This window comes from Streptomyces sp. NBC_01241 (assembly GCF_041435435.1).
In the GTDB taxonomy this organism is placed as follows: domain Bacteria; phylum Actinomycetota; class Actinomycetes; order Streptomycetales; family Streptomycetaceae; genus Streptomyces.
In genome coordinates, this window is record NZ_CP108494.1 from 6,136,562 (window position 1) to 6,367,247 (window position 230,686).

A 230,686-nucleotide genomic window follows, 5' to 3' on the forward strand; every position below is an offset into this window, starting at 1 on the left:
TCGGTGACCTTGGAGTCGCGGATGTGCACGGCGGCGGGGTGGGTGGCGACCTCGACGCAGTCACCGCCCTGGCTGCTGCTGTAGCTCGACTTGCGCCAGTCGTAGGCGACTTCGATGCAGGCCCCGCCCTGGTCGCTGCTGTAGCTGGACTTGAACCAGGCGAGGGCGGCGGTACGGGGAGCCGGGTGTGCTGCGCGGGTCATGTCTCTCCAAGCAGTTCGTCCAGTAGGCGTGTGCTCTTGTCGACGGAAAGCGCCTGCGAACGCAGCATCCCATATTTCTGCTGGAGCACACTGACGTCATCTGGGTCCTCGTGCAGGTAGCTGGTCAGCTGACCCTCCACGTAGACGAGGTGGTCGTGATCGGGGGTCTCCAGCAGCACCATCGGCCCCGCCAGCCCGGCATGCTTCGGAAGCTTCATCGGCATGATCTGGAGCCCGAGAAAGGGGAGTTCCATGCACTGGCGCAGATGCCGGATCTGCTCCCGCAGCATGGCGGGGTCGCCGATCTCGCTGCGCAGAATGCTCTCCTCCAGCAGGAAGTGGAGCATGGGGCGGGGTCTGCGGTCGAGGAGCTTCTGTCGGTCGAGTCGACCTGTCACCCACTCCTCCCGCTCGTCCTCTTCGAGGGGTGGGTAGAGGCAGGAAAAGACGAACCGGATGTACTCCTCCGTTTGGAGCAGCCCGGGCACGACCTGGTTCTCGTACCAGAGCAGCGTCACCGCCTCCTGCTCGTACTCCACGAAGTCCTGCACGAACGCCGGGAACCGCTCCTTCTGCGGCACCTTCGACACCGCTACCTGCAACGTCCCTTTCGTATCCAGCAGTTCATCCAGCTGGACCGCGAAGTCCCACTGCAGTGTTCTGCGACCCTGCTCGATCGACGCGATTGTGTCCTCGCCCACGCAGCACTGATCGGCCAGCGCCGTCTGCGTCATCCGGGCCGCTTTGCGGAACGTGGCCAGTTGCGCACCGATCAGGTGCCAGGACGTGATCCGCTTGTTCCTTTTTGCCGGTTGCATGAATTGCCTCTCCCCGTCGCGAACCCCGATTGACCCGTCAGAAGCCGTACAACTGCCCTGTACGACCCGACGCGCTGCTCAACGGTAGTGACTTTGTGTGACGTTGGCGGCGTGAACGAAACAACTCGACTCTCCTGCTTCCGCGAGGTGTTCCACCGCCGGGAACGCCGATCCGTCCCGCTCGTACGGCAGTTCGTGCGTGAGGCTCTCGTCGACTGGGCGTGCGACGTCCGGGTCGACGACGTATTGCTCTGCGTGAGCGAACTCGTCACCAATGCCTTGCTGCACGGCGTCCCGCCCGGGCGTGGGTTCCGCCTCCGCCTCTGCTTGGAACCGGCCGACGGCACCCTGCGCATCGAGGTCCACGACAGCGGTGACGGGGAGGTCCGGCTCGCTGATTCCTGGGCGGCGTCCGATGAGGAAGGGGGCCGTGGGCTGCGGCTGGTGGCGGCGCTCGCCGACAAATGGGGGGTGGGGGAGCGTAACCCCGGCAAGGTGGTGTGGTGCGAGTTCGAGGCGTTGTCGGGGTGCGTCGCGGAAGTGCGACGAGATTCGGGCGAGGGCAACCACGGGGACGTGGCGTACTTCAACTGCGGCGGCTGCTGACCAGCCTGCCGCAACGCACATGCGCGGCTGCCCCCGTTCCAGCCGGAACGGGGGCAGCCGCGGACCGTCGGCGATCATGCGCAGCTCCGGCCACGGGTGCCGCCACTCGAGTTCACCGCTGCGGGTCCCCCGAGAGCAGCCCTTCCCCGGCGCCGGCGGCTGGGGAGCCCTCAGGACTTCGGCTGGGTGAAGCGGATGCGGTTGCCGAAGGGGTCGCGCAGGCCGCAGTCGGTTCCGTACGGGCGATCGGTGGGCTCCTCGGTGAACTCGACGCCCTGGGCGAGCAGCGTCTCGTACGTCTTGCGGCAGTCGTCCGTGGTGAAGATGAGCCAGCCCCCCATCGCGCCCTTGGTCACCAGCTCGCGGACCTGCTGTGCCGTCTCCTCGGACATCGCCGGGGCGCCCGGCTTCTCCAGCAGGATCTGGCGTTCCGGGTGGCCGGGGACGCTGACGGTCAGCCAGCGCATGAAGCCCATGTCGACGTCGGTGTTGACCTCCAGGCCGAGCTTGCCGACGTAGAAGCCGAGGGCCTCGTCCTGGTCGAGGACGTAGATCTGTGAGTGCGTGATGGCGTTGAACATGTGCATCACGCTACTGGGCGGGCCGGACGGAAACTTATCCAAAACTGCTCAGTCGACGGACGGTAGGTGTGGGTGCGGGCGATCAGGTGTTCGGCCGCGTCCACGCCATCGTGAAGCACGTCGGTACGTTCGCGGCCGCGGCTTCCTTGCGGTACGTCCTCGGTGACCGGCCGACGATGTCGCGGAACGTGCGGCTGAAGGTTCCTGGGCTGCCGAAGCCGACTTCGAAGCAGATGTCCGTCACGCTGCGCCCGGTCTCCCTCAGCAGGAACATCGCACGCTCGACACGGCGGCGCTGCAGGTAGCGGTGCGGGGTCTCGCCGAACGTGGCCCGGAAGGTGCGGGTGAAGTGCGCCGGGGACACATGGGCGATCCGGGCCAAAGCCGGGACGTCCAGCGGCTGTGCGTAGCCGCGGTCCATCGCATCCCGTGCCCGGAGCATGCGGCGGTTGGTCTCTTCAGCGGCGCGGCTCACGGCGCCATCACACCACGGTTCTCCGCCGCCGTGACAGATCCGGTGAACGGTCGGTCGTCCGCCGTCCCCGTCCTCACCTGCACTCCGGCCACTTGGACTTACGCAACAAGGTTGTTGGACTGGAGCGCCCCGAGGAGCCGCACGTCGTTGACGGTGTCCGGACAGGGGGACTACTCAGAGCACATGTCACGAAGATTCACTTCGGCGGGCGCTGTCGCCGCCGCCTCAGCCGCCGTCCTGGCGCTGGTGGGGACCGCACTCCCCGCCACCGCCGCCGCTCCCGTTCCCGCCGCAGTCGAGTCGGCCGTGCCCGCGGACGCCGCCGTCATCCGGTCCGCGCAGCTCTCGGTCGCTGTCGCCGACGACTTCCCGCGCGTCCTGGCGTACACCGACAAGGCCAGTGGTAACCAACTGCTCGGCAGTACGCAGCCGGTCACCGCCGTCACCCTGAACGGCACCGCGCACCCCGTGAAGCTCAAGGGCGCCCCCGAGATCACCGCCTCGGCCGCCCGTTACACGCTGACCTTCACCGATCTGCCCGGCATCGAGATCGACGCCTCGCTCTCCGTCTCCGGACGCGCCACCACCTTCAAGGTGACGGCCGTCCGCGACACCGAGGCGTTCCGCGTCGGCACCATCGACATTCCCGGCCACGACCTCGTCTCCGTCGGCTCCACGGACACCGGCGCCGCCACCGCCTTCACGCGGCTGGACAACGACTCGACGAAGACCGCCGACGTGTTCGCCGCGGTCACCCCGGACACCGCCGCCGACAAGGCGCCCGTCGGTGCCTCGTACGCCATCGTCAATACCGGCTCCCTGGCCGCGGCCGTCGAGTCCAACTCCTCGTACGACAAGCCCTCCGGCGCCACCGGCGGCGACGGCGCCCGGTTCTGGCACCAGGCCCGCAAGGCCGACGACGGCAGCGTGCGGGTCGGCGTCTGGTCCGGGCAGTGGACCTACCGCGGCGAGGGCGCGCCGAAGCCGGAGAGCGGGGACGCCCTGCCCTGGGCTAAGGTCGTCGTCACCCCCGACGCCAACGGCGACAAGTCGGTCGACTGGCAGGACGGCGCCGTCGCCTTCCGCTCCATCGGCATCACGGCGCCCGGCAGCAAGGACACCCCGGACCGGGTCATCACCCACATCCCGTTCAACTTCGCCAGCCAGGCCACTCACCCCTTCCTGCGCACGCTGGACGACGTCAAGCGAATCTCCCTCGCCACCGACGGCCTCGGGCAGCTGGCGCTCCTCAAGGGGTACGCCTCCGAGGGCCACGACTCCGCCCACCCCGACTACGGCGGCAACTACAACACGCGCGCCGGCGGGCTCAAGGACCTCAACGCGCTCCTCAAGGACGGCAAGAAGTGGGGCGCCACCTTCGGCGTCCACGTCAACGCCACCGAGGCGTACCCGGATGCCAAGGCCTTCGACGAGAAGCTCGTCGACAAGACCAGGCCCGGCTGGAACTGGCTCGGCCAGAGCTACTACATCGACCAGCGCCGCGACATCAACAGCGGCGATCTGGCCAAGCGCTTCCAGCAGCTGCGCGACGAGACCGACCCCAACCTCAGCCTGCTCTACATCGACGTCTACTACACGCACGGCTGGATCGCGGACAAGACCCTGCAGTCCGTGCAGAAGCAGGGCTGGAACGTCGCCTCCGAATGGGCGGACAAATTCGAGCGCGGCTCGCTCTGGTCGCACTGGGCCAATGACCTCGACTACGGCGGCGCCACCAACAAGGGCCTCAACTCGAAGATCATCCGGTTCATCCGCAACGACGAGAAGGACGTCTGGAACAACGACCCGGTCCTCGGTCAGACCGCCATCGAGGAGTTCGAGGGCTGGACCAACGAGACCGACTGGAACGCCTTCTACGACAACGTCTGGCAGCGCGACCTGCCCGCCAAGTACCTCCAGCAGCAGAAGATCACCCGCTGGAACGGCAATGACATCGCCTTCTCCGGCGATGTGCGGGGCACCGTCGAGGACGGCAGGCGGACCTTCTACGACCACGGCCGCAAGGTCCTCAGCGGCACCGACTACCTGCTGCCGTGGGACGGCGGCAAGAAGCTGTACCACTACAGCAAGTCCGGTGGTACGAGCAGCTGGGCGGTGCCGTCGGGCGGCACGTACACCGTCTACAAGCTCACCGACAACGGCCGGGTCAAGACCGGCACCGTTCGCCCGGTGGGCGGGAAGATCACGCTGACCGCCGAGGCCGGACAGCCCTACGTCCTCTACCCGAACCAGGCACCCAAGGCCGCCGACGCCAAGTGGGGCGAGGGCACCCTGGTCGACGACCCCGGCTTCAACGACAACGGGCTGACCGCCTGGTCGAAGACCGGAACCGTCGCGCGCGACACCGACGGCCAGGGCCGCAACAGTGCCAGGCTCTCCGGCACCGGCACGGCGGCGCTCGCCCAGAGCATCACCGGCCTCAAGCCCGGCACCCGCTACACCGCGTCCGCGCTCATCGAGGTCCAGCCCGGAAAGACCCGGCACACGACGCTCTCGATCGGCGGGAAGTCCGTCGCCGTGGACCGCTCCACAGCCAAGGACTACGTCGCCGCGTCCGACTGGCACGGCACGTACTTCCAGCGCGCCAAGGTGAACTTCACCGCCCCCGCGAACGGCCGCGCCACGCTCCGCATCGAAGCGGCCGACGGCAGCACGGCGACGGTACGGGCCGATGACGTACGCATCGTCGCGAACGCTCCGGCCACCCGCGAGAACACCGTCGTGTACGAGGACTTCGAAGATGTCGACCAGGGCTGGGGCCCCTTCCTCAAGGGCGACGCGGGCGGCTCCACCGACCCCCGGACCGTCCTCTCCCAGCTGCACGCCCCGTACACCCAGGCCGGCTGGAACGGAAAGCTCATCGACGACGTCATCGGCGGCAAGGAGTCCCTCAAGGCCCACGAGGAGAACACCGGACTCGTCTACCGCACCGCCCCCTGGACCGTGCCGATGACCGACGGTCACCGCTACAAGGTCGAGTACGACTACCAGTCCAGTCACTCCGGCGCCTACGAGTGGGTCGACGGCTACGACCGGATCACCGCCGAGGGCAAGCCCGCCTCGGTCGAGACCCGGACCACCCCCATCGGACAGCAGCGCACCACCGGCCACTTCGCCGAGACCGTCACCGCTGGCTGCGGCGACACCTGGACCGGGCTGCGCAAGCGCGGTGACGCACCCGACGGCGCCGACTTCGTCCTCGACGCGTTCACCGTGACCGACCTCGGCCCGGCCCCCGCCGGCGAGCTCGCCGCCTGCGGCACGCTCGGCGTCGACCCGGCCGCCGAGACGCTGGAGCCGGGCACGGCCAACACCGTCAAGGCGAGCTTCACCAACTACGAGGCCACCGCGGCGACCGGCGTCGCGCTGAGCCTGACCGTCCCCGAGGGCTGGCAGGCGGAGCCCACCGGCGCCGTCGCCTTCGACTCGGTCGCCGCGGGCGCGAAGGTCACCGGCAGCTGGCAGGTTACCCCGCCGGTCGACGCCAAGTACCAGACGTACAGCCTGAGTTCCCGGGCCACGTACACGGTCGGCGGTACGCAGCGCACGCTCGGCGCGCAGACCTCCGTACGGACCCTGCCGCCGCCGCCCACCACGGACAGCTGGGCCAGCGACCTCGACTGGACGGCCGCCGAGAACGGCTGGGGGCCCGTCGAGCGGGACCTCTCCAATGGCGAGCAGGGCAGTGGCGACGGCACCCCGCTGAAGATCGGCGGCACTACCTACACCAAGGGCCTCGGCAGCCACGCCCCGGCGAAGATCCGCTACTACCTGGGCGGCAAGTGCACCTCCTTCACCGCCGAGGTGGGCGTGGACGACGTGCAGGCCTCGCGCGGCAGCGTGCAGTTCAGCGTCCTGGCCGACGGCACCGAGAAGGTGAAGTCGCCCGTACTGAAGGGCCCCGACAGCGCTTGGTCGCTCACGGCGGACGTCACCGGCGCCAAGTACGTCGACCTGGTCGTGGGCGACGGTGGCGACGGGAACGGAAACGACCACGCGGACTGGGGTGACGCCCGCTTCCATTGCGGCGGTTGAGAACGGAGGGGGCGGGGCGGGTGCGTACGACGAGCACCCGCCCCGCCCCCTTTCCCACCCCTTGCGCGATGGCGTCCACCCCCCTGACGCCCCGGAGCCACACACGCCGACCCCTTCGCCTCCCGCCTTGCCGAAACCGGCACAGTGAGGCCGTCCCGGCGGACCCCGGCATCGAGGTGCGGTCCACCGGCGGGCGCCTGGTGCTCAGGGCCGAACCGGGGACGGAGGGACGCACCCTGCGGTGTGACGTCCGGTGGACACCGGGTGACCGGAGTGTGTCCGGGGGCTGGGAGCGGCACCCGCCTCGCGCGTACCCTCATGCGCTATGGGGGAGTTGAAGGCGGACTGGCGGCTGCGGCTGCGTCGTGGCGAGCCGGACGGGCCGGTGTGCGGCGCCGGAGTGCTGCTCACCCAGGACCGGGCGCTGACGTGCGCCCATGTCGTCGGCGAGCCGGACGCCCGGATGTGGGTGGAGTTCCCCGAGAACCCCGGCATCGCCCCGGTCGGGACACGGGTTGCCGAGGACGGCTGGCTGCCCGGCCTCGGCGCGACCCGCGAGGACATCGCCGTACTCGCCCTGGACAGCCCGCGCCCGCAGGCCACCCCCGCCACGCTCGACCGGAGCCTGGAGCGCGGCCGCGAGGTGTGGATCGGCGGGTACGCGCGGAGCTTCGCCGACGGCATGTGGCTGACCGGCCGGATCAGCGGGGCGCACGGCGCGTGGATCCAGCTCGACGCCGGGCGCAACGAGCAGGTGGTGCGGCCGGGATTCAGTGGCGCCGCCGTCCAGGTGCGCGGCGTGGGCGACGGGCGTCCCGAACGGGTCGTCGGCATGGTGGTCAGCTGGCGCGGCGACCTCGACCTGGCGCTGCCCGGCGACAACGACCTGGCGTTCTCGTACATGATCCCGATCGACCGGATCGCCGAACTCGTGCCGCTCGTCGCCGAGTTGAGCGGACCGGACGGCTGGGACCACGGCCTTGCCCGGCGGCTGCGGGCCTGGTTCGCGGGCGGCGACCAGCCCGCGGTGCGCTTCGGCGTCGTACCGCGCGGCGGCGGCCGCGACCGGACCCTGCGCCACCAGCTGTACCGCGCCCACCTCGTCTACCGGGGCGGCCGCACCACGCCCGAGGAGTTCGTCGACGAGCTGGTGGCACGGCTGCACCCGCCGCGCCACCAGCTCCGGGCCTACCGCGACTGGCTGCTCCACGGCGGCACCCCGCCGGACCGGGCGGCGGGCGGGCTGCCCGGGGCCACCGGGCCCACGCTCGCCGTGATCGGACTCGACGAGGACCGGGAGCCGCGCCGGCTGGTGCCGTTGCTCGCCCGGGTGCGGACGCTCGGCTTCCGGCTGCTGGTCGTCGTCCGGGACGGCGCGGGCGACGGCGTGAGCGAGGTGGCCCGGCACCTGCTGGTGCCGGCCCTGGACGAGCGGGCCACGGCACTCCTCGGCCGCGTCGAGTCCGCCGAAAGGAACTGGGCCGGGCTGAACGGCCTGGTGGAGTCCGCCTCGCTGCCCCCACCGCCCGGGGTCGACCCGGCCCGTCGCCGGCGACAACTGGAGCGGCTGCGCGCCCTCGCCGAACCGCAGGAACAACTCACCGCACTGCGCTCCCTGTTACGCGAACTGGAAGCGGACCTGGACCGACACGCCGGAGCCGGCCGGGCGGACGTTCCGGGACCGCGCACCGACCGGGGACGGACGGAGCACCGATGACGACCGACGACAACACCGCGAGGCGCGGTGCCGGGGCACACGAGCCCGGCGCGATCCGGACGAGAGACCCCGGCTGCCCGCACCGCCGGTTCACCGGAGCTCCCTGCGGCGGCACCGTACAGTCCACCGGCTACTGCGACACCTGTGGCCGCTCCAGGACGGACCCCGGCCTCCCGCCACTGCCCACCGCCCCCGAGAAGTACGGGCCGGCCGGTCTGCTGGAGCTGCCCCCGCTCGAACCGAGCAGCCCCGGCCAACGGCTGGACGCCGCCACCTCGCAGGCACGCATCCTGATGCGCTGCTCGGCCAAGTCCTGCCCCACCTTCTTCATCGCGCCGAACACCGCCGTCCCACCGCCGGACACGGGCTACTGCCCCCAATGCGGCGCCCCGTACGCCTACCGGCCCGAACTCAGCGAGGACGGGCCGCTGCTCCAGGACCAGTACCGGATCCGCGGCCCCATCGCCCACGGCGGCCAGGGCTGGGTCTACCTCGCCGAGGACACCCACCTGGAGGAGTACGTCGCCGTGAAGGGGCTCCTCAACCGCTACGCGGAACGGGGCGCCGCCCAGGCCGACGAGGAGCGCCGCAGCCTCGTCGCCATCCGGCACGAACGCATCGTCCGCATCCGGGACTTCGTCAGCACCCGCGGCGACGACGGCACCGTGTCCGGCGGCTACATCGTGATGGACGACGTCGGCGACCGTACGCTCTCCGCGGTCATCGAATCGACCCGGCAGGGCACCTTCGTCCTCGACATCGAACACGTCATCACCTACGGCTGCCAGATCCTCGAAGCCCTCGCCCATCTGCACGGCATGGAATTCCTGTACGGGGACATGAAGCCGTCCAATGTCGTCCACCGGCACGACGGCATCAAGGTCATCGACCTCGGCGGGGTGCGCGGGAGCGGCGTCACCGAGCCGCCCCCCGTGATCACCCCCGGATTCGCGGCCCCCGAGACGGACCACGGCAGACCGCTGACCGTCGCCCACGACATCCACACCGTCGGGATGACCCTGGCCGAACTCGCGGGCTGGGCGGTCGGCGACGACGTACCCGGCCTCGGTACCAGCTCCTTCCGCCTGGTGGTGGAACGGGCCACGGCCCGCGACCCGGACCGCCGGTTCGCCGCCGCCGGGGACATGGCCGGCCAGCTCCGCGGCGTGCTGCGCGAGATCCGGGCGCTGCGCGGGAAACGGGACCAGCCCGAGCCCTCCGTCAACTTCACCCCGTCCACCGAACTGCTCGGCGCGCGGCTGGGCTCCGTACCCGACTACACGCACTGGCTGCGCCGCCCCCTCCACCGCCGCCACGAGACCCCCGACGCCCCGGCGCTGGACGCCGGGCTGCCCACCCCCACCGAGATCGCCCGGCGGCTCCCGGTGCCCAGGCCCTACCCGGGAGACCCGGCGGCCGCCCGGTTCCTGGTCAGCAGCTACGACCCCGGCCGGCCGCTGACCCAGCCCGCCGAGGGGGAGCGGTCGGTGGAGATCTGCCTGCACAACGCCCGGCTGCTGCTCGGCCAGGAGGGCAGGGAGGCGCTGGCCGGCGCGCGCGAACAGGTGCGGGAGGCGAACGCCATTCCCGGGCCCGGCCCGGTGCGGCAGTGGCGGCTCAGCTGGCACTGGGGGCTCGTCGCGCTGCGCAGCGCCGATGTGCTGGACGACCGGCGGCAGATGCTGGAAGCCGCCCTGGAACACTTCGCGGCCGTCCACCGGGCGCTGCCCGGCGAGTACGCGGCGAAGCTGGCGCTCGCGTACGTCGCGGAACAGCTCGGCCGGGACCTGCCGGCCGGGGCCGCCCCGTCGGCGTACGAACTCTTCCGGGCCGTGCACGCCCGCAACCCCTCGCACGTCGGCGCCGCGCTGGGTCTGGCCAGACTGGCCCTGGCACGCGGCGACCGGGAAGCGGCGGCCGGGGTCCTGGACCTGGTGCCCGACGAGTCGCGGGACCACGCCGTCGCCCGCGTGGCCGCGCTGCGCATCCGGGCGGCGCGGCTCGCGGCGGGCGAGCGACCGCTGCCCGCGCGGCGGGAGATCGACGCCAGTCTCGCCGCGGTCCCGCTCCGCGAAGGCGGCCCGGACCCGGGGTCCGTGGTGCCGGGCGATGAAGCGACCCGGCTGCTGCGCACCGAACTGTTCGAGTGGAAGCTCGACGTGGTCCGCGCCGCCGCCCCCGCCACCCGGCGTGGCCGGTGGCGGCGGGGACTGCCCCCGCTGCCGGTCCCCGGGGAACGGGCCGTGCGCGAGGAACTGGAGCAGTGCTACCGCTGGCTGGCCCGGCAGCGCCAGAAGACCGCCGAGTACGAGCGGCTGATCGACCTCTCGCACGCGATCCGCCCGCAGACCCGTGTCTGAACCCGAGCCTGACGCCTTGGAGGCTGCCGGGCGACCTCCGATCGGGCGGCCGCGCCCTGGCACGCCCGATCGGAGGCCGCCCGGCAGCCTCTTGTCCCTGGAGGCAATTCCATGAGTCGCACCGCTCCCTCACCCGGCCTCGAAACCGGTCTGCTCGTCGAGGTCCCCGAGAAGCACCCGCCGGGCGACGACATCCGGATCGAGGCCCATGTGCGGGTCGAAGCGGTCGCCGTCGGGCCCCAGGACGCGATTCCGGCCGCCGAAGTCGCCCTCGTCATCGCGGTGGACGTCGCCGCCTCGCGCCGCGCCGGGACCGTCGACGCGCTGGCCGACGCCGTGGGCGCACTGCCCGACGGGATCTCCTACACGGTGCTGGGCGGCGAAGCCTCCCGGTGCTACCCGCTGCGGGGCCGGCTGGCGATCGCGGATCCGGACGACCGGCGCCACGCCGCGTTCAGCGTCGGCCGGATCACCGCGGCCGACGCCGGGCGCCGTCCGCCCGGATACGCCCGCTGGCTGGCGGGGGCGCGCGAACTGTTCGCCGTCTGCGAGCTCCCCGTACGGCATCTGGTACTGATCACCGACGGGAGCGGCCGCGGCGACGAGGACGAGGCCTACCGCGAGGACAGCGCACTGCGCACCGAACTCGCCCGTTGCGAAGGGGAGTTCACCGCAGACGTGATCGCCCTGGGGGAGTCCTGGGACCCGGCCGCGCTGCTCGCCGTCGCCGAACGGCTGCACGGCGACGCCGCGTACGCACCCGAGGCGTTCGCCCCCGCCGTCGATGCGGCCGTCGTCCGACTGCGCCGGATCCGCAGCCCCGCGCTCGCCCTCACGGTCGCGGTACGACCGGCGGTCCGCGAGGTGACGCTCACCGAGACCGCTCCCCGCCAGCAGCGGCTCGAACCGGCCGGCGACGGGGACGATCCGCGGCGGCTGGAATTCCTCACCCATCAGTGGAAGCCGGAGACCCGCGACTACCTCCTCACCCTCCGGGTCGACGCGAGCAACGACCCGCTCGGGGTGCCGCTCCAGCTCGCCACCGTGACCGTCGGCGACCTCACCGAACCGGTCGTCGTCCGGTGGCTGCCGTCGGGAACCGCCGAGCCCACGGCGGACCATGCGGGCGGCGCGGACCACAGCGTCCACGCCATGAACGCCTCCACCGAGATCCGGACCGCTCTCAGGCGCGCGTACGACGCCCTCGACCTGGACCGGCGCGAGGAGGCCGAGCAACAGTTCGGACGCGCGGTCCGGCTGGCCGCGGAGATCGGCGCCTCCTGGGTCCGGGCCGAGGTCCGCAACGTCGCCGAGATCATCGACGAGCGGCGGGGGCGGGTCAGGATCGGGCCGACCGTCGACCGGGGCACCGTCCGCCGGGGGCGGCTGAGCGTCGCCTCCGCACACCTGGTGGAACCGTCCGGGACCCCGGCCGGAGCGACGGCACGCTGCCCTGAGTGCGAACACCCAGCCGGTCCCGCCGCCCTGTTCTGCATCGCCTGCGGGAGGCGGCTGTGATGTCCGGGCCGGCCCGGTGGACCGGCGCGCTGCGCACCCGCCGCTCGGGCGGGTCACGGACCCGGCGGCTCCTGGAGCGGCATCTGACCGGGTTGCTGGTGCTCGCCCTGCTCTCGATGAGCGTCCTGCTCGTCTCGTACCGCGAAGCGCAGATCTCGGCGGGCGAGATGCGCACCCGGGGCGCGCCCGCCGTGCAGGGAGTGGCGGCCACCCAACTCGCCCTGCTGCGCGCCCACCAGGAGGCCCAGTTCTCCGTCCGCCACGACATCGACGGCGTGGTCGGGGCCGGCGCGCGCTACGAGAGCCAGCTCTCCGCCGCCGCCCAGGGCCTCTCCCGGCTCAACGACGTACAGCTGGACGGGGACCGCGGCCGCGGAGTGCTGGAAACCGTCAACGGTCTGCTGACCTCGTACAGCAGCTCCATCACCCCGGGCGCGGTGAAGTACGTGTCGGACGAGCCGATGCAGCGGGAGAAGTTCGCGGAGGCCGAGACGATCCTCAGCCGCGACGGCACCGGTGTGGTGCCCCGCCTCGACATCCTCCAGGAACACCAGATGCAACGGATCGACACCGTCAGCTCCCTGGGCACCCTCCGCCGGACCGGCTGGGTGATCGCCGAACTCGCCCTGCTGGCGATGGCGTCGACCACCCTGTCCGCGCTCCGGGTGCTGCGCCGTCGCTGCGGGCGCAGCTTCGACCCCTGGCTGCTGACCACGCTGCTGGCCACGGTCGTGCTGGCGGTGTTTCCGCTGTGGGCGACCACGAACACCCAGCAGCGGCTGGACACCGCCCACGCCGGGCTCGTCAGGATCGAGCGACGGGCCCACGCCGACGGTGACCTGGCCAAGGCCCAGCAGTACGTCACCGACGAGTCGGCGAGCGTACGCGCCGATCTCGCCGCCCAGGGCTGGCAGAGCTGGACCTATTACGGGGCGCTGGGCGGCGGCGCGTTGATCGTCCTGCTGCCCGCCGTCGGTATCGGCCGACGCCTCAACGCCGACTACTGGAGGGCCGGATGATCCCGCGCGCCCGCATCGTCCTGCTCGTGATGACCCTGCTCCTGGCCGCGGCGGGCTGCGGGCTCGCCGCCCCGGGCGGCAGCGACGAACAGCCCAAGGTCACGATCCTCGGCCCCTGGACCGACAACCAGGAGAAGCAGTTCAAGGACGTCCTGAACGGGTTGGGCATCCCCTACACCTACCAGGGCACGGCCGCCACCCGGGAAGTCCTGCTCGCCGAGGTGCAGGCGGGCAATCCGCCCGACATCGCGATCCTGCCGGGCGTCGGAGAGCTCGTCGAGTACGCCGCCGAGAACCGGCTGCGGTCCCTGCGCGGCCTGTACGAGCCCAAGGAATACGGCAAACCCTGGCAGCCCGAGGCGCAGGGCATCGCCGACGATCTGTGGGTGCCGCTCAAGGCCGACCTCAAGAGCATCGTCTGGTACCGCAAGGACCGGCCGCCGCCCTCCCACCCCGCGCCGCTGACCTCCTGGTGCATCGGCATGGGCGACGACGGGGCCTCCGGCTGGCCGGGCAGCGACTGGATCGAGGACCTGATCCTGCAGAGCGCGGGACCGGTGCTGTACGAGCGCTGGGCGACCGGGGCCATCAAATGGGTGGACGCCCCCGTGATCAACGCCTGGACCAGATGGGCCGGACTGCTGGCCCAGGACCTGGCAGCCGCGGAGCGCGCACTGCTCTTCGACCACCGCGGCAGCCCCGGCGGACACGGGCTGCTCTTCGGCGACGGCTGTGACCTGGAACACCAGGGCTCGTTCGCCCGTTCCTTCTACGGGGACCGCAAGGAGAGCGCCGCCTTCACGGACTCCGCGCCGCTGCTGCCCGGCGGCCCCTCCGTGAAGGGCCGTGAGGTGTCCGCCGACTTCGCCGCCCTGTTCGGCCGGTCCGACCAGGCCCGCGATCTGCTCCGGCGGCTCACCTCCCGCACGGCCCAGGAGGAGTGGGGCCGCAAGGCCGGGGTATTCTCGCCGAACTCCGCCGTGCACGCCAAGAACGGGGCGGTCGAGAAGCAGATCAGCGCCCGGCTCACCGACCATCGCGTGCCGCTCTGCCTGGACGCCTCCGACGTCATGCCGGCCGCCGTGCGGGACGCCTTCTACGAGGCCGTCCTGCTGACCATCGCGCACCCCGGCGACTCGGTGCGGGAGCGTCTGGCGGCGATCCAGAAGGTGCAGGACGCCCAACCGGAGGACATCCCGAGGCTGACACGTGTGTGCAGCAGACCACAGTGAGTCTTTGTCGAACTCGGACAAAGACGGACCCACAGGGGCTGGCACATCGCCTGCATCAGGCCGGACTTCTGTCAGGCTCCACCAGGAAACAGGTCAGGAGACTGTACGGAGTCGACGGCACGATTTACTTGCCAGGCTTCGTAGGGTCGGTACATGACCGTTGTGGACGAAACCCCGGGCGAGCCGAGCGACACCCGTGGCCGTGTGGCCGAACTGCTGGCACTGCGCGAGCAGGCCCGTCGCGGACCGAGTGACCGGGCGACCGAGGCGCAGCGCGCCAAGGGCAAGCTGACGGCGCGTGAGCGCATCGAGCTGCTGGTCGACCCGGGTTCGTTCAAGGAGGTCGAGCAGCTGCGCCGGCACCGGGCGACCGGCTTCGGCCTGGAGGAGAAGAAGCCCCACACCGACGGTGTCGTCACCGGCTGGGGCACGGTCGACGGCCGTACCGTCTTCGTCTACGCGCACGACTTCCGGATCTTCGGAGGCGCCCTGGGCGAGGCCCACGCCACCAAGATCCACAAGATCATGGACATGGCCATCTCGGCCGGTGCCCCGCTCGTCTCGCTGAACGACGGCGCGGGCGCCCGTATCCAGGAGGGCGTCAGCGCGCTCGCCGGATACGGCGGCATCTTCCAGCGCAACACCAAGGCCTCCGGCGTCATCCCGCAGATCAGCGTGATGCTCGGCCCGTGCGCGGGCGGCGCGGCCTACAGCCCCGCCCTCACGGACTTCGTGTTCATGGTCCGCGAGACCTCCCAGATGTTCATCACCGGACCGGACGTCGTGAAGGCGGTCACCGGCGAGGAGATCACCCAGAACGGCCTCGGCGGCGCCGATGTGCACGCTGAGACCTCGGGCGTCGCGCACTTCGCGTACGACGACGAGGAGACCTGCATCGCCGAGGTCCGCTACCTGATCGGGATGCTGCCGTCCAACAACCGGGAGAACCCGCCCGCCGTGGCGAGCGACGATCCGGCCGACCGGCGCGGCGACGTCCTGCTGGACCTGGTGCCGGCCGACGGCAACCGCCCGTACGACATGCACAAGGTCATCGAGGAGCTCGTCGACGACGGCGACTACCTGGAGATCCACGAGCGCTGGGCCCGCAACATCATCTGCGCCCTGGCCCGTCTGGACGGCCAGGTCGTCGGCATCGTCGCCAACCAGCCGCAGTCCCTCGCCGGTGTCCTGGACATCGAGGCGTCGGAGAAGGCGGCCCGGTTCGTCCAGATGTGTGATGCATTCAACATTCCTATCATCACTCTTTTGGACGTACCTGGCTTTCTGCCCGGGGTCGATCAGGAGCACGGTGGAATTATTCGGCACGGTGCGAAGCTGCTCTACGCGTACTGCAACGCCACGGTGCCGAGGATCTCGCTGATCCTGCGCAAGGCTTACGGCGGTGCGTACATCGTGATGGACAGCCAGTCCATCGGTGCGGATCTGACGTACGCCTGGCCGACCAACGAGATCGCGGTGATGGGCGCCGAAGGCGCCGCCAACGTCATCTTCCGCCGGCAGATCGCCGACGCCGAAGACCCGGAAGCCATGCGGACCCGCATGGTCAAGGAGTACAAGGCCGAACTGATGCATCCGTACTACGCCGCCGAGCGCGGCCTGGTCGACGACGTCATCGACCCCGCCGAGACCCGCGAGGTGCTGATCGCCTCGCTCGCCATGCTCCGCACCAAGCACGCCGACCTGCCGTCCCGCAAGCACGGCAACCCCCCGCAGTAGTCCGCGGCCCCCGCAGCAACCCTGCCGGACCCGCGAAGACCTGCCGAGAAGACGGAGAATCCGCTTATGAGCACTGCCACCGAGTCCGTGCTGCGTGTCGAGAAGGGTCTTGCCGACGCCGAGGAGCTGGCCGCCATAACCGCGGTTCTGCTCGCCCGCGCAGCCGCCCAGCCTGCCGCGCCTGCCGCCCACCGTGGCCGCAGCACCGCCGGCTGGCGCCGCCTGGAACGCACCCCGGGCTTCCGCGCCCCGCACTCCTGGCAGTGCTGACCGAACCGATCAAGCCCATGCGGGCCCGATCACGCCCGTCCGGCGCTTGAGGACAAAGCGCTGCCGAAGGCCGCGCAACACGCGAGGGCCCCGCACTCCCGAAGGAGCGCGGGGCCCTCACGCACAGCCGGACCCGGGGGCGGCAGCCCTAGGGTCTTTCGTCGAAAGACGCTAGCGCAACCGCGCCATCAGCGCGTGCTCCACGAGCGTGATCAGCGCACTCTTCGCGTCCGCGCGGTGCCGCGCGTCCGTCGTGAGAATCGGCGTGTCCGGCCCGATCTGGAGGGCTTCGCGGACTTCGTCGGGGGTGTAGGGCTGGTGTCCGTCGAAGCCGTTGAGGGCGATGACGAAGGGGAGTCCGCTGTTCTCGAAGTAGTCGACGGCGGGGAAGCAGTCGGCGAGGCGGCGGGTGTCGACGAGGACGACGGCGCCGATGGCGCCGCGGACCAGGTCGTCCCACATGAACCAGAAGCGGTCCTGTCCGGGCGTACCGAAGAGGTACAGGATCAGGTCCTGGTCCAAGGTGATGCGCCCGAAGTCCATCGCCACCGTCGTGGTGGTCTTGTCCCCGGTGTGCGTCAGATCATCGATGCCCGCGGACGCGGACGTCATCACGGCTTCGGTGCGCAGCGGATTGATCTCCGAAACGGCACCGACGAACGTGGTCTTACCCACGCCGAAGCCCCCTGCCACCACGATCTTCGCGGAGGTAGTGGAGCGGGCCGCTCCGCCGCTAGAGCTTGCGAAGTCCACTGAGCACCCTTTCGAGCAATGTCACATCTGGCTGGCCGCCGGCGGACTCGTCGCCGCCGGGCTGATGGATAGCGACGAGTCCAGCCTCTGCCAGGTCGGCTACGAGGATCCGGGCAACGCCGAGCGGGATCGAGAGCAGTGCCGAAATCTCGGCGACCGACTTGATCTCGAAGCACAGCCGGCAGATCCGCTGGTGCTCGGGCAACTGCCCTTGCAGCCGGGACGGATCGGCCGTGGTACTGACCAACGCCTCAATGGCGAGTTGGTAGCGCGGTCGTGTCCGGCCGCCGGTCATGGCGTACGGACGGACCAGCGGATTGTGCGCGGCGGGCGCGGTCGGCTCGGGGGCCTGCCGCGGCTGCACGGGCTGGATGCGGGGCGACTGGGGCGGGTCGAAACGGTGCGGCCGCTGCGGGGGCCACCCGGCGCCCTGCTGGGCGCCGTACGGCTGCTGCGGCTGCTGCGGCTGCTGATAGGGCTGATACGGCTGCTGGGCGCCCTGTCTGTTGGGTGTGGAGGGGAAGTTGAAACGGTTGTCCCCGTGCTCACCCGGTACGTTCTGGCCACCGTTGTACCGGTGTCCGCCTGGGGGTGTTGCCACGATTCCTCCTCCGCCTGCCGGTCCCGATCCCAGTGGGTCCGCGCCACCGCACTTTATGGCGCGGTGGCGCGAAACGCACAGTCTGTCTACTAGTTAAGAAGACTTCCCTGGAGTTCGGCGCGGAGGTCCGGGGTGAGGACGCCGCCCGCGCGGTCGACGAGAAGGGCCATTTCGTACCCGACCAGACCGATATCGGCGTCCGGGTGGGCGAGAACGGCCAGTGAAGATCCGTCGGAAATGGACATGATGAAGAGGAATCCGCGCTCCATCTCCACGACTGTCTGATTCACCGCGCCGCCTTCGAAGATCCGCGAGGCGCCCGCGGTCAGCGAGGTCAGACCGGAGGCGACGGCCGCCAGCTGGTCGGCGCGGTCGCGCGGAAATCCTTCGGACATGGCCAGCAGGAGTCCGTCGGCGGAGACCACCACCGTGTGCGACACCCCGGGGGTGTTGTCCACGAAGTTGGTGATCAACCAGTTGAGATTCTGCGCCGCCTGGCTCATCGGGCTCACACTAACGCTCCTGGTTGTAGGTATCACTTGCGTCCGAACCCGCGTTACGTCCCCGCAGCACGCCCCGCCGCAGGTTGCTCAACCTGCCGCGGACGTCCTCGGGGGCACGGGAGACCTGAGGGCCGCCCTGCAGGGTCTGCTCCGCCGTACCCTCGACCAGATTGGCCTTGGGCACCCGCCGGGGAAGCCCGGACGGGGTGACCCCGCCCGCCTTGGGCTCCCGGAGCTTCTCGGCCCGCTCCCAGCGCTCGTCGTTCGTCGAGCGCCAGTCGTCGGAGCCGTTCTCGTCCTGCTGTGCGGACGGCTGCCGCTGCGGCATCTCCTGCTGCTGCGGCGGCAGTTCCTGCTGTGCTGCGGCTGCGGGCCGGTTGTTCCCGCGGCCGGTGGGCTGCCAGTGCTGCTGACCGCCCCGGCGTGGCAGACCGGCTTCGGTCAGCTCGTGGCCGGAGTTCGGGGTGGGCCCCGGACGGTCGAAGCCTACGCGTTCCTGCGGCTCGGCGGGGGCACTCGGGACAGATTCCGCTTGGACCTGCGCAGGCGGTACGTACGCATCCTGATACGCGCCCTGATTCGCCCATTCGTCCTGGTGGGGCTGGGGGGTGAAGGGTTCCTCGTACGACGGCTGCGCGGTCGCGCCGACCGCATATGCCGCCTCCGCATAGCCGTCCTGCCGGGTGTGGTCGGGCTGCTCGGCAAAGCCCGCGTCACCGCCGTAGGGGGCGTAACCACCCTCGTACGGAGCCTGCTCGTACTGCTGCGGCTCCTGGGCGTAGCCGTTGCCGGCGTACGGGGCCTGCGCGAACTGCGGGCGCTCGCCCGTCGCCTGCGTCTCCAGCGCGGCCCGGCGCTCCTCACGCATCAGCGAACGGCCCACCGGGTCCAGCTGCGAGGCGTCCGCCGACGGCTGCTCGTAACGTGAGTCGTCGAAGCCGAGCTCCGCCGCCGTGCGCAGCTGCGGGGGCGCGGGCTGCTCGAAGCCCTGCTGCTGCGGAATGATCGAGGAGACGGTGAAGTCGTCCTGCGCGGCGTCCGGTTCGCCGCCGCCACCGTGGGTGATGGCGTCCGGCAGCATGACCAGCGAGGTGGTCCCGGCCTGCTCGCCCGAGGGGCGCAGCTGAACCCGGATGCCGTGCCGGTCGGCGAGCCGGCCGACCACGAAGAGACCCATCCGCTGCGACACCGCGGCATCCACGGTCGGCGGGTTGGCCAGCTTGTGGTTGATGTCGGCGAAGTCCTCGGCGGTGAGACCGATGCCCTTGTCGTGGATCTCGATCATCACGCGGCTGTCGGGCAGCCGGGTCGCCGTGACCCGCACCTTGGTCTGCGGCGAGGAGAACGTGGTGGCGTTCTCCAGCAGCTCGGCCAGCAGATGCACGAGGTCGGTGACGGACTGGCCGTGGATCTCGGTCTCCGGCACCCCGGAGAGCTCGACGCGCTCGTACGCCTCCACCTCGGAGGCGGCGGCCCGCAAGACGTCGACCAGCGGAACCGGCTGGTTCCAGCGGCGGCCGGGCTCCTCGCCGGCCAGCACGAGAAGGTTTTCGCCGTTGCGCCGCATCCGGGTGGCCAGGTGGTCCAGCCGGAAGAGGCTCTCCAGCTGGTCCGGGTCGGCCTCGTTGTTCTCCAGGTCGGTGATGAGGGTCAGCTGGCCCTCGATCAGGGACTGGTTGCGACGCGACAGATTGGTGAAGATCGCGTTGACGTTGCCCCGCAGCATGGCCTGCTCGGAGGCCAGCCGGACCGCCTCGCGGTGCACCTGGTCGAAGGCGCGGGCGACCTCGCCGATCTCGTCGCGGCTGTCGATCGGGATGGGCTCGACGCGGGTGTCGATCCGGCCGGGATCGGTCCTGGAGAGCTGGTCGACCAGCATCGGCAGCCGCTGCTCGGCGATCCCGAAGGCGGCGGTACGCAGATGGCGCATCGAGCGGCTCATCTGCCGCGCCATCAGCCCGGCCAGGACGAAGGCGGCCAGCAGGGCGACGATCACGACGGCGGCGTTGATGAAGGCGTCGTTCCGGGCGCTGGAAGAGATGTCCGCGGCCTCGGACACGGCCTTGTCGACGAGCTCGTCCTCGACCGTGGTGTAGCCGTCGAACTTGGCGGTGGCGGCGGCCATCCAGGTCTCGGGCGTGATGCCCTTGGCGGCCAGCTTCTGGGGGGACTTCCCCTCCCCGATCTGCTGGGCCATGCCGTCGAAGACCGAGCCGTCGACACTGGGCGGCGCGACGAACGGGACCCCCGTGGCGTCGGCCTGCTCCTTCGCCTTCTCCAGCCTCTTCGCGCCTTCGGCCGACTGCGCGGCCATGACCTGCTTCAGCCGGGCCACGTCGGCCTCCGTACCACCGGAGTTGAACTCGCCGAGCGCGATCTTCTCCAGGTAGTTGTACGAGCCGAAGGCCTTGACCTGGGCGTCGAACGTGGCGTTCTCCTGGCTCGGACGCACCAGCAGGTGCATACCGATGGAGCGCTGAAGCGATTCTGCAGCCTTGGCGAGCTCGATCGCGTAGACCGTACGGCCGTAACTGGTGATGTTGCCGGTGCCCAGACCCAGCTCGTTGCAGAACTCCATCAAGGAGTGCTGCACCTGGACATAGCCCTCCTCCGTCTTCACCGGGTTCATCGCCTCGGCGTAGGCGGCCTTGCGCAGCTCGGGGAGTTTGGGCTCCTCCAGCCGGAACAGCTGAAGGCGCCGCTCCAGGCCCTGCGTCCTGGGCATGTCCTTCACGGCCGTGTCGAACTTGGCCGCGGCGGCGTCGGTGGCCGCCCGGACCTGGTCGATGACGGCGGCGTCCCGCTTGTTCGACAGCAGCGGCTGAGCGGAGAGGTCACGCTCATTGAGGAGTGCCTGGCCGTACGCGGAGGCCGCGCGCACGATCAGCGCGGTCTTCTCGGCCTCCTGCGCCTCCCGCCAGGTGTCGATCGAGCCCTTCACCTGGAAGCCGCCCATGACCAGGCCGACGAGCACCGGGATCAGGAGGATCGCGTTCAGCCGAGTGGGTACCCGCCAGTTGCGCGGGGAAAGCCGACTTGAGCTGCCCCCGGACTTCATCGCTCGGGACCTATCGGCGGGCGACGCCGCGGCGCGCGGAGCCGGGGTGAAATTGCCCCGCCCCGGCTCCGCCCCGGAGCCCTCGTTGCTTCGCCTCACTCGACCAACAACCTCTCGGCGTCGGCACCTACGTTGTGCCGTGTTTCGTTCAGGGCCGTACTACTCGGGAGTTCGTCGAATTCCAGCACGGGGACCGGTCGCGTTCCAAACAGTCGGAACCAGCCATTCCGAGTGGTCCAAGCCTCAGATAAAACGGGCATAAAGAACGAGCCCCGCCAAAAGGCGGGGCTCATGTGAGCTCAGCGATACCGATTGAACGCATCGGGTGTTGAAAGCGAGACAATTCTCTGTCGAAACGTTATGAACGCGGGGGCGGATCGTGTCAAAGGACACAGCCCGCCCCCGTTTGGGTACGGCAACTACCGTATGTCAATACAGACTTGTGCTTACTTCAACCGCGCCATCAGCGCGTGCTCAACGAGCGTGATCAGGCCGCTCTTGGCGTCCGCGCGGTGCCGCGCGTCCGTCGTGATGATCGGGGTGTCGGGCCCGATCTGGAGGGCTTCGCGGACTTCGTCGGGGGTGTAGGGCTGGTGTCCGTCGAAGCCGTTGAGGGCGATGACGAAGGGGAGTCCGCTGTTCTCGAAGTAGTCGACGGCGGGGAAGCAGTCGGCGAGGCGGCGGGTGTCGACGAGGACGACGGCGCCGATGGCGCCGCGGACCAGGTCGTCCCACATGAACCAGAAGCGGTCCTGTCCGGGCGTACCGAAGAGGTACAGGATCAGGTCCTGGTCCAGGGTGATGCGCCCGAAGTCCATGGCGACGGTCGTCGTCGTCTTGCCGCCGGTGTGCGTCAAGTCGTCGATGCCCGCGGAAGCGGACGTCATCACGGCTTCCGTGCGCAACGGGTTGATCTCCGAAACGGCACCGACGAACGTGGTCTTACCCACGCCGAAGCCCCCGGCCACCACGATCTTCGCCGAGGTGGTGGCCCGGGCAGCACCGCCACTAGAGCTTGCGAAGTCCACTGAGCACCCTTTCGAGCAGCGTTACATCCGGCGCGCCGCCGGCCTCTCCATTGCCCGGCTGGTGGATGGCCACCATGCCGGCTTCCGCCAGGTCCGCGACAAGAATCCGGGCCACACCGAGTGGCATCGACAGCAGCGCCGAGACCTCGGCCACCGACTTGACCTCACGGCAGAGGTGGCAGATCCGCTGGTGCTCGGGGAGCAACGTCCCCAGATGCGCGGGGTCGGCCGTGGTGGAGACCAGCGCCTCTATCGCGAGCTGGTAGCGAGGCCGGGTCCGGCCGCCGGTCATGGCATACGGACGGACCAGCGGCTGGTCGCCTTCACCGTCGTACGACGCGTGATGCAGTGCGCCGTACGGATCGGGTGAGGCGGGTGGCGGGGTCATGAATCCTCCGGGCGTGACAGCAGAGTGTCGGCTTGCCGTCTGAAGGGGGCCGGTGGGGGCTCTAAGCGGCCTGACGGGTGAGAAATGAGGGCATTACCTGGGGGGCAATCGAGTCTGTCATCGATCCGCGGCCGCCTAGTGGAGCAGGCTGCCTTGGAGCTCGGCACGGAGGTCCGGGGTGAGGACGGTGCCCGCCCGGTCGACCAGGAGGGCCATCTCGTACCCGACCAGGCCGATGTCGGCGTCCGGGTGGGCGAGAACGGCCAGTGAGGAACCGTCGGAGATGGACATCAGGAAGAGGAACCCGCGTTCCATCTCCACCACGGTCTGGCTTACGGCGCCGCCTTCGAAGATCCGCGAGGCGCCCGCGGTCAGCGAGGTCAGACCGGAGGCGACGGCCGCCAGCTGGTCGGCGCGGTCACGGGGGAAACCTTCGGACATGGCCAGCAGGAGTCCGTCGGCGGATACCACCACCGTGTGCGACACCCCGGGGGTGTTGTCCACGAAGTTGGTGATCAACCAGTTGAGATTCTGCGCGGCCTGACTCATCGGGCTCAACTAACGCTCCTGCTGGTGAGTGGGGCCGAGTGGAAAACTGCCGGTCGACTGGCCGTTGTTGGCCTGCCGTCCCTGCTGGATGCCCCGGCGGAGATTGGTCAACCGCCCGCGCACATCATCGGGCGAACGCGATACCTGGGGACCGGACTGATGGTTCTGCTGTTGGGCGGTGCCCGGAACCAGGTTGGCGCGAGGTACCCGGCGAGGCAGTCCGGAAGTGGTGACTCCGCCCGCCGCGGGCTTCTTGACCCGCTCCGCCTGCCGTACGAGTTCGTCGTTCGGCGAGGGGCGCCAGGTAGGTGTGGTGCCGCCGTTGTCGGCTCCGGCGCGGCGCGGCGCGGGAGCCGGAAGCTCCTGGCCGGGCTGGTGCGGGGCGGACGTGGGCGCCTGCGGCTCGGCGGGCGGCTGCTGACCGCCCTGCTGCGGGCCGTGGAACCAGTTCGTCTCCAGGGTGTCGTACAGCGGCGTACGACCGTCCCCGGGCCCGGCCGGCGGCAGCGCCTCGGGCTGCGGCTGCGGCGGCAGGACCGGACGGTACTGCCCGTCACCGTGGGGCGCGGCGGGCGGACGCGGGGCACCGAAGTCCTCGTTGTCCCGGTCACGCTGACGCGGTGCCGGCAGACCCTGGTCCTGCCCGGGCTGCGGCTGGCCGAAGTCGGGGCGGGCGAACTGCGCGGTGCTCGCCGGGTCCAGCGGCGACGGAGCCTGCGGGGCCGGACCGGAGAAGTCCGGGCGGGCGAACTCGGCGGTGGAGCCGGGGCCCTGCCGATCGTTCATGGCCGGGCGCGGGACGAGCGGCGGGCTCATCGGCCGCTGGAACCGGCCGGTGGATTCGGGCTCCTCGTGACCGCGCGGGGCGTCCAGCGGGGTATGGCGCGGGGCGGACGGCTCGTCGGCGCCCCAGCTGGTGGTCTGCGAGCGCTGCGGCCGTGGGTTGCCACCGGGCAGCTCGGCACGCGGACCGCCGACCGGGGGCAGCTGACGACCGGGCTCGACCGGGCCGCCGGACCGCGGGAAGCCGCCCTGGCCGGCCGGGTTCTGCCGGGCCTGCTGCGGCTGCGGCGCCCCCCACGGGGCGGGGCCGTTGGCCTGCTCCTGCTGGTCGAAGCGGTCCTGGTCGAAGCGGTCCTGGTCGTTGCGGCTCCGACCGTTGCGGTTCTGGTCGTTGTGGCTCTGGTCGTTCCAGTCCTGGCGGTTCTGGTCCTGGCGGTTCGGGCCGAACACGTCGGCCCGTACCGAGTCCGTACGGCCCGTTCCGTCACCCTGGCCGCGCGCGCCGAGCCGGGCACCGTTGCCGAAAGCACCGGCGAGGCCGCCGCCCTGACGCTGCGGTTCCTGGCGCGGGTTGCCCTGCGGACCGGCGTCGGCCGGTCCGTTGGACTGGAAGCCGGCGTTCTGCCGGCCCGGCCGGCCCGGCTGGCCCGGCTGGCCCTGCTGGTCCTGCGGCCGGCGCGATCCGCCGTCCCGCGAGGGCAGTGCGGCGCGCGGACCGGGGCCCGCACCGACCTGACCTCGTGCGGCGTCCGGACCCGCGGCGAGCCGGCCGGCCGGGGCCGCCGGAGCACCACCGAGACCGGGACGGGCAGCGTTGCCCTGCCCCGGACCGCCGGCACCGCCGAGCAGACCGCCGGGGGCGGACTGCTGCCCCGGCCCCTGCTTGGGGGCCGACTGCTTGCCGCCGTGCGCCACATCGACGGGCAGCATGACCAGCGCGGTCGTACCACCGGAGTCGGAGGGCCGCAGCTGGATCCGGATGCCGTGCCGCAGCGACAGCCGGCCGACCACGAACAGACCCATGCGGCGGGAGACCGAGACATCCACGGTGGGCGGCGAGGCGAGCCGCTCGTTGATCGCCGCGAGGTCCTCGGGGGAGAGGCCGATACCCGTGTCGTGGATCTCGACCAGCACCCGCCCGTCGGGCAGTGCGTGACCGGTGACCCGCACCTTCGTCTGCGGCGAGGAGAACGACGTGGCGTTCTCCAGCAGCTCCGCGAGCAGGTGCACGAGGTCGTTGACCACGCGGCCGGCGACCTCGGTGGCGGGCACCGCGGCCAGTTCGATGCGCTCGTACTGCTCCACCTCGGAGGCGGCGGCCCGGAGCACGTCGACCAGCGGGACGGGGCGGGTCCACCGGCGGCCCGGCTCCTCGCCCGCGAGGACGAGGAGGTTCTCGCCGTTACGGCGCATACGGGTCGCGAGGTGGTCGAGCTTGAAGAGCGAAGACAGCTGGTCCGGGTCGGCCTCGCGCGACTCCAGTTCGGAGATGAGCGAGAGCTGACGCTGGATGAGGCCCTGGCTGCGGCGCGAGAGGTTGGTGAACATCGCGTTGACGTTGCCCCGCAGCAGGGCCTGCTCGGCGGCGAGGCGGACCGCCTCGCGGTGCACGTCGTCGAAGGCCGCGGCCACCTGGCCGATCTCGTCCCGGGAGTGCACACCGACCGACTCGACCGAGGTGTCGACGTCCTGCGGGTCGGCCTCGGAGAGCTGCTTGACGAGCTCGGGCAGCCGGTCCTGCGCGACGCGCGTAGCGGTGTCCTGCAGCCGCCGCAGCGAGCGGATCATCGACCGGGCGACGACGAAGGCACCGACCAGCGAGACACCGAGCACCAGCAGGATGAGCGCACCGCTGATGATCGCTTCGCTCTTCGACTGGTCGCGGAGCTCGCGGGCCTTGCCCTCCATGTCGCTGAGGAGGGTCTCCTCGATGGTCTTCATCGCCCCGATCTTGGTGGAGCTCTGGTCGTACCAGTCCATGTAGGAGCGCCGCGTGGTGCCGGTCATGCCCGAGGGGCTGTCCAGCACCTTCTGCGCGTAGGTGTTGGCGGCCTTGATCTCCGGGTTGCCCTCGTCCAGGGTGGCGGTCAGTTCCTCGGCGTTCGCCCCGTACACGGCCTTGAAGGAGCGGAGTGCCGTGGCTTCCTTGCGCAGCGCGGCGCGGCCGAACTGCTTGTCGTTATCCTCGAGGTGCGGCTGTTTGTCGTTGCCGCCGGGCAGGGCCGCAGCGATGATCGCCCGCTGGACCGAGGCGTACTCCTTGGCGGAGGAGAAGGCCGCCAGCGCCCGGGTCCGCTTGATCATCTCCGCGTTGCTGGTCGCCTGCGCCATGTCCTGCGAGAGGCTCAGCAGCGAGGTGATCAGCTGGCTGTACTGGTCGACGGTCTGGAGACTCGGGGTGTCCTTGGCGTACGCCGTCTTGCGGATATTGCGGATCTCGGTCAGCTGGCTGGCGATCTGCTGGACGCTCGAGTAGATGCCTTCGAGGGCCTCGTCGCCGGACGGGTCGCCGATCGCGTTCGTGGCTTCGAGGAAGGCCGTCTTCGCCCGGTCGGACTTCTTGCGGGGCTCGGTGACCTTGAAGTCGTCGGGCTTCACCCCGTTGGACAGCGGACCGGCCGAGCGGTCGCGCTCCTCCTGGAGCGCCTGGGCGAGCGTGGTCGCCTGCTTGGTCATCTTGGTCAGCAGCTGCATGTGGTCCAGCTGCTGGATGTCGTTCATGGAGTCGTTGATCCGCAGCCCGCCCAGTGAGGTCGCGGCGACCACGGGAAGGGCGAGCAGGGAGACCAGACGCGTGCTGATGCGCCAGTTGCGCAGAGCCACTCGCGAGCCCGTGCTGACGGGGCCCCGCGGCTTGAGCGACGAGATCGGGTCGGTGCCGGCGGCCGCCGTGGCACCAGGGCCCCGGTCACGGTCGCCGCTGTCGCCGGCCGAGGCCGGTCCGGGGTTCTGGGCGTGCTGGGGCGAGGATCCGCGGTCGGTCCCGCCGCGCGGCTCCTGTTCCGCCGCAGCGCTGCCATCCCTCTTGAAACGTCCCTGCACTAGCGTCGCAACCTCTGGACCAGGCGTCCCTCCGCGCGAAGCGGATCGGACGGTGTCGGCGTCGTGGGGCGTTGTACCCGCCCCATGGTGGTCGTGAGTGACCGGCGCTCTTCCCCTTCCCGCCGCCACTCGGCGCTGCGTTGCGCCCCCTGCGCGCCGGCCTGAAACCCGCGGCGGTGCGTGGAATTCCAGCACAGTGCCGGATCTCCAACAAGGGCCTCGTACCCGGCTGTGACCTGGATGACGCGTTGTGATGGCTGCGTAACAAGCCGTGGAGCGTGTTCGCGGTCAAAGTGGATCATTACGGGTGAATCGACGAAGGGTTAAGGGTGTCCCAGTCGACATGATCAGGAGCGGAATGGCTGATTCAGCTATGCAATGTCCGTTTCTTCCGGGGTGATCGGCCGCCCGAAATGAGGCAATTGTCGACACAGTCGTGAGCAAACTCACATCATGATCGCCGTCTCATCCGGGCTTTCGAAGGGAATTCGATGTTTAGCCTGACGCTTTACAGGGATGGCAAATCCGACAACCGGCGCCCCTCCGAGCGGCGCCCGTACCGACAGGGTCCGAACGGCAGATGAAGACGACGATGATGTTCCGCAACATTGCCAACCCCCGGCGCACCACGCTGGCGCACCTCAAGGACGCCGAAGAGCTGCGGACGCCGGAGCTGCCGGAGCACGCGCTCGACCTGCCCACCCAGACGGCCAACCCCCGCCGCACCATCCTCATGGAGGCCCCGGTAACGGTCGCGGCCACGGAGTAGTGCGTACGTCGTCCCCCCTCACCCGCGCTCAACGCCTCACCCTGCGAGGTTTGCCCCGTCGCGCCGCCCGGCACGCACGCTCGCCGGGCAGGGCGAGGCGTTAGCCTGGAGCGTCAGTCTTCAGCCAGCAAGCAAGTGAGGGGCGACAGCATCCCGTGCGCATCGCCAGGTTCTCCATCGACGGCAATGTCGCCTTCGGCGCCGTCGAGGGCGAGGGGCCCGATGGTCTCGTCCTCGACATCATCAAGGGCATTCCGTACGCCGAGTTCGAGCTCTCCGGCACGAAGGTCCCGCTGAGCAAGGTCCGCCTCCTGCCGCCCGTGCTCCCCAACAAGGTCGTGGCCATCGGCCGCAACTACGCGGAGCACGCCGCGGAGCTCGGCAACGAGGTGCCGGACGTCCCCGTCGCCTTCTTCAAGCCCACCACCTCGGTGATCGGCTCCGGCGACGCCATCGAGTACCCCTCCTTCTCCAACGAGCTCCACCACGAGGCCGAACTGGCCGTGGTCATCGGCCGCATGTGCCGCGAAGTGCCGCGTGAGCGCGTGAAGGACGTCATCTTCGGCTACACCTGCGCCAACGACGTCACCGCCCGCGATGCCCAGAAGCGCGAGAAGCAGTGGGCCCGGGCCAAGGGCTTCGACACGTCCTGCCCGCTCGGCCCCTGGGTGGAGACCGACCTCGACCCCAGCGACCTGACCATTCAGGCCACGGTCAACGGCGAGCAACGCCAGTTGGGCCGCACGAGCGACATGATCCGCTCGATCGAGGACCTCATCGTCCACATCACGGAAGCCATGACGCTGCTCCCGGGCGATGTGATCCTCACCGGCACTCCCGCAGGGGTCGGACCCCTCCATGTCGGCGACGAGGTCGCCGTCACCATCGAAGGCATCGGCACTCTCACCAACAAGGTGATCAAGCGTGGTTAACGCACCCTCCCCCAAGCTCTCGGTCCCGCTCGGCCAGGGGGTACCCCCCCGGGTACGTTTCTGTCCCTCCCCGACCGGTAACCCCCACGTGGGCCTGGTCCGCACCGCCCTCTTCAACTGGGCTTTCGCCCGGCACCACGGCGGCACCCTGGTCTTCCGCATCGAGGACACCGACGCGGCCCGCGACTCCGAGGACTCCTACAACCAGCTCCTGGACTCGATGCGCTGGCTCGGTTTCGACTGGGACGAGGGCCCCGAGGTCGGAGGCCCGCACGCCCCGTACCGCCAGTCGCAGCGCATGGACATCTACAAGGATGTCGCCGAGAAGCTCCTCGCCGGCGGGTACGCGTACCACTGCTACTGCACCACCGAAGAGCTCGACGTCCGCCGCGACGCCGCCCGCGCCGCCGGCAAGCCGTCCGGCTACGACGGCCACTGCCGCGACCTCACGGCCGAGCAGATCGCCGCGTACGAGGCCGAGGGCCGCACGTCCATCGTCCGCTTCCGGATGCCCGACGAGGCGCTCACCTTCACCGACCTGGTCCGCGGCGAGCTGACCTTCCAGCCGGAGAACGTGCCGGACTACGGCATCGTCCGCGCCAACGGCGCCCCGCTCTACACGCTGGTCAACCCGGTCGACGACGCGCTGATGGAGATCACCCACGTCCTGCGCGGCGAGGACCTGCTCTCCTCCACCCCGCGCCAGCTCGCGCTCTACAAGGCGCTCATCGAGCTGGGCATCGCCAAGGGCACCCCCGCGTTCGGCCACCTCCCGTACGTCATGGGCGAGGGCAACAAGAAGCTCTCCAAGCGCGACCCGCAGGCCTCGCTCAACCTGTACCGCGAGCGTGGCTTCCTGCCCGAGGGGCTGCTCAACTACCTCTCGCTGCTCGGCTGGTCCATCGCCGAGGACCGCGACATCTTCTCCGTCGAGGAGATGGTGGCCGCGTTCGACATCGGGGACGTCAACGCCAACCCGGCGCGCTTCGACCTGAAGAAGTGCGAGCACATCAACGCCGAGCACATTCGCAAGCTGGACGTGAAGACGTTCACCGAGGCGTGCGGCCCCTGGCTGAAGGCCCCGTTCGCCCCGTGGGCCCCGGAGGCGTTCGACGCGGAGCAGTTCGCCGAGATCGCCCCGCACGCCCAGACCCGGGTCACGGTCCTCTCGGACATCACCGCCAACGTCGACTTCCTCTTCCTCGACGAGCCGGCGACGGACGAGGCGTCCTGGGCCAAGGCGATGAAGGAGGGCTCCGACGCACTGCTCGTCACGGCCCGCGCCAAGCTGGCCGACGCCGAGTGGAACGCGGACGCCCTGAAGAACGCCGTCCTCACCGCGGGCGAGGAGCACGGCCTCAAGCTCGGCAAGGCCCAGGCCCCGGTCCGCGTAGCGGTCACCGGCCGCACGATCGGCCTGCCGCTCTTCGAGTCCCTGGAGATCCTGGGCCGCGAGAAGACCCTGGCCCGCATCGACGCGGCACTGGCCAAGCTGGCCGCGTAACCGTCCAGGTCACGCCCTGAGGGGGCGGCCACCGGTTCACTCCGGGGGCCGCCCCCTCCGCTGTTTCTCGGTCATGAGACGCGTTTCAGCCGGGGTGGGTGCGGGATTCAGCCGAATGTCGCTGTTCGCTTACGGGAATTTCAGGCGCGGCTAGGATCAGTCGCTATGGCCCGACAGGGGTGCGTGACGCAGGAATGAAGGGCAGATGGCAGAGGATCTCAACGTCTCCGCAACCGAGTTATACGCCTCGGCGGGCGCCGCAGACGGGCTTGTAACAGATTTGCAGGGACCATTGCGGAAGGCGATCGATGACACGGCTGCGGCGGCTGCCGCATTCCGAGCATGGGACGACAAGGGCCGTATCGAGGCCGTCGGTACCGGCTGGGGTGACGCCCTGATCACCCTGAAGGACCGTCTCGCGGAACACGCGAACGGCCTACGGCTGGTGGCCGATGGCCACAGCATCCACGATGCGGACGTCGGCGACTGCTTCAAGGGCTGGTGAGCCCGGAATGCCAGAACTCTTCGCACAACTCTTCCGCCAGGACTTCTCCGATCTGGAAGCGGCCACCGGCTCGTGGCAGAAACTGGCCGGGATCCTCGGCGACACCCGGATCGGCAGCGGGAAGCGCGTCTCGGGACCGCTGCACAAGGCAAGCTGGTCGGGCGTTGCAGCCGACTACGGCTTCAACGCGCTCGAAGCCACCGAGAGCAAACTGAAAACGGCGCAGACGAACGCGCAACTCATCCACACGGTCCTGGACACGCTCAGCACCCGGATGCAGGCCGCCCAGCGCAAACTGCGCCATGCGGTGTCGGATGCCGAGACGGCGGGTCATACCGTCACGGAAGACGGCTGGGTCGAGCCGAAGCAGGCGGTCGACCCGAAGTATCACAACGACCCGGACTATCAGGGCGTTCAGCAGCGGGCCAACGCCGGGCTGGGAGGCTACCGGGCCCGAATCGACGAGGCGCTGGCGGAAGCGGAACGAGTCAGTAGCGACGCGACCGAACTCCTCCATCAGATCGATCCCTTCGACCTGGACAAGCAGTACGGCGGTGCCAACGCCGCAGAGGACGCCGCACAGATCGCCGAGTTCGCCGGGCTCGACAGGAAGAACATTCCGAACGGGAAAGATCCGCAACGCACCGCCGACTGGTGGGCGGGCCTCACCTCTGACCAGCGCGACTTCTACCTGGCGGCCTTCCCCGACCGGATCGGCAAACTGGACGGCCTTCCCACAACCACCCGCGACGATGCGAACCGAGCGGTGCTGGACATGCAGCTCAACGACTACGCGCTGCGCGAGAGCGACCTGGGCTACCACGAGCGCTACAGCTACCGCTCACTCAGCGCCCTCAAGGACCGCCTGGACAGGGAAGACACGGCGCCCGCGCACAAGCAGCTGTACCTGCTCGGTTTCGACACCTCGAAGGACGGCCGGGCGATCGTTGCCGTCGGTAATCCGGACACGGCCCGGCACACGGCCGTTCAGGTCCCGGGGACGAGTAACCAGTTGGACAACGTGGGGGATCAGATCAATCGCGTCAGTAAACTCCAGGACTCCGCCGCTGACTGGAACGGAGCTGCCGGGCCCGATGGCGTCTCGGTCATCTCCTGGCTCGACTACAACGCGCCGGAGGCGAACGGCGATTCCGTGGGGGAAGCGGAACTGAACCTGGGGATCGCCACTCAGGGCCGTGCCCAGAACGGGGCGGAGGACCTGCGTGACTTCACCCATGGTCTGCGAGCGGCTCATCAAGGTGAGCGGAGTCATCTCACGGTCCTGGCCCACAGCTACGGATCGACCACCGCCGGTGCGGCCGACGCCGGCGGGCGGGGACTGGACGCCGACGACATGGTGGTGGTCGGCAGCCCCGGACTGACGGTCGACCGCGCCGACCAACTGCACATAGATCCCAAGCACCTGTATGTGGGCGCGGCGGACAACGACTTGGTCTCCAACGTGTTCTCTGACGCGACGCTCGGCGCGGACCCGAAGAAATCAGAGTTCGGGGCGCAGCACATGTACGTGGACACCAAGGACCACGGCGGCTACTGGAACGACGGCAGCAAGAGTCTGGAGAACCAGGGCCGCATTATCGCCGGTCTCCGTCCACGGGACGGAGGGGCAGGCTGATGACGCGGACATCGACCGCATACGTGATTCCCCGGCGCCGGAGCATCGCGGCGCTGGCCCTGACGCTGCTGCTGGGAGGCTGCATGTCCGACGACGGAGTGAACGACCCGCTTCCGCGCATGAGCAGGGAGAAGGCAGAGAAGTGGGCCAAGCACTGGACCGATTCCATGGTCGGTACCGCGCATGCGCGGCTCGACCCGAAGACGGCCCGCCCCACCGCGAGCTTCACGGATTGCACGGGTGAGAAGGGCGAGACGGCGGACGACGGCAGATTCACCCTGCGCTACTCGGTCCGGGGAACCGTTCCCCGGACCGCCCATGCCGGAGCGGTCACCGCCATTAAGGACACTCTCAAGGACAAGGGCTTCGAGATCCAGACCTTCGTGGTCGACGACGACACGGAGCCGGCGAACGCAGTGGATGCCAAGCACCCTAAGAACCAGCAGTTCGTCTCCGTGGGGTCCGTGGACAAGGACCTCCTGGTCTTCATCGTCAGTACCCCCTGTCTCCTGCCGCCGGGGGTCGAACAGCAGAAATTCTGAGTTCTGAGCCCTTGGCCCTGGGACACCCTGGAGATGGCGGCCGCTGATCGAAGTCCGTGGGCCGCCACGCTTGCCCGCAGCGGAGCGTAGGCGTCATCGCAGTGCACGTTCCACGCGAGGTCGTTGAGGTCGCCTTGGTAGGCGATCGGGAACAGCAAGGACGACACCACCAGGTCCGCGACCTGCAACAGGGTGTACGTGTCGCTGTGGCCGAAGGCGGGGGGCTCGATGATCCCCCCCCCGGGACCGTCCCCGCCCGTGCGGTATTTGCGGGTGGTCACGCAGTGCACGTTGGGCGCGTTCTTCATCTTGGTACGGCTGCCGAGGACCATTATCCCGCGTGAGTGTTCGTGGGGCGGCTGAGCCTGGAACGTCTCAGTCAACGACCCCGCGGAGGTCGGGTAGACACCGGACTCGTTGAAGGCGAGCCCTTCCTCCTTGATCCAGACGCGGGCGAGGAGCCGCGCGTTGTGGCGTTCCAGTATGTCGAGCAGGGGCGACGAGCGCCTTGGGGCGCCCGCATCGACGCGGCACTGGCGAAGCTGGCGGCCGCGTAGCGGTTTCGCGTCACACGGTTCGTCTCACACGATGGGGTGGCTGCTCGGCCGGAGCAGTCACCCCATCGGTATTCAATTGTATTCTGGCTTCATGGCTGACACCACGATCAAGATCGACGAAGGCATAAGGGACCGCCTCCGCACCCTGGCGGAGGAACGCGGCATGAGTACGCGGGCGTATGTCGAGCGCATGGTCGCGGCCACGCCGACGGAGTCGGAGCAGGCGGAGCGGACGGCACGCGCTGTCGCGTACGTCCGTGCGCATTTCGGCGTGGACCTCTCCGACGAGGATCTGCGTGCCGCGCGGGAATGGCGGGCGGATCTCCTGGCCCGGCGGCTGGGTGAGCGTCGGTGATCGTTCTCGACCACACGGCCGTGCTCGCACTCTGCCGAGGACATCGGATGCTCTCCGGGCTCGCGGTGATCGGGACGGACGAACCCGGCCAGCATGCGCATGTCCCCGCGCTGTGCCTGCTGGCGGCGAGCCTTGAACTGCCCGGCGCCACCGCGCATGTGGGAGCCCTGCCGGCCGTGGAATTCCTGCCGCTGGACTTCGCGGCGGCAGCGGCCGTGGAGCAGACGGTTTCAGCGGGTGTCGAGTGGCGGCACGCGCACGCGGTGTACGCGACGGCATCGGGCGAGCCGGAGAGCCTGGTACTGACGGCAACCCCGGAGGCGTACATCGGGACGGGGTCGTGGGCGGTCGATATCGGCAAGCCCTGAGCGCCGGGAGTGGCCTGTGCGGGGGCCGGCAGCCGAGGGGCTGCCGGCCCCCCGTTGCTGTCGCTACGGGGTGAGTGGCAGGGTGCTGCCGCTCGTCTGCTGTCCCGGAACTTTTGCCAGTGGCATGGAGGCTGTCGCATCGGACTTCGCGGAACCGAACACGAGGCGGGAGGGCTGCGTAATACGCCGGTCTGCGACCACGATTCCGTCGCGCCGTCTACCGCTCGGATCCTGGTGGCGGAACTGGGGCTTCTTCGGCCGCTCTCCCCGAAACGCGTCTGTGGCCGTCCCCGAAGGGACGGCCGCAGGGTCTGCGCAGTCATATGCGCGACGTGTTGTTTGCTGATTTCGATGCTGCCAGCGGTGGGAGCACAGGGGCAAGTTCTTCGTTACGTGGAGTTGACGAATGTCAACTCCGTGGTAGAGCTGGGGCTGTGGCGTCAGGCCACACCAAGGTCCCCATGCTCCCGGGGCGCAGCGAGACCAGTTGGGTGGCTCGGTCGGGGGTGCGTAGGGACATTCGGAATCCGCCATCGACGGAGGTGACCTGGGCATGGCCGTCGTCATGAGCCAGCCCCCACGCAGCGACCCGGGCGTCCAGCTCTCCGTCGGCGGTCGCGAACTGCTCGACGACGGCGAAGAGGCGGGGTGCGGTGGCTTCTACGAGGGCTCGAATTTCATCGGCGAATCCGTCGGGAGGGGCGGGGAGTGAAGGCTGCGGGGATACGGTGGCCATGCGAAGTCTCCTGCCAGCAGTAGGCGTTGAGTGACCGAGCGCTACGAGCGTAGAGTCAGCGAAGGTATGTAGTCCATTGATTGGTGGTCTACATGCCAACTCCACTCGTGTGGGGGACGGCCTCGACTTCTTGTGCAAGGGACATTCATGGCTCGTGTCAAACTTCCGCCGAGCATCGGTCAGCGGCGCCTCGGGGCTGAGCTGCGCAGAATGCGCGAGCGTGCCGAACTTTCGGCGACACGTGCAGGAGAACTATTCGGTGCCACGCAGTCGCGCATCAGCAACATCGAGGCAGGCGGCTATGCGGTCAGTGCCGAGCGAGTCCGGGCGCTGGCCAGACTCTATGACTGCGCCGACGAACAGTTCATCGAAGCGTTGGCCAGGATGACTGGTGGCCGCACGCGAGGGTGGTGGGAGGAGTATCGGGAGATTCTGCCCTCCGACGCTCTGGATCTCGCTGAGCTGGAGCATCACGCTGAGACTCTGCGTATCGCATCTGCAATCCACATCCCCGGCCTGTTGCAGACCAGAGAGCACGCGCGGGCTGTGATGAACGATGCGGTTCCCTCCATGACTTCCGAGGAGGTGGAGCATCGGGTTTCGCATCGCCTCAAGCGGCAGTCGACCGTTCATGGCGAGCCACCGACTCCGCTCACGGTGATCATTCACGAAGCGGCACTTCGTATGGGCTTCGGAGGACCCTCGGTCTCTGGTCGTCAGCTTCGCCGCCTCATTGACCAAGGTGAGGAGACGCACTTGAACATGCTGGTGATCCCGTTCGGCGCCGGAGCATTTCCCAGTGCCGGTCACGGCATCGTTCAGTTCTGCGCCGAGAACGCAAGGCTGGACACCATTCAACTCGACACCGATCATGGGTCAGTCTTCCTCGACGGTGAGACCCAGCTGTCCAAGTACCGAATGGTTCTCGACCGCATGGAGGCATGTGCGCTGAACCCCTCTCAGTCGCGGGATCTGATCGTGCGCATCCAGCGCGAGATGTAGGAACGAGTGAGGAGTGAGCATGTCGTCACCTCTGATGTGGCAGAAGTCGTCGTTCAGCGCCGAGGCGGCAAACTGTGTCAACGTCGCCACCGCGCCCGACGGCTCGCTCAGACTGCGCGAGAGCGACGAACCTGATGTGATACTCGCCGCGACCCGGGTCGGCCTGTCTGCTCTGCTCGCGTCGATCAAGGCGAACGAGTGCCCTGGGCTGCGGCCCGAATGAGGCGGTGACATCGCCGCCATGGACCGTAGAGGCCAGGTGTGCCGGAGTGGCCCCCGACGTCAGTGGACGAGAGCCTCGGGTGCAACCCTGAGTGAGGCTGCGACTCCGCCGCTACGGAACGCCGCGACGGCGCGGAACGTGCCCGCACTGATGGTCACTTCGGCCGAGCAGGCCACCGCGAGGACGTAGCCGATGCCGCGTTCCTCCAGGGGGGCACGCATTTTCGGGTTGCCACCGTAGACCTCGTCGCCCGTGACCCATCCCACATGGTGTCCAGCGTCCCAGAACCGTTCGGTCATCCTGCGGGCCAGTTCCGGCTTGGTCGCGAACACGGTGTCCTCGCCGAGCCCCGTGGCCCGGCATCGATCCGGGTCACCCGTCCAGGAGCGCGGGATGTACAGCTCCCGGTCCACCGCCGCGTGCCCACGCTCGCCGGCGTAGACGAGGTAGACGGCGACCTGGGATTTCTCGATCCGCCCAGCCGTGCCCGTGTACTGGCGCTGGACGCCGACGGTGTGGATGCCCTTTCGTCGAATTCTTGGCCACACTCAACGCTGGACTCAGGAAGCTGAGTCCAGCGACGTGAGATCCGCGCCCTGGACCGCCACCAGCACGGCCTCGCCCGGGGTCTCCCCCGCCGCCACGGCGACCGCCGGATCGATGCCCTCGACCTCGTAGACGGTCACCTTCTCCGGCTTCTCCGTGCCGTCGACCTCGCCCGATTCGTCGCACCCGGGCAGCAGGCCGGTACCGAGGTCCTTGCCGACTGTGAACTCCTTGTCGGTCACGGACCGTCCCCTCACGTCGAGGTAGGACCGCCCCTCATACTTCACGAGGTACGCGCACTTCGCCTCGGAGGCGCCGCCCGCCTTGAGGCCCCCGTCGCTCTCCCCCTTCGTCGTACAGCCGGTCCCCCCGACCATCAGGACCGCCGCCACCACCAGAGTCCTCGTCCATCTCCGCACCCGCGGCTTGACTTCCATCTCCCGCCCTCCGTCTCTCCGGCATCACCGAAGGCCCTTCGGCCTCTCAGTGCTACGACGGAGCAGCCCCCCTTTTCGTTCCGCTGCCCCTCTGAAGGCCTGTTCGGTGAACTCCGCCATCCCGGGCAGACGGCGGATGAGTGATCACCGACCCGATCACCACGCCGTACGACGAGGGGGAGGCGACGCGACGTCATGACCACGCTGGCACAACGCACAAGGCCGATGCGCCGCCCCACGGACCGTCGGCCCTCTTCGACCTGCACTCGACCGCCATGCAGTTCGTCCTGCTCGCCGTTTTCCTGGTGCTGCTCTGGCGTTTGAGGGCTTCATCGCGGGCAAGCAGCTGAGCGCCGGCTAGCTGGACTTCATCACGTTGGTCGTCGACGTGGTCGCGAAGCGTGGCCTGCTCGACCTCGGTGACCTGTACGAAGTCGGCAGCCCCTTCCACGACCGGGCACCCGGTGGCCCGGTGGCCCGGACGACCTGTTCACCCCCGAGGAGATCGACGACCTGAAGATTGTCTTCATCGGCCTGCAGAGCACTGCGAAACCCACCACACTCGCCGCGTAGGAATCTACGCTGGGTCCCATGACGATCCGCGCGGTCCTCTGGGACATCGACGACACGATCTTCGACTACACGGGTGCCGACAGCATCGGCATGCGCAAGCATCTCGAACAGGAGGGCCTGCCCGGCGGATACGACTCCGTCGACCAGGCCCTCACCGCGTGGCGGGCGATCACCGATGTGCACTGGGCGCGGTTCGCGGACGGGGAGACGGACTTCCAGGGGCAGCGCCGTGACCGGGTCCGGGAGTTCGTCTCGCGGGCGCTGGACGACACCGAGGCCGACGACTGGTTTGCTCGGCACGCGGCCCACTACGAGGCCGCCTGGTCGCTCTTTCCCGATGTGGTGCCCACCCTGGACCTGCTGGCGGACGGGTTCCGGCACGGGGTGCTGTCGAACTCCAGCATCCACAACCAGGACCGCAAGCTGCGCACGCTCGGCGTGCGGGAGCGGTTCGAGGCCGTGGTGTGCGCCGTGGAGCTGGGCGTCTCCAAGCCCGAGGCCGGCGCCTTCCACGCCGCCTGCGACGCGCTGGCGCTGGAACCGCAGGAAGTCGCGTACGTGGGGGATGAACCGGACATCGACGCGAGTGGCGCGGTCGCCGCGGGGCTGATGGGGATCTGGCTCGACCGCGGCGGCCGCGGCGGCCGGCCCGAACTCGTCCGTATCAGCGGGCTCGATCAGCTGCCCGGCCTGCTGGGGCCTGCCCGGCCCTGATCCGCCGGACAAGCCCTGGCGGGCAATACTCGTTTTGGAGCGCCGGACACCTTCGGGTAATGTTCTTCCTGCGCCGCCCGAGCGGGACGGAAGATCCGAACGGGAAGCGCGAGCCGAACAAAACCCCTTCCGAGGGGTTGAGTTTTGGTGGGCTATGGTGTAATTGGCAACACTACGGTTTCTGGTACCGTCATTCTAGGTTCGAGTCCTGGTAGCCCAGCGCAGAAATGCAACAGCAGTAAACAGTAGTAACAAGCCCCCGTTGTGTAGCGGCCTAGCACGCTGCCCTCTCACGGCAGTAGCGCCGGTTCGAATCCGGTCGGGGGTACAGATCCTTCCCGCGAGATCATCTGGGTCGCACCCACGCTCTCGATGCAGGATCGCTAGGGCCCCCGTTGTGTAGCGGCCTAGCACGCTGCCCTCTCACGGCAGTAGCGCCGGTTCGAATCCGGTCGGGGGTACTTGCAACACCATGGGCTATGGTGTAATTGGCAACACTACGGTTTCTGGTACCGTCATTCTAGGTTCGAGTCCTGGTAGCCCAGCGCAGAAATGCAACAGCAGTAAACAGTAGTAACAAGCCCCCGTTGTGTAGCGGCCTAGCACGCTGCCCTCTCACGGCAGTAGCGCCGGTTCGAATCCGGTCGGGGGTACAACACAGCAGTAGACAAGGGCCCTTCACTTCGGTGAGGGGCTCTTCTGCTTGTCCCCCCCCGCTATGTCGCCCCGTCAAGTACGGGACCGTTACCGGGACTTGGTGGAGGCCGCCACGGCGCTGGGGCGGCCAGGACTTTCTTCCGTACGTCAGCCGGTGCGGCGCAGGGCCTCGCTCAGCCTCGCCGCCGAGTCGATGACCGCCTGGGCGTGCATCCGGCCCGGGTGCCGGGTCAGCCGCTCGATCGGTCCGGAGACCGAGACGGCGGCGACCACCCGGTTCGAGGGGCCGCGCACCGGCGCGGAGACCGAGGCGACGCCCGGCTCGCGCTCGCCGATCGACTGGGCCCAGCCCCTGCGCCGTACGCCCGAGAGCGCCGTCGCCGTGAAGCGGGCGCCCTGGAGACCGCGGTGCAGGCGCTCCGGCTCCTCCCAGGCCATCAGGATCTGGGCCGACGAGCCGGCCTTCATGGTGAGCGTGGAGCCGACCGGCACGGTGTCCCGCAGGCCGGACAGCCGCTCCGCCGCCGCCACGCAGATCCGCATGTCGCCCTGTCGCCGGTAGAGCTGCGCGCTCTCGCCCGTGATGTCCCGCAGGTGGGTGAGCACCGGTCCCGCCGTGGCCAGCAGACGGTCCTCGCCCGCCGCCGCCGCGAGTTCCGCCAGCCGGGGGCCGAGAATGAAACGGCCCTGCATGTCCCTCGCCACCATCCGGTGGTGTTCCAGTGCCACGGCCAGTCGATGGGCCGTGGGTCGTGCGAGCCCGGTCGCCGCGACCAGCCCGGCGAGGGTGGCCGGACCGGACTCCAGGGCGCTCAATACCAGAGCCGCCTTGTCGAGAACGCCGACGCCGCTAGAGTTGTCCATACGACGATACTCCCGTCTCACTCTGTGAAACGCAAGTTCAATTTTCGGCGGAAGTTGCGAACCTGTGGGGGTGGCCGCACAACGGCCCCGTAGCCACCGCCCCGCACGGGGGTCCGGACGGCAGCGCACCGAATCTCTAGTTGGGCCGGCGAAGACGCCGGCCGGAGGGAAAGCGATGGGTAGGACACTCGCGGAGAAGGTCTGGGACGACCATGTCGTCCGGCGCGCCGAAGGTGAGCCCGACCTCCTCTTCATCGATCTGCACCTGCTGCACGAGGTGACCAGCCCCCAGGCCTTCGATGGCCTCCGGCAGGCCGGACGCCCGGTGCGGCGCCTCGACCTCACCATCGCGACCGAGGACCACAACACCCCGACCCTCGACATCGACAAGCCGATCGCCGACCCGGTCTCCCGCGCCCAGTTGGAGACCCTGCGCAAGAACTGCGCGGAGTTCGGCGTGCGGCTGCACCCGCTGGGCGACGTCGAGCAGGGCGTCGTGCACGTGGTCGGTCCGCAGCTGGGTCTCACCCAGCCCGGCACCACGGTCGTCTGCGGCGACTCCCACACATCCACGCACGGTGCCTTCGGCGCGCTGGCGTTCGGCATCGGCACCAGCCAGGTCGAGCACGTGCTGGCCACCCAGACGCTGCCGCTGGCCCGCCCCAGGACCATGGCGATCACCATCGACGGCGAACTGCCCGACGATGTCACGGCCAAGGACCTGATCCTGGCGATCATCACCCGGATCGGCACCGGCGGCGGCCAGGGCTACATCCTCGAATACCGCGGCTCGGCCATCGATAAGCTCTCGATGGAAGCCCGGATGACCATCTGCAACATGTCGATCGAGGCCGGCGCCCGGGCGGGCATGATCGCCCCGGACGAGACCACCTTCGACTACCTGAAGGGCCGCGACCACGCCCCGCAGGGCGAGGACTGGGACGCCGCCGTCGCGTACTGGAAGACGCTGCGCACCGACGACGACGCGGTCTTCGATGCCGAGGTCGTCATCGACGCCGCCGAACTGGCGCCGTTCGTCACCTGGGGCACCAACCCCGGCCAGGGCGCGCCCCTGTCGGCCAACGTCCCCGACCCGGCTTCGTACGAGGACGCCTCGGAGCGCAACGCCGCCGAAAAGGCCCTGGAATACATGGGGTTGACCGCCGGCCAGCCGCTGCGCGACATCAACGTGGACACCGTCTTCGTAGGCTCCTGCACCAACGGCCGGATCGAGGACCTGCGCAACGCGGCCGCGATCCTGGACGGCCGCAAAGTCGCGGGAGGAGTACGGATGCTGGTCGTCCCGGGCTCCGTCCGGGTCGCCCTGCAGGCCGTCGAGGAGGGCCTGGACAAGGTCTTCACCGCCGCGGGCGCCGAATGGCGGCACGCGGGCTGCTCCATGTGTCTCGGCATGAACCCCGACCAGCTGGCCCCCGGCGAGCGCTCCGCCTCCACCTCGAACCGCAACTTCGAGGGCCGGCAGGGCAAGGGCGGCCGCACGCACCTGGTCTCCCCGCAGGTCGCCGCCGCGACCGCCGTGCTGGGCCACCTGGCCTCGCCGGCCGACCTGTCCGACGCCCGTACGCCCGCCGGAGTCTGAGAATCATGGAAGCTTTCACCACACACACCGGCCGGGCCGTCCCGCTGCGCCGCAGCAACGTCGACACCGACCAGATCATCCCCGCCCACTGGCTGAAGAAGGTCACCCGCGACGGCTTCGAGGACGGACTCTTCGAAGCCTGGCGCAAGGACGAGAACTTCGTCCTCAACCGCCCCGAGCGCAGCGGTGCCACGGTGCTGGTCGCCGGTCCCGACTTCGGCACCGGATCGTCCCGCGAACACGCCGTGTGGGCGCTGCAGAACTACGGCTTCAAGGCCGTCATCTCCTCCCGGTTCGCCGACATCTTCCGCGGCAATTCGCTGAAGAACGGGCTGTTGACCGTCGTGCTCGACCAGAAGATCGTCGACGCGATCTGGGAGCTGACCGAGGCCGACCCGACGGCCGAGGTCACCGTCGACCTGGAGGCGCGACAGGTCCGCGCCGCAGGCATCACCGCAGACTTCGAGCTCGACGAGAACGCCCGCTGGCGCCTGCTGAACGGGCTGGACGACATCAGCCTCACCCTTCAGAACGAAACGGACATTGCGGCCTATGAGGCGGCGAGGCCGAGCTTCAAGCCGCGTACAATTAACGCCTGAGCAGCGCGTTTCCAGGACTGCGCCCCCTGCCTTCTGGTAGGGGGCGCAGTCGCTTGTTGAGACCCCCTCGGGCGACAACTCGCCCCAGATGGCACAATCGGTGCATGGAACGCGACAGCCAACTCAAGCTTTACGGCCAAGTCGCCGACCGATTGAAGGAAGCGCACACAAGAGTGCGCACACTGCAAGTCCCGGAGAGCGTAAGGATGGCGCTGTCCCGGAAGCTGTTGGTCATCACGGCCGCGGCTAAGCACGATCTCCCGGATGCGGCAAGGCGTCTGGACCGGTTGATGAAGGACCTCGATGAGGGCCGATTCCCCGAAGGTGACTGACTCTGCGGAACTGTGCAGCGGTCGACTTCGTTGCGGCACTAGGGTGATTAGCCCGTTTCGTGTTTGATTTGCGGTATATATCTGCCTAACGTGCGAAAACGCTTGAACACTTTCGTTCAAGCAATGTCTCCGAAGGGGAAGACGTGAACAAGGCGCAGCTCGTAGAAGCGATTGCCGACAAGGTCGGCGGCCGTCAGCAGGCCGCGGACGCCGTTGACGCGGTGCTCGACGCGATCGTCCGTGCGGTTGTCGCGGGGGACCGTGTTTCGGTCACCGGCTTCGGCTCGTTCGAGAAGGTCGACCGCCCCGCCCGCTACGCCCGCAACCCGCAGACGGGTGAGCGGGTGCGGGTCAAGAAGACCTCGGTTCCCCGTTTCCGCGCGGGACAGGGCTTCAAGGACCTGGTGAGCGGCTCGAAGAAGCTCCCCAAGGGCGAGGTGGCCGTGAAGAAGGCGCCCAAGGGCAGCCTCACGGGCGGTGTTGCCCGTACGACGGCCAAGGCCGCGGCCAAGAAGGCCGTAGCGAAGAAGGCCGTGGCGAAGAAGGCCGTGGCGAAGAAGGCCGTGACCGCCGCGAAGACCACCGCGGCGAAGAAGACCACCGCGAAGAAGGCCGCTCCGGCCGCCAAGAAGGCCACGGCCGCGGCGAAGAAGACCACGGCCGCGGCGGCGAAGAAGACGACGACGGCCGCCAAGAAGACCGCGCCCGCCAAGAAGGCCACGGCTAAGAAGGCGCCCGCGAAGAAGACCACGGCGCGCAAGACCACGGCGAAGAAGGCCACCGCACGCAAGAAGTGAGGCCGGGCAGCGCGCAGCTGCACACACGCGCCGGGCCGGGCTCCCCTCGGGGAGCCCGGCCCGCGGGCTGTTGCGGGCAGGGTGCGCGCGACCGTTCAGAACGTCTGCAGGGTCACCAGGGTGATCCGCAGATCCGCCCCCTCGCCGACGCCTTCGATCCGCACCCGCTGCCCCGGACGCAGCAGCCGCAGCCCGCCCGCGTCGAAGGCCCGGGCGTCGAACGCCACCGGGGTCCCGTCGTCGAGCAGCACACTGCCGGTGCGGGTCTCGGGGTCGTACGTGTACGAGGTCGCCTGCATGTATGGAAGCCTATCGGTCCAGCGGGGAGAGTCCCGCGGCCCAGTGCTCTGAGGTGTGCGGGCCGGTGCCCAGGGCCAGCGCCGCCCGCAGATCGTCGCCGGTGTCCACGTCCTGGCGGACCGAATCGATGCCGGTCAGCGTGATTTCCACCGCGCCGGAGTCCAGGTGCCGGGCCCGGGAAGGGCCGCCGAAAGCCGGACGCAATTCCACTCCCGGCGCTGCCGAAAGAAATGTTGTTCCGATTCCTGCCGAATCGGTGACAAATGCACGGGGAAATGCGGCGGAAAAATCGAGGACCCTGGCCAGTTCCGCGGGACGCAGCGCGGGCAGGTCCGCGTTGAGAGCGGCGACCGCCGCGCCGGGCCGCCCGGCCCGTGCCGTCCGCTCGCCGTGTGCCAGGGCGGCGTTGAGCCCGCGATCCGGTTCGTCGGGCACGATGCGGGCCCCGAGGGCCGCGAGAGCCGCCCCCGCCTCCGTGTCGTCCGTGACGACCACCACATCCCGGACCGCCCGGCAGGACAGGGCGGCGGCCACGGTGTCCCGGGCGAACGCGAGGGCGAGCCGTGGGCGCAGTGCGGCGCCCGTCGCGGGCGCGAGCCTGCTCTTGGCCCGTGCCAAGGGCTTCAACGGGACGACCAGAGTCCAAGGACCGGCCGGGTCGGTGTTCGTGGCGATCTCCCCCTCGATGCGCGTCGCCGCTTATTCTCGCCTGCCGGTGCGAGAACCCGGAGGGTCGGCCCCGAAAGCGGGGCGTACGGTGTTCTCGACAGAGCAGGGGCCTGGGGCGAGACTTGACCGTCGGTAGCCAGGCAGAGTTCAGCTCCATAGAGGAAGGTGTCCGAGTGTCCCGCCGCAGAATCGGCTTCTGGTACCGCCTGGCGGCGGTGATCGCAAAACCGCCGCTGGTGGTTCTGTTCAAGCGTGACTGGCGGGGAATGGAAAACATTCCGGCCGACGGCGGATTCATCACTGCGGTCAATCACAACTCGTATCTGGACCCGCTTTCCTACGGACACTTCCAGTACAACACCGGACGTGTGCCACGGCTTCTCGCGAAGGCCGGCCTCTTCAAGACCCCCTTTGTCGGAATGATGCTGCGCGGCACCGGACAGATCCCCGTGTACCGCGAGACGACCAACGCGTTGGACGCCTTCCGGGCCGCGGTCGACGCCATCGAGCGCGGTGAATGCGTCGCCTTCTACCCGGAGGGCACCCTCACCCGCGACCCCGACATGTGGCCGATGGCCGGCAAGACCGGCGCCGCCCGCGTCGCGTTGATGACGAAGGCCCCGGTCATCCCGGTCGCCCAGTGGGGCGCCAACCTCGCGATGCCGCCGTACGCCAAGGAGAACAAGTTCCGGTTCTTCCCCCGCAAGACCCTCCAGGTGCAGGCCGGACCGCCCGTCGACCTCTCCCGCTTCTACGACGAGGAGCCGACGCCCGACCTCCTGCGCGAGGCGACCGAGGTCATCATGGCCGCGGTGACCGCGCAGCTGGAGATCGTACGGGGCGAGAAGGCCCCCGCGGAGCCGTACGATCACCGCAGAGCTCGTGCAGAACAGCGGCGCAAGGCCGAAGGAAAGGGACCCAAGTGACGCACCCCGTAAAGGCAGCCGTCTTCGGAACCGGCTCATGGGGTACGGCCTTCGGCATGGTTCTCGCCGACGCCGGCTGCGACGTCACCCTCTGGGGCCGTCGCACCGAAGTCGCCGAGGCCGTCAACACGACCCGTACCAACCCGGACTACCTGCCGGGCATCGAACTCCCCGCGTCGATCCGGGCCACCACCGACGCCGCCGAGGCGCTGCACGGCGCCGACTACGCCGTGCTCGTGGTGCCTTCGCAGACCCTGCGCGCCAACCTCGCCGACTGGGCCCCGCATCTCGGCTCCCGCACCGTCCTCGTCTCCCTGATGAAGGGCGTCGAACTCGGCACCGCGAAGCGGATGAGCGAAGTCATCGAGGACGTCACCAAGGTCACCCCGGACCGCGTCGCCGTCATCACCGGCCCCAACCTGGCCAAGGAGATCGCCGAACGCCGCCCCGCCGCCGCCGTCGTCGCCTGCCAGGACGAGTCCGTGGCCCAGCGCCTCCAGAGCGCCTGCCACACCCCGTACTTCCGCCCGTACACCAACACCGATGTGGTCGGCTGCGAACTCGGCGGCGCGGTCAAGAACGTCATCGGTCTCGCCGTGGGCATCGCCGACGGCATGGGCCTCGGCGACAACGCGAAGGGCTCGCTCATCACCCGGGGCCTCGCCGAGACGACCCGGCTCGGACTCGCCATGGGCGCCGACCCGCTGACCTTCTCCGGGCTCGCGGGCCTCGGCGACCTGGTCGCGACCTGCTCCTCGCCGCTCTCGCGCAACCACACCTTCGGCACCAACCTCGGCCGCGGAATGACGCTCCAGGAGACGATCGCGGTCACGAAGCAGACCGCCGAGGGCGTCAAGTCCTGTGAATCGGTGCTCGATCTGGCGCGCAGGCACGGTGTAGACATGCCGATCACCGAGACGGTCGTCGGCATCGTCCACGAGGGCAAGCCGCCCGTGGTCGCGCTGCGCGAGCTCATGTCGCGCAGCGCGAAGCCCGAGCGACGCTGACTACGGGCCGGGGAAGCGCGCAGAGCGTTGAACGTTCGCGGTCACCGCTCCAGCGGCCCCGGCCGCGCTGACGCGAGGGGTACCAGCAGGTACGCTCAACGCGATATGAGCAGCGAGAACCTCCCCCAGAGCCCGGAGCAGCAGCTCCGCAAGCCGCGCGTGGCCGTCGTGTTCGGCGGCCGCAGCTCCGAACACGGCATCTCCGTCGTCACGGCCGGCGCCGTCCTGAACGCCATCGACCGGACGAAGTACGACGTCCTGCCGATCGGCATCACGACGGACGGCCGCTGGGCGCTCACCGCCGACGAGCCCGAACGCATGGCCATCACGGACCGCAGGATGCCCGATGTGGCCCAGCTGGCCGAGTCCACCGAGGGCGGCGTGGTCCTCTCCGTCGACCCCGGCAGCCGTGAAGTGGTGTACAGCGAGCCCGGCTCGGTCCCCAAAGCGCTCGGCGAGGTCGACGTCGTCTTCCCCGTTCTGCACGGCCCGTACGGCGAGGACGGCACCCTGCAGGGGCTCCTGGAGCTCTCCGGTGTGCCGTACGTCGGCGCCGGGGTGCTCGCCTCGGCCGTCGGCCAGGACAAGGACTACATGAAGCGGGTCTTCACCTCGTTCGGACTGCCGGTCGGCCCGTACGTCGTGGTGCGCCCCCGCGAATGGGACGCGGACCCCGCCGCCGTCCGCAAGCGCATCGTGGACTTCGCCGGGGACCACGGCTGGCCGCTCTTCGTGAAGCCCGCCCGGGCCGGCTCGTCCATCGGCATCACCAAGGTCGACGACCTCTCCGGTCTCGACGAGGCGATCGAAGAGGCCCGGCGCCACGACCCCAAGTTCCTCGTCGAGTCGCTGCTGCGGGGCCGCGAGATCGAGTGCGGGGTGCTGGAGTTCGAGGACGGTCCGCGCGCCAGCGTGCCCGCCGAGATCCCGCCGGTCACCTCGCACGACTTCTACGACTTCGAGGCCAAGTACATCGATTCGGCCTCCGGGATCGTGCCCGCGCCGCTCACCGAGGAGCAGACCGCCGAGGTCCAGCGGCTGGCGGTCGAGGCCTTCGAGGCCGTGTCCTGCGAGGGCCTGGTGCGCGCCGACTTCTTCCTCACCGAGGACGGCGGCTTCGTGATCAACGAGATCAACACCCTGCCGGGCTTCACCCCGATCTCCATGTACCCGCGGATGTGGCAGGAGAGCGGTGTGAGTTACCAGGAGCTGGTGGACCGGCTGATCCAGGCCGCGTTGAACCGGCCGACCGGCCTGCGCTGAGACGAGTCCCGCGTCGTAGGGCGTGCACTCCCGTCGGGGGAGGGCACGCCCTACAGGCTGCTGGGCACCGTCTTCGTGATCACCGGTCCGAACGCGGCCAACGGGCTCGCGTCATGCGCGTACGCCGTCGAAAGACTCACCTCGACGTACGCCTTGCGGAAAGTGGTCGTAAAACGCGGACCGGCGTCTTCCGGCTGCTCCAGCAGCCAGTTGACGCCGTCCGCCTCGGTCCCCTTCGCCATGGGGTCGTCCATCTTCGCGGGCCGGGGGACACCGCAGCGCAGTACGATCGCTCCGTCCCCCCACTCGGCGATCAGTTCGGATTTCGTCCCGGTGTCACCGCGGCCGAGTCCGGCAACGGTCCTCGGCAGCTCCTTGTGCAGCGCGCGGCAGTAGGCTGCGGCTTCCGGAGACGGGGTGGGAACCGTGATCGACGCCGCGGCGTCCGTCGAGGAACAGCCTGCCGCGGCCAGCAGCAGTGCGGCAACGGACGGACCGAGAAGCACGGGATGGCGGAAGCGGCGGCGCGATGATGTCACCGGCCCAGCGTAGACGGGGACTACAGATGAACGACCGGGCAGGTCAGGGTTCGCGTGATGCCTTCCACTTGCTGGACCTTGGCGACCACCATGCGGCCGAGTTCATCGACCGTGTCGGCCTGGGCGCGCACGATCACGTCGTAGGGGCCCGTGACGTCCTCTGCCTGGATCACTCCCGGAACTCTGGCGATGGTCTCGGCGACGGTCGACGCCTTGCCCACCTCGGTCTGAATAAGGATGTACGCCTGTACCACGGAACCTCCAGGGCGGCCACGAGGATCGTGTGGGGATGGGAAAGGGACGCCACGGTATCGCGTTGCCGCGAACCGCGGGGAGACCTGCGGGGCGGTTGACGTCCACAGCGTGGCGCGCACACAGCACAAGTTGACGTATCTCTTGACAGTACCGACAGCAGAGACGGCCCGCGACCGCAAGCGCGACGGGGCGAAAGGGGGACGGGCATGGCGATGGGAACCGGTGCAGACTGCTCTCTGCGGCGGCGGCCGGTCCACGGCCCGGACCCCCGGCCGCCGAAGCAGCCCGGACGGACGTCCGGCGCGACAGATGAGAGGTGAGACTCGGTGAAGGGAACCGTGGGCGAGTTGGGGGAGTTCGGGCTCATCAGGGAGCTGACCTCCCGGCTCACCACCACTCCGGCGGTACGGCTCGGCCCCGGCGACGACGCAGCGGTGGTGTCCGCTCCCGACCGCAGGGTCGTGGCCAGTACGGACATCCTGCTGGAGGGACGGCACTTCCGCCGCGACTGGTCGACCGCGTACGACGTCGGCCGAAAGGCCGCCGCCCAGAACCTCGCCGACATCGCCGCCATGGGGGCCGTGCCCACCGCGCTGCTGCTCGGCCTGGTCGTCCCCGCCGAACTCCCGGTCACCTGGGCCGGCGAGCTGATGGACGGCATCCGTGACGAGTGCCAGGTCGCCGGCGCGGCCGTGGTCGGCGGCGATGTGGTGCGCGGCGAGACGATCACCGTCTCGATCACCGCACTCGGCGATCTGCGCAACCACGAACCGGTCACCCGGTCCGGCGCCCAGCCCGGCGACGTCGTCGCTGTCACCGGCTGGCTCGGCTGGTCCGCCGCCGGCTACGCCGTGCTCTCCCGCGGTTTCCGCTCGCCCCGCGCCTTCGTCGAGGCCCACCGGCGCCCCGAACCGCCGTACCACGCGGGCCCCGCGGCCGCCGGGCTCGGCGCCACCGCGATGACGGACGTGAGCGACGGACTCGTCGCCGACCTCGGGCACATCGCCGAGGCCAGCAAGGTCCGGATCGACCTGCGCTCCGGACTCATCGACATCCCCTCGCAGATGTCCGACATCGGGCAGGCCGTCGGCGTGGACCCGCTGCAGTGGGTGCTCACCGGGGGAGAGGACCACGCGATCGTCGCCACCTTCCCGCCGGAAGTGAAACTGCCCGCCCGCTGGAAGGTGATCGGCGAAGTCCTCAACCCCTCGGCGCTGCCGCAGGTGACGGTCGACGGGGCGCCCTGGACCAGCAAGGGCGGCTGGGACCATTTCGGCGGCATCGAGGACGCCCAGTAGATTCGGCGTATGCCCCTGTCTGCTGCCGTACCCGCCCGTGTGCTCACCGTCGCCGGATCCGATTCCGGCGGTGGTGCGGGCATCCAGGCCGATCTGAAGACGATGCTCGCGTTCGGCGTGCACGGAATGAGCGTGCTGACCGCCGTCACCGCCCAGAACTCGCTGGGCGTGCAGGGCGCCTGGGAACTGCCCGCCGAGGCCGTCACCGCCCAGTACCGCAGCGTGGTGGACGACATCGGTGTGCAGGCGGTGAAGACCGGCATGCTGGCGTCGGCCGCCCTCGTGGAGACCGTGGCCGAACTCCTCGCGGGCACCGCGGCCCCGGTCGTCGTGGACCCGGTCGGGGTCTCCAAGCACGGAGATCCGCTGCTGGCCGCCGAGGCGCTCGATTCCGTACGGACGAAACTCCTGCCGGTCGCCACGGTCGCCACCCCGAACCTGGACGAAGTGGCGCAGCTCACCGGCGTGAACGTCACGGACGAGACCGGAATGCGGCAGGCCGCCACCGGGCTACTGGCCTTCGGGCCGCGCTGGGTCGTCATCAAGGGCGGGCATCTGCCCGGCGAACCCGTCGATCTGCTGACGGACGGCACCGCGGAGCACTGGCTGCGCGCACCCAGGCACGACAACCGGCACACCCACGGCACCGGCTGCACGCTCGCCTCGGCGATCGCCTGCGGACTGGCGCTGGGCCAGGACGTGCCCACGGCCGTACGAGGCGCGAAGGCGTACGTCACCGGGGCGATCGCGGCCGGATTCCCGCTGGGCGCCGGGATCGGCCCCGTCGACCACGGCTGGCAGACGCGCACCGGTTGAGGACGCACCACAGCACAGCAAAAAGCCGGTCCACCGAGGTGGACCGGCTTTTTGGGCAACCGGAAGGCTGCGCTACGACGGGAACGTCAGCGCGCGACCTTGCCGGCCTTGATGCACGAGGTGCAGACGTTGAGCCGCTTCGGCGTCCGACCGACCACGGCACGCACGCGCTGGATGTTGGGATTCCAGCGACGGGACGTACGGCGGTGCGAGTGCGAAATGTTGTTGCCGAAGCCCGGCCCCTTGCCGCAGACGTCGCAGTTGGCAGCCACGGGTCACTCCAAAGACTTCAGGTGCACTTACAGTGAATTCCGGCGCGCCGGATTCATTTGACTGAAGTGGCGGCACCGGGGGAATGGCCCGACTTTCATCGGGCAACCGAAGCAGCATACAACGACCGCGTCGGTAGAACGAAACTACCATGGGTTCCGCCGCCCCCCGTCCCGCCCCTGTCGCCGCCGGACCCGGCGCGCGGGGACTACTCTGCGGTGCAGCCGGCCACCCACGGCCGTTCTTCGAGGAGGACCGACAGGTGCCGCAGACCGCCGACGAGATGGACGCCGTCGCGGTGCGTACCTGGTGCTCACTGGCGCTGGAGGCGCTGGGCCGGGAGCGCGAGGCGATCGACGCGATCAACGTGTACCCCGTCGCGGACGGGGACACCGGTACGAACCTCTACCTCACCGTCGAGTCCGCGAACCAGGCCGTCGAAGCCGTCTTCGCCGCCCATGAGACCGGTACGACCGTGCCCGTCGCCGCCGACGTGGTACGGGCCATGGCGCACGGAGCACTGATCGGTGCCCGCGGGAACTCCGGCACGATCCTGGCCCAGTTGCTGCGCGGGATGGCCGGGGTGCTGGCCGGCGGGCACGACGCGGACCGCCTGCGCCGGGCGCTCACGAGCGCCGCGGCCGCTGCCTGGCAGGCCGTCGCCCACCCCGTCGAGGGCACCGTGCTCACCGTGGCCGCCGCCGCCGCCGAGGCCGCCGGACGTACCGCGGACGACGCCGGAACCGCGGCGGTCGCGCGAGCGGCGTACGAGGGGGCGCGGACGGCCCTGGAAGCGACCCCCGGACAACTCGCCGTCCTCGGGCGCGCGGGCGTCGTGGACGCCGGGGGGCAGGGCCTGGTGACCGTGCTCGGGGCGCTCGTCGAAGCGGTCTCCGGTCGGGCGCCCGAGCGCCGTCACGTGGCCGCGCCCGCGCTTCCGGTGCCGGACGACTGCGCGGTGGCCGACGCGGAAGGCGGACCGGCCTTCGAGGTCATCTACCTGCTGGAGGCCACGGACGGCGCCGTGGACCGGCTGCGGACCCGGCTCGACGGACTCGGCGACTCGCTCGTCGTGGTGGGCGGCGACGGGCTGTGGAACGTCCACGTGCATGTCGACGACGCGGGTGCGGCGGTGGAGGCCGGCGTCGAGGCGGGGCGGCCGTACCGCATCCGGATCACCCACTTCGGCGCGGACCGGGTGCACCCCCACGCCGAACCCGTGCAGCGCGCGGTCGTCGTGGTGGTTCCCGGCGACGGGCTCCGCGGCCTGTGCAAGGAGGCCGGGGCGACGACGGTCCTGGCGCGCCCCGGGGAGCCGCCCGCCAGCGGCGAACTCGTCGATGCGATCCGCCGGGCGCACGCCCGCGAGGTGGTCCTGCTGCCCAACGACGCCGAGTTGCGCCACACCGCCGCCGCGGCCGCCGAGCAGGCCCGCGCGGAGGGAGTCAGGGTCGCCCTGATCCCGACCCGGGCCGCCGTCCAGGGCATCGCGGCCCTCGCCGTCCACGAACCCGGCCGCAGCTTCGACGAGGACGTGGTCGCGATGACCGCCGCGGCCGGCGCCACCCGCTACGCCGAACTGGCCGTCGCCGAGCGGCAGTCCTGGACCATGGCGGGCATCTGCCAGGCCGGCGACATCCTCGGCCTGATCGACGGCGACGTCGCGGTCATCGGCGAGGACGTACCGGAAACGGCCCGTAACGTGCTGGACCGCATGCTGGCGGCGGGCGGCGAACTGGTCACCCTGGTCCTCGGCGAGGACGTCCCCGACAGCCTCGCGGACGCGCTGGAGGAGCACGTACGCGAGGGCTATCTGGCGGTCGACACGGTGGTGTACCGGGGCGGCCACCAGTGCGCTCCGCTGCTGATCGGGGTGGAGTAGGGCGGCACGGCCCCGCCCAGTACGGGTCGGCAGGGGCGTGGCGACGGTTCCGACCAGGGGATTCCGGCGTCCCGGGTGGTGCCCACCGGACATCTGTCAGTGGTGTGGTGTGCAATGGATCGCGTGTCTGCGTTCGATGAACCCCTCAAGAAGCTGCTCGGCGGAGCCACCGCGAAGGTGATGGCCGACCATCTCGACCTGCACACGGTCGGTGATCTGCTGCACCACTACCCGCGGCGGTACGAGGAGCGCGGCCGGCTCACGGCGCTGACCGACCTCCCGCTGGACGAGCATGTGACGGTGGTCGCCCAGGTCGCCGACGCCCGCGTCGTGATGTTCAACAACGGCCGCGGCAAGCGCCTCGAAGTGACCCTCACCGACGGCAGTGGCCGCCTCCAGCTCGTCTTCTTCGGCCATGGCGTCCACAAGCCGCACAAGGAACTGCTGCCGGGCCGAAGGGCGATGTTCGCGGGCAAGGTCTCCGTCTTCAACCGCAAGATGCAGCTGGCCCATCCCACGTACCAGCTGCTGGACGCCGAGTCCATCGACGGGGCCGAGGCCACGGAAGCGGTGGACGCCTTCGCCGGGCGGCTGCTGCCGATCTACCCGGCCTGCAAGCAGCTGGACTCGTGGCGGATCGCCAAGGCCGTCGACACCGTGCTGCCCAGCGCGCGGGAGGCCGTCGACCCGCTGCCGCCGAGCCTGTGCGAGGGGCGCGGGTTCATCCCGCTCCCGGAGGCGTTGCTGAAGGTGCACCGTCCGCAGACCAAGGCGGACATCGCCCAGGCCAGGGACCGGCTGAAGTGGGACGAGGCATTCGTCCTCCAGGTCGCACTGGCCCGCCGCAGATACGCGGACACCCAGCTCCCGGCGGTCGCCCGGAAACCCGCCCACGGCGGACTGCTCGACGCCTTCGACGCGAAGCTGCCGTTCACCCTCACCGAGGGGCAGCGGAAAGTCTCCCAGGAGATCTTCGACGACCTGGCGACCGAGCACCCGATGCACCGGCTTCTCCAGGGGGAGGTGGGCAGCGGGAAGACCATGGTCGCGCTGCGCGCGATGCTCGGCGTCGTCGACGCGGGCGGACAGGCCGCCATGCTCGCGCCCACCGAGGTGCTCGCCCAGCAGCACCACCGGTCCATCACGGAAATGATGGGCGAGCTGGCCGAGGGCGGAATGCTGGGCGGCTCCGACCTCGGTACGAAGGTGGTGCTGCTGACCGGGTCCATGGGGATGGCGGCCCGCCGTCAGGCGCTGCTCGACCTCGTCACCGGCGAGGCCGGGATCGTGATCGGCACGCACGCGCTGATCGAGGACAAGGTGCAGTTCCACGACCTGGGCCTGGTCGTCGTCGACGAACAGCACCGCTTCGGGGTGGAACAACGCGACGCGCTCCGGTCCAAGGGGAAGCAGCAGCCGCACCTGCTGGTCATGACCGCCACCCCCATTCCCCGTACGGTCGCCATGACCGTCTTCGGTGACCTGGAGACCTCCGTGCTGGACCAGCTGCCCGCCGGCCGTTCCCCGATCGCCAGCCACGTCGTCCCCGCCAAGGACAAACCGCACTTCCTCAGCCGCGCCTGGGAACGGGTCCGGGAAGAAGTGGAAAGCGGACACCAGGCCTACGTGGTCTGCCCCCGCATCGGCGACGACGCCGAGGACGAGACGGCAGGGAAGAAGGGGAAGAAGAAGGCACCCGAGGACGACGGTGAGAAGCGCCCTCCGCTCGCCGTCCTGGAGATCGCCGAACAGCTCGCCAAGGGCCCGCTCACCGGGCTGCGCGTCGAGGTGCTGCACGGCAGGATGAACCCCGACGACAAGGACGACGTGATGCGCCGCTTCGGCGCGGGCCAGGTCGACGTCCTCGTCGCCACCACCGTCATCGAGGTCGGGGTCAATGTCCCCAACGCCACCGCGATGGTCATCATGGACGCCGACCGGTTCGGGGTCTCCCAGCTGCACCAGCTGCGCGGCCGGGTCGGCCGCGGCTCCGCCCCCGGACTCTGCCTGCTGGTCAGCGAGGCCCACGAGGCGAGTCCGGCCCGCGCCCGGCTGTCGGCCGTCGCCGCCACGCTCGACGGCTTCGAACTGTCCCGGATCGACCTCGAGCAGCGCCGTGAGGGCGATGTCCTCGGCCAGGCCCAGTCCGGGGTCCGCTCCTCGCTGCGGATGCTCACCGTCATCGACGACGAGGAGGTCATCGCCGCCGCCCGCGCGGAGGCCGCGGCGATCGTCACCGCCGACCCGGAGCTGGAACACCTGCCGGAGCTGCGGACCGCGCTGGACGCGCTGCTCGACAAGGAGCGCGAGCAGTACCTCGACAAGGGGTGACGGGTGCGCGGGCGTGTGCCGGAAGTCCCGCCGTCCGCTAGAAGGGCGGGCCCGGCGGCGTCTGGTGCGTGCGATCGCAAGGCGGAGGGTCGTCCTCGTACTGTGGACGTACGTGGATGAGCCCGACAACGCAGCGAGCGTGCGGGCCAGGCGTCGCCGGGCAGGCGGGACTTCCGGCACAGGCCCGCGGGCCCGATCTGCCGCGACGCCATATCGTGGATGCCACGGCGCCGCAGCATCCTGCGGGCCACCCACGAACCGAGGACCAGACACCCATGACCCGCGTGATCGCCGGCTCGGCCGGCGGACGCCGCCTGGCCGTCCCGCCCGGCACCGGCACCCGCCCCACCTCCGACCGAGCACGCGAGGGCCTCTTCTCCACCTGGGAAGCCCTCCTGGGCAGCCTCCACGGCACCCGTATCGCGGATCTGTACGCGGGCTCCGGCGCCGTCGGCCTGGAAGCGCTCTCGCGCGGCGCCGTCCACGCCCTGCTCGTCGAGACCGACCCCAGGGCCGTCCGCACCGTCCGGGACAACGTCCGCACGCTCGGACTGCCCGGCGCCGAAGTCCGTACCGGCAAAGCAGAACAGATCGTGACAGGGCCGGCGCCCGCGGAGCCCTACGACGTGGTGTTCCTGGACCCGCCGTATGCCGTGACCGACGACGATCTTGGCGAGATACTGCTCACACTCCGTACCCAGGGGTGGCTCGCAGCCGATGCGCTCGTCACCGTGGAACGCAGCACCAGAGGCGGAGAATTCAACTGGCCCAAGGGATTCGAGCCACTGCGGGCCCGTCGCTACGGCGAGGGAACGCTTTGGTACGGTCGCGCCGCCTCTATGTGCGAAGACGCACGATGACCGGACCGGAGAGCGAGGGAATCAAGTTGCGCCGCGCCGTCTGCCCGGGGTCGTTCGACCCCATCACCAATGGACACCTCGACATCATTGGCCGCGCCTCGAAGCTGTACGACGTCGTCCATGTCGCGGTGATGATCAACCAGTCCAAGAAGGGCCTCTTCACGGTCGACGAGCGCATCGACCTGATCCGCCAGGTCACCGCGGACTTCGGCAACGTCCAGGTCGAGTCCTTCCACGGCCTCCTGGTCGACTTCTGCAAGCAGCGCGACATCCCGGCGATCGTGAAGGGCCTGCGGGCCGTCAGCGACTTCGACTACGAGCTGCAGATGGCCCAGATGAACAACGGCCTCTCCGGCGTCGAGACGCTCTTCGTGCCGACCAATCCCACCTACAGCTTCCTGTCGTCCTCCCTGGTCAAGGAGGTCGCCACCTGGGGCGGCGACGTCTCTCACCTGCTGCCCCCGGTGGTCCACGCAGCCCTCGTGGAGCGCCTGGGAGAACGCTGATCCGGCGCCGAATATCTGGCCAACCGTCACCAGGTGTCGGGCGGGCGCCGACTGGCCGTACAGTCGTCCCGTCCGTCTCCAATCGGCAGTAGAGAGTGGCGAGCACACGGTGGACGTGCAGAAGAAGCTCGACGAGATCGTCGAGGCGGTCGGGAGCGCCCGGTCCATGCCCATGTCGGCTTCGTGCGTGGTCAACCGCGCCGAGCTGCTTGCGATGCTCGAAGAGGTGCGCGAGGCCCTGCCCGGCTCGCTCGCCCACGCCCAGGAGCTGATCGGCGGGCGGGAGCAGATGGCCGAGCAGGCCCGTCAGGAGGCCGAGCGGATCATCGAGGCCGCACACGCCGAACGCGCCTCGCTGATCTCCGGCACCGAGGTCGCCGTGCAGTCCCGCAGCGAGGCCGACCGCATCCTCGGTGAGGCCCGCCGGGAGGCCGAGGAGGTCCGCGCCGAAGCCGACGAGTACGTCGACAGCAAGCTCGCCAACTTCGAGGTCGTCCTCACCAAGACCATCGGCTCCGTCGACCGGGGCCGCGAGAAGCTCCTCGGCCGCGGCCAGGCCTTCGACGAGCAGGGATACGAGGACCCGGACTTCGCCGAGGCCCCCGAGCGCAGCACCGACCCGGCCACGCTCCAGCGCCGCGCCGACGAGTACGTGGACACCAAGCTCGGCGCCTTCGAGGCCGTGCTCGCCAAGACCCTGGAGGCGGTCGGCCGCGGCCGGCAGAAGCTGCACGGCCGGGTCGCCACCGACGAACTCGGCGTCCACATGGCCGCCCAGGACGCGGCGGGCAACCATGTCCGCGTGAGCGACGAGGACCACTGGGCCGGCCTCGCCGAGCTGGCCACCCCGGAGCCGCAGCCGGTGCACCAGCAGCTCCAGCCGCACTTCCCCGCCCAGGACCGGCCGGACTACGCGGAGACGTACGCGTACCAGGAGCAGCCGCAGCCGCAGCAGGACGTCTACGGGTACCAGCAGCAGCCCGACCCGTACGCCGCCTATCAGCAGCAGGGCTACGACCAGAGTCAGGCCCAGGCCCAGATCCCGGTCCAGGGGTACGACGGCTGGCAGCAGCAGCCCATGCAGCCCCAGCAGGCGCTCCAGCCGCAGGGCGAGAGCGCCCTCGACGAAACCAGCCTGTTCGACACCAGCATGATCGACCTGGACCAGCTGCGCCGGTACGAGCAGGAACGCTGACCGGTCGCGACGGCGGCCCGGTCGCCACGGCGTCCGGGCCGTACAGGGGACCGGTGGACCGGATTGGGAGCTGGGCGGCGCGTCCAGTATCCTGGCTCTTCGGTCGCGCATGTCCGCGATCCAGGCTGCCCGTTTCGCATCCGAAACCGGGCGGCCCTCCCCACGCTGTGTGATGCACATGATTTCGAAAGCAGGAAAAGCCCTGAACGGCCACCTCGACCACCGAAACCCTCTCGTGTTCGATACGCACGAGCTGGGTCGGCGTCCCGGTGCCCTCCAGCGGCTGACCCGCACGGTGGACGCACCCGGCTCACCGGCCCTCGGCATCGACGAGGTCATCGGTGTGCCGGAAGGCGTACCCGTGGAGCTGGAACTCCGTCTCGAATCGGTCATGGAGGGGGTGCTTGTCACAGGCACCGCCCGTGCGTCGGCCGAGGGGGAGTGCGTAAGGTGTCTGGAGCCGCTGCGCCTCGAGGTTGCGGCGGACTTCCAGGAGATGTTCTCGTACCCTGACGCCGATGACCGGGGCCGCAGCCACAAGGCGGAACCGGCCGACGACGCCGAGGACGACGAGGACACGCTCTTCATCGAGGACGGCCTGTTCGACCTCGAACCAGTGCTGCGTGATGCGGTGGTGCTCGCACTGCCGATGCAGCCGGTGTGCCGGGAGTCCTGTGCCGGTCTGTGTTCCGAATGCGGAATCAGGCTGGACGAGAATCCCGGTCACCACCACGATGCCGTCGACATCCGTTGGGCGGCATTGCAAGGACTCGCCGACACCGTTCAGGACGGCGAGAAGGACAACATGGGCGGCGCCGAAGCGGGCGTCGACGAGAAGCAGGAGAAGTAGCCGTGGCTGTTCCGAAGCGGAAGATGTCGCGCAGCAACACGCGCCACCGCCGGTCGCAGTGGAAGGCTGCGGTCCCCACCCTGGTTTCGTGCGAGCGTTGCCAGGAGCCGAAGCTGCAGCACATCGCGTGCCCCAGCTGCGGCACGTACAACAAGCGCCAGGTCCTCGAGGTCTGAGCGGCTGGTGAGAGGCCCGATGTCTGAGTTGTCCAACGCCAAGAAGCAGGCAGACAACGTCAACACAGCCTCGTCCCACACGCTTCTGGAAGGGCGGCTCGGGTATCACCTCGAGTCCGCCCTTCTGGTGCGTGCGCTGACCCACCGTTCGTACGCGTACGAGAACGGCGGTCTGCCGACCAACGAGCGGCTCGAATTCCTCGGGGATTCGGTGCTCGGCCTGGTCGTCACGGACACGCTGTACCGCATCCACCCCGACCTGCCCGAAGGCCAGCTGGCCAAATTGCGGGCCGCGGTGGTCAACTCGCGTGCACTTGCGGAAGTGGGCCGCGGCCTCGAACTCGGCTCCTTCATCCGGCTCGGCCGCGGTGAAGAGGGCACGGGCGGCAGGGACAAGGCGTCCATCCTCGCCGACACCCTTGAAGCGGTGATCGGCGCGGTCTATCTCGACCAGGGCCTCAGTGCGGCCTCGGAGCTGGTCCACCGGCTCTTCGACCCGCTGATCGACAGGTCCTCCAACCTCGGTGCCGGCCTGGACTGGAAGACCAGCCTCCAGGAACTCACCGCGAGCGAGAGCCTCGGCGTCCCCGAGTACCTCGTCACGGAGACCGGCCCGGACCACGAGAAGACCTTTACTGCTGCTGCTCGCGTCGGTGGTGTCTCGTACGGCACCGGCACCGGCCGTAGCAAGAAGGAAGCGGAGCAGCAGGCGGCGGAGTCCGCCTGGCGTGAGATCAGCGCCGCCGCGGAAGCGCGGGAGGCCGCGGCGAAGGCCGCTGCCGACGGAGGGGCCGCCGACACCCCTGCCGACCCGTCGCCGTCGTCGGACGTTGCTCCGGCCTGACCCCGAATTCCCCCCGGTGCCCTGCGCACCGGGGGGTTTTCGCTGCCCGGATACCCTGGGAACGTCCCTGAACGAGGAGCCACACCATGCCCGAGCTGCCCGAGGTCGAAGTCGTACGGCGGGGTCTTGAGCGCTGGGTCACCGGCCGGACCGTCTCAGACGTCGAGGTGCTGCACCCGCGTGCCGTCCGTCGCCATCTCGCGGGCGGTGTGGACTTCGCGGCCCGGCTGGGCGGTGCCCGCCTCGGTCCGGCCATGCGGCGCGGCAAATACCTCTGGGTGCCGCTGGACGATGCGTCCAGCTCGCTGCTGGGCCACCTCGGCATGAGCGGCCAACTGCTCGTACAGCCGCAGGATGCCCCCGACGAGAAACATCTGCGCATCCGGATCCGCTTCCAGGACTCGCTCGGTACCGAGCTGCGCTTCGTCGACCAGCGGACGTTCGGGGGGCTCTCGCTCCACGAATGCGCCGCCGACAGCACGGACGGGCTGCCCGCCACCATCGCGCACATCGCCCGCGATCCCCTGGACCCGGCCTTCGACGACGCGGCGTTCCACGCGGCCCTGCGACTGCGCCGTACGACGATCAAGCGCGCCCTGCTCGATCAGTCGCTGATCAGCGGAGTCGGCAACATCTACGCGGACGAGACGCTCTGGCGCGCCAAGCTGCACTACGACCGCCCGACCTCGACCCTCACTCGCCCCAAGTCGGCCGAACTGCTGGGCCATGCCCGCGACGTGATGAACGCGGCGCTCGACCAGGGCGGTACCAGCTTCGACAGCCTCTACGTCAACGTGAACGGCGAGTCCGGCTACTTCGACCGCTCCCTCGACGCGTACGGGCAGGAGGGAGAACCTTGTCACCGCTGCGGTACGCCGATACGCCGCCGGGCGTGGATGAACCGCTCCAGCTACTTCTGCCCGCGCTGCCAGCGGCCGCCGCGCACCGTTTCCTAGGCCGGGATTCCCAGGGCCAGGTTCCTAGGCCCGGACCTCCGGGCGCGGGTGGGCCTCGTCGTACCGGTCGCGGGCCCGGAGCACCTCGGACATCCGGCCCTCGACGAGATCGATCAGCGCGAGCAGTCGTTCGGCGACCTGCCGGCCCAGAGGCGTCAGCTCGTAGTCGACGCGCGGCGGATTGGTCGGCTGGGCCTCGCGGTGGACCAGACCGTCCCGCTCCAGGGCGTGGAGCGTCTGCGACAGCATCTTCTCGCTCACCCCGTCGACCCGGCGACGGAGCTCGTTGAAGCGGAAACTGCCGTCGTGCAGGGCTCCGAGCGTCAGGCTGCCCCAGCGGCCGGTGACATGCTCCAGGGTGCCGCGCGAGGGGCACTGCCTGGAGAACACGTCGAAGGCGAGCGCGTCCAGACGGGTCTTCTCGTCCATCCGGACAGCCTACGCCCGCACAGCGTTCACTGCCGGGATGCGCTTTCTCCCGGTGAGTAGACCTCTCAGAAGCCGAAGTCCTGGGTCCACCAGGGGCCGCCCGCGCCGAAGTGCACGCCGACGCCGAGCGTCTTGTAGTCGCAGTTGAGAATGTTTGCCCGGTGGCCGGCGCTGTTCATCCAGGATTCCATCACGGCCTGTGCGTCGGCCTGGCCGCGGGCGATGTTCTCGCCGCCGAGCCCCTTCACCCCGGCTCCGGAGGCGCGGTCCCAGGGGGTCCGGCCATCGGGGTCGGTGTGGTCGAAGAAGCCCCGGGCAGCCATGTCGTCGCTGAAGTTCTGGGCGAGCGAGGCCAGTGAGGCGCTGGCCGTCACGGGGCTGCAACCGACCTTCGAGCGTTCCTGGTTGACCAGGGCGAGCACGGCGGCCTGGGCGGAGGCGGCGGCGGCCGGCGCCGCGGACCTGCGGGTGGCCGGAGCGGAGGAGGCGGGGGCCTCCGGCGCGGCCGACGACTTCTCGGTGGTGACCGGCGCGGCGGTCTTCGACGACGTCGGAGGGGTCGGCGACGGGGACGACTCCGTCCGCCCGGTCGGCTCGGACGTCCTCGACGGCTTGGCGGACGACGGGGATCGGGAGGGTGACTCCGCCTTCGTCGGGCCGTCGGCCCGCCCAGCACCGCGACTGGCCTGGGCGGACGCACCGGCGCGGTCGGCCGGCGCGGTGGTTGAACCGTCCGGGCCCAGCCGATCGGGGACCCCTTCGGTCCGCACCTGGTCCGCGGCCGGGCCACCGCCGACCGAGTAGGTGTCGCCGCCCGGCAGCAGGCCGGAGGCGACCGCAACGGCCCCCACGGCAAGGGCGGCGGAGGCGCCGATCAGTCCGGTACGAACAGGTGTCCCGGTTCGCTTCCCGTGGCGCGCACCTCGGTGGCGCCCCGGGTCCCCCGCCGCGTGGTCCTGAACGGCAGGAGCTGCGGCGGAGCGTCGATGGCGTCCCATCTGCTGAGCCCTTCTGACGGTCTGGACGCCGGTCCCGGCGTCAACACGCCTCACCCGATCGGGTGAGGTTATTGCGACGGGACTGTACGCCATGGCCTCTCGGCAGAAAGTGCTCCGCGAGCAATCGGCCGGTTAGCGTTCAGGCATGAACGAAGACGTACGGCTCACCGCCTGGGTACGCGGTCGAGTACAGCAAGTAGGGTTCCGCTGGTTCACCAGGGCAAATGCTCTGGAGATCGGCGGTCTCACCGGCTTCGCCGTCAATCTCGACGACGGCAGGGTGCAGGTCGTCGCCGAGGGGCGACGTGAGAATTGCCACCGCCTGCTGGACTGGCTGCGCTCGGACGACACACCCGGGCGCGTCGACGGAGTCACTGAGATATGGGACACCCCGCGCGGGGGTTACGACGGTTTCGCGATCCGCTGATCGGGGTCCGGGCCGGGCTCCGGATCGGGGGCCGTGTTCGGACCGTGTTCGAAGGATGGCGTGGGGTGAGGCGGTGGGGCGCTCATCTGCGTACACATGAAATGACCTGCGGAATGACCCGGTGGTTGCCAAGATTCGGTTGGCATGCCAGGCTGCGGCAGTAAGGATGATCTCCACGCCCCCGAGGGCCCCGCAGGAGAGTCGCGCCGCATGATCGTCAAGCCGCGCGCCCCAGAGCTGCCCACCTCTACAGGGCGTGATCGTGTTGACCGTCAAACTTTTTGGTGAGACGCTGAAATCCCCGCGCACCGCAGCTGTTCGGCAGAGCTGTTTGGCAGCAGAACAGCAGTGAGTACAGAGCACTGCCGAGCACCGCGGGTGCGATTCCCTCACGACCCACACCGCATCGGTCGGTCACTCAGTGTGGAGGACCATCCATCATGGCAAAGGCGCTTCTCGGTTACGTCGGCGGTTCCGACCCGCGACTCCTCGCCGAGATGCGACGGCTCCAGCAACGCGTCCAGGACCTCGAATCCGAGCTCGTACGGATTCAGGACGAGAACGACGCGCTCAACGCCGCCGCCCAGCACCAAGAGTCGCTGCTCGACAGCATCGACATCGACGTACCTCAGGCGGAGCCGGCGCTGACCTGACCGATGGCCCTCGGGCCGGTCGGGCTGTACGCGTCAGTCGTCCGAGAACATCACCCGGATCGTCGCCGGATCATTGAAGATCACTGCTCTTGATCTGTCACCTTCGTGACACATCCTTGATCCGTCAATGCCGCTGCACCAGTAACACCGCACGCAACACCGCACAAGATTTACAAGGGGCGCTTCGGCGTCCCTTCTTTCTTTTGCGCGGATCTCTCCGCTCGGACCTGCGCGGTACCCGCCCCGGACGTACACCCCTTCCCTTACCGTCTGATGTGCCCTGCACCCTCATCAGCGAAACCGAGAGCGAAAGGTAGAGTCCGGCGGCGTGCACCTCAAGGCCCTGACCCTGCGTGGTTTCAAATCGTTCGCCTCCGCCACGACGCTGCGGTTCGAACCCGGTATCACGTGTGTCGTCGGTCCCAATGGGTCCGGCAAGTCCAATGTGGTGGACGCGCTCTCCTGGGTCATGGGGGAACAGGGTGCCAAATCCCTGCGCGGCGGCAAGATGGAAGACGTGATCTTCGCCGGAACGACCGGGCGCCCGCCGCTCGGCCGGGCGGAAGTAGCGCTGACCATCGACAATTCCGATGGTGCACTGCCCATCGAGTACGCCGAAGTGACGATCACTCGGATCATGTTCCGCAATGGCGGCAGTGAATACCAGCTCAATGGCGACACCTGCCGACTCCTGGACATCCAGGAACTCCTCTCGGACTCCGGTATCGGCCGGGAGATGCACGTCATCGTCGGTCAGGGCCGGCTGGACTCCGTACTCCACGCCGATCCGATGGGGCGACGCGCATTCATCGAAGAGGCCGCGGGCGTGCTCAAGCACCGCAAGCGGAAAGAGAAGGCGCTGCGGAAACTGGACGCGATGGGAGCCAATCTGGCCCGCGTCCAGGACCTGACCGACGAGCTGCGACGACAGCTGAAGCCGCTGGGCCGGCAGGCGGCCGTGGCACGCCGGGCCGCCGTCATCCAGGCCGATCTGCGCGACGCCAGGCTGCGGCTGCTCGCCGACGACCTGGTGCGGCTGCGCACCGCGCTGCGCAGCGAGATCGCCGACGAAGCGGCGCTCAAGCAGCGTCGGGAGGCCGCGGAGGCGGAGCTCAAGGCGGCGCTGGCGCGCGAGGCGGAGCTGGAGGACGAGGTACGACGGCTGGCGCCGCGGCTCCAGCGGGCCCAGCAGACCTGGTACGAGCTGTCGCAGCTGGCCGAGCGGGTGCGCGGCACGATCTCGCTGGCCGACGCCCGGGTGAAGAGCGCCTCGGCCGCCCCCGAGGAGGAGCGGCGGGGTACGGGATTCAGGGACCCCGAAAGCATGGAGCGGGAGGCAGCCCGCATCCGTGAGCAGGAGGCGGAGCTGACGGCCGCCCTGGAGGCGGCGGAACACGCCTTGGAGGACACCGCCGCCCATCGCGCCGACCTGGAACGGGGGTTGGCGGCCGAGGAACGCAGGCTCAAGGACGCCGCGCGGGCCATCGCGGACCGCCGCGAAGGACTCGCCCGGCTGCACGGGCAGGTCAACGCCGCCCGCGGCCGGGCCGGTTCGGCGCAGGCCGAGATCGACCGGCTGGCCGCCTCCCGCGACGAGGCGCGGGAGCGGGCGGTGGCCGCTCAGGAGGAGTACGAGCAGCTCAAGGCCGAGGTCGAGGGCCTGGACGCGGGCGATGCGGAGCTGGGCGTGCGGCACGATGCCGCCAAGCGGGAACTCGCGGAGGCGGAGGTGGCGCTCGCCACGGCCCGGGAGACGGCCACTGCCGCCGAACGGAAGCGGGCGGCGGTCGCGGCCCGCCATGAGGCGCTGGCCCTCGGCCTGCGCCGCAAGGACGGCACCGGTGTCCTGCTCGGCGCCCAGGACCGTCTGCCCGGACTGATCGGACCGGCCGCGGAACTCCTGACGGTGGAGCCGGGGTACGAAGTTGCGGTGGCGGCGGCCCTGGGCACGGCGGCGGACGCGATCGCGGTGACGGACCCGGCCACGGCGGCGGACGCGATCAGGCTGCTGCGCAAACAGGACGCGGGGCGGGCGGCGCTGTTGTTGGGCGGGGTGCGTGATCACGGCGGGGATGGCGGTGGCTCTGGTGCCTTTGGTGGCTCTAGTGCGCCAGTTGCCTCTGGTGCGAGTGTTGCCCCTGGTGCCGGTGAGGGCGATGTGACCGCAGTATCCGCCGGAAGTCTGCCCGCCGGAAGTCTGCCCGTAGGAAGTACGCCTGCCGGAACTCCGCCCGCCGTCGCCGTCCTCGTCGGCGGGCCGGCCGAACTGGTGGGCGCTGTACAGAGACTGGTGCGGGACATGGTGGTCGTCGGCACCCTGGAGGACGCCGAGGATCTCGTGGCCGCACGCCCGGAGCTGACGGCCGTCACCGCCGAGGGCGACATCCTCTCGGCCCGCTTCGCGCACGGCGGTTCCGCCGGAGCGCCGAGCCTCCTCGAAGTGCAGGCGTCGGTCGACGAGGCCGCCGCCCAGCTGGAGGAACTGGCCGTACGGTGCGCGGAGTTGACCGAGGCGCAGCGGCTCGCCGGGGAGCGGCGCGGCGCGTGCGCCGGGCTCGTCGAGGAGCTGGGGGAGCGGCGCCGGGCCGCTGAGCGGGAGAAGTCCGGGGTGGCCCAGCAGCTCGGCCGGCTCGCCGGGCAGGCCCGCGGAGCAGCGGGCGAGGCCGAGCGGACGACCGCGTCCGCCGCCCGTGCCCAGGAGGCCCTCGAACGGGCGACGGAGGAGGCCGAGGAACTGGCCGAGCGGCTGCTCGTCGCCGAGGAGATGCCGGTCGAGGAGGAGCCGGACACCTCCGTACGCGACCGGCTCGCCGCCGACGGTGCCAACGCCCGCCAGACCGAGATGGAGGCCCGCCTCCAGGTCCGTACCCATGAGGAGCGGGTCAAGGGACTCGCGGGCCGCGCGGACGCCCTCGACCGGGGAGCCCGCGCCGAACGCGAGGCCCGGGCCCGCGCCGAGCAGCGCCGCGCCCGGCTGCGGCACGAAGCGGCGGTGGCCTCGGCCGTCGCGTCCGGCGCCCGTCAGCTGCTGGCCCACGTCGAGGTGTCCGTCGTACGGGCAGAGCAGGAGCGGGTCGCGGCCGAGGCGGCGAAGGCGGGGCGGGAACGGGAGCTGGCGGCCGAGCGCGACCAGGGCCGCGAGCTCAAGAGCGAGCTGGACAAGCTCACCGACTCCGTCCACCGCGGCGAGGTGCTCGGTGCGGAGAAGCGGCTGCGGATGGAGCAGCTGGAGACGAAGGCGCTGGAGGAGCTGGGCGTCGAGCCGACCGGGCTGGCCGCCGAGTACGGCCCCGACCAGCTCGTACCGCCCTCACCGCCGGCCGAGGGCGAGGAACTGCCGGAGGACCCCGAGCACCCGCGCAACCAGCCGAAGCCGTTCGTCCGGGCCGAACAGGAGAAGCGGCTCAGGTCGGCCGAACGGGCGTATCAGCAGCTCGGAAAGGTGAATCCGCTCGCCCTGGAGGAGTTCTCGGCGCTGGAGGAGCGGCACAAGTTCCTCTCCGAGCAGCTCGAAGACCTGAAGAAGACCCGGGCCGACCTGATGCAGGTCATCAAGGAGGTCGACGAGCGGGTCGAGCAGGTGTTCACCGAGGCGTACCGGGACACGGCCCGTGAGTTCGAGGGCGTCTTCTCGCGGCTCTTCCCGGGTGGCGAGGGGCGGCTCCTCCTGACCGATCCGGACAATATGCTCGCGACCGGTGTGGACGTCGAGGCCCGGCCGCCGGGCAAGAAGGTCAAGCGGCTCTCGCTGTTGTCCGGCGGGGAACGCTCGCTGACGGCGGTGGCGTTGCTGGTCTCGATCTTCAAGGCCAGGCCCAGCCCGTTCTACGTGATGGACGAGGTCGAGGCGGCGCTCGACGACACCAATCTGCAGCGGCTGATCCGGATCATGGAGGAGCTCCAGGAGAGTTCTCAGCTGATCGTGATCACGCATCAGAAGCGGACGATGGAGGTCGCGGACGCGTTGTACGGCGTCTCGATGCAGGGCGACGGGGTCTCCAAGGTCATCAGCCAGCGGCTGCGCTGACGCTTCCCTCCGCTTTCAGGGCTTCAACGCGTCATTTGAAGAGCCTGGGTGAGAGTAGGCCGAACGCCAATATTGACTTCGGAATCTGAATGAATGATCTCTCTGGCTTGTTCTTTATCTTCAAGTGGTGGCAGGCGTGGAGTTATGTGCCACTTGGAAGGGCTTACCCCCTCAGTCGGAGCTCGCCCCACACCTGACGACGCGGCCAGGCATCAGGAGTTCACGTGACCAGCACAGCGCAGGGACCGGCGTCCGGAGCCCGAGGGGCCCGCCCGGACCACCTGGGTCATGTCATCTTCATCACGGCGGCCGCGGCGATGGGTGGCTTCCTGTTCGGCTACGACAGTTCCGTCATCAACGGCGCCGTCGAGGCGATCCGCAGCCGGTACGGCATCGGCTCGGCGACGCTCGCCCAGGTCATCGCCATCGCGCTGATCGGCTGTGCGATCGGCGCGGCCACGGCGGGCCGCATCGCCGACCGCATCGGCCGCATCCGCTGCATGCAGATCGCCTCCGTGCTCTTCACCATCAGCGCCCTCGGCTCCGCGCTCCCGTTCGCCCTCTGGGACCTGGCGATGTGGCGCATCATCGGCGGTTTCGCCATCGGCATGGCCTCGGTGATCGGCCCGGCGTACATCGCAGAAGTCTCGCCGCCCGCCTACCGCGGCCGGCTCGGCTCCTTCCAGCAGGCCGCGATCGTCATCGGCATCGCCATCTCCCAGCTGGTCAACTACGGCATTCTGCAGCTCGCCGACGGGGACCAGCGCGGCAGGATCGGCGGCATCGAGGCCTGGCAGTGGATGCTCGGCGTGATGGTCGTCCCCGCCGTTCTCTACGGGCTCCTCTCGTTGGCGATCCCCGAGTCGCCGCGGTTCCTGATCTCGGTCGGCAAGAAGGACCGGGCCCGGAAGATCCTGGCGGAGGTCGAGGGCAAAGGCGTCGACCTCGACGCCCGGGTGACCGAGATCGAGACCGCCATGCACCGGGAGCACAAGTCCAGGTTCACGGACCTGCTGGGCAGCCGCTTCGGCTTCCTGCCGGTCGTCTGGGTCGGTATCGGCCTGTCGGTCTTCCAGCAACTCGTCGGCATCAACGTGGCGTTCTACTACTCGGCGACGCTCTGGCAGTCCGTCGGCGTCGACCCGTCGGCCTCGTTCCTGTACTCGTTCACCACGTCGATCATCAACATCATCGGTACCGTCATCGCGATGGTGCTGGTGGACCGGGTGGGGCGCAAGCCGCTCGCGCTGGTCGGCTCCACCGGCATGGCCATCGCCCTCGCCTTCGAGGCATGGGCCTTCTCCGCCCCCCTGGTCGGCGGCAAACTGCCCCACACCCAGGGCATCGTGGCGCTCGTCGCCGCCCATGTGTTCGTGCTCTTCTTCGCCCTGTCGTGGGGCGTCATCGTCTGGGTCTTCCTCGGCGAGATGTTCCCGAACAAGATCCGCGCCGCCGCGCTCGGCGTCGCCGCGTCCGCACAATGGATCGCCAACTGGGCGATCACCGCGAGCTTCCCGAGCCTGGCCGACTGGAACCTGTCGGGCACGTACATCATCTACGCGTGCTTCGCCACGCTCTCGATCCCCTTCGTGCTCAAGTTCGTGAAGGAGACCAAGGGCAAGGCGTTGGAGGAGATGGGCTGATCCCCGCTGGTCAGGGGTGGGTGTGCCCGATCGCCTCGCAGAAGAGCCGCAGACTGCGCCACCCCTCCTCGACCGGCATCCCGCCGCACAGCGGATGCAGCACCAGGCTGTCCAGTTCCCCGGCCGCCCTGGCGCACTCCTCCGGTGTGACGACCCGGTAGACCTCTTCGTCCCGCAGTTCCGCCACGGTCGTCGCCGCCGAACGCACTGCCGAGCGGATGTCCTTGGACTGCCAGGAGGCGTACGTGCGCGCCTCGTGCAGGAAGTGCTCGCCGTACGTGGCCCATGTCCGGTCCGGGTCCTCGGACACATGGAGCAGCGGCGTCGCGGCGGACGGCATCATGCAGAAGCCGTCCGTCCCGAACTCCGCACGCCGCTCGTGGTAGTAAGCCTCCAGTTCCGGCAGATGCGCGCTCGGGAAGAGCGGCAGCCCGAACCGGGCCGCCCGCCGCGCCGCCGCCCGCGAACTGCCGCCCACCAGCAGCAGCGGATGCGGCTGGGTGTACGGGCGCGGCGTGACCCGGACCGTACGGCCCCGGTACGGGAACGGCTCCCCGGTCCACGCCCGCAACAGGGTCTCCAGGAGCTCGTCCTGGAGCCTGCCGCGCCTGCCCCATTCGACTCCCGCCCGTTCGTACTCCTCGGGCCGGTAGCCGATCCCCGCCACCGTGACCAGCCGGCCCGCGCTCAGCAGGTCCAGGACCGCGATGTCCTCGGCCAGCCGCAGCGGATCGTGCAGCGGGCCGATGACCGCCGAGACGGTGACCGCGATCCGGCGGGTGGCGCCGAAGACCGAACCCGCGAAGACGAAGGGGGAGGGCAGCCAGGAGTTGGCGGCGCCGTGGTGTTCCTCGGTCTGTACGGTGTCGACGCCGTGCTCGTCGGCGTACGCGGCCATCTCCAGCGCCGCGCGGTAGCGGGCCGAGAGCGACTCGGGGGTGGCTGCGGGATCGACCAGATTGAACCGGACCACGGTGAACGCCATGGCACTTGGCCCCTTCGTCGCGCGGACTCGGCGAGGCGGGACAATAGCTGACGCAGCGTCAGAAGTGTAGGGATGCGTCACTCCGGGGTCCGCCCCCGCGGCCCCGTTCGGCGGGCCGCGGCAGGAGTGCGTACAGCGTGGCGGAGACGACGATCGTGGCCGTCCAGCCCAGCCCGTGGCGCCCGATCCAGCCGTCCGCGAACGGTCCGGAGAACCACTCCACGCCGGTGAAGAGCAGGCCCGCCACCAGGCCCGTCGCCCACGCGGTCACGGCCGAGACGGCGAAGCCTCCCGTGTACCAGTAGGCGCTGGACGGCATGGTGTCCAGGAGCGCCGCCGGATCGTACGTACGTCCCCGCAGCTGATCCACGCCGAAGACGCCGATCCAGGCCGAGAACGTCACCGCGAGGAGCGTCAGAAAGGAGACGAAGGAACCCATGAAGCCCGCCGCCGTCATCATCAGCAATACGCCCAGGAACAGGCTGATGACGGCATTCACCCCGACCGCCCACGCGCGGGGGACCGTGAATCCCGGCGTCTGGGCGGTGAAACCGCCCGAATACAACGACATCGCGTTGATCATCACCATGCCGGCCAGTGCCATCAGCAGGTAGGTCACCGAGAGCCAGTCGGGCAGCAGGGCGCCGATGAACGAGACGGGGTCGTCGGTGACGGCCAGCCCCGGCGCGGCGACCGCCATCACGGCACCCATCAGCACCAACGGCAGGCAGACGATCCCGGCGCCACCCACGGTCGCCCCGACCACGGCCGCGCCGGACGCGGTACGCGGCAGACAGCGGGCGAAGTCGGGGCCTGCCGGAACCCAGCTGATCCCGCCGCCCACCAGGGCGCCGACCCCGACGACCGCCATCGCGGTCGGTCCGGCGGGCCTGCTCAGGGCGTCGTCCCAGGCGGTGCTGCCGATCAGGTGGATCAGTACGAGAACGCTGAAGCAGCCGAAGAGATACGTCGACCAGGTGGAGCACGCCCGCAGTGCGCGCACGCCCAGCCCCGACACCAGGAAGCTGATCCCCACGAACGCGACCAGGGTCACCATGATCAGGGTGTTGTTGCTCACGATGCCGAAGAGCAGATTCAGTACGGCGAGCACGGCGTAGGTGCCGGTGACCGCGTTCACCGTCTCCCGGCCCCAGCGGGCGATCCAGATCAGCGCGCCGGGCAGCAGATCGCCGCGCCGGCCGAAGGCGGCCCGGGAGAGCGCCATGCCCGGAACCCGCCCTCCTTGCCCGCGATCGACACCAGGCCCACCAGGCCGAAGCTGATGACCGGCCCGGCGATCGCGACGGCCAGCACCTGCCAGAAATTCAGTCCGCCGAGGACGATGAGGCCCGCGCCCATGGTGAGCAGCAGCACGGTCAGGTTCGCGCCGGCCCAGGTGGGGAAGAGGGTCCGGGCCCGGCCGGTGCGCTCGCTCTCGGGGACGGGGCCCAGGCCGCGGGTCTCCACGGACGGGATCGTACCGTTACCCCCAAAAGGTGTATAACGACCACGTGGTGCGGGGGTGATCCTCCGGGGCGGCACACGCGGGCGGCCGTGACTGATACTGGGTGGGTTATGGAATTCGTCATCCTTGCTGTAGTCATCGCCCTGGTCGCGGTCGGCGTGATCAGCGGGCTCGTGGTCAGCAGCCGTAAGAAGAAGCAGCTGCCCCCGGCACCGTCGAGCACGCCGACCATCACTCCTCCCGAGCCCCATGTCGGCGAGGAAGCCGAAGTGCCGCGCGAGGAACCGCGCCGCACCATCGAGGAGGTCGGCCCCTCGGTGGCCGAGGCTCCCGTCGAGGAAGCCCCCGAGACCGTCGAGCCGGAGGCGCTCGCCGCCCCCGCCATCGAGGTGCCCGAGCCCACCGCCGGCCGGCTGGTCCGGCTGCGTGCCCGGCTCGCCCGCTCGCAGAACTCCCTCGGCAAGGGGCTGCTCACGCTCCTGTCCCGCGACAACCTCGACGAGGACACCTGGGAGGAGATCGAGGACACCCTCCTCACCGCCGATGTCGGCGTCGCGCCCACCCAGGAACTGGTGGAGCGGCTCCGCGAACGTGTCCGTGTCCTCGGCACCCGTACCCCCGAAGGGCTGCGCGCGCTGCTGCGCGAGGAGCTCATCGCCCTGCTCGGCACCGACTTCGACCGTGCGGTCAAGACGGAGAGCGGCGTCGACACCCCGGGCGTCGTGATGGTCGTCGGCGTCAACGGAACCGGCAAGACCACCACCACCGGCAAGCTGGCGCGGGTGCTCGTCGCCGACGGCCGTAGCGTCGTGCTCGGTGCGGCCGACACCTTCCGGGCCGCCGCCGCCGATCAGCTCCAGACCTGGGGCGAGCGCGTCGGCGCCCGCACCGTGCGCGGACCCGAGGGCGGCGACCCCGCGTCGATCGCCTTCGACGCGGTGAAGGAAGGCATCGCCGAGGGTGCCGATGTCGTCCTCATCGACACCGCGGGCCGGCTGCACACCAAGACCGGGCTCATGGACGAGCTCGGCAAGGTCAAGCGGGTCGTAGAGAAGCACGGGCCGCTCGACGAGATCCTCCTCGTCCTCGACGCCACGACCGGACAGAACGGCCTGGTGCAGGCCCGGGTGTTCGCCGAGGTCGTCGACATCACCGGCATCGTCCTCACCAAGCTGGACGGCACCGCCAAGGGCGGCATCGTCGTCGCCGTCCAGCGCGAACTGGGCGTACCGGTGAAGCTCATCGGTCTCGGCGAGGGGCCGGACGATCTGGCCCCGTTCGAGCCCGAGGCGTTCGTGGACGCTCTGATCGGAGACTGACACCACCTCGCGCGTACATGTACGTGTACGCGAAGAGCCCGACCGAGGGATGCAGCCGCGGTCGGGCTCTTGTGCTGTGCGCGGCCGCCGGCTACAGGGATGCCTCCGCGCCGGCGGCGGTTCAGCCGCAGAGGGGCGCGCGATGGCAGCTGTACGCCAGCGTGCCCAGCAGCAGCCGCGCCTGCGGCGGAGAGGCCGCCGTGTCCAGCACCGGCGGGCGCAGCCACCGGACGGGGCCGAGGCCGCCCTCGTCGGACGGCGGGGCGGTGATGTGGTAACCGGACCCCAGCGCCCGCAGGTCCAGGCCCGCGTCGTCCCAGCCCATCCGGTACAGCAGCTGCGGGAGCTCGGCGGCCGCCCCCGGGGCGACGAAGAACTGCGCCCGCCCGGTCGGTGTCACCGCGACCGGGCCGAGCGGCAGCCCCATCCGCTCCAGGCGCACCAGGGCCCGGCGCCCGGCCGCCTCGGCGACGTCGAGGATGTCGAAGGTGCGGCCCACCGGCAGCAGCATCGAGGCACCCGGCGCCCGGGCCCAGGCATCCGCCGCCGTGTCGAGCGAGGCGCCCGCGGGAACCTCGGGCGCGAAGTCCAGCGGATGGGCGCCGGGCGAGGGGCACCGCGCCTCCCCGCAGGAGCAGCGGCCGGCCGCGGCCCGCGCCCCCGGCGCGACGGCCCAGCCCCACAGCCCTGTGTACTCGGCCACTGCGGTGCACTCGGCCGCGCGGCCGCGACGCCGTGAGCCGGTGCGCATCTCACGGATGCCGCCGATCGTGAAGCCCATGCCCCCTCCAACGGGTCCGGCTCGCCGGTGGTTACGACACGGAGCGCGTTCGTGACGCTCCGTCGTCGGTGTCGATCCGTGGTGCGCCGGTGCGCTGGGGGTGGTGCGACATGGTTCGCGCGCCCTGCCGTGCATCACTGCGCCCACTACTGATCGCCGTATGTCAAGTGAATCGCGCCCGGCGGGGACGGTGTTCATTCGAAGGGGTGGCGAATGGTGGCGATTCTGTAATCGCCCTCGCCGGGCGGGTGATCGTAGGATTACCGTCGGTACGCGAGCCATGGAAGTATGTGCGCCCATGGGTATGCCCGAGGCAACCCGATTTCCAGTTCGAGCGTGTGGATCCTCCGTATGGCAGGCATCGGATCAGGACATTCTGGTAATGGTTCGCGCGACAGTATTCGGCGGGATGGGGGCGTTCCAGTGAGTGGCAGCGGCGCAGGCGATTCGAATGCCGGTAAGCGCCCCAATGAGCAATTGGGCTCATGGTTCGTGCGCAGCGGCTGGTCGAAGGGCGAACTGGCACGGCAGGTGAACCGCCGGGCGCGCCAGATGGGCGCGCACCACATCAGCACCGACACCTCCCGCGTCCGGCGCTGGCTCGACGGTGAGCAGCCGCGCGAACCGATCCCGCGCATCCTCTCCGAGCTCTTCTCGGAGCGCTTCGGTTCCGTCGTCGCCGTCGAGGACCTCGGACTGCGCTCGACGCGCCAGTCACCGTCCGTGTCCGGCGTCGACCTGCCCTGGGCGGGCCCGCAGACCGTCGCCCTGCTCAGCGAGTTCTCCCGCAGTGATCTCATGCTCGCCCGCCGCGGGTTCCTCGGTTCCTCGCTCGCCCTGGCCGCGGGGCCTGCCCTGATCGAGCCCATGCAGCGCTGGCTGGTGCCCGTCACCGCCAACGAACGCGAGGAGCCGGAGTCGCCCACCGCGGCCCGCCGCCCCTCCCGGCTCTCCGGCCCCGAGCTGGATCTGCTGGAGTCCACCACCGCGATGTTCCGCCAGTGGGACGCGCAGTGCGGCGGCGGACTGCGCCGCAAGGCCGTCGTCGGACAACTCCACGAGGTCACCGACCTGTTGCAGGAGTCGCAGCCGGCGGCCACCGCCAAGCGGCTGTTCCGCTGCGCGGCCGAACTGGCGGAGCTGGCCGGCTGGATGAGCTACGACGTCGGCCTCCAGCCCACCGCCCAGAAGTACTTCGTGCTCGCGCTCCATGCCTCGAAAGAGGCCCATGACAAACCGCTCGGTTCGTATGTTCTGTCCAGCATGAGCCGCCAGATGATCCACCTCGGACGGCCCGACGACGCCCTCGAACTGATCCATCTCGCGCAGTACGGCAGCCGGGACTGCGCCACCCCGCGCACCCAGGCCATGCTGTATGCGATGGAGGCCCGCGCGTACGCCAACATGGGTCAGCCCAGCAAGTGCAAACGAGCCGTCCGGATGGCCGAGGACACCTTCAACGACGTCGGGATCGACGGCGAACCCGAGCCCGACTGGATCCGCTTCTTCTCCGAGGCCGAACTCAACGGTGAGAACTCCCACTCGTACCGCGACCTTGCCTACGTCGCGGGCCGCAGCCCCACGTACGCCACGCTCGCCGAACCCCTCATGACGAAGGCCGTCCAGCTCTTCGGCGAGGACGACGAGCACCAGCGGTCGTACGCACTCAACCTGATCGGCCTCGCCACCGTCCACCTCCTTCAGCGCGAGCCCGAACAGTCCACGGTGCTGGCCGAGAAGGCGCTGCTGGTCGCCAAGAAGATCCGCTCCGAACGCGTCAGCACCCGACTCCGCAAGACCGTCGACACCGCTGCCAGGGACTTCGGGGACGTTCCCGAAGTCGCCAGGCTCACCGACCTCCTCACCGAGCAGCTGCCCGAAACCGCCGGAGCGGTCTGAGCGGCCCCCCAGGCCCCGGCCACGACGACCACCCCGCACAGACCGACTTCGGCTCCCCCATCGCCAGGTCAGAGGGTGGTCGGCGTGGCCGGTTCGCGTTGCCGTTCCCGTACGGGAGAGTTCCTGCACAGGAGAGTCGTCACCGCACCGTATGCGGCCGCGGCGGCAGAGCGGGCCCGGCACCGGGTGCGCCACCGCCGGTTCATGGGGCCGTAACACACCGGACCTCTTCGTCACTGCCGTGAAACACCGTGCGGCATCGGCGGAAACCGTGCTGGGCGAATCTCATGGCTCATAACCGGCCCGCACCTTTTCCCAGTGGTCCCGCACGTGGTGCCGCTCATCCCGCCCGCACGCGGCCGCACCGACGACGAGGAGACGCCGATGCCCCCAGGCATCACGACGCTTGCCGCAGACGCCCCGACGCTGTCTGCCGCCAACACCGGGTTCATGCTCATCTGCTCCGCCCTGGTGATGCTCATGACCCCGGCCCTGGCCTTCTTCTACGGAGGCATGGTCCGCGTCAAGAGCACCCTCAACATGCTGATGATGAGTTTCATCAGCCTCGGGATCGTCACGATCCTGTGGGTGCTCTACGGATTCAGCCTCGCCTTCGGGACCGATATCGGTTCCGTGCTCGGCTGGAGTTCGGACTACGTCGGTCTCAGCGGAATCGGCATCACCCAGCTCTGGGACGGCTCCACGATCCCCGTCTACGTCTTCGCCGTCTTCCAGCTGATGTTCGCCGTCCTCACCCCGGCGCTGATCAGCGGCGCCCTCGCCGACCGGGTCAAGTTCACCTCGTGGGCCCTGTTCATCACCCTCTGGGTCACCGTCGTCTACTTCCCCGTGGCCCACTGGGTCTGGGGCGCGGGCGGCTGGCTCTTCGAGCTCGGCGTCATCGACTTCGCCGGTGGTACGGCCGTTCACATCAACGCGGGAGCCGCGGCGCTCGGCGTGATCCTCGTCATCGGCAAGCGCGTCGGCTTCAAGAAGGACCCGATGCGGCCGCACAGCCTGCCGCTCGTCATGCTCGGCGCCGGACTGCTCTGGTTCGGCTGGTTCGGCTTCAACGCCGGCTCGTGGCTCGGCAACGACGACGGCGTCGGCGCGGTCATGTTCCTCAACACCCAGGTCGCCACCGCCGCCGCGATGCTCGCCTGGCTCGGCTACGAGAAGCTCCGCCACGGCTCCTTCACGACCCTCGGCGCGGCCTCCGGCGCGGTCGCGGGCCTCGTCGCCATCACCCCGTCCGGTGGCGCGGTCAGCCCGCTCGGTGCCATCGCGGTCGGTGCCATCGCCGGTGTCCTGTGCGCCATGGCCGTCGGCCTGAAGTACAGGTTCGGCTACGACGACTCCCTCGACGTCGTCGGCGTCCACCTCGTCGGCGGTATCGCGGGCTCCCTCCTCGTCGGCCTCTTCGCCACCGGCGGTGTCCAGTCCGACGCCAAGGGCCTCTTCTACGGCGGCGGCCTCGATCAGCTCGGCAAGCAGGCCGTCGGAGTCTTCGCCGTCCTCGCGTACTCTCTGGTCGTCTCCGCCCTCCTCGCCTTCCTCCTCGACAGGACGATCGGGATGCGGGTCGACGAGGACGACGAGATCTCCGGCATCGACCAGGTCGAACACGCGGAGACCGCGTACGACTTCAGCGGAGCGGGCGGCGGCGCGGCCCTGCGCACCACGGCCTCCGCGGCACCGGGCACGACGGCAGCAGCGCAGACCAAGAAGGTGGACGTATGAAGCTCATCACCGCAGTCGTCAAGCCCCACCGGCTCGACGAGATCAAGGAAGCCCTCCAGGCCTTCGGCATCCAGGGCCTCACGGTCACGGAAGCCAGCGGATACGGGCGTCAGCGCGGCCACACCGAGGTCTACCGGGGTGCCGAGTACACCGTCGACCTCGTCCCCAAGATCCGCATCGAGGTCCTCGTCGAGGACGAGGACTCCGAACAGCTCATCGATGTTGTCGTGAAGGCCGCCCGAACCGGCAAGATCGGTGACGGCAAGGTCTGGAGCGTGCCGGTCGACACCGCGGTTCGCGTACGGACGGGCGAACGCGGCCCGGACGCCCTCTGACCGACGGCCCGAAGACCGACGGCTGCGAAGGCCGACGAAGGCTTACGGGCTCCGAAGACCGACGGCCGCCGAAGGCCTACGGCCCCGCAACGAAAGGCAGCCGGGTGACGAGTACCGAAGTGACCTTCGAATCCGACGACTCGGAGCCCAGCGGCTACGCGGCGGCCCGGCTGCGCCTCCTCCAGGAGAAGGCGCAGCCCGGGACGCCGCGCCGTGCGGCCCTCGCCGCACTCACCGACGACTGGCTCACCGCGCTGTTCACCACCGCCGCCGAACAGACCGGCATCCGCGGCGCCGCCCTCGTCGCCGTCGGCGGCTACGGACGCGGCGAACTCTCCCCGCGCAGCGACCTCGACCTCCTGCTCCTGCATGACGGCAACGCCGACGCCGGAGCCATCGCCTCCCTCGCCGACCGCATCTGGTACCCCGTCTGGGACCTCGGCCTCGCCCTCGACCACTCCGTACGCACCCCCGCCGAAGCCCGCAGAACGGCCGGCGAGGACCTCAAGGTCCAGCTCGGACTGCTCGACGCCCGCCCCGTCGCCGGAAACCTCGGCCTCGTCGCCGCCCTGCGCACCGCGATCCTCGCCGACTGGCGCAACCAGGCCCCCAAACGCCTCCCCGCCCTCGACGAGCTCTGCCGGGAACGCGCCGAACGCCAGGGCGAGCTGCAGTTCCTCCTCGAACCCGACCTCAAGGAGGCCCGCGGCGGACTGCGCGACGCCACCGCCCTGCGTGCCGTCGCCGCCTCCTGGGTCGCCGACTCCCCCCGCGAGGGCCTCGCCGAAGCCCGCCGCACCCTCCTCGACGCCCGCGATGCCCTCCACCTCACCACCGGCCGCGCCACCGACCGCCTCGGCCTCCAGGACCAGGACCAGGTCGCCACCGCCCTCGGCCTCCTCGACGCGGACGCCCTGCTCCGCCAGGTGTACGAGGCCGCCCGCACCGTCTCGTACGCCACCGACGTCACCTGGCGCGAGGTCCACCGCGTCCTGCGCGCCCGGTCCGTACGCCCCAGGCTGCGCGCCATGCTGGGCGGCGGCAGGACCGCCGCGACCGAGCGCACCCCGCTCGCCGAAGGCGTCGTCGAAGCCGACGGCGAAGTGGTCCTCGCCCGTAGCGCCCGCCCCGAACGCGACCCCGTGCTCGTCCTGCGCGCCGCCGCCGCGGCCGCCCAGTCGGAACTCCCGCTCTCCCGCCACGTCGTACGCCACCTCGCCACCACCGCACGCCCACTGCCGGTGCCCTGGCCCGCCGAGGCCCGGGAGGAACTCGTCACCCTCCTCGGCGCGGGCGAGGCGACCGTCCCTGTCTGGGAAGCACTCGAAGCCGAAGGGCTGATCACCCGGCTGCTCCCCGACTGGGAACGCGTCCACTGCCGCCCCCAGCGCAACCCCGTCCACACCTGGACCGTCGACCGACACCTCGTCGAAGCGGCCGTACGCGCCTCCTCCCTCACTCGCCGCGTCGGCCGCCCCGACCTCCTTCTCGTCGCCGCGCTCCTGCACGACATCGGCAAGGGCTGGCCCGGCGACCACTCCGTCGCCGGTGAGGTCATCGCCCGCGACATGGCCGCGCGGATCGGCTTCGACCAGCACGACGTCGGCGTCATCGCCACCCTGGTACGCCACCATCTGCTGCTCATCGAGACCGCCACCCGGCGCGACCTCGACGACCCGGCGACCGTCCGCTCCGTCGCCACCGCCGTGGGCACCACCGCCACGCTGGAACTGCTGCACGCCCTCACCGAGGCCGACGCACTCGCCACCGGGCCCGCCGCCTGGTCCACCTGGCGCGCCTCCCTCGTCGCCGACCTCGTTGAACGCGTCGCCGCCGTGCTCGCCGGCCGGGTCCCGGAAGAACCGGAACCCGTCGCGCCCAGCGCCGAACACGAACGCCTCGCCATCGAGGCCCTGCGCACCGGCGAACCCGTCCTCGCCCTGCACGCCCAGGCCGAAACCCCGAACGAGGACGGCGAACCGGAACCCGTCGGCGTCGAACTCCTCATCGCCCTCCCCGACCGCCCCGGCGTGCTGCCTGCCGCGGCGGGCGTCCTCGCCCTGCACCGCCTCACCGTGCGGGCGGCCGATCTGCGTGCCGTGGAACTCCCCACCGAACTCGGCGCGGGCGACGCCGCCGACCTGCTGCTGCTCAGCTGGCGGGTCGCGGCCGAATACGGCTCCCTGCCGCAGGCCTCCCGACTCCGCGCCGACCTCGTACGCGCCCTGGACGGCTCCCTCGACATCCGCGCCCGCCTCGCCGAACGCGAGGCGGCCTACCCGAGGCGGCGCGGAGTGAAGGCCCCGCCGCCGAGGGTGACCGTCGCGGCGGCCGGCTCGCAGCTCGCGACGGTGATCGAGGTACGGGCCCAGGACGCCCCGGGGCTGCTGCACCGGATCGGCCGGGCGCTGGAACAGAGCGGGGTACGAGTACGGAGCGCGCACGTGTCGACGCTGGGGGCGAACGCGGTGGATACGGTCTACGTCACGCGTGAGGACGGCTCGGTGCTGCCGGGCGTGGAGGCCGCGGCACTGGCAAAGGCCCTGGAGGATGCCTTGCGGTGAGGCGTGGGGGACCGTCCTCGCCGTCATGGAACGAATGGGGATGCTCCCCGTCGGCCGGGGGACGCTCCGGCGTCCACCGCGTGCGCGCCCGGCGTGGACCCACTCCCGGCACCCGCGGGGAGTCGTGCGACCGGGGCCGCTGCCCGGGATTTCTCCCGGCAGGGGTCATCGTTTCTCCCGAGCCGGATACCCTGGGGTACCGAATCCACTTTGCCCCCGACCCTGAGGACCGACGAGCGCCGTGTTCGATACTCTCTCCGACCGCCTTGCCGCGACTTTCAAGAACCTCCGGGGCAAGGGCCGCTTGTCCGAGGCGGACATCGACGCCACGGCCCGCGAGATCCGTATCGCCCTGCTCGAAGCAGATGTCGCGCTGCCTGTCGTCCGGTCCTTCATCGCCAACGTCAAGGAGCGGGCGCGCGGCGCCGAGGTCTCCCAGGCGCTGAACCCGGCGCAGCAGATGATCAAGATCGTCAACGAGGAGCTCGTCGGCATCCTCGGCGGCGAGACCCGGCGGCTGCGGTTCGCCAAGAACCCGCCCACCGTGATCATGCTCGCGGGTCTCCAGGGTGCCGGTAAGACCACCCTTGCCGGAAAGCTCGGCCTCTGGCTCAAGGGCCAGGGCCACTCCCCGCTGCTCGTGGCCTGTGACCTCCAGCGCCCCAACGCCGTCAACCAGCTCAGCGTCGTCGCCGACCGCGCGGGCGTGGCGGTGTACGCCCCTGAGCCGGGCAACGGCGTCGGCGACCCGGTCCAGGTCGCCAAGGACTCGATCGAGCACGCCAGGTCCAAGCAGTACGACGTCGTGATCGTCGACACCGCGGGCCGTCTCGGTATCGACCAGGAGCTGATGCAGCAGGCCGCGGACATCCGCGATGCCGTCAGCCCCGACGAGATCCTCTTCGTCGTCGACGCGATGATCGGCCAGGACGCGGTCAACACCGCCGAGGCCTTCCGTGACGGCGTCGGCTTCGACGGCGTGGTTCTCTCCAAGCTCGACGGTGATGCCCGCGGTGGTGCGGCCCTGTCAATCGCCCACGTCACGGGCAAGCAGGTCATGTTCGCGTCGAACGGTGAGAAGCTCGAGGACTTCGACGCCTTCCACCCCGACCGGATGGCGTCCCGCATCCTCGACATGGGTGACCTGCTCACCCTGATCGAGCAGGCGGAGAAGACCTTCAGCCAGGAAGAGGCCGCCAAAATGGCCTCCAAGCTGGCGTCCAGCAAGGGCAAGGACTTCACGCTCGACGACTTCCTGGCCCAGATGGAGCAGGTCAGGAAGATGGGCTCCATCTCCAAGCTGCTCGGGATGCTGCCCGGCATGGGGCAGATCAAGGACCAGATCAACAACATCGACGAGCGCGACGTGGACCGTACCGCCGCGATCATCAAGTCGATGACCCCGAAGGAGCGCGCCGAGCCGACGATCATCAACGGCTCGCGCCGGGCCCGGATCGCCAAGGGCTCCGGTGTCGAGGTCAGCGCGGTGAAGAACCTGGTGGAGCGGTTCTTCGATGCGCGCAAGATGATGTCGAAGATGGCGCAGGGCGGCGGCATGCCGGGGATGCCCGGTATGCCGGGCATGGGCGGCGGTCCCGGTCGGCAGAAGAAGCAGGTCAAGCAGGCCAAGGGCAAGCGCAAGAGCGGCAACCCGATGAAGCGCAAGGCCGAGGAGCAGGCCGCGGCGGCCCGTCGCGAGCAGGCGGCGGCGCAGGGCGGCGCGTTCGGTCTGCCGGCGCAGGAGGACAAGAACTTCGAGCTGCCGGACGAGTTCAAGAAGTTCATGGGCTGATCGCCCGACGACATGCGTGAGGGGCGCCCACCGCCGGTGGGCGCCCCTCACGCATGTCGTCGCGTGCTCCGGTGCGGCGTGCGGTCCCGGCCGGGGTCCGCGCTTCCCTCTCCGGGCCCACTGGAAGGCCCTATAAGGGGCTATGGGTCGATTTCTCCTTTAGTGTCACATTCACTGGCTGTCGGCAGAGGAGCGCGCGTGACCAACCCCGTACCTCCCCGCGACCGGCCCGATCAGCCCTGGCGCTCCGAGGGCGCCCCGCCGCCCCCGCCGCCGGGCCGGAAGATGCCGGGAGGCTGGGGCGGACTGCTGCTCACCGCGCTCGCTGTCTACCTGATCGCCAATCTGGTGCTGTCCTTCTTCAACGGGGAGGCGGAGCCCACGATCGCGTACACGGAGTTCAGCAAGCAGGTCACCTCGGGCAACGTCTCCAAGATCTACTCCAAGGGCGACGCCATTCAGGGGCAGCTCAAGAAGGAGGCGACGGTCCCGGGAACCGACAAGAAGTACACCAAGTTCGTCACGCAGCGGCCCGCGTTCGCGGACGACAACCTCTGGGCCGAGCTGGTCAAGGACGATGTCGCGGTCACTGCCGAGCCCGTCGTCCAGCAGCGCAGCTTCCTCGCCAACCTGCTGATCTCGCTGGCCCCGATGCTGCTGCTCGTCCTGCTCTGGGTGTTCGTCGCCCGCAGGATGGCCAAGGGCATGGGCGGCGGTATGGGCGGCTTCGGGCGCAAAGCCCCGCCCAAGCCCGTCGAGCTGGAGGCCGGCCGGCGCACCACCTTCCAGGACGTGGCCGGGATCGACGAGGTCGAGGGCGAGCTCAACGACGTCGTGGACTTCCTGAAGAATCCGCAGGCGTACCGGAGGATGGGCGCCCGGATGCCCGGGGGAGTGCTCCTCGCAGGACCGCCCGGCACCGGCAAGACGCTGCTCGCACGGGCCGTCGCGGGTGAGGCCGGGGTGCCGTTCTTCTCGGCATCGGCCTCCGAGTTCATCGAGATGATCGTCGGCGTCGGCGCGAGCCGGGTGCGGGAACTCTTCGCGGAGGCGCGCAAGGTCGCCCCCGCCATCATCTTCATCGACGAGATCGACACCATCGGCCGGGCCCGCGGCGGCGGCTCCGGCATGGGTGGCCACGACGAGCGCGAGCAGACGCTCAACCAGATCCTCACCGAGATGGACGGCTTCTCCGGTTCGGAGGGCGTCGTCGTCCTGGCCGCCACCAACCGCGCCGACGTCCTCGACCCCGCCCTCACCCGGCCGGGCCGCTTCGACCGGATCGTCCAGGTCAGCCCGCCGGACCGGCGCGGCCGGGAGGCGATCCTGGAGATCCACACCCGGCAGATCCCGCTCGCCGACAATGTGAACCTGGCCCAGGTGGCCGGTACGACCCCCGGTATGACCGGCGCCGATCTCGCCAACCTCGCCAATGAGGCCGCGCTGCTCGCCGTCAAGCGCCGGCAGTCCGAGGTCAGCCAGACCGATCTCTCGGACGCCCTGGAGAAGGTCCAGCTGGGGGCGGAACGCTCGCTGGTCATGTCGGACGAGGAACGCCGCAGGACCGCGTACCACGAGAGCGGGCACGCCCTGCTCGGCATGGTCCAGCCGGGCGCCGACCCGGTCCGCAAGGTCACCATCGTGCCGCGCGGCCGGGCGCTGGGCGTCACCCTCTCGACGCCGGAAGCCGACAAGTACGCCTATACCGAGGAGTATCTGCGCGGCCGCATCATCGGTGCGCTCGGCGGGATGGCCGCCGAGCAGGTGGTCTTCGACATGGTCACCACCGGCGCGGAGAGCGACCTGGAACAGGTCACCAACCTGGCCCGCGGCATGGTCGGCCGCTGGGGCATGAGCCACAAGGTGGGCAGGCTGACAGCGATCCCGAGCGACGCCCAGCAGGCGTACGGGCTCTCCGCGGCCCCCGCCACGCTCGACGCGGTGGACGGCGAGATGCGGCGCATCGTCGACGAGTGCTACGAGGACGCGTGCCGGCTCCTGCGGGAAAACCGGCACAGGCTGGACTCGCTGGCCGCGGCACTGCTGGAGCACGAGACGCTGGACGAGGCCGCGGCCTATCGGGCGGCCGGGATCGCGCGTCTGGCCAAGTAGCCGCCGCGGCCCGGACGGTGCACCCGGGACTTCAGGTCGTGCACACGAGATAGCGGAAGACGTTCGGCATCCAGATCGTGCCGTCCCTGCGCAGATGCGGACGCAGAGCCTCCGCGACCTCCTTCGCCACCCGGTCCTGGTCCGTCGCCACAACCGCCGCGTCGAAGAGCCGCGTCGACAGCAGTCCCCGCACCGCGCTGTCCATGTCCGCGTACCCGAACGGGCACGCCACCCGGCCGGAACCGTCCGGGCTCAGACCGGCCCGGAACGCCACTTCCTCCAGATCGTCCCGCTCCCACGGCCGCCAGCCACCGGTGCGCGGCGCCCGGACCCCGTCGGAGAGCCGCCCCGCCACCCGCAGCACCGGCGCCGTCGCGCACCGCTCCGGCGGACCCCACCCGGCCAGCACGACCGTGCTTCCCCGGGCAGCCAGCGGTACGGCCGACCGCAGCGCGTCCACGAGCCGTTCGCCGTCACCGGATGAGCAGCCGATCGGAGTGAATGCGGTGATCAGGCCGTACGGCGCCCCGTCGGCCGAAGCTGCCGCGGACGGATCACCGTCGACGAGCCGGGCGTGCCCGGCCGGAGTTCCGGCATCGCTCCCCGGATCGGGCAGCAGCCGGCCGCGGGCGAGCGCCAGCCGTTCGGTATCGGTGTCGACGCCGGTGACGCGCGCGCCGCGCGCGGCCGCTATCAGCAGCGCGAGACCGGAGCCACAGCCGAGGGAGAGCAGCCGGGTGCCGGTTCCCACTTCGAGCCGCTCGTACACCGCTTCGTACAGCGGTGCGAGCATCCGCTCCTGGATCTCGGCCCAGTCCCGGGCACGGGTACCCGGATCCACCGGGGTGGCCGTGTCCGCGTAGCTGTGGTGCCGGACGAGCGTAGGTGTCATGGAAGCGCCCCAATCCGCCGAGAGGTCGGTCGTGTCCGATCGGTCGTGCCCGAGTGGATGCTCCCCCCTGTGTGTCTGCGCCCGTCCCCCGTATGTCAGAGAACTGCGCATCCGAGCCCGCGTCCAGAGGTCTGATGGCAATGGTTGTGTGCTCCGGTGCTGCGCCCGTGCGTACGGCCCGTGGAGGCAGGGCCAGTCGCTCCGTGTGGTGGACGGTGTCGCCGTACGATGCGCGCCATGGCAAAGGCACCCGTTCTCACGCCCCAGGCCGAGGACTTTCCCCGCTGGTACCACGATCTGATCAACAAGGCCGAACTCGCGGACAACGGTCCGGTGCGCGGCACCATGGTCATCCGGCCGTACGGATACGGCCTGTGGGAGCGGATGCAGCAGGAGATGGATGCCCGGATCAAACAGGCGGGCGCCCGGAACGCTTACTTCCCGCTCTTCATCCCCCAGTCTTACCTGACACGCGAAGCCGAGCACGTCGAGGGCTTCGCACCGGAGCTCGCGATCGTGACCCGCGGCGGCGGAAAAGAGCTCGAAGAGCCCGTGGTAGTGCGGCCGACGTCCGAAACGATCATCAACGAGTACTTCGCGAAATGGGTCCAGAGCTACCGGGATCTGCCGCTGCTGATCAACCAGTGGGCGAACGTCGTGCGCTGGGAGATGCGCCCGCGGATCTTTCTCCGCACGACGGAATTCCTCTGGCAGGAGGGCCACACCGCCCACGCCACCTACGAGGAGGCCCGGGAGTACGCCGCGTACATCCACCGGGACGTCTACGCGGACTTCATGGAAAACGTCCTCGGCATCGATGTGGTCCTGGGCCGCAAGACCCCGGCCGAGCGGTTCGCCGGAGCCGTCAACACCTTGACGCTCGAAGGAATGATGCGGGACGGCAAGGCCCTGCAACTGGGCACGAGCCACGAACTCGGCACCAACTTCGCCCGGGCCTTCCACACCAGCTATCTGTCCAGGGAAGGCAGGCAGGAGCTCGTCTGGCAGACCTCCTGGGGCTCCTCGACCCGCATGGTCGGCGGTCTGATCATGGCGCACGGCGACGATCACGGCCTCCGGGTGCCGCCGCGCCTCGCTCCCGTCCAGGCCGTCGTCCTCGCGGTCAAGGACGACGACGCGGTACTGGCCGCGGTCCGGTCGGTCGGGGAGCGGCTGCGCGCCGCGGGGATCAGGGCCGAGGTCGACGAACGCACCGACACCCCGTTCGGCCGCCGCGCAGTCGACTGGGAACTGAAGGGCGTGCCGGTACGGGTCGAGATCGGCCCGCGCGATCTGGCGGACGGCACCGCGATGCTCGCCCGGCGGATCCCCGGCGGAAAGGAACCGGTGGCCATCGACGCCCTGACCGAGCTGCTCCCGACGGTCCTGGAGGAGGATCAGGCAACCCTGCTGCGGGAGTCCCGGAGCCGGCGCGAGTCGGCCACCAGCGAGGTCGCGTCCGTCGAGGAGGCCGTGGAAGCGGCGGCCGCGGGCGGCTGGGCGCGTATCGCCTGGTCGGCCCTCGGCCCGGCGGGGGAGGCCCGACTCGCGGAGCACGGGGTGTCCGTGCGGTGCCTGGTCGCCGGCGACGGGTCCGTGCCGGACGCGGACGACGCCCCCGGTACTGTCGCCCTGGTGGCCCGCGCCTACTGACGCCCCACCCGCCTCCGGGGCCGCCCGACGGCCCGGCGTACGGTTGCCGTCTACGCCCGGGCGTACGGGGCGCTACGTACCACCTTGGTGTGAGCTGTGAGGCTTCTCCGCAGATCAGCGCACCCGCCCTCGTCAGGACGCATCAATGGCAACTGACTGGTACGTGCAAATTATTTGGGATGGCCCGGAATCGGAACACCGGGGCCCTCGTGCTCGTTGTCACGACGTGAGCACGACACCACCTGTACTTGCCGCAGAGCTGGCGCAGGCGTGGGCCGACATTCAGCGGTACCACCCCGAGCTGCCCGATCTAGCCGCGCCAGAGTCCCTGATCGGAGAGTCCTCGTCCGCCTGTGGCGCCGAACTCTCCTTCGAGCGACTGCTTCATGAGGCAGTCCACGGCATCGCCGCCGCGCGAGGTGTCCGCGACACCTCGCGGGCCGGCCGCTACCACAACCGACGATTCCTCGCGATCGCCGAGGAGCTGGGCCTCGATCACGCCGAGGAGCCCCACCCCAGCAGCGGCTTCTCGCTGGTCACGCTCAACCCCGAGGCCAAGCGGAGGTACCGCCCGACGATCGAGCGGCTGCAGCGCGCCCTCAAGGCGCATACGGTCGCCACCGCCGCCGACACCAAGCGTTCTTTCCGCGGACCGGCCGCCCGGCACGGCTCCTCCGGCGGGGGCGTCCGCGTCAAGGCGGTCTGCGACTGCGGACGCAATGTGCGGGTCGTCCCGTCGGTGCTGGCGCAGGCGCCGATCGTCTGCGGTGGCTGCGGGAAGCCGTTCCGTATCCCCGAAGCGGCGGTCGCGGTGGGGTGACCCGACGCGGTGTGGCACAATGGCTAGCTGTACTCGACAGTCGCACAGGACCCCTCTCTCCTCCGGCTGACGCGTCCATCGGGCACCCGAGTACCGCAACCCCACGTGGCATCTTCGTTGTGCCCAACCACGTCATAGACCAGGAGACACCACTTCCGTGGCAGTCAAGATCAAGCTGAAGCGTCTGGGCAAGATCCGTTCGCCTCACTACCGCATCGTCGTCGCCGACTCCCGTACCCGCCGTGACGGCCGGGCCATCGAGGAGATCGGCCTGTACCACCCGGTACAGAACCCCTCGCGCATCGAGGTCAACTCGGAGCGTGCGCAGTACTGGCTGTCCGTCGGCGCCCAGCCGACCGAGCCGGTTCTCGCGATCCTGAAGCTCACCGGTGACTGGCAGGCCCACAAGGGTCTCCCGGCCCCCGCGCCGCTGCTGCAGCCGGAGCCCAAGGCCGACAAGCGCGCCCTGTTCGAGGCCCTGGCCAAGGACACCGGCGAGGAGTCCAAGGGTGAGGCCATCACGCAGAAGGCGAAGAAGTCCGACAAGAAGGCGGACGAGGCTGCTGACGCGGCTGCGTCCACCGAGTCGACCGAGGCCTGAGCATGCTCGAGGAGGCTCTCGAGCACCTCGTGAAGGGCATCGTCGACAACCCTGACGATGTGCAGGTCGCCTCGCGCAACCTGCGCCGTGGTCGCGTGCTGGAGGTCCGGGTCCACCCCGACGACCTCGGCAAGGTGATCGGCCGCAACGGTCGTACCGCACGCGCGCTGCGTACCGTCGTGGGCGCCATCGGCGGCCGTGGCATCCGCGTCGACCTCGTCGACGTGGATCAGGTTCGCTGACAGAGTTGAACACCGGCACGGGCCGGGGAGGGCCATGTGCCCACCCCGGCCCGTCGTCGTACTGCAGGGTCGTAGGACAGGAGAAACACAAGGTGCAGTTGGTAGTCGCGCGGATCGGCCGTGCCCACGGCATCAAGGGCGAGGTCACCGTCGAGGTGCGTACGGACGAGCCGGAGCTGCGGCTCGCGCCCGGGGCCGTACTCGCCACCGAACCGGCCGGCGCCGGACCGCTGACGATCGAGACCGGCCGGGTGCACAGCGGACGGCTGCTGCTGCGCTTCGAGGGCGTACGCGACCGTACGGCTGCCGAGGCCCTGCGCAACACGCTCCTGATCGCCGAGGTCGATCCGGCGGAACTCCCCGAGGACCCCGAGGAGTTCTACGACCATCAGCTCATGGACCTCGACGTGGTCCTCGCCGACGGTACCGAGATCGGCCGGATCACCGAGATCACGCATCTGCCGTCCCAGGACCTCTTCATCGTCGAGCGGCCGGACGGCAGCGAGGTGATGATCCCGTTCGTGGAGGAGATCGTCGCCGAGATCGATCTCGAAGCGCAGCGCGCCGTGATCACCCCGCCGCCCGGTCTGATCGACGAGAGCCAGGCTGTGATCGACTCCTCGCGGGACGAAGACCGCGAAGCAGAGGACGACGGGGACGAGGCGCCCGGGGCCGGGAAGGACGCCTGATGCGCCTCGACGTCGTCACGATCTTCCCGGAGTACCTGGAGCCGCTGAACGTCTCCCTCGTCGGCAAGGCTCGCGCACGCGGCCGCCTCGACGTGCACGTGCACGATCTGCGCGACTGGACGTACGACCGGCACAACACGGTCGACGACACCCCGTACGGCGGCGGCCCCGGCATGGTCATGAAGACCGAGCCGTGGGGCGAGGCGCTGGACGACGCGCTGGCGGCCGGGTACGAGGCCGGGGCGCACTCCCCGGTGCTCGTGGTACCCACACCCAGCGGCCGCCCGTTCACCCAGGAGCTCGCCGTCGAGCTCTCCGAGCGGCCGTGGCTGATCTTCACGCCGGCCCGCTACGAGGGCATCGACCGGCGGGTGACGGACGAGTACGCGACCCGTATGCCGGTCGTCGAGGTGTCCATCGGGGATTACGTGCTGGCCGGCGGGGAAGCCGCGGTACTGGTGATCACGGAGGCGGTGGCCCGGCTCCTGCCCGGCGTGCTCGGCAATGCCGAATCACACCGGGACGACTCCTTCGCCCCCGGCGCGATGGCCAATCTGCTGGAGGGGCCCGTCTACACCAAGCCGCCCGAGTGGCGCGGCAGGGGCATCCCGGACGTCCTGCTCAGCGGGCACCACGGGAAGATCGCGCGCTGGCGGCGGGACGAGGCGTTCCGTCGCACCGCCCTCAACCGGCCCGATCTGATCGAGCGCTGCGAGGCGAGCGCCTTCGACAAGAAGGACCGCGAGATCCTCTCCATCCTCGGCTGGTCACCGGAGCCCAAGGGCCGATTTTGGCGCAGGCCCGAGGCCGTGGAAGAATAGGCCGCTGCTGTCCGTCCGACGTGCGCCCCTGCCACAGGGGGAAAGCGACCGTTGTGTTCCCCATGGACATGGGGATGGTCCCGACGCCCGCCCGACGTGATCAGCACCCCGAATTCATCACTCTCCCGTCGATGACCTGTGGCATCGGCGAAGAAAGCAGACAACATGGCTTCCCTGCTCGATGGCGTCAACGCCGCCTCGCTGCGTACCGACGTCCCGGCCTTCCGCCCCGGCGACACCGTCAACGTCCACGTGCGAGTGATCGAGGGCAACCGCTCCCGTATCCAGCAGTTCAAGGGCGTAGTCATCCGCCGCCAGGGCTCGGGTGTCAGCGAGACCTTCACGGTCCGCAAGGTCTCCTTCAGCGTCGGCGTCGAGCGCACCTTCCCGGTGCACAGCCCGATCTTCGAGAAGATCGAGCTCGTCACCCGCGGTGACGTCCGTCGCGCCAAGCTGTACTACCTCCGTGAGCTGCGCGGCAAGGCCGCGAAGATCAAGGAGAAGCGCGACAACTGAGCTGACTCCCAGGTCCACAGGACGGCCGGATAAGCTCTGGCTCCGATGGACACGGAAGCCAAGCCCACGGAGCGCGACCGCTCCTTCGCACCCGCAGCAGGGTCGGAGGAGGGGTCGCGCTTCTCGCGTATCCCGGACCGGCTGACCGCTTCGATGTCATGGCGGCGGACCGCCGCGCTCGGTGCCGTCTGCTCGGTCTTCGTGCTGATCGTCAGCGCCTTCGTGGTGCAGCCCTTCCTGATTCCCAGCGGCTCGATGGAGCCCACCCTGCGGGTGGGGGACCGGGTGCTGGTGAACAAGTTGGCGTACCGTTTCGGCTCTGTACCGCGGCGCGGCGATGTCGTGGTATTCGACGGCACCGGTTCCTTTGTGCAGGAGCCGCCCCGGGAGAATCCCGTCACCGGGCTGCTGCACGGTGCGGCAGCGTCCCTGGGCCTGGCGGAGCCCGCCGAGACGGACTACGTGAAGCGGGTGGTGGGCGTGGGGGGCGACCGGGTGGTCTGCTGCGACAAGCGGGGACGGGTCGAGGTGAACGGCAGCCCGGCCGACGAGGACTACCTGTATCCGGGCGATGCGCCGTCCGGGGTGCGCTTCGACATCGTCGTCCCCGACGGCACGCTGTGGATGATGGGCGACCACCGCAGCAATTCCCGCGACTCGCGCGACCACCTGGGAGAGCCGGGTGGTGGCATGGTCCCGGTCGACATGGTGATCGGCAGGGTGGACTGGATCGGCTGGCCGCTGGGCCGGCTGGGCTCGCTGCCGGACAGCACGGCCTTCGCCGGTCCACGGGTGCCGGGCGGGGCCCATGGGTAGCCGACGGCGGGGGCAGGGCGGAGACGATCCGGAGATACCGCCGCCGTCCGGCGCCGGGCCGGCGCCCGCGCGCTCGCTGCCGACCAGGGCGGAGCGGCGCAAGCTCGCCCGCAAGGTCAAGCGGCGGCGGCGCGGGTCGGCCGTCCGGGAGATCCCCGTTCTCATCGTCGTGGCGCTGCTGATCGCGCTCGTCCTCAAGACCTTCCTGGTGCAGGCCTTCGTGATCCCGTCCGGATCGATGGAGCAGACCATCCGGATCGGCGACCGGGTGCTCGTGGACAAACTGACGCCCTGGTTCGGATCGAGGCCCCAGCGCGGCGACGTCGTCGTCTTCAATGACCCGGGCCACTGGCTCAAGCAGGAGAACACCGTCAAGAAGGACCCGCCCGTCGTCGTCAAGCAGGCGAAGGAAGCGCTGACCTTCATCGGGCTGCTGCCGTCGGACAACGAGCAGGATCTGATCAAGCGGGTGGTCGCGGTCGGCGGCGACACGGTGAAGTGCTGCGACAAGAACGGCCGGATCACCGTCAACGGCGTACCGCTCGACGAGCCCTATCTCTATCCCGGCAATCCGCCCTCCCTCATCAAATTCGAGGTAAAGGTTCCGGCCGGACGGATCTTCGTGATGGGCGACCACCGGTCGGATTCGGCCGATTCGCGCTACCACCTGGACGAGCCGGGACACGGCACGGTTTCCGAGGACGAGGTCGTGGGACGTGCTGTCGTCATCGCCTGGCCCTTCGGGCACTGGCGAAAACTGGAGGAAACGGCAACTTTCGACTCGGTCCCTGACGCGCGCGCCGGGACGGCTGCTGCCTCGGGCCCGTCGAATAGTGTGGTGTCCAAGGATCCCAACGGAATGATCCCTCTCCCGACCCCTGCGGAACTCCCGCTCGTTATGGGAGTGGTGGGCCTGCACCGGCTAGGGCGCAGGCGGTGGCACGGAGTAAGGAGTGGATGTGGGGGATTTGGCGGTCGGCGCACGATCCGGATACGAGGAACCCGAGGACCGGCCTGACAATCCGGAGAATGTCGAGTCCGCCGGGGCGACGGACCGCGCGGAGGGTGACGGCGACTCTCCGGACGACGGTGGTACGGCCCAGAGGAAGCCGCGCTCCTTCTGGAAGGAGCTGCCTCTGCTCATCGGCATCGCGCTGGTTCTCGCGCTGCTGATCAAGACGTTTCTGGTACAGGCGTTCTCGATCCCCTCGGACTCGATGCAGAACACGCTCCAGCGGGGCGACCGGGTGCTGGTCGACAAGCTGACCCCGTGGTTCGGTGCGGAGCCCAAGCGCGGCGAGGTCGTGGTCTTCCACGACCCGGGCGGCTGGCTGGAGAACACCCAGGCGGCCAATCCCAATGTGGTGCAGAAGTTCCTCAGCTTCATCGGACTGATGCCGTCCGCCGAGGAGAAGGACCTGATCAAGCGGGTCATCGCGGTCGGCGGCGACACAGTGGAGTGCAAGAAGGACGGCCCTGTCGTCGTCAATGGCAAGGCCCTGGACGACAAGTCGTTCATCTTCCCGGGGAACACCCCCTGCAACGACGAGCCGTTCGGCCCGATCCAGGTTCCCAAGGGCCGGATCTGGGTGATGGGCGACCACCGCCAGAACTCCCTCGACTCCCGCTATCACCAGGCGCTCCCGGGTGGCGGCACGGTCTCCGACGACGAGGTCGTCGGCCGTGCCATCGTCGTGGCCTGGCCGATCAACCGCTGGTCGACCCTGCCCGTCCCGAAGACCTTCGACCAGCCGGGGATCAACGCGGCGATGGGCCTGGCCCCCGGAGCACTCGGCGTGGCCGGTGCGCTGCCCATCGTGCTGTGGCGTCGCAGGAAGCTGACCAGCGGGCGTACCGCCGGGTAGTGTGCCGACTCGGATCAGCGGTTGTCGATCTCCGAGGTGGTGGCGCTGGGATGAGTGCAATAGGACGTACAGGTGACGGCCACGGCCGGCTCGGCAGCATGTTGTCGGGGCTGGCCGTGGCCGTCGGCTGTGTGCTCTTTCTCGGAGGGTTCGTCTGGGGGGCCGTGGTGTACCGGCCCTACACGGTGCCCACCGGGTCGATGACACCGACGGTGCATGCCGGTGACCGGGTACTCGCCGAGCGGATCGACGGCAGTGAGGTGCACCGCGGCGACGTGGTGGTCTTTACCGATCCGGCGTGGGGTGACATACCCATGGTGAAGCGGGTCGTCGGGACCGGCGGCGACACGATCGCCTGTTGCGACAAGGGCCGGCTCACGATCAACGGCAAACGCGTTGAGGAACCGTATCTGCAGACCGAGGGGCTCGCCTCCCTGAAGAACTTCACTGCGGATGTGCCCAAGGGGCAGCTCTTCCTGCTCGGTGACGAGCGCAGTTCATCGTTGGACTCCCGGGTCCATCTGAAGGACCCGGGGCAGGGTTCCGTGCCGCGCAGCGCGGTGCGGGCCCGGGTGGACGCCATCGCCTGGCCGATGAACGGCATGGTCGGGCGGCCGCCGGCCTTCGCGTCCTTCCCGGGCGGGGTGTCGTCGCCCGGGCCGTTGCGGCTGCAGCTCGGCGCCATGGCGGCCGGTGTGGTGCTTATCCTCGGCGGTGCCGCGTACGGCCCGATCGCGGCGCGGTCCGCGCGATCGGACCGCAGGCGGGACAAGCGGGAAAGGGCGACGGCCGGTGCACACTGAGCAGCGGAAGGTCGCCCGGGTGGTACTCCTGGACCCCGACGACCGCATTCTCCTGATACACGGGTTCGAACCGGAGGACCCCCGGAGCACCTGGTGGTTCACCCCCGGTGGCGGCCTGGAGGGCGCGGAGACCCGGGAACAGGCCGCGCTGCGCGAGCTCGCCGAGGAGACCGGGATCACCGATGTCGAGCTGGGCCCGCTGCTCTGGCAGCGGCTGTGCTCGTTCCCGTTCGACGGGCGCCGCTGGAACCAGGACGAGTGGTACTTCCTGGCACGCACGACGCGGACCGCCACCGACACCAGCGGAATGACCGGGCTGGAGCAGCGCAGCGTCGCAGGTCTGAGGTGGTGGACCTCCGCCGAACTGTCGGCGGCGCGTGAGACGGTGTATCCGACCAGGCTCGCCGAGTTGCTGCGGACGCTGCTCGACGAGGGTCCTCCGTGTACGCCAATGGTTCTGGCCCCCGAAATCGCCTAAGCGCCCGGGGACACCGGGGCCTGGCGCACAATGGGGGCACGCACGGCTGAAGGGGAACATGCCAATGAGCGCCGAGGACCTCGAAAAGTACGAGACCGAGATGGAGCTGAAGCTCTACCGGGAGTACCGAGATGTCGTCGGTCTGTTCAAATATGTGATCGAGACCGAACGGCGCTTCTACCTCACCAACGACTACGAGATGCAGGTGCACTCGGTCCAGGGCGAGGTGTTTTTCGAAGTATCCATGGCGGACGCCTGGGTCTGGGACATGTACCGGCCCGCACGCTTCGTCAAGCAGGTACGCGTGTTGACGTTCAAGGACGTCAACATCGAGGAGCTCAACAAGAGCGATCTCGAACTTCCGGGCGGCTGAGCCCGCTCTCCGAGGGAGACCCAGGGGGCATCCGCGGAGGATTCGAGGGAAGACCCGAAGGGGATCGCTCGTCGCCTCCGGAGGACTGCCCCCACCTTCGGGTGATCCCCGGCTTCGGGGGATCGATTCCCACCTCCGAGTGGCCGAGTTGTCCACAATCCACGAGTTGTCCACCAAGATCCACAAGCCGGGGCCGAACGCGTCAGAGTCGGTCCCGGAGGTGGTGCCGATATGAACGCACGGGGGGCACTCGGGCGGTTCGGCGAGGATCTGGCGGCGCGACTGCTGACCGAAGCAGGCATGTCCGTACTGGAACGGAACTGGCGCTGTCGTGCCGGTGAGATCGACATCGTCGCGTTGGACGGCGACGCACTCGTGGTCTGCGAGGTGAAGACCCGCAGGTCGGGTGCCTTCGAACACCCGATGGCGGCGGTCACCCCGGTCAAGGCGGATCGGCTGCGACGGCTGGCCGGGATCTGGCTCCACCGGCACGGCGGCCCGCCGCCCGGCGGCGTCAGGATCGACCTGGTCGGCGTGGTGCTGCCCAGGCGTGGAGCGCCCGTCGTCGAGCATGCGCGCGGGGTGGCCTGATGGGGTTCGCGCGGGCGTGTTCAGTGGCGCTCGTCGGCGTCGAGGGCGTGGTGGTGGAGGTTCAGGCGGACCTGGAGGCGGGGGTGGCCGCGTTCACCCTGGTGGGGCTGCCGGACAAGAGCCTGGTGGAGAGTCGGGACCGGGTCAGGGCCGCGGTCGTGAACTCCGGGGCCGAGTGGCCACAGAAGAAACTCACGGTGGGTCTGTCACCGGCCTCCGTGCCGAAGGGCGGCTCCGGATTCGATCTGGCGGTGGCCTGTGCGGTGCTGGGCGCGGCGGAGCGGATCGATCCGGAGTCCATCGCCGATGTGGTGATGATCGGTGAGCTGGGGCTCGACGGTCGGGTGCGGCCGGTGCGCGGAGTACTGCCCGCCGTGCTCGCCGCGGCGGACGCCGGGTACCGCCAGGTCGTCGTGCCCGAGCAGACCGCGGGGGAGGCGGCGCTGGTGCCCGGGGTCTCGGTTCTCGGGGTGCGGAGCCTGCGGCAGCTGATCGCGGTGCTCTGCGACGAGCCGGTGCCGGAGGAGCGGCAGGCCCACGACGAGGGGCGCCCCGACACCATGCTGGCCGGGCTGATGGTGCCCGGTGCGGGGATCGGCACCGGGCTCGCCCGGGGGCCCGACCAGGGCGACGGCAACCTGCCGGATCTCGCGGACGTGGCGGGGCAGTTGCGGCCCCGCAAGGCGCTGGAGGTCGCCGCGGCGGGGGGTCACCATCTGCTGCTCTCCGGGCCGCCGGGTGCCGGCAAGACCATGCTGGCCGAGCGATTGCCGGCGATCCTGCCCGCGTTGACGAGGAAGGAGTCCCTGGAGGTCACCGCGGTGCACTCGGTGGCCGGCATTCTGCCGTCGGGGGAACCGCTGGTTACCCGGGCGCCGTACTGCGCACCGCACCACTCGGCGACCATGCAGTCGTTGGTCGGCGGGGGCAACGGGCTGCCGAAGCCCGGTGCGGTCTCCCTGGCCCACCGAGGGATTCTCTTTCTGGACGAGGCACCGGAATTCTCCATGCGGGTGCTGGACGCGTTGCGCCAGCCACTGGAGTCGGGGCACGTGGTGGTGGCACGCAGCGCCGGGGTGGTGCGGCTGCCCGCCAGATTCCTGATGGTGCTGGCCGCCAATCCCTGCCCGTGCGGCCGGCACAGACTCAGCGGCGCCGGTTGCGAGTGCGCACCGTCGGCGGTCCGCCGCTATCAGTCGAGGCTCTCCGGGCCCCTGCTCGACCGGGTCGATCTGCGGGTGGCCGTCGATCCCGTCAGGCGCGAGGACCTGATGGGGCAGAGCGGCAGGGGCGAGTCGACGGCGACCGTCGCGGCCCGGGTCCGGGAGGCGAGGGCGCGGGCGGCGGAACGGCTGGCCGGCACGGCGTGGACGACCAACAGCGAGGTGCCCGGCCACGAGCTGCGGACCCGGCTGGTCGCTGCACCGGGCGCGCTCATGGAAGCCGAACGGGACATGGAACGCGGCATGCTCACGGCTCGGGGCCTGGACCGGGTGCTGAGGGTGGCGTGGACCGTCGCCGATCTGCGCGGTGCCGACCGGCCGGAAGCCTCCGACATCGCGGTGGCGCTGGAACTGCGGACCGGGATCCCCCGGGGCACCCTGATGAAGGCCGGAGCCTCATGACCGTGCGGGCGGCCCATGACCAGGGGCAGCACCTGGGGCGCGCACCGCGACGGGACCCGGAGCGAGGCGCGGGGCCCGAGCCAGGATGGGAGGGGGAGCCGGGAGTGGCGGTGAGCGATCGGGAACGCCTGGCGCGGGCCGCGCTGACCCGCATCCTGGAGCCGGGGGACGAGCGCGGCGGCCGATGGCTGCGCGAACTCGGCGCCGTCGAGCTGATACGGCGGATCACCACCAGGGACGGGGCCGCAAAGCAACTGACCGGAATGACTCCGAAACGTCTCGACGGGTACCGGTTACGGGCCGAGAGCGCCGAGCCCGAGCAGGACCTCGCGGCAGTCGCAGCATTCGGTGGACGGTTCGTCTGCCCCGGCGAGCGGGAGTGGCCCAGCCAGCTCGACGACCTGGGAGACGCCAGGCCGACCGGCTTGTGGGTGCGGGGACCGCGCGATCTGCGGCTCTGGGCGCTGCGCTCGGTCGCCGTGGTCGGTGCCCGTGCCTGCACGCCGTACGGCTCCCACATGGCGGCGAGCCTCGGTGCGGGTCTCGCCGAGCTGGGGTGGGTGGTGGTTTCGGGAGCGGCGTTCGGGGTGGACGGGGCAGCTCATCGTGGCGCGCTCGCTGTCGATGGGGCGACGATGGCGGTCCTGGCCTGCGGCGTGGACGTCGCCTATCCCCGGGGCCACGCCGAGCTGATCGGACGCATGGCGGAACAGGGGCTCGTCATCGGCGAATTGCCACCATCCGATCATCCGACCCGCAGCAGGTTCCTTCTCCGGAACCGGGTCATCGCTGCGTTGACGCGCGGGACGGTGGTGGTCGAGGCCGAATACCGCAGCGGTTCGCTGGTCACCGCACGCTGCGCGCAGCGGCTCGGCCGCTTCACCATGGGTGTGCCGGGCCCCGCCACCAGTGGGTTGTCGGCAGGAGTCCATGAACTGCTCCGCGGGGAAGGCATTCTGGTGACGGACGCCGCGGAAGTAGCCGAACTGGTGGGGGACATCGGTGAACTGGCCCCGGCCAGGCACGGCCGCGTACACCCCAGGGACCTGCTGGACGCCGTCTCCGCCAGGGTCCTCGACGCGCTGCCGTCGCGCGGGGCCGTCAGCGGGCGCGAGGTGGCCCGCGCGGCGGGAACCAGCGCCGACGAAGCGCTCGGCAGACTGTACGAACTGCACTCACTGGGGTTCGTCGAACGCGATGGCGACGGATGGCGGTTGACGCCGCGACGTATATGCAATGGCGACGCGCGGCGAGGCGGTACTTGACCTGGAGCATTCGGGTGAAAAGGTGATGCCGATGACCTCGGCGGATCCTTCGGCGACGCTTCCGGGGCCGGCGCACGAGGCGACGGCCCCGGAACTCAGGCATGTTCGATCGACCGGAATGGCACAGCGCCGATCCGCTGTCCTGCGCGGACCGCGACGCCTCAGTCACGCTACGCTCGCAAGGATTCCGACTCAGACACAAGTCCCCCAGCACTTCACAGCAGAACGGCTCAAGGCACCACATGCCCCAGCACACCTCCGGGTCTGACCGCGCGGCAGTACCACCGGCTGCGCGTGGCACTGTGCGCCCCCCTGCCCCCTCCTCGCTCGACGAGTTGTGGCGTTCCTACAAGTCCACGGGCGACGAGCGGCTGCGGGAGCAGTTGATCCTGCACTACTCGCCGCTGGTGAAGTACGTCGCGGGCCGGGTGAGTGTGGGCCTGCCTTCCAACGTCGAGCAGGCGGACTTCGTCTCCTCGGGCGTCTTCGGACTGATCGACGCGATCGAGAAGTTCGACATCGAGCGCGCGATCAAATTCGAGACGTACGCGATCACCCGCATCCGGGGCGCGATGATCGACGAACTCCGGGCGCTGGACTGGATCCCGCGCTCGGTGCGCCAGAAGGCGCGGGCGGTGGAACGTGCCTACGCCACGCTGGAGGCACAGCTGCGACGCACTCCTTCCGAGCCGGAGGTCGCTGCGGAAATGGGCATCGCGCTGGAAGAACTGCACGCGGTTTTCAGCCAGTTGTCGCTCGCGAACGTGGTCGCGCTGGAGGAGCTCCTGCACGTCGGCGGCGAGGGCGGCGACCGGCTGAGCCTGATGGACACGCTTGAGGACACCGCTGCCGACGATCCGGTCGAGGTCGCCGAGGACCGTGAGCTCAGGCGGCTGCTCGCCCGGGCGATCAACACGCTTCCGGAGCGTGAGAAGACGGTCGTCACGCTCTACTACTACGAGGGCCTCACGCTCGCCGAGATCGGCAACGTGCTCGGGGTCACCGAGAGCCGTGTCAGCCAGATCCACACCAAATCGGTGCTGCAACTGCGCGCGAAACTGGCCGACGCCGGCCGCTGACCCCCTCCTGGTGGCCGGTGCGGTTGTGGCTGCTTCGACCACCAACAGGGGCCTTACGCGCCCTCTCGGACACCGGTCGCCGTAGAGTGGACGGGTGCCCAGGATTCGAGCGGCCTCGGTGGCCGAGCACCGGACCATGCAGCGCGGCGCCCTCCTGGACGCCGCCCGCTCCCTGCTGTCCGAGGGGGGTACGGAGGCGTTGACCTTCCCCGCCCTCGCCGAACGCACGGGCCTCGCCCGGTCCTCCGTCTATGAGTACTTCCGCTCCCGTGCGGCCGTCGTCGAAGAGCTCTGCGCCGTCGACTTCCCCGTCTGGGCGGCCGAGGTCGAAGGCGCGATGGAGCAGGCCGCCACGCCGGAGGCGAAGATCGAGGCCTACGTACGGCGACAGCTCGACCTCGTCGGCGACCGCCGCCACCGGGCGGTCGTCGCGATCTCGGCGAGCGAACTGGACGCGGGCGCACGCGAGAAGATCAGGGCCGCGCACGGCGGGCTGATCGCCATGATCGTCGAGGCGCTCGGCGACCTCGGCCACGAACAGCCGAGGCTGGCGGCGATGTTGCTGCAGGGCTCGGTGGACGCCGCGGTGCGGCGTATCGAACTCGGCGTGGCGGAGGAGCCGGGCGTGATCGCGGACACCGCTGTCGCCATGATCCTGCGCGGCGTACAGGGCGTACAGGGCGTACAGGGCGTGCAGGGCGTGCAGGGCGTACAGGGCTGACGTCGGCGTCGCACGGCGGCGACGAGCAGAACGCCGGGGGCGGCGAGTCCGTCCCCGGCCCCCTCGGCCGAGGGCCGCGGCTCCGGTACGCCGAACACCGGCAGCAGCCGGGACGGCCCCCGCCGCAGCAGCCCGGGCGGCAGCAGCGACAACGGATCCAGATACGCGGCACCGCGCCGCAGCCCCCAGTGCAGACAGCCCGACGCGCAGTGGAAGGGCCCCGCCTCCATGACTGCCACGACCTGTCCCGCCACCACCTCCTCGTCCTTCGCGACCAGCGCGCGCACCGGCTCGTACGTGGTCCGCTGCGGTGGATCACCCGTCCCGGCCACCTCGATCGCCAGTACCCCGCGTCCCGCCACACGCCCCGCGAACGAGACCCGGCCCGAGGCTGCGGCGAGCACCGTCGTGCCCGGTTCCGCGGCGAGATCCACCCCGCGGTGGCCCCGCCCGTAGGCGTCGGCCGGCGGCTCCCATCCCCGTACGACCGCGGGCCGCCCGGCCAGCGGCCACACGGCGGCAGGCGCGGCCCCCGTCCCTGCCGCTGTTGCGACCGGCGCACCGCACAGCGTCGCGAGAAGGGTCACCACCGCCACGAGCGCGGCCTCGCGGAACCGGAGTCCGCGCACGCGCCGGAGTCCGCGCACGAGCCGGAGTCCGCGCACGAGCAGGGAAAGGGAAACGGTCGGATCGGGTGTGCATCGCATGGCAGAACGGTCCCGTGCCGCGCGGATTCGCGGGGATCATGGTCCAGATCTGTGGACTACCGACCGGTTGTGGACAACGCCGTCACCCGGCACCCGGCCCGTCCCGTACACTTCCTATGGCGATCCGGGTCACCGGGTCGACTTCGCACGCCCCGCCATCTCCCTCTCTGCGGATGGTGGCCGCGCTCCTCGGTCCCTTGTGGCACGGCGCGTCGGGGCGTCAGGCGCGACAGCAATCCTGCGGTCGCGGCAACCGAGCACCTCAAGGAGTACGGCCATGGCCGTCGTTACGATGCGGGAGCTGCTGGAAAGCGGCGTCCACTTCGGTCACCAGACCCGTCGCTGGAACCCGAAGATGAAGCGCTTCATCTTCACCGAGCGCAACGGCATCTACATCATCGACCTGCTCCAGTCGCTGTCGTACATCGACCGCGCCTACGAGTTCGTCAAGGAGACCGTCGCCCACGGCGGCTCCATCATGTTCGTCGGTACCAAGAAGCAGGCCCAGGAGGCCATCGCCGAGCAGGCGACGCGCGTCGGCATGCCGTACGTCAACCAGCGTTGGCTCGGTGGCATGCTCACCAACTTCTCCACCGTCTACAAGCGCCTTCAGCGTCTGAAGGAGCTCGAGCTCATCGACTTCGAGGACGTGGCCGCCTCCGGCCTCACCAAGAAGGAGCTCCTGGTCCTCTCCCGCGAGAAGGCCAAGCTGGAGAAGACCCTCGGTGGTATCCGCGAGATGCAGAAGGTGCCGAGCGCCGTCTGGATCGTCGACACCAAGAAGGAGCACATCGCCGTCGGTGAGGCGCGCAAGCTCCACATCCCGGTCGTCGCGATCCTCGACACCAACTGCGACCCCGACGAGGTCGACTACAAGATTCCGGGCAACGACGACGCGATCCGCTCCGTCACCCTGCTCACCCGCGTGATCGCCGACGCCGTCGCCGAGGGCCTCATCGCCCGTTCCGGTGCCGCCACCGGTGACTCGAAGCCGGGCGAGAAGGCCGCCGGTGAGCCGCTCGCCGAGTGGGAGCGCGACCTGCTCGAGGGCGACAAGAAGGCCGACGCCGAGGTGCAGACCTCCGCCGAGACCGAGAAGGTTGCGGACGCTGCCGAGACGCCGGCCGAGGCCGCCGCCGAGGCCCCGGCCGCCGAGGCCCCGGCCGCCGAGGCCCCCGCCGCCGAGGCTCCGGCCGTGGACGCCGAGCAGGCCTGACACCTCCGTCTCCGTCACGGCTGAATGACGGCGGGGCCGGTGCCACGAGCACCGCCCCCGCCGTTTACCCGTAGATCTTTCAGACTTCGAGAGAGAAACACAGACTCATGGCGAACTACACCGCCGCTGACGTCAAGAAGCTCCGCGAGCTGACCGGCGCCGGCATGATGGACTGCAAGAAGGCGCTCGACGAGGCCGAGGGCAACGTCGACAAGGCCGTCGAGGCGCTCCGTATCAGGGGTCAGAAGGGCGTCGCCAAGCGCGAGGGCCGTTCTGCCGAGAACGGCGCCGTCGTCTCCCTCATCTCCGAGGACAAGACCTCCGGCGTTCTGCTCGAGCTGAAGTGCGAGACGGACTTCGTCGCCAAGGGCGAGAAGTTCCAGACCGTCGCCAACACGCTCGCCGCCCACGTCGCCGCGACCTCCCCGGCCGACCTGGCCGAGCTGCTCGCCTCCGAGATCGAGGCCGGCAAGACCGTTCAGGCGTACGTCGACGAGGCCAACGCCAACCTCGGCGAGAAGATCGTCCTGGACCGCTTCGCGCAGTTCACCGGCGGTTACGTGGCTGCGTACATGCACCGCACGATGCCCGACCTCCCGCCGCAGGTCGGTGTCCTGGTCGAGCTCGACAAGGAGAACGCCGAGGCCGCCAAGGACGTCGCGCAGCACATCGCCGCCTTCGCCCCGAAGTACCTCAACCGCGACGAGGTCCCGGCCGAGACGGTCGAGAACGAGCGTCGTGTCGCCGAGGCCACCTCTCGTGAGGAGGGCAAGCCGGAGGCCGCCCTTCCGAAGATCGTCGAGGGTCGCGTCAACGGTTTCTTCAAGGACGTCGTCGTCCTGGAGCAGGCGTTCGCCAAGGACAACAAGAAGTCCGTCCAGAAGGTTCTGGACGAGGCCGGTGTCGCCCTGAAGCGCTTCTCGCGCATCAAGGTCGGCATCTGAGTCCGTCCGCGAACAACGGTGGACCCCGTTAGGGTCCAGTGCAGTCGTCGGCCGCACTCATGCCGTACGACCGCAGATCTGACGAGGAGGCCATTGCCGCTGAGGGACACCAGACCCACCGGCAATGGCCTTCTTCGTATGTGCACGAGGAGAATCTCCATGAACAAGGGCGCGGACGCCGCCAAAGGTGACCACAAGCGCGAGGACGGCAAGGTGCCCGGACGCTTCATGCTGAAGCTGTCCGGAGAGGCGTTCGCAGGCGGCGGAGGTCTCGGCGTAGACCCCGACGTCGTACACGCCATCGCCCGGGAAATCGCGGCAGTCGTCCGCGGCGGCGCGGAAATCGCGATTGTCATCGGCGGCGGCAACTTCTTCCGCGGTGCCGAACTTCAGCAGCGCGGCATGGACCGGGCCCGGTCCGACTACATGGGCATGCTCGGCACGGTCATGAACTGCCTGGCTCTCCAGGACTTCCTGGAGAAGGAGGGCATCGACTCCCGGGTCCAGACCGCCATCACCATGGGACAGGTCGCGGAGCCGTACATCCCGCTGCGCGCCGTGCGCCACCTGGAGAAGGGCCGCGTCGTCATCTTCGGCGCCGGTATGGGGATGCCGTACTTCTCCACCGACACCACCGCCGCCCAGCGTGCCCTGGAGATCGACGCCCAGGCGCTGCTCATGGGCAAGAACGGCGTGGACGGGGTCTACGACTCCGACCCGAAGACCAACCCCGACGCGGTGAAGTTCGACGCCCTTGAGTACAGCGAGGTGCTCGCCCGCGATCTCAAGGTCGCCGACGCCACCGCCATCACGCTCTGCCGTGACAACCAGCTGCCGATCCTCGTCTTCGAACTGACCGCCACGGGCAATATCGCCCGCGCGGTCAAGGGTGAGAAGATCGGCACGCTCGTGAGTGACCAGGGCACCCGGGCCTGAGAACCGGGGGGCCTTCCCGGGAAGCCGCGGGAGGGCCCGGGGCCTGTGGGGAACACCCCGGGACAGGTCCCGAAGGATGGACAACGGCCTGCCGGTCGGACACCGTGCAGGTGAGGACGCGACCCAGGACCCGCCGGGCCCGAGCACGCCGGGCCCACTCAAGACACGCAGGAGCACGTGGTGATCGAAGAAACCCTCCTTGAGGCCGAGGAGAAGATGGAGAAGGCCGTCGTCGTAGCGAAGGAGGACTTCGCCGCGATCCGTACCGGCCGTGCCCACCCGGCGATGTTCAACAAGATCGTCGCCGACTACTACGGCGCGCTGACCCCGATCAACCAGCTCGCCTCGTTCTCGGTGCCCGAGCCGCGCATGGCCGTCGTGACGCCGTTCGACAAGAGCGCTCTGCGCAACATCGAACAGGCCATCCGCGACTCGGACCTCGGCGTCAACCCGAGCAACGACGGCAATATCATCCGAGTGACCTTCCCGGACCTCACCGAGGAGCGTCGTCGCGAGTACATCAAGGTCGCGAAGACGAAGGCCGAGGACGCCAAGATCTCCATCCGGGCCGTGCGCCGCAAGGCCAAGGAGACCCTCGACAAGCTGGTCAAGGACAAGGAGACCGGCGAGGACGAGGTGCGTCGCGCCGAGAAGGAACTCGACGACACCACCGCGAAGTACGTCGCGCAGGTCGACGAGCTGCTCAAGCACAAGGAAGCCGAGCTGCTCGAAGTCTGATGAACGACTCTTCCTGGGGCGCCCCGCAGAGAGCCGGCCACTGGGGTCCGCCCGAGACGCAGGCAGCTCCGGCGGGTCCTGCATACGATGTGCATGGCGCCCAGCAGACTCGGCCCATGCCCATCGTGCCGGACGCCCCCGACGCAGGTAGAGACGCTGACGACCGTGATGACCGGGACCGGGGGGCCGCACGCCTGAGCGGCGGCCCCCTGTTCCGCGACGAGAAGCCGCAGGAGCCCATGTCCACCGCGCCGCCTCCCCCGCAGAAGAAACGTGCGGGTCGTGACCTGCCAGCTGCCATAGGGGTCGGTGTGGGGCTCGGCGCCGTCATCGTCGCCTCGCTGTTCATCGTGAAGGCCGTCTTCGTCGGTGTGATCGCCGTCGCCGTCGTCGTGGGCCTGTGGGAGCTCACCTCCCGGCTGGAGGAGCGCAAGGGCATCAAGGCGCCGCTCATCCCGCTGGCGGTCGGTGGCGCTGCGATGGTCGTGGCCGGATACGCACGGGGCGCCGAGGGCGCCTGGGTGGCGATGGCGCTGACCGCGCTTGCGGTGCTCGTCTGGCGGATGACCGAGCCTCCGGAGGGCTACCTCAAGGACGTCACGGCCGGCGTGTTCGCCGCGTTCTACGTGCCGTTCCTGGCCACCTTCGTCGCCATGCTCCTGACCGCGGACGACGGGCCGCAGCGGGTGCTCACCTTCCTGCTGCTGACCGTGGTCAGCGACACGGGCGCGTATGCCGTCGGCTGGCGCTTCGGGAAGCACAAGCTCGCGCCGCGCATCAGCCCCGGGAAGACCCGCGAGGGCCTGTTCGGGGCCGTCGCCTTCGCGATGGCCGCCGGTGCGCTGTGCATGCAGTTCCTGATCGACGGTGGTTCCTGGTGGCAGGGGCTGCTGCTGGGGCTTGCGGTCGCGGCCACCGCCACCCTCGGTGACCTGGGCGAGTCGATGATCAAGCGGGACCTCGGAATCAAGGACATGGGCACGCTGCTGCCGGGGCACGGCGGCATCATGGACCGGCTGGACTCGCTGCTGCCGACCGCCCCGGTGGTCTGGCTGCTGCTGGTGCTGTTCGTGGGCTCCGGCTGATCCCCCGAGCTCTACCTTCCTGACCTGGGCTTTTGCGAGTGAGGGTCCGTTGTCCACAGGGCGGCGGGCCCTCACTGTTCTGTCTGCGACACTGGATGGACCATGCCTAAGCCCGGAGAACTCACTTTCGTCGCGCCCCGCGGAGCCAAGAAGCCGCCGCGGCATCTCGCCGACCTCACGCCCGCCGAGCGCAAGGAAGCCGTTGCCGCGATCGGCGAGAAGCCGTTCCGCGCCCAGCAGCTCTCGCAGCACTACTTCGCGCGGTACGCGCACGACCCGGCGGAGTGGACCAACATCCCGGCCGCTTCGCGGGACAAGCTCGCCGAAGCGATGTTCCCTGATCTGATGTCCGTGGTCCGCCACATCAGCTGCGACGACGACACCACCCGTAAGACGCTGTGGAAGCTGCACGACGGGACGCTCGTCGAGTCCGTCCTGATGCGCTACCCGGAGCGGGTGACGATGTGTATCTCGTCACAGGCGGGATGCGGGATGAACTGCCCCTTCTGCGCCACGGGACAGGCCGGTCTCGACCGCAATCTGTCGACCGCGGAGATCGTGCACCAGATCGTGGACGGCATGCGGGCGCTGCGCGACGGGGAGGTCCCGGGAGGCCCGGCGCGGCTCTCCAACATCGTCTTCATGGGCATGGGCGAACCGCTGGCCAACTACAAGCGGGTCGTCGGCGCGATCCGCCGGCTGACCGACCCGGAGCCGGACGGGCTGGGGCTCTCGCAGCGCGGGATCACCGTCTCCACCGTCGGCCTGGTGCCCGCGATGCTCCGCTTCGCCGACGAGGGCTTCAAGTGCCGTCTCGCCGTGTCGCTGCACGCTCCGGACGACGAACTGCGCGACACGCTCGTCCCCGTGAACACGCGGTGGAAGGTGCGTGAGGTGCTGGACGCCGCGTGGGAGTACGCGGAGAAGTCCGGCCGTCGCATCTCCATCGAGTACGCGCTGATCCGGGACATCAACGACCAGGCCTGGCGCGGCGATCGGCTCGGCCGGCTCCTCAAGGGGAGGCGGGTGCACGTCAACCTGATCCCGCTGAACCCCACGCCCGGGTCCCAGTGGACCGCGTCGCGTCCCGAGGACGAGAAGGCCTTCGTCGAGGCGATCGCGGCACACGGGGTGCCGGTGACCGTGCGGGACACCCGCGGCCAGGAGATCGACGGCGCCTGCGGGCAGCTGGCGGCGGCCGAGCGCTGAGGCCGGAACGGCCCGTGTAACCTGGGCCTGAAATCAACTTCATAGAATCAACTTCATATTCCGACAGGGGAGCGCCACAGCGCTGAGAGTGCGGCACCGAGGACAGGTCGGCCGCAGACCCTCTGAACCTCGCCCGGGTCATTCCGGGTAGGAAGTTCGGTCATCAACTCATGCTGTTGCGCCCTGCCCGCCTCCCGTGGGCAGGGCCGCGTCTCTTCCTGGCCAAAACCCAGGAGGAATCCACAATGAGCACCACGCGCAGGACCAAGCAGCTCGCGGCGACGGCCGTTGCCGCCGCGCTCGGCGTCACCGCGCTTGCCGGATGCGGGAGTTCCGATACGTCGGACTCCGGTTCCGGCTCCGAGAAGAGTTCGGGCTCGAAGACCGTGACGCTCGTCAGCCATGACTCCTTCAACGCCTCCAAGGACGTGCTGAAGGAGTTCACCGAGCAGACCGGCTACACCGTCAAGGTACTGAAGAGCGGCGACGCGGGTGTCGCGCTCAACCAGGAGATCCTGACCAAGGGCTCCCCGCGCGGTGACGTGTTCTTCGGCGTCGACAACACCCTGCTCTCCCGCGCCCTCGGCAGCGGCCTCTTCACGCCGTACGCGGCGAAGGGCATCGACCAGGTGGCGTCCGATACCCAGCTCGACGCCGCCGAGCACCGGGTCACGCCGATCGACACCGGCGACATCTGCGTCAACTACGACAAGAAGTACTTCGCCGACAAGAAGCTCGCGCCGCCGCAGTCCTTCGAGGACCTGACGAAGCCCGCGTACAAGAACCTCCTCGTCACCGAGAACGCCCAGACCTCCTCGCCCGGCCTCGGCTTCCTTCTCGGCACCGTCGCCACCTACGGAGAGAAGGGCTACCAGGACTACTGGAAGAAGCTGAAGAGCAACGGCGTCAAGGTCGTCGACGGCTGGGAGCAGGCGTACAACGAGGAGTTCTCCGGCTCCGCGGGCGGCAAGAAAGCCAAGGCCGACCGGCCGCTCGTCGTCTCGTACGCCTCCAGCCCGCCCGTCGAGGTGCTCTACGCGAAGCCGCAGCCCACCGCCGCCCCGACCGGGGTCGCCACCGGGACCTGCTTCCGCCAGATCGAGTTCGCGGGGCTGCTGAGCGGCGCGAAGAACGAGGCGGGCGGCAAGGCCCTGCTGGACTTCCTGATCAGCAAGAGGTTCCAGGAGGACATGCCGCTGAACATGTTCGTGAACCCGGTCACCAAGGGCGCGAAACTGCCGGAGCTCTTCACGAAGTTCGGTGCAACGGTGGACAGGCCGACGACCGTCGCCCCGGACAAGATCTCCAAGAACCGTGAGCAGTGGGTCCAGTCGTGGTCCTCGCTCGTAGTGAAGTAGCGAAGACGCCCGTGCGCGCAACGGGCGCGGGCGGGCAGGGCCCGGGCGGTACGGGTGCGCACCGGGACGGGCCGCGTGGTGAGGAGCCGCGCGGCCGCTCCGGGCACGCGGACGTCGCGCGCGCGAAGGCGTGGCGCGGGGGCGCGGCGCGGCTCGGCCTGATGGCCCTGCCCGTCGCGTTCTTCGCACTGTTCTTCGCCTATCCGGTCACCGCGATCGTCGGCCGCGGCCTGAAGGCGGACGGCGTCTGGCAGTTCGGCCGGATCGGCGAGGTGCTGACCCGGCCGGACATCCGTGACGTCCTCTGGTTCACCACCTGGCAGGCGCTCGCCTCGACCGCGCTGACCCTGCTGATCGCATTGCCCGGCGCCTATGTCTTCGCCCGCTTCGACTTCCCCGGCAAACAACTGCTGCGGGCGGTCGTCACCGTGCCGTTCGTCCTGCCTACCGTTGTCGTCGGGACAGCCTTCCTGGCACTGGTGGGACGCGGCGGGTTCATGGACGAGCTCTGGGGCGTGCGCCTCGACACCACCGTCTGGGCGATTCTGCTCGCCCATGTCTTCTTCAACTACGCGGTGGTCGTACGGACCGTGGGCGGGCTGTGGTCACAGCTCGACCCGCGGCAGGAGGAAGCCGCCCGGGTGCTGGGAGCCGGGCGGTTCGCCGCCTGGCGGCGGGTCACCCTGCCGGCCCTCGCACCCGCCGTGGCCGCCGCCGCGTTGATGGTCTTTCTCTTCACCTTCACCTCTTTCGGCGTCGTGCAGATCCTCGGCGGTCCGGGATACGCCACGCTGGAGGTGGAGATCTACCGGCAGACCGCCCAACTGCTCGCCCTGCCGACGGCCGCCGTGCTGACGCTGGTGCAGTTCGCCGCGGTCGGCGCGATCCTCGCCGTGCACGCGTGGACCGTACGGCGCAGAGAGACCGCCCTGAAACTGGTCGACCCCGCGCAGACCGCCCGCAGGCCGCGCGGCGCCGCGCAATGGGCGCTGCTCTGCGGGGTGCTGCTGTCCGTGCTGGTGCTGATCCTGCTGCCGCTCGGGGTGCTGGTGGAGCGCTCACTGGCCACGCCCGGCGGCCACGGCCTCGACTACTACCGTGCCCTGGGGTCCGTGGACGCGGGCGGCGGTACGTTCCTGGTCGCGCCGCTCGAAGCGGTCTGGAACTCCATTCAGTACGCACTGGTCGCGACGGCCATCGCGCTGGTCGTCGGCGGGCTCGCCGCCGCGGCGCTGACCCGGCGCACGGGCCGGCTCGTGCGCGGTTTCGACGCCTTGCTGATGTTGCCGCTCGGCGTGTCCGCGGTCACCGTCGGCTTCGGTTTCCTGATCACCCTGGACAAGCCCCCGCTGGATCTGCGGACTTCGTGGATTCTGGTGCCGCTCGCCCAGGCGCTGGTCGGCGTGCCCTTCGTCGTACGGACCATGCTGCCGGTCCTGCGCGCGGTGGACGGCCGGCTGAGGGAGGCGGCCGCGGTGCTCGGCGCGTCGCCCCTGCGGGCCTGGCGGGAAGTCGATCTGCCGCTGGTGCGACGGGCGTTGCTGGTCGCGGCCGGCTTCGCGTTCGCGGTGTCGCTCGGTGAGTTCGGTGCGACGGTGTTCATCGCGCGGCCCGACCGCCCGACGTTGCCGGTCGCCGTGGCCCGGCTGCTCGGACGGGCCGGGGAGCTCAACTATGGCCAGGCGATGGCCCTCAGCACCCTTCTGATGGTGGTCTGCGCGGTGTCGCTGCTGCTGCTCGAACGTATTCGCACGGACCGGTCCGGGGAGTTCTAGAGATGCTGACACTGGAATCGGCCACGGTTCGCTTCGGCGAGCGTGCGGCGCTCGACCGGGTGGATCTGGAGGTCGCCGAGCACGAGATCGTGTGCGTGCTGGGGCCGAGCGGCAGCGGCAAGTCGACGCTGCTGAGGGTGGTCGCCGGTCTGCGTCCGCCGGACGGTGGCCGGGTGCTGCTGGACGGCGCGGACCAGGCGGGGGTGCCGGTGCACCGGCGCGGACTCGGCCTGATGTTCCAGGACCACCAACTGTTCCCGCACCGGGACGTCGGCGCCAACGTCGCCTTCGGGCTGCGGATGCGCGGGGTGTCGCGGCGCGATCAGGAGCACCGGGTCGGCGAACTCCTCGACCTGGTGGGCCTGCCCGGCGCCGAACGGCGGGCCGTCGCCGCGCTGTCCGGCGGCGAGCAGCAGCGTGTCGCCCTCGCGCGGGCGCTCGCTCCGCGCCCCAAGCTGCTGATGCTGGACGAGCCGCTCGGCCAGCTCGACCGCGGCCTGCGTGAACGGCTCGTCGTCGAACTGCGCACGCTCTTCGGGCGGTTGGGTACGACGGTGCTCGCCGTCACCCACGACCAGGGCGAGGCGTTCGCCCTCGCCGACCGGGTCGTGGTGATGCGCGACGGGCGGATCGCCCAGGTGGGCACCCCGCTGGAGGTCTGGCAGCGGCCCGCCTCCGCCTTCGTCGCCCGGTTTCTCGGCTTCGACAACGTGGTGGAGGCGACGGTGACCGGCACGGCCGCCGACACGGTGTGGGGCACGGTGCCGGTGCCCGAAGGCTCGCCGCAAGGGGCGTGCGATCTGCTGGTGCGCCCGGCCGGGGTCCGGATCGGTGCCCCGGACGACGGGCTGCGCTGCACGGTCGGGACGCGTACGTTCCGGGGCAACCACGTCGCCGTCCAGCTGATCCCGGAGGGCGCTCCGGTGCTGGAGGCGGAGTGCGCGCTGCGGGACGCGCCGGAGGAGGGCGCGGCGGTCGGGGTCGGCTTCGACGCGACGGAGACCGTTGTCCTGCCCGCTGCCTTCTGAGGGTCGTACTACGCCTACCCGCTGCTGGTGCGCGCCGCCCGGGAAGCGGGCGATGCCGTGACCGGGGCGCGCTCCGACTTCGCGCTCGCCGCGCTGCTGTCCGGATTCGAAAGGGAAGTGGCGCAGGGTTGTTCGCGCGACCAGGCGAACCATTCAGGCTCGCCGGCCGCAGCGCGCAGAGCCGTCAACTAGTGCCGCGACCAGCAAAGCTTGCCGGGAGGGGCACGAGCGCGCGGCTACATCTGGCGAGTTTCCCTGAGTCCTGCTGAGTCCTCGTCCCAGTGGGGAGGCGGATCTTCCTCAGCCGTCGAGCAGCCCGCCATGCGGTAAGGGCGAGCCCGGCCCGTATCAGTGCGGTGTATCCGGGTCATGCCCGTTCGGCCGGACTCGCGTGGCCCGGCGGTGGCCGCGTCCACTGGACCGGCCGAGCGGCGTCCGACGGTTCCGTCCGCCGTTTCCCATGGTGTCCGTGCAAGCTGGAGGGGACACGCGGAAGGTCCGGAACGACTCATCGTAAGGACGGGAACAATGACCGGTTCAGCACGCGAGGGTATCGACATCACCCGCGTCCTCGACGCTCCGCGGGAACGCGTCTTCGAAGCGTGGACCACCCCCGAGCACTTCGCCGCCTGGTACGGCGGGGACGCCGAGGTTCCGCTCGACCGGTTGTCGATGGACGTCAGGCCGGGCGGCGCCTGGAGCCTGGTCATCGTGGTGCCGGGCACCGAGATGCCGTTCCACGGGGTCTACCGCGAGGTGGTCGCGCCGGAGCGGCTGGTATTTACGCTGAAGGATGCCACCGCGCCCGCCGACATCGAGGGCGAGACCGTCACGGTCACGTTCACCGACCGGGGCGCCAGGACCACGGAAATGGTGTTCACACAGCGCGGCGGCAACCTCACGGCCGAGCAGTACGCGGCGGCCGAGGACGGCTGGGAGGCCTTCTTCGACGCGCTGGTGGCCCGTCTCGCGTCCCTCTGAACCGGTTCCGGTTTCCGGTTAGCGGCCGACTCCCGGCCGCGGGTCCGCCGACAACCGGGCGAGCGCCTCGGGCGCCTCGTCCACCGTGTCCACGAGCGCGATTCGGGATCCCATCGTCCGGCCGTCGGCCAGCGCGCGCAGCAGCGGCCAGGCGGGCAGCTCCCGGGTCCAGTGCGTGCGGCCGACCAGCACCATCGGGGTCGGTCCGCCGCGCGAGCCGTAGTAGTTCGGCGTCGCGTTGCCGAAGATCTCCTGTACGGTGCCGGCCGCGCCGGGCAGGAAGATCACTCCCGCCGTGGAGCGGGCGAGCAGTCCGTCCTCGCGCAGGGCGTTGGCGAAGTACTTGGCGATGTTGTCGGCGAACGGGTTCGGCGGCTCGTGTCCGTAGAACCAGGTGGGGATCGACACCGAGCCGCCGCCGCCCGGCCAGCGTTCCCGTACGGCGAAGGCGGCCAGCGCCCACGCGGTGACCGACGGGAGGAACGAGGGGGTCGCGGCCAGCATCCCGCAGGCCTCGTCCAGCATCGGATCGGGGTGCGGCGCCGCGTAAGCCCCGAGGTTCGCGGCCTCCATCGCGCCCGGCCCCCCGCCGGTCGCCACGGTCAGGCCGCCCCGGGCCAGCGTCCGGCCGAGCCAGGCCGCCGCCGCGTACCGCGCGCTGCCGCGAGCGGTGGCATGGCCGCCCATCACCCCGACGACGCGGGCGCCGACAAGGTGTTCGTCGAGCGCGTCGGAGACCGCGTCGTCGTGGAGCGCGCGCAGCATCGACGCGAAGGCGTCGCCACTCGCCCGGGTCTCCTGGAACCAGCGGTACGCGCGGGCATCGGGCGTCGCGGAGTAGCCGCCGTCCGCCAGCCCTTCGTAGAGCGCGTCGGGGGAGTAGAGCAGACCCCGGTACGGATCGAAGGGCAGCCCGGGCACCGGCGGGAAGACGATCGCGCCGTCGTTCCGGACTTTCGCCGCCGCTTCGGGCGCCATGGGGCAGCCGAGGAAGACCGTGCCGGACGTGTCGGCGGCCAGCAGAGCGGCGCTGCGGTCCGTGAGGTCGACGGACTGGACCCGCTGTCCGGCCAGCGTTCCGGCGGCGACCGCCGAATCGAACGCGGCGAGCGACTCGATTTCCGGACCGGACGGAGCCGATGGAATGGGTGGACCGGACGGCCCCGATGGGCCGGACGGTCCCGACGGGCCGACCGGACCCGTCGAACCCGATGGGCCCGGTACGGGTTTGCTGTCGTCCGGGTTCTCCACGGTGTCATGCTACGTAGCGGCCCAGGCGCGCGGGCGCCGCCCGGAGGCGGCGTCCTCACGCCGTCAGCGGCAGCGCCGCCAGCTCGGCGATCAGCCAGGTCAGCGGGGCGAAGACGAGCAGCAGCACGGCGGCGCGCAGCGCTGTCGCGGCCCGGAGCGCCGAGGCGGGGGCGCCGAGCGTCAGCAGCGCCTGTGCCGTGCGGGTGCGGTCCTGCCGGACTTCCAGCGCCGAGGTCAGCAGCGTTGCCGTGGTGCAGCCGAGGACGAGCACCGCACCCAGTTCCGTGAGCGGGCCGAAGGGGCGCGGCGCCGTCCCGTACAGCGCGTGGGCGGCGGCCACCGCGGAGAGAACCGCGCAGACCACACCGAGCGGCCCGCCGATCCGGCGCGCCTCGTTCATCAGCACCCGGCCGGCCAGCAGGCGTACGGCGCCGGGGCGCACCGCCTGCAGGAGCCGCCCGCACAGATACGCCAGACCGGGTCCTGCCATGGCCAGGCCGATCGCCGTCAGCGTCCAGCCCGCCAGCACTCCGGCCGGGGTGGCATCGAGCCTGCCGGGGAGGGGGAGCAGGCCGCGCCCGTCGCCGCCGCCCATGTACGCCTCGACAGCGAGGCCGACCGAGGTCAGCGCCACCCCCCAGGGCAGCCCCGTCGGGGGCGCCGCCGGTGCCGGCGGCAGGTCCTGAGGCAGGGCGTCCACGGGGTCGTCGTCCCCGACCGTCGCCGAGACCCCGGACGCTGTCGAGACCGGCCGGTTGCGCAGCGCCAGCGCGCTCGCCGTCGCCGCGGACACCGGGACCAGGGCCAGCAGCACGAGCACTGCCGCGAGCGGCAGCGGGGCGTCCGCGTCGAGCAGCCCGGCCGCCGCGCCGTCGAACGGCAGTCCGGACAGATCACCGCGCAGATGGAGGAAGAGCAGGAGCGCCACCATCGACCCGAGGCTGCAGGAGACGGCGGTGGAGACCGCGGCGAGCATCGTGAACTTCACCGGCCCGAGGCCCACGGCGGACAGCCCGGAACGCGGCCGGGTACTCGGATCCGTGCGGGCCACCGCGACCGCGAACTGCACGGTGGCGGCGAGCGGCACGAAGCACCACAAAAGGCGCAGCACGGCCCCGGTGGAATGCGCCGGGTGCCCCGACGCGTAGCCCAGGGCGCACAGCAGCAGGAAGCCGACCCCGGCGGACGCGGCCGCGACCAGCAGCCGCCGCATCAGGACCAGCGGATGGGAACCCCGGGCTAGACGGAGAGCGAGCACGCCGAGTGGCCCTCCGCATCGGATACGGCGGGCAGGGCGACGGTGGCGACGCGGCGGCCGTCCAGCAGCGGGACCGTACGGTCGGCGAGGGCGGCGACCTCCGCGTCATGGGTGGCCAGCACGACGGTGATGCCGTGCGAACGCGCCGCGCTGGTGAGCGTGCGCAGCACATGCGACCGGTCGGTGCGGTGCAGGGTCGCGGTCGGTTCGTCGGCGAAGATCACCGCGGGTGAGGCGGCCAGCGCGCGGGCCACGGCGATCCGCTGGCGTTGTCCCTGGGGCAACGCGTGCGGTCGCTTCCTGGCACACGCGCCGATGTCGAGCCGCTCCAGCCAGTCCAGGCCGGTCTTCTTCGCCTCCCGGTGCGAAGTGCCGCGCAGCAGCAGCGGAAGGGCCACGTTCTCCCAGGAGTTCAGCTCCGGTACGAGCTGGGGCTCGGGGGCGATCCAGCCGAACCTGTCGCGGCGCAGCCGTTCGCGCAGCCGGGGCCCCATGGTGTGGACGGGGACGCTGTTGAACCACACCTCGCCCTGCTGGGGCACGAGTTGACCGGACAGGCAGTGCAGCAGGGTCGTCTTGCCGCTGCCCCTGGGGCCGGTCACGGCGAGGATCTCGCCGTCGCGGACGCCTACGGAGACGCCGCCGAGGGCGGGTGAGCCGTTGTGGGAGTGCTGCAGGGAACGCGCCCAGATCACGTCATTGTCCGGCGGGGCCACCATGGCGTACACCTCGGTTCAGATCGTAATTCCCGTTCCCCCGTACGGGGGAACGAAGAGGGGGCCGATCGGTCACTCGGCACCGTAAGGATTCGAACCGCGGTGTGGGCACAGCACACGGCCCGGGTGCACCCCTTCCCACTCGAATGGGGGCATCCGGGCCGTGTGGACCGTATGAAGGCGACCGCTGCGAGCCGGTCATCCGGTGGTCAAGCGGGGGTCAAGCCGCGGGTTTCGTCCGGTGGATCACCGCAGGACGGAACCCGGCCCGCCGGGCCGACGGGCGGACAGGGGCGACCGGCCGGCCGATCCGTGGTCGGCCTGCCGGTCGCAGCGCTGTCAGAGCTTGGTCCACGCCTCGGTGAGGACGGTCCGCAGAATGCCCTCGATCTCGTCGAACGTCGACTGGTCGGAGATCAGCGGCGGCGCGAGCTGGACGACCGGGTCGCCGCGGTCGTCGGCCCGGCAGTACAGGCCGTTGTCGTACAGCGCCTTGGAGAGGAACCCGTACAGGACGCGCTCGGTCTCCTCGTCGGTGAAGGTCTCCTTGGTGGCCTTGTCCTTCACCAGCTCGATGCCGTAGAAGAAGCCGTTGCCGCGGACGTCGCCGACGATCGGCAGGTCGAGCAGCTTCTGCAGCGTCGTGAAGAAGGCGTTCTCGTTGTCCAGGACGTGCTGGTTGAGGCCCTCGCGCTCGAAGATGTCGAGGTTGGCGAGGCCGACCGCCGCGGAGACCGGGTGGCCACCGAAGGTGTAGCCGTGCAGGAAGGTGTTGTCACCCTCGTAGAACGGCGCGGCGATGCGGTCCGAGACGATGCAGGCACCGATCGGGGAGTAGCCCGAGGTCATGCCCTTGGCGCAGGTGATCATGTCCGGCACGTAGCCGAACTTGTCGCAGGCGAACATCGTGCCGAGACGGCCGAAGGCGCAGATGACCTCGTCGGAGACGAGCAGCACGTCGTACTTGTCGCAGATCTCTCGCACGCGCTGGAAGTAGCCGGGCGGCGGCGGGAAGCAGCCGCCGGCGTTCTGCACCGGCTCCAGGAAGACCGCGGCGACGGTCTCGGGGCCTTCGAAGAGGATCTCCTGCTCGATCTGGTCGGCGGCCCAGCGGCCGAAGGCCTCCGGGTCGTCGCCGTGGATCGGGGCGCGGTAGATGTTGGTGTTCGGCACCTTGTGCGCGCCGGGGACCAGTGGCTCGAAGGGGGCCTTCAGGGCCGGCAGGCCGGTGATCGACAGGGCGCCCTGCGGAGTGCCGTGGTAGGCGACCGCGCGGGAGATGACCTTGTACTTGGTCGGCTTGCCCTGGAGCTTGAAGTACTGCTTGGCCAGCTTCCAGGCGGTCTCGACGGCCTCGCCGCCACCGGTGGTGAAGAAGACCTTGTTGAGGTCGCCCGGCGCGTAGTCGGCGAGCCGCTCGGCCAGCTCGACGGCCTTCGGGTGGGCGTAGGACCACACCGGGAAGAAGGCGAGCTCCTGGCCCTGCTTGTACGCCGCCTCGGCGAGCTCGTGACGGCCGTGACCGGCGTTGACCACGAACAGGCCGGAGAGGCCGTCGAGGTAGCGCTTGCCCTGGTCGTCGTAGATGTAGGTGCCCTCGCCACGCACGATGGTGGGAACGGGCGCGTTCTCGTAGTCCGACATGCGGGTGAAATGCATCCACAGGTGGTCGTACGCGGTTCGGCTGAGGTCCTTGCTCACGGCTATCGGGTTCCCCACATATAGGTCTGCTTCTTGAGCTTCAGGTACACAAAGCTCTCGGTGGAGCGCACGCCGGGGATGGCCCGGATGCGTTTGTTGATCGTTTCCAGCAGGTGGTCGTCGTCCTCGCAGACGATCTCCACCATCAGGTCGAAGGAGCCCGCGGTCATCACCACGTACTCGCACTCGGCCATGGCCGACAGGGCTTCCGCGACGGGGTCGAGGTCTCCCTCGACATTGATCCCGACCATCGCCTGCCGCCGGAAGCCCACGGTGAGCGGGTCCGTGACGGCGACGATCTGCATCACGCCCTGGTCGAGCAGCTTCTGAACACGCTGTCGTACGGCCGCCTCGGAGAGGCCGACAGCCTTGCCGATCGCGGCGTACGGACGACGTCCGTCCTCCTGGAGCTGCTCGATGATTGCGAGGGATACGGCATCGACCGCTGGGGACGATCCGCTCCCGGTCCTGGAGTCTGCGCTGCGACTGGCCACGCATCCACTGTGCACCGGGACTCGTCTGTCTGGCAACCCCAGATCAATGAAATTCGTTGTCTGAGGGTCCGGATCTCACTGAATCCGAAGTTCACGGCGGTTGGGCATGTCGAAAGCGTCACCTGAGCGACTAGGGTGGTCATCTCATCCACTGGACGTGTCGACAGGAGGGGTGGTTGTGACCACCGAGGTGCGCCGTCTGCGCAACTACATCAACGGAGAGTTCCGGGACGCCGCTGACGGGCGGACCATCGACGTGGTCAACCCGGCGACGGAAGAGGTCTACGCGACCTCCCCGCTCTCCGGCCAGGCCGATGTCGATGCCGCGATGGAAGCCGCCGCGGCCGCTTTCCCCGCCTGGCGGGACGCCACGCCTGCCGAGCGCCAGAAGGCCCTGCTGAAGATCGCGGACGCCTTCGAGGAGCGCGCCGAGGACCTCATCGCCGCCGAGTCGGAGAACACGGGCAAGCCGATCGAGCTCACCCGCACCGAAGAGATCCCGCCGATGGTGGACCAGATCCGCTTCTTCGCGGGCGCCGCGCGGCTGCTCGAAGGCCGCTCGGCCGGTGAGTACATGGAGGGCCTCACCTCGATCGTCCGGCGCGAGCCGGTCGGCGTCTGCGCCCAGGTCGCGCCGTGGAACTACCCGATGATGATGGCCGTCTGGAAGTTCGCCCCGGCGCTCGCCGCGGGCAACACCGTCGTGATCAAGCCGTCCGACACCACCCCGGCGTCGACCGTGCTGATCGCCGAGATCATCGGCCAGATCCTCCCCAAGGGCGTCTTCAACGTCATCTGCGGCGACCGCGACACCGGCCGCGCGATGGTCGAGCACCCGACCCCGGCGATGGCCTCCATCACCGGTTCGGTACGGGCCGGTATGCAGGTCGCCGAGTCCGCCGCCAAGGACGTCAAGCGGGTCCACCTGGAGCTCGGCGGCAAGGCCCCGGTCGTCGTGTTCGAGGACACCGACATCGCCAAGGCCGTCGAGGGCATCTCCGTCGCGGGCTTCTTCAACGCGGGCCAGGACTGTACGGCCGCGACCCGTGTCCTGGTCCACGAGTCCATCCACGACGAGTTCGTCACCGCCCTCGCCAAGGCCGCCGCCGACACGAAGACCGGGCAGCCGGACGACGAGGACGTGCTGTACGGCCCGCTCAACAACGCCAACCAGCTGAAGCAGGTCAGCGGCTTCATCGACCGCCTCCCCGCCCACGCCAAGGTCGAGGCGGGCGGCCACCGGGTCGGCGAGAAGGGCTACTTCTACGCCGCGACCGTCGTCTCCGGCCTCCAGCAGGACGACGAGATCATCCAGAACGAGGTCTTCGGCCCCGTCATCACCGTCCAGAAGTTCACCGACGAGGCCCAGGCCGTCGCGTACGCCAACGGTGTCGAGTACGCCCTGGCCTCCTCGGTATGGACCAAGGACCACGCCCGCGCCATGCGGATGTCCAAGAACCTCGACTTCGGCTGCGTGTGGATCAACACCCACATTCCGCTCGTCGCCGAGATGCCGCACGGCGGATTCAAGAAGTCCGGCTACGGCAAGGACCTCTCCGCGTACGGCTTCGAGGACTACACCCGCATCAAGCACGTCATGACCTCGCTCGACGACTGACGCCTCGTCCGTTGTCGCGTACGGCCCCGGGTGCGAGCCCGGGGCCGTCTCCGTTCCCCGGGCATCGACAGGGTGTGCGGACGGAGCGGGTGCTGCTGGACGGTTGGTCCATTGCCCGCACCCTCATCGGACCGGCATCCTGCGCAGGTGCGAGCAATCCCGAAGAACCCCATGTCCCGCCGGTCCCTGCTGCGTGCCTTCGGGGCCGGAGCAGCCGGAGTCACGCTGGCCGGCTGCGGAGTGCCCGCCGCCTATGTGCAGCCCGGCGACCGGGCCGGTCGCGACTTCTCCGCGAGCGATCACTCCCTGCACTTCGCGAACTGGACGCTCTACATCGACACCGACGACGAGAACCCGACGAAGCGTCCCACCCTCGACGCGTTCTCCAAGCGGACCGGGATCTCCGTCGCGTACACCGAGGAGATCAACGACAACGACGAGTTCTTCGGGAAGATCAGCCCCTCGCTGATGAACCACCAGCAGACCGGCCGGGACCTGATCGTCATGAGCGACTGGATGTCCTCACGGTTCGTACGGCTCGGCTGGGTGCAGGAGATGGACCGGGCCAAGCAGCCCAATGTCGCCAAGTATCTGGATCCGCAGCTGCGTTCACCGGCCTTCGACAAGGGCCGGATGCACAGCGTCCCCTGGCAGTCCGGGATCACCGGTATCGCGTACAACCGCAAGAAGCTCGGCCGCGAGGTCAAGCACCTGAGCGATCTGTGGGCGGACGACCTGAGCGGCAAGGTGACGCTGCTGTCCGGGCTCGACGAGTCCTTGGCGCTGCTGATGCAGGGCAACGGGGTCGACGTCACCCGCTGGAAGCGGGACGACTTCTACGATGTCTGCGACCTGGTCGAGAAGCTCGTCAAGAAGAAGCACATCCGCCGCTTCACCGGCAACGACTACATCAAGGACCTGTCGACCGGCGACGTACTCGCCTGCCAGGCGTACTCCGGCGACATCATCCAGCTCCAGGCGGACAACCCGGAGATCGAGTTCGTGGTGCCCGAGGAGGGCGGCGAACTCTGGGCGGAATCACTGATGATCCCCAACCTTGCCCGGCACAAGCGCAACGCCGAGAAGCTGATCGACTACTACTACGAGCCGGAGGTCGCCGCCGAACTTGCGGCCTGGGTCAACTACGTCTGTCCCGTCCCGGCCGCCCAGGAGGTGCTGGCCTCGTCCAAGGACAAGGAGACCGCCGCGCTCGCCGAGGACCCGTTGATCTTCCCCGACGACGCGATGCGCAAGCGGCTGGCGAGCAGCCGGGACTTCACGCCCGAGGAACGTACCGAGTTCTCGAAGAAGTGGAACTCCATCGTCGGCCTGTAGCCGTCCGGGGTGGCGTAAAGACCCGGTAAATGCGGGCGTACGCTGCGGACATGAGCGAGCGAAGAGCCCTGCTGAGGCGCATACGCGTGTGGTTGGTCGTCTTTATCGTCTGTCTGGTGTTGAGCGGGCTGACCGCCTTCCCGCTCGTCCATGAACTCCGCTGGGCCGAGGATCTGCTGAGGTCCTCGGCCTCTCCTGTGCCCGAGCACTTCCCGGCCCTCATGGAGTGGATCACCCGGGTCCGGACCGGTCTCGACGAGGCCGACGCGAGGTATCCCTTCGTGCTGTACGGCACCGACTGGCTGGCCTTCGCGCACCTCGTCATCGCGGTCGCCTTCTACGGCCCCTACCGCGACCCGGTCCGCAACATCTGGGTGATCGAGTTCGGCATGATCGCCTGCGCCGGGATCATCCCGCTCGCCCTGATCTGCGGGCCGATCCGGGACATCCCCTTCTGGTGGTCCGTCATCGACATGTCGTTCGGGGTCTTCGGGGTGATCCCGCTGCTCGTCGTGCGCCGCATGATCAAACGGCTGGAGGAGCTGCCGCGGAGGCCGGACCCGGTGGCCGGGCCCGCGGCCGCGGCAGCGGGCTGAGTCACCCGGCCGACGGGGCGCCGAAGGCGGCCACCACGATGTTCATCGCCGTGGCGTTCATGCCCTCACCCTTCGCATCCGTCGCGTTGACGCTGTAGACGAGGGTCCGGGAGAGATCACGGGTGGCCGCGACGGCCGTGTTGCAGCCCCACCGGCCACCCGTCTTGCCCCATACCTCGCGACCGCCCACCCTCATCACCGACAGACCCGCGCTGTACGCGGCCGGGCCGCCCGTGCCGTACTCGCGCACCGATGCCCCGGGCAGCGTGAACATCTCCTCCAACAGCGGCCCGCGCACCACCTGCCCGCGGAACAGGGCCCGGACGAAGCGCTCCAGATCCGCGGTGGTGGAGATCAGGTCGCCCGCCGCCCAGGCGTCCGTCGCTCCTCACACCGTCACATCGCGCAGTTCGCTGGTTCCATCGGCCCCGGTGAAGACCTGGTAACCGTGGTTGTGCGGGCCGCGGATCGTCGGGTCGGTGCCGGGGAAGCCGGTGCCCTTCAGCCCCAGGGGCTCCAGGATGCGGCGGGACACCTCCGACTCGTACGTGTGGTCAGTGAGCTTCTCGATCAACAGGCCCGCCACGGTGTAGCCGATGTTGCCGTAGTGCTGCTGCGTACCCGGCGCGAAGTCCGGCCGCTGGGAGGTGGCTTCGCGGACCGTGTCCGCCGCGTCGTGCAGATCGAAGCGGTGCGCGTACCACTCGTCGAGGGTGTCGCCGCCGGATCCGACGGACGGGATGCCGCTGGTGTGGTTCAACAGCTGGCGCACCGTGACCTTCTTGTACGTCGCCGGGATCAGCGCCGACCGCCGCCTGCTCGGCCTCGACCCGATGCGTCAACTCCAGCTGCCGGGCCCGGTCCTCCACCGCGTTCAGATAGGCCGTGCGCGTCACGGTGAACCGGCCGAACGCGTAGGCCGCGGAGAACACGAAGAGGGAGAAGAGCAGCTCCCGCATGTCACTGCTGTCGAGTCCGACCGAGAACAGCACCGCCGCGGTCGTGAGCACCCCGATCGCGAGCCGCTTCGACGGCGAGGAGAGTTCGGCCACCGTGTAGAAGGCCACGAGGCCGGAGTACGGCAGCGGTTGACCCGGACCGTCGACGGCGAACTCGTACAGGCCGCCGGCTGCGATCACGGCGAGCAGGACCGCGACCGGCGCCCGCCGCCGGGCCACCAGCGGCAGCACGCTCAGTGTGGTCAGTCCGTACGCCGCCCATGTCGCGTCCGGCAGTTCCGGGGCGCACGGGACGACGAACGGCATGGTCACAGCGGCCTGCACCAGCAGCGCGACGCTGAGGTCGACGGCCTGGGGGCCGGCACCCAGCGCCTTCTCTCGTATGTGCATGGTGGCGCTGTCAGGGCTTCCGGGCGACCGCGCCGAACTGGGCGACGACGGGCGCCGTGGTGCCGGGGTCGGTCCGCCATCGCGCACACGACACGATGCCCGGATCGACGAGATCGAGTCCCGTCAGGAAGGCGGCGAACTCGGCACGGCTGCGCGCGGTGATCGGCGGGGTGGCGTTCTCGTTCCAGAACCGCATCGCCGCCTCGTTTCCCTCGCCGCCCAGCTCCAGCGTGGGGTGGGTGAGCACCAGATGGCTGCCGGACGGCATCGCGTCCATCAGCGTACGGATGATTGCCTGCGCCTCGTCCGTGTCGAGGACGAAGTTGAGGATGCCGAGCAGCATGACGGCGACCGGCTTCGTCGGGTCCAGCGTCGGTTCGACGGCCCGCAGGATCTGCTCCGGGTGGCGGGCGTCCGCGTCGATGTACCGGGTCGCGCCCTCCGGCGAGCTGGTGAGCAGCGCACGGGCGTGCGTCAGCACGATCGGGTCGTTGTCGACGTACACGACCCGGGAGTCGGGGGCGGTGTGCTGGGCGACCTCGTGCGTGTTGTCGGCGGTCGGCAGGCCGCTGCCGATGTCCAGGAACTGGCCGATCCCCGCGTCACCGGCGAGATACCGGACGGCCCGCCCCAGGAACGCCCGGTCGGCGCGCGCCACTTCGCCGATGCTCGGATACATGGCGGTGACCCGGTCGCCGACCGCGCGGTCCACGGGGTAGTTGTCCGTGCCGCCGAGCCAGTGGTTCCAGACCCGTGCGTTGTGGGCGATGCCGGAACGGATGCGGTCGTCGAGAGGGGCGGTGGCTTCGGTCACTTCTCTGGCTCCTCCGGCTCCGGGGCATCACGGCTGATGTGACGCTGTCCCATGATGCCGGATCGATCAAGACGAGCCGGTGGACGGGGAGTTGGTGAGGACGCCGCGCAGGGCGTCCACCCGGTTGGTGGTGATCGAGTCCACCCCGTGCCGGACCAGGCGGCGCATGGTGCGCTTGGTGTCGGCCGTCCAGGCGGAGACCAGTAGCCCGTCCCGGTGGAGCCGGTCCGTCAGCTCCCGGTCCACCAGGCCGAACCGGTAGTTCAGCCACCGTGGCCGCACCGCGTCGAGCAGTGCGGGGCGCGGCGGCGCGAGCGTCGTCCAGGTCAGGGCGATCTCGGCGGCCGGGTCGGCGGCCCGCACCCGCAGCATGGCCTCGGAGCCCGCGCAGTAGTACGCCCGCTCGCCGGCCTCGCACTCGTGCACCACGCCGACGGTCCTCGTCACGGAGTCGTCGGTGGAGCCGGGCAGATCGATCATGAGGCGGTGCGTCCCGGCGGCGAGCAGCGCCTCGCGCAGGGTGGGCACCCCGCCCCCGGTCAGCTCGGTGAGCTCCTCGTGGCTCAGCCGGTCAAGGCGCAGATCGTGGCCCCACAGCCGCTGCAGCGTGGCGTCGTGCAGCAGGACCGGCACGCCGTCGCGGGTGACCCGTACATCGATCTCTACCGCGTCCGCTCCCCGTTCGAGGGCGGAGCGGATCGAGGGGAGCGTGTTCTCGCGCGCACGGTAGGGATCGCCGCGGTGGGCTACGGCGGTGACAGTGGTGGCCATGGGGCCATTGTCACCGCCGTCGGGTCAGCGGCCCGTGCGCTCCAGCCAGTCCGTCGTGTACGCGTCGATCTCGGCGGCCAGCGCCCGCTTGCCGGCCGCGTCGAGGTACGACGCGTCGACCGCGTTCTGCGCCAGCGCCGCAAGACCCCGCTCGTCCAGACCGAGCAGACGGGCGGCCACCCCGTACTCGTTGTTGAGGTCGGTGCCGAACATCGGCGGGTCGTCACTGTTGATGGTGACCAGGACGCCCGCCTGCACCATCTCCCTGACCGGGTGCTTCTCGATGTCCGCCACCGCGCGGGTCGCGATGTTCGACGTCGGGCAGACCTCCAGCGGGATGCGGTGCTCCGCGAGGTGGGCCAGCAGCTCCGGGTCCTGGACGCAGTGGGTGCCGTGGCCGATGCGCTCGGCGCGCAGATGGGTCAGCGCGTCCCAGACGGTCTGCGGCCCGGTGGTCTCCCCGGCGTGCGGCACGGAGTGCAGGCCCTCGGCGATCGCCCGGTCGAAGTAGGGCTTGAACTGCGGGCGCTCCACGCCGACCTCCGGACCGCCGAGCCCGAACGAGACGAGCCCCTCGGGCCGCAGGTCCACGGCGAGCCGGGTGGTCTCCTCGGCCGCTTCGAGCCCGGCCTCACCGGGAATGTCGAAGCACCAGCGCAGGACGACCCCGAGCTCCTTCTCCGCGGCCTTGCGGGCGTCCTCTATCGCCTCCATGAACCCCTGCTCCGGGATGCCGCGCCGGGTCGAGCTGAACGGGGTGACGGTCAGCTCCGCGTACCGGATGTTCTGCCGGGCCATGTCGCGGGCGACCTCGAAGGTCAGCAGCCGGACGTCCTCCGGGGTGCGGATCAGGTCGACGACGGAGAGGTACACGTCGATGAAGTGCCCGAAGTCGGTGAAGGTGAAGAAGTCGGCCAGCGCCTCGGGGTCGGTGGGGACCTTCGAGTCGGGGTGGTGCGCGGCCAGTTCGGCGACGATACGGGGCGAGGCGGACCCGACATGGTGGACATGAAGCTCGGCCTTGGGCAGCCCTGCGATGAAGGGGAGCAGATCGGACATCGGACTCTCCGGGACGTGGAACGGTGGGGGTGCCGGGCGCGGTTCGGCCGGGCAGGGGACGGGGATCATCGTAGGCCGCCTCCTGCGGGGCGCAGGCGGGCCGTAGCATGACGGGATCACGATGGGGGAGGCCCATGTCAGACAACACAGAGCAGCCCGCGGGCGGGGGCGCGCCGCGCGATCCGTGGGCTCCGCCGGACAGCAGAGTGCCGCTGGAGAAGCCGGCCGGCGATCCCCGGCAGCCTGCTGTGCACGATCAGCCGACCGTGACCTCGATGCCGGGGGCCGGGGACGGGCCCGTACCCGCCACGGCACCGGGATTCGGCGCGGGAGCGCAGACCGGGCCGGTGCCCGGCTCGGGTCCCGCGTCCGGCCCCGGAGAGGTGCCGCCACCGCCCGTCGCACCGAACGGACCGGGCCAGCCGGTTCCGCCGGCCGCGGGACAGTACGGCTACCCGGCCGCGCCCGTCCCGCAGTACGGCGGCTACCCGGGGTACCCCGGGTACGGCCAGACGCCGTGGGGCGGGCCGGCGCCCGCGAACGGTCTCGGCATCGCCGCGATGGTGCTCGGCATCATCGCTGTCGTGGGGTTCTGCATGTGGGGCCTGGGCGTCATTCTCGGTGTCCTCGCGCTGATCTTCGGCATCGTCGGCCGCGGCAGGGTCAGGCGGAATGAGGCGACCAACGGCGGCATGGCGCTCGCCGGAATCATCCTCGGATCGATCGGCATCGTCATCAGTGGGGCGTTCCTCGCACTCATGATCTGGGGCATAGCGAGCGGCGACTTCGAGGAGGGCGGCACGACCGGCGACCAGACCGTCTACGAGGAGCCCTACGCGTCGTAGCCGGTCGGTGCCCCGCACCGCAGCCCCGTAGCAACGACAACGTCTCCACCCGGGGGCCGGTGAGCGGAATCCTGCCCACCCGGCCCCCGGCCCGGCTCATCGCGCGCGCAGCTCCGCCCGCGCGTCCATCAGCGCGAAGCCCAGCAGATTCAGCCCCCGCCAGGTCGCCGGATCCTCCGCGCGCGGGTCGTCCGCCGCCAGCCCGATGCCCCAGACACGGTCCATGGGACTCGCCTCGACGAGGACCCGGTCCCCCGTGTTCAGCAGGAACTCCCGCAGCTCCGGGTGGTGGCCGAACTTGTGGACGCTGCCGGACACCACCAGGGCGTACCGCTCGCGCCCCCACACCGCCTCGTCGAAACCGCGGACCAGCCGGCCCACCTTCTTCGCCTGTGCCGGGCTCTTCGCCGACACCGCCCGCTCCTGCGCCTCCGCGTCACCGAACAGCCGGGCCTTCGCCGCCATCATCCAGTGCTCGGCCGACGCGTACGTCACGCCGTCGACCGTGAAGGGTGCCGGCCACCACTGACTGAGGCAGCTTGCACCGACGCTGCCGTCGGGCCGCGGGCGGTGACCCCAGAAGCGCAGGTACTTCACTTTCTCGCCGCCCCGGGTCCGCGCCAGGAGATCGTCCATGTGTTCCATGACACGCGAGTCTGGCATCCGCCACTGACACTCCGTACGGGGAATTCCGCACCGACGCGACACATGGTCGACAGATTCCGTTGCGTAACCAAAAGGCAACAACGGAATCACTTGTTGAGGTCGACCTCCTCTGTCAGGATCGGCAGTCAAATCGAACAGAAGCTACGCCGCCGCCGCATTCCGGGGCGTGCGGCGGAGGAGAACGTCATGGGCAACGGCATCCAGGTGCGGGACCGCTTCGCGGACGGCGCACAGTACATCGGCGGAAAGCTGCGGTCCGGTACATCGGGACGGCACCACGACGTGGTGAACCCGGCGACGGGCGAGACCGTCCACACCTACGAGCTGGCGGGCACCGCCGACGTCGACGCAGCCGTGGCGGCCGCCCGCGAGGCGTTCCCCGGCTGGTCGGGCGCGACGCCGGCCGAACGGTCCGAGGCGATGCACCGCTTCGCCGCCGTCCTCGCCGAGCAGGCCGACGACTTCGCGTACGTCGAGTCCCTCCAGTGCGGCAAGCCGATCAAGCTCTCCACCGAGTTCGACGTGCCCGGCACCGTCGACAACACCTCCTTCTTCGCCGGCGCCGCCCGCCACCTGGAGGGCAAGTCGGCCGCCGAATACGACGGCGACCACACCTCGTACGTACGCCGTGAGGCGATCGGTGTCATCGGCTCCATCGCACCCTGGAACTACCCGCTCCAGATGGCCGCGTGGAAGATCCTCCCGGCCGTCGCCGCAGGCAACACCATCGTGCTGAAGCCCGCCGAGATCACCCCGCTGACCTCGCTGATGTTCGCCCAGGCGGCCACCGAAGCCGGCATTCCGGACGGTGTGATCAACATCGTCACCGGCGCGGGCAAGGACGCCGGGGAGCACCTCGTCGGCCACCCCGACGTCGTCATGACCTCCTTCACCGGCTCCACCGCCGTCGGCAAGCGGGTCGCGGAGATCGCCACCGCCACCGTCAAGCGCCTGCACCTCGAACTCGGCGGCAAGGCACCCTTCGTCGTCTTCGACGACGCCGACCTCGAAGCCGCGGTCCACGGCGCGGTCGCCGGGGCGCTCATCAACACCGGCCAGGACTGCACCGCCGCCACCCGCGCCTACGTCCAGCGCCCCCTCTACGACGCCTTCGTGCAGGGCGTGGCCGAACTGATGGAGACCGTCCGGCTCGGCGACCCCTTCGACCCGTCGACCGACCTCGGCCCGCTGATCAGCCACGCCCAGCGGGACCGGGTCGCCGGCTTCGTCGAGCGCGCCCGCGCGTACGCCACCGTCGTCACCGGCGGCGAGGCGCCCGGCGGTGAACTGGCGGCCGGGGCCTACTACCGGCCGACGCTGGTCGCCGGTGCCGCCCAGGACAGCGAGATCGTCCAGTCGGAGATCTTCGGTCCGGTCCTCGTCGTGCTGCCCTTCGACACCGATGACGAGGGCATCCGCCTCGCCAACGACACCCCGTACGGACTCGCCGCCTCCGCCTGGACCCGCGACCTGTACCGGGCGAACCGCGCCACCCGCGAGATCAAGGCGGGCTGCGTCTGGGTCAACGACCACATTCCGATCATCAGCGAGATGCCGCACGGCGGATACAAGGCCAGCGGCTTCGGCAAGGACATGTCGTCGTACTCCTTCGAGGAGTACACGCAGGTCAAGCACGTCATGTACGACAACACCGCGGTCGCCCGCAAGGACTGGCACCGCACGATCTTCGGGGACCGATAGCCCGGCCGCCCCCGGCCACACACACCCGAAAGGGCAACGCGCATGGAGCAGTACGAGCCCGAGCGCCTCTCCGCGGCCCAACTGGCCGCGATGCGACGCAGTCTGACCAGTGGCCGGGGCGCCCTGACCCGCCGCTCGCTACTCCGTGCCTCCGGCATGGGGGCGCTCGCGATCGGCGGGCTGGGGACGCTGAGCGCCTGCGGCATCCCGCCCGCCAAGCGGGAAGGGGACGCCGCGGCGGCCTCGGACGACCACTCGGCCGAGGAGAAGCAGGTCAACTTCTCCAACTGGACCGAGTACGGGGACGTCACCGAGGACGGCAAGCACCGGCCCACCCTGGAGGCGTTCACCAAGCGCACCGGGATCAAGGTCAAGTACACCGAGGACATCAACGACAACGTCGAGTTCTTCGGCAAGATCAAGCCGCAGCTCGCGGCCGGCCAGGACACCGGCCGCGACATCATCTGCGTCACCGACTGGCTGGCCGCCCGCATCGTCCGCCTCGGCTGGGCGCAGAAGCTCGACCCGTCGAACATGCCGCACGCCTACGCCAACCTTTCGGCCCAGTTCCGCTCTCCGGACTGGGATCCCGGCCGCGCCCACTCGTACCCCTGGGCGTGCGCCCCCACCGTCATCGCCTACAACTCCAAGGCGACCGGCGGCCGCAAGGTCGAGTCCGTCAGCCAGCTGCTCGACGACCCGAAGCTCAAGGGCCGGGTCAGCTTCCTCTCGGAGATGCGCGACTCCGTCGGCATGACCCTGCTCGACATGGGCAAGGACCCCGGCACCTTCACCGACGCCGACTACGACGCCGCGATCGGCCGGCTCCAGAAGGGCGTCGACAAGAAGCAGATCCGGCGCTTCACCGGCAACGACTACACGGCCGACCTCGACAAGGGCGACATCGCCGCCTGTGTCGCCTGGGCCGGCGACATCATCCAGCTCCAGGCCGGAAACCCGGACGTCAAGTACGTCATCCCGGCCGCCGGTTACCTCATTTCCAGCGACAACCTGCTCGTCCCGGTGAAGGCCCGGCACAAGACCAACGCCGAGAAACTCATCGACTACTACTACGAGCCGCCGGTCGCCGCCCGGCTCGCCGCGTACATCAACTTCGTCTGCCCGGTCGACGGGGTCCGTGACGAACTCGCGAAGATCAACCGATCGATGGCCGACAACCCGCTGATCCTCCCGAACAAGGAGATGGCGGCCCGGTCGCACGCCTTCCGCTCCCTGACAGCCGAGGAAGAGACGGCGTACGAAGAGAAGTTCGCCAAGCTCATCGGCGCCTGACCGCCGAGCCCTCCCCTCCACCGATCTCCCCTGACACCACTGGGACTGCGATCCATGACACAGCAGCAGACAGGCGGCGATGTCCGCCTCACCGGGATCAGCAAGACGTACGGCTCCTTCGCCGCCGTCAAACCGCTCGATCTGACCGTTCCGCAGGGCTCGTTCTTCGCCCTGCTCGGCGCGTCCGGCTGCGGCAAGACCACCACCCTGCGGATGATCGCGGGCCTGGAAGAGGCGACCACCGGCACCGTCTTCCTCGGCGGCCGCGACATCACCGACCTGCCCCCGTACAAGCGGCCCGTCAACACGGTCTTCCAGAGCTACGCGCTCTTCCCGCACCTCGACATCACCGAGAACGTCGCCTTCGGTCTGCGCCGGCGCGGCATCAAGTCGGTGAAGAAACAAGTCGACGAGATGCTGGAACTCGTCCAGCTCGGCGACTTCGCCAAGCGCAAACCGCATCAGCTCTCCGGCGGCCAGCAGCAGCGCGTCGCCGTCGCCCGCGCCCTGATCAACCACCCGCAGGTGCTCCTCCTCGACGAGCCGCTCGGCGCCCTCGACCTCAAGCTGCGCCGCCAGATGCAGCTGGAGCTCAAGCGCATCCAGACCGAGGTCGGCATCACGTTCATCCATGTCACCCACGACCAGGAGGAGGCCATGACCATGGCCGACACCGTCGCGGTGATGAACGGGGGCCGGGTCGAGCAGCTCGGCGCCCCCGCCGACCTGTACGAGAACCCGAAGACGACCTTCGTCGCCAACTTCCTCGGCACGTCCAACCTCATCGAGGGCGAGATCGTCTCCGCCGGCACGGACATCGTGGTGGCCGCGGGTGGCGGGAAGCTGCGGCTGCCCACCGACCGATGTACGGCCCCGACCGCGAACGGCGGCAAGCTGCTGCTCGGCGTACGCCCGGAGAAGATCTCGCTCGCGCACGCCGACGACGCGGACGCGATAGCCGACGGCCGCAACCGGGTCACCGGCCGGATCATCGACTCCAGCTTCATCGGCGTGTCCACGCAGTACGTGGTGGAGAGCCCGGCGGGCAAGGCGCTTCAGGTGTACGAGCAGAACATCGAGCGCGACACCCGGCTCGCCCCCGGGGCCGAGGTCGTCCTGCACTGGAACCCGGCACACACCTTCGGCCTGGACGCCGCCCAGGACATCGACGCCGGTGTGGAGACGGTGGAGGACGCGGCGTGACCGTCACCCAGGAGGCGCCACCCGCGCCCATCACGGAGCTGAAGGTCCGCAAGGCCTCCACCCGCAAGCGCCTCGTCCCGTACTGGCTGCTGCTCCCCGGCATCCTGTGGCTCGTCGTCTTCTTCGCGCTGCCGCTGGTCTACCAGGCGTCGACGTCCGTACAGACCGGCTCCCTGGAGAAGGGATTCGAGGTCACCTGGCACTTCCAGACGTACTGGGACGCGCTGAGGGACTACTACCCGCAGTTCATCCGGTCCCTGCTGTACGCGGGCACCGCCACGATCCTGTGCCTGCTGCTCGGCTACCCGCTCGCGTACCTCATCGCCTTCAAGGCCGGGCGCTGGCGCAACGTCGTCCTCGTGCTGGTCATCGCGCCGTTCTTCACCAGCTTCCTGATCCGTACGCTCGCCTGGAAGACGATCCTCGCGGACGGCGGCATGGTCGTCGACGTACTGAACACCCTGCACGTCCTGGACGTCACCAGCTGGCTCGGCTGGACCGAGTCCAACCGGGTACTGGCCACACCGATGGCCGTGGTCTGCGGTCTCACGTACAACTTCCTCCCGTTCATGATCCTGCCGCTCTACACCTCGCTGGAGCGGATCGACGGCAGGCTGCACGAGGCGGCCGGCGATCTGTACGCCACCCCCGCCACCACCTTCCGCAAGGTGACCTTCCCGCTCTCCATGCCGGGTGTCGTCTCCGGAACGCTGCTGACCTTCATCCCGGCCAGCGGTGATTACGTCAACGCGGAACTGCTGGGCTCCACCGACACCAAGATGGTCGGCAGCGTCATCCAGACCCAGTTCCTGCGCGTCCTCGACTACCCGACGGCGGCCGCGCTCTCCTTCATTCTCATGGCGGTCGTCCTGATCATGGTCACCGTCTACATCCGCCGCTCCGGGACGGAGGACCTGGTCTGATGCCCGTACTGCGCTGGATCCGCCGGAATCTGATCGTCATCGCGGGTCTGCTGACCCTCGCCTACCTGATCCTGCCGAACATCGTCGTGATGGTGTTCTCGTTCAACAAGCCGAACGGGCGCTTCAACTACGCCTGGCAGCGCTTCTCCCTGGACGCCTGGAAGGACCCCTGCGGCGTCGCCGACATGTGCGGCACGCTCTCCCTGTCCCTGCAGATCGCCGCCTGGGCCACCGTCGGCGCGACGGCCCTCGGCACGATGATCGCCTTCGCGCTGGTCCGCTACCGCTTCCGGGCGCGCGGCGCGATCAGCTCGCTGATCTTCCTGCCGATGGCGATGCCCGAGGTCGTCATGGCCGCCTCGCTGCTCACGCTCTTCCTGAACATGGGTGCGCAGCTGGGCTTCTGGACGATCCTCATCGCACACATCATGTTCTGTCTGAGCTTCGTCGTGACCGCCGTCAAGGCGCGCGTGATGTCGATGGACCCGCGGCTGGAGGAGGCGGCCCGTGATCTCTACGCGGGACCCGTGCAGACCTTCCTGCGGGTGACGCTGCCGATCGCCGCCCCCGGAATCGCGGCGGGAGCGCTGCTCGCCTTCGCGCTCTCCTTCGACGATTTCATCATCACCAATTTCAACGCGGGCTCCACCGTGACCTTCCCCATGTTCGTCTGGGGATCGGCACAGCGCGGCACGCCCGTGCAGATCAACGTCATCGGCACGGCGATGTTCATCATTGCCGTACTGGTGGTTGTCGTCGGCCAGCTGATCGCGAACCGGCGGAAGAACAGCGCACGACCGTGAGTTCCTGAAGGAGTTGGAAACCATGGCCCCAGGTGCCATGCGTACTGCAGCACAATCACTCTCCGGCGCCAAGCCGGTCTCGTTCTGGCTGGACGACCCCGGCAGGCCCGAAGCGCTGCCCGCGCTCACGGGCGACGAGCACTGCGATCTCCTCGTCATCGGCGGGGGCTACAGCGGACTGTGGACCGCGCTGATCGCGAAGGAACGCGACCCGGAGCGGGACGTCGTCCTGATCGAGGGGCACGAGGTGGGCTGGGCCGCCTCGGGCCGCAACGGCGGATTCTGCGCCGCCTCCCTCACCCACGGCCTGCCCAACGGACTGGAGCGGTGGCCCGACGAGATCAACAAGCTGGAGGAGCTGGGCGAGAAGAACCTCGACGCCATCGAGGCGGCCGTCGCCCGCTACTCCATCGACTGCGAATTCGAGCGGACCGGCGAAATCGACGTCGCCACCGAACCCCACCAGCTCGAAGAGCTCCACGCATGGCACCAGGAAGCGGAGAAGCTCGGCTTCACCGGAGTGGAATTCCTGGACCGGGACGCGGTGCGCGCCGAAGTCGACTCACCGACTTTCCTGGGCGGGCTCTGGGACCGGAACGGGGTCGCCATGCTGCACCCCGCCAAGCTGGCCTGGGGTCTGAAGCGGGCCTGTCTCGACCTCGGGGTCCGGGTGTACGAGCACACCCGGGGTCTCGAACTGGCCGGGACCCCTGCCGCGATGGCGGTCCGCACACCGTACGGAAGGGTCTTCGCGCGCCGCGTCGCACTGGGGACGAACATCTTCCCGTCCCTGGTCAAGCGGGTGCGGCCGTACACCGTGCCGGTCTACGACTACGCGCTGATGACCGAACCCCTCACCGCCGACCAGCTCGCTTCCATCGGCTGGAAGAACCGGCAGGGGCTCGGCGACAGCGCCAATCAGTTCCACTACTTCCGGATGTCGGCCGACAACCGGATCCTGTGGGGCGGCTATGACGCGATCTATCCGTACGGGGGCCGGCTGAGCGCCGATCTCGATCAGCGTCCGGAGACCTTCCTCAAGCTCGCCGGCCAGTTCTTCGACTGTTTCCCGCAGCTTGCCGGGGTCCGTTTCAGTCACGCCTGGGGCGGGGCGATCGACACCTGTTCCCGCTTTTCCGCGTTCTTCGGTACGGCCCATCGGGGCCGGGTCGCCTATGCCGCCGGATATACCGGACTCGGCGTCGGAGCCACCCGTTTCGGGGCCGATGTGATGCTCGATCTGCTGGCCGGCGAACGGAATGAGCGGACCGCTCTGGAAATGGTCCGCAGCAAGCCGATGCCGTTCCCGCCGGAGCCCTTCGCCTGGGCCGGGATCGAACTCACCAAGCGGTCCCTGGCCAGGGCGGACAACAACGGCGGGCACCGCAATCTGTGGCTGCAGACGATGGACCGGCTGGGGCTCGGCTTCGACAGCTGAGCGCGGCGCGCAACAGCGTGCCCCGGTTCACTGCGAACTGGTGGGCCGAACCCGCGTAATGGATCGGCGCCACCTCTGTCTCCCGTGTGAACACACCGGCCGTGCACGGCCGGTGCACACGGAAATGGAGGCCGGTCATGGCTGGCGCGGGGGTCAAAGCAGCAGTCGAGTGGCTCGTATCGGTGGCGCCCGACCCGGATGCCTGCCGGTGGGCATGGGAGCGCAATCCCCGAGGGGTTGTGCTCCTGCCCGCCGGCCGGCGCTGGGACGTACTGATTCTTCCGGGAAAACTGGGCCGTCCCACCCTCGATGTGCTGACCCGTCTCATCGACCGGCCCGGGCCGGTCCTCTCCGATTTCGGCGACACCCGCACGGGCTTCTTCGTGCCGCCGGGCACGGTCGACCATTGGGTCGGCACCGGCGTACGGGGGGCGGGGCAGGGGACCTGGATCGTCGCGCCGCACCCTGGGCGGGCGGCCGTCGGCGGGGTGCGCTGGCTGATCCCGCCGGACGGCTCGGGAACGCTCACCGACGCGGCACTCCTGGAGCTCGCGATGCATGAGGCGGCGGCCGGGAGCGGCGGGGACTGACGGAGACCGGCGGGGACCGGCGACGAGTGCGGGGGCAACGGGAGGCGTGGCCGGTCCGCTGCCAGAGGTCTCGACAACCTAATTGGTCTGGACCATTTTGTGGGCTGCCGCACAGAGTGGGGGAGAGTGCCCGAACGTCGCACCGCTTCAACAACGGGGAGTTCGCGAAGAACTTCGATGCCTGCTTCGGCAGCTGAGGCCCAGCGTCAGAAGCAGCGGCCCGCACAGCAGCCAGCCGGCCACCACGTCCAGCGGCCAGTGGTAGCCCCGTCGGACCAGGCCGAAGGAGACGCCGAGGACGAGCGCGGTACAGAGGGCGAGGAGGCTGAGACGGGCGCGGGCCGAGCGGAGCCGGGGCAGGAGGAGCAGGGCCGCGCCGCCGTACGCGATGGCGGCGGTGGCGGTGTGCCCGGAGGGGTAGTAGTCGCCCCCCGGTGGCATGACCGGGGTGCCGTGGCGGGCGGTCCACTCCTTCAGGGGCACGACGATCGCCGGCACCAGGGCCATGAGCACGGCCGCGGTGAGCGGCGGAAGCCACCAGCGCCTCGTCCCGGCGGCCCGGCCCCGCCGGGCGACGTACACCGCGACCAGCGCCAGCACAGGCACCGCGACCTGACCATTACCGAGATCGGAGAGCAACTCGGACACCCGGTCCGGATGGACCAGCGCACGGCTGGCCCGCTCGTCCACGCCCAGGAGCGGGCCATCGGCGACCACCTGCCAGGTGATCAGCGTGAAGAGGAGGGCCGACAGACCGCACACCAGGAGGAACACACGAAGGGAGAGACGGAGGGCACCAGGTCGCTCAGCGGCCTGCGGGGCGGTCGCGCTTCCGGTTCGCGGACCGGGTGTGCTTCCGGTTGACGGGGTCGGCGCGGTCCCGGTCTGCGGGGCAGGCGTGCTCCCGCTCTGCGGGTCGGGGCAGGTCGGCGACATGGGGTCCAGCGTCTCAGATCCGGCCGGTACGGGTAGGTACGGGCCGGGGCGGCCGGACGACGGCAGCTCGACGACACGACCTCACGGTCGGTACACCTAGTGCCGCGACCGGCCGGGCCCGTTGGGCCGGCCGAGGCCGGACAGGCGTCCGAGCCTCGCGATTCTTCTGAGTCTTCTGCTGCCGATCTGCTTGCCGAGACCGGTCAGCCTCCTGAGTACACGTCGCTTGAACCCTTTCGGGACCTTCTTCATCCGGGCGGCGGCGGTGATGTGCAGGCTGAGGTTCGCGAAGCCCTGGGTGTAGTACGGCTTGACCTCCAGGAGTCCGCTCCGGCCGCCGTGGGCCGGAGCCAGGCCGTCCGCCTTGCGGGCACCGAACCTGCGCTGGGTGCTCAGGCCCTGGGCGCGGACATTGAGGTACACGTCCCACACCCCCGTCGGCAGCGGGGTGCCGTCCAGGGCGCGGGTGATGTCGATGTCGGCGGTGAAGCCCGCGGCACCGTGGTCGCAGGCGTGCCCCTGGACATGGATGTGGGCGGGCAGTGGTGTGCTGCGGGTGGGGACGCGCACCTCGCGCCCGTCGTCCCGCAGCCGCAGGACCAGCTCGGTGGCGGGCATCCGTGTGTCCACGTTCTCGATGTAGCCATGGCCGCGCAGCCGCAGGACGCCGCGCCGCCGGGTCCGGTGCCATTCGACCGCGTCCAGCCGGTCGTCCTGCCGCAGTCCGGCCGTGACGTCGTAGCAGGAGTCGGGTATGCCGGCCTTCGCGTCGCCGAGATACGGGTAGGCGGCGTAGGCGCGCCCGTCCTTGACGACAACCTCGTGGGGAGGCCGGAGCTTGTCCCTCTCCGCGGTCAGGAAGTCGATGATGTCGATCAGTTCCCGTTGCAGTCCGTGCTGCGTGCAATGGGCGATCAGCCGGAGCGGCGTGGTCATCCGGACGGCGAGTTCCGGGGTGTAGAACGCGTCCAGTTGCTCCTTGGCGATCCCCATGGCCGTCAGCCGGTCGCTCTCCTCCAGCAGCGGGAAGCGCCAGGAGAAGGAGTCCAGCAGGCCGCCCGTGAAGTGCCGCAGCAGCGCGGCGTCACGAACGGGTCCGGGTTCGCTGTGCGTGGTGATCGCGGTCATCAGGCGTCGGGCGACCTCAAGACGTTTCATCACGTCACGGAAGTTGCTGGTGAGATTGCCCTCGTCGTCGCGCTGCACCTTGAAGTAGCAGTCCTCGTCGGCGACCACCGATATCACGGAGGCCTGCAGATAGGCCTTGGTCACGAAGAGGCGGTCCTCGCCCATGTGGATGTCCTCGTCGAAGCGCAGCCGGTGCTCTTCCACGAACGAACGCCGCATGAGCTTGTGCGGCGTCAGGGCGTACCAGACGCGGGAGGTGGCCAGATCGACGATCTCCTGGTCGGCCTCGAACATGGAGTGGGGAACCGAGCAGTTGACACCCACGTACTTGCCGAGCGTCACGTCGGAGCCGTTGCGCTCGGCCATGTCGATCATCCGGCGCAGCGCATGGGGGCCGAGGTAGTCGTCGGCGTCCAGGAAGAAGACGTAGCGGCCCCGGGCCAGTCCGAGGGCGACGTTGCGTGGGCCGCTCGGCCCTCCGGAGTTCTGCTGGTGGACGACGCGCACCGTGCCGGAATGCTCGGCGGCGAACCGGTCCAGCTCCTGCCCGGTGCCGTCGGTCGACCCGTCGTCGACGGCTACGCATTCCAGTTCGTACGTGCCCAGCGACTGTTCGGCCACCGATTCCAGGCAGCGCGTCAGATAGGGCATGGCGTTGTAGGCGCCGATGATGACTGTGACTGTTAAGTCCGACACTCATTCCCCCCGGGAACCGTTCATGACGATTATGGCCATATGGATACCCGTCATGTGCGGCTTGCGCCAAGTTCCCAACTGTCCTGGTTTTATGAATGGTTGATTCCGCCCGTGCGACAGCGGGAGCCGCCGGAGGGAACAGGGGGGGCCGAGCGAACCGGGGGCGCCGAGGCGCCGACGCCAGGGGGACGGGAGGCCGACTGCCCGGGAAGAGGAGGAGAGGAAGCCGGCCGCCCGGGAGCAGGGGGGGTGGCTCCGGGGCGGCCGGTGCGATCGGTTTGCCGCGCGCCCCGGGGGGTTTGGGGCGAGCGGCCATCCGATCAGTGAGGAGTTCCGGAGCCAGCGGCTCCAGTGGTGTGCGCGAAGGCACGGCCAGGACGGTGCTGGGGAAGCTCCGGCCCGGCGTCGCCGGCAGTCCCCTGCGGGCGGGGTGTTTCTCTCATCTGCAGAAACCGTACGTCAGCGGATGGGGGACCGACAGACGGAAACGGATCCCGCCATCGGCCCCCCACACCTTCTTCACAGGCCCTCACGGGGGCCCTGCATCCCCGGCAAAATCGCCTTCCGGCACCGTCGGGGGTTTCGAATGGATCAGATCTGGCCGAAAGCCTGCTCGATGACGTCGAGAGCCTCGTTCAGCAGGTCCTCGCCGATCACCAGCGGCGGGAGGAAGCGCAGGACGTTGCCGTACGTGCCGCAGGTGAGGACCAGCACACCCTCCGCGTGGCAGGCCTTGGCGAGCTTCGCGGCGGCCTCCGGGTTCGGGTCCTTCGTGCCGGACTTCACCAGCTCGATCGCGATCATCGCGCCACGGCCGCGGATGTCACCGATGACATCGCCGCCCGGCAGCTTCGCCTGCATCTCGGCGAGGCGGCCCTTCATGATCTCCTCGATGCGCTTCGCCTTCCCGTTCAGGTCCAGCTCGCGCATCGTCTCGATGGCGCCGAGCGCACCCGCGCAGGCCACCGGGTTTCCGCCGTAGGTGCCACCGAGGCCACCGGAGTGGGCGGCGTCCATGATCTCGGCGCGGCCCGTCACGGCGGACAGCGGAAGGCCGCCCGCGATGCCCTTGGCGGTGGTGATCAGGTCCGGGACGATGCCCTCGTCCTCGCAGGCGAACCACTGGCCGGTACGGCAGAAACCGGACTGGATCTCGTCGGCGACGAAGACGATGCCGTTGTCCTTGGCGAACTGGGCGATCGCCGGGAGGAAGCCCTTGGCGGGCTCGATGAAGCCGCCCTCGCCGAGCACCGGCTCGATGATGATCGCGGCGACGTTGTCCGCGCCGATCTGCTTGGTGATCTGGTCGATGGCCTGGGCGGACGCCTCCGCGCCGGCGTTCTCGGCACCGGTCGGCCAGCGGTAGCCGTACGCCACCGGCACCCGGTAGACCTCGGGCGCGAACGGTCCGAAGCCCTGCTTGTACGGCATGTTCTTGGCGGTCAGCGCCATCGTGAGGTTGGTGCGGCCGTGGTAGCCGTGGTCGAAGACGACGACCGCGGTGCGCTTGGTGTAGACGCGGGCGATCTTCACCGCGTTCTCGACGGCCTCGGCACCCGAGTTGAACAGCGCGGACTTCTTGGCGTGGTCGCCCGGGGTCAGCTCGGCGAGCTGCTCACAGACCTCGACGTACCCCTCGTACGGCGTGACCATGAAACAGGTGTGGGTGAAGTCGGCGAGCTGCGCGGACGCACGGCGTACGACGGCCTCGGCCGAGGCGCCGACCGACGTCACGGCGATACCGGAACCGAGGTCGATCAGACGGTTGCCGTCCACGTCCTCGATGATCCCGCCACCGGCGCGGGCGGTGAACACCGGCAGGGTGGAGCCCACACCTGCGGCCACCGTCGCGAGACGGCGGGCCTGCAGCTCCACCGACTTCGGGCCGGGAATGGCAGTGACGACGCGGCGCTCCTGCGGAATTGCGGTCATGAGGGGCTCCTGTGGGGTGTTTCGGACGCTTCTCTTTCTGCAGGCTATGGGCGGGGCCCTGGGTCCGGCATGTTCCGTTCGGGAGTGGTGACCGGACGCGGTTGTCCGCCACGGACATAGCGAGGGGGTACGGGGCCGGGCCGCGGCGGCGCGCGGACGAGTCCAAAGACCCCCGGGGCGCGGGCGCAGACATCCGGCCGGACCGCGTCCGACGGGGTGGTTCGGGGCACTAGATTGATGACTTCGGGCGCGTGCGCCCGGAGTTACCGGTCGGCGCTGGTCAGGGGACGAGGGACAGCAGATGGACACCGAGGGTACGTACGGCTCGCGCGACACCCGCTCCGGTCGTCCGGTGCCGCGCCCGGCGGGCCCGCCACCGCCCGGACTGCCGCCGAGGCCGGGATACGCCCCCGCGTCCGGCCCCTCGCTGGGGGACTGGCTCCGCACTCCGCGCGCGGCGGCCGAGCCCGGTCTGTGGCGATTCGGCCACACCCCCCGGCCCGGCACCGATCCCGACCGGGTGCCCGACCGGGCGCTGATCGGCGGCGCGGTCGTGGCACTGCTCGCCGCCCTGCTGGTGTGGTCGTTGTGGCGCAACGGATACGTGCCGCACAGCCGGATCCTCCTCGAAGTCGTCACACCGTCCGACTGGTGGGGGCTCGAACGCCCCGCGGCGGCCCTGACCGCCCTCGCCGTCTACAACAGCATGGTCGCCGTCCTGGTGATCTGGGGCTTCGGACGGCTGGGCAACTGGCACGCGGTGTTCCGCCGGTACGCCGCAGACCACCGACGCCGGCCGGGCCGGGCGCTGCGCACCGCGCTGGTCGGGGCCGTCCTGGTCTGGTGCTTCGTGAACTCCGACGACCTGCTGCCCTTCGACGACCTGGCACTGGGCCTGACGCCGTACTCCTGGCTCTATGGCGGCACGGCCGTGCAGACCCGGGACCGCGTGGAGACCTTCAAGACCGTGTACCACCTGGTGGGCGCCGTCGCGATCCTCCTGCCGGTCGCCCGGGCCGGCGGCTGGTTCACCCTCGTACGGGAGCTGCGCCGCGGTGCGAAGAGCAGGCCGGAACCGGAGAAGGCGCCCGGTGAGAGCCCCGCCGACTGGCCGCAGCTGCGCGCCGCGGGTCAGCACGCCGCCGCCGACCGGCTGGTGGCGGACGAGCGGACCGGGCGGATGAACGACGTCGACTGCGTACGGATCCGGCGCGCCTGGGTCTCCGTGGAGGCCGACCCCGCGCGGGTCGGCCCGTTCACCGATGCCGTGCTCGGCCAGGGCGCACGGGCCTGTCCGCACCCTTCGGGCGACCGGGACCTGCCGGCCCGTACCGCCACCCACGACCTGCTCACCTCGCAGGTGCGGCTCGGCCGGTACCCGGACTTCGACCGCAACCCGGCGGCCCGGCGGGGCGCGGGGGCCGCCGTCGACCCGGCCTCCCTGGGCTCCTCGCTGCTGGCCGTCGGGCCCTTCGGGTCCGGCAAGACCCGGTACCTGGTGCGGCCCGTCGTGGAGTCGCTCGCCCTGCAGGCACTCGCCGGGAAGGCCGTGGTCGTGGCCGTCTGCGCGGCAGGCACCCCGCTCGGGCCCGACGAGAGCTACGACGTGGTGATCAAGCCGGGCGACCCGTCCTGTGCCCACGACCTCGACCTGTACAGCGGAACCGACGACGCCGACGAGGCCGCCGCCCTGCTCGCCGAGGCGATGGCCGGCGACCTGCCCGACATCGACGCGCGGCGGGCCACGACCGCACTCGCCCAACTGCTCGGCCCGTACCGGGCGGTCCACGACCGCTTCCCGTCCGTCCCCGTGCTGCGCGAGCTGCTCGACGGCTCTCCCGGCGCCCTCGCCGAGCTCCGGGCCCAGCTCGACAGTGACGCGCACCCCTCCTACCTCCGTGAACTCGACACCCGGGCACGGCAGGCCGGCACCCCCGGCGACCCGGGACTCCTTCTCGCCGACCGGCTCGCCGCCCTGGACCGGCCTGCCTTCGCGGGGTTCTTCGACACCACCGGCACGGCCCGGCCCTTCTCGGTACGCACCCTCGAACACCCGCTGCGGGTCCGCATCGACCTGCCGGAACGCGCCCACCCCGAGGCCGCGCGCCTGATCGCCCGGCTGGTGCTCGCCCAGTTCACCTCCGGGGCGGCCGCCCGCACGGACCGCTCGCTGTTCGCCTTCCTCGCCCTGGACGACGCCACGCACGCCGTCACCGCCGAGTCCGTACGGGCCGTGCAGCGGCTGCGGAACTGCAACGCCGGTGTCCTGCTCACCCTGCGCGGGCTGGGCGACGTACCGGAGAGTCTGCACGCCGCACTGCTCGGCTCGGTCGGCTGCCACATGACGTTCTCCGGCGTCACGACCTGGGACGGACGGCTCTTCGCGCAGGCATGGGGCACCGAATGGGTGGAGACCACCGAGGTCGCCAAGCACACGGTCTTCGCCGACCAGCCGCTCACCCGGGCCGTGCACGCCCTGCGCAAACTGGTCACCGGCAAGGCGGTCACCACGGACGCGGTGACCGTGCGCCAGGTGGAGCGCGAGCGCTGGTCGGCCTCCGAACTGGCCCACCGGGTGCCGGCCGGGCACGCGGTGCTCTCCCTGACCACCGTCAAGGGCGAGCACGCACCGCCGCTCCTGGTGGACCTGAACGGCTGAGAGATACGGGGCGGGGCCCGCGGGCGTGCAAGCGGTTACGGCAAACCCTGCCGCCCTGGCAGAATCGAGGGGAGCCGTTCGTACGGGACGGCGAAAATCGATACTGATCGATTCCCTCATCGAATCCCTGAAGGTCCCACGGTCCCCATGCCCCCTACTCTCGCCTCGCTCCTCCAGCACTCGGCGCTCAAACTCACGGTGCGTGCGGGGGCGGACCGGCTCGACGCTCCCGTCCGCTGGGCACACGCCAGCGAGCTGACCGACCCCGTGCCGTACATGGAGGGCGGTGAGTTCCTGCTCGTCACCGCCACCAATCTCGACGCCGAGAACCCCGAGGCGATGCGGCGGTACGTGCGACGGCTGGCCGGGGCCGGAGTCGTCGGTCTGGGCTTCGCCGTCGGCGTCAACTACGACGACGTACCGCAGGCCCTGATCGACGCCGCTCAGGAGACGGGTCTGCCGCTCCTCGAAGTGCCACGCCGCACCCCGTTCCTCGCCATCGCCAAGGCGGTGTCGTCGGCGATCGCCGCCGATCAGTACCGGGCCGTGACGGCGGGGTTCGAGGCCCAGCGGGAGCTGACGAAGGCGGCACTCGCGGGCGACGGCCCCGGCGAGCTCCTGGGCCGGCTCGCGGCCCATGTGGACGGCTGGGCGGCGCTGTACGACGCCTCCGGCGCGGTGGTCGCCGCCGCCCCCGAGTGGGCCGCCCGCCGGGCAGCCCGGCTCACCCCCGATGTGGAACGGCTGCGGGACCGACCCGCCCCGGCCAGCGTGGTCGTCGGCGGCACCGATGACCGGGTCGAGCTCCAGTCCCTCGGCACCGGCCGCCGGGTCCGGGGCGCCCTGGCCGTCGGCACGGGGGCGGCACTCGGCACCGCCGAGCGGTACGCCGTGCACTCCGCGGTCGCCCTGCTGACCCTGACCACCGCCCGCTCCCGGTCCCTCCAGGGCGCCGAACAGCGGCTGGGCGCAGCGGTGCTGCGCATGCTGCTGGCCGGCCAGCCGGACCACGCACGGGCGGTCGCCGGGGACCTGTACGGGGGGCTGCTCGACGCCCCGTTCCGGCTGCTCATCGCGGAGGCGTCCGGGCCCGCGACACCGGCGGCGCTGGGCGAGGCGATGGACGCGGCGGCCTTCCGGACCGGCGAGGCGCTGCTGGCCGTGCCCGAGGGCGAACGGCTCGTCGTGCTGGCTGCGGACGGCGGAGCCGCGGTCGCCGCCTGCACGGCCTTCGCGGAGGCGCAGGAGGCCCAGGAGTCCCATGCGGCACGGCCGTCGCGCGAACCGGCGCCGGAGGAGGGCCAGGGCAAGGTCGTCGTGGGGCTCTCCGCGCCGGCGGGCCCCGTCGCCGTCTCCGCCGCGTACAAACAGGCGGAACAGGCCCTGTCGGTGGCCCGCCGCCGGGGCAGGGCGCTGGTCGAGCACGAGGAGCTGGCGACCGGCTCGGTGCTGCCGCTCCTCGCGGACGACGCCGTACGGGCCTTCGCCGACGGAATGCTCCGCGCCCTGCACGAGCACGACGCCAAGGGCCGCGGCGACCTGGTCGCCTCCCTGCGGGCCTGGCTCGCCCACCACGGCCAGTGGGACGCGGCCGCGGCCGACCTCGGCGTGCACCGCCATACCCTGCGCTACCGGATGCGCCGGGTCGAGGAGATCCTGGGCCGCTCCCTGGACGATCCGGACGTCCGGATGGAGCTGTGGCTGGCACTGAAGGCCACGAGCTCCCCATCGGCGCCCCAGACGCAGGTGCCGCAGGCGTAACGACCTCACCCGCGACAGAGAGTGGGCTCCCAACGCCCTGCGAATCCGCCTCCGGCGTTGTCGTCGGTCATCGACTCCACCCACGCTCGAACCTGCTCGCGCGGGAGGGACCCCTTTCGCGTCGCTTCCCTCATCCGCCTTGGATGCGAAGCCGCATGACGCCGCTCGCTGATCCGCTCTCCATCGCGGGTGAGGCCGTAACCCTCGCGCCGACGGACGGGCCCGGTGTCCCCGTCGACGCACACGCATCCGACAAACCGGCGCACCTCCGTCGCGTACTGCTCCACGCCGGACAAACGCCAGGGCGACCGCGCGGCCCTACGGTGGGGGCAACACACCCCACGTCTCCGAAGGGCCGGAACCTCCATGACTTCCACCCACGCCTTCTGGCTCGCCGGCCGCCAGGCCACCGGCGAGGACAGCTTCGACGTCACCAACCCCTGGGACGGCCGTCTCGTCGGCACCGTCAGCGTGCCGACCGACGCCCAGATCGAGGAGGCCGTCGCGGCCGCGCACGCCGTGCGCGAGGAGTTCGCCGCGACCCCGGCCCATGTCCGGGCCGCCGCACTCGACCACGTCGTACGGCGCCTGGTGGAGCGCACCGAGGAGATCGCCCAGCTGATCTCCGCCGAGAACGGCAAGCCGATCAAGTGGGCCCGCGGCGAGGTCGGCCGCGCCGTCTCCGTGTTCCGCTTCGCCTCCGAGGAGGCCCGCCGCTTCAACGGCGGTGACGCGCAGCGCCTCGACACCGACGCCGGTGGCACCGGCCGCCTCGGCCTGACCCGGCGCTTCCCGCGCGGTACGGTCCTCGGCATCGCACCGTTCAACTTCCCGCTGAACCTGAGCGCCCACAAGGTCGCCCCGGCCATCGCCGTCGGTGCCCCGATCATCCTGAAGCCCGCCCCGGCCACCCCGATCTCCTCGCTGATCCTGGGCGAGCTGTTGGCCGAGACCGACCTGCCGGCCGGTTCGTGGTCCGTGCTGACGGTCCCCAACGACCGGATGCCCGCCCTGGTCCAGGACGAGCGCCTGCCGGTGATCTCCTTCACCGGTTCCGGCCCCGTCGGCTACTCGATCATGGAGTCGGTGCCGCGCAAGCACTGCACCCTGGAGCTCGGCGGCAACGGCGCCGCGGTCGTGCTCGGCGACTACGCCTCCGACGAGGACCTGGACTGGGCCGCGACCCGTATCGCGACCTTCTCCAACTACCAGGGCGGCCAGTCCTGCATCTCGGTGCAGCGCGTCATCGCGGACGCCCAGGTCTACGACCGGCTCCTCCCGAAGATCGTCGCGGCCGTCGAGGCCCAGGTCACCGGCGACCCGTCCGACGCCGCCACCGACGTCGGCCCGCTGGTCAGCGAGGACGCCGCCAAGCGCGTCGAGTCCTGGGTCGACGAAGCCGTGCAGGCCGGCGCCCAGCTGCTCACCGGCGGCAAGCGGGACGGTGCCACGTACGCGCCGACCGTGCTCGCCGAGCTCCCGGACAACGTCACCCTCTCCTGCGAGGAGGTCTTCGGACCGGTGCTGTCCGTGCAGAAGGTGGACGGCGAGGCCGAGGCGTTCGCAGCGGTCAACTCCTCCAAGTACGGCCTGCAGGCAGGCGTGTTCACGCACGACCTGCAGACCGCCTTCCGCGCCCACCGCGCCCTTGAGGTCGGCGGCGTGATCATCGGCGACGTCCCCTCCTACCGCGCGGACCAGATGCCGTACGGCGGCGCCAAGCAGTCCGGCGTCGGCCGCGAGGGCGTCCGCTACGCCATGGACGACTACACCTACGAGCGCGTGCTGGTCCTCACCGGCCTCGCCCTGTAGTCCGCGAACAGGATCGAACCGATCCACCTACGTCGCCTGCGTTCCGCCTGGACAGCACGACAGCAGGCGGCAGAGAGACGGCCTAAGCCCACTGTGCGGGGGCTTAGGCCGTTTCTGCGTATCTGCACCCTGAGCTGCAAGTATCGCTAGTGCTCTGACCGCATACCTTCGCCGGGTTGGGCGGGTGTGGGGCCATTAATGCCAGCTACCTGGCCGAGGCATCCGCCTATGCTCGGCTCGTGCAGCCGCTTTCCGACCGCAGCAATCCGTTGATCACGGCGTTCCCAGCCGAGCTTGCAAGCGATGCCGAGGCAGTCCTGGCGGTGATGCCTGATTCTCGGCTCCAGCCGCATGCCTCGTTCTCGGTCGCTGTCGAGGGCCAGCAGGTTTTGATCCCCGGGCGCCTCTACAACGACGAGCCGCCAACTGCCAGGGTGGCGTCGCTTTCGTCGCGCCAACAACAGCTTCTGCACTGCCTGTACTCAAGGCACTGCGACGGCATGGTCAGGCAGCGCCACCTGGAGAAGGTCCTTGGTTCCACGGACCCATGGGTCGTCCCCTTCGTCGTGCAGCTGGTTGGCGAGTACGTCTTGGAGATCCTGGTCGTCATCTGCGATGAGCTCCGTGATCTCGCCACGCCCGGCACCTTCGGCCACCTCGCTTACGGGCAGTTCATCGTGGACAACCCTGCTTTCTTCGCGCGCACTCAACGGCGGGTCGTAAGCTACTGGAGCTGCTACTACCGGGGCACCTACGCGAGTTTTCGGGGCTACCCGGGGTGCACAATTCTTGACCTCCTACGGTCCGCTGCCTCCGACAGAGCAGGACATCCCTGGCCCAACCTCGCTCCAGCTGGCGCCAGGGTGGACGGCTACTGCTAGGACCCGGCCGGGCAAGGTCGCCGGGCTGGTCAAGCGGCATCGGCGAGGGGACGTCCGCCCCAACGGATGCCCTTCTCGCTGCGGATGCGAGCGCGCTCGCGGCGCTGGGCTGCCAGCACGTCGGGGTGACGGGCATTCGCGTTGCGCCAGCGCAGATAGGCGTGCAGGGCCCGGGTCTGCACGGTGTGGTTGCGGTGGTTGGAGTTGGCGATGGTGAACTGCCGCAGCGGCCCGAAGTGCGCCTCGATTGGGTTGGCCCAGGACGCGTATGTCGGCGTGAAGCACAGCTCGACGCGGTTCTTCTTCGCCCAGCGGCGGATCGTCTCGCCCTTGTGGGCGGACAGGTTGTCCAGGATGACGTAGATGGGGGCGCCGTCCGGTCGGGCGGCCCGGACCGATCTGAGCGCGGCCAGCGTGTTCGCGGCGCCCTTCTTCCGGCGGTTGACGCCCCAGAGCGTGTCGTCACCGACCGAATAGCAGCCGTGGAAGTACCTGACGCCATGCGTGCGGTGGTAGGTCGCCGGGTGCCGCTCGGGGTGACTGGCGGGGGCCCAGCCCGCACCGCCGGTGGGGCGGATGCCGAGCGGGCCGAACTCGTCGAACGCGAAGACCCGGTCCGGGAAGCGGTCCAGGACCTCCTCGATCCGGTCCAGCTTTGCCTCGCGGTCGGGGTCCGGGGACTCTTTCCAGGTCTTGGTGCGCTGGAAGGTGATGCCGCGGCGGGCGAGCAGACGGCGTAACGCCTCGCGGCCGATGCGGATGACCCGCCCATGGACTTTCCGCAGGTGGGCCAGCAGTTTGCGGATGGACCAGCGAGTGAAGGGCTGGCCGAGCTTGGTCGGGCGGGTGGTGGCTGTCTGGACGACGAAGTCTTCGTCGTCAGGGCTGAGCAGGCGGGGACGGCCTCCCGCCCACCGAGGGTCCAGACAGGCCAGGCCGATCTCGTTGAACCGGTGGATCACATCCCGGACGGTGTCCTCGTCGGCCTGCACCAGCTGGGCGATCACCGGGACCCGGTTCCCGCCAGCCGACGCCAGCAGCATCATCGCGCGTCGGAAGCGGACCGAACTGGTGCTGCCCCGGCGCACGATCTCCTGCAGCTTCTGCCCCTCCTGGTCGGTCAACCTGCGCACGCGGACAGGCTCAGCCACCGCACCCCCAGCACTCGGATCGGACGTCACGCAACATCCAACCGCCCCGACCACCAACCCGGCGAACCAATGTGGTCAGAGCACTAGATCTTGACTAGTTCGAACGGGTGGCTGGGAAAACGGTGGGAAGACGGAGCTGATTTCCCGCCATGGCAAGCATCGTTCCGCGGAGGAACAAGAACGGGGAGTTCCTCAGACAGGGCGTCGCCGGCAGGGTGCATCAGCCGTCACGGAAGGTCGGTGCGGCCCCACCAGGTCGGCCGCACCGGCACTCCGTCCGCATAGCGTTCCACCTGCGGCGTCGAGGGCGGAGGCGGCACCGCGTCCGCCGGATCTGGTTCAGCCCCCGGTGGGGCCGCCTCCGCCGACGGCGGGGCCGGTGCGGCGCTGTCGTCCAGCAGCTCTGCCACCGTGAACCGTGTGCTGAAGGACTGCCAGGCGCCGTCGATCACCAGAAGGAAGCCGTCGCCTTCTCGGAAGAGCCGACGGCGCTTCGGACTTCTGGGGTGCTCCGGCGTATGGCTCCGGGCACGCCGCTCCAGCTCCACCAGAGCCTCTTCACACGTACCCTCCACGTGCGTCAGCACGTACGCCTCCGCGTGCTTGCGCTCCCCGACACCCACGGTCGTCTCGATGACCAGTCCCCAGATCGCCATGCTCCCGCCCCTCCCGTTCGAATCAAGGAACAGCCTAGTAAGGCTTTGTCAGGTGGTGTCGTAGGACTGCCACGGGGTGGGCTGTCGGCAGGTGGGGCAGTGCACCCATCCGGCGACCGTGTCTGAGGACACCTTGAGAAGCTCGGCCGTTTCCTCCCGGGTGCGCCCCTGCTGCTCGCGTATCACGCGGAAGACGTAGCTCTCACGCCGGCTGATATGCCGCGCGCCGTGTGTGACGCCGTGGTTCGGAGGGCCGACGTGGTCCTCTCCGTGGGCGAGGGCTCCGCCGGGCAGAACAGTCCTCTGTCCGTACGGCTCACACCGTGGCTGCCGTGCTGGGAGCGGATGCCCGCCGACCTCCCCCGTATCGGCAGGGCACCGTCAGTGCCCTCTCCCGCGCCCTGTGGCCGACGGAGCGTGACCCGGCCCGGCGGCCCGCCCGCCGGGCCCTCTGTGTTCGCGCAGGTCGGAGGAGAACCACAGGTCAGGGCGGCGCTGCAAGGGACCCACCGCGCGGGGGCTCCGGACGTTTCCGCTTCACCCGCCCCGCTCACGGCCCGACCGCCCTGTCACCACGGGGCTGTCCAGTGGAGTGGCTCCCGACCCGATCGGCGTCCGCGGGATGGTGGGAGTCCCAGGAATCGGGTACATCAGGACAAGTACACCGGTTGGTACGGCTCGGCAGGCGCCCATGCGCTCCGGGCGGACCGGCCGCGTCCGCCCACCCCACAACGCGGCGAGGTGAGCTCCTCATGTCCGCACCATCCGCACCGAAGAACACGCCCAAGGTCACCGAGCGTGAAGCGCGCCAAGTGGCCGAGGCCGCGCGCGAACAGGACTGGCACAAGCCCAGTTTCGCCAAGGAACTCTTCCTCGGGCGCTTCCGCCTCGACCTGATCCATCCGCATCCGCAGCCGCCCGTGGACGACGTCCGGCGCGGCGAGGCGTTCCTCGCCCGGCTGCGCGACTTCTGCGAAACCAGGATCGACAGCGCCCTGATCGAGCGTGAGGCGAGGATCCCCGACGAGGTGATCAATGGCCTCAAGGAACTCGGCGCGCTCGGGATGAAGATCGAACCGAAGTACGGCGGCCTGGGGCTGACCCAGGTCTACTACAACAAGGCCCTTTCCCTGGTCGGCTCCGCCAGCCCCGCGATCGGCGCGCTGCTCTCCGCCCACCAGTCCATCGGCGTACCGCAGCCGCTGAAGATCTTCGGCAGCCAGGAGCAGAAGGACGCCTTCCTGCCCCGGCTGGCCAGCACCGACATCTCGGCGTTCCTGCTCACCGAGCCGGACGTCGGCTCCGACCCGGCCCGGCTCGCCACCTCGGCCGTTCCGGACGGGTCGGACTACATCCTCGACGGGGTGAAGCTGTGGACGACCAACGGTGTCGTCGCCGACCTGCTCGTCGTGATGGCCCGTGTCCCGAAGTCGGAGGGCCACCGGGGCGGCATCACCGCGTTCGTCGTCGAGGCGGACTCCCCGGGCATCACCGTGGAGAACCGCAACGCCTTCATGGGCCTGCGCGGCATCGAGAACGGCGTCACCCGCTTCCACCGCGTCCGGGTCCCCGCCGCGAACCGCATCGGCCCCGAAGGCGCGGGGCTCAAGATCGCCCTGACCACGCTCAACACGGGACGGCTCTCGCTGCCCGCGATGTGCGTCGGCGCCGGGAAGTGGTGCCTGAAGATCGCCCGTGAGTGGTCGGCGGTGCGCGAGCAGTGGGGCAGGCCGGTCGCCCGGCACGAGGCCGTCGGCGCCAAGATCTCCTTCATCGCGGCGACCACCTTCGCGCTCGAAGCGGTGGTCGAACTCTCCTCCCAGATGGCCGACGAGAACCGCAACGACATCCGGATCGAAGCGGCTCTCGCCAAGCTCTACGGCTCCGAGATGGGCTGCCTGATGGCCGACGAGCTGGTCCAGATCCGCGGCGGCCGGGGCTTCGAGACCGCCGAGTCGCTCGCGGCCCGGGGCGAGCGGGCCGTCCCCGCCGAGCAACTCCTGCGCGACCTGCGGATCAACCGGATCTTCGAGGGCTCCACCGAGATCATGCACCTGCTGATCGCCCGTGAGGCCGTCGACGCCCACCTGAAGGTCGCCGGAGACATCATCGACCCCGACAAACCCCTCTCCGCCAAGGCGAAAGCGGGCGCGAACGCGGCCGGCTTCTACGCCCGCTGGCTCCCCAAACTCGTCGCGGGACCGGGGCAACTCCCGCGTACGTACGGAGAGTTCAACCCGCCCGGCCACCCGGACCTGTCCACCCACCTGCGCTACGTCGAACGCTCCGCCCGTAAACTCGCGCGCTCCACGTTCTACGCCATGTCGCGCTGGCAGGGCCGGATGGAGACCAAGCAGGGCTTCCTCGGCCGGATCGTCGACATCGGTGCGGAACTCTTCGCGATGAGCGCCGCCTGCGTCCGTGCCGAACTGCTGCGCTCCTGCGACGACCACGGCCGCGAGGCCTACCAGCTCGCCGACGTGTTCTGCCGCCAGTCCCGCGTCCGGGTCGAGGAACTCTTCACCCGACTGTGGTCCAACACCGACGATCTGGACCGACGCGTGGTGGACGGCGTCCTGTCCGGTACGTACACCTGGCTGGAGGACGGCATCATCGACCCGAGCGGCGACGGACCGTGGATCGCCGACGCCACCCCGGGGCCGTCCGTCCGGGACGACGTCCACCGGCCCATTCGCTGACCCGCGGCCCACCGGGCGGACGCGCGTCGGGTGTACCCCGCCGCACCGCTCCGGGCGGGCGCGGGGGACGCACTGTCCACACGCACAGCCGATGCGGCAACAATGGGGGGCATGAGCGACAGCCCTGCCCCCCTCGCCGACCCGCACCTCGTCTTCGACGCCGCGGAAGGCCGCCGGGATCTCGTCATCCTCGGCTCCACCGGTTCCGTCGGTACTCAGGCCATCGACCTGGTGCTGCGCAACCCCGACCGCTTCCGCGTCACCGGGCTCTCCGCCGCGGGCGGACGGGTCGCCCTCCTCGCCGAGCAGGCCCGGCAGCTGCGGGTGCGTACCGTGGCCGTCGCCGCGCCGGACGCCGCTCCGGCCCTGCGCGAGGCGCTGCGCGCGCAGTACGGGACGGGCGAGCCGCTCCCCGAGATCCTGGCCGGCCCCGAGGCCGCCTCCCAGCTCGCCGCCGGCGACTGCCACACCGTGCTCAACGGAATCACCGGCTCGATCGGTCTCGCCCCCACGCTCGCCGCGCTGGAGGCGGGCCGCACGCTCGCCCTGGCCAACAAGGAATCGCTGATCGTCGGCGGCCCGCTGGTGAAGGCGCTGGCGAAGCCCGGCCAGATCATCCCGGTCGACTCCGAGCACGCCGCCCTTTTCCAGGCGCTCGGCGCGGGCACCCGCGCCGACGTACGCAAGCTCGTCGTCACCGCGTCCGGCGGCCCCTTCCGGGGACGCACCCGGAGTGAACTCGTGGACGTCACCCGCGAGGAGGCCCTCGCTCACCCGACCTGGGCCATGGGACCGGTCATCACGATCAACTCCGCCACCCTGGTCAACAAGGGACTGGAGGTCATCGAGGCGCATCTCCTCTACGACATCCCGTTCGACCGGATCGAGGTCGTGGTCCACCCCCAGTCCTACGTCCACTCCATGGTCGAGTTCACCGACGGCTCCACCCTCGCCCAGGCCACACCTCCGGACATGCGGGGCCCGATCGCCATCGGCCTCGGCTGGCCCCAGCGCATCCCGGACGCGGCCCCCGCCTTCGACTGGTCGAAGACGTCCAGCTGGGAGTTCTTCCCCCTCGACAACGAGGCCTTCCCGTCCGTGGGACTGGCCCGGCACGTGGGCACGCTCGGCGCCACCGCCCCCGCCGTGTTCAACGCAGCGAACGAGGAATGCGTCGACGCATTTCTGACGGGACGGCTGCCGTTCAACGGAATCATGGATACGGTCACCGCGGTGGTGGCCGAACACGGCACCCCCGCCACGGGAACTTCGCTCACGGTCGCAGACGTCCTCGAAGCGGAGACCTGGGCACGCGCCCGGGCCCGTGAACTCTCGGCGAAAGCGACAGCGGAGGCGCGCGCATGAGTATTTCGACGGTCCTGTTGACGATTCTGGGCATCGTCGTCTTCGTCATCGGCCTGCTGTTCTCGATCGCCTGGCACGAGCTGGGGCACCTGTCGACCGCGAAACTCTTCGGCATCCGCGTCCCCCAGTACATGGTCGGCTTCGGACCGACGATCTGGTCGCGCAAGAAGGGCGACACCGAGTACGGGATCAAGGCCATCCCGGCCGGCGGCTACATCCGCATGATCGGCATGTTCCCGCCGGGACCGGACGGGCGCCTGGAGGCGCGGTCCACCTCGCCGTGGCGCAGCATGATCGAGGACGCCAGGTCCGCGGCCTTCGAAGAGATCGAGCCGGGCGACGAGAAGCGCCTCTTCTACACGCGCAAGCCGTGGAAGCGCGTCATCGTGATGTTCGCCGGACCGTTCATGAACCTGGTCCTCGCCGTCGCGATCTTCCTGGGTGTGGCGATGTCCTTCGGCTTCCAGACGCAGACCACCGAGGTCGCGGGCGTCCAGAAGTGCGTGATCCCCCAGAGCGAGAACCGCGAGACCTGCAAGAAGACCGACGCCGTCTCGCCCGCACAGGCGGCGGGACTCAAGAAGGGCGACAAGATCGTCGCTTTCAACGGCCAGAAGGTCGACGACTGGGCGACGCTCTCGGAGCGGATCCGCGACACCGTCGGTCCTGCCACCATCACGGTCCAGCGCGACGGTCAGGAGCAGACCCTCCACGCCGTGCTGAAGAAGAACGCCGTGGCGAAGAAGGACTCCAACGGGGATGCGATCCCCGGTAAGTTCGTGACGGCCGGCTACCTCGGCTTCGCCGCGCAGACCGAGATCGTCCCGCTCTCCTTCGGCGACTCGGTCGTCCGCATGGGAGACATGATCGAGAACGGCGTCGACTCGATCATCGCCCTCCCGTCCAAGATTCCCGGCCTGTGGGACGCCGCCTTCGGCGACGGCCCGCGAGCGGCCGACTCCCCGGTGGGGGTCGTCGGTGCGGCCAGGATCGGCGGCGAGGTGATGGCGCTGGACGTGCCGGCGCAGAACCAGATCGCGATGATGCTGTTCCTGCTGGCGGCCTTCAACCTCTCGCTGTTCCTCTTCAACATGCTGCCCCTGCTTCCGCTCGACGGCGGACACATCGCCGGAGCGCTCTGGGAGGCCCTGCGCCGCAACGTGGCGCGCGTCTTCAAGCGCCCCGACCCGGGCCCCTTCGACGTGGCCAAGCTGATGCCGGTCGCCTATGTCGTCGCAGGTGTCTTCATCTGCTTCACGCTACTGGTGCTGGTGGCCGACATCGTCAATCCGGTCAAGATCTCCTGACCTCCCGAACGGCCCGGCATACGAAGGGTGACGGCCCCGGCACACACTGTGTGCCGGGGCCGTCACCTGCGTGCGGCACTCCCGCACGCGGTGTGCTCCGGGCCGCCGCCGGTGACGTAACCTCGGAACCCGGAGCCCGCCGATCTCGGGACCTCGATCCACACCTTGGGGATGCTCAGCGCATGACTGCGATTTCTCTCGGAATTCCGTCCGTTCCGACCAAGCTCGCCGACCGGCGGGTCAGCCGCAAGATCCAGGTCGGATCGGTTGCGGTGGGCGGGGATGCGCCGGTGTCGGTGCAGTCGATGACGACGACGCGTACGTCGGACATCGGTGCGACGTTGCAGCAGATCGCGGAGTTGACGGCGTCGGGCTGTCAGATCGTGCGGGTGGCGTGTCCGACGCAGGATGACGCGGACGCGTTGGCGACGATTGCGAAGAAGTCGCAGATTCCGGTGATCGCGGATATTCATTTCCAGCCGAAGTATGTGTTCGCGGCGATCGATGCGGGTTGTGCCGCGGTGCGGGTGAATCCGGGGAACATCAAGCAGTTCGACGACAAGGTGAAGGAGATCGCGCGGGCGGCGAAGGATGCGGGTACGCCGATCCGGATCGGTGTGAACGCGGGTTCGCTGGATGCGCGGTTGCTGAAGAAGTACGGGAAGGCGACTCCGGAGGCGTTGGTGGAGTCGGCGCTCTGGGAGGCGTCGCTCTTCGAGGAGCATGACTTCCGGGAGATCAAGATCTCGGTGAAGCACAACGATCCGGTGGTGATGGTCAATGCGTACCGTCAGCTGGCTGCTCGGTGTGACTACCCGTTGCATCTGGGGGTGACGGAGGCGGGGCCGGCGTTCCAGGGGACGATCAAGTCGGCTGTGGCTTTTGGTGCGTTGCTGTCGGAGGGGATCGGGGACACGATCCGGGTGTCGTTGTCGGCGCCGCCGGCGGAGGAGGTCAAGGTCGGTCTGCAGATTCTGGAGTCGTTGAATCTGAAGCAGCGTCGGCTGGAGATCGTTTCGTGTCCGTCGTGCGGGCGGGCGCAGGTGGATGTGTACAAGCTGGCGGATCAGGTCAGTGCGGGGCTTGAGGGCATGGAAGTGCCGTTGCGGGTGGCCGTGATGGGCTGTGTCGTCAATGGTCCGGGTGAGGCCCGTGAGGCGGATCTGGGTGTCGCGTCCGGCAATGGCAAGGGGCAGATCTTCGTGAAGGGCGAGGTCATCAAGACCGTGCCCGAGTCGAGGATCGTCGAGACGCTGATCGAAGAAGCCATGAAGATCGCCGAACAGATGGAGAAGGACGGCATCGCCTCCGGCGAGCCCGAGGTCTCCGTCAGCTAAGACCGACCGCCCACGACCGCGCCCCGCCGGAGGAACACCGCCCGGCGGGGCGCAGCCGTGAGCGGCCCCACGAAGCGGACCGGACGCCGGCGACCCGTGCGCGACAGCGAGTGCCCCAGGCCATTGTCCGGCTACGGGGGCGGCGCCGACGAGGCTCTTTGGGTACAGTGCGGAAATCAGCAGACCGCATGGTGAGGCCCCCTCGTGTTGACGCAGACCACCACCCGGGTCCTCGAACCCAGCGACCTCGGCGCCGCTCTCGCCATACTGGAGAGCGAACCCGTGGCCAATGCCTTCGTGACCGCCCGGGTCCGGATCGCAGGTCTCGATCCCTGGCGCCTCGGTGGCGAGATGTGGGGCTGGTACGCCGACGGACGGCTGCGTTCGCTGTGCTACTCGGGCGCCAACCTCGTACCGATCTGCGCCACCCCCGAAGCCGTCAGGGCCTTCGCCGACCGCGCCCGCCGGGCCGGCCGACGCTGCTCCTCGATCGTCGGCCCCGCGGAGCCCACCGCCCAGCTGTGGCGGCTGCTCGAACCCGGCTGGGGCCCCGCCCGCGAGGTCCGGGCCCATCAACCCCTCATGGTCACCGAGAGCCTGTCCGCCGAGGTCACCCCCGACCCCCTGGTCCGCCGGATCCGCAAGGACGAGATGGACGTCCTGATGCCGGCCTGTGTGGCGATGTTCACCGAGGAGGTCGGCATCTCCCCGGTCGCGGGCGACGGCGGTCTCCTCTACCAGGCACGCGTCGCCGAACTCATCGGCGCCGGCCGCTCGTTCGCCCGGATCGAGGACGGCAAGGTCCTCTTCAAGGCGGAGATCGGCGCGGCCACCCCGCAGGCCTGCCAGATCCAGGGCGTCTGGGTCGCTCCCGAACACCGCGGCCGAGGACTCTCCGAGACCGGCATGGCGGCGGTCCTGCGCTACGCACTGGCCGACGTCGCACCCGTCGTCAGCCTCTACGTGAACGACTACAACACCCCCGCCCGCAGGGCGTACGCCAGAGTCGGCTTCCGCGAGACCGGCGCGTTCATGAGCGTGCTGTTCTGACCGGCGGCGGCCGGCGTCGCCGCCCCGTACCGTCCACCCCGCCCGGGCCAGTAGGGTCGGTCCATGGCAGCAGTTTCCGGGGGCGGCCCCCACACTCCCAGCGTCCGGATCGGACCGATCGATCTCGCCGCGCGCGTGGACGAGGCGCTCGCCGTACAGGCCGTCGCCTTCGGCCTGGGCCCGGAAGAGATCGAGGTACGGCGCCACATCGTCCTCAGACACCTCGACCACCCCTGCGCCCGCGCCCTGGGCGCCACCACCCCCGACGGCCGGCTCGTCGGCTTCGTCTACGGCCTGCCGAACGAACGCGGCCAGTGGTGGTCCACCGTCGTCGAGCCCTACCTCCGCGCCACCGGCTCCGTGCACTGGCTCGACGACTCGTTCGTCATCACCGAACTGCACGTCCACCCGGCGTTCCAGAACCGCGGCACCGGCCGCATGCTGATCACCGCCATCACGGACGCCGTCGACCAGCCCCGGTCCATCCTCTCCGCGATCGACACGGACAGCCCGGCACGTGCCCTGTACCGCAGTCTCGGCTACCGGGACCTGGCCCGCCAGGTGCTCTTCCCCAGCGCTCCCAAGCCGTACGCGGTGATGGGAGCCCCGCTCCCGCTGCGTCGCAGAGGACAGACGGGGACGGACCGACAGCCAATCGATTTCCGCCCACCCGTACCACCCGGCTAACCTCCTGCACATCACCCTTCCGAGCAGGAGTTCACCATGGTCCAGGTCCAGCGCATGTCCCGATTGATGATCAAGACACTGCGCGACGACCCGGCGGACGCCGAGACGCTGAACCACAAGCTGCTCGTCCGGGCCGGTTACGTACGCCGCACGGCGGCCGGAATCTGGACCTGGCTGCCGCTCGGCAAGAAGGTCCTGGAGAACATCACCCGCGTCGTCCGCGAGGAGATGGACGCCATCGGCGGCCAGGAAGTGCTGCTTCCCGCGCTGCTCCCCAAGGAGTCGTACGACGCCAGCGGCCGTTATGACGAGTACGGCGATCTGCTGTTCAAGCTGAAGGACCGCAAGGGCGCCGAGTACCTCCTCGGACCCACCCACGAAGAGATCTTCACCCAGGTCGTCAAGGATCAGATCACGTCCTACAAGGACCTGCCCGTGATCCTCTACCAGATCCAGACCAAGTACCGGGACGAGGCCCGCCCCCGCGCCGGTGTGCTGCGCGGCCGCGAGTTCCAGATGAAGGACTCGTACTCCTTCGACACCACGGACGAGGGGCTCGTCGAGGCGTACCAGCTGCACCGCGCCGCCTACATCCGGATCTTCGAGCGGCTCGGCCTCGACCACCGCATCGTCTCCGCCGTATCCGGCGCGATGGGCGGCTCGGCCTCCGAGGAGTTCCTGGCCCCCGCCCCGGCCGGTGAGGACACCTTCGTCGACTGCCCCGCCTGCGACTACGCCGCCAACACGGAAGCCGTGACCTTCAAGGCCGCCCCCGTGGACGCCTCGGCGCACGGCCCGGTCGAGGAGCTGGACACCCCCGACACCCCGACCATCGACACGCTCGCCGCGCATCTCGGCGTCCCGGCCTCCGCGACCCTGAAGAACCTGCTGGTCAAGGTCGACGGCGAGATCGTCGCCGTGGGCGTGCCCGGCGACCGCGAGGTCGACCTCGGCAAGCTCGGCGAGCACCTCGCGCCCGCCGTCGTCGAACTGGTCACCGCGGAGGACTTCGAGGGCCGCGCAGACCTGGTGCGCGGCTACGTCGGCCCGCAGGGTCTGGAGAAGGTCCGCTACATCGCCGACCCGCGCATCGCCGCCGGCACTGCCTGGATCACCGGCGCGAACAAGCCCGGCACCCACGCGAAGAACGTCGTCGCCGGCCGTGACTTCGAGGTCGACGACTACCTCGACGTCGTCGTCGTCGAGGCGGGCGACCCCTGCCCCAAGTGCGGCACCGGCCTCCAGTTGGACCGCGCCATCGAGATCGGTCACATCTTCCAGCTCGGCCGCAAGTTCGCGGACGCCTTCCAGCTCGATGTGCTCGGCCAGAACGGCAAGCCGGTCCGGGTCACGATGGGCTCGTACGGCATCGGCGTCTCCCGCGCCGTCGCCGCGCTTGCCGAGCAGACCGCCGATGAGCAGGGGCTTTGCTGGCCCCGCGAGATCGCCCCGGCCGATGTCCACGTCGTCGCGGCGGGCAAGGCGCTCCAGACGGAGCTGGCCCTGGACGTCTCCGAGAAGCTCGCCGCCGCCGGTGTGCGGGTCATGGTCGACGACCGTGCTGGCGTCTCGCCCGGTGTGAAGTTCACCGACGCCGAGCTGATCGGCGTCCCGAAGATCCTGGTCGCCGGCCGCCGCTCGGCCGAGGGCGTCCTGGAGCTCAAGGACCGCCGCACCGGCGAGCGCGAGGAGCTCACGGTCGACGAGGCGATCGCCCGCCTCGTCGCCCAGGGCTGATACCGGAACGGACAGGAGACCCCCGCGCACCGCGCGGGGGTCTCCTGCGTTCGTGGACCGCTACAGCCAGCCGGCGAACTCCAGCGTCAGCTCACCCTCCTGGCGACGGCCCACCGCCAGCGCCCGGGTGCCCGACTCCACCGCGCGGAAAAGCGTCCAGCCGTGCAGCCGTTCCCGGTCCACGTCCAGCGAATCGGCGAGCTTCTTGATCCGGCGACGGGCCGTCGCCGGACCACCCGGGGAGGCGATCAGATCCTCCACGCGGTCGCGCACCAGGCGCGCCAGATCGTAGGCCCGCTCGCCGATCAGCGGCTCCGGCCCGACCGTCAGCCAGGGCACCCGCTCACCCGCGAGCACCTTGCTCTGGCGGAAGTTGCCGTGCAGCAGCAGGGATTCGGGGGAGTGGGCGACCAACTCCTCGCGCGCCGCGAGCGCCGCGGAGACCAGCGGGGCCAGGCTCGGTTCGGCCGCGGCGCGGGCGCGCATCGGCTCAGTACACCGTCCCGTCCGTTCCGCGACCGTCTCGAATCCATGACCGGCCGGCGGCTCGACCCACAGCCGGCGCACCGTCCCCGCCGCCTCCAGCAGCGCCTTCGCCTCCGGCAGCGAACGCAGCGACATCTCGGGGTGCAACCGCTCCAGCAGCAGGGCGCCGGGGCCGGAGGCGAGGAGCCGGACCGCGCCCCAGCCGTTCCAGTGGGCGAGCGCCGCCCGTTCCAGCTCGGGCGCGGCCCCGGACGGAGCGAGCTTCAGGGCGGCCGGGGTGCCGTCGGAGCACGTCACCAGCAGGACCAGACTGCTGCGGCCGCCGGGGGTGGCGACCCGGTCCACGGTCACCTCCTGACCGGTCGAGGACAGCGCTTCCTCGGTCAGTACGGGAATCCGTGCGAGCCAGTCGGCGGCGTCGTCCCCGTACGACTCGCCGAGCGCTCGCACCAGACGCTGCGGCGGTTCGAAACCCATGCGTGCCTTGTTCCCTTTCAGAGCTTTCTTCAGTGCGTGGCGCCGGGCCCGTGCTTCGCGGCGGCCCCGTCCGTCGCGCCGGTCCCGCCGGTGGTCAGCTCGGCGAGCCCGGGAAAGGGTACGCCGCTGCCGCGCCAGCGGACCGCGCGCACCGCGGCCTCCCGCAGCGCGTCCGCCGCCTGACGCCTGAGCGGCCCGTCGGCGGCCCGTACGAGATCCGAGTAGACGCCCGCGACCCGGTCCTCCAGCAGGGCGGCCAGCCGCACCGCCGCGGTCGGGTCCGGCACCGCGAACGGCAGAGCGTACGCCGCCTGTGCCGCCACCGGCTCACCGCCCAGGTCGCGCACGGTCCGCACCAGCGTGTCGCGCCGGGCCCGATGAGCGTGATAAGCCGCCGTGGCCTCGGCCCGGCGGCCGTCGGCGACCCGGGCGCCGACCACCCCGTACCCGTACACCGCCGCGTGCTCGGCGGCCAGGGCAGCCTGCGTCGCCTTCTGTGTCCCGGCGCTCATGACGAGGTCTCCTTGGCCAGTTCGGTCAGCAGATAGGCGTGGGCCGCGCCCGCCGCCGCGATGGAGGCCAGCAGCCGGGCCAGCTCCGGCGGCGCCGTCAGCAGCGTCCGCGTATGGGCGTCCGCGGTGCGGCGCTCCGCCGCGGCCAGCTCCTTGACGGCGGACGCCGCGTCGGTGGCGCGTGTCCGGGAGGACACAAGCGTCCCTTTGCCGGCGGGCGCCAGTGCCTCGGCATGGGCCCGTACGGCGTCCCGCAGCGGTGAGAGCCCGGCAGCGGTCGCCGGATAGGCCCTGACCACGTACTCGTACCGGGCGAGCAGTTCCCTGCTGGTGCGGGCGGAGCTCGCCCGGAGCGTCCTCTCCGTCCGCGCGGCCAGCGCCTGCGCGTCCGCTGTCGCCGTGTCGGTACCGGCGGAGCCCTCCCGGGGCCCGGACCCGTCACCGCAGCCGGCCAGCACCGCACCCATGGCGATCGCTCCCGTCGCGGTGAATGCACCTCTGCGCGTCGTCCCCGTGCGCCGCACTTGTTCTCCTCCGGGCTTGGACCTGTTGTGACTGGATCTGTCCTGAAGTGATCACCGCAGGCGAGCGTACCCGCGGCCGCGGAGCAGGCGGACGCCAACACCCCTCGGGACCGGATACCCTTTGACCTGACACGCGAGATCCCCACAACAGCACACGCGGCCGAGGAGTCACCCGGATGAGCACGACCCAGAGCGAGAGGCTGCGCGGACTGCTCGAACCGCTCGTCAGCGCCGAACAGCTGGATCTCGAAGAGATCGAGGTGTCCCGGGCGGGCCGCCGCCGGGTGCTGCGGATCATCGTGGATTCCGAAGAGGGCGTGGAGCTGGACGCCTGCGCCGAGCTGAGCCGCGCGATCTCCGAGAAGCTGGACGAGACCGACGCGATGGGCGAGGGCGAGTACGTCCTCGAAGTCAGCTCCCCCGGTGCCGACCGCCCGCTGACGGAGCACCGCCACTACGTACGCGCCACGGGCCGCCTGGCCAAGCTGCAGCTGCGCGAGGGCGGCGACCTGGTGGCCCGCATCCTCGCCGTGGACGAAGAAGGCCTCGACCTCGAAGTGCCGGGTGTCAAGGGCCGCAAGCCCACGTCCCGCCGGGTCGCCTTCGACGACATCGCCAAGGCGCGCGTGGAGATCGAATTCAGCCGCAAGGACAAGATCGAATTCAGCCGCAAGGACAAGAAGGAAGAGGAGGCGTAGCCGTGGACATCGATGTGAAGCTCTTGAAGGGCTTGGCACAGGACAAGGAGATCCCCTTCGACGTACTCGTCGAAGCGATCGAGTCGGCCCTCCTCATCGCCTACCACCGTACGGACGGAAGCCATCGCCGCGCGCGCGTGGAGCTCGATGCGCGCGGCCACGTGACGGTGTGGGCGAAGGAGGACCCGGCCGACCTCGAACCGGGTCAGGAGCCCAAGGAGTTCGACGACACCCCGTCCGGTTTCGGCAGGATCGCCGCGACCACCGCCAAGCAGGTCATCCTGCAGCGGCTGCGCGACGCCGAGGACGACCGGACGTTCGGGGAGTACGCGGGCCACGAGGGCGATGTCGTCACCGGCGTCGTCCAGCAGGGCAAGGACCCGAGGAACGTCCTGGTCGACATCGGCAAGCTGGAAGCCATCCTGCCGGTGCAGGAGCAGGTGCCCGGCGAGGAGTACACCCACGGCCTGCGCCTGCGTACGTACGTCGTACGGGTCGCCAAGGGCGTGCGCGGTCCCTCCGTGACGCTGTCGCGGACCCACCCCAACCTGGTGAAGAAGCTCTTCGCGCTGGAGGTCCCGGAGATCGCGGACGGTTCCGTCGAGATCTGCGCGATCGCCCGTGAGGCCGGTCACCGCACCAAGATCGCGGTCCGTTCGACCCGCTCCGGGCTGAACGCCAAGGGTGCCTGCATCGGCCCGATGGGCGGCCGGGTGCGCAATGTCATGGCCGAGCTGCACGGCGAGAAGATCGACATCGTGGACTGGTCGGACGACCCGGCCGAGATGGTCGCCAACGCTCTGTCCCCCGCACGGGTGAGCAAGGTCGAGGTCGTGGACCTCGGTGCGCGGTCCGCCCGGGTCACCGTCCCGGACTACCAGCTGTCGCTCGCGATCGGCAAGGAGGGGCAGAATGCCCGCCTCGCCGCCCGCCTCACCGGCTGGCGCATCGACATCCGTCCGGACACCGAGACCGACGCCGAGCGCGACATCGCCGACCGCGAGCGGGCCGAGCGGGCCCGCGAGCGTTCCGAGCGCGGCTGACCCGACCCGGCAGTCCCCGGCGGGCGGGCCCGTGCCGGACCGCCGGGCGCCGCCCCGGAACGGGGTTCCCCGGAGCCGGTCGCGCCGGGCCCGGGGAATACATCGGGGCGGCAGGGCGCTGAGATCACGACAACATCCGTTCGATTTTTGCCCCAAAGGGGTGAGGTCGGTGCGGGGAGGTAGACTTAAACGTGTCTGGCCGGACGCAAGCCCGCGCCTGCCCTGAGCGAACCTGTGTGGGATGCCGGGAGCGGGCGGCCAAGAGCGAGCTGCTGCGCATCGTCGCGGACGAGGACGCCTGCGTCCCTGATCCTCGCGGTACGCTGCCCGGCCGGGGTGCTTATGTGCACCCCGTCTCCGTCTGTCTGGACCTGGCGGTTCGCCGCCGGGCATTCCCCCGGGCCTTCAAGGCCAAGGGGCCGTTCGACACCGCCGCAGTGCAGCGGTTCGTCGAGCGGGTGACACCGTAGGAAATGAACGGCACGGGTCCCCGTGCGGTCAGGTACCTCGCGAGTTGGAAGTAGGTCGAGATTGCGATGAGCACTCGATGAGTACGCGATGAGTACGCCCATGAAGTAGCGACGGTCCGGCGGTAACCCGGACCTAAAAGGAGCGAAGTGGCTAAGGTCCGGGTATACGAACTCGCCAAGGAGTTCGGCGTCGAGAGCAAGGTCGTCATGGCCAAGCTCCAAGAACTCGGTGAATTCGTCCGTTCGGCGTCCTCGACGATCGAGGCGCCGGTTGTACGCAAGTTGACTGACGCACTGCAGGGGCCCGGCGGCAACGCCGGCAAGTCCGCTGCGAAGCCTGGCGCGCCCCGCAAGGCAGCGCCCGCAAAGCCCGCAGCGCCCTCCCCGGCCGCTGTGGCACGTCCCGCTGCCCCGAAGCCCGGCGCCCCGGCCCCCAAGCCGGCCGCCGCAGCCCCGGTGAGCAGCACCCCCGCGGCGCCTTCCGCGCCGTCCGCGGGCCCGCGTCCGGGTCCGAAGCCCGCGCCCAAGCCCGCTCCGGTGACTCCGGTCCCCGTCGCGGAGTTCTCGGCTCCGGCTCCGGCCCAGCCCGCTGCCCCGCAGCAGCAGGCCCCGCGTCCCGCGGGTGCCACTCCCGGCCCCCGTCCTGCCGGTCGTCCGGCCTCGGCCGGCGGTCAGCGTGACGGCGGCCGTGGTGGCGAGCGTGGCGACCGCCCCGCACGTCCCGCGGGCCAGGGCGCCCCGCGCCCCGGCGGCTCCCGTCCGGCCGGTCCCCGTCCGGGCAACAACCCCTTCACCTCCGGTGGCTCGACGGGCATGGCCCGTCCGCAGACGCCCCGTCCCGGTGGCGCCCCGCGTCCCGGTGGCGGTCAGGACCGTCCGGGCGCTCCGCGTCCGCAGGGCGGCCCCGGCGGCGCCCCGCGTCCGCAGGGCCAGGGCGGTGCCCGTCCCACTCCGGGCGGCATGCCGCGTCCGCAGGCTCCCCGTCCGGGCGGTGCCCCCGGTGGTAACCGTCCGAACCCGGGCATGATGCCGCAGCGTCCCGCTGCGGGCCCGCGTCCCGGTGGTGGCCCCGGCGGTGGCCGTGGTCCCGGCGGTGGCGGTCGTCCCGGTGGCGGCGGCGGCGCAGGTCGCCCCGGTGGTGGCGGCGGCTTCGCAGGCCGTCCGGCCGGTCCCGGTGGCGGTGGCGGCGGTTTCGCCGGTCGTCCCGGTGGTGGCGGTGGCGGTGGCGGTGCGGGTCGTCCCGGTGGTGGCGGCGGCTTCGGCGGTCGTCCCGGCTTCGGTGGACGTCCCGGCGGCCCCGGTGGCCGTGGTGGCACGCAGGGTGCGTTCGGCCGTCCCGGCGGTCCGGCGCGTCGTGGTCGCAAGTCGAAGCGGCAGAGGCGCCAGGAGTACGAGGCCATGCAGGCCCCGTCGGTGGGCGGCGTCATGCTGCCTCGCGGCAACGGACAGTCCGTCCGGCTGTCGCGCGGTGCCTCCCTCACCGACTTCGCGGAGAAGATCAACGCCAACCCGGCGTCGCTCGTCGCCGTGATGATGAACCTCGGCGAGATGGTCACGGCGACGCAGTCGGTCTCCGACGAGACGCTGAAGCTGCTCGCCGACGAGATGAACTACGTCCTGGAGATCGTCAGCCCGGAGGAGGAGGACCGCGAGCTGCTCGAGTCCTTCGACATCGAGTTCGGTGAGGACGAGGGCGGCGAAGAGGCTCTGGTCTCCCGTCCGCCGGTCGTGACCGTCATGGGTCACGTCGACCACGGTAAGACCCGACTTCTGGACGCGATCCGCAAGACGAACGTCGTCGCGGGCGAGGCCGGCGGCATCACGCAGCACATCGGTGCGTACCAGGTCTCCTCCGAGGTCAACGGCGAGGACCGCAGGATCACCTTCATCGACACCCCGGGTCACGAGGCGTTCACCGCCATGCGTGCCCGTGGTGCGAAGTCCACCGACATCGCGATCCTCGTGGTGGCGGCGAACGACGGTGTGATGCCCCAGACGATCGAGGCGCTGAACCACGCCAAGGCGGCCGACGTGCCGATCGTGGTCGCGGTCAACAAGATCGACGTCGAGGGTGCGGACCCGACCAAGGTGCGCGGCCAGCTCACCGAGTTCGGTCTGGTGGCCGAGGAGTACGGCGGCGACACGATGTTCGTCGACATCTCCGCCAAGCAGGGTCTGCACATCGACCAACTGCTGGAGGCTGTCGTCCTCACCGCCGATGCCTCGCTCGACCTGCGGGCCAACCCGGAGCAGGACGCGCAGGGTATTGCGATCGAGTCCCACCTCGACCGCGGCCGCGGTGCCGTTTCGACCGTCCTGGTCCAGCGCGGCACGCTGCGCATCGGCGACACGATGGTGGTCGGCGACGCGTACGGCCGTGTCCGGGCGATGCTCGACGACAACGGCAACAACGTCGAGGAAGCGGGTCCGTCGACCCCCGTCCTCGTGCTGGGTCTCACCAACGTCCCGGGTGCCGGCGACAACTTCCTGGTGGTCGACGAGGACCGTACGGCCCGTCAGATCGCCGAGAAGCGTGCCGCCCGTGAGCGCAACGCCAACTTCGCCCGCAAGGGCGTCCGGTTCTCCCTGGAGAACCTGGACGAGGCGCTCAAGGCCGGTCTGGTCCAGGAACTCAACCTCATCATCAAGGGCGACGCGTCCGGTTCGGTGGAGGCTCTCGAGTCCTCGCTGCTCCAGCTCGACGTCGGCGACGAGGTCGACATCCGGGTCCTGCACCGCGGTGTGGGTGCGGTCACCGAGTCGGACATCGACCTGGCGACCGGCTCCGACGCCATCGTCATCGGCTTCAACGTCCGCGCTGCCGGGCGTGCCCAGCAGATGGCGGAGCGCGAGGGTGTCGACGTCCGCTACTACTCGGTGATCTACCAGGCCATCGAGGAGATCGAGGCGGCCCTCAAGGGCATGCTCAAGCCGGAGTACGAAGAGGTCGAGCTCGGTACGGCGGAGATCCGCGAGATCTTCCGCTCGTCCAAGCTGGGCAACATCGCCGGTGTGCTGGTCCGGTCCGGCGAGGTCAAGCGCAACACCAAGGCGCGCCTGCTGCGTGATGGCAAGGTCATCGCGGAGAACCTCAACATCTCCGGTCTGCGCCGCTTCAAGGACGACGTCACCGAGATCCGCGAAGGCTTCGAGGGCGGTATCAACCTCGGAAACTTCAACGACATCAAGATCGACGACGTCATCGCGACGTACGAGATGCGCGAGAAGCCGCGAGGCTGACCCGCAGGGATGTCCGGGGGACACCCCCCCGGACCCCCCCATCAACAGTCGGGGCCGGTCGACGGGTCATATTTCCGTCGATCGGCCCCGGCCGTTCCGTGTACGGTTCTTGTGTCCCTGCCAAACGCGCGGGGCACGAACCCGAACCGGCGGGACATCCGGGCATACATGTATGTGGGGACACTGTCCTTCGATCTGCTTCTCGGCGACGTACGGTCGTTGAAGGAGAAACGCTCCGTCGTCCGTCCGATCGTCGCCGAGCTCCAGCGCAAGTACGCGGTGAGCGTGGCGGAGGTGGGCGATCAGGATCTCCACCGCAGGGCCGAGATCGGCCTCGCCGTGGTCTCCGGGGACACCGGACACCTCACAGACGTACTCGACCGGTGCGAGCGGCTGATCGCTGCCCGGCCCGAGGTGGAGCTGTTGTCCGTACGACGACGGCTGCACAGCGACGAAGACGATTGAGCAAGGCTGAGAAGGAGACGGACCAGTGGCCGACAACGCGCGGGCGAAAAAGCTGGCGGACCTCATCCAGGAGGTGGTGGCCGAGAAACTGCAGCGCGGTATCAAGGACCCGCGTCTGGGGACGCACGTGACCATCACGGACACCCGGGTCACCGGTGACCTGCGGGAGGCCACGGTCTTCTACACGGTCTACGGCGACGACGCGGAGCGGGCGAACGCGGCGGCCGGCCTGGAGAGCGCCAAGGGCATCCTGCGTTCCGCGGTCGGAGCGGCGGCGGGGACGAAGTTCACCCCCACGCTGGCCTTCGTGGCCGACGCCCTTCCGGAGAACGCCAAGGCGATCGAGGACCTCCTCGACCGGGCGCGTGCCTCGGACGCGCGGGTGCGCGAGGCGTCCTCGGGCGCCACGTACGCCGGTGGTGCGGACCCGTACCGCAAGGCGGACGACGAGAACGACGAGGACACCGCCTCCGAATGACACCGCAGAACAGGACGCCGGATGGCCTTGTCATTGTCGACAAGCCGTCCGGCTTCACTTCGCACGACGTCGTCGCCAAGATGCGCGGCATCGCCCGGACCCGCCGCGTCGGCCATGCCGGCACGCTGGACCCGATGGCGACGGGCGTTCTCGTGCTCGGTGTCGAGAAGGCCACCAAGCTGCTGGGCCATCTCGCACTGACCGAGAAGGAGTACCTCGGCACGATCCGGCTCGGCCAGGACACCGTCACGGACGACGCGGAGGGCGAGATCACCTCGTCGACCGACGCGTCCGGAGTGACCCGTGAGGGTATCGATGCCGGGGTCGCGGCCCTGACCGGACCGATCATGCAGGTGCCGTCCAAGGTCAGCGCCATCAAGATCGACGGCAAGCGGTCCTACGCCCGGGTGCGCGGCGGCGAGGAGTTCGAGATCCCGGCCCGGCCGGTGACGATCTCGTCCTTCAACGTCTACGACGTCCGCGAGGCGGTCGCCGAGGACGGGACGCCGGTCGTCGACCTCGTCGTCTCCGTCGTCTGCTCCTCCGGTACGTACATCCGCGCGATCGCCCGCGACCTCGGCGCCGGGCTCGGCGTCGGCGGGCATCTGACCGCGCTGCGGCGGACCCGGGTCGGGCCGTACGGACTCGATGTGGCGCGGACGCTCGACCAGCACCAGCAGGAGCTGACCGTGATGCCGGTGGCCGAGGCCGCGGCCTCGGCGTTCCCCCGCTGGGACGTGGACGAGAAGCGCGCCAGGCTGCTGCTGAACGGGGTGCGGCTGGACATGCCCGCCTTCCCGCCGGGACCGGTCGGGGTCTTCGGACCCGACGGACGGTTCCTGGTGCTCGTCGAGGAGCAGAAGGGCAAGGCCAAGAGCCTCGCCGTCTTCGCCTGACCGGGGGGCCCCGGCTCCCGGGGCCCCATCGTGGAGCGGGCGGGCCCGGTGCCCGCTCCACGATCCCCCACTCCTTTCTGTCCACCGGACCCCAAGAATTCACCCCAACGGGCAGGCGCTCGGAGTGAAACGGGGGTGCATTCGGGGGCGCTTTTACTCCGAGTGGGTACGCGCTGATCATCGCCGACCTAACGTCGGACCATGGGAAGCGGGGACCGGTCAGTGCTGGTACGTATCTGCGATCCGGCCGGCCGGCCGCGGGGGACCGGATTCGTCGCCGACGACCGGGGCACGGTGGTGACCAGCCATGAAGCGGTCGACGGTCACACCCGGCTCGTCCTGTACGGAACGGACGATCGGAGCTGCTGTGTCGAGGCCGCCGATGTCACCGCGCTGCCCGGCCTCGGCCTCGCACTGCTGCGCACCGGTGGGCTCTTCGCGCTCGGCGTGGAGCCGATGCCGATTGCGTCGCGGGACCGGATCGACGCCGGTACGTATGTGACGATCGCCGCCCACGGCTGGCGCGAGGCGCGCGTGCTCGGTACGGCCCCGGCGACGTACACCGCGAACGGCCGCACTCATCGGATCGCCGCGGTGATGGAGCTCGCGCTCGGTACGGACGGCCGGGACGCGCTGCTGCTCGGTGGGGCGGCCGTGGGCGGGCCCGTCGTCGATCCGGAGAGCGGCGCGGTCATCGCCGTGCTCGGCACCGCGCTGCGCGCCGGGCATCCCGCCGCCGGGCTGGCGGTACCGCTGCACGGCGCGGCGGCCGACAGTCCGCTGGGCGCGCTGCTGAGGCGCAACGCGACGGGCGTTCCCGGGTACGGACCCGACCTGAATCTCGCGGGCGCCCTGCACCTCACCGCGACCTCACTCGGCTCGGCGGGCGGGCCGGACGCCTGCTCCGATCCGGTCGAACGCCCCGACGTCCTCGCGGAGTTCAGCGCCTTCTCGGCCCCCGGCCGCCCCTCGTCCGTGCCGTGCGGCCCCGCCGTGGTCCTGGGCCTCGTCGGAGCGCCGGGCACCGGCCGTACCACCGAACTGGCCGCGCTCGCCGCCCGCCGGGCCCGCGGCTCCGTACCCGCCCCCACGCTCTGGCTGCGCGGCGCCGATCTGCTGGCCGACGACACCTCCGTCGCCGACGCGATCGGCCGTACGCTCCGGCGGTCCTGCCGGATCGTCACCGCCGCCGGTGCGCGGGGCGACATGGCGACAGCCACCCCCGAGCGGGTGGCCCGGCTGGCCGAGGAGTCCGGGAACCCGCTCCTCGTGCTGCTCGACGGCCCCGAGGAGATGCCTCCCATGCCGGCTCCCGGACCGGCCCGGTGGACCGCGGGCACCGTCGACTGGCTGCGCGGCAACGGCGCGCGGCTCGTGGTCGCCTGCACCCCCGAGTACTGGGAGACGGCCGGGGCGCTCTGCCCGCCCGGCGCCCTGCACCACCCCGCCCGGCCGGCCGGGCGGCTGCCGCCCGCGGTCCGCCTCGGCGACCTCACCGCGAGCCAGGCCGCACGGGCCCGGGAGCGGTATGCCATCGCTCCGGGCGCGCTCGCTCCCGGCCACGACCGGCACCCGCTCACCCTGCGCCTCCTCGCGGAGGTGCGCGCGGCGCTGCCCGGCGACGTCGCCGGGCAGGCCGACACGGTGGACGTCTTCGGCGCCCACCTGGACCTGATGTGCCTGCGCATCGCGCTCCGCGTCGCAGCCGCATCGGGCCCGGCGCCCGGGGGCACCGCGGTCCGCCGCCTGGCCGCGCGGGTGGCCGGGCAGGTCCACGAGGCGGCCCGCCGCTGTCTGGGCCCCGGCCAGGGGAAGCTGGACGGGGCGGCCTTCGAGGAGGTGTTCCCCTGGCGCACGGGCTGGGCGTCGGCGGTCCTCACGGAGGGCCTGCTCGTCCCGGCGGGCGCGGGCTACCGCTTCGCGCACGAGGAGCTGGGCGACTGGGTGCAGGGTGCCCACCTGGACCTGGACGCGGTGCTGCACGCGCTGGTCCACCGGTGGCACGCGGCGGAAGCGGAAGCGGAAGCGGAAACGGCGACAGCGGCGCCGGGGGTGGCGGGGGTGGCGGGGTCAGTGGGGGCAGAGGTGGCGGAACCTCGCGTTCCGGAGCCGAGGAGGCCGCGTGCGGTGCAGGGGCGGGGGTCTGCGGCGGACACGCCGGGAAGGGGACTTGGCCGGGCGCCAGAGTCGCATGTGGAGTTCAGCCGTGCGCCAGAGTCGCATGTGGAGTTCAGCCATGCGCTTGAGTCGCGTGCGGAGTTCAGCCGTGCCGCCGGTCCGGAGGCCGGGGTGGTGGTCCGGCCGCGCGTTCTGCCCGTGCCGCGGCATCGGTCCGGTCCGGTGATCCAGGCCCTGCTGCTCCTCGAGCGCCGCCAGGGGCCCGCCGCGCTGGCGCAGCGGCTGGCCGGACTCGTCGAGGCCCTGGACCGGCTCTCGCCGGGGCCGGGGACCGGGGCGCGTGCCGAGGCCGGGCACGAGGCCCGCTGGTGGGCGGTCCACCTGCTCTCGCAGACCCTGCTCCGGGTGCCCGATGCCCGGCCCCAGCTCGGGGTGGCGCGGTTGCTCGCCGACCGCATCGTCCGGCGGGCAGCCGAGGGCGGGCCGGGGGCGTACGCCGAGTTCGGGCCGTGGTTCTGGCGGTGGCTCCGGCTGCCCGAGGCGGACCGGATCGATCTGTTCCGGCGTCTGGTCCCCGCCGACGGCCCGCGCCGGGGCGACCCCCGCGGTGACCGGGACGGCGACAGCGGCGAGCGGTTTCTGGACGCCGTCGCGCGGCGGCTCGTCGACTGGCCCCGGACCGTGCAGCCACTGCTCTGCGGCTGGTTCACCGACGAGCGCCCGCTGCCCGCCGAAGAGGGGCTCGCGCTGCGCCCGACCGTGGCCGACGCGGCACAGGCGCTGCTCTACGCCCGTCGGGACCTGGCCGTCGACGAGCTGACCGACGCCCTCGTCGCGACCGCCCACCCCCGGGCCGAGGAGCTCCTCGCCACGCTGGCCGAGGACGACCCCGCCGCGCTGTGCCGCGCCGTCGACCGCTGGGCCCGCGACGAGGACCGGCCCGCCCGCCGGACCGCCGCAGCCTCGTACGCGCTGGTCGCCGCGGCGCACGCCACCCTCGACGCCGACCGCGGGCTGCTGCGCAGGGCCGCCCTCGCCCTGCTGGCCCGCCCCGCCGACGCCGCACTGCACGGGGCCGCCCTCACCCTCCTCGTACAGGATCCGCAGACCCGGGACCGCTACCTCCCGCAGGCGCTGCGGGCCTTCGTCGCCGGCGAGCCGCAGCCGTCCGCCGAGGCGCTCGCCCGCATGCTGCCCTCCCGTCCGCAGCAGGTGCTCACCGCGTTCCGGGAACGGCTCACCCGGCCCGACGACGGCGCGGGCGAGGTGCTGTGCGCGCTCGCCGGGATCGACGCCCCCGAGCTGGCCCTGCACACCGCCGGGCTCGTGCGGGCGTACATCGACAGCCACCCGGACGACGCCGTGCACGCCGCCGCGTACCTCGACCGCAGGCTGGAGCACGGCCCCGCCTCCCGCGCCCTGCTGCTGCCCCTGGTGACCGGGCTGCTGCGGGACCGCCCCGTGCCGCCGCCGGTGCGCGGGGCGCTCGCCGGGGTGCTCGCCGCGCCGGGCAGCCCGGCCTCCGGGCAGCTGCGGGGCGAGCTGCTGGAGGTCCTGCTGGATTTCGAGCAGGACGCCCACCGCGATCCGGCCGTGCTCGACGCGTTGCTGAGGGCCGCCGCGAACGGCTCCGCGGTCCGCGCACCGGCCCGTACCCGCGCCCTGGTCCACCGCACCGGGATGCTGCTGGTCCGTACCCCCGAAGGCGCGGTCCGCTTCGACCGCGGACTGGTCGAACTGGCCCGTGACGTGCCCGGATTCGCCGCCCTGGTCACCGGGTGGCTGGCCGACGCCCCCCAGGAGTGGGCGGCGCTCGTCGGCCCGAGCGCACGGCGGACGATGGAGTCGCTGGCGAGCCCGAAAACGATGCCGATGCAGGCCGCGGGACGTGAGCATGGCAGTCTTAGACCTGCGTAACAAGCAATTTCACGTACACGGGTTCGGGCGAGGAGCGGTCACAGTGCAGCGCTGGCGTGGCTTGGAGGACATCCCCGAGGACTGGGGACGCAGCGTCGTCACCATCGGCTCCTACGACGGGGTGCACCGCGGGCACCAGCTGATCATCGGGCGGGCCGTGGAGCGGGCCCGCGAGCTGGGCGTGCCGTCGGTCGTGGTGACCTTCGACCCGCACCCCAGCGAGGTCGTACGGCCCGGCAGCCACCCGCCGCTGCTCGCCCCGCACCACCGGCGCGCCGAGCTGATGGCGGAGCTGGATGTGGACGCGGTGCTGATCCTGCCGTTCACCACCGAGTTCTCCAGGCTGGCACCCGCCGACTTCATCGTGAAGGTGCTCGTCGACAAGCTGCACGCGCAACTGGTCATCGAGGGCCCGAACTTCCGGTTCGGGCACAAGGCGGCCGGGAACGTGCAGCTGCTCACCGAGTTCGGCGAGACCTACGACTACGGCGTCGAGGTCGTCGACCTGTATGTGAACGGCGAGGCGGCCGGCGGCGAGCCGTTCTCCTCCACCCTCACCCGACGACTGGTCGCCGAGGGCGATGTCGCGGGCGCCGCCGAGATCCTGGGCCATCCGCACCGGGTCGAGGGCATCGTGGTCCGCGGCGCACAGCGCGGCCGCGACATGGGCTTCCCCACGGCCAACGTGGAGACCCTGCCGCACACCGCGATCCCCGCCGACGGCGTCTACGCGGGCTGGCTCAACGTGAACGACGAGGCGATGCCCGCCGCGATCTCCGTCGGCACGAACCCGCAGTTCGACGGCACCGAGCGGACGGTGGAGGCGTACGCGATCGACCGCGTCGGCCTCGACCTGTACGGGCTGCACGTCTCGGTGGACTTCCTCGCGTACGTACGCGGGATGCTGAAGTTCGACTCGATCGACGACCTGCTCGTGGCGATGGCCGCCGATGTGAAGCGGTGCAGCGAGCTGATCGCCGCGTACGAGCGCGGCTGATTCGCTCCTTGTACACGGCCGGGGCCGGGACCGTCGAGAACGGTCCCGGCCCCGGCCGTGACAGGGCGCCCGCCGGACGGGCCCCGGCCCCCGCGTTACGCCCGTGCCTTCGCGGCCGCGTTCGCCCAGTGGCACGCCACCTGGGTCTGCCCGCCGCCCGCGAGCACCGGCAGATCCTGCGTACGGCAGGCGTCCGCGACGCCCGCCCGCTCGGCCTCACCCGAGGCCAGCACCTGGCAGCGGGCGTGGAACCGGCACCCGGACGGCACCCTGGACGGGTCGGGCGGCTCACCGGTCAGAATCACCGGATCACCCCCGGCCTCCGGAAGCACCGACAACAGCGCCTGGGTGTACGGATGTTGCGGGGCGGTCAGGATCTGCTCCACCGCGCCCGTCTCCACGATCCGGCCGAGGTACATCACCGCGACCCGGTCCGCGATGTTCCACGCCAGCCCGAGGTCGTGCGTGACCACCAGCGCGGACAGGCCCAGCTCGTCCCGCAGCCGCAGCAGCAGGGCCAGGATCTCGCCGCGCACCGAAGCGTCCAGCGAGGCCACCGGCTCGTCGGCCACGATGAGTTCCGGCTCCAGGACGAGTGCGCCCGCGATCACGACCCGCTGGCGCTGCCCGCCCGACAGCTCGTGCGGATAGCGCAGGAAGAACCGCTCCGGGGGCCGCAGCCCGGCCCGCGACAGCGCCTCGGCCACCGCCGTCCGTTCGTCGCCTGCGTACCCGTGGATCCGCAGGCCCTCGGCGACGGCGTCGTACACCGTGTGCCGCGGATTGAGCGAACCGCTGGGGTCCTGGAGCACCAGCTGGACCCGCTTGCGGTACGCCTTCAGCGCCCGGCTCGCGTAGTCGAGCGGCTGCCCGTCGAAAGTCACCCGCCCGGACGTCGGCGGGACCAGGCCCAGCAGTGAACGCGCCAGCGTCGTCTTGCCGCAGCCCGACTCGCCGACCAGCGCGACGATCTCGCCGGGCCGGATGTCCAGGTCGACGCTGTCCACGGCACGCGCCGGGGCGGCTCCGCGCCGGCCGGGGAAGGTGACCTTCAGCCCCTCGGCGCTGAGCAGGGGAGTGGTCGTGGTCATGATGTGCTCCTTGCTTCCTCGGCACCCGGCAGGGCCGGGGCCGCGGCGGCACCCGGCTCCACCAGCACACAGGCCGCCCGCCGCTCCGGCCCCGCCTCGCGCAGCACCTGGTCCTGTGTCGTGCAGGAGTCCAGGGCCACCGGACAACGCGGGTGGAACGTACAGCCGCCGGGCAGCGCCGACGGGTCCGGCGGGTCGCCGGGCAGCCCGCGGGGCGCGAACCGGGAGGCCGGGTCGCCGATGCGTGGAAAGGCACCGGACAGGGCCTTGCCGTACGGGTGGTGCGCGTTCTCGTAGACCTCGGACGCCGGGCCCTCCTCCACGACCCGGCCCGCGTACATCACCGCGAGCCGGTCACAGGTGTCCGAGAGCACCGCGAGGTCATGGCTGATCATGATCAGGCCGAGGTCCTGCTCGGACACCAACTTCTCGATCAGCCGCAGGATCTGGGCCTGGATCATCACGTCGAGAGCCGTGGTCGGCTCGTCCGCGATGATCAGCCCCGGATCGCAGGCGAGCGCCATCGCGATCATCACGCGCTGCCGCTGTCCGCCGGACAGCTCGTGCGGATAGGCGTTCGCGCGGGCGGCCGGCAGCCCTACCTGCTCCAGGAGTTCGCCGGCCTTCTTCGCAGCCGCCGCCTGCGTCGCCTTGCGGTGCAGCAGGATCGGCTCGGCGATCTGGTCGCCGATGCGATGCACCGCGTTGAGCGAGTGCATCGCGCCCTGGAACACGATCGACGCCCCCGCCCAGCGCACCGCCCTGACCTGGCCCCACTTCATGGCGAGGACGTCCTCGCCGTTCAGCAGGATCTCGCCGGAGACCTTCGCCCCGGCGGGCAGCAGCCGCAGCAGCGCGAGCGCCAGCGTCGACTTCCCGCAGCCCGACTCACCGGCGATGCCGAGCTTCTGCCCCGCGTCGACGGTCAGGTTCACCCCGCGGACGGCCTGCGCCCCACCCGCGTACGTCACCGTGAGGTCCCGCACGTCGAGAAGTGGCGTCCTACGGATGCTCGTCGTACTCAACGGGTCACCCCCAGCTTCGGATTGAGGACGGTCTCGATGGCGCGGCCGCACAGCGTGAACGCCAGGGCCACCACGGCGATGGCGATGCCGGGCGGTGCCAGGTACCACCAGTCGCCCGCGCTCACCGCGCCCGCCTCGCGGGCGTCCTGGAGCATGCCGCCCCAGGAGGTGGTGGTCGGATCGCTCAGGCCGAGGAACGCCAGGGTGGCCTCGGTGAGGATCGCGCTGGAGATCACCAGCGTGGTCTGCGCGAGGACCAGCGGCATCACGTTCGGCAGGACGTGCCGGACCATGACGTGTCCGTGGCCGCCGCCCAGGGCGCGGGCGCGCTCGATGTACGGGCGGGACTCCACGGCGAGGGTCTGGGCGCGGACCAGCCGGGCCGTGGTCGGCCAGGTCGTGACGCCGATCGCGATGATGACCGTCCACATCGAGCGGTCCATCACGGTGGCGAGCGCGATCGCGAGGACCAGGGTCGGCATCACCAGGAACCAGTCGGTGATCCGCATCAGGACCGTCGAGTACCAGCCGTGGAAGTGCCCCGCGACGATACCGACGACCGTGCCGATGGCGACGCACAGGAACGCAGCGAGCAGACCGACCGTCAACGAGACTCGGGTGCCCCACACCAGCAGGGCCAGCACGCTGCGTCCGAACTGGTCCGTACCGAGCGGGAATTCATCGCTCGGCGACTCCAGCGCGCCACCGGGCGCGCCGGTGACGCTCTGCGAATCGGCGCCGACGAGCTGCGGCGCGAAGACGGCGATCAGCGCGATCAGGACGAGGGCGCCCAGCCCCCATAGTCCGCTCCTGTGCTTGCGGTACTCCTGCCAGAACCGGGCGGCGGACTGCCGCTTGCGGGCGCGGGCGAGCGCGCGCGGATTCCCGGCCGGTTCGGCCTTCGTCTGCGTGGGCATGGATTCGGTCGTCATCGGCCCACCCGGGGATCGAGCAGCGGATACAGCACGTCGGCCAGGGTGTTCGCCAGGATCACCGCGGTGGCGAAGGTGAAGAACAGCCCTTGCACGAGGGGGAGATCGGGCACGCTCAGCGCCTGGTAGAAGAGACCGCCGAGGCCCGGCCAGGAGAACACCGTCTCGACCAGGATCTGCCCGGCGACCACCTGGCCGAGGTTCACGAACATCAGCGTGAACGTCGGCAGCATCGCGTTCGGCACGGCGTGCTTGCGGCGTACGACATCGTCCCGCAGCCCCTTCGCGCGGGCCGTGGTCAGATAGTCGCTGCCCATCTCGTCCAGCAGCGAGGAGCGCATCACCAGAAGCGTCTGCGCGTACCCGACCGCGACCAGCGTGATCACCGGGAGGACCAGGTGATGCGCCACATCGAGGATGTACGCGAATCCGCTCTCGCCGCCCGATTGCATTCCGCCGGTCGGGAACATCCCGGGGATCGGTCCGATGCCCACCGAGAAGACGATGATCAGGAGCAGGCCCAGCCAGAACGACGGCACCGAGTAGAGCGTCAGCGCGAAGGCGGTGTTGAAGCGGTCGCTCGTGGAGCCGTTGCGCCACGCGGTACGGGTGCCGAGCCAGATGCCGAGCGCGGTGTACAGGACGTACGACGTGCCGGTGAGGAGCAGGGTCGCGGGGAGCGCCTCGGTGATCTTGTCGATGACGGGCGCGTGGAACTGGAACGAAGTGCCGAAGTTGCCCGTGAGGGCGTCGCCGACGTAGCTGGTGAACTGCCGCCACATCGGCTGGTCGAGGCCGAACTGATGACGCAGCGACTGGAGCTGTTCGGCGGAGACGGGACGGCCGCCCGTCATCTGCTTCACCGGGTCGCTGGGAATGAGCCGGAAGAGGAAGAAACTGGTGACCAGGACCGCGAACAGGGAGACGGCCGCTCCCACGATCTTGGCCGCCACGTACTGGAGGTAGGCCTTGGTGTTACGTGCCCGTGGGCCGCGGGCGGCCGCCGGCCCGGCCTGAGCCGGACCTTCGGTGTCCGCATCCGCGATCTGCACGAGCGCCGGAGTGCTTTCAGCTGTCATGGGGAACTCTCGTTACTCGTGCTGCACTTAGAGGGAACCGGCGGGGCGGCTGCGCGCCGCCCCGGCCGGCCCCTCTCAACCCGTCCGCGTGACTACTCGCGGTCGTCCGCGGTGGTACGACGGCGCTTCGCGATGAACAGCCCGCCACCGGCGAGTACCACGACCGCCACGATGATGCCTACGACGACTCCGGTGGAGCCGGACCCGCCGGAGCTGTCCGAACTGCTGCTGCCCGCCGGAACGGCCGACCACCAGCTCCAGTACCCGTCCTGGCCGTAGATGTTGCCTGCCGCTTCGGGCATGGTCTTGATCGACTTGATCTGGTCGGTGCGGTAGGCCTCGACCGCGTTCGGGTACGCGATGATGTTCATGTACCCCGAGTCGTACATCCACGACTGCATCTGCTTGACGATGTCCGCGCGCTTGGCCGGGTCGTACTCGGCGAGTTGCTTCTTGTAGAGCTCGTCGTACGTCTTGTCGCAGATGAAGTTGTCGGTGGTGGCGCTGTCCTTGGCCTTGACGGGCAGCGCGCCGCAGGTGTGGATGCCGAGGATGAAGTCCGGGTCCGGGTTGACCGACCAGCCGTCGAAGGCGAGGTCGTACTCACCGGCGTACCACGGCACCGAGACGTCGTCGAGACAGTCGACCTTGAGCCCGACGCCGAGCTTGCCCCACCACTCCTTGAGGTACTTGCCGATCGCCTTGTCGTTCGGGTCCGTGGCGTGGCAGAGGATGCGCAGGTCGAGCGGCTTGCCGTCCTTGCCGACGCGCTGGTCGCCCTTGAGCGGGTAGCCCGCCTCGTCGAGGAGCTTGGCGGCCTTGGCCGGGTCGTACGCGAGGCTCTGGTCGGCGGAGGGCTGCCAGAAGTACGTGGAGAAGCGCGGCGGGATGTAGCCCTGGCCCTCGATGGCGTGGCCCTGGAAGACCTTGTCGATGATGGTCTTGCGGTCGATGGACAGGAAGAGGGCCTGGCGCACCTTCTGGTCGAGAAGGGCCTTGTTGCCGTTGCCGAACTTCTTGCCGTCCTTGGTCTGCGCGCCCGGGTTGGTGGCGAGCGCGAAGAAGCGGCGGCCCGGACCCTCGTTGACCTTGACGTTCTTCTCGCCCTTGAGGGAGGCGGCCTGGGCGGGCGTCAGGGCGGGGGAGCCGGCGACGAAGGAGACCTCGCCCTTGCGCAGCGCGGCGACCGCGGCGTCCTGGTCCTTGTACGTCTTGAAGACCAGCTCGTCGAACTTCGGCTTACCGCGCCAGAAGTCCTTGTTCGCCTTGAGCTTCACATACTGGTCGACCTTGTAGTCGGTCAGGATGAACGGCCCGTTGCCGACGATCGGGAACTTCGTGTCGTTGTTGAACTTCGAGAAGTCACCGACCTTCTCCCAGATGTGCTTCGGGACTATCGGCACATCGAGCGCGGCCATGGTGGCCTGCGGCTCCTTGAGCTCGATGACCAGCTGCGTCGGGCTCGGAGCCGTCACCTTCTTGAAGTTCGCGACGAAGTTGCCGTTGGCCTGCGCGGCGCCCTCGTCGGTCATCATCTTGTTGAACGTCCACGCCGCGTCCTCGGCGGTGGCCTGCTGGCCGTCCGACCACTTGGAGTTGGACCGGATGGTGTATGTCCAGGTCAACTTGTCCGCGGACGGCTCCCACTTGGTGGCGAGGGCGGGGACCGCGTGGTTGTCCTTGGGGTCGTAGTTCGTCAGGAAGTCGTACATGAGCCGGCTGACGCTCGTGCTCATCAGCTTCTGAGCGAGGAACGGGCTCAGGGAGTCGACGCTCTGTGCGACGGCGACGGTCAGCGTCGACGTGCCGCTGTCGGCGGCCTGCGCTTGCTGCGGCGCGGCCCCGAGGGGTACGCCGACGACGGAACCGGCGGTCAGTGCCAGAGCGGCGGCGCCGGAGGCCAGCAGGACACGCAGACGTGAGCGTGGCTGGGCAGTCAGTGGTGGAACTCTTTCGACCATGGTCAGGGACCTCGCGTCATGACTCGCACGGAGAAGGCGGGTTGATCTGTGGTTCGCCAGCTGGTGAAGCGAAGGTCTATCAGCGGTGGTCGAGCCGCGTCAACGGTCATCGAAACGGCGTGTGGTCTGCGGGAATAAGCGGAGGGCCCGCACCGTGGAGACGGTGCGGGCCCTCATTGGTTCAGACCTCTGTTGCCTTACTGCTGAGGCGCTGGCGGCTGCTGCTGCCAGCCCGCGGGCGGTACGGGGCCCTGCAGTTCGGGCGGGACCGGCTGACCGGGCTGTCCCGGCTGACCAGGCAGGCCGGGCTGCTGCTGGTGAGGCGGCGGCGGACCGGCCGGGCTCGCCGCGGACTGGGCCTGGGAGGGCAACGACTGCTGCCAGCCGTGCTGTTGCACTCCGGGACCGGGCTGCGGGGGATACGGCTGCGGAGGCTGCTGGCCGCCGTACGGCTGTTGCTGCGGCGGGTACGGCTGCTGCGGGGCGTACTGCTGGCCGGGCAGCGGCGGGGCGTACTGCGGGGGCGGATTGGAACCGTGCGACGTCCAGAGCCCCTGCTGCTGCTGAGCGCGCGCGAAGTCCTCGGCCACCAGCGCGGAGAGGTTGAAGTACGCCTCGCGGGTCTTGGGACGCATCATGTCGAGGTCGACCTCCGCGCCGGCCGCCAGATGCTCGTCGAACGGTACGACGACCACGCCGCGGCAGCGCGTCTCGAAGTGCTGCACGATGTCATCGACCTTGATCATCTTGCCGGTCTCGCGGACGCCCGAGATGACGGTGAGGGAACGCTGTACGAGTTCCGCGTAGCCGTGCGCCGACAGCCAGTCCAGCGTGGTGGACGCACTGGACGCACCGTCGACCGACGGCGTCGAGATGATGATCAGCTGATCGGCGAGGTCCAGCACTCCGCGCATCGCGCTGTAGAGCAGACCGGTGCCCGAGTCGGTGAGGATGATCGGGTACTGCTTGCCCAGCACATCGATGGCGCGCCGGTAGTCCTCGTCGTTGAACGTCGTGGAGACCGCCGGGTCCACGTCGTTGGCGATGATCTCCAGACCGGAGGGCGCCTGCGAGGTGAAGCGGCGGATGTCCATGTACGAGTTGAGGTACGGGATCGCCTGGACCAGGTCACGGATGGTGGCCCCGGTCTCCCGGCGCACCCGGCGGCCGAGCGTGCCCGCGTCCGGGTTGGCGTCGATGGCGAGGATCTTGTCCTGCCGCTCGGTGGCCAGGGTCGAGCCGAGGGCGGTGGTCGTCGTGGTCTTGCCGACACCGCCCTTGAGGCTGATGACCGCGATCCGGTAGCAGGACAGCACGGGCGTACGGATCAGGTCGAGCTTGCGCTGCCGCTCGGCCTCCTCCTTCTTGCCGCCGAGCTTGAAGCGGGCCGCGCCGGACGGCGTACGGCTGCTCTTCGCCTTCTGCTTGCCCCGGACGAGCCGGTCGGAGGAGAGCTCCACCGCTGCCGTGTACCCGAGCGGGGCGCCGGGCACGGAACGCTCGCGCTGATCGTGGGTGACCGGGGTCGGCCAGGCGGCCCCGGTGCGCGGGTCGACGGGCTGTCCGTGGGGCTGTTGTTGCTGCGGCTGTTGTTGCTGGGGGTGTTGTTGCTGCGGCTGCTGTTGGTGGGGGTGCTGTTGTTGCGGCTGGGGGTGGGAGGGCTGCTGGGGTACGGGCTGCTGCGGGGCGACCTGCGCCGGCAGATGGGGCGTGCCCTGGACCGGCTGCTGAGGCACCTGGGGGACCTGGGGCGGGAGGGGCGAGCCCTGCTGCGCGGGCCACTGGTGCTGTTGGGGAGCTTGCGGCTGCTGGGGCACTTGAGGTGGCTGGGGCACTTGAGGCGGCTGCGGGAAGCCGTAACCGCCTTGATGAGGCTGGTGGGGTACCTGCGGCGGCTGGACCGCGCCGGCCTGCGGGAATCCGTAGCCACCGGGCCCCTGGCCGGCCGGAGCCGGAGCGGGCCACTGCGGTGCCGCCTGGGGTGCGGTGGGCTGCGGTGCGGCGGGCTGGAAGGCAGGCGGCAGCGGCGGCAGCGCGCCCTGCGGCGGCGCCGGGGTCCAGGGGGCCGGCCCGGCGGGCGCCGGGACGTCCTGATGAGGCACCGCGTCCGCGACGGCACCCGAAGGCGCGATGGCACCTTCCGGCTCGTCCGCGGCACCGCTCATCAGGCCGCTGCCCGGCGGATCGGCGGGTGCCGCGACGTCGGCACCGGTATCCGCGGCGGCAGCGCCGTCGGGCTCATCGGCGGGCGTCTCCGCGGGTGCGTCCGCAGCCTCCGCGGAAACGGAACCGGAATCGGAACCGGAATCGGGACCGGAAACGGAAACGGAACCGGGCGCCTCGCCCGCGTCCGTACGGTCGTCACCAGCACCTACTCCGGCACCAACACTTACTCCAGCACCTACTCCGGCACCAGCACCTGCCCCAGCACCAATGTCCGCGGAACCCGAGTCCGCAGCCGAGCCGTCCCCGTCCGCGCTCTTCGCCGCCGCCTCGCGCTCCGCGATCTCCCGCTTCAACGCGGTGGGCGAGAACCGCATGGTCGCGCCGCTCTCCACATCACCGCCCCCGAACGGATCCGCCATCCCGTCGGAAGTCACCGGTCCCGCTCCCGCTCCCTCCGCAGGCGTAGAAGCAGGCGAAGGAACGGCGGAGTCACCCGCCGCGGACTGAACCGGAGTGGGCGGCGCCGGAGCCCAGTTGGGGTCGAAACCGCCCCCGGCCGGCGGCGACGCGGGCACGGACACCGGCGCCCCGCTGGGCGGCGGAGGCGGCGCCAGGTGCGATCCGGCGCCCCCCGACGAGTCCCCCGGCGCGTTCTGCGTGTACCAGGCGGGCGGGGTGTAGTCGATGGTGAACTCACCCGTCATCTCGGCGGGCTCCGCGTCGGACGACTCGTCGGCGGGCTTGTTCCAGCTCCCGCGGATCTCGTCCCGATCGCCGTTCACTTTGCCTCCTGGTGTGGTCGAGCACCCTTGTGCCGTGGTGGGTGGGGGCGACCGTTCCCGTTGTCCGATCCGCCCGGCTCTCCCCCTGGGGACGCGCATCGCCTGCCCGCAGGTTCTTCTGCTGCCCCCCGACCCACCCTAATCGTCATCGGGCTCACTGCGGCAGGCCGTACCGCACGGCAGAAACTGTCCAGTAGGTCACGCACCGCCCTCAAGTGCCCCGCGTGCGGCGGAGCACACAGACCGAAGCGGTCAATTCGCTACATATCCAGGCGTGGTGAAAGGGTGGCCGCCGTGTTCGGACAGCCACCCTTTCCCTTGGCCATTGCCTACGTGAGGTCGAACTCACCGTCCCGTGCGCCCAGTACGAACGCGTGCCACTCGGCCTCCGTGTACCGCAACACGGTCTCCGGGTCCAGCGACGAGCGCATGGCGACCGCGCCGCCCGGCAGATGCGCGATCTCGACCCGTTCCTCGACGTCCTCGGTCCCCGGTGCGCTCAGCCACTCCACATCCGAGATGTCGAGAGCGTAGAGCTCTTCCTTTTCCTGCTGGGTGCCCATGTCGGCGTCCCTTCGATCGAACCGTGTCGTTCCCCGGCCATCCTCCCTGGAAGCGGCAGGCCCGGGGTTGCGAACGGAACAGTATTCAGCGGATTCTCGCGAGGAACCCCGGGGCTTCAGCCCCGTGAGGAATCGCCTCCTTGGCGGGTGGCGCGGAGCGCCCGCACAGCCGCCCGGTGGATTCGGGCAAGGTGGTGAGCGCCAGAGGCGAACGTGTTTGCTGTCGGTCGCCCGTTCGGGCGGAATGTGGGCGGATTCGGCTGGTTTGTGCGATTGGCGCACTAGGGTCCGTGGTTGTGAAGCTGGTGGTGCGCGTCAAGCTGCTGCCGACGCCCGTGCAGGCGTCGGTGCTTGAGGCGACCCTGAGCGCGTGCAACGAGGCTGCGACCTGGGCCGCACAGGTGGCCTTCGACGAGCGCGTCCGCAAGAACCTGCCGCTGCGCAAACTGACGTACCGGGAGATCAAGTCCAGGTGGGGTCTTGGGGCGCAGGCCGCCCAGCATGCGATCAAGAAGACCTGCGATGCTTACACCACGCTGGCGGCGAACTGTGCGCCTCCCAGCGGGAGCGTTGCCAGCACGCCCGGCAGCTGCTCGCGGTCCAACCGCACCAGGCCGACCCTGGCGTGCCGTGCGGCTTGCTCCAATGTCCTTCGTACTCCGACCAGTTCGGTATCGGATCCGCCCGTGATCCGTACGTGACCGGACACGGACACATCGCCCTGGCGCGAACCGCGCCGCACCGTCAGGCTGAAGGTCGTCGCATACGCGGGGACCGAGGTCAGCAGCGAGACGAGGCACGGCAGAGGAGTCGCCTCCCGGCCCAACTCGGGCCGGCGGTCCACCGCATAGGCGGTGTGCCAACGATCGTCGCACCGCCAGACCCTCGACGTCTCCATCGTTCGCCGCTGCGGCACGACATCCGGGCGTCCGGCGCGGGCCGACAGGATGGGATTGGCACACGCGGATGTGGCCACGGCGGAGTGCAGCTCCTCCTGGTCCAGTACCGGCCCGGAATCCGGCGCCGGTGATCCGGCTCGCCACATGGTCCGCGACCCGAACCAGACAGCGCTGAGCTCCGCCGATTCCGCCACCGCGCGCCTGGCGGAGCGATTCACCGCTGGCCTCGACCCGTACGACAGCGGTCAGGAACGTGCCGTCCCCGACCATGCCCAGTGTGCGACGGTCCCGGTCGACATAGATGTACGGGGCGAAGCCCGGCACACTTATCCGCCGACCGAAACGCTGCGCGAGGCCGGCACGGGGGACAGCACCGCGCTCGACATCCGTACGATCCGGCTCGCCGCAGCCGTTGCGGGCGCCGCCGCTCTGATCGCCGCCATAGGGCTGATCGCGCCGTGCAAGGGAGTCACCCCGTTCTGGGGGCGCTTCCTGGAGATCGCCGAAGCGTGTGTGCTCCTGACGCTGATCCCCCTTGTGCCTCGCCGTTTTCGATCTCTGCCACTCGGTCCGCGCTCTCGCCAGCCGACCCCGCCCGGCAAAACCCGAGCTCAGCCAGGCAAAATCATGCCCCTCCGGCGATTGAGGACAGGGCCGGCACCGGACTCCCGGGGGCACCTCACCCCCGACCGAACCGGCTCCGCCGGACTGGTACGCTGTGTGACGGCCGTTTGTGTACGCGCTCCCGGATCATCCTGGGATCTGCGCTCATCGGACCTTCGCCCCCGAGTAATGGAAGAACCCCTGCGATCAAGACCAGGGGCACTCGTGGACGCATCGAACATCAAAGAGGAGTACGCGTGCCGCTCGACGCCGCTACGAAGAAGCAGATCATGTCCGAGTTCGCCCAGAAGGAGGGCGACACCGGCTCCCCCGAGGTCCAGGTCGCGATGCTCTCCCGTCGCATCTCGGACCTGACGGAGCACCTCAAGACGCACAAGCACGACCACCACTCCCGTCGTGGTCTGCTGATCCTGGTCGGCCAGCGCCGCCGCCTTCTGCAGTACCTGGCCAAGAAGGACATCCAGCGCTTCCGTGCCCTGGTCGACCGCCTCGGCATCCGCCGCGGTGCGGCCGGCGGCGCCAAGTAAAACGCCGTGAAGGGAGCGGTTCCCACTACTGAGGGGGCCGCTCCCTTTGTTGTACGTACGATTGTGCGTACGTACGCATGTACGGGACGTGGCGGGCCTGCCCGCACGCCCGGAATGCAAAGCTGAGTCGAATCTCAGTAACCTGGTCGCAGAACGACCGGCAGAACGAACCACGGACGAGCGAGAAGCAGACCTCCCCGCCGCCGGTCCTCGGTAGTGGCCCCCGGACTCATCGACCCGGGTGCTTCGATCGAAGACCGGCCCGCCGATGGAGGGCTTCTCCGCTACCGTCCCCCGCCACACGGGCGTGGGGGCGAGAAGACGATATGTATCGGAGAAAACGCTAGTGGAGAACGAGACCCACTACGCCGAGGCCGTTATCGACAACGGAACCTTCGGCACCCGCACCATCCGCTTCGAGACGGGCCGCCTGGCCAAGCAGGCCGCCGGCTCCGCCGTCGCGTACCTGGACGACGACACCATGGTGCTGTCGGCCACGACCGCGTCCAAGAAGCCCAAGGACCAGCTCGACTTCTTCCCCCTCACGGTGGACGTCGAGGAGCGGCAGTACGCCGCCGGCAAGATCCCCGGCTCCTTCTTCCGTCGTGAGGGCCGGCCCTCCGAGGACGCGATCCTCACCTGCCGCCTGATCGACCGCCCGCTGCGCCCCTCCTTCAAGAAGGGCCTGCGCAACGAGATCCAGATCGTCGAGACGATCATGGCGCTCAACCCCGACCACCTGTACGACGTGGTCGCGATCAACGCCGCCTCCTGCTCCACGCAGCTGGCCGGCCTGCCCTTCTCCGGCCCGGTCGGCGGCACCCGTGTCGCCCTGATCAAGGGCCAGTGGGTCGCCTTCCCGACGCACACCGAGCTCGAGGACGCCGTCTTCGACATGGTCGTCGCCGGTCGCGTCCTGGAGGACGGCGACGTCGCGATCATGATGGTCGAGGCCGAGGCCACCGAGAAGACCATCCAGCTCGTCAAGGACGGCGCCGAGGCCCCGACCGAAGAGGTCGTCGCCGCCGGTCTCGAAGCCGCGAAGCCCTTCATCAAGGCGCTCTGCAAGGCCCAGTCGGACCTCGCCGCCAAGGCCGCCAAGCCCACCGGCGACTTCCCGGTCTTCCTGGACTACCAGGACGACGTCTTCGAGGCGCTCGCCGCCGCCGTGACGTCCGAGCTGGCCCAGGCGCTCACCATCGCCGGCAAGCAGGACCGCGAGGCCGAGCTGGACCGCGTCAAGGAGATCGCCGCAGAGAAGCTGCTCCCGGCCTTCGAAGGCCGCGAGAAGGAGATCTCCGCCGCGTACCGTTCGCTGACCAAGAAGCTGGTCCGCGAGCGCGTCATCAAGGACAAGGTCCGCATCGACGGCCGTGGCGTCACGGACATCCGTACGCTCGCCGCCGAGGTCGAGGCCATCCCGCGCGTGCACGGCTCGGCGCTGTTCGAGCGTGGCGAGACCCAGATCCTGGGCGTCACCACCCTCAACATGCTCCGCATGGAGCAGCAGCTGGACACCCTCTCCCCGGTGACCCGCAAGCGCTACATGCACAACTACAACTTCCCGCCGTACTCCGTCGGTGAGACCGGCCGCGTGGGCTCGCCCAAGCGCCGCGAGATCGGCCACGGCGCGCTCGCCGAGCGCGCCATCGTGCCGGTGCTGCCGACGCGCGAGGAGTTCCCCTACGCGATCCGCCAGGTCTCCGAGGCGCTGGGCTCCAACGGCTCGACGTCCATGGGCTCGGTCTGCGCCTCCACCATGTCGCTGCTGAACGCCGGTGTGCCGCTCAAGGCCGCCGTCGCCGGTATCGCCATGGGCCTGATCTCCCAGGAGATCGACGGCAAGACCCACTACGTCGCCCTCACCGACATCCTCGGTGCGGAGGACGCCTTCGGCGACATGGACTTCAAGGTCGCCGGTACGAAGCAGTTCGTCACCGCGCTCCAGCTCGACACCAAGCTCGACGGCATCCCCGCCTCGGTCCTGGCCGCCGCGCTCAAGCAGGCCCGTGACGCCCGCCTCCACATCCTCGATGTGATGAACGAGGCCATCGACGTCCCGGACGAGATGTCCCCGAACGCCCCGCGGATCATCACCGTCAAGATCCCGGTGGACAAGATCGGTGAGGTCATCGGCCCCAAGGGCAAGATGATCAACCAGATCCAGGAGGACACCGGCGCCGACATCACGATCGAGGACGACGGCACCATCTACATCGGTGCCCAGCAGGGTTCGCAGGCCGAGGCCGCCCGCGCCACGATCAACTCGATCGCCAACCCGACCATGCCGGAGGTCGGCGAGCGCTACCTGGGTACGGTCGTCAAGACCACCACCTTCGGCGCGTTCGTGTCCCTCATGCCGGGCAAGGACGGTCTGCTGCACATCTCGCAGATCCGCAAGCTCGCCGGTGGCAAGCGCGTGGAGAACGTCGAGGACGTGCTCGCGGTCGGATCCAAGGTTCAGGTGGAGATCGCCGAGATCGACTCCCGTGGCAAGCTCTCTCTGATCCCGGTCGTCGAGGGTGAAGAAGACGAGAAGAAGGACGACGCCTCCAAGTGACGTCCCGTAGTTCCGTGACGACGGCCCGCGCCTCTTCCGAGGCGCGGGCCGTCGCCCGTACCCAAACGCTTCTCAAGGGCGCCAACGGCATCGGTACGGTCCGGCGAACCGTCCTTCCGGGCGGCCTCCGTGTCGTCACCGAGACCCTGCCCTCCGTCCGCTCCGCCACCTTCGGGATCTGGGCCAACGTCGGATCACGCGACGAGACCCCCACCCTGAACGGCGCGACGCACTACCTCGAACACCTCCTCTTCAAGGGCACCGCCAAACGCAGCGCCCTCGACATCTCCGCCGCCATCGACGCGGTCGGCGGCGAGATGAACGCCTTCACGGCGAAGGAGTACACCTGCTACTACGCGCGGGTCCTCGACACCGACCTGCCGCTGGCCATCGACGTCGTCTGCGACATGCTGACCGGCTCACTGATCACCGCCGAGGACGTCGACGCCGAGCGCGGCGTCATCCTCGAAGAGATCGCCATGACCGAGGACGACCCGGGCGACTGCGTGCACGACCTGTTCGCGCACACACTGCTCGGCGACACCCCCCTCGGCCGCCCCGTCCTCGGCACCGTCGACACCATCAACGCGCTCGACCGCGGCCGGATCACCCGCTTCTACAAGAAGCACTACGACCCCACGCACCTGGTCGTCGCCGCCGCGGGCAACATCGACCACGCCACGGTCGTACGCCAGGTCCGCAAGGCCTTCGAGCGCGCGGGAGCACTGTCCCGCACCGACGCCGTCCCGGTCGGCCCGCGCGCGGGCTCCCGCACCCTGCGCACCGCCGGCCGCGTCGAGCTGCTGAACCGCCGGACCGAGCAGGCCCATGTCGTCCTCGGTGTGCCGGGCCTGGCCCGTACCGACGACCGGCGCTGGGCGCTCGGCGTTCTCAACACCGCCCTCGGCGGCGGCATGAGCTCACGCCTCTTCCAGGAAGTACGGGAGAAGCGAGGTCTCGCCTACAGCGTCTACTCGTACACCTCGGGCTTCGCCGACTGCGGACTCTTCGGCGTGTACGCGGGCTGCCGGCCCAGCCAGGTCCACGACGTCCTCAAGATCTGCCGGGACGAGCTCGACCGGGTAGCGTCCGAAGGACTGAGCGACGAGGAGATCGGCCGCGCCATCGGGCAGCTCTCCGGCTCCACGGTCCTGGGCCTGGAGGACACCGGCGCGCTGATGAACCGCATCGGCAAGAGCGAACTGTGCTGGGGCGACCAGATGTCGGTCGACGACATGCTGGCCCGGATAGCGCAGGTCACCTCCGATGACGTCCGCGCGGTCGCGGGCGAGGTCCTCGGACACCGCCCCTCGCTCTCCGTCATCGGCCCGCTCAAGGACAAGCAGGCCGACCGCCTCGACGAAGCGGTCTCCTAACCCACCCGTAAGGAAGCAGAGCAATGAGCAAGCTGCGCGTGGCCGTTCTCGGCGCCAAGGGCCGTATCGGATCCGAGGCGGTACGAGCCGTCGAGGCCGCCGACGACATGGAGCTGGTGGCCACCCTGGGCCGCGGCGACAAGCTGGAGACCCTCGCGGAAACCGGCGCCCAGGTCGTCGTCGAGCTCACCACCCCCGCGTCGGTGATGGGCAACCTCGACTTCTGCGTACGGCACGGCATCCACGCCGTCGTCGGTACGACGGGCTGGACCGACGAACGGCTCGCGCAGCTGAACACCTGGCTCTCCGGGTCCCCGGAGACCGGTGTGCTCATCGCGCCGAACTTCTCCATCGGCGCCGTCCTCACGATGAAGTTCGCGGAGCAGGCCGCCCGCTACTTCGAGTCCGTCGAGGTCATCGAATTCCATCACCCCAACAAGGTCGACGCCCCCTCGGGCACCGCCACCCGCACCGCCCAGCTGATCGCCGACGCCCGGCGGAAGGCCGGCTGCGCCCCGCAGCCGGACGCCACCACCACGGCCCTGGACGGGGCCCGCGGAGCGGACGTCGACGGCGTCCCCGTCCACGCGATCCGGCTCCGCGGTCTCCTCGCCCACCAGGAAGTGCTGCTCGGCGCCGAGGGGGAGACCCTCACCATCCGCCACGACTCCCTGCACCACAGCAGCTTCATGCCGGGCATCCTGCTCGGCGCACGCCGTGTGGTGACCACTCCCGGCCTGACGTTCGGCCTGGAAAACTTCCTCGACCTGAACTGACTGAGCCCCCGCCATGCGCGCAAAGATCACTTACTTCGTCACCGCTGCCGTCCTCGTCTTCTACTTCGTCCTGGTCGGCAGCCGTGGCATCCTGCTCATCGAGCACGGCACCCTGCTGACGGTCACCTTCGGGGTCGCGGTGCTGATCCTGCCGGTGATCGGGGTCTGGTTCCTCTGGAAGAACACCCAGTTCGTGGCGCGGGCCAACGCACTGGCCGCGGAACTCGACGCGGAGGGCGGCCTGCCGGTCGACGAGCTGATCCGTACCCCGTCCGGCCGCATCGACCGCGCCTCGGCCGACGCCGTGTTCGCACGGCGCCGCGAGGAGACCGAGGACACCCCGGAGGACTGGCGCTGCTGGTTCCGCCTGGCCGTCGCCTACCAGGACGCCAGGGACACCCCTCGGGCCCGCAAGGCCATGCAACGCGCCATCGCCCTGCGCACGAGGCCCGTCCCCGGACGGGTCACACCGGCCGGATCAGGCCCATCGGGCGACTGAGGACGGAAACGGTTACCGGGCGGGCCCGGTAACCACCGCCTCAGTGCCGCCGATACTCGTCCCCCCACGCCTCGATCGTGTCCGCGGCACGGTCGAACGCCTCGCGCCGCGCCAGAAAGTCCGCATTGCTGTCGGTGAGCAGGGGCGGAATCATTTCGCCACCCTGCCGTACGACGATCAGTGCCTGACCCTGCACCGTGCGCGGAAACCCGAGCCACTTCACCGGTTGCTGCACGGTACGGACGGCCGTGACGCGATTCCACGGCACGGTCGTCGTCGTGAAGAAGCCCACCCGCCGCACGCCGTGCCTGCTCACCCAGGCGCCGAGCCGCAGCAGTCGCAGGGCACAGACGATGACCACGAGCGCGAGTCCCAGACACACGGCGGCACCCGGCAGCTCCCCGGCGAACGCGATCACCATCCCCGCGAGCAGGACGAACGACGCGAGCAGCAACATGGAGGCCGCAGCCGCGACCCGCCAGGGCCCGGGGCGGTACGGACGCCGCCATTTGTCGTGGTCGTCGAACGGCAGCGCGATGTCCTCAGCTCTCGCGTCAAACGCGCGGTCGGCCGTCAGAAAGGGCAGGGGCACGACTGATCCTCACTCACAAGCACGCTCGATTGCTGTGCCCGGTGAGGCTACCGAGGAGGTCACCGCCCGACCACCCCAGGGGGCCCGTACGAGTCAGCGCCCGTGGGCGGCCTCCGTCTGCTGGGAGTGCGACGGGTCCTGGGCGGTGCTCAGAGCGGGCAGGCCGAGGATCAGCGACCCCACGAGACCTGCGACGACCGTCAGCCCGATGAGGGAACGGCCGGCCAGCTGCGAGACACTGGTGCGCTCACGCGGGGGCGGGGTGACGTTACTGCGGAATCGGTCGGCCTCGGCTACGAACGAGAACGGAACGGATTCACGCCGGCGGAACATGAGAAGACTCTCCTTGAACCCTGGTACGGATGCTGCTATTGAGTCAGACGTACGACAGACCCGTTCGGTGCCCCGAATCACCGAATTCGTCGAAGAAATCCCGGCACGACCCTTCCAGCCCTCGCTGTCAGTGGCGGCCCGTAGAGTGGGCGCCGCCCGAGCGACGCAATTGGAAGGACCCCGCCGGTGACCGAGACCCCCGAGCCCGCAAAGCCGAGCTTCCGCAGCGATGTCACCGTTGAGCTGGTGAAACATGCCGCAGGCGACTCCGACGTCCTGTTCGCGGCCCGTGTCTCCACGGCCGGCGAACAGTCCCTGGAGGAGGTCACCAAGGACCCTGAGCGGTCCAAGGGGCTCATCAACTTCCTGATGCGCGACCGGCACGGCAGCCCGTTCGAGCACAACTCGATGACCTTCTTCATCAGCGCCCCGATCTTCGTGTTCCGCGAGTTCATGCGCCACCGCGTCGGCTGGTCGTACAACGAGGAATCGGGCCGTTACAGGGAGCTGGAACCGGTCTTCTATGTCCCGGGCGAGTCCCGCAAGCTCGTCCAGCAGGGGCGCCCCGGGAAGTACGAGTTCGTCGAGGGCACCCAGGCCCAGCAGGAGCTCACCGGCCGCATCATGGAGGACTCGTACCGCCAGGCGTACGAGGCCTACCAGGAGATGCTCGCCGCGGGAGTGGCCCGCGAGGTCGCCCGCGCGGTGCTCCCCGTCGGCCTGTTCTCCTCGATGTACGCCACGTGCAACGCCCGCTCGCTGATGCACTTTCTCGGCCTGCGCACCCAGCACGAGCTGGCCAAGGTGCCCTCGTTCCCGCAGCGGGAGATCGAGATGGTCGGGCAGCAGATGGAGGAGCACTGGGCCCGTCTCATGCCGCTTACCCATGCAGCCTTTAACAAAAACGGACGCGTAGCCCCGTAAGCGGTGTCCGTATTGCGGCGTTTCGTGAAGTTCATCTAGGCTGATCAAACGGACCCGGCACTGCTTGAACCCCCGAGCAGGCAGTGCCGGGCTCCTACTGCGTGTCCCCCCGAGGGGGCATTGGGCGCTGAGCAGCGAGTAGCGTGTTACCCATGGCTCCGATCTCCACTCCGCAGACCCCCTTCGGGCGGGTCCTCACCGCTATGGTCACGCCCTTCACGGCGGACGGTGCACTCGACCTCGACGGTGCCCAGCGGCTCGCCACCCATCTGGTGGACGCAGGCAATGACGGCCTGATCATCAACGGCACCACCGGCGAGTCCCCGACCACCAGCGACGCGGAGAAGGACCAGCTCGTCAGGGCTGTACTGGAAGCAGTGGGGGACAGGGCCCACGTCGTCGCCGGCATCGGCACCAATGACACCCGGCACAGCATCGAGCTTGCGCGCACGGCCGAGCGCTCCGGCGCCCACGGCCTCCTCGCGGTGACGCCCTACTACAACAAGCCGCCGCAGGAAGGCATCTTCCGGCACTTCGCGGCCATCGCCGACGCCACCGGGCTGCCGGTGATGCTCTACGACATCCCCGGCCGCAGCGGTGTGCCGATCGACACAGAGACACTGGTACGGCTCGCCGAGCACCCGCGTATCGTCGCCAACAAGGACGCCAAGGGCGATCTCGGCCGCGCAAGCTGGGCCATCACCCGGTCGGGCCTGGCCTGGTACTCCGGCGACGACATGCTGAACCTGCCGCTCCTCTCGGTCGGCGCCATCGGCTTCGTCTCTGTCGTCGGCCACGTCGTCACCCCGGACCTGCGCGCCCTCATCGAGGCGTACCTCGGCGGCGACGTCCAGAAAGCCACGGAGATCCACCAGAAGCTCCTGCCGGTCTTCACCGGCATGTTCCGCACCCAGGGCGTGATCACCACCAAGGCCGCACTGGCCCTCCAGGGCCTCCCCGCAGGCCCGCTGCGCCTCCCCCTGGTGGAACTCACCGCACAGGAAACGGCGCAGCTCAAGATCGATCTCGCCGCCGGTGGGGTAGAGCTGTAACCACAGACTTCACAACTGAATAAGCGAAGAACACTCGCAAGAGCGACAACACCAGACAACAGCAAGTGCACGAATGACATGCGCGCCACGTGCCCAAGCGGTACGTGGCGTGTGTGGTAAGGAGAGTCTTTTGAGTCATCCGCATCCCGAACTCGGTACCCCGCCGAAGCTCCCGAAGGGCGGCCTCCGGGTCACCCCGCTCGGCGGCCTCGGCGAAATCGGCCGCAACATGACGGTCTTCGAGTACGGCGGCCGCCTGCTCGTCGTCGACTGCGGGGTTCTCTTCCCGGAGGAGGAGCAGCCGGGAATCGACCTGATCCTGCCGGACTTCACCACGATCCGGGACCGTCTCGACGACATCGAGGGCATCGTCCTCACGCACGGCCACGAGGACCACATCGGTGGTGTCCCGTACCTGCTGCGCCTGAAGCCGGACATCCCCCTCATCGGCTCCAAGCTGACCCTCGCGCTGATCGAGGCGAAGCTCCAGGAGCACCGCATCCGCCCGTACACCCTCGAAGTCGCGGAGGGCCAGCGCGAGCGCATCGGAGTCTTCGACTGCGAGTTCGTCGCGGTCAACCACTCCATCCCGGACGCACTCGCGGTCGCCATCCGCACACCCGCGGGCATGGCCGTCGCGACCGGTGACTTCAAGATGGACCAGCTCCCGCTGGACGGCCGGCTCACCGACCTGCACGCGTTCGCCCGGCTGAGCGAGGAAGGCATCGACCTTCTTCTCTCCGACTCCACCAACGCGGAGGTTCCCGGCTTCGTACCGCCCGAGCGGGACATCTCCAACGTCCTGCGCACGGTCTTCGCCAACGCCCAGAAGCGCATCATCGTGGCGAGCTTCGCCAGCCACGTGCACCGCATCCAGCAGATCCTCGATGCGGCCCACGAGTACGGCCGCCGGGTCGCCTTCGTCGGCCGCTCGATGGTCCGCAACATGGGCATCGCCCGTGATCTGGGATATCTGAAGGTCCCCGCGGGCCTGGTGGTCGACGTCAAGACCCTCGACGACCTGCCGGACGACGAGGTGGTGCTGGTCTGTACGGGATCCCAAGGCGAGCCGATGGCCGCACTGTCCCGTATGGCCAACCGCGACCACCAGATCCGGATCGTCCAGGGCGACACGGTGATCCTGGCGTCGTCCCTGATCCCGGGCAACGAGAACGCGGTCTATCGCGTGATCAACGGTCTGACCCGCTGGGGCGCCAACGTCGTCCACAAGGGCAACGCCAAGGTGCACGTCTCGGGTCACGCCTCGGCCGGCGAGCTGCTGTACTTCTACAACATCTGCAAGCCGAAGAACCTGATGCCGGTCCACGGCGAGTGGCGCCACCTCAGGGCCAACGCCGAACTGGGCGCCCTCACCGGTGTCCCCAAGGACCACATCGTCATCGCCGAGGACGGCGTCGTCGTCGACCTCATCGACGGCAAGGCCAAGATCGTCGGCAAGGTCCAGGCCGGTTACGTGTACGTCGACGGCCTCTCGGTCGGGGACGTCACCGAGACCTCCCTCAAAGACCGCCGGATCCTCGGTGAGGAGGGCATCATCTCCGTCTTCATCGTGGTCGACAGCTCCTCCGGCAAGATCACGGGCGGTCCGGACATCCATGCCCGCGGCTCCGGCATCGACGACTCGGCGTTCAGCGCCGTGGCGCCGAAGATCGAGGAAGCGATCAACAGGTCCGCCCAGGACGGAGTGATGGAGCCCCACCAGCTCCAGCAACTGGTCCGCCGCACGGTGGGCAAGTGGGTCTCCGACACCTACCGCCGGCGCCCGATGATCCTTCCGGTCGTCGTCGAGGTCTGACCCCGACAGGCGCGAACTCCGGAGCGGGGCCCCCGATTTGCATCAGGGCGCCCCGCTCCAGTACGTTTACGGCTCCGCCTGACCGGGAACGATCCCGCGCACTCGTGCGTCGTGGCCACCCCGATAGGGGCGGGAATTCCGACTCAGAACTTCTGATAAAGTCGGATCCGCCGAAAGGCAAGGTCACTCCAAAGGCCATCAGAATTCAAATTCGAACCGGAAACGGAACGGAAAAGAGTCTGGTAAGGTTGGAACCGCCGGAAAGGGAAACGCGAAAGCGAAGAACTGGAAAGCAAACCCGCTTCGGCCGGGAATCGGACACGAAAGAGTCTGATAGAGTCGGAAAAGCAAGACCGAAGGGAAAGCCCGGAGGAAAACCCCAGAGAATGTTCTGCGGGTGAGTACAAAGGAAGCGTCCGTTCCTTGAGAACTCAACAGCGTGCCAAAAGTCAACGCCAGATATGTTGATACCCCGGCCTGCTTCGGCAGGTTGGTGGTTCCTTTGAAAGTCCTGCCGGGCCTCACGGTTCCGGTAGGCAATTACACAGCGAGGACGCTGTGAACGATCGGTCTTATTCCGGCTGATCGTTCCGCTCTCGTGTTGTGTTGTCCCGATTACGGGAAAACATTCACGGAGAGTTTGATCCTGGCTCAGGACGAACGCTGGCGGCGTGCTTAACACATGCAAGTCGAACGATGAAGCCCTTCGGGGTGGATTAGTGGCGAACGGGTGAGTAACACGTGGGCAATCTGCCCTTCACTCTGGGACAAGCCCTGGAAACGGGGTCTAATACCGGATGACACTCTGTCCCGCATGGGACGGGGTTGAAAGCTCCGGCGGTGAAGGATGAGCCCGCGGCCTATCAGCTTGTTGGTGGGGTGATGGCCTACCAAGGCGACGACGGGTAGCCGGCCTGAGAGGGCGACCGGCCACACTGGGACTGAGACACGGCCCAGACTCCTACGGGAGGCAGCAGTGGGGAATATTGCACAATGGGCGAAAGCCTGATGCAGCGACGCCGCGTGAGGGATGACGGCCTTCGGGTTGTAAACCTCTTTCAGCAGGGAAGAAGCGAAAGTGACGGTACCTGCAGAAGAAGCGCCGGCTAACTACGTGCCAGCAGCCGCGGTAATACGTAGGGCGCAAGCGTTGTCCGGAATTATTGGGCGTAAAGAGCTCGTAGGCGGCTTGTTGCGTCGGTTGTGAAAGCCCGGGGCTTAACCCCGGGTCTGCAGTCGATACGGGCAGGCTAGAGTGTGGTAGGGGAGATCGGAATTCCTGGTGTAGCGGTGAAATGCGCAGATATCAGGAGGAACACCGGTGGCGAAGGCGGATCTCTGGGCCATTACTGACGCTGAGGAGCGAAAGCGTGGGGAGCGAACAGGATTAGATACCCTGGTAGTCCACGCCGTAAACGTTGGGAACTAGGTGTTGGCGACATTCCACGTCGTCGGTGCCGCAGCTAACGCATTAAGTTCCCCGCCTGGGGAGTACGGCCGCAAGGCTAAAACTCAAAGGAATTGACGGGGGCCCGCACAAGCAGCGGAGCATGTGGCTTAATTCGACGCAACGCGAAGAACCTTACCAAGGCTTGACATACACCGGAAAGCATCAGAGATGGTGCCCCCCTTGTGGTCGGTGTACAGGTGGTGCATGGCTGTCGTCAGCTCGTGTCGTGAGATGTTGGGTTAAGTCCCGCAACGAGCGCAACCCTTGTTCTGTGTTGCCAGCATGCCCTTCGGGGTGATGGGGACTCACAGGAGACTGCCGGGGTCAACTCGGAGGAAGGTGGGGACGACGTCAAGTCATCATGCCCCTTATGTCTTGGGCTGCACACGTGCTACAATGGCCGGTACAATGAGCTGCGATGCCGCGAGGCGGAGCGAATCTCAAAAAGCCGGTCTCAGTTCGGATTGGGGTCTGCAACTCGACCCCATGAAGTCGGAGTTGCTAGTAATCGCAGATCAGCATTGCTGCGGTGAATACGTTCCCGGGCCTTGTACACACCGCCCGTCACGTCACGAAAGTCGGTAACACCCGAAGCCGGTGGCCCAACCCCTTGTGGGAGGGAGCTGTCGAAGGTGGGACTGGCGATTGGGACGAAGTCGTAACAAGGTAGCCGTACCGGAAGGTGCGGCTGGATCACCTCCTTTCTAAGGAGCACTTCTTACCGGGCTTGCCTGGTCAGAGGCCACTACGTCGGCAAATGTTCGACGGTGGTTGCTCATGGGTGGAACGTTGACTATTCGGCACGACAGGTTGTTGTTCACTAGTACTGCTTCGGCGTGGAACGTGGGGATGGCTTGTCGGGTCGGGCACGTTGTTGGGTATCTGAGGGTACGGCCGTGAGGTCGCCTTCAGTTGCCGGCCCCAGTGAACTCGTCTGTTTGGGCGGGGTGGTGGGTGGCTGGTCGTTGTTTGAGAACTGCACAGTGGACGCGAGCATCTGTGGCCAAGTTTTTAAGGGCGCACGGTGGATGCCTTGGCACCAGGAACCGATGAAGGACGTGGGAGGCCACGATAGGCCCCGGGGAGCTGTCAACCGAGCTTTGATCCGGGGGTGTCCGAATGGGGAAACCCGGCAGTCGTCATGGGCTGTCACCCGCTGCTGAACACATAGGCAGTGTGGAGGGAACGAGGGGAAGTGAAACATCTCAGTACCCTCAGGAAGAGAAAACAACCGTGATTCCGGGAGTAGTGGCGAGCGAAACTGGATGAGGCCAAACCGTATGTGTGTGATACCCGGCAGGGGTTGCGCATGCGGGGTTGCGGGAGTTCTCTTGATCAATCTGCCGATTGGTCGACGAGTCAGAAACCGTTGATGTAGGCGAAGGACATGCGAAAGGTCCGGCGTAGAGGGTAAGACCCCCGTAGCTGAAACATTAACGGCTCGTTTGAGAATTTCCCAAGTAGCACGGGGCCCGAGAAATCCCGTGTGAATCTGGCGGGACCACCCGCTAAGCCTAAATATTCCCTGGTGACCGATAGCGGATAGTACCGTGAGGGAATGGTGAAAAGTACCGCGGGAGCGGAGTGAAATAGTACCTGAAACCGTGTGCCTACAAGCCGTGGGAGCGTCGCTGTTGTTCTTCGGAGCAACAGTCGTGACTGCGTGCCTTTTGAAGAATGAGCCTGCGAGTTTGCGGTGTGTTGCGAGGTTAACCCGTGTGGGGAAGCCGTAGCGAAAGCGAGTCCGAATAGGGCGTTTTAGTAGCACGCTCAAGACCCGAAGCGGAGTGATCTAGCCATGGGCAGGTTGAAGCGGAGGTAAGACTTCGTGGAGGACCGAACCCACCAGGGTTGAAAACCTGGGGGATGACCTGTGGTTAGGGGTGAAAGGCCAATCAAACTCCGTGATAGCTGGTTCTCCCCGAAATGCATTTAGGTGCAGCGTCGTGTGTTTCTTGCCGGAGGTAGAGCACTGGATAGGCGATGGGCCCTACCGGGTTACTGACCTTAGCCAAACTCCGAATGCCGGTAAGTGAGAGCACGGCAGTGAGACTGTGGGGGATAAGCTCCATGGTCGAGAGGGAAACAGCCCAGAGCATCGACTAAGGCCCCTAAGCGTACGCTAAGTGGGAAAGGATGTGGAGTCGCAGAGACAACCAGGAGGTTGGCTTAGAAGCAGCCACCCTTGAAAGAGTGCGTAATAGCTCACTGGTCAAGTGATTCCGCGCCGACAATGTAGCGGGGCTCAAGCGTACCGCCGAAGTCGTGTCATTCCAGCGTATAGGGCCAACGCCTGCTGGGATGGGTAGGGGAGCGTCGTGTGCCGGGTGAAGCAGCCGCGGAAGCGAGTTGTGGACGGTTCACGAGTGAGAATGCAGGCATGAGTAGCGATACACACGTGAGAAACGTGTGCGCCGATTGACTAAGGGTTCCTGGGTCAAGCTGATCTGCCCAGGGTAAGTCGGGACCTAAGGCGAGGCCGACAGGCGTAGTCGATGGACAACCGGTTGATATTCCGGTACCCGCTTTGAAACGCCCAATACTGAATCAGGCGATGCTAAGTCCGTGAAGCCGGCCCGATCTCTTCGGAGTTGAGGGTAGTGGTGGAGCCGACGAACCAGACTTGTACTAGGTAAGCGATGGGGTGACGCAGGAAGGTAGTCCAGCCCGGGCGGTGGTAGTCCCGGGGTAAGGGTGTAGGCCGTGTGGTAGGTAAATCCGTCACACGTTAAGGCTGAGACCTGATGCCGAGCCGATTGTGGTGAAGTGGATGATCCTATGCTGTCGAGAAAAGCCTCTAGCGAGTTTCATGGCGGCCCGTACCCTAAACCGACTCAGGTAGTCAGGTAGAGAATACCGAGGCGTTCGGGTGAACTATGGTTAAGGAACTCGGCAAAATGCCCCCGTAACTTCGGGAGAAGGGGGGCCATCACTGGTGAGGAGACTTGCTCTCCGAGCTGGGGGTGGCCGCAGAGACCAGCGAGAAGCGACTGTTTACTAAAAACACAGGTCCGTGCGAAGCCGTAAGGCGATGTATACGGACTGACGCCTGCCCGGTGCTGGAACGTTAAGGGGACCGGTTAGCCGACTTTCGGGTCGGCGAAGCTGAGAACTTAAGCGCCAGTAAACGGCGGTGGTAACTATAACCATCCTAAGGTAGCGAAATTCCTTGTCGGGTAAGTTCCGACCTGCACGAATGGCGTAACGACTTCTCGACTGTCTCAACCATAGGCCCGGTGAAATTGCACTACGAGTAAAGATGCTCGTTTCGCGCAGCAGGACGGAAAGACCCCGGGACCTTTACTACAGTTTGATATTGGTGTTCGGTTCGGCTTGTGTAGGATAGGTGGGAGACTTTGAAGCGGCCACGCCAGTGGTTGTGGAGTCGTCGTTGAAATACCACTCTGGTCGTGCTGGATGTCTAACCTCGGTCCGTGATCCGGATCAGGGACAGTGTCTGATGGGTAGTTTAACTGGGGCGGTTGCCTCCTAAAGAGTAACGGAGGCGCCCAAAGGTTCCCTCAGCCTGGTTGGCAATCAGGTGTTGAGTGTAAGTGCACAAGGGAGCTTGACTGTGAGACCGACGGGTCGAGCAGGGACGAAAGTCGGGACTAGTGATCCGGCAGTGGCTTGTGGAAGCGCTGTCGCTCAACGGATAAAAGGTACCCCGGGGATAACAGGCTGATCTTCCCCAAGAGTCCATATCGACGGGATGGTTTGGCACCTCGATGTCGGCTCGTCGCATCCTGGGGCTGGAGTCGGTCCCAAGGGTTGGGCTGTTCGCCCATTAAAGCGGTACGCGAGCTGGGTTTAGAACGTCGTGAGACAGTTCGGTCCCTATCCGCTGCGCGCGTAGGAATATTGAGAAGGGCTGTCCCTAGTACGAGAGGACCGGGACGGACGAACCTCTGGTGTGCCAGTTGTTCTGCCAAGGGCATGGCTGGTTGGCTACGTTCGGAAAGGATAACCGCTGAAAGCATCTAAGCGGGAAGCCTGCTTCGAGATGAGTATTCCCACCAACTTGATTGGTTAAGGCTCCCAGTAGACGACTGGGTTGATAGGCCAGATGTGGAAGCCCGGTAACGGGTGAAGCTGACTGGTACTAATAGGCCGAGGGCTTGTCCTCAGTTGCTCGCGTCCACTGTGTTTGTTCTGAAATAACGAACGGCCGTGTTGTTCCGGTGTTGGTTAATTTCATAGTGTTTCGGTGGTCATTGCGTTAGGGAAACGCCCGGTTACATTCCGAACCCGGAAGCTAAGCCTTTCAGCGCCGATGGTACTGCAGGGGGGACCCTGTGGGAGAGTAGGACGCCGCCGAACTCCTTTTACGGGAAAGCCCCGTGCCCTTGTGGCACGGGGCTTTTCTGCGTTCGGAGCGTCTAGGCTCGATCCGCATCGTCGCGCCCGACTCGGCAAGGCCGGCCTGGCCGGCCTGCGTCGAAGGGAGAGAGGCGGCTGGAACAGTGGGACTCCGTCAGAAACATGTGTGGGCAGTGGTTCTGAGCACCCCTGATCTCAGGGTATGCTTTACCTCGTTGCCACAGCGCAGCAGGCCCCAATAGCTCAGTCGGTAGAGCGTCTCCATGGTAAGGAGAAGGTCTGCGGTTCGATTCCGCATTGGGGCTCAGGCAAGATGAAAGGCCCTCACCATCCGGTGAGGGCCTTTCGCATGTGATGAAGGCTCTGGAGTCCTAGCCCAGACATCAGCCGCAAAGTAGGTGCGGGGGAGCAGGGGCCCACCATTTCCTGGGCCCGGCGCCCGTCGTTGGTCTGGTCGAATGATCAGCGGGCGAAGGGGCTGGGCGTGCGCCAAGAGTGGTCGCTGGAGGAGTTGCTGGCGGCGCCTGCTGCTCGCGCTGTTCGCGCTGGGGCACCGACCTGGGCATCCGCGCGATCATGGCAACCGGCGAGCACGGCGAGCGCGAGGCCGCGCTGCGGCACGTGCGTCGGCACTTCATCACCGTGGACAACCTGTGAGCCGCCGCCACCAAGCTGGTGAACGGTACCTGTGCCGCCCGGGACGCCGCATGGTGGGGCCAAGGCATCGCGTGCGCTTCGGACTCGAAGAAGTTCGGGTCCTGGTCCTCGAACTCCATGACCGAGTACCACGGCGGCTACGGCGGCAACGGCGTGGTGTTCTACTGGCACGTCCAGCGGAAGAACGTCTGCATTTACTCGCAGCTGAAGTCCTGTTCGTCGTCGAAGGGCGTGGCGGTGATCGAGGGCCTGCTGTGGCACTGCACGGGCGCCGCGATCGAGTCGAACTACGTCGACACGCACGGCGCGAGCGTGGTCCGGTTCGCCTTCACCGAGCTGCTCAACTTCCGTCGGCTGCCCCGGTTGAAGAACATCGGCAGCTTTCCGCCTGTACGGCCCCGACGAAGCGCCGCCCGGCTGGCCCGCGCTCGTCGGCTCACTGCCCCGGCCGACCCGCTGGGACCTGATCGAGCAGCAGCATGACCAGATGGTCAGGTACGCCACCGCGCTACGGCTCGAGACCCTGCTGGTGCAGCAGGTCCTGGTCGAACCGGCGTGGGCGAAGAAGCTCACCGACGAGGACCGGCGCGGGCTGACCGCCCTGTTCTGGTCGAACGTCAACCCGTACGGAACCTTCCGTCTGGACATGGACAAGCGCCTCGACCTAGGGCTGGTCGCCTCCGCACCCGGCGGACACCGCCAACCGATCAACCATGGAGGCGCGATGAAGGACTTCCAGAACCTCACCGACCCCGGTATCAACGAGGCCGCGTGGCGGGGGACATCGGCCGCCCGCCTGGCTGACTCAGCGTCATGAGCCGCCGCGTCCTCGGCGCGAGATCACTGCCGCCACCATCGCCGCCGTCCCGGTCACCACCGCCGGGCCGAGCAGCGCGGCTCCTGTGATCACTGCTCCGTGTCACCAGGCCACAAACGCCGGTGATCCTGCGGCTCTACCAGGTGTCGGCGGTGAAAGTGAGCTTCACGACGCGCAGCTGCAGAAGTCCGGCGGCCGGCGACGTTCACAGCGGTAGCCGTCTCACCTCCGGCCGACGACCGAGCCGGAGCTCCTTGGAGACGTGAGGTATGGCGGTTGTTCCGCGGCTGGGCCATGCGATGTCGTCAACGGCGAGAAACGGCTCGCCGGCCACGGTCGCGGGGGTTGCCCCGGTGAACGCCATGACGTCCCGATGCAGGTGGGACTGGTCGGCGTAGCCGGTTTCGGCTGCGACTTGGGCCGCGCCTTCACCCGCGACCAGGCGGTGGGCGGCATGGTCGAAGCGGACCAGCTTCACGGCGCGCTTGGGCGGCAGGCCGAGCTGCGACCGGAACCGGGACCACAGCCGTTTACGGCTCCACCCGACCTCGGCCGCGAGTCCGTCGACCCGGGCCAGGCCACGGCTGACGACGATCCGGCGCCAGGCCCAGGCCACCTCCGGGTCCACCAGCGGCCCCGCCTCATGTCGGCGGGCGAGCAGAGCGTCCGTCAACACGAAGCGATCCTGCCACGACGAGAGATCGCCGAGTTGCTCGCGGATCCGTGACGCCTCCCGGCCCCACAGGTCGCCCAGCGAAACGACGGCGCCGTCGAGGTCGGCGGGGGAGGCGCCCAGAATCGCGCGTGCGATCACCGGGGACAGGCGCACCTGCACGCACTCGACGTTCTCCCCCCGTGCCCGGACCGCGCCTCCGGACCCGAGCCCGGGCCCGGCGACGAAGCTTCCCCGCTGCTGCCGTCCTGCGGCGCACTCAAGGACGGGCGAACCGGCGCCGAACTCCAGGAGCAGCGTCACGGCCGGGTACGGGACTATCCGGAGCGCTTCCAGGTCACGGGCACGGAACCCGGCCATGGTGACACCGGCCACCCGGCTGGGCCGCCGCGGGCACTCAACGCCCCACATGGCCGCACCGCGCACGAAGGTCCGCATCACCCCATGCTACGTGAGCCGGCTAAGGGGAACATTCGTCCAATCCACCGGCGCGTACCCGCGGAGACAGTGGGCTCATGACTGTTTCTGACGGCGATCCCTACGTGAACGGCGGCGCCGAGGCCACCGAGAGTTCCACCCTGTCGCTGGACGACGGCGACATCTACGTGTGCCAGGACGGCCCCCGCGACGCCCCCGTACTCCTGCTCATCCACGGGTCCGCGTCCTCGACCCGCTCGTGGAACTCGATGGTTCCACTGCTGACCGGAACTCACCGCGTCATCCGGATCGACCTGCTCGGGCACGGCCGGTCGGCCAAACCGGCCGACCGCAGCTACGCGATCCCGGACCAGGCACGTCGGGCCGGCGTGGCACTGGACCGGCTCGGCGTCGAGCACGCCGTGGTCGTCGGTCATTCCAGCGGTGGCGTGGTCGCCACCGCCCTCGCCGAACAGCGGCCCGACCTCGTGACCGCGCTCGCGCTCGTCAACACCGGACCCAGCCTGGACGCCTTCATCGCACCGGAGTCCGCCGCAACCGGCCCCTCGCAGTGGCCGCCGACCGACGAGCAGCTCCGGCGGTTCGCGAGCACGGGTTTCAGCCGCGCGGGCTACCAGATCCCGGAAGAGCTCCTGGACGACGTGCGCGCTATGACTCACCACACGTTCACCACGACGATGCGGGCCACCCGCTCCTACCTGGAGCAGCAAGTGCTGCCGGATCGGCTGACGGTCCTGGGCAAGCCGCTACTGGTGATCTTCGGCGAGGACGACCGCAGATGGCGATCCTCATCCGCCTCCGATTACCGCGCCGTTCCGGGCGCGGAGGTCGAGTTGCTACCCGGACTCGGGCACTCGCCCCTGCTCGAGGATCCGCCGCGGACCGCCACCCCCCTGCTGGCCTTCACCACGATCCACGCCGTACGGGTGGACTGATGAAAAGAAGGGGTGCCATGCGGATTCTCGTCTCCGGCGCCAGCGTCGCCGGTCCGGTTCTGGCCTACTGGCTCACCAGGCACGGCTTCTCCGTCACCGTCGTCGAGCGCGCGCCGACTCTACGCAAGACTGGCGGCCACGCGGTCGACCTGTTTCGGCCCGCGATGAACATCTCGGAGAAGATGGGCGTGCTCCCGCGTGTCGAGGAGCGGGCCACCGGCACGAACCGAATGACCGTCTACCGGGAGGGCTCACGGCATCCCGTCCGGGCGGACCTCTCCAAGATCTTCAGCGCCACCTCCGACAGGCACGTCGAGATCATGCGCGACGACCTGAGCGAAATCTACTACGACGCCGCACGCGACGACGTCGAGTACGTCTTCGGCGACTCGATCACCGCGATCTCGCCCGACGGCGAGGTGCGGTTCGAAAACGCCGCGCCGCGCCGCTTCGACCTCGTCGTCGGTGCGGACGGGCTGCACTCCAACGTGCGCCGCCTCGTCTTCGACGAGGAGTCCCGCTTCAACGCCTTCATCGGGGCCTACCTCGGGGTGCTGACCCTGCCGAATGTCTCCGACCTCGACGGCGAGCTCCTCATCCACGTCGGCGTCGGCCGGACTGCCGGCATGTACGGCGCGCGGCACCTCGGCGACGCGCGGGCGTTGTTCCTGTTCCGGAGCGAGTGCGAGCTCGACTACCACCACCGCGACGTGCCCCGGCAGAAGGAGCTGCTGCGCGGTGCGTTCGCCGGCATGCACGCCCATGTGGACCGCTGGCTGGACGAGCTCGACCGCACCCCGGCGTTCTACTTCGACTCGATCACCCAGCTCCGCATGGACACCTGGTCGCAGGGGAGGGTGACGCTCGTCGGCGACGCGGGCTACTGTTCCGGTCCGGCCGTCGGCGGCAGCACCAGCCTGGCCGTCGTCGGCGCGTACGTCCTCGCCGGAGAGCTGGCACGGGCGGGCGGCGACCATGAGCGCGCCTTCCCCGCCTACGAGCGCGTGATGGCGCAGCACGTGCGCGGCAGCCGCGCGGTCGCGCTGAGCGCGGCGAAGACCCTGATCCCCACGTCCCGCCTCGGCGTGTGGGGACTGGCCCAGGGCGCCCGCCTGATCTCCGCCCTGCCCGCGGGCCCCAGCCGCGCCATCGTTCGCCTCGCCACAAAGAGCGCACGTTTCTACAACTCCGTGACCGTCGACGACTACCCGCCGTCGCCAGCCGCATCAGGAGGTCGGGGCGGCCTCGCGGGCGACCCCGGAGGCGGCCGGCCGAGGAGCTGAAGGCGAACGATGTCGGCCGGGGAGTTCCTCACCGACGAACTCCAGGGCTCACACGATCCGTCCGGCATCGTGTTCACCGTGCCGGCGGCCATGTCCGGCATGGACCGCGGGTAAATCCGCGACCTCACTCCGGAGGGCCAAGAGTCCGCCCGCAAGCGCGGCGAGACCATCGGCGGCGCGGGCGTGACCGATGACTCCATGCTGTCCATGGCCCTCCAGAAGCGCGACCAGGAGATGAGCCTGCGCGACATCGCCAAGCGGCTCGTCATCGCCACGGGCGCGAAGAAGGGCCAGCGCCCCGCACCCGCCGCCGTCATGCGGATGCTGCGCGAACACGACGAACAGACCAACACGGCGGTGAGCGCGTGATCACACCGCTACTTTGCGGCTGGTGTCCGAGCTAGGACACCAGGGCCATGAAGTGCGGTCAGGTGGTGGGTGGTTCGGGGACGCGCATGGCGAGGATGGCCATGTCGTCGGAGGCCGGCTCGGCGGCGAAGCGTTCGACCGCGCGCAGGATGCGTGCTGCCACCGCGCCGGCCGTGAATCCCGTACAGGTGGCCAGCACGTCCGCCAGGCCGTCGTCGCCGAGCATGCGGGTGCCCTCACGGCGTTCCGTGACGCCGTCGGTCACGCACAGCAGGACATCGCCCGGGGCCAGGGTGACCGTCTGCTCGTAGAGTTCGAGGTCCTCGATGACGCCCAGCAGCGGCTGAGGTTCGGCGGCTGCCTCGACCGAGCCGTCCTGGCGCAGGCGCAGCGGCAGGGGGTGCCCCGCGCAGACCACCTTCAGCAGAGCGCTGCCGTCCTCCTGCGGCCATAGCTCCCCGTACAGGAGGGTCAGGAAGCGGCTGCGGGCGCCCTCGTCCAGGATGGCGGCGTTGAGGCGCTCCAGGACGGCCGGGCCGCCGAAGCCCTCGCGTGCGAGGAGGCGCAGGGCGTGGCGGGCGAGACCCGTGACGGCCGCGGCCTCAGGACCCGTACCGCAGACGTCACCGATGGCGAATCCATAGGCGCCGTCGCGGATCGGGAAGACGTCGTAGAAGTCGCCGCCGACCTCGTTGCCTTCGCCCGCGGCGCGGTAGATGACCTCGATCTCGACATTGGGGACCTCGGGCAGTCCCGGCGGCAGCAGGCTGCGCTGGAGGGACTGACTGATCGCCATGCGCTCCGAGTAGAGGCGGGCGTTGTCGAGTGCGAGGGCGGCGCGTCGGGAGAGGTCCTCGGCCAGTTCCAGGATCTCCTGCCGGAAGTGGTCGTCGGAGGGCTTTCCGAGCGTGAGCATGCCGATGACGCGGTTTCGGGCGACGAGCGGCAGGACCACGGTCTCTCCGCCCACCGCCGCGGCGGTTGCGAGCGTCGTATGAATGCCGGCGCCGAGCCCGCCGAGTTCGCCGAGGCCGAGCGTACGCATCGAGGTTCGCAGGGCAGCCTGGTGGGCGGCCTCGGACGGGGCCGCCCAGACGCGGGCTCCCGGAGTCGGCACCGGGTCCGGAGGAGCGATCTTCGAGAGCAGGGCCTTGAGGCCGTCGATGCGTTCCTCGTCCTCGTGCAGCACGTAGGAGAGGTACGGCTCCGAGGACTGGTCGGCGATCGTGTAGACGGCGCACCAGGTGGCCAGGGTGGGGACCGTCATCTGGGCCATCAGTGCCAGGGTCTGGTCCCGGTCGAGGGTGCCCGCGAGCAGGTCGGAGGCCTCGACGAGGAAGGAGAGGGAACCGCGGCGCAGACGCTCCAGCTCGCCCAGGCGGGCCGATTCGACGGCCAGTGCGATGCGGTCCGCGGCGAACTGGAGGCGCAGGGCCTCCTCGTTGGAGTAGCGGCCGGCCGCTTCTGCGGCAACCCCCAGCGAGCCCGTGAGGCGTCCTTCGACCTTCAGCGGGACGGTGACGACGGAGCGCATCCCGGTCCCGCCGAGCAGGGGGACGGCTCCGGGAACGTTGTCGAGGTCTTCGTGGACGGCGGGCATCCGGGCGGAGCCGTAACGTCCGGTGCCTGCCTCGACCGGGACCCTGGCGAAACGTTGGCGGGCGGAGGGCAGGCCGGTCGTGGCCCGTACCTCCAGTTCCGTTTCGTCGTCCGTCGCCAGCAGCAGGAAGGCCGAATCGGCGTCGAGCATGTCGCGGGCCCGTTCGACGGTGCGCTGGAGCAGGCCGTCGAGGTCGTCGGGGGCCGGGGAGCCGATGAAGATCTCGAACGGATCCGTCTTGTGGCCGTCGGCATTGGTGTCGGACACCGGTGCGCGGACCGGGGATTGGAGGACGGCTCGTTCGTAGTCACGGACGAGCAGACAGACCGTGGACGGTTCGCCGCGGGTGTCGCGGACCCGGAGGTGTGAGGCGTAGACGGGGATGGTGCGGCCGTCGGCGCCCCGGATTCCGTAACTGCCCTCCCAGCGGGAGAGCCGCAGCGCCTCGGCGATTCCGGTGTTGGTGCCGGGCGTCTGCGGCCAGGCGGTGAAGTCGGTGAGCTGTTTCCCGGTGACCTGATCGGCGGTGTGTCCGAAGAGGAACGCGGCGTCCTCGTTCCAGGCGGCGATGGAACCGGTGCTGTCGATCTGGACGACGGCCACCCGGACATGCTCGTCGGCGACCGGGAGCAGCCCGACGGGGAGCAGCGGGCCGGCGGAGCGGAGGCCCACCGGGCGTTCGGGAAGATCGAGCTGGAACCAGACGTGTTTGTGGGTGGGCGAATACTCGACGCCCCACCGGGAGGCGAGCGCCGCGCAGAGCAGCAGCCCGCGGCCGTTCTCGCGGTCTGGGCTGCCGAAGTTCAGACCTGTGCTCTGGAGCGGGATCTCGCGTTCCGGATAGTGGTCGGAGACCTCGACGCGTACGCCGTCCTCCGTACGCAGGCACAGCACGTCCGCTGCCGTGCCCGCGTGCACCACGGCGTTGGTCACGAGCTCGCTGGTGAGGACGACGGCGTCGTCGACGACATCCGTGTATCCCCAGCCCTGAAGGGTGTCACGGACAAAGGCGCGGGCGGTCGCGACCGAGCGCCCTACCGGGTCGAAGGTGGCAGCCGCGCGCGCGGTGATCACAGCACTCCCCATATGGTGTCTCGTCGCTTCCCCGAGTCCTGTGCCCGTTTCTCGCCGCTTCGATTCGCTTGCCAGGCTAGACGCTCGGTCTCGGTACCGAGTACACGAGGGCCGACTTCGGGCAGCAACGACCAGTAACAGTCACGGGACCGGACAAGTGTGGGCTTCCCAACAGGGGTATGTGGAACAACCGTTGGAGGCTGCACCCCGATCGGGTCGGGCCTGGTACGTTTCAACGATTTGACGTCCGCATGGTCACCCGTTGACGGTGGGCAGTGTCGGTAGGTCAATGAGGAACTGGGCAGAGTCCCGGACAAGGCCCGAACGATACGGTCAACCCCTGCGGGAGGGATCACGGTGGAGTCTGGCGTGGCGGCGCGGGGAACAGGCACGCGCACAAAAGGCGGACAGCCCGTGAGGAAACAGCGCAATGGAACCATGGACGTCGACGCGGCGGCGCTCAACAAACTCCTGGCGGGTCTGGTGGCGATGCGCGACGGGAACTTCCGCAGGCGTCTGACCGTCTCGGGTGACGGCGTGATGGCGGAGATCTCGGCGGTCTTCAACGAAGTCGCCGACCGTAACCTCCACCTCACCGGCGAGCTGGCGCGGGTGCGGCGGGTGGTCGGACGTGAGGGGAAACTCACCGAGCGCCTGGAGACGGGCGCCTGCGAGGGCTCCTGGGCCGCCGCCATCGACGCCTCCAACGAACTGGTCGACGATCTGGCCCGGCCGGTCTCGGAGGTCGGACGGGTGCTGTCGGCGGTTGCCGACGGTGATCTCGAACAGCGCATGGAGTTGCGGTCGCACACGGCCGACGAGACGGTGCGGCCGCTGCGCGGCGAGTTCCTGAAGGTCGCCCGTACGGTCAACAACCTGGTCGACCAGTTGTCGGCGTTCACCGAGCAGGTGACGCGGGTTGCCGTCGAGGTGGGCACCGAGGGCAAGCTCGGCGGGCAGGCCCAGGTGCGCGGCATGTCCGGGTCGTGGAAGGACCTCACGGACTCCGTGAACACCATGGCGTACCGGCTCACGGCGCAGGTGCGGGACATCGCCCTGGTGACGACGGCGGTCGCCAAGGGGGACCTGTCGCGGAAGGTCACCGTCCATGTGGCCGGCGAGATGCTGCAGCTCAAGAACACCGTCAACACGATGGTCGACCAGCTGTCGTCGTTCTCCTCCGAGGTGACCCGGGTCGCCCGGGAGGTGGGCACGGAGGGCGAGCTGGGCGGGCAGGCGACCGTGCCCGGTGTGGCCGGGGTGTGGAAGGACCTCACCGACTCCGTCAACACGATGGCCGGCAACCTGACCTCGCAGGTGCGGGGAATCGCCGAGGTGACCACGGCCGTCGCCAACGGTGACCTGTCACAGAAGGTGACGGTGAGTGCCCGGGGCGAGGTTGCGCAGCTGGCCGAGACCATCAACCAGATGACCGAGACGCTGCGCACCTTCGCGGACGAAGTGACCCGGGTGGCCAGCGAGGTCGGTGGCGAGGGGCTGCTCGGCGGCCAGGCCCAGGTGCCGGGGGCTGCGGGGACCTGGAAGGACCTCACCGACTCGGTGAACACGGTCTTCCGGAACCTGACGACCCAGGTGCGCGACATCGCGCAGGTGACCACGGCGGTGGCCAGCGGTGACATGACGCAGAAGGTCACCGTCGACGTGGCCGGCGAGATGCTGGAGCTGAAGAACACCGTCAACACGATGGTGGACCAACTCCAGTCCTTCGGTTCGGAAGTGACCCGGGTGGCCCGGGAGGTCGGCGTCGAGGGCCGGCTCGGCGGTCAGGCGGAGGTGCCGGGGGCTGCGGGGACCTGGAAGGACCTCACGGACTCGGTGAATACGGCGTTCCGGAACCTGACGGGGCAGGTGCGCGACATCGCGCAGGTGACGACGGCGGTCGCCAACGGTGATCTCTCGCAGAAGGTCACCGTCGATGTCGCGGGCGAGATGCTGGAGCTGAAGAACACCGTCAACACGATGGTGGCGCAGCTGTCGTCGTTCGCCGATCAGGTGACGCGGATGGCGCGTGACGTGGGCACGGAGGGCCGGCTCGGTGGCCAGGCGCGGGTCGACGGCGTCTCCGGTACGTGGAAGGAGCTCACCGACTCCGTCAACTTCATGGCGGGGAACCTGACCTCCCAGGTGCGCCAGATCGCGCAGGTGACCACGGCGGTGGCGCGGGGCGACCTGTCGCAGAAGATCGATGTGGACGCGCGCGGCGAGATCCTGGAGCTGAAGAACACCATCAACACGATGGTCGACCAGCTCTCCGCCTTCGCCGACCAGGTGACCCGGGTCGCTCGCGAGGTGGGCACCGACGGGCGGCTCGGCGGCCAGGCGCAGGTGCCGGGTGTGGCCGGTGTGTGGCGTGATCTGACCGATTCGGTGAACGGCATGGCGGGGAACCTCACCGCCCAGGTCCGTAACATCGCGCAGGTCGCCACGGCGGTGGCGCGCGGTGACCTGTCGCAGAAGATCGATGTGGACGCGCGTGGCGAGATCCTGGAGCTGAAGAACACCCTCAACACGATGGTGGACCAGCTCTCGAACTTCGCCGAGCAGGTGACGCGGGTCGCCCGCGAGGTGGGTACGGAAGGGATCCTCGGCGGCCAGGCCGAAGTACAGGGGGTGTCCGGTACGTGGAAGGACCTCACCCAGTCCGTCAACGGCATGGCGAACAACCTGACCCTGCAGGTCCGTAACATCGCCGAGGTCACCACCGCGGTCGCCAACGGCGATCTCTCCAAGAAGATCACGGTCGATGCCAAGGGCGAGATCCTCGAACTGGTCACGACCGTCAACACGATGGTCGACCAGCTACTGAACTTCGCCGACGAGGTGACGCGAGTCGCCCGCGAGGTGGGTACCGAGGGCATCCTCGGCGGCCAGGCCAGGGTGCGCGGTGCGACCGGTATCTGGAAGGACCTCAGCGACAACGTCAACCTGATGGCCAACAACCTGACCAGTCAGGTGCGGAACATCTCCCGGGTCTCGTCCGCGGTCGCCAACGGCGATCTGACGAAGAAGGTCACCGTCGAGGCGCGCGGCGAGGTCGCCGAACTCGCCGACACCGTCAACACGATGGTGACGACGCTGTCGTCGTTCGCCGACGAGGTGACGCGGGTCGCCCGCGAGGTGGGCACGGAAGGTGAGCTGGGCGGCCAGGCACGCGTTCCGGGGGTCTCCGGTACGTGGAAGGACCTCACCGAGTCCGTGAACTCGATGGCGTCCAATCTGACCGGTCAGGTGCGGCAGATCGCCACGGTGACCACGGCCATCGCCAAGGGCGACCTCACCAAGAAGATCGACATCGACGCGCGCGGCGAGATCCAGGAGCTGAAGAACACCATCAACACGATGGTCGATCAGCTGTCCTCGTTCGCCGAGCAGGTGACCCGGGTGGCCCGTGAGGTGGGTACCGAGGGCCAGCTGGGCGGCCAGGCCCGGGTCCGGGACGTCGACGGCACCTGGCGCGACCTCACCGAGTCCGTGAACGAGATGGCCGGGAACCTCACCCGTCAGGTGCGGGCGATCGCGGCCGTTGCCACGGCGGTGACCCGTGGCGACCTCAACCTCAAGATCGATGTGGACGCGGCCGGCGAGATCCAGGCCCTGCAGGACAACATCAATACGATGATCGCCAACCTGCGCGACACCACGGCCACCAACAAGGAGCAGGACTGGCTGAAGGGCAATCTCGCCCGGATCTCCGGCCTGATGCAGGGGCGGCGCGATCTCGACGACGTGGCCTCGCTGATCATGAGCGAGCTGACCCCGGTCGTCTCCGCGCAGCACGGTGCGTTCTTCCTGGCCATGCCGACCGGTGACACCGGCACGGTGGGATCGGACAGCGACAAGGACAGCGCGTACGAACTCCGTATGAGGGGCAGCTACGGATATTCGGCGGGTTCGATGCCGACATCCTTCCGGCCCGGTGAGACCCTCATCGGCACGGCGGCGGAGGAGAAGCGGACCATTCAGGTGGACAACGTTCCGCCGGGCTATCTGAAGATTTCCTCCGGGCTCGGTGAGGCGCCGCCCGCGCATGTGATCGTGCTGCCGGTGCTCTTCGAGGGGAAGGTTCTCGGTGTGATCGAGCTGGCCTCGTTCCAGCCGTTCACACATATTCAGCGGGACTTCCTGAACCAGCTCGCAGAGATGATCGCGACGAGCGTCAACACCATCAGCGTCAATACGAAGACCGAGAAACTCCTTGAGCAGTCGCAGGAGCTGGCCGCGCAATTGCGTGACCGGTCGCAGGAGTTGGAGAACCGGCAGAAGGCGCTCCAGGCCTCCAACGCCGAGCTGGAGGAGAAGGCCGAGCTGCTGGCCCAGCAGAACCGGGACATCGAGGTCAAGAACACCGAGATCGAGGATGCCCGGCAGGTCCTGGAGGAGCGTGCCGAGCAGCTCGCGGTCTCGATGCGGTACAAGTCGGAGTTCCTGGCGAACATGTCGCACGAGTTGCGTACGCCGCTCAACTCGCTGCTCATTCTCGCCAAGCTGCTCGCGGACAACGCAGAGGGGAATCTCTCGCCGAAGCAGGTGGAATTCGCCGAGACGATCCACGGGGCCGGTTCCGATCTGCTCCAGCTGATCAATGACATCCTCGATCTGACGAAGGTCGAGGCGGGCAAGATGGACGTCAGCCCCACCCGGATCGCGCTGGTCCAGCTCGTCGATTACGTGGAGGCGACCTTCCGGCCGCTCACCGCGGAGAAGGGGCTCGATTTCTCCGTACGGGTCTCACCTGAGCTTCCCGCGACCCTGCACACGGACGAGCAGCGGCTGCTTCAGGTGCTGCGCAACCTCCTTTCCAACGCGGTGAAGTTCACCGACAGCGGGGTGGTCGAGCTGGTGATCAGGCCGGCCGGCGAGGACGTGCCGAACGCTATCCGCGAGCAGCTCCTGGAGGCCGGCTCGCTCCGTGACGCCGACGCCGATCTGATCGCCTTCTCGGTCACCGACACCGGTATCGGGATCGCGTCCAGCAAGATGCTGGTGATTTTCGAGGCGTTCAAGCAGGCGGACGGTACGACCAGCCGCAAGTACGGCGGTACGGGGCTCGGCCTGTCCATCAGCCGGGAGATCGCCCGGCTGCTGGGCGGCGAGATCCACGCGGCGAGCGAGCCGGGCCGCGGCTCGACGTTCACGCTGTATCTGCCGCTGCACCCGAGTGAGTTGCCGCCCCAGGGGTATCCGCAGATCGGCCCGGGGCCGGGTGAGGCATATGGTGCCGCGGCCGAGGAAGGTCTGCTCGCGGAGGCCGGTCCGAGCGCCGACCCGACGGCCGCCGCACAGGACTCGGCCGGTGCGCCGGGCGGCTCCGATGCCGTTGGTGGCGCCGGTGCCGCTGGTGCCGCCGGGCTGATGCGGCGGCGCCGCATGACTCTGGGGGGCGCAGAGCGAAGGCCCGTGCTGCCGTCTCGCGCCGCCGATCCGCAGGAGCCGTGGGCGCTCGGCGGGCAGGAAGAACCACAGGCCCGCAGGGCGTTCCGGTTCCACGGCGAGAAGGTGCTGATCGTCGACGACGACATCCGTAACGTCTTCGCGCTCACCAGCGTGCTGGAGCAGCACGGTCTTTCGGTGCTGTACGCGGAGAACGGACGCGTGGGCATCGAAGTCCTGGAACAGCACGACGATGTGACGGTCGTACTGATGGACATCATGATGCCGGAGATGGACGGTTATGCCACGACGGCGGCGATCCGCCGGATGCCGCAGTTCGCCGGCCTGCCGATCGTCGCGCTGACCGCGAAGGCCATGAAGGGCGACCGGGAGAAGGCGCTCGAATCCGGCGCTTCCGATTACGTGACCAAACCTGTCGATCCTGATCATCTCCTTTCCGTAATGGAGCAGTGGATGCGCGGAGAGTGATCATTAGTTGCGAGAATCCCCATGAGTTGTTGATCGACTGTGCTCACGGGAGTGTGAGAACGCGCCGTACGGGGAACCTTCTCGTCCCCCGCCGCGTTTCTGCTGTGTGCACAGTGACATCGTGGTGACAGGGTGTGGTGATGGGCGGGGTGCAGCTACCATGACCGGCACAAGGAAGGACGGCGTAAGGGAGTCGTCCCCTGGGGCGGCGCCCGGTGCAATTCCGGGGCGAGGAGGGCGGGCCATGATGCAGAAGGCCAAGATCCTCCTGGTCGATGACCGGCCGGAGAATCTGCTGGCGCTGGAGGCCATCCTCTCTGCGCTCGATCAGACACTGGTGCGGGCATCGTCAGGGGAGGAAGCGCTCAAAGCGCTGCTCACGGACGACTTTGCGGTCATTCTGCTGGACGTCCAGATGCCGGGCATGGACGGTTTCGAAACCGCCGCGCACATCAAGCGGCGGGAACGGACGCGGGACATCCCGATCATCTTTCTCACCGCGATCAATCACGGTCCGCATCACACCTTCAGGGGTTACGCGGCGGGCGCGGTGGACTACATCTCGAAGCCGTTCGACCCGTGGGTGCTGCGGGCCAAGGTCTCGGTCTTCGTCGAGCTGTACATGAAGAACTGCAAGCTGCGAGAGCAGGCGGCGCTGCTGCGGCTCCAGCTGGAGGGCGACAGTAACGGCGGCGCGGGCCACGAGAGGGAGCCCGCAGGGCTGCTGGCCGAGCTCTCGGCGCGGCTCGCGGCCGTCGAGGAGCAGGCCGAAGCGCTCTCCAAGCAGCTCGACGACGAGTCGGCGGACGCCGCGGCCGTGGCGACCGCCGCCCACTTGGAACGCAAACTGACCGGCCTGCGCCGGGCACTCGACGCGCTGGAGCCCGGCACCGGAAGCGGCGCGGCCGTGCTCCCCTCGTAACTTCGTAGGGCGCGCGACTCCACCAGGGGAGCGGTCCGGTGGTCCGACCTCCGGCGGGGAACGGGGGGTTGCCCGCATTCTCTGCCCAACTGCCCGGCTTTCCCGGTCGTTCGGCAGTTTGACGGTTCGCCAGTTCGATGGGCCGGCGTTCTGATGGGTCGGCGGGCCGGACAGGGCTTCTGGTGACGTGGCGACATGAGGGCGCGTCAGTTTCCGGCCTCTGTCCAGCGACACGGTCGGGTGAAGCGGCAGGCACACGTGTTCACGGCCGCAGACACCGGTAACCTCGGCACCATGGCCTCACGTACGTCCGGCAAGGGTTCCCAGGGCACGGCGGGCACCGCGAAGCGCGTCGGCCGTACCGCGGGGCCGGCCAAGAAGACCGCGCCCGCCAAGAAGACCGCCGCGAAGAAGACCGCGCCCGCGAAAAAGGCCCCCGCCAAGAAGGCGGCCGCGCCCAAACCGGCGCCGTCGCCCACCGGCGGTGTGTACCGCGTGGCGCGTGCCGTCTGGCTCGGCGCGGCCCACGCCGTCGGCGCGATGTTCCGCGGCGTAGGGCGCGGCGCCAAGGGACTCGACCCCGCACACCGCAAGGACGGAGTCGCGCTGCTGCTGCTCGGTCTCGCGCTGGTCGTCGCCGCGGGCACCTGGTCGAATCTGCGCGGGCCCGTCGGCGATCTCGTCGAGATGCTCGTCACCGGAGCCTTCGGCCGGCTCGATCTGCTCGTTCCGATACTGCTCGGCGCCATCGCCGTACGCCTGATCCGCTACCCGGAGAAGCCCGAGGCCAACGGACGCATCGTCATCGGTCTCTCCGCCCTCGTCATCGGGGTGCTCGGACAGGTCCACATCGCGTGCGGATCGCCCGGCCGGGGCGACGGCACCACGGCGATGCAGGACGCGGGTGGGCTCATCGGCTGGGCGGCCTCCAAACCGCTGATCTACACCATGGGCGAGGTCCTCGCCGTACCGCTGCTGTTGCTGCTCACCGTCTTCGGGCTGCTCGTCGTCACGGCCACCCCGGTGAACGCCATTCCGCAGCGGCTCCGGCTACTCGGCACCAAGCTGGGCATCCTCGACCCCGTGTACGACCCCGAGGCCGACGAGGAGAACGACGACGAGCGCTACGACGAGCAGTGGCGCGAGGCGCTGCCCGCCCGCTCCCGCCGTTCCTCCGTACGCCGCTTCGAAGCGTCCGCGGAGTACGACCCCGACCAGGCGGAGTCCGACGCGCTCTCCACGCGCCGCCGACCGCGCAGGCCCTCCGTGCAGCACGCGATGAACCGGACGATGGACGCGGTGGACGTCGCGGCTGCCGCGGCTGCCGCGCTCGACGGGGCGGTGCTCAACGGCATGCCGCCCTCGCCGATCGTCGCCGACCTCACCCAGGGCGTCTCCGTCGAGCGCGAACGCCCGGGCTCGCCGGTGCCGGGCGCCCGGGAGGGCGAGCCCGCCGCCGGGGGAGGAAAGCCGGAGAGGGGGGCGGCGCCCTCGGGCAGCGTGCCCGATCTGACGAAGCCCGCGCCCGACCGCTCGCAGTCCCAGCCGCTGCCGGCCCGCGCCGAACAGCTGCAGCTCTCCGGCGACATCACCTACGCGCTGCCCTCGCTCGACCTGCTGGAACGCGGCGGGCCGGGCAAGACCCGCAGTGCCGCCAACGACGTGATCGTCGCGGCCCTGACGAACGTCTTCACCGAGTTCAAGGTCGACGCCGCCGTCACCGGCTTCACCCGCGGACCGACGGTCACCCGGTACGAGGTGGAGCTCGGCCCCGCGGTGAAGGTCGAGCGGATCACCGCGCTCGCCAAGAACATCGCGTACGCCGTCGCCAGTCCCGACGTACGGATCATCTCCCCGATCCCGGGCAAGTCGGCGGTCGGCATCGAGATCCCCAACACCGACCGGGAGATGGTCAACCTCGGCGATGTGCTGCGCCTCGCGGACGCCGCCGAGGACGATCACCCGATGCTGGTCGCGCTCGGCAAGGACGTCGAGGGCGGCTATGTGATGGCCAACCTGGCGAAGATGCCGCACGTGCTGGTGGCCGGCGCGACCGGTTCAGGCAAGTCGTCCTGCATCAACTGCCTGATCACCTCGGTCATGGTGCGGGCGACGCCGGACGACGTCCGGATGGTGCTGGTCGACCCCAAGCGGGTCGAGCTGACCGCGTACGAGGGCATCCCGCACCTGATCACGCCGATCATCACCAACCCGAAGCGTGCCGCCGAGGCGCTCCAGTGGGTCGTACGGGAGATGGACCTGCGCTACGACGACCTGGCCGCGTTCGGGTACCGGCACATCGACGACTTCAACCAGGCCGTCCGCAACGGCAAGGTCAAGCCGCCGGAGGGCAGTGAGCGCGAGCTCTCGCCGTACCCGTATCTGCTGGTGATCGTCGACGAGCTCGCCGACCTGATGATGGTCGCTCCGCGCGACGTGGAGGACGCCATCGTCCGCATCACCCAACTGGCCCGCGCCGCCGGTATCCACCTGGTGCTCGCGACCCAGCGCCCCTCGGTCGACGTCGTCACCGGCCTGATCAAGGCCAACGTGCCCTCCCGGCTCGCCTTCGCCACGTCCTCGCTGGCCGACAGCCGGGTCATCCTCGACCAGCCCGGCGCCGAGAAGCTGATCGGAAAGGGTGACGGTCTGTTCCTGCCGATGGGGGCCAACAAGCCCACCCGTATGCAGGGGGCCTTCGTCACCGAGGACGAGGTCGCGGCCATCGTCCAGCACTGCAAGGATCAGATGGCGCCGGTCTTCCGCGACGACGTGGTGGTCGGCACCGCCAAGAAGAAGGAGATCGACGAGGACATCGGCGACGACCTGGATCTGCTCTGCCAGGCCGCCGAACTGGTCGTCTCCACCCAGTTCGGATCCACCTCGATGCTCCAGCGCAAGCTGCGGGTCGGCTTCGCCAAGGCCGGCCGGCTGATGGACCTGATGGAGTCGCGGAACATCGTCGGGCCGAGCGAGGGATCCAAGGCGCGCGACGTCATGGTGAAACCGGACGAGCTGGACGGGGTGTTGGCACTGATCCGCGGGGAAACCGCTTCGTAGGTGAAGTCGGGCAACCGTTTCGCCGGGTCGTACGTCAAGTTGGAGGGAGGGACGGCAGGATTGTCCTTCGAGAGGTGGATCGGAGCATCGGACAGCGTTCGAGTCCGATGGCGTACAAAGTCCTTCCTCCGGTTGCCTCACCCTTTCGTACCCCCCCTAGACTGAACACCCAGCAGGTGGCTCACGCTCGAAAGGCGCCCCCGTGTCCATCGGCAACTCCCCCGAAGACGACCGGCCTTTGATCGGTCGAGTGCTTCAGCAGGCTCGTATCGCCGCAGGTCTCACGGTCGAAGAGATCAGTTCGTCCACCCGGGTGCGCATCCCCATCGTGCATGCGATCGAAGAGGACGACTTCTCCCGCTGTGGCGGCGACGTGTATGCGCGCGGCCATATCCGTACCTTGGCGCGTGCCGTCGGGATCGATCCGGAACCGCTGGTTTCGCAGTACGACGCCGAGAACGGCGGCCGTCCCGCACCCACGCCCGCGGCGCCGCTGTTCGAGGCCGAGAGAATCCGTTCCGAACCCCGCCGGCCCAACTGGACGGCGGCCATGGTCGCGGCGATTGTCGCCGTCGTCGGTTTCGTCGGCTTCACCTTCTTCAAGGGTGGCGACGACGGCCCCTCGACCACGCAGGTCGCGGAGGGTTCGACGCCCAATACGAAGAGCCCCGAGCAGAAGACCAGCAAGCCCGCCGACCCCAAGCCGGTGCCTTCCGACGGTGCCATCGCCGCGGCACCCAGGGACAAGGTGACGGTGAAGCTCAGCGCCAGTCAGGGCAAGAGCTGGATCTCCGCCAAGGACCACAACGGGCGGCTGCTGTTCGACGGCCTGCTGGCCCAGGGCCAGTCCAAGACCTTCCAGGACCAGGAGCGGGTCGATCTCGTCCTCGGCAACGCCGGGGCCATCGAGCTCTTCGTGAACGGCAAGAAGGTCGAGGAGAAGTTCCAGCCCGGTCAGGTCGAGCGGCTCTCGTACACGAAGGGCGACCCGGCGGTCGGCTGACCCCCGTATACGCACGTTCCCGAGCGGTACCGGCAGCGGTACCAGCAACACGGCGAGCGCCCGGCGATCTGCCGGGCGCTCGCCGTGTTTGTTACTCGGTGTAACGGTGGAACCCTGCACGCCAGGGCGGGTGCCAGGACAAAGTAGTCTTGAGCGCATGCCCGAACGCCGTACCGTCGCCCTTGTCACTCTTGGCTGCGCCCGTAACGAGGTGGACTCGGAGGAGCTCGCAGGCCGCTTGGCAGCGGACGGCTGGGAGCTCGTCGAGGATGCCTCCGACGCGGATGTCGCCGTCGTCAACACCTGTGGATTCGTCGAGGCCGCCAAGAAGGACTCCGTCGACGCCCTGCTCGAAGCCAATGATCTGAAGGACCACGGCAGAACACAGGCCGTGGTCGCCGTCGGCTGCATGGCCGAGCGCTACGGCAAGGACCTCGCCGAGGCCCTGCCCGAGGCGGACGGCGTCCTCGGATTCGACGACTACGCCGACATCTCCGACCGCCTCCAGACCATCCTCAATGGCGGCATCCACGCCTCGCACACCCCGCGCGACCGCCGAAAGCTTCTGCCGATCAGCCCGGCCGAGCGGCAGGACGCCGCCGTGGCGCTGCCGGGACACGCACAGGAGGCCGCTCCCGCTCCCGCCCCCGAGGATCTTCCCGAAGGTGTCGCTCCGGTCTCCGGGCCGCGGGCGCCCCTGCGGCGGCGGTTGGGCACCAGCCCCGTCGCCTCGGTGAAGCTCGCCTCCGGCTGCGACCGCCGCTGCTCCTTCTGCGCCATCCCGTCCTTCCGCGGCTCCTTCATCTCGCGGCGCCCCTCGGACGTGCTGGGGGAGACCCGCTGGCTGGCCGAGCAGGGCGTGAAGGAAGTCATGCTGGTCTCCGAGAACAACACCTCGTACGGCAAGGACCTCGGTGACATCCGGCTGCTGGAGACGCTGTTGCCGGAGCTCGCCGACGTCGAGGGGATCGAACGGATCCGGGTCAGCTATCTGCAGCCCGCGGAGATGCGGCCCGGCCTCATCGACGTACTGACCTCGACCCCGAAGGTCGCGCCGTACTTCGACCTGTCCTTCCAGCACTCGGCCCCTGGTGTGCTGCGGGCGATGCGCCGCTTCGGGGACACCGACCGCTTCCTGGAGCTGCTGGACACCATCCGGGGCAAGGCGCCGCGGGCCGGTGCCCGCTCCAACTTCATCGTGGGCTTCCCCGGCGAGACCGAGGCCGACCTGGCGGAGCTGGAACGCTTCCTCACCGGTGCCCGGCTCGACGCCATCGGCGTCTTCGGCTACTCCGACGAGGAGGGCACCGAGGCGGTCGGCTACGAGAACAAGCTGGACGCCGACGTCATCGCGGAGCGGCTCGCGCACATCTCCCAGCTGGCCGAGGAGCTCACCTCGCAGCGTGCGGAGGAGCGCCTCGGGGAGACCCTGCAGGTGCTGGTCGAGTCCGTCGACTCCACCGAGGACGAGCCGCGGGCGGTGGGGCGCGCGGCGCACCAGGCACCCGAAACGGACGGCCAGGTGCTGTTCACCGCACGCGAGGGCCTTGTGCCCGGCCGTATGGTCGAGGCAAAGGTGGTGGGCACCGAAGGGGTGGACCTGGTGGCCGAGTGTTCCGATCTCGTGGAGGCGGCCAGATGACGGGAGTCCCGGCATCCGCGGCAGGTGGCTCCGGCGCGAAGCCGGTCCGCGGCGGCAAGCTGGGCACTGCGGCCGTCAACCAGGCCAGTCTGTGGAACATCGCCAATCTGCTCACCATGCTGCGACTGGTGCTGGTGCCCGGCTTCGTGCTGTTGCTGCTGCACAACGGCGGCTACGACCCGGCCTGGCGGTCGTTCGCCTGGGCCGCGTTCGCCATCGCCATGATCACCGACCTGTTCGACGGTCATCTCGCACGTACATACAACCTGGTCACCGACTTCGGGAAGATCGCCGATCCCATCGCGGACAAGGCGATCATGGGTGCGGCGCTGGTCTGCCTGTCGTATCTCGGTGATCTGCCCTGGTGGGTCACGGGCGTGATCCTCTTCCGCGAGATCGGCATCACGCTGATGCGGTTCTGGGTGATACGTCATGCGGTGATTCCGGCCAGTCGCGGCGGGAAGATGAAGACTCTGGCGCAGGGGACGGCCGTCGGGATGTACGTCCTGGCGCTGACCGGTCCACTTGCCACCCTTCGCTTCTGGGTGATGGCGGTGGCTGTCGTGCTGACGGTCGTCACCGGGCTCGACTATGTGCGCCAGGCAGTCGTACTGCGGCGCAGGGGGCTGGCGGCGGAGAGGGCCACTGCTGCGGAGGCCGAGCGGTGACCGCCGCGGCCCGGGTGCTGGAGCTGCTCGTGGAGCGCGGTGAGACTCTTGCCGTCGCCGAGTCGCTGACCGGCGGTCTGGTCGCGGCGGAGCTGACGTCCGTACCGGGTGCTTCGCACTCCTTCCGCGGGTCCGTGACGGCGTACGCAACGCCCTTGAAGCGCGAATTGCTGGGTGTGGACGGCGCCCTGCTGGCGGCGCGCGGTGCGGTCGATCCGGACGTGGCGCGGCAGATGGCGACAGGTGTGCGCCGCGTTCTCGGGGCAGACTGGGGATTGGCGACCACGGGGGTCGCCGGCCCGGAGCCGCAGGACGGCAAGCCCGTGGGCACGGTCTATGTCGCGGTGGCCGGGCCGGACGGCGCGGAGAATGTCACCGCCTTGCGGTTGAACGGAGGGCGCGCGGACATCCGTAGTGAGAGTGTACGGAGCGTACTCGCACTGCTCTCTGCCGAACTCGGCAAGAATGCAAGGGCACAGGATACGGAACAGAACGGGGGGAATTGATGTTTGCAGCCCTGAGTGAACACGACATCGCTCCCCGCACGGCCGCGGCGCAAGGCGGTACGGTGGGGCGTGAAGGATGCGGCTACGCGGTCCGAGGAGGGAGCCACCGATGATTCTGCTCCGTCGCCTGCTTGGTGACGTGCTGCGTCGGCAGCGCCAGCGCCAAGGCCGTACTCTGCGCGAAGTCTCCTCGTCCGCCCGAGTCTCGCTCGGCTATCTCTCCGAGGTGGAGCGGGGGCAGAAGGAGGCGTCCTCCGAACTGCTCTCCGCTATTTGCGACGCGCTTGACGTACGGATGTCCGAGCTCATGCGTGAAGTGAGCGATGAGCTGTCGCTGGCCGAACTGGCCGAGTCGGCAGCAGCCAGCGATCCGGTGCCAGTGCCGGTACGCCCCATGCTCAATTCCGTCTCCGTGACGTCGGTGGCAGGTGTGCCGACGGGACGGGTGACCATCAAGGCGCCCGCGGAAGCGGTGGATGTGGTCGCCGCCTGACCCTCGTGGTCCGGTGTGAAGCGGAAGCCCCGGTCAGCCCCTCAGCGGGTGACCGGGGCTTTTGCGTGCCCCGGGTGGGCTCCGGGTGTGCTTCGCGGCGTGCTGTGGAAGGGGCATGGTCCGTTCTGGATGCGGCCCGGGAGTGTCTGGGCGAGACTGCGAACAAGAGCCCTGGATCACGAGGTCAGGAGGACCACGGTGGACCGACACGGTTCCGCGTGGTCCGACACGCTACGAGGCGGCCTCGCACGGTCCGAGGTGGCCTGCACGGTCCATGGTGGCCTCGCACGGTCCGAGGTGGTCCGGCAACAGTCTGTCGTGACCCGCCTGAAGTCTCTCGAGCGGCCTGATGCGGGCCGAACCGGCCTGAACCGGGGTGCCTGAATGCCCTCGGCTCAGGTGGAGCCGTGATCCGGAGCAAGCCCGGATCTGCCGGGTGGAGAGCGCACAACGGTCTGCTGCTGCGCATCGCGCGCCGGTGGTGCACCGGTGCGCCCTCCCGTCGGGCGAGCACGCCGGACTAGGTTCGGCCGGAGGAGGCAGCCATGGTACGGCGATGGGTGCCGGCGCTTGTTCTCGGCGGGGTGTGGTGGTGGGCCGTGCTGCGGCTCGTGCTGGAACCGGCCCATGCGGGGCTTGTCGAGGGTGCGGTGGCGGCGGGTGGATGGGGGCTGAGCCTCCTGCCCGTGCATGTTGCCGCGACCGCCGGGCAGGCGGGGGCGAGCGGGGTGGATGGAGATGCGGGCGCGGGACGGTGGTCCGCCCTGGCGCTGCGGTGTGCGGGGCGGTGGTCCGCTCCGGGAGTGCGGTGTGCGGGTTGGTGGGCCGGGGTGGGGATGCGGTGGCTGGAGCGGTGGTTCGCTTTCGGGATGCTGTGCGTGAGCCGGTGGTCCGCCGTCCTGAAGCCGTACGTGGGCCGGGTCCGGGCTACTACCAGGGCATGGATACGCCGCCGTTCGGGCGGAGGATCTGGCCGGTCATGAAGGCCGAGGCGTCGGAAGCGAGATGGAGCACGGTGTGGGCGACGTCCTCGGACTCGCCGACCCGGCCGAGCGGGGACATCCGCGCCATCGTGGCCTCTGCCCGGTGTTGCCGGTCCGCGTCATGGCGGGCGGTCATGGGCGTACGGATCCAGCCCGGGGCGACGGCGTTGACGCGGATGGAACGAGGTCCCAACTCGGCCGCGAGGGTCTTCGTCAGCTGGACGACCGCTGCTTTGGCCGTGCTGTAGCAGAGCAGCCCCGGGCTCGCGGCATCGACCGCTCCCGAGGCCATGGTGATCAGTGAGCCGGGTGCACCGCGCGCGATCATGGTGCGGGCCACTTCCTGGCATGCGTACAAGACGCCCTTGAAATTGACGGAGAGCACGCGATCGAGATCATCGTCCGTGGTCTCCAGGACGCTGCTCGTATGCATGACTCCGGCGATGGCGGCCAGGATGTCGAGGTCGCCCGCGGCGGTCACCGCGGCCCTGACCTGACCGCGGTCGGTGACATCGAGGGTGTGGACGTGGGATGTGCCACCCGCTTCGGCGATCAGATCCCGGGTCTCCAGCAGGCCCTTGTCGTCGAGGTCCGCGCAGTGAACGGTCGCACCCGCCGTCGCGAGCAGGACGGCGCTCGCGCGGCCGATGCCGCTCGCGGCGCCGGTGATGAACGCGGAGCGGCCCGTGAGGTCGTACGCGGTGAGGGACATGACCGGACGGTACGATCAGATCTGACGCCCCGTCAACTAGCTTGTGGGGCCCGACTGGCAGCGCGGACACCAGTAGGCCGGGCGGGCGTCCTGGTCCGCTGTGCGGATGGGTGTGCCGCAGCGCAGGCAGGGGCGGTTGGTCCTGCCGTAGACCCAGAGCCGCTCGCTCGGGCCGTATCTGCGGGGCGCGGCGCCGGTGGTCGTGCGCATGGGGCGGTCGCGGTTGGCTTCGAGGAGCTGCTTGGCCGTGGCGACGAGGCGCGCGGCGGTGGGGGAGGCCAGGTAGCCGACGGGGAGCCAGGGGGTGGCACGGGCGAGGAAGCAGAGCTCGGCCTTGTAGATGTTGCCGATTCCGGCCAGATTGCGCTGGTCCAGGAGCGCTTCGCCGAGGGGGCGGGCGGGGTCGCTGAGCAGATTGTGCAGAGCGGTGTCGGCGTTCCAGTCGGGGCCCAGCAGATCGGGGCCGAGATGGCCGACCGCCTGCTCCTCGTCCCGGGTGCGGAGGAGTTCGAGGACGGGGAGCCGATAGCCGACGGCCGTGTGCTCCGCGTTGGCGAGGACGGCGCGGATCTGGTGTGCGGGGCCGCCGCGCCAGCGCTCACCCGGGGCGTAGACGCGCCAGGCGCCGTCCATCTGCAGATGGCTGTGGAGGGTCAGGCCGCCCTCGATACGGGTGAGGAGGTGCTTGCCGCGCGAGATGACGTCCAGAACCGTCCGGCCGGTGAGGTCGGCGGTGGCGAACCGGGGGACGCGCAGGTCGGAGCGGGTGAGGACCCGGCCCGCGAGTGCGCTGTGCAGACGATTGGCGGTCTGCAGGACGGTGTCTCCTTCGGGCATGTCTCCATGATGCGGGGTTGGGGGGAGTGCGGGTGGTGGGTATGGGTGGGGCGGTGTGGTGCGGTGGGTGGGCGGGGGCGGTGCGGCGTGGCGCGGGGCGGTGCCGTGGGTGGAGCGGTGTGGTGTACGGGGCAGGACGCGCTGGTGGTTCAGGCGCGTAGGCGGAGTCCCCTCGGGGTGGCCAGGAAGCCGGCCGCTTCCAGCGTGCGGCCGAGCGGGGAGGTCAGGGACGAGGCGCCGTTGGTGCGCTCCACCGTGACCGTACCGAGTGCTCCCGCACGGGCGGCTGCCGCCAGGGCCCCGGCTGCCGCGAGGAGCGCCGGGTCGTCCGGATCGGTGGGCCAGGCCAGCAGCGTCTTGCCGCCGCGCTCCATGTACATCGCCAGTTCGCCGTCGACCAGCACCACCAGGGCGCCCGCCTTGCGGCCGGGCTTGTGCCCGGCGCCGTCCGGCGGTTCGGGCCAGGGGAGCGCCGCGCCATAGGCGTTGGCCGGGTCCGCGGCCGCGAGGACCAGGGCATGGGGTGCGGCGCCCGGTTCCGTACGGTCGCGGGCGGTGGACGTGGCACGCAGCCGGTCGACCGCGCCGTCCATCGCGAACTGCGCCGCTCCCAGGCCCTCGACCACGTAGCCGCGCCGGGCCTGTCCGTTGTCCTCGAAGGCGGAGAGCACGCGGTACGTGGCGGCGAAGCCGCCCTCGACGCCCTCGGCCTGGACCGCGCCGCGGGTCACCACCCCGTGGCGGTCGAGGAGCGTGCGCGCCAGGGCGTGCGCGCGGTGCGTGGGGTCGGGTTCGGTGGTGGGCAGCAGGGACCAGCGGCCTGAGACGGTGGGCGGGCCGGTGCGGGACGCGGGCCGGGCGGCGGCGGTGAGCGAGCCGTAACGCCCGCGCGGAATACTCCGCTTGGCGCGGTGGGCGGTCGACCCTGCCGTACGCCCGGATCCGAGGAGCGAACGCAGCGGGGCGAGCGTGTCATTGGTGAGCCGGCCCGACCAGGCCAGGTCCCAGACGGCATCGGCCAGTTGTGGATCGGTGCAGTCCGGGTGCGTGGTGGCACGCACCTGGTCGGCGATCTGCCGGAAGAACAGTCCGTACCCGCCGCTCAGGGCCGTCAGGACGGATTCGTGCAACGCGCTGAGTTCGAGCTGGTGCGGGGGCGCAAGGAGCAGGGGGGCGCTGTCGGCGAGGTAGAGGGACAGCCAGCCGTCCTTGCCGGGCAGGGCACCCGCGCCGGCCCAGACGACCTCGCCGGTGGTCGTCAGCTCGTCCAGCAACGCGGGAGCGTAGCCCGTGACCCGGCCGGGCAGGATCAGTTTCTCCAGGGCCGATGCCGGGACGGGCGCACCCTGCAACTGCTCGATGGCGCGGGCCAGTCCGTCGATTCCGCGCAGGCTGTTGTTGCCCATGTGCTGCCACTGGGGAAGAAAACCGGCGAGTGCGGCGGGCGGTACCGGCTCCAGCTCATGGCGGAGCGCGGCGAGGGAACGGCGGCGCAGTCGGCGCAGCACGGTGGCGTCGCACCACTCCTGGCCGATGCCGGCGGGGTGGAACTCGCCCTGGACGAGCCGGCCGGTCGCGGCGAGCCGTTGCAGTGTCCCGTCCGTGACAGCGGTGCCGAGGCCGAAACGGCCGGCGGCCTCGGTGGAGGTGAACGGGCCGTGTGTACGGGCGTATCGCGCGAGGAGGTCGCCGAGGGGGTCCTTCACCGGTTCGGTGAACGCCTCGGGGACGCCCACCGGGAGGGCGGTGCCCAGCGCGTCGCGCAGCCGTCCCGCGTCCTCGATCGCGGCCCAGTGGTCCGCTCCGCCGATCCGGACCCGGATGGCGCGGCGGGTGGCGGACAGCTCCGGAGCCCATGGCGGCCGGGCGCCGCGCGCGGCCAACTCCGGGTCGGTGAGCGGTCCGAGAACCCGGAGAAGATCCGCGACCCCTTCGACGTCCTTGATCCGGCGGTCCTCGGTCAGCCACTGGAGTTCCCGCTCCAGCTCGGACAGGACGTCGGCGTCGAGCAGCTCGCGCAGTTCTGCCTGGCCGAGGAGCTCGGCCAGCAGGTGGGAGTCGAGGGAGAGGGCAGCGGCCCGCCGCTCGGCGAGGGGTGAGTCGCCTTCGTACAGGAACTGGGCGACGTAGCCGAACAGGAGGGAGCGGGCGAAGGGCGAGGGCTCCGGCGTGGTCACCTCGACCAGCCGGACGCGGCGTGCTTCGAGGTCGCCCATGAGTTCCGTCAGCCCGGGGACGTCGAAGACGTCCTGGAGGCACTCGCGGACCGCTTCCAGGACGATCGGGAACGAGCCGAACTCGGAGGCGACCTGGAGCAGTTGCGCGGCGCGCTGGCGCTGTTGCCAGAGCGGGGTGCGTTTTCCGGGGCTGCGCCGGGGCAGCAGCAGGGCGCGGGCCGCGCACTCGCGGAACCGGGAGGCGAACAGGGCCGAACCGCCCACCTGCTCGGTGACGATCTGACTGATCTCGCCCTGGTCGAACGTCACGTCCGCGGCGCCGACGGGGGGTTGCCCGCTGTCGTACGAGGGGCCCGGCAGCGGTGTCGGATCCTGGGTGGGGCCCTGCGCCGGATCGAAGTCCAGGAGATCCAGGCCCATCAGATCGGCATCGGGCAGCCGCAGCACTATGCCGTCGTCGGCATGCATCACCTGGGCGTCCATGCCGTACCGCTCGGCGAGGCGGGCGTTCAGCGCCAGCGCCCATGGGGCGTGCACCTGCGCGCCGAACGGGGAATGGACGACGACGCGCCAGTCACCCAGCTCGTCACGGAAGCGCTCGACGAGGATGGTCCGGTCGTCCGGCACGTGACCGCAGGCTCGGCGCTGTTCGTCGATGTACGACAGGGTGTTGTCGGCGGCCCAGGTGTCGAGACCGGCTGCGAGCAGACGCTGTCGGGCGTCCTTTGGCGACAGCCCGCCGATCTCGCGGAGAAACGCACCCAGCGCACGCCCCAGCTCCAGCGGACGGCCCAGTTGGTCGCCCTTCCAGAACGGCAGTCGGCCGGGAACCCCGGGTGCGGGCGACACCAGGACACGGTCGCGGGTGATGTCCTCGATCCGCCAGGACGTGGTGCCCAGTGTGAAGACGTCGCCGACGCGGGACTCGTACACCATCTCCTCGTCCAGCTCACCGACCCGACCGCCGCCCTTCTTGGGGTCGGCGCCCGCGAGGAAGACCCCGAAGAGCCCGCGGTCGGGGATGGTGCCCCCGGAAGTGACGGCGAGCCGCTGGGCGCCGGGGCGGCCCGTGACCGTACCGGCCACGCGGTCCCAGACCACACGCGGGCGCAGTTCGGCGAAGGCGTCGGACGGATAGCGGCCGGCGAGCATGTCCAGCACGGCGGTGAACGCCGACTCGGGCAGGGAGGCGAAGGGGGCCGCGCGGCGGGTCACGACCAGCAGATCGTCCACCTGCCAGCTGTCCAGGGCGACCATGGCGACGAGCTGCTGGGCCAGCACATCGAGCGGATTGGACGGGATCCGGAGCGCCTCGATGGAGCCCTCGCGCATCCGCTCGGTGACCACGGCCGCCTGCACCAGATCGCCCCGGTACTTCGGGAAGACCACTCCGGTGGAGACCGCACCGACCTGGTGCCCGGCCCGGCCGACCCGTTGCAGCCCGGAGGCTACCGACGGCGGCGACTCGACCTGGACCACCAGGTCGACCGCCCCCATGTCGATGCCCAGCTCCAGACTGGACGTGGCGACCACGGCGGGCAGCCGCCCCGCCTTGAGGTCCTCCTCGACCTGGGCGCGCTGCTCCTTGGAGACCGAACCGTGGTGGGCGCGGGCCAGCAGCGCGGGGGCGCCCTTTGCTGCGCCCGACTGGGCCATGATCTCGGCCGGGGAGTGCGCCTCCGGCAGCGACGGATCGGACGTGTGCTCGTCGAGCACGGTGCCGGTGGCCCGCTCGTACGCGATCTCGTTGAGCCGGTTGCACAGCCGCTCCGCGAGGCGGCGGGAGTTCGCGAAGACGATGGTGGAGCGGTGCTCCTGGATGAGATCGACGATGCGTTCCTCGACATGGGGCCAGATCGACGGCTTGTCCGCCTGACCTGCCTGGTCGGGGTCGGTGGCGGGGGAGCCGCCGAGCTCGCCCAGATCCTCGACCGGCACCACCACCGACAGGTCGAACTGCTTGGTGGACGGCGGCTGGACGATCTCCACCTTCCGCTGCGGCGAGAGGAAGCGCGCCACCTCGTCGACCGGCCGGACCGTTGCCGACAGGCCGATCCGTCGTGCGGGCCGGGGCAGCAGTTCGTCGAGACGCTCCAGCGATACGGCGAGGTGGGCGCCCCGCTTCGTACCCGCTACTGCATGCACTTCGTCGAGAATCACCGTCTCGATGCCGGACAGTGCCTCCCTGGCCGATGAGGTCAGCATCAGGAACAGCGATTCGGGCGTGGTGATCAGGATGTCCGGCGGCCGGGTCGCCATCGAGCGGCGCTCGGCGGGCGGGGTGTCGCCGGAGCGGATTCCCACCCGGACCTCGGGCTCGGGCAGTCCCAGACGCACCGACTCCTGGCGGATGCCGGTCAGCGGTGAACGGAGGTTGCGCTCGACGTCGACCGCGAGGGCCTTGAGAGGCGAGATGTAGAGCACGCGGCAGCGCTTCTTCGCCTCGGCGGGCGGCGGGACGGACGCCAGCCCGTCCAGCGCGGCGAGGAACGCGGCCAGGGTCTTGCCGGAGCCGGTCGGCGCGACGACCAGCACGTCCGCCCCCTCGCCGATGGCGCGCCAGGCGCCTTCCTGCGCGGCCGTGGGCGCACTGAAGGCACCCGCGAACCAGCTGCGGGTCGCAGGGGAGAACGAGTCGAGCGCAGAGCCGGCCATGTCCCCCATCGTGCACCCCGCCACTGACAACGGCCGTGACGAGCAGTGGCGGCCGTCGGCGGAGACCAGCGGCGGCCACGCTCCGGAGCTGCGAGAATTCGGCCATGGTGGCCATACCGGAGTCGGGATCAAGGGAGTGGGCGAGGCACTGGCAGTACGCGGAGCTGCCCGACCTCGATCTGCTGCGTGCCCGGTACGTGCGCCACACCTTTCCGCGCCACAGCCACGAGGGCTATGTCTTCGGCACCATCACCAGCGGGGTGGAGGACGTCGGGCTGCCGGGAGGCACCGTCCACGCGGGCCCCGGCGACGTCGTCATGATCAATCCGGAGGTGCCGCACACCGCCCGTGCGGGGGTTCCCGAGGGCTGGGTGTACGCCACGCTGTACCCGTCTGCGCGGGTGATCAACGACATAGCGGCGGATACGACGAGCCTGCGTGGCACGGTCGGCTTCACCGAGACCAGCGTCGTGGACCCGTACGCGGCCCGGCTCATCGGCGAGGTCCACCGGGCCGCCGAGGAGGGCAACGCTCTCGCCGCCGACACCGTCCTACGGGTCATGGTCGTGCGGCTGCTCAGCAGGCATGGCAGTGTGCTGACCCTCCACGAGCCCCGCTCGGCGGGTGCACGGGATGCGGCGCGGGCCCGCGCCGTACTGGAGGGGCGTCTGGCGCAGCCGCCCACGCTGGATGCGTTGGCCGCGGAACTCGGCACCAGCCCGTTCGCGCTGCTGAGGGCCTTCAAGAAGCAGTACGGAATGCCGCCGCACGCCTGGCTCACCGATGCCCGGGTGCGGGCCGCGCGTCGGATGCTCGATGCGGGGACGGCGCCCGCGCAGGCGGCCGCCGAGGTCGGCTTCACCGATCAGCCGCATCTCAATCGTCACTTCACCCGGATCGTGGGGGTGCCGCCGGGCGCGTACCGGCGCGAACGTGCAAGAACGTACAAGACCGGTCGGGAGCTGCCCACGTAACGTTCCGGTCGTGGCAGAACAGACAACACACCCCCAGGGCGTCGGCGAAGCGGCCGGCGCACCCGACGGCAGCACGACCGTCCCCGCATTGCGGCAGGAAGCGGCAGAGGCAACGTCGGAGGCTGCCGGGGCGGCATCGGACGAGGCCGCGGCGAAGCCGGGGGCCGCCACGGCGAAGTCGGACGCGGCCGTCGTGCGCGACGCGCTCGGTGTCGGTATAGCCGTCGGGCTGTCCGGCTTCGCCTTCGGCGTGACCTCGGCCGGCTCCGGACTGAGCCTGTTGCAAACCTGTGTGCTCAGCCTCGCCGTCTTCACCGGCGCCTCGCAGTTCGCCCTCGTGGGCGCTCTCGCGGCGGGCGGCAATCCGTACACAGCGGCTGCCGGGGCCTTCTTCCTCGGCGTACGCAACTCGTTCTACGGCCTGCGGCTCTCCCAGCTCCTCGCGCTTCCGCGCGCACTTCGCCCCTTCGCCGCCCAGTGGGTCATCGATGAGACCACCGCCGTGACACTGCCGCAGCCCACCCGGCGGGCCGCGCGGATCGGTTTCGCCGTCACCGGGCTCACCCTCTACGTGCTGTGGAACCTGACCACGCTGCTGGGGGCCCTCGGCGCCAAGGCGCTCGGCGACACCGATGTCTGGGGACTGGACGCGGCGTCGCCCGCGGTCTTCCTCGCCCTGCTCGCGCCGATGCTGAAGAGCACCACGGAGCGCATCACCGCCGGAATCGCGGTCCTGCTCGCGCTCGGCCTGCTGCCCGTACTGCCCGCAGGCGTCCCCGTCCTGCTGTCCGCGCTCGCCGCACCCGCTGTTCTGTTTCTGAGCGGACGCCGGAAGAGAACGCACGGGGACGCGGAAACGAGTCGGGACGCGGAAACGATTCGGTGCGCGGCCGCAACGAAGGAGAACCGATGAACATCTGGATCGCAATCGGGCTGACCGCCATCGGGTGCTACCTCG

The 230,686-nt window shown here is 69.6% G+C and carries 190 protein-coding genes, 6 tRNA genes, 3 rRNA genes and 10 pseudogenes (2 of these 209 cut by a window edge); 146 read left to right on the forward strand and 63 right to left on the reverse strand.

The features are described 5' to 3' along the window. Together OG306_RS27610 and OG306_RS27615 are read right to left on the reverse strand one after the other, a co-directional pair. Positions 1–203 carry the 5' portion of a DUF397 domain-containing protein gene (locus OG306_RS27610; protein ID WP_266905299.1) on the reverse strand. Its footprint begins 61 nt before the window's first position, so only the first 203 of its 264 coding nucleotides appear in the window; its start codon is at positions 201–203; the stop codon falls past the left edge of the window. Continuing rightward, a complete protein-coding gene (locus tag OG306_RS27615) occupies positions 200–1,021 on the reverse strand; it encodes a helix-turn-helix domain-containing protein (protein ID WP_266905297.1) in 822 nt (273 codons plus the stop codon). The genes OG306_RS27610 and OG306_RS27615 overlap by 4 nt, the downstream gene beginning before the upstream one ends. A 111-nt stretch (positions 1,022–1,132) precedes the next feature. On the opposite strand from OG306_RS27615, the gene OG306_RS27620 reads away from it, so the two are divergent. Further along, a complete protein-coding gene (locus OG306_RS27620) occupies positions 1,133–1,627 on the forward strand; it encodes an ATP-binding protein (RefSeq protein ID WP_266905295.1) in 495 nt (164 codons plus the stop codon). 170 nt (positions 1,628–1,797) lie between these two features. Here OG306_RS27620 and OG306_RS27625 read toward each other — a convergent pair whose 3' ends face one another. Continuing rightward, positions 1,798–2,208 (reverse strand): VOC family protein, encoded by a 411-nt coding sequence (locus tag OG306_RS27625; protein ID WP_266905293.1) that lies wholly within the window; start codon positions 2,206–2,208, stop codon positions 1,798–1,800. Positions 2,209–2,290: 82 nt separating this feature from the next. After that, complete coding sequence (locus OG306_RS27630; protein WP_266905291.1) at positions 2,291–2,683, reverse strand: helix-turn-helix domain-containing protein; 393 nt, start codon at positions 2,681–2,683, stop codon at positions 2,291–2,293. A gap of 183 nt (positions 2,684–2,866) precedes the next feature. Here OG306_RS27630 and OG306_RS27635 point away from each other — a divergent pair, with 183 nt between their 5' ends. The 8 genes from OG306_RS27635 to OG306_RS27670 all read left to right on the forward strand — a co-directional run bounded on the left by OG306_RS27635 (position 2,867) and on the right by OG306_RS27670 (position 16,592). Beyond that, on the forward strand, positions 2,867–6,739 hold the full coding sequence (locus tag OG306_RS27635; RefSeq protein ID WP_266905289.1) for an endo-alpha-N-acetylgalactosaminidase family protein: 3,873 nt from the start codon (positions 2,867–2,869) through the stop codon (positions 6,737–6,739). A 325-nt stretch (positions 6,740–7,064) separates the two neighbouring features. Next, positions 7,065–8,456 carry a S1 family peptidase gene (locus tag OG306_RS27640; RefSeq protein WP_266748844.1) on the forward strand — a complete coding sequence of 464 codons (1,392 nt, stop codon included), beginning with the start codon at positions 7,065–7,067 and terminating at the stop codon, positions 8,454–8,456. Further along, on the forward strand, positions 8,453–10,816 hold the full coding sequence (locus tag OG306_RS27645; protein ID WP_266905287.1) for a serine/threonine protein kinase: 2,364 nt from the start codon (positions 8,453–8,455) through the stop codon (positions 10,814–10,816). Before OG306_RS27640 ends, OG306_RS27645 begins: the two co-directional genes overlap by 4 nt. 111 nt (positions 10,817–10,927) lie before the next feature. Beyond that, a complete protein-coding gene (locus OG306_RS27650; RefSeq protein WP_266748847.1) occupies positions 10,928–12,334 on the forward strand; it encodes a hypothetical protein in 1,407 nt (468 codons plus the stop codon). Beyond that, positions 12,334–13,353: a hypothetical protein gene (locus tag OG306_RS27655; protein ID WP_266748849.1), complete on the forward strand. Its 1,020-nt coding sequence runs from the start codon at positions 12,334–12,336 to the stop codon at positions 13,351–13,353. Before OG306_RS27650 ends, OG306_RS27655 begins: the two co-directional genes overlap by 1 nt. Next, positions 13,350–14,585, forward strand: a complete 1,236-nt coding sequence (locus OG306_RS27660) for an extracellular solute-binding protein (RefSeq protein ID WP_266748850.1) — start codon at positions 13,350–13,352, stop codon at positions 14,583–14,585. The genes OG306_RS27655 and OG306_RS27660 overlap by 4 nt, the downstream gene beginning before the upstream one ends. A gap of 153 nt (positions 14,586–14,738) precedes the next feature. Next, positions 14,739–16,322 carry an acyl-CoA carboxylase subunit beta gene (locus OG306_RS27665; RefSeq protein ID WP_266748851.1) on the forward strand — a complete coding sequence of 528 codons (1,584 nt, stop codon included), beginning with the start codon at positions 14,739–14,741 and terminating at the stop codon, positions 16,320–16,322. A gap of 66 nt (positions 16,323–16,388) precedes the next feature. Beyond that, positions 16,389–16,592: an acyl-CoA carboxylase subunit epsilon gene (locus tag OG306_RS27670; protein ID WP_266748852.1), complete on the forward strand. Its 204-nt coding sequence runs from the start codon at positions 16,389–16,391 to the stop codon at positions 16,590–16,592. Between the two features lie 171 nt (positions 16,593–16,763). Here the strand turns inward: OG306_RS27670 and OG306_RS27675 are convergent, their stop codons facing one another. The 8 genes from OG306_RS27675 to OG306_RS27710 form a co-directional block, all read right to left on the reverse strand. Further along, on the reverse strand, positions 16,764–17,345 hold the full coding sequence (locus OG306_RS27675) for a GTP-binding protein (protein WP_014048542.1): 582 nt from the start codon (positions 17,343–17,345) through the stop codon (positions 16,764–16,766). Continuing rightward, positions 17,326–17,946, reverse strand: coding sequence for a DUF742 domain-containing protein (locus tag OG306_RS27680; RefSeq protein WP_266748853.1), 621 nt, complete (start codon positions 17,944–17,946; stop codon positions 17,326–17,328). The genes OG306_RS27675 and OG306_RS27680 overlap by 20 nt, the downstream gene beginning before the upstream one ends. An 89-nt stretch (positions 17,947–18,035) precedes the next feature. Then, on the reverse strand, positions 18,036–18,449 hold the full coding sequence (locus OG306_RS27685; protein WP_073771622.1) for a roadblock/LC7 domain-containing protein: 414 nt from the start codon (positions 18,447–18,449) through the stop codon (positions 18,036–18,038). A gap of 10 nt (positions 18,450–18,459) precedes the next feature. Continuing rightward, positions 18,460–21,606, reverse strand: a complete 3,147-nt coding sequence (locus OG306_RS27690) for a nitrate- and nitrite sensing domain-containing protein (protein WP_266905285.1) — start codon at positions 21,604–21,606, stop codon at positions 18,460–18,462. A 347-nt stretch (positions 21,607–21,953) separates the two neighbouring features. Continuing rightward, entirely contained in the window at positions 21,954–22,535 is a 582-nt protein-coding gene (locus OG306_RS27695; RefSeq protein ID WP_072487286.1) for a GTP-binding protein, read from the reverse strand. Next, positions 22,516–22,923, reverse strand: a complete 408-nt coding sequence (locus OG306_RS27700; RefSeq protein WP_003966010.1) for a DUF742 domain-containing protein — start codon at positions 22,921–22,923, stop codon at positions 22,516–22,518. The genes OG306_RS27695 and OG306_RS27700 overlap by 20 nt, the downstream gene beginning before the upstream one ends. A 135-nt stretch (positions 22,924–23,058) precedes the next feature. Beyond that, on the reverse strand, positions 23,059–23,481 hold the full coding sequence (locus tag OG306_RS27705; protein ID WP_003966009.1) for a roadblock/LC7 domain-containing protein: 423 nt from the start codon (positions 23,479–23,481) through the stop codon (positions 23,059–23,061). Then, positions 23,482–27,297 (reverse strand): nitrate- and nitrite sensing domain-containing protein, encoded by a 3,816-nt coding sequence (locus OG306_RS27710; protein ID WP_266905283.1) that lies wholly within the window; start codon positions 27,295–27,297, stop codon positions 23,482–23,484. It lies immediately after the preceding gene. A gap of 580 nt (positions 27,298–27,877) precedes the next feature. Between OG306_RS27710 and OG306_RS27715 the strand changes: the two genes are divergently transcribed. The 6 genes from OG306_RS27715 (at position 27,878) to OG306_RS27740 (ending at position 33,185) form a co-directional block, all read left to right on the forward strand. Next, entirely contained in the window at positions 27,878–28,066 is a 189-nt protein-coding gene (locus tag OG306_RS27715; RefSeq protein ID WP_266748857.1) for a hypothetical protein, read from the forward strand. 155 nt (positions 28,067–28,221) lie between these two features. Continuing rightward, positions 28,222–28,998, forward strand: a complete 777-nt coding sequence (locus tag OG306_RS27720; RefSeq protein WP_266748858.1) for a fumarylacetoacetate hydrolase family protein — start codon at positions 28,222–28,224, stop codon at positions 28,996–28,998. Next, positions 28,991–30,502, forward strand: a complete 1,512-nt coding sequence (gene gltX / locus OG306_RS27725) for a glutamate--tRNA ligase (RefSeq protein ID WP_266748859.1) — start codon at positions 28,991–28,993, stop codon at positions 30,500–30,502. The genes OG306_RS27720 and gltX overlap by 8 nt, the downstream gene beginning before the upstream one ends. A 205-nt stretch (positions 30,503–30,707) precedes the next feature. Continuing rightward, the gene (locus OG306_RS27730; RefSeq protein ID WP_371665702.1) at positions 30,708–31,007 is read left to right on the forward strand and encodes a hypothetical protein; all 300 of its coding nucleotides are present in this window, start codon (positions 30,708–30,710) and stop codon (positions 31,005–31,007) included. Positions 31,008–31,014: 7 nt separating this feature from the next. Then, positions 31,015–32,643, forward strand: a complete 1,629-nt coding sequence (locus OG306_RS27735; RefSeq protein ID WP_371665703.1) for an alpha/beta hydrolase — start codon at positions 31,015–31,017, stop codon at positions 32,641–32,643. Then, entirely contained in the window at positions 32,643–33,185 is a 543-nt protein-coding gene (locus OG306_RS27740; RefSeq protein WP_266905277.1) for a hypothetical protein, read from the forward strand. The genes OG306_RS27735 and OG306_RS27740 overlap by 1 nt, the downstream gene beginning before the upstream one ends. 215 nt (positions 33,186–33,400) lie before the next feature. On the opposite strand, the pseudogene OG306_RS27745 reads toward OG306_RS27740, so the two are convergent. After that, a pseudogene (locus OG306_RS27745) lies at positions 33,401–33,517 on the reverse strand (DUF3800 domain-containing protein); the annotation flags it as partial. Positions 33,518–33,833: 316 nt separating this feature from the next. On the opposite strand from OG306_RS27745, the gene OG306_RS27750 reads away from it, so the two are divergent. From OG306_RS27750 to OG306_RS27770, 5 genes are all read left to right on the forward strand, one after another. Then, positions 33,834–34,097, forward strand: coding sequence for a hypothetical protein (locus OG306_RS27750; RefSeq protein ID WP_371665704.1), 264 nt, complete (start codon positions 33,834–33,836; stop codon positions 34,095–34,097). Further along, positions 34,094–34,465 (forward strand): hypothetical protein, encoded by a 372-nt coding sequence (locus tag OG306_RS27755; RefSeq protein ID WP_266905273.1) that lies wholly within the window; start codon positions 34,094–34,096, stop codon positions 34,463–34,465. Before OG306_RS27750 ends, OG306_RS27755 begins: the two co-directional genes overlap by 4 nt. Positions 34,466–35,018: 553 nt before the next feature. Continuing rightward, positions 35,019–35,177, forward strand: a complete 159-nt coding sequence (locus OG306_RS27760; protein ID WP_266905271.1) for a hypothetical protein — start codon at positions 35,019–35,021, stop codon at positions 35,175–35,177. A gap of 171 nt (positions 35,178–35,348) precedes the next feature. After that, on the forward strand, positions 35,349–36,203 hold the full coding sequence (locus OG306_RS27765) for a helix-turn-helix domain-containing protein (protein ID WP_327349303.1): 855 nt from the start codon (positions 35,349–35,351) through the stop codon (positions 36,201–36,203). A 19-nt stretch (positions 36,204–36,222) separates the two neighbouring features. Beyond that, a complete protein-coding gene (locus tag OG306_RS27770; RefSeq protein ID WP_266905267.1) occupies positions 36,223–36,426 on the forward strand; it encodes a DUF397 domain-containing protein in 204 nt (67 codons plus the stop codon). A 128-nt stretch (positions 36,427–36,554) separates the two neighbouring features. On the opposite strand, the pseudogene OG306_RS27775 reads toward OG306_RS27770, so the two are convergent. Together OG306_RS27775 and OG306_RS27780 are read right to left on the reverse strand one after the other, a co-directional pair. After that, positions 36,555–36,956 (reverse strand): annotated as a pseudogene (locus tag OG306_RS27775) (IS701 family transposase); the annotation flags it as partial. A gap of 30 nt (positions 36,957–36,986) precedes the next feature. Continuing rightward, entirely contained in the window at positions 36,987–37,409 is a 423-nt protein-coding gene (locus OG306_RS27780; RefSeq protein ID WP_327349302.1) for a DUF6281 family protein, read from the reverse strand. A gap of 140 nt (positions 37,410–37,549) precedes the next feature. On the opposite strand from OG306_RS27780, the gene OG306_RS27785 reads away from it, so the two are divergent. The 7 genes from OG306_RS27785 to OG306_RS27815 all read left to right on the forward strand — a co-directional run bounded on the left by OG306_RS27785 (position 37,550) and on the right by OG306_RS27815 (position 39,349). After that, entirely contained in the window at positions 37,550–37,759 is a 210-nt protein-coding gene (locus OG306_RS27785) for a hypothetical protein (protein WP_266905264.1), read from the forward strand. A 241-nt stretch (positions 37,760–38,000) separates the two neighbouring features. Then, positions 38,001–38,696 (forward strand): HAD family hydrolase, encoded by a 696-nt coding sequence (locus OG306_RS27790; RefSeq protein ID WP_327349301.1) that lies wholly within the window; start codon positions 38,001–38,003, stop codon positions 38,694–38,696. Positions 38,697–38,844: 148 nt separating this feature from the next. Next, positions 38,845–38,916, forward strand: a tRNA-Gln gene (locus OG306_RS27795). Positions 38,917–38,951: 35 nt separating this feature from the next. Then, positions 38,952–39,024: transfer RNA gene (locus tag OG306_RS27800), tRNA-Glu, on the forward strand. Positions 39,025–39,084: 60 nt separating this feature from the next. Continuing rightward, positions 39,085–39,157: transfer RNA gene (locus OG306_RS27805), tRNA-Glu, on the forward strand. A 12-nt stretch (positions 39,158–39,169) separates the two neighbouring features. After that, positions 39,170–39,241: transfer RNA gene (locus tag OG306_RS27810), tRNA-Gln, on the forward strand. 35 nt (positions 39,242–39,276) lie between these two features. Next, positions 39,277–39,349: transfer RNA gene (locus OG306_RS27815), tRNA-Glu, on the forward strand. Between the two features lie 151 nt (positions 39,350–39,500). Here OG306_RS27815 and ndgR read toward each other — a convergent pair. Then, positions 39,501–40,217, reverse strand: coding sequence for an IclR family transcriptional regulator NdgR (gene ndgR, locus OG306_RS27820; protein ID WP_014048551.1), 717 nt, complete (start codon positions 40,215–40,217; stop codon positions 39,501–39,503). Between the two features lie 175 nt (positions 40,218–40,392). On the opposite strand from ndgR, the gene leuC reads away from it, so the two are divergent. The 4 genes from leuC (at position 40,393) to OG306_RS27840 (ending at position 43,545) form a co-directional block, all read left to right on the forward strand. Beyond that, a complete protein-coding gene (gene leuC, locus OG306_RS27825) occupies positions 40,393–41,817 on the forward strand; it encodes a 3-isopropylmalate dehydratase large subunit (protein WP_266748871.1) in 1,425 nt (474 codons plus the stop codon). A gap of 5 nt (positions 41,818–41,822) precedes the next feature. After that, positions 41,823–42,416 carry a 3-isopropylmalate dehydratase small subunit gene (gene leuD / locus OG306_RS27830; protein WP_266905262.1) on the forward strand — a complete coding sequence of 198 codons (594 nt, stop codon included), beginning with the start codon at positions 41,823–41,825 and terminating at the stop codon, positions 42,414–42,416. Positions 42,417–42,520: 104 nt separating this feature from the next. Next, entirely contained in the window at positions 42,521–42,748 is a 228-nt protein-coding gene (locus OG306_RS27835) for a hypothetical protein (RefSeq protein WP_266748874.1), read from the forward strand. A 143-nt stretch (positions 42,749–42,891) separates the two neighbouring features. Then, the gene (locus tag OG306_RS27840; RefSeq protein ID WP_266748876.1) at positions 42,892–43,545 is read left to right on the forward strand and encodes an HU family DNA-binding protein; all 654 of its coding nucleotides are present in this window, start codon (positions 42,892–42,894) and stop codon (positions 43,543–43,545) included. A 95-nt stretch (positions 43,546–43,640) separates the two neighbouring features. Here OG306_RS27840 and OG306_RS27845 read toward each other — a convergent pair whose 3' ends face one another. Together OG306_RS27845 and cofC are read right to left on the reverse strand one after the other, a co-directional pair. Then, on the reverse strand, positions 43,641–43,844 hold the full coding sequence (locus OG306_RS27845; RefSeq protein WP_266748878.1) for a hypothetical protein: 204 nt from the start codon (positions 43,842–43,844) through the stop codon (positions 43,641–43,643). 10 nt (positions 43,845–43,854) lie between these two features. After that, the gene (cofC, locus tag OG306_RS27850) at positions 43,855–44,532 is read right to left on the reverse strand and encodes a 2-phospho-L-lactate guanylyltransferase (protein ID WP_266907590.1); all 678 of its coding nucleotides are present in this window, start codon (positions 44,530–44,532) and stop codon (positions 43,855–43,857) included. A gap of 155 nt (positions 44,533–44,687) precedes the next feature. Between cofC and OG306_RS27855 the strand changes: the two genes are divergently transcribed. The 3 genes from OG306_RS27855 to OG306_RS27865 all read left to right on the forward strand — a co-directional run bounded on the left by OG306_RS27855 (position 44,688) and on the right by OG306_RS27865 (position 47,710). Further along, on the forward strand, positions 44,688–45,440 hold the full coding sequence (locus OG306_RS27855) for a lysophospholipid acyltransferase family protein (protein ID WP_266748879.1): 753 nt from the start codon (positions 44,688–44,690) through the stop codon (positions 45,438–45,440). Continuing rightward, positions 45,437–46,447: an NAD(P)H-dependent glycerol-3-phosphate dehydrogenase gene (locus OG306_RS27860; protein ID WP_266748881.1), complete on the forward strand. Its 1,011-nt coding sequence runs from the start codon at positions 45,437–45,439 to the stop codon at positions 46,445–46,447. The genes OG306_RS27855 and OG306_RS27860 overlap by 4 nt, the downstream gene beginning before the upstream one ends. Before the next feature lie 105 nt (positions 46,448–46,552). Next, positions 46,553–47,710, forward strand: coding sequence for a D-alanine--D-alanine ligase family protein (locus OG306_RS27865; protein ID WP_266748882.1), 1,158 nt, complete (start codon positions 46,553–46,555; stop codon positions 47,708–47,710). Between the two features lie 50 nt (positions 47,711–47,760). On the opposite strand, the gene OG306_RS27870 is transcribed toward OG306_RS27865, so the two are convergent. Then, positions 47,761–48,249: a DUF3515 domain-containing protein gene (locus OG306_RS27870; protein ID WP_266748883.1), complete on the reverse strand. Its 489-nt coding sequence runs from the start codon at positions 48,247–48,249 to the stop codon at positions 47,761–47,763. A 20-nt stretch (positions 48,250–48,269) separates the two neighbouring features. Further along, the gene (locus OG306_RS27875; RefSeq protein ID WP_072487263.1) at positions 48,270–48,503 is read right to left on the reverse strand and encodes an Lrp/AsnC family transcriptional regulator; all 234 of its coding nucleotides are present in this window, start codon (positions 48,501–48,503) and stop codon (positions 48,270–48,272) included. A 327-nt stretch (positions 48,504–48,830) separates the two neighbouring features. Here OG306_RS27875 and OG306_RS27880 point away from each other — a divergent pair, with 327 nt between their 5' ends. Both OG306_RS27880 and thiD read left to right on the forward strand, forming a co-directional pair. Beyond that, positions 48,831–49,802, forward strand: a complete 972-nt coding sequence (locus tag OG306_RS27880) for a thiamine-phosphate kinase (RefSeq protein WP_266748885.1) — start codon at positions 48,831–48,833, stop codon at positions 49,800–49,802. A gap of 9 nt (positions 49,803–49,811) precedes the next feature. Further along, entirely contained in the window at positions 49,812–50,618 is an 807-nt protein-coding gene (gene thiD / locus OG306_RS27885) for a bifunctional hydroxymethylpyrimidine kinase/phosphomethylpyrimidine kinase (protein WP_266748886.1), read from the forward strand. Between the two features lie 86 nt (positions 50,619–50,704). On the opposite strand, the gene rpmB is transcribed toward thiD, so the two are convergent. Continuing rightward, positions 50,705–50,890, reverse strand: a complete 186-nt coding sequence (rpmB, locus tag OG306_RS27890; RefSeq protein WP_030928661.1) for a 50S ribosomal protein L28 — start codon at positions 50,888–50,890, stop codon at positions 50,705–50,707. Positions 50,891–51,150: 260 nt separating this feature from the next. Here rpmB and OG306_RS27895 point away from each other — a divergent pair, with 260 nt between their 5' ends. The 9 genes from OG306_RS27895 (at position 51,151) to mutM (ending at position 60,488) form a co-directional block, all read left to right on the forward strand. Further along, a complete protein-coding gene (locus OG306_RS27895; protein WP_266748888.1) occupies positions 51,151–52,770 on the forward strand; it encodes a DAK2 domain-containing protein in 1,620 nt (539 codons plus the stop codon). A 114-nt stretch (positions 52,771–52,884) separates the two neighbouring features. After that, positions 52,885–55,101 carry an ATP-dependent DNA helicase RecG gene (gene recG, locus OG306_RS27900; protein ID WP_266748889.1) on the forward strand — a complete coding sequence of 739 codons (2,217 nt, stop codon included), beginning with the start codon at positions 52,885–52,887 and terminating at the stop codon, positions 55,099–55,101. A gap of 275 nt (positions 55,102–55,376) precedes the next feature. Next, the gene (gene rsmD, locus OG306_RS27905) at positions 55,377–55,961 is read left to right on the forward strand and encodes a 16S rRNA (guanine(966)-N(2))-methyltransferase RsmD (protein ID WP_266748891.1); all 585 of its coding nucleotides are present in this window, start codon (positions 55,377–55,379) and stop codon (positions 55,959–55,961) included. A gap of 26 nt (positions 55,962–55,987) precedes the next feature. Next, positions 55,988–56,467: a pantetheine-phosphate adenylyltransferase gene (gene coaD, locus OG306_RS27910; protein WP_266752491.1), complete on the forward strand. Its 480-nt coding sequence runs from the start codon at positions 55,988–55,990 to the stop codon at positions 56,465–56,467. A gap of 109 nt (positions 56,468–56,576) precedes the next feature. Next, on the forward strand, positions 56,577–57,662 hold the full coding sequence (locus OG306_RS27915; protein WP_266748892.1) for a cell division initiation protein: 1,086 nt from the start codon (positions 56,577–56,579) through the stop codon (positions 57,660–57,662). A 178-nt stretch (positions 57,663–57,840) separates the two neighbouring features. Next, positions 57,841–58,512: a YceD family protein gene (locus OG306_RS27920; RefSeq protein WP_266748894.1), complete on the forward strand. Its 672-nt coding sequence runs from the start codon at positions 57,841–57,843 to the stop codon at positions 58,510–58,512. 2 nt (positions 58,513–58,514) lie between these two features. After that, positions 58,515–58,688 carry a 50S ribosomal protein L32 gene (rpmF, locus tag OG306_RS27925; protein ID WP_003965982.1) on the forward strand — a complete coding sequence of 58 codons (174 nt, stop codon included), beginning with the start codon at positions 58,515–58,517 and terminating at the stop codon, positions 58,686–58,688. A gap of 19 nt (positions 58,689–58,707) precedes the next feature. Then, positions 58,708–59,532: a ribonuclease III gene (gene rnc, locus OG306_RS27930; RefSeq protein WP_266748896.1), complete on the forward strand. Its 825-nt coding sequence runs from the start codon at positions 58,708–58,710 to the stop codon at positions 59,530–59,532. 86 nt (positions 59,533–59,618) lie between these two features. After that, entirely contained in the window at positions 59,619–60,488 is an 870-nt protein-coding gene (gene mutM / locus OG306_RS27935; protein ID WP_266748898.1) for a bifunctional DNA-formamidopyrimidine glycosylase/DNA-(apurinic or apyrimidinic site) lyase, read from the forward strand. 24 nt (positions 60,489–60,512) lie between these two features. Here mutM and OG306_RS27940 read toward each other — a convergent pair whose 3' ends face one another. Further along, positions 60,513–60,917: a winged helix-turn-helix transcriptional regulator gene (locus tag OG306_RS27940; protein WP_266748899.1), complete on the reverse strand. Its 405-nt coding sequence runs from the start codon at positions 60,915–60,917 to the stop codon at positions 60,513–60,515. A gap of 65 nt (positions 60,918–60,982) precedes the next feature. Next, positions 60,983–61,915, reverse strand: a complete 933-nt coding sequence (locus OG306_RS27945) for a CAP domain-containing protein (protein WP_266748900.1) — start codon at positions 61,913–61,915, stop codon at positions 60,983–60,985. A 145-nt stretch (positions 61,916–62,060) separates the two neighbouring features. On the opposite strand from OG306_RS27945, the gene OG306_RS27950 reads away from it, so the two are divergent. The 4 genes from OG306_RS27950 to OG306_RS27965 all read left to right on the forward strand — a co-directional run bounded on the left by OG306_RS27950 (position 62,061) and on the right by OG306_RS27965 (position 68,665). Further along, positions 62,061–62,342 (forward strand): acylphosphatase, encoded by a 282-nt coding sequence (locus tag OG306_RS27950; RefSeq protein ID WP_266748902.1) that lies wholly within the window; start codon positions 62,061–62,063, stop codon positions 62,340–62,342. Between the two features lie 440 nt (positions 62,343–62,782). Further along, positions 62,783–62,995, forward strand: a complete 213-nt coding sequence (locus OG306_RS27955; RefSeq protein WP_018551753.1) for a hypothetical protein — start codon at positions 62,783–62,785, stop codon at positions 62,993–62,995. Between the two features lie 328 nt (positions 62,996–63,323). Further along, positions 63,324–67,022 carry an AAA family ATPase gene (locus tag OG306_RS27960; RefSeq protein WP_266748903.1) on the forward strand — a complete coding sequence of 1,233 codons (3,699 nt, stop codon included), beginning with the start codon at positions 63,324–63,326 and terminating at the stop codon, positions 67,020–67,022. 224 nt (positions 67,023–67,246) lie between these two features. Beyond that, positions 67,247–68,665: a sugar porter family MFS transporter gene (locus tag OG306_RS27965; RefSeq protein ID WP_266748905.1), complete on the forward strand. Its 1,419-nt coding sequence runs from the start codon at positions 67,247–67,249 to the stop codon at positions 68,663–68,665. A gap of 10 nt (positions 68,666–68,675) precedes the next feature. On the opposite strand, the gene OG306_RS27970 is transcribed toward OG306_RS27965, so the two are convergent. Together OG306_RS27970 and OG306_RS27975 are read right to left on the reverse strand one after the other, a co-directional pair. Beyond that, a complete protein-coding gene (locus OG306_RS27970; RefSeq protein ID WP_266748907.1) occupies positions 68,676–69,650 on the reverse strand; it encodes an LLM class flavin-dependent oxidoreductase in 975 nt (324 codons plus the stop codon). 58 nt (positions 69,651–69,708) lie between these two features. Then, positions 69,709–71,117 (reverse strand): annotated as a pseudogene (locus OG306_RS27975) (purine-cytosine permease family protein). Positions 71,118–71,225: 108 nt separating this feature from the next. Here OG306_RS27975 and ftsY point away from each other — a divergent pair. Next, positions 71,226–72,434, forward strand: a complete 1,209-nt coding sequence (ftsY, locus tag OG306_RS27980) for a signal recognition particle-docking protein FtsY (protein ID WP_266748910.1) — start codon at positions 71,226–71,228, stop codon at positions 72,432–72,434. 121 nt (positions 72,435–72,555) lie between these two features. On the opposite strand, the gene OG306_RS27985 is transcribed toward ftsY, so the two are convergent. Next, on the reverse strand, positions 72,556–73,215 hold the full coding sequence (locus OG306_RS27985) for a bifunctional DNA primase/polymerase (protein WP_266748912.1): 660 nt from the start codon (positions 73,213–73,215) through the stop codon (positions 72,556–72,558). Between the two features lie 423 nt (positions 73,216–73,638). On the opposite strand from OG306_RS27985, the gene nsdA reads away from it, so the two are divergent. The 6 genes from nsdA (at position 73,639) to ftsH (ending at position 83,657) form a co-directional block, all read left to right on the forward strand. Next, entirely contained in the window at positions 73,639–75,114 is a 1,476-nt protein-coding gene (gene nsdA, locus OG306_RS27990; RefSeq protein ID WP_266748913.1) for a transcriptional repressor NsdA, read from the forward strand. Positions 75,115–75,498: 384 nt separating this feature from the next. Beyond that, positions 75,499–76,854, forward strand: a complete 1,356-nt coding sequence (locus tag OG306_RS27995; RefSeq protein ID WP_266752492.1) for an ammonium transporter — start codon at positions 75,499–75,501, stop codon at positions 76,852–76,854. Next, a complete protein-coding gene (locus tag OG306_RS28000; protein WP_266748915.1) occupies positions 76,851–77,189 on the forward strand; it encodes a P-II family nitrogen regulator in 339 nt (112 codons plus the stop codon). The genes OG306_RS27995 and OG306_RS28000 overlap by 4 nt, the downstream gene beginning before the upstream one ends. Positions 77,190–77,293: 104 nt before the next feature. Continuing rightward, positions 77,294–79,753: a [protein-PII] uridylyltransferase gene (locus tag OG306_RS28005; RefSeq protein ID WP_266748917.1), complete on the forward strand. Its 2,460-nt coding sequence runs from the start codon at positions 77,294–77,296 to the stop codon at positions 79,751–79,753. Between the two features lie 241 nt (positions 79,754–79,994). Next, positions 79,995–81,545, forward strand: a complete 1,551-nt coding sequence (ffh, locus tag OG306_RS28010; protein ID WP_327258701.1) for a signal recognition particle protein — start codon at positions 79,995–79,997, stop codon at positions 81,543–81,545. Between the two features lie 198 nt (positions 81,546–81,743). After that, complete coding sequence (ftsH, locus tag OG306_RS28015) at positions 81,744–83,657, forward strand: ATP-dependent zinc metalloprotease FtsH (protein ID WP_327258700.1); 1,914 nt, start codon at positions 81,744–81,746, stop codon at positions 83,655–83,657. Positions 83,658–83,688: 31 nt separating this feature from the next. Here ftsH and OG306_RS28020 read toward each other — a convergent pair whose 3' ends face one another. Beyond that, positions 83,689–84,549: a class I SAM-dependent methyltransferase gene (locus OG306_RS28020; RefSeq protein ID WP_266748921.1), complete on the reverse strand. Its 861-nt coding sequence runs from the start codon at positions 84,547–84,549 to the stop codon at positions 83,689–83,691. A gap of 237 nt (positions 84,550–84,786) precedes the next feature. On the opposite strand from OG306_RS28020, the gene proS reads away from it, so the two are divergent. From proS to OG306_RS28110, 18 genes are all read left to right on the forward strand, one after another. After that, entirely contained in the window at positions 84,787–86,202 is a 1,416-nt protein-coding gene (gene proS, locus OG306_RS28025) for a proline--tRNA ligase (RefSeq protein WP_266748923.1), read from the forward strand. A 226-nt stretch (positions 86,203–86,428) separates the two neighbouring features. After that, on the forward strand, positions 86,429–87,022 hold the full coding sequence (locus OG306_RS28030) for a hypothetical protein (protein ID WP_030928573.1): 594 nt from the start codon (positions 86,429–86,431) through the stop codon (positions 87,020–87,022). Between the two features lie 157 nt (positions 87,023–87,179). After that, entirely contained in the window at positions 87,180–87,623 is a 444-nt protein-coding gene (rpsP, locus tag OG306_RS28035) for a 30S ribosomal protein S16 (protein WP_266748924.1), read from the forward strand. A 2-nt stretch (positions 87,624–87,625) separates the two neighbouring features. Beyond that, positions 87,626–87,865, forward strand: coding sequence for an RNA-binding protein (locus OG306_RS28040; RefSeq protein ID WP_005311361.1), 240 nt, complete (start codon positions 87,626–87,628; stop codon positions 87,863–87,865). A 92-nt stretch (positions 87,866–87,957) separates the two neighbouring features. Next, complete coding sequence (rimM, locus tag OG306_RS28045; RefSeq protein WP_266748925.1) at positions 87,958–88,554, forward strand: ribosome maturation factor RimM; 597 nt, start codon at positions 87,958–87,960, stop codon at positions 88,552–88,554. Then, positions 88,554–89,375: a tRNA (guanosine(37)-N1)-methyltransferase TrmD gene (gene trmD, locus OG306_RS28050; RefSeq protein WP_266748927.1), complete on the forward strand. Its 822-nt coding sequence runs from the start codon at positions 88,554–88,556 to the stop codon at positions 89,373–89,375. Before rimM ends, trmD begins: the two co-directional genes overlap by 1 nt. A 165-nt stretch (positions 89,376–89,540) precedes the next feature. Then, complete coding sequence (gene rplS / locus OG306_RS28055) at positions 89,541–89,891, forward strand: 50S ribosomal protein L19 (RefSeq protein ID WP_093899094.1); 351 nt, start codon at positions 89,541–89,543, stop codon at positions 89,889–89,891. Between the two features lie 45 nt (positions 89,892–89,936). Next, a complete protein-coding gene (lepB, locus tag OG306_RS28060) occupies positions 89,937–90,707 on the forward strand; it encodes a signal peptidase I (RefSeq protein ID WP_266748928.1) in 771 nt (256 codons plus the stop codon). Next, positions 90,700–91,725 (forward strand): signal peptidase I, encoded by a 1,026-nt coding sequence (gene lepB, locus OG306_RS28065; RefSeq protein ID WP_266748930.1) that lies wholly within the window; start codon positions 90,700–90,702, stop codon positions 91,723–91,725. The genes lepB (OG306_RS28060) and lepB (OG306_RS28065) overlap by 8 nt, the downstream gene beginning before the upstream one ends. Further along, positions 91,676–92,572, forward strand: a complete 897-nt coding sequence (gene lepB / locus OG306_RS28070; protein ID WP_266752494.1) for a signal peptidase I — start codon at positions 91,676–91,678, stop codon at positions 92,570–92,572. The genes lepB (OG306_RS28065) and lepB (OG306_RS28070) overlap by 50 nt, the downstream gene beginning before the upstream one ends. A 50-nt stretch (positions 92,573–92,622) precedes the next feature. After that, positions 92,623–93,375, forward strand: coding sequence for a signal peptidase I (lepB, locus tag OG306_RS28075; protein ID WP_266748932.1), 753 nt, complete (start codon positions 92,623–92,625; stop codon positions 93,373–93,375). Further along, positions 93,365–93,853, forward strand: a complete 489-nt coding sequence (locus OG306_RS28080; RefSeq protein WP_266748933.1) for an NUDIX hydrolase — start codon at positions 93,365–93,367, stop codon at positions 93,851–93,853. The genes lepB (OG306_RS28075) and OG306_RS28080 overlap by 11 nt, the downstream gene beginning before the upstream one ends. A 64-nt stretch (positions 93,854–93,917) precedes the next feature. After that, the gene (locus OG306_RS28085; RefSeq protein WP_003965949.1) at positions 93,918–94,226 is read left to right on the forward strand and encodes a DUF2469 domain-containing protein; all 309 of its coding nucleotides are present in this window, start codon (positions 93,918–93,920) and stop codon (positions 94,224–94,226) included. 231 nt (positions 94,227–94,457) lie between these two features. Then, positions 94,458–94,817 carry a YraN family protein gene (locus tag OG306_RS28090; protein ID WP_266748934.1) on the forward strand — a complete coding sequence of 120 codons (360 nt, stop codon included), beginning with the start codon at positions 94,458–94,460 and terminating at the stop codon, positions 94,815–94,817. Continuing rightward, positions 94,817–96,442 carry a YifB family Mg chelatase-like AAA ATPase gene (locus OG306_RS28095; RefSeq protein ID WP_266905248.1) on the forward strand — a complete coding sequence of 542 codons (1,626 nt, stop codon included), beginning with the start codon at positions 94,817–94,819 and terminating at the stop codon, positions 96,440–96,442. Before OG306_RS28090 ends, OG306_RS28095 begins: the two co-directional genes overlap by 1 nt. A 110-nt stretch (positions 96,443–96,552) precedes the next feature. Then, positions 96,553–97,707, forward strand: a complete 1,155-nt coding sequence (gene dprA / locus OG306_RS28100) for a DNA-processing protein DprA (protein WP_266748962.1) — start codon at positions 96,553–96,555, stop codon at positions 97,705–97,707. A 242-nt stretch (positions 97,708–97,949) separates the two neighbouring features. Further along, complete coding sequence (whiG, locus tag OG306_RS28105; protein ID WP_266748964.1) at positions 97,950–98,786, forward strand: RNA polymerase sigma factor WhiG; 837 nt, start codon at positions 97,950–97,952, stop codon at positions 98,784–98,786. A gap of 118 nt (positions 98,787–98,904) precedes the next feature. Then, positions 98,905–99,507 carry a TetR/AcrR family transcriptional regulator gene (locus tag OG306_RS28110; protein WP_327259639.1) on the forward strand — a complete coding sequence of 201 codons (603 nt, stop codon included), beginning with the start codon at positions 98,905–98,907 and terminating at the stop codon, positions 99,505–99,507. A 212-nt stretch (positions 99,508–99,719) separates the two neighbouring features. Here OG306_RS28110 and OG306_RS28115 read toward each other — a convergent pair. Then, positions 99,720–100,214 (reverse strand): annotated as a pseudogene (locus OG306_RS28115) (peptidoglycan DD-metalloendopeptidase family protein); the annotation flags it as partial. Positions 100,215–100,491: 277 nt separating this feature from the next. On the opposite strand from OG306_RS28115, the gene rpsB reads away from it, so the two are divergent. The 10 genes from rpsB to OG306_RS28165 all read left to right on the forward strand — a co-directional run bounded on the left by rpsB (position 100,492) and on the right by OG306_RS28165 (position 111,484). After that, positions 100,492–101,430: a 30S ribosomal protein S2 gene (gene rpsB, locus OG306_RS28120; protein ID WP_371665705.1), complete on the forward strand. Its 939-nt coding sequence runs from the start codon at positions 100,492–100,494 to the stop codon at positions 101,428–101,430. Between the two features lie 107 nt (positions 101,431–101,537). Then, positions 101,538–102,374: a translation elongation factor Ts gene (gene tsf / locus OG306_RS28125; RefSeq protein ID WP_266748967.1), complete on the forward strand. Its 837-nt coding sequence runs from the start codon at positions 101,538–101,540 to the stop codon at positions 102,372–102,374. Positions 102,375–102,533: 159 nt separating this feature from the next. Continuing rightward, positions 102,534–103,310 (forward strand): UMP kinase, encoded by a 777-nt coding sequence (gene pyrH / locus OG306_RS28130; protein ID WP_266748968.1) that lies wholly within the window; start codon positions 102,534–102,536, stop codon positions 103,308–103,310. A gap of 180 nt (positions 103,311–103,490) precedes the next feature. Further along, positions 103,491–104,048: a ribosome recycling factor gene (frr, locus tag OG306_RS28135; RefSeq protein WP_266748970.1), complete on the forward strand. Its 558-nt coding sequence runs from the start codon at positions 103,491–103,493 to the stop codon at positions 104,046–104,048. After that, complete coding sequence (locus tag OG306_RS28140; protein ID WP_266748971.1) at positions 104,048–105,133, forward strand: phosphatidate cytidylyltransferase; 1,086 nt, start codon at positions 104,048–104,050, stop codon at positions 105,131–105,133. The genes frr and OG306_RS28140 overlap by 1 nt, the downstream gene beginning before the upstream one ends. 102 nt (positions 105,134–105,235) lie before the next feature. Continuing rightward, the gene (rlmN, locus tag OG306_RS28145; RefSeq protein ID WP_266748973.1) at positions 105,236–106,342 is read left to right on the forward strand and encodes a 23S rRNA (adenine(2503)-C(2))-methyltransferase RlmN; all 1,107 of its coding nucleotides are present in this window, start codon (positions 105,236–105,238) and stop codon (positions 106,340–106,342) included. Positions 106,343–106,587: 245 nt separating this feature from the next. Continuing rightward, entirely contained in the window at positions 106,588–107,700 is a 1,113-nt protein-coding gene (locus tag OG306_RS28150; RefSeq protein WP_266748974.1) for a thiamine ABC transporter substrate-binding protein, read from the forward strand. 161 nt (positions 107,701–107,861) lie between these two features. Next, on the forward strand, positions 107,862–109,475 hold the full coding sequence (locus tag OG306_RS28155) for an ABC transporter permease (RefSeq protein WP_266752497.1): 1,614 nt from the start codon (positions 107,862–107,864) through the stop codon (positions 109,473–109,475). 2 nt (positions 109,476–109,477) lie between these two features. Further along, positions 109,478–110,503: an ABC transporter ATP-binding protein gene (locus tag OG306_RS28160; protein ID WP_266748976.1), complete on the forward strand. Its 1,026-nt coding sequence runs from the start codon at positions 109,478–109,480 to the stop codon at positions 110,501–110,503. A gap of 528 nt (positions 110,504–111,031) precedes the next feature. Further along, positions 111,032–111,484, forward strand: a complete 453-nt coding sequence (locus OG306_RS28165; RefSeq protein ID WP_266748977.1) for an SRPBCC family protein — start codon at positions 111,032–111,034, stop codon at positions 111,482–111,484. 18 nt (positions 111,485–111,502) lie between these two features. On the opposite strand, the gene OG306_RS28170 is transcribed toward OG306_RS28165, so the two are convergent. From OG306_RS28170 to OG306_RS28190, 5 genes are all read right to left on the reverse strand, one after another. Continuing rightward, positions 111,503–112,630 (reverse strand): LOG family protein, encoded by a 1,128-nt coding sequence (locus OG306_RS28170; RefSeq protein ID WP_266752499.1) that lies wholly within the window; start codon positions 112,628–112,630, stop codon positions 111,503–111,505. 160 nt (positions 112,631–112,790) lie between these two features. Then, entirely contained in the window at positions 112,791–113,993 is a 1,203-nt protein-coding gene (locus OG306_RS28175) for a hypothetical protein (RefSeq protein ID WP_266748978.1), read from the reverse strand. After that, a complete protein-coding gene (locus OG306_RS28180) occupies positions 113,975–114,712 on the reverse strand; it encodes an ABC transporter ATP-binding protein (protein ID WP_266748979.1) in 738 nt (245 codons plus the stop codon). The genes OG306_RS28175 and OG306_RS28180 overlap by 19 nt, the downstream gene beginning before the upstream one ends. Before the next feature lie 336 nt (positions 114,713–115,048). Continuing rightward, positions 115,049–116,428, reverse strand: coding sequence for an aspartate aminotransferase family protein (locus OG306_RS28185; RefSeq protein WP_266748980.1), 1,380 nt, complete (start codon positions 116,426–116,428; stop codon positions 115,049–115,051). After that, a complete protein-coding gene (locus OG306_RS28190; RefSeq protein ID WP_266748981.1) occupies positions 116,413–116,919 on the reverse strand; it encodes an Lrp/AsnC family transcriptional regulator in 507 nt (168 codons plus the stop codon). Before OG306_RS28190 ends, OG306_RS28185 begins: the two co-directional genes overlap by 16 nt. A gap of 163 nt (positions 116,920–117,082) precedes the next feature. Between OG306_RS28190 and OG306_RS28195 the strand changes: the two genes are divergently transcribed. The 3 genes from OG306_RS28195 to OG306_RS28205 all read left to right on the forward strand — a co-directional run bounded on the left by OG306_RS28195 (position 117,083) and on the right by OG306_RS28205 (position 120,453). Continuing rightward, complete coding sequence (locus OG306_RS28195) at positions 117,083–118,522, forward strand: gamma-aminobutyraldehyde dehydrogenase (protein WP_266748982.1); 1,440 nt, start codon at positions 117,083–117,085, stop codon at positions 118,520–118,522. Positions 118,523–118,693: 171 nt separating this feature from the next. Beyond that, positions 118,694–119,857: an ABC transporter substrate-binding protein gene (locus OG306_RS28200; protein ID WP_266752501.1), complete on the forward strand. Its 1,164-nt coding sequence runs from the start codon at positions 118,694–118,696 to the stop codon at positions 119,855–119,857. A 50-nt stretch (positions 119,858–119,907) separates the two neighbouring features. After that, positions 119,908–120,453, forward strand: a complete 546-nt coding sequence (locus OG306_RS28205) for a hypothetical protein (protein WP_266748984.1) — start codon at positions 119,908–119,910, stop codon at positions 120,451–120,453. Position 120,454: 1 nt separating this feature from the next. Here OG306_RS28205 and OG306_RS28210 read toward each other — a convergent pair. The 5 genes and pseudogenes from OG306_RS28210 to OG306_RS28225 all read right to left on the reverse strand — a co-directional run. Then, a pseudogene (locus OG306_RS28210) lies at positions 120,455–121,255 on the reverse strand (serine hydrolase domain-containing protein); the annotation flags it as partial. A gap of 7 nt (positions 121,256–121,262) precedes the next feature. Further along, positions 121,263–121,802, reverse strand: a pseudogene (locus OG306_RS40945) (DUF7134 domain-containing protein); the annotation flags it as partial. Positions 121,803–121,812: 10 nt separating this feature from the next. Continuing rightward, positions 121,813–122,616 carry an SAM-dependent methyltransferase gene (locus OG306_RS28215; protein WP_327258695.1) on the reverse strand — a complete coding sequence of 268 codons (804 nt, stop codon included), beginning with the start codon at positions 122,614–122,616 and terminating at the stop codon, positions 121,813–121,815. Between the two features lie 66 nt (positions 122,617–122,682). Continuing rightward, positions 122,683–123,387, reverse strand: coding sequence for a glycerophosphodiester phosphodiesterase (locus OG306_RS28220; RefSeq protein ID WP_266748986.1), 705 nt, complete (start codon positions 123,385–123,387; stop codon positions 122,683–122,685). A 24-nt stretch (positions 123,388–123,411) separates the two neighbouring features. Further along, positions 123,412–124,446: an adenosine deaminase gene (locus tag OG306_RS28225; protein ID WP_266748987.1), complete on the reverse strand. Its 1,035-nt coding sequence runs from the start codon at positions 124,444–124,446 to the stop codon at positions 123,412–123,414. Positions 124,447–124,580: 134 nt separating this feature from the next. Here OG306_RS28225 and OG306_RS28230 point away from each other — a divergent pair, with 134 nt between their 5' ends. After that, positions 124,581–125,291 (forward strand): DUF4190 domain-containing protein, encoded by a 711-nt coding sequence (locus OG306_RS28230; protein ID WP_266748988.1) that lies wholly within the window; start codon positions 124,581–124,583, stop codon positions 125,289–125,291. 96 nt (positions 125,292–125,387) lie between these two features. On the opposite strand, the gene OG306_RS28235 is transcribed toward OG306_RS28230, so the two are convergent. Further along, on the reverse strand, positions 125,388–125,927 hold the full coding sequence (locus OG306_RS28235) for an NADAR family protein (RefSeq protein ID WP_266748989.1): 540 nt from the start codon (positions 125,925–125,927) through the stop codon (positions 125,388–125,390). Positions 125,928–126,143: 216 nt separating this feature from the next. Between OG306_RS28235 and OG306_RS28240 the strand changes: the two genes are divergently transcribed. The 7 genes from OG306_RS28240 to OG306_RS28270 all read left to right on the forward strand — a co-directional run bounded on the left by OG306_RS28240 (position 126,144) and on the right by OG306_RS28270 (position 133,908). After that, on the forward strand, positions 126,144–127,658 hold the full coding sequence (locus OG306_RS28240; protein ID WP_266748991.1) for a gamma-aminobutyraldehyde dehydrogenase: 1,515 nt from the start codon (positions 126,144–126,146) through the stop codon (positions 127,656–127,658). Positions 127,659–127,700: 42 nt separating this feature from the next. Continuing rightward, on the forward strand, positions 127,701–128,951 hold the full coding sequence (locus tag OG306_RS28245; protein WP_266905242.1) for an ABC transporter substrate-binding protein: 1,251 nt from the start codon (positions 127,701–127,703) through the stop codon (positions 128,949–128,951). Between the two features lie 54 nt (positions 128,952–129,005). Beyond that, positions 129,006–130,154: an ABC transporter ATP-binding protein gene (locus OG306_RS28250; protein WP_266905240.1), complete on the forward strand. Its 1,149-nt coding sequence runs from the start codon at positions 129,006–129,008 to the stop codon at positions 130,152–130,154. Then, entirely contained in the window at positions 130,151–131,077 is a 927-nt protein-coding gene (locus OG306_RS28255) for an ABC transporter permease (RefSeq protein WP_266748995.1), read from the forward strand. The genes OG306_RS28250 and OG306_RS28255 overlap by 4 nt, the downstream gene beginning before the upstream one ends. Next, positions 131,077–131,880, forward strand: coding sequence for an ABC transporter permease (locus OG306_RS28260; protein ID WP_266748997.1), 804 nt, complete (start codon positions 131,077–131,079; stop codon positions 131,878–131,880). Before OG306_RS28255 ends, OG306_RS28260 begins: the two co-directional genes overlap by 1 nt. A 22-nt stretch (positions 131,881–131,902) precedes the next feature. Next, entirely contained in the window at positions 131,903–133,318 is a 1,416-nt protein-coding gene (locus OG306_RS28265; RefSeq protein WP_266748998.1) for an NAD(P)/FAD-dependent oxidoreductase, read from the forward strand. A 137-nt stretch (positions 133,319–133,455) separates the two neighbouring features. Beyond that, complete coding sequence (locus OG306_RS28270) at positions 133,456–133,908, forward strand: hypothetical protein (RefSeq protein ID WP_266748999.1); 453 nt, start codon at positions 133,456–133,458, stop codon at positions 133,906–133,908. Positions 133,909–134,055: 147 nt separating this feature from the next. Here OG306_RS28270 and OG306_RS28275 read toward each other — a convergent pair whose 3' ends face one another. The 4 genes and pseudogenes from OG306_RS28275 to gabT all read right to left on the reverse strand — a co-directional run bounded on the left by OG306_RS28275 (position 134,056) and on the right by gabT (position 138,600). Beyond that, the gene (locus tag OG306_RS28275) at positions 134,056–134,682 is read right to left on the reverse strand and encodes a phosphatase PAP2 family protein (protein ID WP_371665706.1); all 627 of its coding nucleotides are present in this window, start codon (positions 134,680–134,682) and stop codon (positions 134,056–134,058) included. A 258-nt stretch (positions 134,683–134,940) separates the two neighbouring features. Next, positions 134,941–136,668: a glycosyltransferase family 2 protein gene (locus tag OG306_RS28280; RefSeq protein ID WP_266749001.1), complete on the reverse strand. Its 1,728-nt coding sequence runs from the start codon at positions 136,666–136,668 to the stop codon at positions 134,941–134,943. Positions 136,669–136,892: 224 nt separating this feature from the next. Then, positions 136,893–137,111 (reverse strand): annotated as a pseudogene (locus OG306_RS28285) (phosphatase PAP2 family protein); the annotation flags it as partial. Positions 137,112–137,259: 148 nt separating this feature from the next. Further along, the gene (gabT, locus tag OG306_RS28290) at positions 137,260–138,600 is read right to left on the reverse strand and encodes a 4-aminobutyrate--2-oxoglutarate transaminase (protein WP_266749002.1); all 1,341 of its coding nucleotides are present in this window, start codon (positions 138,598–138,600) and stop codon (positions 137,260–137,262) included. Between the two features lie 301 nt (positions 138,601–138,901). Here gabT and OG306_RS28295 point away from each other — a divergent pair, with 301 nt between their 5' ends. The 4 genes from OG306_RS28295 to OG306_RS28310 all read left to right on the forward strand — a co-directional run bounded on the left by OG306_RS28295 (position 138,902) and on the right by OG306_RS28310 (position 145,713). Next, the gene (locus OG306_RS28295) at positions 138,902–141,259 is read left to right on the forward strand and encodes an ATP/GTP-binding protein (RefSeq protein ID WP_266749003.1); all 2,358 of its coding nucleotides are present in this window, start codon (positions 138,902–138,904) and stop codon (positions 141,257–141,259) included. 147 nt (positions 141,260–141,406) lie between these two features. After that, positions 141,407–143,020, forward strand: a complete 1,614-nt coding sequence (locus OG306_RS28300; RefSeq protein ID WP_266749004.1) for a PucR family transcriptional regulator — start codon at positions 141,407–141,409, stop codon at positions 143,018–143,020. Positions 143,021–143,386: 366 nt separating this feature from the next. Next, positions 143,387–144,832 carry an aldehyde dehydrogenase family protein gene (locus OG306_RS28305; RefSeq protein ID WP_266749005.1) on the forward strand — a complete coding sequence of 482 codons (1,446 nt, stop codon included), beginning with the start codon at positions 143,387–143,389 and terminating at the stop codon, positions 144,830–144,832. 239 nt (positions 144,833–145,071) lie between these two features. Continuing rightward, the gene (locus tag OG306_RS28310) at positions 145,072–145,713 is read left to right on the forward strand and encodes a hypothetical protein (RefSeq protein WP_266749006.1); all 642 of its coding nucleotides are present in this window, start codon (positions 145,072–145,074) and stop codon (positions 145,711–145,713) included. A 29-nt stretch (positions 145,714–145,742) separates the two neighbouring features. Here OG306_RS28310 and OG306_RS28315 read toward each other — a convergent pair whose 3' ends face one another. Beyond that, positions 145,743–146,864 carry an IS630 family transposase gene (locus OG306_RS28315; protein WP_323187798.1) on the reverse strand — a complete coding sequence of 374 codons (1,122 nt, stop codon included), beginning with the start codon at positions 146,862–146,864 and terminating at the stop codon, positions 145,743–145,745. Between the two features lie 227 nt (positions 146,865–147,091). After that, a complete protein-coding gene (locus tag OG306_RS28320; RefSeq protein ID WP_266749008.1) occupies positions 147,092–147,520 on the reverse strand; it encodes a hypothetical protein in 429 nt (142 codons plus the stop codon). A gap of 752 nt (positions 147,521–148,272) precedes the next feature. Between OG306_RS28320 and OG306_RS28325 the strand changes: the two genes are divergently transcribed. The 7 genes from OG306_RS28325 to OG306_RS28355 all read left to right on the forward strand — a co-directional run bounded on the left by OG306_RS28325 (position 148,273) and on the right by OG306_RS28355 (position 157,702). Continuing rightward, entirely contained in the window at positions 148,273–150,219 is a 1,947-nt protein-coding gene (locus OG306_RS28325) for an acyl-CoA dehydrogenase family protein (protein WP_266905238.1), read from the forward strand. Positions 150,220–150,330: 111 nt separating this feature from the next. Next, complete coding sequence (dxr, locus tag OG306_RS28330) at positions 150,331–151,584, forward strand: 1-deoxy-D-xylulose-5-phosphate reductoisomerase (protein ID WP_266749010.1); 1,254 nt, start codon at positions 150,331–150,333, stop codon at positions 151,582–151,584. Next, positions 151,581–152,891, forward strand: coding sequence for a M50 family metallopeptidase (locus OG306_RS28335; protein ID WP_266749011.1), 1,311 nt, complete (start codon positions 151,581–151,583; stop codon positions 152,889–152,891). Before dxr ends, OG306_RS28335 begins: the two co-directional genes overlap by 4 nt. Before the next feature lie 182 nt (positions 152,892–153,073). Continuing rightward, complete coding sequence (ispG, locus tag OG306_RS28340) at positions 153,074–154,228, forward strand: flavodoxin-dependent (E)-4-hydroxy-3-methylbut-2-enyl-diphosphate synthase (protein ID WP_266907588.1); 1,155 nt, start codon at positions 153,074–153,076, stop codon at positions 154,226–154,228. Positions 154,229–154,432: 204 nt separating this feature from the next. After that, the gene (locus tag OG306_RS28345) at positions 154,433–155,278 is read left to right on the forward strand and encodes a DUF4081 domain-containing GNAT family N-acetyltransferase (RefSeq protein WP_266749013.1); all 846 of its coding nucleotides are present in this window, start codon (positions 154,433–154,435) and stop codon (positions 155,276–155,278) included. Positions 155,279–155,341: 63 nt separating this feature from the next. After that, positions 155,342–155,965, forward strand: a complete 624-nt coding sequence (locus OG306_RS28350; protein ID WP_266749014.1) for a GNAT family N-acetyltransferase — start codon at positions 155,342–155,344, stop codon at positions 155,963–155,965. Between the two features lie 36 nt (positions 155,966–156,001). Next, positions 156,002–157,702 carry a proline--tRNA ligase gene (locus OG306_RS28355; RefSeq protein ID WP_266749015.1) on the forward strand — a complete coding sequence of 567 codons (1,701 nt, stop codon included), beginning with the start codon at positions 156,002–156,004 and terminating at the stop codon, positions 157,700–157,702. A gap of 60 nt (positions 157,703–157,762) precedes the next feature. Here the strand turns inward: OG306_RS28355 and OG306_RS28360 are convergent, their stop codons facing one another. Genes OG306_RS28360 through OG306_RS28370 form a run of 3 tightly spaced genes read right to left on the reverse strand, consistent with a single transcriptional unit; the run spans position 157,763 to position 159,701 of the window. After that, positions 157,763–158,665, reverse strand: a complete 903-nt coding sequence (locus OG306_RS28360) for an aminoglycoside phosphotransferase family protein (RefSeq protein ID WP_266749016.1) — start codon at positions 158,663–158,665, stop codon at positions 157,763–157,765. A 29-nt stretch (positions 158,666–158,694) separates the two neighbouring features. Then, positions 158,695–159,177, reverse strand: a complete 483-nt coding sequence (locus OG306_RS28365; RefSeq protein WP_266749017.1) for a ferritin-like domain-containing protein — start codon at positions 159,175–159,177, stop codon at positions 158,695–158,697. Further along, complete coding sequence (locus tag OG306_RS28370) at positions 159,174–159,701, reverse strand: hypothetical protein (protein ID WP_266749018.1); 528 nt, start codon at positions 159,699–159,701, stop codon at positions 159,174–159,176. Before OG306_RS28370 ends, OG306_RS28365 begins: the two co-directional genes overlap by 4 nt. Positions 159,702–159,877: 176 nt before the next feature. On the opposite strand from OG306_RS28370, the gene rimP reads away from it, so the two are divergent. From rimP to OG306_RS28415, 9 genes are all read left to right on the forward strand, one after another. After that, positions 159,878–160,399 carry a ribosome maturation factor RimP gene (rimP, locus tag OG306_RS28375; protein WP_266749019.1) on the forward strand — a complete coding sequence of 174 codons (522 nt, stop codon included), beginning with the start codon at positions 159,878–159,880 and terminating at the stop codon, positions 160,397–160,399. A 2-nt stretch (positions 160,400–160,401) separates the two neighbouring features. Further along, positions 160,402–161,442 carry a transcription termination factor NusA gene (gene nusA / locus OG306_RS28380; RefSeq protein WP_266749020.1) on the forward strand — a complete coding sequence of 347 codons (1,041 nt, stop codon included), beginning with the start codon at positions 160,402–160,404 and terminating at the stop codon, positions 161,440–161,442. 191 nt (positions 161,443–161,633) lie between these two features. Then, positions 161,634–161,912 carry a YlxR family protein gene (locus OG306_RS28385; protein WP_266749022.1) on the forward strand — a complete coding sequence of 93 codons (279 nt, stop codon included), beginning with the start codon at positions 161,634–161,636 and terminating at the stop codon, positions 161,910–161,912. A gap of 147 nt (positions 161,913–162,059) precedes the next feature. After that, positions 162,060–165,152, forward strand: a complete 3,093-nt coding sequence (gene infB, locus OG306_RS28390) for a translation initiation factor IF-2 (RefSeq protein WP_266749023.1) — start codon at positions 162,060–162,062, stop codon at positions 165,150–165,152. 168 nt (positions 165,153–165,320) lie between these two features. Further along, the gene (locus OG306_RS28395) at positions 165,321–165,617 is read left to right on the forward strand and encodes a DUF503 domain-containing protein (RefSeq protein ID WP_266749025.1); all 297 of its coding nucleotides are present in this window, start codon (positions 165,321–165,323) and stop codon (positions 165,615–165,617) included. Between the two features lie 25 nt (positions 165,618–165,642). Beyond that, positions 165,643–166,095, forward strand: a complete 453-nt coding sequence (gene rbfA / locus OG306_RS28400; RefSeq protein ID WP_266749026.1) for a 30S ribosome-binding factor RbfA — start codon at positions 165,643–165,645, stop codon at positions 166,093–166,095. Further along, the gene (gene truB, locus OG306_RS28405; protein ID WP_266749027.1) at positions 166,092–166,991 is read left to right on the forward strand and encodes a tRNA pseudouridine(55) synthase TruB; all 900 of its coding nucleotides are present in this window, start codon (positions 166,092–166,094) and stop codon (positions 166,989–166,991) included. Before rbfA ends, truB begins: the two co-directional genes overlap by 4 nt. A gap of 201 nt (positions 166,992–167,192) precedes the next feature. Continuing rightward, positions 167,193–171,026: a trypsin-like peptidase domain-containing protein gene (locus OG306_RS28410; protein ID WP_327258691.1), complete on the forward strand. Its 3,834-nt coding sequence runs from the start codon at positions 167,193–167,195 to the stop codon at positions 171,024–171,026. Positions 171,027–171,069: 43 nt separating this feature from the next. Further along, entirely contained in the window at positions 171,070–172,023 is a 954-nt protein-coding gene (locus tag OG306_RS28415) for a bifunctional riboflavin kinase/FAD synthetase (protein WP_266749029.1), read from the forward strand. A 95-nt stretch (positions 172,024–172,118) separates the two neighbouring features. On the opposite strand, the gene OG306_RS28420 is transcribed toward OG306_RS28415, so the two are convergent. The 8 genes and pseudogenes from OG306_RS28420 to OG306_RS28455 all read right to left on the reverse strand — a co-directional run. Continuing rightward, on the reverse strand, positions 172,119–173,114 hold the full coding sequence (locus tag OG306_RS28420) for an oligopeptide/dipeptide ABC transporter ATP-binding protein (RefSeq protein ID WP_266749030.1): 996 nt from the start codon (positions 173,112–173,114) through the stop codon (positions 172,119–172,121). Continuing rightward, positions 173,111–174,139 (reverse strand): ABC transporter ATP-binding protein, encoded by a 1,029-nt coding sequence (locus OG306_RS28425; protein WP_266749032.1) that lies wholly within the window; start codon positions 174,137–174,139, stop codon positions 173,111–173,113. Before OG306_RS28425 ends, OG306_RS28420 begins: the two co-directional genes overlap by 4 nt. Further along, positions 174,136–175,056, reverse strand: a complete 921-nt coding sequence (locus OG306_RS28430) for an ABC transporter permease (protein WP_266749033.1) — start codon at positions 175,054–175,056, stop codon at positions 174,136–174,138. The genes OG306_RS28425 and OG306_RS28430 overlap by 4 nt, the downstream gene beginning before the upstream one ends. Positions 175,057–175,067: 11 nt before the next feature. Continuing rightward, positions 175,068–176,150 carry an ABC transporter permease gene (locus OG306_RS28435; protein ID WP_266749035.1) on the reverse strand — a complete coding sequence of 361 codons (1,083 nt, stop codon included), beginning with the start codon at positions 176,148–176,150 and terminating at the stop codon, positions 175,068–175,070. 92 nt (positions 176,151–176,242) lie between these two features. After that, entirely contained in the window at positions 176,243–178,111 is a 1,869-nt protein-coding gene (locus OG306_RS28440) for an ABC transporter substrate-binding protein (RefSeq protein WP_266749036.1), read from the reverse strand. A 197-nt stretch (positions 178,112–178,308) separates the two neighbouring features. Beyond that, positions 178,309–181,059, reverse strand: coding sequence for an SCO5717 family growth-regulating ATPase (locus tag OG306_RS28445; RefSeq protein ID WP_266749037.1), 2,751 nt, complete (start codon positions 181,057–181,059; stop codon positions 178,309–178,311). A gap of 329 nt (positions 181,060–181,388) precedes the next feature. Beyond that, complete coding sequence (locus OG306_RS28450; protein WP_266749038.1) at positions 181,389–181,622, reverse strand: DUF397 domain-containing protein; 234 nt, start codon at positions 181,620–181,622, stop codon at positions 181,389–181,391. A gap of 526 nt (positions 181,623–182,148) precedes the next feature. After that, positions 182,149–182,848 (reverse strand): annotated as a pseudogene (locus OG306_RS28455) (type VII secretion protein EccE); the annotation flags it as partial. A gap of 27 nt (positions 182,849–182,875) precedes the next feature. On the opposite strand from OG306_RS28455, the pseudogene OG306_RS28460 reads away from it, so the two are divergent. The 6 genes and pseudogenes from OG306_RS28460 to OG306_RS28485 all read left to right on the forward strand — a co-directional run. Continuing rightward, positions 182,876–183,167: pseudogene (locus OG306_RS28460) on the forward strand (hypothetical protein); the annotation flags it as partial. 214 nt (positions 183,168–183,381) lie between these two features. Beyond that, on the forward strand, positions 183,382–183,672 hold the full coding sequence (gene rpsO, locus OG306_RS28465; protein WP_003965855.1) for a 30S ribosomal protein S15: 291 nt from the start codon (positions 183,382–183,384) through the stop codon (positions 183,670–183,672). 346 nt (positions 183,673–184,018) lie between these two features. Further along, a complete protein-coding gene (locus OG306_RS28470) occupies positions 184,019–186,232 on the forward strand; it encodes a polyribonucleotide nucleotidyltransferase (RefSeq protein ID WP_266749040.1) in 2,214 nt (737 codons plus the stop codon). Continuing rightward, positions 186,229–187,608 carry a M16 family metallopeptidase gene (locus OG306_RS28475; protein WP_266749041.1) on the forward strand — a complete coding sequence of 460 codons (1,380 nt, stop codon included), beginning with the start codon at positions 186,229–186,231 and terminating at the stop codon, positions 187,606–187,608. Before OG306_RS28470 ends, OG306_RS28475 begins: the two co-directional genes overlap by 4 nt. A gap of 23 nt (positions 187,609–187,631) precedes the next feature. Beyond that, the gene (gene dapB / locus OG306_RS28480; RefSeq protein WP_266749042.1) at positions 187,632–188,384 is read left to right on the forward strand and encodes a 4-hydroxy-tetrahydrodipicolinate reductase; all 753 of its coding nucleotides are present in this window, start codon (positions 187,632–187,634) and stop codon (positions 188,382–188,384) included. Between the two features lie 13 nt (positions 188,385–188,397). Continuing rightward, positions 188,398–188,883, forward strand: coding sequence for a tetratricopeptide repeat protein (locus OG306_RS28485; RefSeq protein ID WP_266749044.1), 486 nt, complete (start codon positions 188,398–188,400; stop codon positions 188,881–188,883). Positions 188,884–188,923: 40 nt separating this feature from the next. Here OG306_RS28485 and OG306_RS28490 read toward each other — a convergent pair whose 3' ends face one another. After that, positions 188,924–189,475, reverse strand: coding sequence for a hypothetical protein (locus tag OG306_RS28490; RefSeq protein ID WP_266749045.1), 552 nt, complete (start codon positions 189,473–189,475; stop codon positions 188,924–188,926). Positions 189,476–189,568: 93 nt separating this feature from the next. Further along, positions 189,569–189,808, reverse strand: coding sequence for a hypothetical protein (locus OG306_RS28495; protein ID WP_266749046.1), 240 nt, complete (start codon positions 189,806–189,808; stop codon positions 189,569–189,571). A gap of 186 nt (positions 189,809–189,994) precedes the next feature. On the opposite strand from OG306_RS28495, the gene thyX reads away from it, so the two are divergent. From thyX to OG306_RS28545, 10 genes are all read left to right on the forward strand, one after another. Beyond that, positions 189,995–190,732 carry an FAD-dependent thymidylate synthase gene (gene thyX / locus OG306_RS28500; protein ID WP_266749048.1) on the forward strand — a complete coding sequence of 246 codons (738 nt, stop codon included), beginning with the start codon at positions 189,995–189,997 and terminating at the stop codon, positions 190,730–190,732. Between the two features lie 152 nt (positions 190,733–190,884). Beyond that, positions 190,885–191,784 carry a 4-hydroxy-tetrahydrodipicolinate synthase gene (gene dapA, locus OG306_RS28505; protein ID WP_266749049.1) on the forward strand — a complete coding sequence of 300 codons (900 nt, stop codon included), beginning with the start codon at positions 190,885–190,887 and terminating at the stop codon, positions 191,782–191,784. Positions 191,785–191,914: 130 nt separating this feature from the next. Next, positions 191,915–193,600 carry a ribonuclease J gene (locus OG306_RS28510; protein ID WP_266749051.1) on the forward strand — a complete coding sequence of 562 codons (1,686 nt, stop codon included), beginning with the start codon at positions 191,915–191,917 and terminating at the stop codon, positions 193,598–193,600. Positions 193,601–194,228: 628 nt separating this feature from the next. After that, positions 194,229–195,754: ribosomal RNA gene (locus OG306_RS28515) — 16S ribosomal RNA — on the forward strand. Between the two features lie 297 nt (positions 195,755–196,051). Then, a 23S ribosomal RNA gene (locus OG306_RS28520) occupies positions 196,052–199,176 on the forward strand. Positions 199,177–199,253: 77 nt separating this feature from the next. After that, positions 199,254–199,370: ribosomal RNA gene (gene rrf / locus OG306_RS28525) — 5S ribosomal RNA — on the forward strand. Together the 16S, 23S and 5S rRNA genes with 1 tRNA gene alongside form the textbook arrangement of a ribosomal RNA operon. Positions 199,371–199,602: 232 nt before the next feature. Beyond that, positions 199,603–199,675 (forward strand) — tRNA-Thr (locus OG306_RS28530). A gap of 190 nt (positions 199,676–199,865) precedes the next feature. After that, positions 199,866–200,027: a hypothetical protein gene (locus OG306_RS28535; protein WP_266749052.1), complete on the forward strand. Its 162-nt coding sequence runs from the start codon at positions 199,866–199,868 to the stop codon at positions 200,025–200,027. Between the two features lie 18 nt (positions 200,028–200,045). Next, on the forward strand, positions 200,046–200,510 hold the full coding sequence (locus OG306_RS28540) for a Tn3 family transposase (RefSeq protein ID WP_266749054.1): 465 nt from the start codon (positions 200,046–200,048) through the stop codon (positions 200,508–200,510). Positions 200,511–200,514: 4 nt separating this feature from the next. Continuing rightward, on the forward strand, positions 200,515–200,844 hold the full coding sequence (locus OG306_RS28545) for a hypothetical protein (protein WP_266749055.1): 330 nt from the start codon (positions 200,515–200,517) through the stop codon (positions 200,842–200,844). A gap of 205 nt (positions 200,845–201,049) precedes the next feature. On the opposite strand, the gene OG306_RS28550 is transcribed toward OG306_RS28545, so the two are convergent. Then, on the reverse strand, positions 201,050–201,955 hold the full coding sequence (locus OG306_RS28550) for an AraC family transcriptional regulator (protein ID WP_266749056.1): 906 nt from the start codon (positions 201,953–201,955) through the stop codon (positions 201,050–201,052). A 77-nt stretch (positions 201,956–202,032) separates the two neighbouring features. Between OG306_RS28550 and OG306_RS28555 the strand changes: the two genes are divergently transcribed. The 3 genes from OG306_RS28555 to OG306_RS28565 all read left to right on the forward strand — a co-directional run bounded on the left by OG306_RS28555 (position 202,033) and on the right by OG306_RS28565 (position 204,542). Then, positions 202,033–202,890 carry an alpha/beta fold hydrolase gene (locus OG306_RS28555; protein WP_266749058.1) on the forward strand — a complete coding sequence of 286 codons (858 nt, stop codon included), beginning with the start codon at positions 202,033–202,035 and terminating at the stop codon, positions 202,888–202,890. Positions 202,891–202,907: 17 nt separating this feature from the next. Further along, positions 202,908–204,173, forward strand: a complete 1,266-nt coding sequence (locus tag OG306_RS28560) for an FAD-dependent monooxygenase (RefSeq protein WP_266749060.1) — start codon at positions 202,908–202,910, stop codon at positions 204,171–204,173. 183 nt (positions 204,174–204,356) lie between these two features. Beyond that, complete coding sequence (locus OG306_RS28565) at positions 204,357–204,542, forward strand: hypothetical protein (protein ID WP_266749061.1); 186 nt, start codon at positions 204,357–204,359, stop codon at positions 204,540–204,542. A gap of 58 nt (positions 204,543–204,600) precedes the next feature. On the opposite strand, the gene OG306_RS28570 is transcribed toward OG306_RS28565, so the two are convergent. After that, positions 204,601–207,216, reverse strand: a complete 2,616-nt coding sequence (locus OG306_RS28570) for a SpoIIE family protein phosphatase (RefSeq protein WP_266749062.1) — start codon at positions 207,214–207,216, stop codon at positions 204,601–204,603. A gap of 414 nt (positions 207,217–207,630) precedes the next feature. Here OG306_RS28570 and OG306_RS28575 point away from each other — a divergent pair, with 414 nt between their 5' ends. The 9 genes and pseudogenes from OG306_RS28575 to OG306_RS28615 form a co-directional block, all read left to right on the forward strand. Continuing rightward, positions 207,631–213,096: a HAMP domain-containing protein gene (locus OG306_RS28575; RefSeq protein WP_266749063.1), complete on the forward strand. Its 5,466-nt coding sequence runs from the start codon at positions 207,631–207,633 to the stop codon at positions 213,094–213,096. Between the two features lie 244 nt (positions 213,097–213,340). Then, positions 213,341–214,018, forward strand: a complete 678-nt coding sequence (locus OG306_RS28580; RefSeq protein ID WP_266749064.1) for a response regulator — start codon at positions 213,341–213,343, stop codon at positions 214,016–214,018. Between the two features lie 294 nt (positions 214,019–214,312). Beyond that, positions 214,313–217,078: a DNA translocase FtsK gene (locus OG306_RS28585; protein WP_266749066.1), complete on the forward strand. Its 2,766-nt coding sequence runs from the start codon at positions 214,313–214,315 to the stop codon at positions 217,076–217,078. Between the two features lie 202 nt (positions 217,079–217,280). Continuing rightward, complete coding sequence (locus OG306_RS28590) at positions 217,281–218,081, forward strand: helix-turn-helix domain-containing protein (protein WP_266749067.1); 801 nt, start codon at positions 217,281–217,283, stop codon at positions 218,079–218,081. Between the two features lie 157 nt (positions 218,082–218,238). Continuing rightward, the gene (rimO, locus tag OG306_RS28595) at positions 218,239–219,723 is read left to right on the forward strand and encodes a 30S ribosomal protein S12 methylthiotransferase RimO (protein ID WP_266749069.1); all 1,485 of its coding nucleotides are present in this window, start codon (positions 218,239–218,241) and stop codon (positions 219,721–219,723) included. Continuing rightward, the gene (pgsA, locus tag OG306_RS28600; RefSeq protein ID WP_266749070.1) at positions 219,720–220,391 is read left to right on the forward strand and encodes a CDP-diacylglycerol--glycerol-3-phosphate 3-phosphatidyltransferase; all 672 of its coding nucleotides are present in this window, start codon (positions 219,720–219,722) and stop codon (positions 220,389–220,391) included. Before rimO ends, pgsA begins: the two co-directional genes overlap by 4 nt. Then, positions 220,388–220,897 carry a CinA family protein gene (locus tag OG306_RS28605; RefSeq protein WP_266749071.1) on the forward strand — a complete coding sequence of 170 codons (510 nt, stop codon included), beginning with the start codon at positions 220,388–220,390 and terminating at the stop codon, positions 220,895–220,897. Before pgsA ends, OG306_RS28605 begins: the two co-directional genes overlap by 4 nt. Before the next feature lie 109 nt (positions 220,898–221,006). After that, a complete protein-coding gene (locus tag OG306_RS28610; RefSeq protein ID WP_018105285.1) occupies positions 221,007–221,390 on the forward strand; it encodes a helix-turn-helix domain-containing protein in 384 nt (127 codons plus the stop codon). 545 nt (positions 221,391–221,935) lie between these two features. Next, positions 221,936–222,145 (forward strand): annotated as a pseudogene (locus OG306_RS28615) (hypothetical protein); the annotation flags it as partial. A gap of 175 nt (positions 222,146–222,320) precedes the next feature. On the opposite strand, the gene OG306_RS28620 reads toward OG306_RS28615, so the two are convergent. The 3 genes from OG306_RS28620 to OG306_RS28630 all read right to left on the reverse strand — a co-directional run bounded on the left by OG306_RS28620 (position 222,321) and on the right by OG306_RS28630 (position 228,754). Continuing rightward, positions 222,321–223,085, reverse strand: a complete 765-nt coding sequence (locus OG306_RS28620) for an SDR family NAD(P)-dependent oxidoreductase (RefSeq protein WP_266749072.1) — start codon at positions 223,083–223,085, stop codon at positions 222,321–222,323. Between the two features lie 36 nt (positions 223,086–223,121). Continuing rightward, entirely contained in the window at positions 223,122–223,922 is an 801-nt protein-coding gene (locus OG306_RS28625; RefSeq protein WP_266749073.1) for a DNA-formamidopyrimidine glycosylase family protein, read from the reverse strand. 149 nt (positions 223,923–224,071) lie between these two features. Further along, on the reverse strand, positions 224,072–228,754 hold the full coding sequence (locus OG306_RS28630; protein ID WP_266749075.1) for an Lhr family helicase: 4,683 nt from the start codon (positions 228,752–228,754) through the stop codon (positions 224,072–224,074). Between the two features lie 104 nt (positions 228,755–228,858). Between OG306_RS28630 and OG306_RS28635 the strand changes: the two genes are divergently transcribed. The 3 genes from OG306_RS28635 to OG306_RS28645 form a co-directional block, all read left to right on the forward strand. Next, on the forward strand, positions 228,859–229,728 hold the full coding sequence (locus tag OG306_RS28635; RefSeq protein WP_266749077.1) for an AraC family transcriptional regulator: 870 nt from the start codon (positions 228,859–228,861) through the stop codon (positions 229,726–229,728). An 88-nt stretch (positions 229,729–229,816) separates the two neighbouring features. After that, entirely contained in the window at positions 229,817–230,641 is an 825-nt protein-coding gene (locus OG306_RS28640; RefSeq protein WP_266752505.1) for an AzlC family ABC transporter permease, read from the forward strand. Continuing rightward, positions 230,638–230,686, forward strand: partial view of an AzlD domain-containing protein gene (locus tag OG306_RS28645; protein WP_266749078.1) — the 5' portion only. Its footprint extends 257 nt past the window's final position; only the first 49 of its 306 coding nucleotides appear in the window; it begins with the start codon at positions 230,638–230,640; the stop codon falls past the right edge of the window. Before OG306_RS28640 ends, OG306_RS28645 begins: the two co-directional genes overlap by 4 nt.

Coding starts and splice junctions, on each gene's coding strand:
- OG306_RS28150 (WP_266748974.1), top strand. CDS start 106,588: ATGAGCACCACGCGCAGGACCAAGCAGCTCGCGGCGACGGCCGTTGCC.
- OG306_RS28200 (WP_266752501.1), top strand. CDS start 118,694: ATGTCCCGCCGGTCCCTGCTGCGTGCCTTCGGGGCCGGAGCAGCCGGA.
- OG306_RS28205 (WP_266748984.1), top strand. CDS start 119,908: ATGAGCGAGCGAAGAGCCCTGCTGAGGCGCATACGCGTGTGGTTGGTC.
- thiD (WP_266748886.1), top strand. CDS start 49,812: ATGCCCCTGTCTGCTGCCGTACCCGCCCGTGTGCTCACCGTCGCCGGA.
- OG306_RS28225 (WP_266748987.1), bottom strand. CDS start 124,446: ATGTCCGATCTGCTCCCCTTCATCGCAGGGCTGCCCAAGGCCGAGCTT.
- OG306_RS27685 (WP_073771622.1), bottom strand. CDS start 18,449: ATGAGCCAGGCGGCGCAGAATCTCAACTGGTTGATCACCAACTTCGTG.
- OG306_RS28155 (WP_266752497.1), top strand. CDS start 107,862: ATGGCCCTGCCCGTCGCGTTCTTCGCACTGTTCTTCGCCTATCCGGTC.
- OG306_RS27780 (WP_327349302.1), bottom strand. CDS start 37,409: ATGGAAGTCAAGCCGCGGGTGCGGAGATGGACGAGGACTCTGGTGGTG.
- rimO (WP_266749069.1), top strand. CDS start 218,239: ATGCCCGAACGCCGTACCGTCGCCCTTGTCACTCTTGGCTGCGCCCGT.
- ndgR (WP_014048551.1), bottom strand. CDS start 40,217: ATGGACAACTCTAGCGGCGTCGGCGTTCTCGACAAGGCGGCTCTGGTA.
- OG306_RS28395 (WP_266749025.1), top strand. CDS start 165,321: ATGTATGTGGGGACACTGTCCTTCGATCTGCTTCTCGGCGACGTACGG.
- OG306_RS28270 (WP_266748999.1), top strand. CDS start 133,456: ATGGCTGGCGCGGGGGTCAAAGCAGCAGTCGAGTGGCTCGTATCGGTG.
- OG306_RS28560 (WP_266749060.1), top strand. CDS start 202,908: ATGCGGATTCTCGTCTCCGGCGCCAGCGTCGCCGGTCCGGTTCTGGCC.
- OG306_RS27645 (WP_266905287.1), top strand. CDS start 8,453: ATGACGACCGACGACAACACCGCGAGGCGCGGTGCCGGGGCACACGAG.
- OG306_RS28165 (WP_266748977.1), top strand. CDS start 111,032: ATGACCGGTTCAGCACGCGAGGGTATCGACATCACCCGCGTCCTCGAC.
- OG306_RS27770 (WP_266905267.1), top strand. CDS start 36,223: ATGTCGTCACCTCTGATGTGGCAGAAGTCGTCGTTCAGCGCCGAGGCG.
- OG306_RS28325 (WP_266905238.1), top strand. CDS start 148,273: ATGTCCGCACCATCCGCACCGAAGAACACGCCCAAGGTCACCGAGCGT.
- leuD (WP_266905262.1), top strand. CDS start 41,823: ATGGAAGCTTTCACCACACACACCGGCCGGGCCGTCCCGCTGCGCCGC.
- OG306_RS28295 (WP_266749003.1), top strand. CDS start 138,902: ATGGACACCGAGGGTACGTACGGCTCGCGCGACACCCGCTCCGGTCGT.
- OG306_RS28550 (WP_266749056.1), bottom strand. CDS start 201,955: ATGCGGACCTTCGTGCGCGGTGCGGCCATGTGGGGCGTTGAGTGCCCG.
- OG306_RS28580 (WP_266749064.1), top strand. CDS start 213,341: ATGATGCAGAAGGCCAAGATCCTCCTGGTCGATGACCGGCCGGAGAAT.
- OG306_RS27995 (WP_266752492.1), top strand. CDS start 75,499: ATGCCCCCAGGCATCACGACGCTTGCCGCAGACGCCCCGACGCTGTCT.
- OG306_RS28555 (WP_266749058.1), top strand. CDS start 202,033: ATGACTGTTTCTGACGGCGATCCCTACGTGAACGGCGGCGCCGAGGCC.
- pgsA (WP_266749070.1), top strand. CDS start 219,720: ATGACGGGAGTCCCGGCATCCGCGGCAGGTGGCTCCGGCGCGAAGCCG.
- gabT (WP_266749002.1), bottom strand. CDS start 138,600: ATGACCGCAATTCCGCAGGAGCGCCGCGTCGTCACTGCCATTCCCGGC.
- OG306_RS27655 (WP_266748849.1), top strand. CDS start 12,334: ATGTCCGGGCCGGCCCGGTGGACCGGCGCGCTGCGCACCCGCCGCTCG.
- OG306_RS28410 (WP_327258691.1), top strand. CDS start 167,193: ATGGGAAGCGGGGACCGGTCAGTGCTGGTACGTATCTGCGATCCGGCC.
- OG306_RS27940 (WP_266748899.1), bottom strand. CDS start 60,917: ATGGACGAGAAGACCCGTCTGGACGCGCTCGCCTTCGACGTGTTCTCC.
- leuC (WP_266748871.1), top strand. CDS start 40,393: ATGGGTAGGACACTCGCGGAGAAGGTCTGGGACGACCATGTCGTCCGG.
- ispG (WP_266907588.1), top strand. CDS start 153,074: ATGACTGCGATTTCTCTCGGAATTCCGTCCGTTCCGACCAAGCTCGCC.
- OG306_RS28635 (WP_266749077.1), top strand. CDS start 228,859: ATGGTGGCCATACCGGAGTCGGGATCAAGGGAGTGGGCGAGGCACTGG.
- OG306_RS28620 (WP_266749072.1), bottom strand. CDS start 223,085: ATGTCCCTCACCGCGTACGACCTCACGGGCCGCTCCGCGTTCATCACC.
- OG306_RS27955 (WP_018551753.1), top strand. CDS start 62,783: ATGGCAAAGGCGCTTCTCGGTTACGTCGGCGGTTCCGACCCGCGACTC.
- OG306_RS27790 (WP_327349301.1), top strand. CDS start 38,001: ATGACGATCCGCGCGGTCCTCTGGGACATCGACGACACGATCTTCGAC.
- OG306_RS28320 (WP_266749008.1), bottom strand. CDS start 147,520: ATGGCGATCTGGGGACTGGTCATCGAGACGACCGTGGGTGTCGGGGAG.
- OG306_RS28305 (WP_266749005.1), top strand. CDS start 143,387: ATGACTTCCACCCACGCCTTCTGGCTCGCCGGCCGCCAGGCCACCGGC.
- OG306_RS27945 (WP_266748900.1), bottom strand. CDS start 61,915: ATGGGACGCCATCGACGCTCCGCCGCAGCTCCTGCCGTTCAGGACCAC.
- OG306_RS28495 (WP_266749046.1), bottom strand. CDS start 189,808: ATGTTCCGCCGGCGTGAATCCGTTCCGTTCTCGTTCGTAGCCGAGGCC.
- OG306_RS27920 (WP_266748894.1), top strand. CDS start 57,841: ATGATTTCGAAAGCAGGAAAAGCCCTGAACGGCCACCTCGACCACCGA.
- OG306_RS28360 (WP_266749016.1), bottom strand. CDS start 158,665: ATGGGTTTCGAACCGCCGCAGCGTCTGGTGCGAGCGCTCGGCGAGTCG.
- rsmD (WP_266748891.1), top strand. CDS start 55,377: ATGACCCGCGTGATCGCCGGCTCGGCCGGCGGACGCCGCCTGGCCGTC.
- rnc (WP_266748896.1), top strand. CDS start 58,708: ATGTCTGAGTTGTCCAACGCCAAGAAGCAGGCAGACAACGTCAACACA.
- OG306_RS27845 (WP_266748878.1), bottom strand. CDS start 43,844: ATGCAGGCGACCTCGTACACGTACGACCCCGAGACCCGCACCGGCAGT.
- dapB (WP_266749042.1), top strand. CDS start 187,632: ATGAGCAAGCTGCGCGTGGCCGTTCTCGGCGCCAAGGGCCGTATCGGA.
- OG306_RS27700 (WP_003966010.1), bottom strand. CDS start 22,923: ATGACCCCGCCACCCGCCTCACCCGATCCGTACGGCGCACTGCATCAC.
- rplS (WP_093899094.1), top strand. CDS start 89,541: ATGGCTTCCCTGCTCGATGGCGTCAACGCCGCCTCGCTGCGTACCGAC.
- whiG (WP_266748964.1), top strand. CDS start 97,950: ATGCCCCAGCACACCTCCGGGTCTGACCGCGCGGCAGTACCACCGGCT.
- tsf (WP_266748967.1), top strand. CDS start 101,538: ATGGCGAACTACACCGCCGCTGACGTCAAGAAGCTCCGCGAGCTGACC.
- lepB (WP_266748930.1), top strand. CDS start 90,700: ATGGGTAGCCGACGGCGGGGGCAGGGCGGAGACGATCCGGAGATACCG.
- OG306_RS27665 (WP_266748851.1), top strand. CDS start 14,739: ATGACCGTTGTGGACGAAACCCCGGGCGAGCCGAGCGACACCCGTGGC.
- OG306_RS28610 (WP_018105285.1), top strand. CDS start 221,007: ATGATTCTGCTCCGTCGCCTGCTTGGTGACGTGCTGCGTCGGCAGCGC.
- OG306_RS27735 (WP_371665703.1), top strand. CDS start 31,015: ATGCCAGAACTCTTCGCACAACTCTTCCGCCAGGACTTCTCCGATCTG.
- OG306_RS28040 (WP_005311361.1), top strand. CDS start 87,626: ATGCTCGAGGAGGCTCTCGAGCACCTCGTGAAGGGCATCGTCGACAAC.
- OG306_RS28140 (WP_266748971.1), top strand. CDS start 104,048: ATGAACGACTCTTCCTGGGGCGCCCCGCAGAGAGCCGGCCACTGGGGT.
- OG306_RS28260 (WP_266748997.1), top strand. CDS start 131,077: ATGCCCGTACTGCGCTGGATCCGCCGGAATCTGATCGTCATCGCGGGT.
- dapA (WP_266749049.1), top strand. CDS start 190,885: ATGGCTCCGATCTCCACTCCGCAGACCCCCTTCGGGCGGGTCCTCACC.
- OG306_RS28235 (WP_266748989.1), bottom strand. CDS start 125,927: ATGGACGATCTCCTGGCGCGGACCCGGGGCGGCGAGAAAGTGAAGTAC.
- OG306_RS28430 (WP_266749033.1), bottom strand. CDS start 175,056: ATGCCCACGCAGACGAAGGCCGAACCGGCCGGGAATCCGCGCGCGCTC.
- OG306_RS28450 (WP_266749038.1), bottom strand. CDS start 181,622: ATGGGCACCCAGCAGGAAAAGGAAGAGCTCTACGCTCTCGACATCTCG.
- lepB (WP_266748932.1), top strand. CDS start 92,623: ATGAGTGCAATAGGACGTACAGGTGACGGCCACGGCCGGCTCGGCAGC.
- OG306_RS28240 (WP_266748991.1), top strand. CDS start 126,144: ATGGGCAACGGCATCCAGGTGCGGGACCGCTTCGCGGACGGCGCACAG.
- OG306_RS27750 (WP_371665704.1), top strand. CDS start 33,834: ATGGCTGACACCACGATCAAGATCGACGAAGGCATAAGGGACCGCCTC.
- OG306_RS28365 (WP_266749017.1), bottom strand. CDS start 159,177: ATGAGCGCCGGGACACAGAAGGCGACGCAGGCTGCCCTGGCCGCCGAG.
- OG306_RS28265 (WP_266748998.1), top strand. CDS start 131,903: ATGGCCCCAGGTGCCATGCGTACTGCAGCACAATCACTCTCCGGCGCC.
- truB (WP_266749027.1), top strand. CDS start 166,092: ATGACACCGCAGAACAGGACGCCGGATGGCCTTGTCATTGTCGACAAG.
- OG306_RS27760 (WP_266905271.1), top strand. CDS start 35,019: ATGGCCGTCGTCATGAGCCAGCCCCCACGCAGCGACCCGGGCGTCCAG.
- OG306_RS27730 (WP_371665702.1), top strand. CDS start 30,708: ATGGCAGAGGATCTCAACGTCTCCGCAACCGAGTTATACGCCTCGGCG.
- OG306_RS28625 (WP_266749073.1), bottom strand. CDS start 223,922: ATGCCCGAAGGAGACACCGTCCTGCAGACCGCCAATCGTCTGCACAGC.
- OG306_RS27625 (WP_266905293.1), bottom strand. CDS start 2,208: ATGTTCAACGCCATCACGCACTCACAGATCTACGTCCTCGACCAGGAC.
- OG306_RS28095 (WP_266905248.1), top strand. CDS start 94,817: ATGGGGTTCGCGCGGGCGTGTTCAGTGGCGCTCGTCGGCGTCGAGGGC.
- proS (WP_266748923.1), top strand. CDS start 84,787: ATGGCAAAGGCACCCGTTCTCACGCCCCAGGCCGAGGACTTTCCCCGC.
- OG306_RS28355 (WP_266749015.1), top strand. CDS start 156,002: ATGGTCCAGGTCCAGCGCATGTCCCGATTGATGATCAAGACACTGCGC.
- OG306_RS28420 (WP_266749030.1), bottom strand. CDS start 173,114: ATGACCACGACCACTCCCCTGCTCAGCGCCGAGGGGCTGAAGGTCACC.
- OG306_RS28220 (WP_266748986.1), bottom strand. CDS start 123,387: ATGGCCACCACTGTCACCGCCGTAGCCCACCGCGGCGATCCCTACCGT.
- OG306_RS28630 (WP_266749075.1), bottom strand. CDS start 228,754: ATGGCCGGCTCTGCGCTCGACTCGTTCTCCCCTGCGACCCGCAGCTGG.
- lepB (WP_266748928.1), top strand. CDS start 89,937: ATGGACACGGAAGCCAAGCCCACGGAGCGCGACCGCTCCTTCGCACCC.
- recG (WP_266748889.1), top strand. CDS start 52,885: ATGGATCGCGTGTCTGCGTTCGATGAACCCCTCAAGAAGCTGCTCGGC.
- OG306_RS28230 (WP_266748988.1), top strand. CDS start 124,581: ATGTCAGACAACACAGAGCAGCCCGCGGGCGGGGGCGCGCCGCGCGAT.
- OG306_RS28435 (WP_266749035.1), bottom strand. CDS start 176,150: ATGACAGCTGAAAGCACTCCGGCGCTCGTGCAGATCGCGGATGCGGAC.
- OG306_RS28085 (WP_003965949.1), top strand. CDS start 93,918: ATGAGCGCCGAGGACCTCGAAAAGTACGAGACCGAGATGGAGCTGAAG.
- OG306_RS27660 (WP_266748850.1), top strand. CDS start 13,350: ATGATCCCGCGCGCCCGCATCGTCCTGCTCGTGATGACCCTGCTCCTG.
- OG306_RS28545 (WP_266749055.1), top strand. CDS start 200,515: ATGGTCAGGTACGCCACCGCGCTACGGCTCGAGACCCTGCTGGTGCAG.
- OG306_RS28000 (WP_266748915.1), top strand. CDS start 76,851: ATGAAGCTCATCACCGCAGTCGTCAAGCCCCACCGGCTCGACGAGATC.
- OG306_RS28160 (WP_266748976.1), top strand. CDS start 109,478: ATGCTGACACTGGAATCGGCCACGGTTCGCTTCGGCGAGCGTGCGGCG.
- OG306_RS27865 (WP_266748882.1), top strand. CDS start 46,553: ATGAGCAGCGAGAACCTCCCCCAGAGCCCGGAGCAGCAGCTCCGCAAG.
- OG306_RS27765 (WP_327349303.1), top strand. CDS start 35,349: ATGGCTCGTGTCAAACTTCCGCCGAGCATCGGTCAGCGGCGCCTCGGG.
- OG306_RS28485 (WP_266749044.1), top strand. CDS start 188,398: ATGCGCGCAAAGATCACTTACTTCGTCACCGCTGCCGTCCTCGTCTTC.
- OG306_RS27740 (WP_266905277.1), top strand. CDS start 32,643: ATGACGCGGACATCGACCGCATACGTGATTCCCCGGCGCCGGAGCATC.
- OG306_RS27650 (WP_266748847.1), top strand. CDS start 10,928: ATGAGTCGCACCGCTCCCTCACCCGGCCTCGAAACCGGTCTGCTCGTC.
- OG306_RS27970 (WP_266748907.1), bottom strand. CDS start 69,650: ATGGCGTTCACCGTGGTCCGGTTCAATCTGGTCGATCCCGCAGCCACC.
- OG306_RS27985 (WP_266748912.1), bottom strand. CDS start 73,215: ATGGGCTTCACGATCGGCGGCATCCGTGAGATGCGCACCGGCTCACGG.
- rlmN (WP_266748973.1), top strand. CDS start 105,236: ATGCCTAAGCCCGGAGAACTCACTTTCGTCGCGCCCCGCGGAGCCAAG.
- rpsB (WP_371665705.1), top strand. CDS start 100,492: ATGGCCGTCGTTACGATGCGGGAGCTGCTGGAAAGCGGCGTCCACTTC.
- OG306_RS27635 (WP_266905289.1), top strand. CDS start 2,867: ATGTCACGAAGATTCACTTCGGCGGGCGCTGTCGCCGCCGCCTCAGCC.
- OG306_RS28180 (WP_266748979.1), bottom strand. CDS start 114,712: ATGGTGGCCCCGCCGGACAATGACGTGATCTGGGCGCGTTCCCTGCAG.
- dxr (WP_266749010.1), top strand. CDS start 150,331: ATGAGCGACAGCCCTGCCCCCCTCGCCGACCCGCACCTCGTCTTCGAC.
- mutM (WP_266748898.1), top strand. CDS start 59,619: ATGCCCGAGCTGCCCGAGGTCGAAGTCGTACGGCGGGGTCTTGAGCGC.
- OG306_RS28250 (WP_266905240.1), top strand. CDS start 129,006: ATGACACAGCAGCAGACAGGCGGCGATGTCCGCCTCACCGGGATCAGC.
- OG306_RS27835 (WP_266748874.1), top strand. CDS start 42,521: ATGGAACGCGACAGCCAACTCAAGCTTTACGGCCAAGTCGCCGACCGA.
- rimP (WP_266749019.1), top strand. CDS start 159,878: ATGAGCACGACCCAGAGCGAGAGGCTGCGCGGACTGCTCGAACCGCTC.
- OG306_RS28245 (WP_266905242.1), top strand. CDS start 127,701: ATGGAGCAGTACGAGCCCGAGCGCCTCTCCGCGGCCCAACTGGCCGCG.
- OG306_RS28585 (WP_266749066.1), top strand. CDS start 214,313: ATGGCCTCACGTACGTCCGGCAAGGGTTCCCAGGGCACGGCGGGCACC.
- OG306_RS27615 (WP_266905297.1), bottom strand. CDS start 1,021: ATGCAACCGGCAAAAAGGAACAAGCGGATCACGTCCTGGCACCTGATC.
- OG306_RS27670 (WP_266748852.1), top strand. CDS start 16,389: ATGAGCACTGCCACCGAGTCCGTGCTGCGTGTCGAGAAGGGTCTTGCC.
- trmD (WP_266748927.1), top strand. CDS start 88,554: ATGCGCCTCGACGTCGTCACGATCTTCCCGGAGTACCTGGAGCCGCTG.
- pyrH (WP_266748968.1), top strand. CDS start 102,534: ATGAACAAGGGCGCGGACGCCGCCAAAGGTGACCACAAGCGCGAGGAC.
- OG306_RS28440 (WP_266749036.1), bottom strand. CDS start 178,111: ATGGTCGAAAGAGTTCCACCACTGACTGCCCAGCCACGCTCACGTCTG.
- OG306_RS27715 (WP_266748857.1), top strand. CDS start 27,878: ATGAAGACGACGATGATGTTCCGCAACATTGCCAACCCCCGGCGCACC.
- ftsY (WP_266748910.1), top strand. CDS start 71,226: ATGGAATTCGTCATCCTTGCTGTAGTCATCGCCCTGGTCGCGGTCGGC.
- OG306_RS28090 (WP_266748934.1), top strand. CDS start 94,458: ATGAACGCACGGGGGGCACTCGGGCGGTTCGGCGAGGATCTGGCGGCG.
- OG306_RS28335 (WP_266749011.1), top strand. CDS start 151,581: ATGAGTATTTCGACGGTCCTGTTGACGATTCTGGGCATCGTCGTCTTC.
- OG306_RS27950 (WP_266748902.1), top strand. CDS start 62,061: ATGAACGAAGACGTACGGCTCACCGCCTGGGTACGCGGTCGAGTACAG.
- OG306_RS28300 (WP_266749004.1), top strand. CDS start 141,407: ATGCCCCCTACTCTCGCCTCGCTCCTCCAGCACTCGGCGCTCAAACTC.
- OG306_RS28020 (WP_266748921.1), bottom strand. CDS start 84,549: ATGACACCTACGCTCGTCCGGCACCACAGCTACGCGGACACGGCCACC.
- OG306_RS27640 (WP_266748844.1), top strand. CDS start 7,065: ATGGGGGAGTTGAAGGCGGACTGGCGGCTGCGGCTGCGTCGTGGCGAG.
- OG306_RS28350 (WP_266749014.1), top strand. CDS start 155,342: ATGGCAGCAGTTTCCGGGGGCGGCCCCCACACTCCCAGCGTCCGGATC.